The organism is Mesorhizobium sp. B2-1-8, from assembly GCF_006442545.2.
Lineage (GTDB): Bacteria > Pseudomonadota > Alphaproteobacteria > Rhizobiales > Rhizobiaceae > Mesorhizobium.
This window is the reverse complement of sequence record NZ_CP083952.1, coordinates 4,572,089-4,798,335: the sequence shown is the minus strand read 5'-3', so window position 1 is coordinate 4,798,335 and position 226,247 is coordinate 4,572,089. Positions and strand designations below refer to the sequence as shown.

219 protein-coding genes, 3 tRNA genes, 4 pseudogenes and 1 riboswitch (1 of these 227 cut by a window edge) are annotated in these 226,247 nt (G+C 62.3%); of the genes and pseudogenes, 130 read left to right on the top strand and 96 right to left on the bottom strand.

The features are described from left to right. Positions 1-417: the 5' portion of a glutathione S-transferase family protein gene (locus FJ970_RS23635; protein ID WP_140761978.1), read on the bottom strand. The gene continues 276 nt to the left of window position 1, outside the view; only the first 417 of its 693 coding nucleotides appear in the window; it begins with the start codon at positions 415-417; its stop codon lies beyond the left edge, outside the window. Between the two features lie 66 nt (positions 418-483). Here FJ970_RS23635 and FJ970_RS23630 point away from each other — a divergent pair, with 66 nt between their 5' ends. Further along, positions 484-996 (top strand): DinB family protein, encoded by a 513-nt coding sequence (locus tag FJ970_RS23630; protein ID WP_140761975.1) that lies wholly within the window; start codon positions 484-486, stop codon positions 994-996. A 46-nt stretch (positions 997-1,042) separates the two neighbouring features. Here FJ970_RS23630 and FJ970_RS23625 read toward each other — a convergent pair whose 3' ends face one another. Together FJ970_RS23625 and FJ970_RS23620 are read right to left on the bottom strand one after the other, a co-directional pair. Continuing rightward, positions 1,043-1,606 (bottom strand): GNAT family N-acetyltransferase, encoded by a 564-nt coding sequence (locus FJ970_RS23625; protein ID WP_227791884.1) that lies wholly within the window; start codon positions 1,604-1,606, stop codon positions 1,043-1,045. Positions 1,607-1,699: 93 nt separating this feature from the next. Next, entirely contained in the window at positions 1,700-2,659 is a 960-nt protein-coding gene (locus FJ970_RS23620) for a LysR substrate-binding domain-containing protein (protein ID WP_140761969.1), read from the bottom strand. A gap of 111 nt (positions 2,660-2,770) precedes the next feature. Here FJ970_RS23620 and FJ970_RS23615 point away from each other — a divergent pair, with 111 nt between their 5' ends. The 6 genes from FJ970_RS23615 (at position 2,771) to FJ970_RS23590 (ending at position 9,807) form a co-directional block, all read left to right on the top strand. Further along, a complete protein-coding gene (locus FJ970_RS23615) occupies positions 2,771-3,604 on the top strand; it encodes a hypothetical protein (RefSeq protein ID WP_181178726.1) in 834 nt (277 codons plus the stop codon). Positions 3,605-3,649: 45 nt separating this feature from the next. Beyond that, on the top strand, positions 3,650-4,576 hold the full coding sequence (locus FJ970_RS23610) for a DMT family transporter (protein WP_140761966.1): 927 nt from the start codon (positions 3,650-3,652) through the stop codon (positions 4,574-4,576). Continuing rightward, positions 4,569-4,772: a hypothetical protein gene (locus FJ970_RS23605; RefSeq protein ID WP_140761962.1), complete on the top strand. Its 204-nt coding sequence runs from the start codon at positions 4,569-4,571 to the stop codon at positions 4,770-4,772. Before FJ970_RS23610 ends, FJ970_RS23605 begins: the two co-directional genes overlap by 8 nt. A 161-nt stretch (positions 4,773-4,933) precedes the next feature. Next, positions 4,934-5,386 carry a MucR family transcriptional regulator gene (locus FJ970_RS23600; protein WP_140762076.1) on the top strand — a complete coding sequence of 151 codons (453 nt, stop codon included), beginning with the start codon at positions 4,934-4,936 and terminating at the stop codon, positions 5,384-5,386. A gap of 136 nt (positions 5,387-5,522) precedes the next feature. After that, positions 5,523-7,400 (top strand): ABC-F family ATP-binding cassette domain-containing protein, encoded by a 1,878-nt coding sequence (locus FJ970_RS23595; protein WP_140761959.1) that lies wholly within the window; start codon positions 5,523-5,525, stop codon positions 7,398-7,400. A gap of 286 nt (positions 7,401-7,686) precedes the next feature. Beyond that, positions 7,687-9,807 (top strand): molybdopterin-dependent oxidoreductase, encoded by a 2,121-nt coding sequence (locus FJ970_RS23590; RefSeq protein WP_140761956.1) that lies wholly within the window; start codon positions 7,687-7,689, stop codon positions 9,805-9,807. Positions 9,808-9,872: 65 nt separating this feature from the next. Here FJ970_RS23590 and FJ970_RS23585 read toward each other — a convergent pair whose 3' ends face one another. Beyond that, positions 9,873-11,015, bottom strand: coding sequence for a flavin-containing monooxygenase (locus tag FJ970_RS23585; RefSeq protein WP_140761953.1), 1,143 nt, complete (start codon positions 11,013-11,015; stop codon positions 9,873-9,875). Positions 11,016-11,077: 62 nt separating this feature from the next. Then, positions 11,078-11,587, bottom strand: a complete 510-nt coding sequence (locus FJ970_RS23580) for an Lrp/AsnC family transcriptional regulator (RefSeq protein WP_181178725.1) — start codon at positions 11,585-11,587, stop codon at positions 11,078-11,080. 78 nt (positions 11,588-11,665) lie between these two features. On the opposite strand from FJ970_RS23580, the gene FJ970_RS23575 reads away from it, so the two are divergent. From FJ970_RS23575 to FJ970_RS23530, 10 genes and pseudogenes are all read left to right on the top strand, one after another. Then, positions 11,666-12,874: a diaminopropionate ammonia-lyase gene (locus FJ970_RS23575; protein WP_140761947.1), complete on the top strand. Its 1,209-nt coding sequence runs from the start codon at positions 11,666-11,668 to the stop codon at positions 12,872-12,874. Further along, positions 12,871-13,029 (top strand): annotated as a pseudogene (locus tag FJ970_RS23570) (Zn-dependent hydrolase); the annotation flags it as partial. The gene FJ970_RS23575 and the pseudogene FJ970_RS23570, both read left to right, overlap by 4 nt. Positions 13,030-13,115: 86 nt before the next feature. Further along, positions 13,116-14,276, top strand: a complete 1,161-nt coding sequence (locus tag FJ970_RS23565) for a M20 aminoacylase family protein (RefSeq protein WP_140761944.1) — start codon at positions 13,116-13,118, stop codon at positions 14,274-14,276. A gap of 308 nt (positions 14,277-14,584) precedes the next feature. Next, positions 14,585-14,755 carry a hypothetical protein gene (locus FJ970_RS23560; protein WP_227791883.1) on the top strand — a complete coding sequence of 57 codons (171 nt, stop codon included), beginning with the start codon at positions 14,585-14,587 and terminating at the stop codon, positions 14,753-14,755. A 168-nt stretch (positions 14,756-14,923) separates the two neighbouring features. Then, positions 14,924-15,097, top strand: a complete 174-nt coding sequence (locus FJ970_RS23555) for a hypothetical protein (protein ID WP_181178723.1) — start codon at positions 14,924-14,926, stop codon at positions 15,095-15,097. Between the two features lie 71 nt (positions 15,098-15,168). After that, positions 15,169-17,262 carry an ATP-dependent helicase gene (locus FJ970_RS23550; protein WP_140761941.1) on the top strand — a complete coding sequence of 698 codons (2,094 nt, stop codon included), beginning with the start codon at positions 15,169-15,171 and terminating at the stop codon, positions 17,260-17,262. 9 nt (positions 17,263-17,271) lie between these two features. Then, complete coding sequence (gene dapB, locus FJ970_RS23545; protein ID WP_140761938.1) at positions 17,272-18,054, top strand: 4-hydroxy-tetrahydrodipicolinate reductase; 783 nt, start codon at positions 17,272-17,274, stop codon at positions 18,052-18,054. A 160-nt stretch (positions 18,055-18,214) separates the two neighbouring features. Beyond that, positions 18,215-19,240, top strand: coding sequence for an ABC transporter substrate-binding protein (locus FJ970_RS23540; RefSeq protein ID WP_140761935.1), 1,026 nt, complete (start codon positions 18,215-18,217; stop codon positions 19,238-19,240). Between the two features lie 109 nt (positions 19,241-19,349). Beyond that, a complete protein-coding gene (locus FJ970_RS23535) occupies positions 19,350-20,159 on the top strand; it encodes an ABC transporter ATP-binding protein (RefSeq protein WP_140761933.1) in 810 nt (269 codons plus the stop codon). Between the two features lie 11 nt (positions 20,160-20,170). Next, complete coding sequence (locus tag FJ970_RS23530; RefSeq protein WP_140761930.1) at positions 20,171-21,049, top strand: ABC transporter permease; 879 nt, start codon at positions 20,171-20,173, stop codon at positions 21,047-21,049. A gap of 23 nt (positions 21,050-21,072) precedes the next feature. On the opposite strand, the gene FJ970_RS23525 is transcribed toward FJ970_RS23530, so the two are convergent. After that, a complete protein-coding gene (locus FJ970_RS23525) occupies positions 21,073-22,431 on the bottom strand; it encodes a sensor histidine kinase (RefSeq protein ID WP_140761927.1) in 1,359 nt (452 codons plus the stop codon). Between the two features lie 12 nt (positions 22,432-22,443). Then, complete coding sequence (locus tag FJ970_RS23520; RefSeq protein WP_140761924.1) at positions 22,444-23,121, bottom strand: response regulator; 678 nt, start codon at positions 23,119-23,121, stop codon at positions 22,444-22,446. Between the two features lie 480 nt (positions 23,122-23,601). Here FJ970_RS23520 and FJ970_RS23515 point away from each other — a divergent pair, with 480 nt between their 5' ends. Continuing rightward, positions 23,602-23,829 (top strand): DUF680 domain-containing protein, encoded by a 228-nt coding sequence (locus FJ970_RS23515; protein WP_140761921.1) that lies wholly within the window; start codon positions 23,602-23,604, stop codon positions 23,827-23,829. Positions 23,830-24,040: 211 nt separating this feature from the next. Next, a complete protein-coding gene (locus FJ970_RS23510; RefSeq protein WP_140761918.1) occupies positions 24,041-24,283 on the top strand; it encodes a DUF680 domain-containing protein in 243 nt (80 codons plus the stop codon). A 45-nt stretch (positions 24,284-24,328) separates the two neighbouring features. Here FJ970_RS23510 and FJ970_RS23505 read toward each other — a convergent pair whose 3' ends face one another. Genes FJ970_RS23505 through purM form a run of 6 tightly spaced genes read right to left on the bottom strand, consistent with a single transcriptional unit; the run spans position 24,329 to position 27,636 of the window. Beyond that, positions 24,329-24,838 carry a SixA phosphatase family protein gene (locus FJ970_RS23505; protein ID WP_140761915.1) on the bottom strand — a complete coding sequence of 170 codons (510 nt, stop codon included), beginning with the start codon at positions 24,836-24,838 and terminating at the stop codon, positions 24,329-24,331. A 9-nt stretch (positions 24,839-24,847) separates the two neighbouring features. Next, the gene (locus FJ970_RS23500) at positions 24,848-25,180 is read right to left on the bottom strand and encodes a hypothetical protein (protein ID WP_140761912.1); all 333 of its coding nucleotides are present in this window, start codon (positions 25,178-25,180) and stop codon (positions 24,848-24,850) included. Between the two features lie 11 nt (positions 25,181-25,191). Beyond that, positions 25,192-25,476: a type II toxin-antitoxin system RelE/ParE family toxin gene (locus tag FJ970_RS23495; RefSeq protein ID WP_140761909.1), complete on the bottom strand. Its 285-nt coding sequence runs from the start codon at positions 25,474-25,476 to the stop codon at positions 25,192-25,194. 12 nt (positions 25,477-25,488) lie between these two features. Further along, positions 25,489-25,764, bottom strand: coding sequence for a type II toxin-antitoxin system ParD family antitoxin (locus FJ970_RS23490; protein WP_140761905.1), 276 nt, complete (start codon positions 25,762-25,764; stop codon positions 25,489-25,491). 52 nt (positions 25,765-25,816) lie between these two features. Continuing rightward, positions 25,817-26,530, bottom strand: coding sequence for a phosphoribosylglycinamide formyltransferase (purN, locus tag FJ970_RS23485; protein WP_140761902.1), 714 nt, complete (start codon positions 26,528-26,530; stop codon positions 25,817-25,819). Continuing rightward, the gene (gene purM, locus FJ970_RS23480) at positions 26,527-27,636 is read right to left on the bottom strand and encodes a phosphoribosylformylglycinamidine cyclo-ligase (RefSeq protein ID WP_140761899.1); all 1,110 of its coding nucleotides are present in this window, start codon (positions 27,634-27,636) and stop codon (positions 26,527-26,529) included. Before purM ends, purN begins: the two co-directional genes overlap by 4 nt. Before the next feature lie 209 nt (positions 27,637-27,845). Between purM and FJ970_RS23475 the strand changes: the two genes are divergently transcribed. From FJ970_RS23475 to hdaA, 3 genes are all read left to right on the top strand, one after another. After that, on the top strand, positions 27,846-28,400 hold the full coding sequence (locus FJ970_RS23475; RefSeq protein ID WP_140761896.1) for a CDP-alcohol phosphatidyltransferase family protein: 555 nt from the start codon (positions 27,846-27,848) through the stop codon (positions 28,398-28,400). A gap of 79 nt (positions 28,401-28,479) precedes the next feature. Next, on the top strand, positions 28,480-29,655 hold the full coding sequence (locus FJ970_RS23470) for an AI-2E family transporter (RefSeq protein WP_140762070.1): 1,176 nt from the start codon (positions 28,480-28,482) through the stop codon (positions 29,653-29,655). 1 nt (position 29,656) lies between these two features. Continuing rightward, positions 29,657-30,361 carry a DnaA regulatory inactivator HdaA gene (gene hdaA / locus FJ970_RS23465; RefSeq protein WP_140762067.1) on the top strand — a complete coding sequence of 235 codons (705 nt, stop codon included), beginning with the start codon at positions 29,657-29,659 and terminating at the stop codon, positions 30,359-30,361. A 233-nt stretch (positions 30,362-30,594) separates the two neighbouring features. Here the strand turns inward: hdaA and FJ970_RS23460 are convergent, their stop codons facing one another. After that, positions 30,595-30,855, bottom strand: coding sequence for a hypothetical protein (locus tag FJ970_RS23460; RefSeq protein ID WP_227791882.1), 261 nt, complete (start codon positions 30,853-30,855; stop codon positions 30,595-30,597). A gap of 143 nt (positions 30,856-30,998) precedes the next feature. After that, positions 30,999-31,075 (bottom strand) — tRNA-Pro (locus tag FJ970_RS23455). Positions 31,076-31,199: 124 nt separating this feature from the next. Here FJ970_RS23455 and FJ970_RS23450 point away from each other — a divergent pair. The 6 genes from FJ970_RS23450 to FJ970_RS23425 all read left to right on the top strand — a co-directional run bounded on the left by FJ970_RS23450 (position 31,200) and on the right by FJ970_RS23425 (position 35,650). Continuing rightward, the gene (locus tag FJ970_RS23450) at positions 31,200-31,505 is read left to right on the top strand and encodes an ETC complex I subunit (protein ID WP_015318428.1); all 306 of its coding nucleotides are present in this window, start codon (positions 31,200-31,202) and stop codon (positions 31,503-31,505) included. Positions 31,506-31,552: 47 nt separating this feature from the next. After that, positions 31,553-31,629, top strand: a tRNA-Arg gene (locus FJ970_RS23445). A gap of 272 nt (positions 31,630-31,901) precedes the next feature. After that, complete coding sequence (locus tag FJ970_RS23440; RefSeq protein ID WP_140755748.1) at positions 31,902-32,123, top strand: hypothetical protein; 222 nt, start codon at positions 31,902-31,904, stop codon at positions 32,121-32,123. A 198-nt stretch (positions 32,124-32,321) separates the two neighbouring features. Beyond that, on the top strand, positions 32,322-33,110 hold the full coding sequence (locus tag FJ970_RS23435) for a GGDEF domain-containing protein (protein WP_140755746.1): 789 nt from the start codon (positions 32,322-32,324) through the stop codon (positions 33,108-33,110). A 208-nt stretch (positions 33,111-33,318) separates the two neighbouring features. Further along, the gene (locus tag FJ970_RS23430) at positions 33,319-34,281 is read left to right on the top strand and encodes a glycosyltransferase family 4 protein (RefSeq protein ID WP_140755744.1); all 963 of its coding nucleotides are present in this window, start codon (positions 33,319-33,321) and stop codon (positions 34,279-34,281) included. 142 nt (positions 34,282-34,423) lie between these two features. After that, positions 34,424-35,650, top strand: a complete 1,227-nt coding sequence (locus FJ970_RS23425; RefSeq protein WP_140755742.1) for an anion transporter — start codon at positions 34,424-34,426, stop codon at positions 35,648-35,650. Between the two features lie 171 nt (positions 35,651-35,821). Here FJ970_RS23425 and FJ970_RS23420 read toward each other — a convergent pair whose 3' ends face one another. Next, positions 35,822-36,898: an HPP family protein gene (locus FJ970_RS23420; protein ID WP_140755740.1), complete on the bottom strand. Its 1,077-nt coding sequence runs from the start codon at positions 36,896-36,898 to the stop codon at positions 35,822-35,824. 205 nt (positions 36,899-37,103) lie between these two features. Beyond that, the gene (locus FJ970_RS23415; RefSeq protein ID WP_140755738.1) at positions 37,104-38,291 is read right to left on the bottom strand and encodes a cystathionine beta-lyase; all 1,188 of its coding nucleotides are present in this window, start codon (positions 38,289-38,291) and stop codon (positions 37,104-37,106) included. Positions 38,292-38,817: 526 nt separating this feature from the next. On the opposite strand from FJ970_RS23415, the gene FJ970_RS23410 reads away from it, so the two are divergent. The 5 genes from FJ970_RS23410 (at position 38,818) to FJ970_RS23390 (ending at position 43,869) form a co-directional block, all read left to right on the top strand. Continuing rightward, on the top strand, positions 38,818-39,846 hold the full coding sequence (locus tag FJ970_RS23410) for an amino acid ABC transporter substrate-binding protein (RefSeq protein ID WP_140755736.1): 1,029 nt from the start codon (positions 38,818-38,820) through the stop codon (positions 39,844-39,846). A gap of 62 nt (positions 39,847-39,908) precedes the next feature. Beyond that, complete coding sequence (locus tag FJ970_RS23405) at positions 39,909-41,096, top strand: amino acid ABC transporter permease (RefSeq protein WP_140755734.1); 1,188 nt, start codon at positions 39,909-39,911, stop codon at positions 41,094-41,096. Positions 41,097-41,100: 4 nt separating this feature from the next. Further along, entirely contained in the window at positions 41,101-42,258 is a 1,158-nt protein-coding gene (locus FJ970_RS23400) for an amino acid ABC transporter permease (protein ID WP_140755732.1), read from the top strand. Between the two features lie 79 nt (positions 42,259-42,337). After that, entirely contained in the window at positions 42,338-43,087 is a 750-nt protein-coding gene (locus FJ970_RS23395) for an amino acid ABC transporter ATP-binding protein (protein WP_032919731.1), read from the top strand. Positions 43,088-43,203: 116 nt separating this feature from the next. Beyond that, the gene (locus FJ970_RS23390; protein WP_140755728.1) at positions 43,204-43,869 is read left to right on the top strand and encodes a TIGR02117 family protein; all 666 of its coding nucleotides are present in this window, start codon (positions 43,204-43,206) and stop codon (positions 43,867-43,869) included. 19 nt (positions 43,870-43,888) lie between these two features. On the opposite strand, the gene FJ970_RS23385 is transcribed toward FJ970_RS23390, so the two are convergent. Continuing rightward, positions 43,889-45,115 carry an FAD-dependent monooxygenase gene (locus FJ970_RS23385; protein WP_140755726.1) on the bottom strand — a complete coding sequence of 409 codons (1,227 nt, stop codon included), beginning with the start codon at positions 45,113-45,115 and terminating at the stop codon, positions 43,889-43,891. 10 nt (positions 45,116-45,125) lie between these two features. Next, positions 45,126-45,371 carry a zinc-finger domain-containing protein gene (locus tag FJ970_RS23380; RefSeq protein WP_140755724.1) on the bottom strand — a complete coding sequence of 82 codons (246 nt, stop codon included), beginning with the start codon at positions 45,369-45,371 and terminating at the stop codon, positions 45,126-45,128. Positions 45,372-45,538: 167 nt separating this feature from the next. On the opposite strand from FJ970_RS23380, the gene FJ970_RS23375 reads away from it, so the two are divergent. The 3 genes from FJ970_RS23375 to FJ970_RS23365 are packed head-to-tail and all read left to right on the top strand — an operon-like array spanning position 45,539 to position 49,940. Continuing rightward, on the top strand, positions 45,539-47,731 hold the full coding sequence (locus FJ970_RS23375) for an RNA degradosome polyphosphate kinase (protein WP_140755721.1): 2,193 nt from the start codon (positions 45,539-45,541) through the stop codon (positions 47,729-47,731). Then, entirely contained in the window at positions 47,731-49,266 is a 1,536-nt protein-coding gene (gene ppx / locus FJ970_RS23370; RefSeq protein WP_140755719.1) for an exopolyphosphatase, read from the top strand. The genes FJ970_RS23375 and ppx overlap by 1 nt, the downstream gene beginning before the upstream one ends. 56 nt (positions 49,267-49,322) lie before the next feature. Further along, a complete protein-coding gene (locus FJ970_RS23365; protein WP_140755717.1) occupies positions 49,323-49,940 on the top strand; it encodes a hypothetical protein in 618 nt (205 codons plus the stop codon). 10 nt (positions 49,941-49,950) lie between these two features. Here the strand turns inward: FJ970_RS23365 and FJ970_RS23360 are convergent, their stop codons facing one another. The 4 genes from FJ970_RS23360 to FJ970_RS23345 form a co-directional block, all read right to left on the bottom strand. Beyond that, positions 49,951-50,358, bottom strand: a complete 408-nt coding sequence (locus tag FJ970_RS23360; RefSeq protein ID WP_140755715.1) for a DoxX family protein — start codon at positions 50,356-50,358, stop codon at positions 49,951-49,953. A 122-nt stretch (positions 50,359-50,480) separates the two neighbouring features. Next, positions 50,481-50,903, bottom strand: a complete 423-nt coding sequence (locus FJ970_RS23355) for a DoxX family protein (protein WP_127277320.1) — start codon at positions 50,901-50,903, stop codon at positions 50,481-50,483. 221 nt (positions 50,904-51,124) lie between these two features. Next, the gene (fumC, locus tag FJ970_RS23350) at positions 51,125-52,522 is read right to left on the bottom strand and encodes a class II fumarate hydratase (RefSeq protein ID WP_140755713.1); all 1,398 of its coding nucleotides are present in this window, start codon (positions 52,520-52,522) and stop codon (positions 51,125-51,127) included. Positions 52,523-52,677: 155 nt separating this feature from the next. Then, on the bottom strand, positions 52,678-53,157 hold the full coding sequence (locus tag FJ970_RS23345; RefSeq protein WP_140755711.1) for a cupin domain-containing protein: 480 nt from the start codon (positions 53,155-53,157) through the stop codon (positions 52,678-52,680). Between the two features lie 109 nt (positions 53,158-53,266). Between FJ970_RS23345 and FJ970_RS23340 the strand changes: the two genes are divergently transcribed. Further along, the gene (locus tag FJ970_RS23340; protein ID WP_227791881.1) at positions 53,267-53,860 is read left to right on the top strand and encodes a LysR family transcriptional regulator; all 594 of its coding nucleotides are present in this window, start codon (positions 53,267-53,269) and stop codon (positions 53,858-53,860) included. Here FJ970_RS23340 and FJ970_RS23335 read toward each other — a convergent pair. Next, positions 53,841-54,476 carry a hypothetical protein gene (locus FJ970_RS23335; protein WP_227791880.1) on the bottom strand — a complete coding sequence of 212 codons (636 nt, stop codon included), beginning with the start codon at positions 54,474-54,476 and terminating at the stop codon, positions 53,841-53,843. The two genes, FJ970_RS23340 and FJ970_RS23335, sit on opposite strands and share 20 nt — an antisense overlap. A 112-nt stretch (positions 54,477-54,588) precedes the next feature. On the opposite strand from FJ970_RS23335, the gene FJ970_RS23330 reads away from it, so the two are divergent. Continuing rightward, on the top strand, positions 54,589-55,722 hold the full coding sequence (locus FJ970_RS23330; RefSeq protein WP_140755709.1) for a metallophosphoesterase: 1,134 nt from the start codon (positions 54,589-54,591) through the stop codon (positions 55,720-55,722). A 34-nt stretch (positions 55,723-55,756) separates the two neighbouring features. On the opposite strand, the gene FJ970_RS23325 is transcribed toward FJ970_RS23330, so the two are convergent. Next, positions 55,757-55,945, bottom strand: a complete 189-nt coding sequence (locus FJ970_RS23325) for a CsbD family protein (protein ID WP_181178288.1) — start codon at positions 55,943-55,945, stop codon at positions 55,757-55,759. Between the two features lie 154 nt (positions 55,946-56,099). On the opposite strand from FJ970_RS23325, the gene FJ970_RS23320 reads away from it, so the two are divergent. The 7 genes from FJ970_RS23320 to FJ970_RS23290 all read left to right on the top strand — a co-directional run bounded on the left by FJ970_RS23320 (position 56,100) and on the right by FJ970_RS23290 (position 59,736). After that, positions 56,100-56,768 (top strand): glutathione S-transferase family protein, encoded by a 669-nt coding sequence (locus FJ970_RS23320; RefSeq protein ID WP_140755705.1) that lies wholly within the window; start codon positions 56,100-56,102, stop codon positions 56,766-56,768. Positions 56,769-57,201: 433 nt separating this feature from the next. Beyond that, positions 57,202-57,411, top strand: coding sequence for a cold-shock protein (locus tag FJ970_RS23315; protein WP_010915421.1), 210 nt, complete (start codon positions 57,202-57,204; stop codon positions 57,409-57,411). Positions 57,412-57,753: 342 nt separating this feature from the next. After that, the gene (locus FJ970_RS23310; RefSeq protein ID WP_140755703.1) at positions 57,754-57,981 is read left to right on the top strand and encodes a hypothetical protein; all 228 of its coding nucleotides are present in this window, start codon (positions 57,754-57,756) and stop codon (positions 57,979-57,981) included. Then, positions 57,981-58,388: a hypothetical protein gene (locus FJ970_RS23305; RefSeq protein WP_140755701.1), complete on the top strand. Its 408-nt coding sequence runs from the start codon at positions 57,981-57,983 to the stop codon at positions 58,386-58,388. Before FJ970_RS23310 ends, FJ970_RS23305 begins: the two co-directional genes overlap by 1 nt. 1 nt (position 58,389) lies before the next feature. Beyond that, a complete protein-coding gene (locus FJ970_RS23300; RefSeq protein WP_140755699.1) occupies positions 58,390-58,548 on the top strand; it encodes a hypothetical protein in 159 nt (52 codons plus the stop codon). Positions 58,549-58,600: 52 nt separating this feature from the next. Continuing rightward, positions 58,601-58,930, top strand: coding sequence for a YkgJ family cysteine cluster protein (locus FJ970_RS23295; RefSeq protein ID WP_227792191.1), 330 nt, complete (start codon positions 58,601-58,603; stop codon positions 58,928-58,930). A 194-nt stretch (positions 58,931-59,124) separates the two neighbouring features. Continuing rightward, entirely contained in the window at positions 59,125-59,736 is a 612-nt protein-coding gene (locus tag FJ970_RS23290; RefSeq protein ID WP_023766446.1) for a LysE family translocator, read from the top strand. Positions 59,737-59,848: 112 nt separating this feature from the next. Here the strand turns inward: FJ970_RS23290 and FJ970_RS23285 are convergent, their stop codons facing one another. After that, positions 59,849-60,172, bottom strand: coding sequence for a nuclear transport factor 2 family protein (locus tag FJ970_RS23285; RefSeq protein ID WP_227791879.1), 324 nt, complete (start codon positions 60,170-60,172; stop codon positions 59,849-59,851). Positions 60,173-60,339: 167 nt separating this feature from the next. Here FJ970_RS23285 and FJ970_RS23280 point away from each other — a divergent pair, with 167 nt between their 5' ends. Beyond that, complete coding sequence (locus tag FJ970_RS23280; protein ID WP_140755693.1) at positions 60,340-60,948, top strand: TetR/AcrR family transcriptional regulator; 609 nt, start codon at positions 60,340-60,342, stop codon at positions 60,946-60,948. Between the two features lie 12 nt (positions 60,949-60,960). On the opposite strand, the gene FJ970_RS23275 is transcribed toward FJ970_RS23280, so the two are convergent. From FJ970_RS23275 to FJ970_RS23250, 6 genes are all read right to left on the bottom strand, one after another. After that, on the bottom strand, positions 60,961-61,401 hold the full coding sequence (locus tag FJ970_RS23275; RefSeq protein WP_224590443.1) for a TadE/TadG family type IV pilus assembly protein: 441 nt from the start codon (positions 61,399-61,401) through the stop codon (positions 60,961-60,963). An 11-nt stretch (positions 61,402-61,412) separates the two neighbouring features. After that, positions 61,413-61,994, bottom strand: coding sequence for a TadE/TadG family type IV pilus assembly protein (locus FJ970_RS23270; protein WP_140755689.1), 582 nt, complete (start codon positions 61,992-61,994; stop codon positions 61,413-61,415). A gap of 26 nt (positions 61,995-62,020) precedes the next feature. Then, a complete protein-coding gene (locus FJ970_RS23265; protein ID WP_227791878.1) occupies positions 62,021-63,925 on the bottom strand; it encodes a pilus assembly protein TadG-related protein in 1,905 nt (634 codons plus the stop codon). Positions 63,926-64,332: 407 nt separating this feature from the next. Next, the gene (groL, locus tag FJ970_RS23260) at positions 64,333-65,988 is read right to left on the bottom strand and encodes a chaperonin GroEL (RefSeq protein ID WP_140755687.1); all 1,656 of its coding nucleotides are present in this window, start codon (positions 65,986-65,988) and stop codon (positions 64,333-64,335) included. Between the two features lie 65 nt (positions 65,989-66,053). After that, a complete protein-coding gene (groES, locus tag FJ970_RS23255) occupies positions 66,054-66,350 on the bottom strand; it encodes a co-chaperone GroES (RefSeq protein WP_006203049.1) in 297 nt (98 codons plus the stop codon). Positions 66,351-66,581: 231 nt separating this feature from the next. Beyond that, positions 66,582-67,376: a class I SAM-dependent methyltransferase gene (locus FJ970_RS23250; protein ID WP_140755685.1), complete on the bottom strand. Its 795-nt coding sequence runs from the start codon at positions 67,374-67,376 to the stop codon at positions 66,582-66,584. Between the two features lie 71 nt (positions 67,377-67,447). Between FJ970_RS23250 and FJ970_RS23245 the strand changes: the two genes are divergently transcribed. Further along, positions 67,448-68,299, top strand: coding sequence for a hypothetical protein (locus FJ970_RS23245; RefSeq protein ID WP_140755683.1), 852 nt, complete (start codon positions 67,448-67,450; stop codon positions 68,297-68,299). 17 nt (positions 68,300-68,316) lie between these two features. Here the strand turns inward: FJ970_RS23245 and FJ970_RS23240 are convergent, their stop codons facing one another. Next, the gene (locus FJ970_RS23240; protein ID WP_140755681.1) at positions 68,317-68,943 is read right to left on the bottom strand and encodes a TetR family transcriptional regulator; all 627 of its coding nucleotides are present in this window, start codon (positions 68,941-68,943) and stop codon (positions 68,317-68,319) included. 125 nt (positions 68,944-69,068) lie between these two features. Between FJ970_RS23240 and FJ970_RS23235 the strand changes: the two genes are divergently transcribed. The 4 genes from FJ970_RS23235 to FJ970_RS23220 all read left to right on the top strand — a co-directional run bounded on the left by FJ970_RS23235 (position 69,069) and on the right by FJ970_RS23220 (position 73,805). Then, positions 69,069-70,256 carry an MFS transporter gene (locus FJ970_RS23235; RefSeq protein WP_140755679.1) on the top strand — a complete coding sequence of 396 codons (1,188 nt, stop codon included), beginning with the start codon at positions 69,069-69,071 and terminating at the stop codon, positions 70,254-70,256. 5 nt (positions 70,257-70,261) lie between these two features. Next, entirely contained in the window at positions 70,262-71,542 is a 1,281-nt protein-coding gene (locus FJ970_RS23230; protein WP_140755788.1) for a D-arabinono-1,4-lactone oxidase, read from the top strand. After that, positions 71,539-72,684, top strand: a complete 1,146-nt coding sequence (locus FJ970_RS23225) for an alanine racemase (protein WP_140755677.1) — start codon at positions 71,539-71,541, stop codon at positions 72,682-72,684. The genes FJ970_RS23230 and FJ970_RS23225 overlap by 4 nt, the downstream gene beginning before the upstream one ends. Before the next feature lie 185 nt (positions 72,685-72,869). Next, complete coding sequence (locus tag FJ970_RS23220) at positions 72,870-73,805, top strand: helix-turn-helix domain-containing GNAT family N-acetyltransferase (RefSeq protein WP_140755675.1); 936 nt, start codon at positions 72,870-72,872, stop codon at positions 73,803-73,805. A 7-nt stretch (positions 73,806-73,812) separates the two neighbouring features. Here the strand turns inward: FJ970_RS23220 and FJ970_RS23215 are convergent. Continuing rightward, positions 73,813-74,645, bottom strand: a pseudogene (locus FJ970_RS23215) (AraC family transcriptional regulator). Between the two features lie 195 nt (positions 74,646-74,840). After that, a riboswitch (cobalamin riboswitch) is annotated at positions 74,841-75,047 on the top strand. 89 nt (positions 75,048-75,136) lie between these two features. Between FJ970_RS23215 and FJ970_RS23210 the strand changes: the two are divergent. The 7 genes from FJ970_RS23210 to FJ970_RS23180 all read left to right on the top strand — a co-directional run bounded on the left by FJ970_RS23210 (position 75,137) and on the right by FJ970_RS23180 (position 82,017). Beyond that, positions 75,137-75,550, top strand: a complete 414-nt coding sequence (locus tag FJ970_RS23210; protein WP_227791876.1) for a DUF1636 family protein — start codon at positions 75,137-75,139, stop codon at positions 75,548-75,550. Beyond that, positions 75,547-76,335, top strand: a complete 789-nt coding sequence (locus tag FJ970_RS23205) for an ABC transporter ATP-binding protein (protein WP_140755673.1) — start codon at positions 75,547-75,549, stop codon at positions 76,333-76,335. Before FJ970_RS23210 ends, FJ970_RS23205 begins: the two co-directional genes overlap by 4 nt. A 45-nt stretch (positions 76,336-76,380) precedes the next feature. Then, the gene (locus tag FJ970_RS23200; protein ID WP_140755671.1) at positions 76,381-77,328 is read left to right on the top strand and encodes an ABC transporter substrate-binding protein; all 948 of its coding nucleotides are present in this window, start codon (positions 76,381-76,383) and stop codon (positions 77,326-77,328) included. Further along, a complete protein-coding gene (locus tag FJ970_RS23195; RefSeq protein WP_181178286.1) occupies positions 77,328-78,377 on the top strand; it encodes a FecCD family ABC transporter permease in 1,050 nt (349 codons plus the stop codon). Before FJ970_RS23200 ends, FJ970_RS23195 begins: the two co-directional genes overlap by 1 nt. Before the next feature lie 145 nt (positions 78,378-78,522). Beyond that, complete coding sequence (locus FJ970_RS23190; protein WP_140755669.1) at positions 78,523-79,002, top strand: MarR family winged helix-turn-helix transcriptional regulator; 480 nt, start codon at positions 78,523-78,525, stop codon at positions 79,000-79,002. Then, the gene (locus FJ970_RS23185; RefSeq protein ID WP_140755667.1) at positions 78,999-80,177 is read left to right on the top strand and encodes an HlyD family secretion protein; all 1,179 of its coding nucleotides are present in this window, start codon (positions 78,999-79,001) and stop codon (positions 80,175-80,177) included. The genes FJ970_RS23190 and FJ970_RS23185 overlap by 4 nt, the downstream gene beginning before the upstream one ends. Positions 80,178-80,481: 304 nt before the next feature. Further along, a complete protein-coding gene (locus tag FJ970_RS23180) occupies positions 80,482-82,017 on the top strand; it encodes a DHA2 family efflux MFS transporter permease subunit (RefSeq protein ID WP_140755665.1) in 1,536 nt (511 codons plus the stop codon). Between the two features lie 51 nt (positions 82,018-82,068). Here FJ970_RS23180 and FJ970_RS23175 read toward each other — a convergent pair whose 3' ends face one another. Then, positions 82,069-82,584 carry a CAP domain-containing protein gene (locus FJ970_RS23175; protein ID WP_140755663.1) on the bottom strand — a complete coding sequence of 172 codons (516 nt, stop codon included), beginning with the start codon at positions 82,582-82,584 and terminating at the stop codon, positions 82,069-82,071. A gap of 79 nt (positions 82,585-82,663) precedes the next feature. After that, the gene (locus FJ970_RS23170) at positions 82,664-83,887 is read right to left on the bottom strand and encodes a TadE/TadG family type IV pilus assembly protein (RefSeq protein WP_140755661.1); all 1,224 of its coding nucleotides are present in this window, start codon (positions 83,885-83,887) and stop codon (positions 82,664-82,666) included. 249 nt (positions 83,888-84,136) lie between these two features. On the opposite strand from FJ970_RS23170, the gene FJ970_RS23165 reads away from it, so the two are divergent. Continuing rightward, positions 84,137-84,961 carry a DUF2189 domain-containing protein gene (locus tag FJ970_RS23165; RefSeq protein WP_140755659.1) on the top strand — a complete coding sequence of 275 codons (825 nt, stop codon included), beginning with the start codon at positions 84,137-84,139 and terminating at the stop codon, positions 84,959-84,961. Between the two features lie 4 nt (positions 84,962-84,965). On the opposite strand, the gene FJ970_RS23160 is transcribed toward FJ970_RS23165, so the two are convergent. Both FJ970_RS23160 and FJ970_RS23155 read right to left on the bottom strand, forming a co-directional pair. Continuing rightward, positions 84,966-85,598: a LysE family translocator gene (locus tag FJ970_RS23160; protein ID WP_140755657.1), complete on the bottom strand. Its 633-nt coding sequence runs from the start codon at positions 85,596-85,598 to the stop codon at positions 84,966-84,968. Between the two features lie 125 nt (positions 85,599-85,723). Beyond that, positions 85,724-87,709 carry a TadE/TadG family type IV pilus assembly protein gene (locus tag FJ970_RS23155; RefSeq protein WP_181178284.1) on the bottom strand — a complete coding sequence of 662 codons (1,986 nt, stop codon included), beginning with the start codon at positions 87,707-87,709 and terminating at the stop codon, positions 85,724-85,726. Between the two features lie 258 nt (positions 87,710-87,967). On the opposite strand from FJ970_RS23155, the gene FJ970_RS23150 reads away from it, so the two are divergent. Both FJ970_RS23150 and FJ970_RS23145 read left to right on the top strand, forming a co-directional pair. Next, complete coding sequence (locus tag FJ970_RS23150) at positions 87,968-88,828, top strand: TIGR01459 family HAD-type hydrolase (RefSeq protein ID WP_140755655.1); 861 nt, start codon at positions 87,968-87,970, stop codon at positions 88,826-88,828. Positions 88,829-88,834: 6 nt separating this feature from the next. Further along, positions 88,835-89,815: a bifunctional riboflavin kinase/FAD synthetase gene (locus tag FJ970_RS23145; RefSeq protein ID WP_140755782.1), complete on the top strand. Its 981-nt coding sequence runs from the start codon at positions 88,835-88,837 to the stop codon at positions 89,813-89,815. A gap of 31 nt (positions 89,816-89,846) precedes the next feature. Here FJ970_RS23145 and FJ970_RS23140 read toward each other — a convergent pair whose 3' ends face one another. Further along, entirely contained in the window at positions 89,847-90,401 is a 555-nt protein-coding gene (locus FJ970_RS23140; protein ID WP_140755653.1) for an HdeD family acid-resistance protein, read from the bottom strand. A 200-nt stretch (positions 90,402-90,601) separates the two neighbouring features. Here FJ970_RS23140 and FJ970_RS23135 point away from each other — a divergent pair, with 200 nt between their 5' ends. The 3 genes from FJ970_RS23135 (at position 90,602) to FJ970_RS23125 (ending at position 95,561) form a co-directional block, all read left to right on the top strand. After that, a complete protein-coding gene (locus FJ970_RS23135; protein ID WP_140755651.1) occupies positions 90,602-91,414 on the top strand; it encodes a MipA/OmpV family protein in 813 nt (270 codons plus the stop codon). Between the two features lie 283 nt (positions 91,415-91,697). Then, on the top strand, positions 91,698-94,679 hold the full coding sequence (gene ileS / locus FJ970_RS23130) for an isoleucine--tRNA ligase (protein ID WP_140755649.1): 2,982 nt from the start codon (positions 91,698-91,700) through the stop codon (positions 94,677-94,679). Between the two features lie 204 nt (positions 94,680-94,883). After that, a complete protein-coding gene (locus tag FJ970_RS23125; protein ID WP_140755647.1) occupies positions 94,884-95,561 on the top strand; it encodes a hypothetical protein in 678 nt (225 codons plus the stop codon). A 36-nt stretch (positions 95,562-95,597) separates the two neighbouring features. Here FJ970_RS23125 and FJ970_RS23120 read toward each other — a convergent pair whose 3' ends face one another. Next, a complete protein-coding gene (locus FJ970_RS23120) occupies positions 95,598-96,047 on the bottom strand; it encodes a nucleoside deaminase (RefSeq protein WP_140755645.1) in 450 nt (149 codons plus the stop codon). A gap of 180 nt (positions 96,048-96,227) precedes the next feature. Here FJ970_RS23120 and FJ970_RS23115 point away from each other — a divergent pair, with 180 nt between their 5' ends. The 5 genes from FJ970_RS23115 (at position 96,228) to FJ970_RS23095 (ending at position 102,648) form a co-directional block, all read left to right on the top strand. After that, positions 96,228-98,234, top strand: coding sequence for a pseudouridine synthase (locus FJ970_RS23115; protein ID WP_140755643.1), 2,007 nt, complete (start codon positions 96,228-96,230; stop codon positions 98,232-98,234). Further along, positions 98,231-98,785, top strand: a complete 555-nt coding sequence (gene rsmD, locus FJ970_RS23110) for a 16S rRNA (guanine(966)-N(2))-methyltransferase RsmD (protein ID WP_140755641.1) — start codon at positions 98,231-98,233, stop codon at positions 98,783-98,785. The genes FJ970_RS23115 and rsmD overlap by 4 nt, the downstream gene beginning before the upstream one ends. Positions 98,786-98,903: 118 nt before the next feature. Further along, a complete protein-coding gene (locus tag FJ970_RS23105) occupies positions 98,904-100,292 on the top strand; it encodes a M16 family metallopeptidase (RefSeq protein ID WP_140755639.1) in 1,389 nt (462 codons plus the stop codon). Between the two features lie 2 nt (positions 100,293-100,294). Continuing rightward, complete coding sequence (locus FJ970_RS23100; protein ID WP_227791875.1) at positions 100,295-101,791, top strand: M16 family metallopeptidase; 1,497 nt, start codon at positions 100,295-100,297, stop codon at positions 101,789-101,791. Beyond that, the gene (locus tag FJ970_RS23095; RefSeq protein WP_140755637.1) at positions 101,788-102,648 is read left to right on the top strand and encodes a patatin-like phospholipase family protein; all 861 of its coding nucleotides are present in this window, start codon (positions 101,788-101,790) and stop codon (positions 102,646-102,648) included. The genes FJ970_RS23100 and FJ970_RS23095 overlap by 4 nt, the downstream gene beginning before the upstream one ends. 160 nt (positions 102,649-102,808) lie before the next feature. Here FJ970_RS23095 and FJ970_RS23090 read toward each other — a convergent pair whose 3' ends face one another. Further along, complete coding sequence (locus FJ970_RS23090; protein WP_140755636.1) at positions 102,809-103,732, bottom strand: class I SAM-dependent methyltransferase; 924 nt, start codon at positions 103,730-103,732, stop codon at positions 102,809-102,811. A gap of 145 nt (positions 103,733-103,877) precedes the next feature. Here FJ970_RS23090 and FJ970_RS23085 point away from each other — a divergent pair, with 145 nt between their 5' ends. Next, positions 103,878-104,636 (top strand): TylF/MycF/NovP-related O-methyltransferase, encoded by a 759-nt coding sequence (locus FJ970_RS23085; protein ID WP_227791874.1) that lies wholly within the window; start codon positions 103,878-103,880, stop codon positions 104,634-104,636. A 104-nt stretch (positions 104,637-104,740) separates the two neighbouring features. Here FJ970_RS23085 and efp read toward each other — a convergent pair whose 3' ends face one another. Further along, a complete protein-coding gene (efp, locus tag FJ970_RS23080; protein WP_140755634.1) occupies positions 104,741-105,310 on the bottom strand; it encodes an elongation factor P in 570 nt (189 codons plus the stop codon). Positions 105,311-105,481: 171 nt separating this feature from the next. On the opposite strand from efp, the gene epmA reads away from it, so the two are divergent. Continuing rightward, positions 105,482-106,528 carry an EF-P lysine aminoacylase EpmA gene (epmA, locus tag FJ970_RS23075; RefSeq protein WP_140755633.1) on the top strand — a complete coding sequence of 349 codons (1,047 nt, stop codon included), beginning with the start codon at positions 105,482-105,484 and terminating at the stop codon, positions 106,526-106,528. 26 nt (positions 106,529-106,554) lie between these two features. On the opposite strand, the gene FJ970_RS23070 is transcribed toward epmA, so the two are convergent. Beyond that, the gene (locus FJ970_RS23070; protein ID WP_140755632.1) at positions 106,555-106,971 is read right to left on the bottom strand and encodes a VOC family protein; all 417 of its coding nucleotides are present in this window, start codon (positions 106,969-106,971) and stop codon (positions 106,555-106,557) included. Between the two features lie 163 nt (positions 106,972-107,134). On the opposite strand from FJ970_RS23070, the gene FJ970_RS23065 reads away from it, so the two are divergent. The 6 genes from FJ970_RS23065 (at position 107,135) to lpxK (ending at position 112,727) form a co-directional block, all read left to right on the top strand. Next, positions 107,135-108,478: a TldD/PmbA family protein gene (locus FJ970_RS23065; protein ID WP_140755631.1), complete on the top strand. Its 1,344-nt coding sequence runs from the start codon at positions 107,135-107,137 to the stop codon at positions 108,476-108,478. Further along, complete coding sequence (locus tag FJ970_RS23060) at positions 108,465-109,268, top strand: 3'(2'),5'-bisphosphate nucleotidase CysQ (protein ID WP_140755630.1); 804 nt, start codon at positions 108,465-108,467, stop codon at positions 109,266-109,268. The genes FJ970_RS23065 and FJ970_RS23060 overlap by 14 nt, the downstream gene beginning before the upstream one ends. A 76-nt stretch (positions 109,269-109,344) precedes the next feature. After that, complete coding sequence (locus FJ970_RS23055) at positions 109,345-109,590, top strand: DUF4170 domain-containing protein (RefSeq protein ID WP_140755629.1); 246 nt, start codon at positions 109,345-109,347, stop codon at positions 109,588-109,590. 5 nt (positions 109,591-109,595) lie between these two features. Beyond that, positions 109,596-110,387 carry a lysophospholipid acyltransferase family protein gene (locus FJ970_RS23050; RefSeq protein WP_140755628.1) on the top strand — a complete coding sequence of 264 codons (792 nt, stop codon included), beginning with the start codon at positions 109,596-109,598 and terminating at the stop codon, positions 110,385-110,387. Continuing rightward, entirely contained in the window at positions 110,384-111,700 is a 1,317-nt protein-coding gene (gene waaA, locus FJ970_RS23045; RefSeq protein WP_140755627.1) for a lipid IV(A) 3-deoxy-D-manno-octulosonic acid transferase, read from the top strand. Before FJ970_RS23050 ends, waaA begins: the two co-directional genes overlap by 4 nt. A 1-nt stretch (position 111,701) precedes the next feature. Then, positions 111,702-112,727 (top strand): tetraacyldisaccharide 4'-kinase, encoded by a 1,026-nt coding sequence (gene lpxK, locus FJ970_RS23040; RefSeq protein ID WP_140755626.1) that lies wholly within the window; start codon positions 111,702-111,704, stop codon positions 112,725-112,727. On the opposite strand, the gene FJ970_RS23035 is transcribed toward lpxK, so the two are convergent. Next, positions 112,724-112,957 carry a DUF2093 domain-containing protein gene (locus FJ970_RS23035; protein ID WP_140755625.1) on the bottom strand — a complete coding sequence of 78 codons (234 nt, stop codon included), beginning with the start codon at positions 112,955-112,957 and terminating at the stop codon, positions 112,724-112,726. The genes lpxK and FJ970_RS23035 overlap by 4 nt on opposite strands. Before the next feature lie 114 nt (positions 112,958-113,071). Between FJ970_RS23035 and FJ970_RS23030 the strand changes: the two genes are divergently transcribed. Beyond that, positions 113,072-113,674 (top strand): hypothetical protein, encoded by a 603-nt coding sequence (locus FJ970_RS23030; protein ID WP_140755624.1) that lies wholly within the window; start codon positions 113,072-113,074, stop codon positions 113,672-113,674. A gap of 45 nt (positions 113,675-113,719) precedes the next feature. On the opposite strand, the gene FJ970_RS23025 is transcribed toward FJ970_RS23030, so the two are convergent. Beyond that, positions 113,720-114,646 (bottom strand): LysR substrate-binding domain-containing protein, encoded by a 927-nt coding sequence (locus tag FJ970_RS23025; RefSeq protein ID WP_140755623.1) that lies wholly within the window; start codon positions 114,644-114,646, stop codon positions 113,720-113,722. A 91-nt stretch (positions 114,647-114,737) separates the two neighbouring features. Between FJ970_RS23025 and FJ970_RS23020 the strand changes: the two genes are divergently transcribed. After that, the gene (locus FJ970_RS23020) at positions 114,738-115,631 is read left to right on the top strand and encodes a DMT family transporter (RefSeq protein WP_140755622.1); all 894 of its coding nucleotides are present in this window, start codon (positions 114,738-114,740) and stop codon (positions 115,629-115,631) included. A gap of 37 nt (positions 115,632-115,668) precedes the next feature. Here FJ970_RS23020 and mutL read toward each other — a convergent pair whose 3' ends face one another. Both mutL and FJ970_RS23010 read right to left on the bottom strand, forming a co-directional pair. Continuing rightward, positions 115,669-117,558, bottom strand: a complete 1,890-nt coding sequence (gene mutL, locus FJ970_RS23015) for a DNA mismatch repair endonuclease MutL (protein WP_140755621.1) — start codon at positions 117,556-117,558, stop codon at positions 115,669-115,671. Between the two features lie 43 nt (positions 117,559-117,601). Then, positions 117,602-118,504, bottom strand: a complete 903-nt coding sequence (locus tag FJ970_RS23010) for a LysR substrate-binding domain-containing protein (protein ID WP_140755620.1) — start codon at positions 118,502-118,504, stop codon at positions 117,602-117,604. A gap of 92 nt (positions 118,505-118,596) precedes the next feature. Between FJ970_RS23010 and FJ970_RS23005 the strand changes: the two genes are divergently transcribed. The 6 genes from FJ970_RS23005 (at position 118,597) to FJ970_RS22980 (ending at position 126,279) form a co-directional block, all read left to right on the top strand. Further along, positions 118,597-120,147 carry a trimethylamine methyltransferase family protein gene (locus tag FJ970_RS23005; protein ID WP_140755619.1) on the top strand — a complete coding sequence of 517 codons (1,551 nt, stop codon included), beginning with the start codon at positions 118,597-118,599 and terminating at the stop codon, positions 120,145-120,147. A 45-nt stretch (positions 120,148-120,192) separates the two neighbouring features. Further along, positions 120,193-121,842 (top strand): ABC transporter substrate-binding protein, encoded by a 1,650-nt coding sequence (locus tag FJ970_RS23000; RefSeq protein WP_140755618.1) that lies wholly within the window; start codon positions 120,193-120,195, stop codon positions 121,840-121,842. A gap of 75 nt (positions 121,843-121,917) precedes the next feature. Then, positions 121,918-123,900, top strand: coding sequence for an FAD-dependent oxidoreductase (locus tag FJ970_RS22995; protein WP_140755617.1), 1,983 nt, complete (start codon positions 121,918-121,920; stop codon positions 123,898-123,900). A 52-nt stretch (positions 123,901-123,952) separates the two neighbouring features. After that, entirely contained in the window at positions 123,953-125,062 is a 1,110-nt protein-coding gene (locus FJ970_RS22990) for a mandelate racemase/muconate lactonizing enzyme family protein (RefSeq protein ID WP_140755616.1), read from the top strand. Between the two features lie 124 nt (positions 125,063-125,186). Continuing rightward, positions 125,187-125,666: a DUF3828 domain-containing protein gene (locus FJ970_RS22985; RefSeq protein ID WP_140755615.1), complete on the top strand. Its 480-nt coding sequence runs from the start codon at positions 125,187-125,189 to the stop codon at positions 125,664-125,666. Between the two features lie 4 nt (positions 125,667-125,670). Further along, the gene (locus FJ970_RS22980) at positions 125,671-126,279 is read left to right on the top strand and encodes a hypothetical protein (RefSeq protein ID WP_140755614.1); all 609 of its coding nucleotides are present in this window, start codon (positions 125,671-125,673) and stop codon (positions 126,277-126,279) included. Between the two features lie 8 nt (positions 126,280-126,287). On the opposite strand, the gene queF is transcribed toward FJ970_RS22980, so the two are convergent. Continuing rightward, positions 126,288-126,749: a preQ(1) synthase gene (gene queF, locus FJ970_RS22975; RefSeq protein WP_140755613.1), complete on the bottom strand. Its 462-nt coding sequence runs from the start codon at positions 126,747-126,749 to the stop codon at positions 126,288-126,290. A 57-nt stretch (positions 126,750-126,806) separates the two neighbouring features. Between queF and FJ970_RS22970 the strand changes: the two genes are divergently transcribed. After that, entirely contained in the window at positions 126,807-128,852 is a 2,046-nt protein-coding gene (locus FJ970_RS22970; RefSeq protein WP_140755612.1) for an FAD-dependent oxidoreductase, read from the top strand. Between the two features lie 100 nt (positions 128,853-128,952). Here the strand turns inward: FJ970_RS22970 and FJ970_RS22965 are convergent, their stop codons facing one another. Then, positions 128,953-129,360: a hypothetical protein gene (locus FJ970_RS22965; protein ID WP_140755611.1), complete on the bottom strand. Its 408-nt coding sequence runs from the start codon at positions 129,358-129,360 to the stop codon at positions 128,953-128,955. 145 nt (positions 129,361-129,505) lie between these two features. On the opposite strand from FJ970_RS22965, the gene FJ970_RS22960 reads away from it, so the two are divergent. Next, positions 129,506-129,934: a MarR family winged helix-turn-helix transcriptional regulator gene (locus tag FJ970_RS22960; RefSeq protein WP_140755610.1), complete on the top strand. Its 429-nt coding sequence runs from the start codon at positions 129,506-129,508 to the stop codon at positions 129,932-129,934. A gap of 18 nt (positions 129,935-129,952) precedes the next feature. On the opposite strand, the gene FJ970_RS22955 is transcribed toward FJ970_RS22960, so the two are convergent. Both FJ970_RS22955 and FJ970_RS22950 read right to left on the bottom strand, forming a co-directional pair. Further along, a complete protein-coding gene (locus tag FJ970_RS22955) occupies positions 129,953-130,693 on the bottom strand; it encodes a polysaccharide deacetylase family protein (protein ID WP_140755609.1) in 741 nt (246 codons plus the stop codon). Positions 130,694-130,767: 74 nt separating this feature from the next. Further along, positions 130,768-132,840 (bottom strand): putative bifunctional diguanylate cyclase/phosphodiesterase, encoded by a 2,073-nt coding sequence (locus tag FJ970_RS22950; RefSeq protein WP_140755608.1) that lies wholly within the window; start codon positions 132,838-132,840, stop codon positions 130,768-130,770. Between the two features lie 115 nt (positions 132,841-132,955). Between FJ970_RS22950 and FJ970_RS22945 the strand changes: the two genes are divergently transcribed. The 3 genes from FJ970_RS22945 to tdh are packed head-to-tail and all read left to right on the top strand — an operon-like array spanning position 132,956 to position 135,411. After that, positions 132,956-133,141: a hypothetical protein gene (locus FJ970_RS22945; protein ID WP_140755607.1), complete on the top strand. Its 186-nt coding sequence runs from the start codon at positions 132,956-132,958 to the stop codon at positions 133,139-133,141. Between the two features lie 2 nt (positions 133,142-133,143). Next, complete coding sequence (locus FJ970_RS22940; protein ID WP_140755606.1) at positions 133,144-134,331, top strand: glycine C-acetyltransferase; 1,188 nt, start codon at positions 133,144-133,146, stop codon at positions 134,329-134,331. Between the two features lie 45 nt (positions 134,332-134,376). Then, on the top strand, positions 134,377-135,411 hold the full coding sequence (tdh, locus tag FJ970_RS22935; RefSeq protein ID WP_140755605.1) for an L-threonine 3-dehydrogenase: 1,035 nt from the start codon (positions 134,377-134,379) through the stop codon (positions 135,409-135,411). 356 nt (positions 135,412-135,767) lie between these two features. Here the strand turns inward: tdh and FJ970_RS22930 are convergent, their stop codons facing one another. Then, positions 135,768-136,205 carry a MarR family winged helix-turn-helix transcriptional regulator gene (locus tag FJ970_RS22930; protein WP_181178282.1) on the bottom strand — a complete coding sequence of 146 codons (438 nt, stop codon included), beginning with the start codon at positions 136,203-136,205 and terminating at the stop codon, positions 135,768-135,770. Positions 136,206-136,302: 97 nt separating this feature from the next. Here FJ970_RS22930 and hmgA point away from each other — a divergent pair, with 97 nt between their 5' ends. Genes hmgA through FJ970_RS22905 form a run of 5 tightly spaced genes read left to right on the top strand, consistent with a single transcriptional unit; the run spans position 136,303 to position 140,417 of the window. Continuing rightward, complete coding sequence (gene hmgA / locus FJ970_RS22925) at positions 136,303-137,616, top strand: homogentisate 1,2-dioxygenase (RefSeq protein WP_140755603.1); 1,314 nt, start codon at positions 136,303-136,305, stop codon at positions 137,614-137,616. 11 nt (positions 137,617-137,627) lie between these two features. After that, positions 137,628-138,491, top strand: a complete 864-nt coding sequence (locus FJ970_RS22920) for an MBL fold metallo-hydrolase (protein WP_181178301.1) — start codon at positions 137,628-137,630, stop codon at positions 138,489-138,491. Beyond that, entirely contained in the window at positions 138,488-138,829 is a 342-nt protein-coding gene (locus FJ970_RS22915) for a hypothetical protein (RefSeq protein WP_140755601.1), read from the top strand. Before FJ970_RS22920 ends, FJ970_RS22915 begins: the two co-directional genes overlap by 4 nt. A 15-nt stretch (positions 138,830-138,844) precedes the next feature. Next, entirely contained in the window at positions 138,845-139,858 is a 1,014-nt protein-coding gene (locus FJ970_RS22910) for a fumarylacetoacetate hydrolase family protein (RefSeq protein ID WP_140755600.1), read from the top strand. A gap of 22 nt (positions 139,859-139,880) precedes the next feature. After that, positions 139,881-140,417: a DinB family protein gene (locus FJ970_RS22905; RefSeq protein WP_140755599.1), complete on the top strand. Its 537-nt coding sequence runs from the start codon at positions 139,881-139,883 to the stop codon at positions 140,415-140,417. 18 nt (positions 140,418-140,435) lie between these two features. Here FJ970_RS22905 and FJ970_RS22900 read toward each other — a convergent pair whose 3' ends face one another. From FJ970_RS22900 to hppD, 3 genes are read right to left on the bottom strand one after another with little or no spacing between them, the layout of a single operon-like run. Then, a complete protein-coding gene (locus tag FJ970_RS22900) occupies positions 140,436-140,813 on the bottom strand; it encodes a type II toxin-antitoxin system VapC family toxin (protein WP_140755598.1) in 378 nt (125 codons plus the stop codon). Then, complete coding sequence (locus tag FJ970_RS22895; protein ID WP_023780515.1) at positions 140,810-141,034, bottom strand: type II toxin-antitoxin system Phd/YefM family antitoxin; 225 nt, start codon at positions 141,032-141,034, stop codon at positions 140,810-140,812. The genes FJ970_RS22900 and FJ970_RS22895 overlap by 4 nt, the downstream gene beginning before the upstream one ends. Positions 141,035-141,093: 59 nt before the next feature. Then, positions 141,094-142,206: a 4-hydroxyphenylpyruvate dioxygenase gene (hppD, locus tag FJ970_RS22890; RefSeq protein WP_140755597.1), complete on the bottom strand. Its 1,113-nt coding sequence runs from the start codon at positions 142,204-142,206 to the stop codon at positions 141,094-141,096. 137 nt (positions 142,207-142,343) lie between these two features. On the opposite strand from hppD, the gene FJ970_RS22885 reads away from it, so the two are divergent. Next, a complete protein-coding gene (locus FJ970_RS22885; protein ID WP_140755596.1) occupies positions 142,344-142,811 on the top strand; it encodes an Lrp/AsnC family transcriptional regulator in 468 nt (155 codons plus the stop codon). Here the strand turns inward: FJ970_RS22885 and FJ970_RS22880 are convergent. The 4 genes from FJ970_RS22880 to aztA all read right to left on the bottom strand — a co-directional run bounded on the left by FJ970_RS22880 (position 142,808) and on the right by aztA (position 145,964). After that, on the bottom strand, positions 142,808-143,146 hold the full coding sequence (locus FJ970_RS22880; protein ID WP_140755595.1) for a TIGR01244 family sulfur transferase: 339 nt from the start codon (positions 143,144-143,146) through the stop codon (positions 142,808-142,810). The two genes, FJ970_RS22885 and FJ970_RS22880, sit on opposite strands and share 4 nt — an antisense overlap. Positions 143,147-143,297: 151 nt before the next feature. Then, entirely contained in the window at positions 143,298-144,239 is a 942-nt protein-coding gene (gene aztC / locus FJ970_RS22875; RefSeq protein ID WP_140755594.1) for a zinc ABC transporter substrate-binding protein AztC, read from the bottom strand. Between the two features lie 28 nt (positions 144,240-144,267). Beyond that, complete coding sequence (gene aztB, locus FJ970_RS22870; protein ID WP_140755593.1) at positions 144,268-145,143, bottom strand: zinc ABC transporter permease AztB; 876 nt, start codon at positions 145,141-145,143, stop codon at positions 144,268-144,270. Continuing rightward, positions 145,143-145,964, bottom strand: a complete 822-nt coding sequence (gene aztA / locus FJ970_RS22865; RefSeq protein WP_140755592.1) for a zinc ABC transporter ATP-binding protein AztA — start codon at positions 145,962-145,964, stop codon at positions 145,143-145,145. Before aztA ends, aztB begins: the two co-directional genes overlap by 1 nt. A gap of 229 nt (positions 145,965-146,193) precedes the next feature. Here aztA and FJ970_RS22860 point away from each other — a divergent pair, with 229 nt between their 5' ends. Further along, a complete protein-coding gene (locus tag FJ970_RS22860; protein WP_140755591.1) occupies positions 146,194-146,538 on the top strand; it encodes a RidA family protein in 345 nt (114 codons plus the stop codon). A gap of 48 nt (positions 146,539-146,586) precedes the next feature. On the opposite strand, the gene hutC is transcribed toward FJ970_RS22860, so the two are convergent. Further along, positions 146,587-147,333, bottom strand: a complete 747-nt coding sequence (gene hutC, locus FJ970_RS22855) for a histidine utilization repressor (protein WP_181178280.1) — start codon at positions 147,331-147,333, stop codon at positions 146,587-146,589. Between the two features lie 6 nt (positions 147,334-147,339). Next, the gene (locus tag FJ970_RS22850; protein WP_140755590.1) at positions 147,340-148,695 is read right to left on the bottom strand and encodes a formimidoylglutamate deiminase; all 1,356 of its coding nucleotides are present in this window, start codon (positions 148,693-148,695) and stop codon (positions 147,340-147,342) included. A gap of 98 nt (positions 148,696-148,793) precedes the next feature. Between FJ970_RS22850 and hutI the strand changes: the two genes are divergently transcribed. The 8 genes from hutI (at position 148,794) to FJ970_RS22810 (ending at position 166,777) form a co-directional block, all read left to right on the top strand. Next, positions 148,794-150,026 (top strand): imidazolonepropionase, encoded by a 1,233-nt coding sequence (gene hutI, locus FJ970_RS22845; protein ID WP_140755588.1) that lies wholly within the window; start codon positions 148,794-148,796, stop codon positions 150,024-150,026. Next, positions 150,023-151,558 carry a histidine ammonia-lyase gene (gene hutH / locus FJ970_RS22840; RefSeq protein WP_140755586.1) on the top strand — a complete coding sequence of 512 codons (1,536 nt, stop codon included), beginning with the start codon at positions 150,023-150,025 and terminating at the stop codon, positions 151,556-151,558. The genes hutI and hutH overlap by 4 nt, the downstream gene beginning before the upstream one ends. Positions 151,559-151,778: 220 nt before the next feature. Next, complete coding sequence (hutG, locus tag FJ970_RS22835) at positions 151,779-152,597, top strand: N-formylglutamate deformylase (RefSeq protein ID WP_140755584.1); 819 nt, start codon at positions 151,779-151,781, stop codon at positions 152,595-152,597. A 25-nt stretch (positions 152,598-152,622) separates the two neighbouring features. Beyond that, a complete protein-coding gene (gene hutU / locus FJ970_RS22830; protein WP_181178278.1) occupies positions 152,623-154,296 on the top strand; it encodes a urocanate hydratase in 1,674 nt (557 codons plus the stop codon). Positions 154,297-154,307: 11 nt separating this feature from the next. After that, positions 154,308-154,886 (top strand): HutD family protein, encoded by a 579-nt coding sequence (locus tag FJ970_RS22825; protein WP_140755582.1) that lies wholly within the window; start codon positions 154,308-154,310, stop codon positions 154,884-154,886. Between the two features lie 289 nt (positions 154,887-155,175). After that, a complete protein-coding gene (locus tag FJ970_RS22820; RefSeq protein WP_140755580.1) occupies positions 155,176-163,758 on the top strand; it encodes a GH36-type glycosyl hydrolase domain-containing protein in 8,583 nt (2,860 codons plus the stop codon). 372 nt (positions 163,759-164,130) lie between these two features. Further along, entirely contained in the window at positions 164,131-165,903 is a 1,773-nt protein-coding gene (locus FJ970_RS22815; protein ID WP_140755578.1) for a glucan ABC transporter ATP-binding protein/ permease, read from the top strand. Between the two features lie 112 nt (positions 165,904-166,015). Next, positions 166,016-166,777 carry a heme ABC transporter permease gene (locus tag FJ970_RS22810; RefSeq protein ID WP_140755576.1) on the top strand — a complete coding sequence of 254 codons (762 nt, stop codon included), beginning with the start codon at positions 166,016-166,018 and terminating at the stop codon, positions 166,775-166,777. 4 nt (positions 166,778-166,781) lie between these two features. Here FJ970_RS22810 and FJ970_RS22805 read toward each other — a convergent pair whose 3' ends face one another. Then, positions 166,782-167,840 carry a D-TA family PLP-dependent enzyme gene (locus tag FJ970_RS22805; protein WP_140755574.1) on the bottom strand — a complete coding sequence of 353 codons (1,059 nt, stop codon included), beginning with the start codon at positions 167,838-167,840 and terminating at the stop codon, positions 166,782-166,784. A 186-nt stretch (positions 167,841-168,026) separates the two neighbouring features. Here FJ970_RS22805 and FJ970_RS22800 point away from each other — a divergent pair, with 186 nt between their 5' ends. Together FJ970_RS22800 and FJ970_RS22795 are read left to right on the top strand one after the other, a co-directional pair. Next, on the top strand, positions 168,027-168,713 hold the full coding sequence (locus tag FJ970_RS22800) for a D-lyxose/D-mannose family sugar isomerase (RefSeq protein ID WP_140755572.1): 687 nt from the start codon (positions 168,027-168,029) through the stop codon (positions 168,711-168,713). 70 nt (positions 168,714-168,783) lie between these two features. Next, positions 168,784-169,176, top strand: a complete 393-nt coding sequence (locus FJ970_RS22795) for a hypothetical protein (RefSeq protein ID WP_140755570.1) — start codon at positions 168,784-168,786, stop codon at positions 169,174-169,176. Positions 169,177-169,215: 39 nt separating this feature from the next. Here FJ970_RS22795 and FJ970_RS22790 read toward each other — a convergent pair whose 3' ends face one another. Continuing rightward, a complete protein-coding gene (locus FJ970_RS22790) occupies positions 169,216-169,845 on the bottom strand; it encodes a hypothetical protein (RefSeq protein ID WP_140755568.1) in 630 nt (209 codons plus the stop codon). Positions 169,846-170,431: 586 nt separating this feature from the next. Here FJ970_RS22790 and FJ970_RS22785 point away from each other — a divergent pair. After that, positions 170,432-171,442, top strand: coding sequence for an alpha/beta fold hydrolase (locus tag FJ970_RS22785; RefSeq protein WP_140755566.1), 1,011 nt, complete (start codon positions 170,432-170,434; stop codon positions 171,440-171,442). A gap of 70 nt (positions 171,443-171,512) precedes the next feature. On the opposite strand, the pseudogene FJ970_RS22780 reads toward FJ970_RS22785, so the two are convergent. From FJ970_RS22780 to FJ970_RS22715, 14 genes and pseudogenes are all read right to left on the bottom strand, one after another. Then, positions 171,513-171,830 (bottom strand): annotated as a pseudogene (locus tag FJ970_RS22780) (IS5/IS1182 family transposase); the annotation flags it as partial. Between the two features lie 125 nt (positions 171,831-171,955). After that, the gene (locus tag FJ970_RS22775) at positions 171,956-173,149 is read right to left on the bottom strand and encodes an MFS transporter (RefSeq protein WP_140755564.1); all 1,194 of its coding nucleotides are present in this window, start codon (positions 173,147-173,149) and stop codon (positions 171,956-171,958) included. A gap of 128 nt (positions 173,150-173,277) precedes the next feature. Then, on the bottom strand, positions 173,278-173,859 hold the full coding sequence (locus tag FJ970_RS22770) for a TetR/AcrR family transcriptional regulator (RefSeq protein WP_140755562.1): 582 nt from the start codon (positions 173,857-173,859) through the stop codon (positions 173,278-173,280). Positions 173,860-174,010: 151 nt separating this feature from the next. After that, on the bottom strand, positions 174,011-174,199 hold the full coding sequence (locus tag FJ970_RS22765; protein WP_140755560.1) for a hypothetical protein: 189 nt from the start codon (positions 174,197-174,199) through the stop codon (positions 174,011-174,013). After that, entirely contained in the window at positions 174,196-174,645 is a 450-nt protein-coding gene (locus FJ970_RS22760; RefSeq protein WP_140755558.1) for a VOC family protein, read from the bottom strand. The genes FJ970_RS22765 and FJ970_RS22760 overlap by 4 nt, the downstream gene beginning before the upstream one ends. A 39-nt stretch (positions 174,646-174,684) precedes the next feature. After that, the gene (locus tag FJ970_RS22755; RefSeq protein WP_227791873.1) at positions 174,685-175,833 is read right to left on the bottom strand and encodes an alpha/beta fold hydrolase; all 1,149 of its coding nucleotides are present in this window, start codon (positions 175,831-175,833) and stop codon (positions 174,685-174,687) included. 12 nt (positions 175,834-175,845) lie between these two features. Then, positions 175,846-177,417, bottom strand: a complete 1,572-nt coding sequence (locus FJ970_RS22750; RefSeq protein WP_140755556.1) for an aldehyde dehydrogenase (NADP(+)) — start codon at positions 177,415-177,417, stop codon at positions 175,846-175,848. Between the two features lie 38 nt (positions 177,418-177,455). Beyond that, positions 177,456-177,890: a hypothetical protein gene (locus tag FJ970_RS22745; RefSeq protein WP_227791872.1), complete on the bottom strand. Its 435-nt coding sequence runs from the start codon at positions 177,888-177,890 to the stop codon at positions 177,456-177,458. Between the two features lie 19 nt (positions 177,891-177,909). Beyond that, positions 177,910-178,968: an alpha/beta fold hydrolase gene (locus FJ970_RS22740; RefSeq protein WP_181178276.1), complete on the bottom strand. Its 1,059-nt coding sequence runs from the start codon at positions 178,966-178,968 to the stop codon at positions 177,910-177,912. 209 nt (positions 178,969-179,177) lie between these two features. Then, positions 179,178-180,062, bottom strand: a complete 885-nt coding sequence (locus tag FJ970_RS22735) for an NmrA family NAD(P)-binding protein (RefSeq protein WP_140755552.1) — start codon at positions 180,060-180,062, stop codon at positions 179,178-179,180. Between the two features lie 206 nt (positions 180,063-180,268). After that, on the bottom strand, positions 180,269-181,093 hold the full coding sequence (locus tag FJ970_RS22730) for a GNAT family N-acetyltransferase (RefSeq protein ID WP_140755550.1): 825 nt from the start codon (positions 181,091-181,093) through the stop codon (positions 180,269-180,271). A gap of 45 nt (positions 181,094-181,138) precedes the next feature. Further along, complete coding sequence (locus tag FJ970_RS22725; RefSeq protein ID WP_140755548.1) at positions 181,139-181,975, bottom strand: alpha/beta fold hydrolase; 837 nt, start codon at positions 181,973-181,975, stop codon at positions 181,139-181,141. A gap of 414 nt (positions 181,976-182,389) precedes the next feature. Beyond that, positions 182,390-183,150, bottom strand: a protein-coding gene (locus tag FJ970_RS22720; protein ID WP_227791871.1) for an IS5 family transposase whose coding sequence is annotated in 2 segments (ribosomal slippage) — positions 182,390-182,811 and positions 182,811-183,150 — 762 coding nt in all. Because the reading frame shifts where the segments join, the coding sequence is not laid out codon by codon here. Positions 183,151-183,290: 140 nt separating this feature from the next. Further along, positions 183,291-184,313, bottom strand: coding sequence for a helix-turn-helix domain-containing protein (locus FJ970_RS22715; protein WP_181178274.1), 1,023 nt, complete (start codon positions 184,311-184,313; stop codon positions 183,291-183,293). A gap of 104 nt (positions 184,314-184,417) precedes the next feature. Between FJ970_RS22715 and FJ970_RS22710 the strand changes: the two genes are divergently transcribed. The 3 genes from FJ970_RS22710 to FJ970_RS22700 all read left to right on the top strand — a co-directional run bounded on the left by FJ970_RS22710 (position 184,418) and on the right by FJ970_RS22700 (position 187,561). Beyond that, positions 184,418-185,356 (top strand): AraC family transcriptional regulator, encoded by a 939-nt coding sequence (locus FJ970_RS22710; RefSeq protein ID WP_140755542.1) that lies wholly within the window; start codon positions 184,418-184,420, stop codon positions 185,354-185,356. A 225-nt stretch (positions 185,357-185,581) separates the two neighbouring features. Then, a complete protein-coding gene (locus FJ970_RS22705) occupies positions 185,582-186,463 on the top strand; it encodes an alpha/beta fold hydrolase (RefSeq protein ID WP_140755540.1) in 882 nt (293 codons plus the stop codon). Between the two features lie 177 nt (positions 186,464-186,640). Next, a complete protein-coding gene (locus FJ970_RS22700) occupies positions 186,641-187,561 on the top strand; it encodes an AraC family transcriptional regulator (RefSeq protein ID WP_140755538.1) in 921 nt (306 codons plus the stop codon). A 44-nt stretch (positions 187,562-187,605) separates the two neighbouring features. On the opposite strand, the gene FJ970_RS22695 is transcribed toward FJ970_RS22700, so the two are convergent. The 3 genes from FJ970_RS22695 to FJ970_RS22685 form a co-directional block, all read right to left on the bottom strand. Next, the gene (locus tag FJ970_RS22695; protein ID WP_181178272.1) at positions 187,606-188,340 is read right to left on the bottom strand and encodes a helix-turn-helix transcriptional regulator; all 735 of its coding nucleotides are present in this window, start codon (positions 188,338-188,340) and stop codon (positions 187,606-187,608) included. Positions 188,341-189,113: 773 nt separating this feature from the next. Further along, positions 189,114-189,362, bottom strand: coding sequence for a conjugal transfer protein TraD (locus FJ970_RS22690; protein WP_140755534.1), 249 nt, complete (start codon positions 189,360-189,362; stop codon positions 189,114-189,116). A gap of 1 nt (position 189,363) precedes the next feature. Continuing rightward, positions 189,364-189,690, bottom strand: a complete 327-nt coding sequence (locus FJ970_RS22685) for a conjugal transfer protein TraD (protein WP_140755532.1) — start codon at positions 189,688-189,690, stop codon at positions 189,364-189,366. Between the two features lie 172 nt (positions 189,691-189,862). On the opposite strand from FJ970_RS22685, the gene traA reads away from it, so the two are divergent. The 3 genes from traA to FJ970_RS22670 all read left to right on the top strand — a co-directional run bounded on the left by traA (position 189,863) and on the right by FJ970_RS22670 (position 194,671). Beyond that, positions 189,863-192,910 (top strand): Ti-type conjugative transfer relaxase TraA, encoded by a 3,048-nt coding sequence (traA, locus tag FJ970_RS22680; RefSeq protein WP_140755530.1) that lies wholly within the window; start codon positions 189,863-189,865, stop codon positions 192,908-192,910. Between the two features lie 128 nt (positions 192,911-193,038). Further along, a complete protein-coding gene (locus FJ970_RS22675; RefSeq protein ID WP_140755528.1) occupies positions 193,039-193,254 on the top strand; it encodes a helix-turn-helix transcriptional regulator in 216 nt (71 codons plus the stop codon). A gap of 379 nt (positions 193,255-193,633) precedes the next feature. Then, a complete protein-coding gene (locus tag FJ970_RS22670; protein WP_140755526.1) occupies positions 193,634-194,671 on the top strand; it encodes a hypothetical protein in 1,038 nt (345 codons plus the stop codon). Positions 194,672-194,945: 274 nt separating this feature from the next. Here FJ970_RS22670 and FJ970_RS22665 read toward each other — a convergent pair whose 3' ends face one another. The 5 genes from FJ970_RS22665 to FJ970_RS22645 form a co-directional block, all read right to left on the bottom strand. After that, positions 194,946-196,382, bottom strand: coding sequence for a Shedu immune nuclease family protein (locus FJ970_RS22665; RefSeq protein WP_140755524.1), 1,437 nt, complete (start codon positions 196,380-196,382; stop codon positions 194,946-194,948). A gap of 89 nt (positions 196,383-196,471) precedes the next feature. Further along, positions 196,472-199,588 carry an AAA family ATPase gene (locus tag FJ970_RS22660; RefSeq protein ID WP_181178271.1) on the bottom strand — a complete coding sequence of 1,039 codons (3,117 nt, stop codon included), beginning with the start codon at positions 199,586-199,588 and terminating at the stop codon, positions 196,472-196,474. After that, positions 199,585-200,232, bottom strand: a complete 648-nt coding sequence (locus FJ970_RS22655) for an ABC-three component system middle component 1 (RefSeq protein WP_140755520.1) — start codon at positions 200,230-200,232, stop codon at positions 199,585-199,587. Before FJ970_RS22655 ends, FJ970_RS22660 begins: the two co-directional genes overlap by 4 nt. Then, the gene (locus tag FJ970_RS22650) at positions 200,229-202,469 is read right to left on the bottom strand and encodes an ABC-three component system protein (protein ID WP_181178269.1); all 2,241 of its coding nucleotides are present in this window, start codon (positions 202,467-202,469) and stop codon (positions 200,229-200,231) included. The genes FJ970_RS22655 and FJ970_RS22650 overlap by 4 nt, the downstream gene beginning before the upstream one ends. A gap of 953 nt (positions 202,470-203,422) precedes the next feature. Continuing rightward, positions 203,423-203,659, bottom strand: coding sequence for a transcriptional regulator (locus FJ970_RS22645; RefSeq protein WP_210243027.1), 237 nt, complete (start codon positions 203,657-203,659; stop codon positions 203,423-203,425). Positions 203,660-203,795: 136 nt separating this feature from the next. Between FJ970_RS22645 and FJ970_RS22640 the strand changes: the two genes are divergently transcribed. The 3 genes from FJ970_RS22640 to FJ970_RS22630 all read left to right on the top strand — a co-directional run bounded on the left by FJ970_RS22640 (position 203,796) and on the right by FJ970_RS22630 (position 206,376). Beyond that, positions 203,796-204,386 carry a hypothetical protein gene (locus FJ970_RS22640; protein WP_140755516.1) on the top strand — a complete coding sequence of 197 codons (591 nt, stop codon included), beginning with the start codon at positions 203,796-203,798 and terminating at the stop codon, positions 204,384-204,386. A gap of 92 nt (positions 204,387-204,478) precedes the next feature. Then, a complete protein-coding gene (locus FJ970_RS22635; RefSeq protein ID WP_140755514.1) occupies positions 204,479-204,709 on the top strand; it encodes a hypothetical protein in 231 nt (76 codons plus the stop codon). Positions 204,710-204,786: 77 nt separating this feature from the next. Then, positions 204,787-206,376, top strand: coding sequence for a recombinase family protein (locus tag FJ970_RS22630; protein WP_140755512.1), 1,590 nt, complete (start codon positions 204,787-204,789; stop codon positions 206,374-206,376). A gap of 74 nt (positions 206,377-206,450) precedes the next feature. On the opposite strand, the gene FJ970_RS22625 is transcribed toward FJ970_RS22630, so the two are convergent. Next, on the bottom strand, positions 206,451-207,599 hold the full coding sequence (locus FJ970_RS22625) for a tyrosine-type recombinase/integrase (RefSeq protein WP_140755510.1): 1,149 nt from the start codon (positions 207,597-207,599) through the stop codon (positions 206,451-206,453). A gap of 1 nt (position 207,600) precedes the next feature. Next, positions 207,601-208,374, bottom strand: a complete 774-nt coding sequence (locus tag FJ970_RS22620) for an Arc family DNA-binding protein (protein WP_140755508.1) — start codon at positions 208,372-208,374, stop codon at positions 207,601-207,603. A gap of 50 nt (positions 208,375-208,424) precedes the next feature. Here FJ970_RS22620 and FJ970_RS22615 point away from each other — a divergent pair, with 50 nt between their 5' ends. The 9 genes and pseudogenes from FJ970_RS22615 (at position 208,425) to FJ970_RS22575 (ending at position 216,490) form a co-directional block, all read left to right on the top strand. Beyond that, positions 208,425-208,619: a helix-turn-helix domain-containing protein gene (locus FJ970_RS22615; RefSeq protein WP_140755506.1), complete on the top strand. Its 195-nt coding sequence runs from the start codon at positions 208,425-208,427 to the stop codon at positions 208,617-208,619. A gap of 15 nt (positions 208,620-208,634) precedes the next feature. Beyond that, entirely contained in the window at positions 208,635-209,030 is a 396-nt protein-coding gene (locus FJ970_RS22610; RefSeq protein ID WP_227791870.1) for a hypothetical protein, read from the top strand. Positions 209,031-209,845: 815 nt separating this feature from the next. Then, a complete protein-coding gene (locus FJ970_RS22605) occupies positions 209,846-210,559 on the top strand; it encodes an HK97 family phage prohead protease (protein ID WP_181178266.1) in 714 nt (237 codons plus the stop codon). Between the two features lie 98 nt (positions 210,560-210,657). Beyond that, positions 210,658-211,530: a hypothetical protein gene (locus FJ970_RS22600; protein WP_140755499.1), complete on the top strand. Its 873-nt coding sequence runs from the start codon at positions 210,658-210,660 to the stop codon at positions 211,528-211,530. A gap of 4 nt (positions 211,531-211,534) precedes the next feature. Then, a complete protein-coding gene (locus FJ970_RS22595; protein ID WP_140755497.1) occupies positions 211,535-212,470 on the top strand; it encodes a hypothetical protein in 936 nt (311 codons plus the stop codon). A gap of 1 nt (position 212,471) precedes the next feature. Beyond that, positions 212,472-212,567 (top strand): annotated as a pseudogene (locus FJ970_RS33940) (hypothetical protein); the annotation flags it as partial. Positions 212,568-212,630: 63 nt separating this feature from the next. Continuing rightward, on the top strand, positions 212,631-213,080 hold the full coding sequence (locus FJ970_RS22585) for a hypothetical protein (RefSeq protein WP_227792223.1): 450 nt from the start codon (positions 212,631-212,633) through the stop codon (positions 213,078-213,080). Between the two features lie 3 nt (positions 213,081-213,083). Beyond that, positions 213,084-216,158 (top strand): hypothetical protein, encoded by a 3,075-nt coding sequence (locus tag FJ970_RS22580; protein WP_140755493.1) that lies wholly within the window; start codon positions 213,084-213,086, stop codon positions 216,156-216,158. 5 nt (positions 216,159-216,163) lie between these two features. Continuing rightward, positions 216,164-216,490 (top strand): hypothetical protein, encoded by a 327-nt coding sequence (locus tag FJ970_RS22575; RefSeq protein WP_140755491.1) that lies wholly within the window; start codon positions 216,164-216,166, stop codon positions 216,488-216,490. Between the two features lie 101 nt (positions 216,491-216,591). On the opposite strand, the gene FJ970_RS22570 is transcribed toward FJ970_RS22575, so the two are convergent. From FJ970_RS22570 to FJ970_RS33935, 6 genes are all read right to left on the bottom strand, one after another. Next, positions 216,592-217,260, bottom strand: coding sequence for a hypothetical protein (locus FJ970_RS22570; RefSeq protein ID WP_140755489.1), 669 nt, complete (start codon positions 217,258-217,260; stop codon positions 216,592-216,594). Positions 217,261-217,342: 82 nt separating this feature from the next. After that, complete coding sequence (locus tag FJ970_RS22565; RefSeq protein WP_140755487.1) at positions 217,343-218,197, bottom strand: DUF2971 domain-containing protein; 855 nt, start codon at positions 218,195-218,197, stop codon at positions 217,343-217,345. Positions 218,198-218,587: 390 nt separating this feature from the next. Continuing rightward, positions 218,588-219,250, bottom strand: a complete 663-nt coding sequence (locus FJ970_RS22560; RefSeq protein ID WP_140755485.1) for a hypothetical protein — start codon at positions 219,248-219,250, stop codon at positions 218,588-218,590. Next, the gene (locus tag FJ970_RS22555) at positions 219,247-219,777 is read right to left on the bottom strand and encodes a hypothetical protein (protein ID WP_140755483.1); all 531 of its coding nucleotides are present in this window, start codon (positions 219,775-219,777) and stop codon (positions 219,247-219,249) included. Before FJ970_RS22555 ends, FJ970_RS22560 begins: the two co-directional genes overlap by 4 nt. Further along, positions 219,770-220,555 (bottom strand): hypothetical protein, encoded by a 786-nt coding sequence (locus FJ970_RS22550; RefSeq protein WP_181178264.1) that lies wholly within the window; start codon positions 220,553-220,555, stop codon positions 219,770-219,772. Before FJ970_RS22550 ends, FJ970_RS22555 begins: the two co-directional genes overlap by 8 nt. A gap of 469 nt (positions 220,556-221,024) precedes the next feature. Beyond that, positions 221,025-221,312, bottom strand: a complete 288-nt coding sequence (locus FJ970_RS33935) for a helix-turn-helix domain-containing protein (protein WP_181178262.1) — start codon at positions 221,310-221,312, stop codon at positions 221,025-221,027. A gap of 97 nt (positions 221,313-221,409) precedes the next feature. Here FJ970_RS33935 and FJ970_RS22535 point away from each other — a divergent pair, with 97 nt between their 5' ends. After that, positions 221,410-221,802: a hypothetical protein gene (locus FJ970_RS22535; RefSeq protein WP_140755479.1), complete on the top strand. Its 393-nt coding sequence runs from the start codon at positions 221,410-221,412 to the stop codon at positions 221,800-221,802. Between the two features lie 280 nt (positions 221,803-222,082). Here the strand turns inward: FJ970_RS22535 and FJ970_RS22530 are convergent, their stop codons facing one another. Further along, positions 222,083-222,292: a hypothetical protein gene (locus FJ970_RS22530; protein WP_140755477.1), complete on the bottom strand. Its 210-nt coding sequence runs from the start codon at positions 222,290-222,292 to the stop codon at positions 222,083-222,085. A gap of 85 nt (positions 222,293-222,377) precedes the next feature. On the opposite strand from FJ970_RS22530, the gene FJ970_RS22525 reads away from it, so the two are divergent. From FJ970_RS22525 to FJ970_RS22515, 3 genes are all read left to right on the top strand, one after another. Further along, the gene (locus FJ970_RS22525; protein ID WP_140755475.1) at positions 222,378-223,241 is read left to right on the top strand and encodes an RNA ligase family protein; all 864 of its coding nucleotides are present in this window, start codon (positions 222,378-222,380) and stop codon (positions 223,239-223,241) included. Between the two features lie 396 nt (positions 223,242-223,637). Continuing rightward, positions 223,638-223,931, top strand: coding sequence for a hypothetical protein (locus FJ970_RS22520; RefSeq protein WP_140755473.1), 294 nt, complete (start codon positions 223,638-223,640; stop codon positions 223,929-223,931). 352 nt (positions 223,932-224,283) lie between these two features. Further along, complete coding sequence (locus FJ970_RS22515; RefSeq protein WP_140755471.1) at positions 224,284-224,523, top strand: helix-turn-helix domain-containing protein; 240 nt, start codon at positions 224,284-224,286, stop codon at positions 224,521-224,523. Between the two features lie 281 nt (positions 224,524-224,804). On the opposite strand, the gene FJ970_RS22510 is transcribed toward FJ970_RS22515, so the two are convergent. Further along, positions 224,805-224,878, bottom strand: a tRNA-Gln gene (locus FJ970_RS22510). Positions 224,879-225,040: 162 nt separating this feature from the next. Continuing rightward, the gene (locus FJ970_RS22505; RefSeq protein WP_140755469.1) at positions 225,041-225,973 is read right to left on the bottom strand and encodes a lysylphosphatidylglycerol synthase domain-containing protein; all 933 of its coding nucleotides are present in this window, start codon (positions 225,971-225,973) and stop codon (positions 225,041-225,043) included. Positions 225,974-226,247: the final 274 nt, after the last annotated feature.

Genomic DNA, 226,247 nt, shown 5'->3' with positions numbered 1-226,247 from the left:
GAAGCGCTGCTCCCGGCTCTGGCGGAAATAGGAGGCATTCTCCTCGTCTTGCATGGCATGAAGGTCAACGAGCGCCGCGGTCGTAACATAGGGGTGGATGGTCAATTGCGACCAGCGCTCGATGAAGCGCGCCATCGCCTTGCCGCCTTCGCCGCCAAACAGCGTCGGGCGATCCGGATAGGCCTCATCGAGATAGAGCGCGATGGCGAAGGAATCGGCGACGACCTTGTCGCCATCGCGGATGACCGGAACGGTTTTTGAGACGCCGCCTTCAATGGCAGGCACTTCGAGAAAACGCGTCGGCGCGGTCGAGATGTCAAGTCCCTTATGGGCCAGCGCCATCGTTGCCTTCCAGCAATGCGGACTGAACGGACGGCCCTCGTCACGCCCGACGAGATCATAAAGCAGAATGGTCATTGGCGTTAGGTCCCTTTGCGGTCTAGGTATCGCTCCCGAACCGAAACGGGCGCGGCCGGAGAAAAGATGAAACAGCACTTCATGATGTTTGCGGCTTACAATCAATGGGCCAATGGCCGCATCTACGATGCCGCCGACGATCTCAACGATGAGGAATTCAATCGCGACGTCGGCGCCTTCTTCGGCTCGCTGATGGCCACGCTCAACCACCTGCTCGTCGCCGATCGCATCTGGATGAAGCGCTTCACCGGCGAAGGCGCCGCGCCGACGACATTGGACGCCATATTGTACCGGGCTTTGCCTGTCCTGAGGACAGCGCGCGAGGCCGAGGACCGGCGCATCATCGACTGGCTCGGCGGCTTGAACGACAAGGCGCTGTCGGGTCGTTTCACTTATATGACCGTATCGGACATGCGCACCGTCTCGCAGCGTCTGGCGCCCGCGCTGGCTCATGTCTTCAACCACCAGACCCATCACCGCGGCCAGGCGCATATGATCCTGACGGTTCTGGGCCGCCCTTCCCTGCCGCTCGATCTGGCGCATTTTCAGCGGACCGAGGAGGGCAGGGCCTTCGCCTGATCCATATGGTTTCGTTCTAAATTCGAAGGCGAACAGTTCGCGCCGACTATCGCCGCATTTTTTGCCGCAGCATCGCCTTCACGTCCGGCCACTCGGAATCGATGATGCTGAACCGGACGGAATTGCGTTTCCGGCCGTCCGGCATGATCCGTTCGTTGCGAACGATTCCTTCCTGTTTCGCCCCTATTCTTAAAATGGCCGCTCTCGACGCGTCGTTGAGTTCGTCGGTGGTGAATTGCACGCGAACACAGTCCATGACCTCAAATGCATGGAACAGGAGAAGGTATTTAGCCTCGGTGTTGACGGCCGATCGCTGGACCGAACTGCTGAGCCACGTGTGCCCAATCTCCAACTTTCTGTTAGCGCGATCGATTTTCCAGAACCGCGTACTACCGCAAATCAAGCCCGTGGCGCGCAGAACGATCGCGTATGGCATGGCGGTCCCAGCCTGTCGTCCAGCCAGGGCGTTGGCAATATAGCCATTGATCGCGCCTGGCCCAGGAACCACGGTGGCCTTCAGGTTCCATAGCTCGCCATCCGCGGCCGCGCTCAAAAGCGCTGCGGAATGCTCCGGCTGAAGGGGCCTGAGTTCAACGAGATCCCCGACCAAGGCGGGTTGCCTGGATTGGACGCCCATTAGTCGATGATTCCCGATTTCTCTCGCCTGCGGTCATCGAGCGGCAAATGAGGACCAGTCCGAATTTCAGACAGCCTCGGAAGCCAAGTCGGTGATTTCGCTGTCCAACTGGCGTTGCGTCATGGCCGCTTCCGCCATCACCCATTGCTTGAACAACAGCACCTTGCGTGCGGCAAAGCTCTTGTGGGGCGAGACAAAGTACCAACCGGCCGTGTTCGGATGATGAACGGCAAAGGGAGCGACCAGCTTTTCGGCGCGGATATCGCTGGCCATATAGGCGCGGTTGGCAACGGCAAAACCCATTCCGGAGTTGGCCGCCTCGTAGGACATCATGCACGAGTCGAAATAGATGCTTTTGGTCTCGCTGAGCACGAAGCTGGCGCCAGCGAAACCAAGCCAGGATTGCCAGTTCTGGGTGCAGGTGTCGGAATGCAGCAGCGTGAAGTGCTTGAGGTCGTCCGGTGTGACCTTTGATAGCGGCTTGTCGCCGAGAACTTCATGGAACAGCTTGCGGCTGCACACCGGCGTCAGGTCTTCCCGAAACAGCAGGTCGGATGGCAGCCCGTTGAAGTGGCCGTCGCCATAGCGGATTTCGAGATCGAATTCGGAAGTCGTGAATTCATGCGTCGCGTACGAGGTCGAAACCCGCATCACGATATCGGGATGTTGCTGCTGAAAGAGTGGCAGGCGCGGAAACAGCCAGCGCGCGGCAAATGTCGGCAGTACAGATATCTTCAGCACATGTTCCTGTGATTGCCCGGTCGCTTCCATGCTGGCGGCGACGATGCGCTCCAGTGCCTCGCGAACGCGCGAGACATAGGTCTCGCCCTCCGGTGTCAGCGACACCGCATTGCCGCCGCGCTGGAAAATCTTGAAGCGCAGCTGATCCTCCAGGCTCTTGACGCGCTGGCTGACCGCCGAAGCGGTGATGAACTGTTCTTCGCCGGCACGCGTGAAATTGCCGTGCCTCGCAGCACTCTCCACGATTTTCAGCGAATTGAGGTTGACCTGACTGAGCAGACGCACGGTTTCGACCTTAAGCTTGGCTTACGGTAGCACTAGCATTCCTAATTTTACAGGGGGTGCTAATTTAATCGACTGTTAACCAAGTGTTTGCCCCCCACTTGGAGAAGTACAATGAACGCACATACCGTACCCGAATTGCGCTATGCGATGAGCCGCGAGGCCATTATCGGCCACGAAACCGCCTGGAAAGTGTCGAGCTTCGGCGTCGCGCAGTATCTGCATGGCTACGATCCGGCACTGCTTGCCGCGATCGAGGAGGCCGCCCTGAAGCTCAAGGCCAGCCATGCCGTGCACAAGCACCTCGATCTGACCTTCATCACCGGCGCCGACCGTTTCATCCCGGAAATCAAGGAGTTGCTGAACGACAAGTTGCGCCTGGAGCGGCTGTCCGACATGATGGGCACGCAGCTGGAGCCCTATCCGCTGTCGATCGTCGGTTCGACCGTTACCTTCATGAATCCCAGGGATGGCGCCGTCGAATGGCATTGCGACGGCGTTCCGGTCACCGAACTCATTCCGCTGTCGATCAGCGATCCGCTGGTCGGCGGCCATCTCGAAATTTATTGCGACGATTCCGAGACCGGGCGCGCCATTCTCGAATCCGGCCGCGAGATTCCGCGCAACCGCATCATGCGCATCGATCACAAGATGAACTACGCGACGCTCGGGCAGTTCCTCGGCGTCCTGCATCGCACGGCGCCGATCCAATTCGGCGAGCGCGTCACGCTGGTGCTCAACCAGCGCTCCGTGGCCAAGCCCTATGTCGACGACAACAGGATGTTCTATCTTGCCGCCGACAACGACCACGACCGCGAGTGGGTCAACGAACTGGCCGAAGATGTGTGGACCAACCAGCTGCCGGCCTATCGCCGGTTCGAGGCGGAACATCCGACGCCGGCCCCCGCCGAAGCGGCGGTTCCGGGCGGAGCCAGGGAATCATGGTAGCGACCCATGATCCCGAAAAGTGGGAACCGGTTTTCGGACAGGATCATGGTCGAACGCAGACATAGAGCCCAATGCCAATTCTTTCGGCATGGATCAGGCTCGATATCCGCGCTTGTCTTCGCCACCGGCGCGGTGGCGTTGTGGTCGACAAATGCGCTGGTCGGCAAATCCCTGCTGGCCGGTCACCCGGTGTCGCAGGTGCAGTTCCTGCAATTTGTGGGAGCTGCCCTGGTTTTCGCGGTGATCCGGTTGAGCAGCGGCGAGAAAGCCGCAGCAGTCACGGCGAATACCGCGCTGGTGCCGCTCGCGGTCGGTCTTATCGGTCTGGTCGGCACCATGGTGCTGCAATATGTCGCCTTTGCCTCGATGCCGGTGATCGAAGCCAATCTCGTGGCCTACACCTGGCCTTTGATGGTTGCCGCGGCAGTGATTGCCTTCGACAATCCCCGGCGTCCGGTTTTGCTGGGCCTTGCCGCGGCCCTTGGGTTCGTCGGCGTCGCGCTAGTGATTTCGGGAGGACGTGACCGCACCTGGTTCCAGGGTGACCTCGCCGGTTATTTGGCCGCATTCGGGTCTGCGCTGTGCATGGCGTTCTATTCGGTGATGGTGGGACGGCTCACCACCTCGCCGGACCGCCTGTTGCTGCCCTCGTCGCTGGTTGGCGTCGCCTTGACGCTCATATGGTCCGCTCGCGAAGGCGTCGCATGGCCCACCGGGGTGGATCTCGCCCTCGGGCTCTATCTCGGCGCCGGCCCGATGGGGCTGGGTTACTACTTCTGGTCGCGCGCCTTGAAGCTCGGAGGCAGCGGCAAGGTCGCTGTCGTCGCCTATCTCACGCCGATTGCCTCGACGCTGCTGCTGACCTTGTCCGGTGAACGGCTGACGACGACCGCCATTGCCGGCGCCATCCTCGTGATCGGCAGTTGTGTCGCGGTCGGCCTGGAGCGTTCGGAGGCGCAAGACTATGTTTGACGACAATGAACGTCTCGCCAGGCAGGAAGCGCATTGGCTCATCAAGGAATTCGGCGCCGAGGCACCGCTTTACGCCGCGATGAAGGCCGAAAAGGCGATTGAGCAGAAGGATTTCGGGCGTTGTGCCCGCTGGAAGCGTATTCTTGAGATATTGGCGGATGGTCGGACAACCAAGTCTGCCACTTCCAAGTATTAGATTTTCTAATTTGCGCGACGTCGATTTCCCATAAAGATAGTTGACGTCAAGTCTTGATTCGTTTTGGGACTTGGCGGCCCGTTGGGGGACGCGGTTAAAAAGATACATAGACAAAAGTCTTCACTGGGGTAGATGACTTTGTCGGAAATAGGGTGAAAGAATTGTCAAATATCGAGGATAAGATCGTTATCGAGCTAACCGCCGATATTGTCTCGGCCTATGTAGGCAACAATCCGCTTCCGGCTTCCGGCCTGCCTGACCTGATTGCCAGCGTCAGCGCCTCGGTCCGAAAGCTGGCTGGCGCGGCCGTCGTAGAAAGCCCGAGCCTGGTTCCGGCTGTAAATCCGAAAAAGTCGGTATTTCCCGACTACATCATCTGCCTGGAGGACGGAAAGAAGTTCAAGTCGCTCAAGCGACACCTCAGGACAGACTACGGTTTGAGCCCGGACGACTATCGGGCCAAATGGGGCTTGCCACCGGACTATCCGATGGTCGCCCCGAATTACTCGGCGACCCGGTCGGCGTTGGCGAAATCGACTGGACTTGGCCGCAAGCCGGCCGCTGCGCCGGCAGTCGCGGCCAAGGCGACAAAGCGCGGCAAGGCCACTGCCTGAGGCCTTGCTGGCCGGTATGGCAGGCCGCTGATCGGCTGCTCTGGCGGCGCATTATGTGCGCCGTTTCCAGGCCTTGTGCGGTCAACTGGCCCGCAAGGTCTTGCGAAGCGTTGATGTCCAGTGCAAAAGCGCGGCCATGCTTATCATCAATGACCTCTCGCTCCGCATGGCGGGGCGCTTGCTCCTCGACCATGCCTCGCTCACCTTGCCGGCCGGCACCAAGGCCGGCCTCGTCGGCCGCAACGGCACCGGCAAGACGACGCTGTTCAAGGCCATAACAGGCGATTTTCCCTCCGAGACCGGCTCGATCAGCCTGCCGAAGAACACGCGCATCGGCCAGGTGGCGCAGGAAGCGCCTGGAACCGAGGACCCGCTGATCGAGATCGTGCTCAAGGCGGACCTCGAGCGCACCGCGCTGCTCGAAGAAGAAAAGACCGCCACCGATCCACACCGCATCGCCGACATCCATATGCGGCTGGCCGACATCGACGCCCATTCGGCCGAGTCCCGCGCGGCCACCATCCTAGCCGGTCTTGGGTTCGACGACGCCGCGCAGCGGCGTCCGGCCTCGTCCTTCTCCGGCGGCTGGCGCATGCGCGTGGCGTTGGCCGCCGTGCTGTTTTCCGAGCCGGATCTCCTGCTGCTGGACGAGCCGACCAACTATCTCGACCTCGAAGGCACGCTGTGGCTGGAAAACTATGTGTCGAAGTATCCGCACACGGTGCTTCTGATCTCGCACGACCGCGATCTGCTCAACCGCGCCGTCAATTCGATCGTTCACCTCGACCAGAAGAAGCTGACGTTCTGGCGCGGCGGCTACGACCAGTTCGAGCGCCAGTACACCGAGCAGAAGGAATTGCAGGAAAAGGGCCGGGTCAAGCAGGAGGCCGCCCGCAAGCACATGGAATCCTTCGTCGAGCGTTTTCGCGCAAAGGCCTCCAAGGCAAGACAGGCTCAGTCGCGCATCAAGGCGCTGGAAAAGATGAAGCCGATCTCGGCCATCGTCAACGACACCGTACGGCCGTTCTCTTTCCCCGAACCCGTGAAGACGGTGGCCTCGCCGATCGTTGCGCTGAACAGCGTCAATGTCGGCTATACCGAGGGTCAACCGATCCTGAAGAAGATGACGCTGCGCATCGACGCCGACGACCGCATCGCGCTGCTTGGCGCCAATGGCAATGGCAAGTCGACGTTCGCCAAACTCCTTTCGGGTCGTCTGAAGCAGGAGACCGGCACCATGACGGTGGCGCCCGGGTTGAAGGTGGCGATCTTCGCCCAGCACCAACTCGACGATCTGCGTCCCGAGGAAAATGCCTATGAGCATGTCCGTCGGCTGATGCCCGAGGCGCCGGAATCGAAAGTGCGTGGCCGCGTCGCCCAGTTCGGTCTCACCACCGAGAAGATGAACACGCCCGCCAAGGACCTGTCCGGTGGCGAGAAGGCGCGGCTGTTGATGGGGCTGTCCGCTTTCGAGGGGCCGAACCTGTTTATCCTCGACGAGCCGACCAACCATCTCGACATCGACAGCCGCGAATCGCTGATCCATGCGCTCAACGAATTTCCCGGCGCCGTCATCCTGATCTCGCACGACCGCCATCTGCTCGAGGCGACCGCCGACCGGCTGTGGCTGGTCAAGGACGGTGCGGTCAATCCCTATGACGGCGACCTCGAGGACTACAAGACGCTGGTGACCGGCGTCTCCGGCGACCGCCGCGGCAAGCGCGAGGCCGACAAGGCGTCAAAGGCCGACCGCCGCCGCGACGCGGCAGCGCGCCGCGCCGCCTTCGAGCCGCTGGCCAAGGAAATCCGCGCCACCGAGGCGCTGATGGACCGCATCCGCAAGCGCATCGACGGCATCGAGGACGAACTGTCCAACCCGGCGGTCTATGAGAAGGATCCGTCGACGGCGACCAGGCTCGCCAAGGAACGCTCGCAGCTTGCCCAGACGCTGGCCGGCCATGAGGAAAAATGGCTGACCATGTCGGCCGAATATGAGGAAGGGACGGCGGAGTAGCATGACGTCGACAGACGCTTGGATCGAAGCTGGGAAGGTTTTGGCGCTCGATCCGAAGGCAAATGTCGAATGTCCTGATTGTGGCGAGGCCGACCTGAGTGTGGTCGACACCGAGGCGGGCGAAGAGCATATCGAACGACACATTCGCTGCTCGAAATGCGGCGCTTACAATGCGCTTCTCAAGAGACGTGACCCGTAATCGGCGGCTGGCGGAATGCACATTGCCAGAGGGCGAGCCGCTTATCTGGCCCTACACGCCACCGTCAAAACCCGCTAGACAAATGCCATGAACCAGCACGCCAAGCTTCGTATCGGCCATTCGGCCTGTCCGCATGATTGCCCGTCGACCTGCGCGCTCGAGGTCGAATTGCTTGACGGCAACCGCATCGGCCGCGTCCATGGCGCCAAATCCAACAGTTATACCGCCGGTGTCGTCTGCGCCAAGGTCGCCCGCTATGCCGACCGCGTCCATCATCCCGACCGTTTGCTGAAGCCGCTGGTGCGCAAGGGCGCCAAGGGCGAGGGCGTCTGGCAGGAAGCAAGCTGGGAAACCGCACTCGACCTCGTCGCCGAAAAGTTCATCTCGGCCGAGGAGAAGTATGGCTCGGAGACGGTCTGGCCTTACTACTATGCCGGCACGATGGGGCTGGTGCAGCGCGACGGCATCGACCGGCTGCGCCACGCCAAGAAATATTCAGGCTTCTTCGGCTCGATCTGCACCAACCTCGCCTGGACCGGGTGGATGATGGGGGCAGGCGCGCTACGCGGACCGGACCCGCGCGAGATGGGCAAATCCGACTGCGTCGTGATCTGGGGCACCAATGCGGTGGTCACGCAAGTCAATGTCATGACCCACGCCATCAAGGCGCGGAAGGAGCGCGGCGCGAAAATCGTCGTCATCGACGTCTATGAAAACGCAACGATGAAACAGGCCGACATGGGCCTGGTGCTGAGGCCAGGCACCGACGGCGCGCTGGCCTGCGCGGTGATGCATGTGCTGTTTCGCGAGGGCATGGCCGATCGCGATTATCTCGCAAAATATACCGACGACCCGCACGGGCTGGAAATGCATTTGCTGACGCGGACTCCGGAATGGGCCTCTGCTATCACTGGCCTTGGCGTTGCCGAGATCGAAGCCTTCGCGCGATTGGTCGGCACGACCAAGAAAACCTATTTCCGCCTCGGCTATGGCTTTGCGCGGCAGCGGAACGGCGCCGTCAACATGCATGCGGCGTCCTGCATCGCCGCCGTCACCGGCGCCTGGCAGTATGAGGGCGGCGGCGCCTTCCATTCCAATTCCGGCATCTTCAAGCTCAATCAGGATGTGCTGGAGGGCACGAGGATGCGTGATCCCTCGATCCGCTATCTCGACCATTCGCGCATCGGCCCGGTGCTGACCGGCGCCAGCGACGCGCTTTATGGCGGACCGCCGGTGACGGCGATGCTGATCCAGAACACCAATCCAGTGAACGTCGCGCCCGAGCAGCGGCTGGTGAAGCAGGGTTTCCTGCGCGACGATTTGTTCACCTGCGTGCACGAGCAGTTCATGACCGACACGGCCAAGCTTGCCGATGTCGTGCTGCCGGCGACGATGTTCGTCGAGCATGACGACATCTACAAGGGCGGCGGCAACCAGCACATCACGCTTGGCCCCAAGCTGATCGAGCCGCCGCAAGGGCCGCGCACCAACCATTTCGTCATCGAGCAACTGGCCGAGCGCCTTGGCGTCGCCGACAGGCCGGGCTTCGGCCTCACCGAACGGCAGCATATCGACATCATTCTGGGCAAGCGCGGGCTGGGCAGCTTCGACTCGTTGAAGGAAGAGAAGTGGGTCGACCTGCAGCCGGATTTCGAGACGGCGCATTTCATCCGGGGCTTTGGCCATGCTGACGGCAAATTCCGCTTCCGCGCCGACTGGACTGGGCAGGCGGCTCCCAACCGGCCGCCGAAGAGCATGGGCCTGTTCGGCCCGGTGGCGCGATTGCCCGAATTTCCTGATCATGTCGACCTGATCGAGGTGGCTGACGAGGCGCATCCGTTCCGGCTGACGACCTCGCCGGCGCGCAACTTCCTCAACTCGACTTTTTCCGAGACACCGGTGTCGAAGGCCAAGGAGGGCCGTCCGGAACTCCTGCTGCATCCCGATGACGCGGCGGCTCTCGAGCTTGCCGACGGCGACCGTGTCGAGATCGGCAACATGCGCGGCGAGGTGGTGCTGCACGCCAGATTGTTCGACGGCATCAAGCGCGGCGTCGTGATCGCCGAAGGCATCTGGCCGAACAGCGCGCATGAGCGCGGCGAAGGCATCAATGTGCTCACGGGAGCCGATGCGCCCGCACCCTATGGCGGCGCTGCCTTCCACGACAACAAGGTGTGGCTGCGCAAGGCGGGTGAACTGGCGGCCTAGCGTCGTCGATCGTCGGCATGATCCTCAGGACATCGTCCACGGCTGATTGACAGCGCGGCCTGGTTTCACACCGGCAGGGTTTCGGCCGCCTTCTTCCTGTTTTGGCGCTGGCGGATATCGTCGGCGACCGCCTGGGCTTCGATGCCGATTTCGCGCAGCAGCCCGGTGACCGCGTTGTGAAAGCCGACCAGATAGAGGCCGAGATCCGAAGCGCGGGCATTGACGCCGCTGGGTCCCGGCTCGATGCCGGGTTCGAGGAACCTGGCATAGCCCGGCCGGTAACCGGTGGCGAAGAGGATGGCGTCGAATTCGCTGTCCCTGCCGTCCGTAAAACGGGCGCCGCGTTCCGAGATTTCGGCGATGTCGGGCGCCACCTTGATCGCGCCTTCGCGGATCTTGCCGATGGTGCCGACATCGATCACCGGAATGCGCGATGCAAGCGCGATCTGCTGCAGCAGTCCTTGCTTCGGCCGTCTGAGCCCAAATTTCTCCAGCCTTCCCAGCACCAGATCGAGGATGACGGGGAACAGGGCGTCATTGATGCGCTGCGGCCCGAGCCGCGTCGCCATGCCGACCACCTGGATCGGCACGCCGAACAATTCGCGCGGCACGATGTGGACGCCGCCGCGCACCGAGATCGTCGGCCGGGCGCCGCCTTCCGCAAGATCGAGTGCAATCTCCGCACCGGTGTTGCCCATGCCGACGACCAGCACCGATTGGCCGGCAAAAGGCGTGGCGTTGCGATAGTCGGCGCTGTGCAGCGTCTTGCCCTTGAAGGCGTCGATGCCTGCGAATTTGGGCTGCAAGGGCTCGGCATTGTAGCCGGACGCAATCACCACATGCGAAGCGCGTAAGGCGCCGGACGTCGATTCCACCCGCCAGCCGCGGCCCTCCCGGGCGACCGCCCGCACCGTTTCGCCGAAGCGGGGCTCGAGGTCGAAACGCTTTGCATACGCTTCGAGATACTCGACCACGAGATGGCGCGGCACATAGCGCGGATAATCCCCGGGGAAGGGAACGAAGGGCAGCGAGGAGTAACGCTTGGTCGTATGCAGATGCACGCGGTCATAGTGACGTCGCCAGGCTGGCGCGGCCTGCTGCTCCTTTTCGAGTATGGCGAAATCCAGCCCGGCTTGCCGGAGACACGCGGCAACCGCCAGGCCTGCCGGCCCGGCACCGATGATCGCGACTTTCGTGGTTTCGTCCATGCGCGCCTCCACCGCCAATTCGAGATCCAGAATGTCAGAGGCGTGCCAAGGGTGCCACCGGCTCATCCAGGCAACGGCACCGTCAACCCGACCTTGACGCGGTCCATGGCGACGAAGGTGCGGAACTTCCGTACATTGTTGCTGCCGAAGAACAGTTTTCGCGTCAGCGCCTCGTAGGCGCCCATGTCGGCCACGGTGATGACGAGGATGAAGTCGCTTTCGCCGGTGACATAATAGCATTGCTGCACCTGCGGCTCCGCCGAGAATTGCCGCTTGGCCGCATCGATCAGTTCGGTGCGTTCGCTTTCCAGCTCGACCTCGACGAAGATGGTGATGGGCTGACCGACGGCCGCCGGCTCGACAATGGCGACATTGCCGGCGATGACGCCGCTCTGCTCCATGCGCTTGATGCGGCGCTGCACGGCAGGCGCCGACAGCTTCACCGCCTCGCCGATCAGCCGCTGCGGCGTCGTGTTGTCCCGCTGCAAAATGGCAAGGATGGCGAGATCGAAGCTGTCGAGTGAGGCTGGCGGCTGAGGCACTGGCGTATCCCTGGCGAAACAAACTTGCATTCTAGGTGCCGAATTACAGCGCCTTTTGCGCATGTCCTGCAATATCTTCTCTCGGATAACGCCGAGGAGAGACCGTCAATGTTCCTGTCCAATCGCAATGCCTTGCATCGCTGGCCGCTGGACGTGGCCGACGCCGAAACCCTCGGCATTGCCGGGGCGGACACGGTCGAGCGTTTCCTTGCCCGCCGCGACAATCATCAGATGACGCCGCTGCACGCGCTGCCGGCGCTGGCGGGCGAGCTCGGTCTTGCTGCCTTGCACGTCAAGGATGAGGGCTTTCGTCTCGGCCTCGGCAGCTTCAAGGCGCTGGGCGGCGCCTATGCGGTCTTCCGCCTGGTCCTGGAGGAGGCCGGCAAGCGGCTCGGCCGCGCCGTCGATGTCGTCGATCTCGATCGGCCCGAAGTCCGGTCGGTAGCGGCGACCATGACGGTTGCTTGCGCCACCGACGGCAATCATGGCCGCTCCGTCGCACAAGGCGCCGGGCTCGTAGGCGCCAAGGCGGTGATCTTTGTCCATGCCGGCGTCAGCGACGAACGCGTCGCGGCCATCGCTCGCTATGGGGCCGAGATGATCCGCGTCGACGGCAATTACGACGATTCGGTCAGGCAGGCCGCGCAGACCGCTGCCGAGAAAGGCTGGAGCGTGGTATCCGATACCTCATGGCCGGGCTACGAACGCATTCCGGGCCTCGTCATGCAGGGCTACACGGCGATCATGCGCGAGGCGTTACGCCAGGTCCGGGAACCACCGACCCATGTCTTCGTGCAGGCCGGCGTCGGCGGCATCGCGGCCGCGATCGCCGGCCATCTCGCCATCGTTCTTGGTGAAACCAGGCCGGTTTTCACGGTGGTGGAACCCGCCCGTGCCGCCTGCGTCTTCGGCGCCGCCAAGGCCGGGCATCCGGTCAAGATCGAGCATGGCGAGGCGACGGTCATGGCGATGCTCGAATGCTACGAGGCCTCGCCGGTCGCCTGGCGGGTGCTGGCACGCGTCGCCGATGCCTTCATGACCGTCGACGAGGACGACGCCGTCGCCGTGATGCGTCGGCTGGCCCGCCCCACCGGCAACGATCCGGCCATCGTCGCCGGTGAAAGTGGCGGGGTCGGTCTTGCCGGCCTGATCCGGGCGATGGCCGGTCACAAGGCCGAGGTTGGCCTCGACGCCGCTTCGCGCGTGCTGGTCGTCAACACCGAAGGCGCGACCGATCCCCGCCGCTATGCCGAGCTCGTCGGCATGAATCCGGCGGATGTGCTTGCCGGCAAGGTGCCTTCTGGAGCAACGCCATGACCTCGATCGACCCACAAAAACTGCTTGGCCGCATCCGCGAACTCGGCGGCATCGGTCGTGATGGCGAGGGCGGGCTGGTGCGGCTGGCCGCCTCCGATGCGGACAGGCTGGGTCGCGACCGCTTCGTCGGCTGGCTGCGCGAGGCAGGTCTCGAAACATACCGCGGATGCCGAGCTTGTCGCCGGCGCCAACATCCTGCTTGATGTCGTCGCCCGCCTTGCGGATCAGGAGATATCAGGCAATGGCTGAAATCGACCGTGATGCGCTGAAGCGCGAGATGACCGGATGGCGGCGCGATCTGCACGCGCATCCCGAATTCGGCTTCGAGGAGACGCGCACCGCGGCCTTCGTCGCCGCCAAGCTGCGCGAATTCGGCCTGGACGATGTCACCGAGGGTGTCGGCGGCACCGGCGTCGTCGGCACTTTGAAGCGCGGCAGCGGCAACCGCGCCATCGCGCTGCGGGCCGACATGGACGCGCTGCGCATATCGGAGCAATCGACCGCGCTATACCGCTCCAGCAATCCCGGTCTCATGCATGCCTGCGGCCATGACGGCCATACGGCGATGCTGCTGGGTGCCGCCAGGCTTCTGGCCGGGGAGGGCGGTTTCGACGGCATCGTGCGCTTCATCTTCCAGCCGGCGGAGGAATGGGGAAAAGGCGCGTTGGCGATGCTCGACGATGGCCTGATGCAGCGCTTTCCCTTCGACGAGATCTTTGGGTTGCACAACATGCCGGGCCTGCCCGTCGGGCATTTCGAAACCCGCGCCGGCCCGGTCATGTCGGCCGAAGATATCTTCGAGATCGTGCTCAGGGGGTTGGGCGGCCACGCTGCGCGGCCGCATTCGGGTCAGGAAACGTTGGTTGCCGCCTGTGCGCTGGTCACCAGCCTGCAGACCATCGTCTCGCGACGGCTGAGCCCGGCTGACATTTCCGTGGTTTCGGTGACCGAACTGGTCACCGACGGCACCCGCAACGCACTGCCGGGCCTTGCCCGAATCCTTGGCGACGCGCGCAGTTTCCGCCCCGGGGTCAGCGCCGAAATCGAACGCCAGATGCGCATTATCGCCGAGGGCATCGCTGCCGCCTACAATGTTGCCGCCGAAGTCGACTACACCAGGGAATTCGTGCCTTTGCGCAACGATGCCGAACTGGTCGAAGCGGCCTTCGCGGCCGCCGGGACCGTGTTCGAGCCCGGCAATATCGCGGTCGCCCGCGAGCCGATGACGGCGTCGGAGGATTTCGCCCGCTTCCTCGACCACGTGCCGGGCTGCTTCGTCTTCCTCGGCAATGGCGAGGCCTCGGCACCGCTTCACAATTCCAGCTACGACTTCAACGATGATGGGCTGTTGTTCGGTGCCAATTTCCATGTCGCCATCGCCAGGCAGCGGCTTGGGACCTGAACCCTCGGGCCCTTTTCGCGGCATTTTACGGGGGGAAAACGCCCGGGAAAGGCTGAAATCCTTGATCTCGCATGACGCAGCGGCAAGACTCAGCTAGCCTCCCTGACGCGGCGGACCTGATATCCGCCTGGCCGGCGCTATCAGACTACCTCCCAAGCGGCGCCGGCCTTCTTCCTTGCGCTAAATTAGCTTTCGTTAAAGTTAGAATGCTCGCGCTTGGTGGAAGTTAGGGTTTTGCTGCCATGACTGCGGCAGGCTTTTGGTGTGCTGCGGGTTCATGGATGCGCGGGCGGAGCTGGATAAAGGCGTTGCGCCAGGATGAAGCGCAACAGGTGCGCGCGCGGATCACGGAACTCGAACAAAACTTGACCGCTGCCTCGGCCCAGACACGACAGCTGCGCCAGGACGCAGGCCACGAATTGCGCAATGCCAAGTTCCGCCTCGAGCGCCTCGAGGAATGCATCGCGGCAATGCGTTGAAGGCGCTATCGTCTTGTGCTGGACACCAGCGCGAGGATCGTTCCCAGCTTTTTTCATCGCCACCTCCTTCAACCTCGGAACGAAGCGGTGCCGGTTTGATTGCGGCGATTGCGCCGAGGGAACAAAACGACCAGCCTCAGGTTGACCCAGCGAAGGAGGACCGCCCAAATGATCCGCTTGCTTCTGGTTGGCACGCTGGCCTTTGTCGCTTACCGTCTCGCCCGCAAGATGATCGACGAGGTACCTGACAATGTCGATCCGCTCTTGCTGCCGGCGCCCGCGAACGACCGCGAGGCGCTGCGCCGGCAGTCCGCGTCGATGGGCGTTGATCCGAAACGCTGATCGTATTGCTCGCCGACCTGGCGGCGTTGCTTCTCTGTTGCGAACAAAGCGGAAACGATGCTTGATGGGCGATGAACCTCGCCGCCCATGATTCGACTTTTTTGGAACAGACCGTCCAGCCAGCCTATCTCGCCCTGCTGAACGACGCCCAGCGTCAGGCCGTCGAACATGGCGACGGCAAGATTGCGGGGCCGCTGCTGGTCATTGCCGGCGCCGGCTCGGGCAAGACCAACACGCTGGCGCACCGGGTCGCGCATCTGATCGTCAAGGGAGCCGACCCGCGCCGCATCCTGCTGATGACGTTTTCGCGGCGCGCCGCATCCGAAATGGCCAGGCGCGTCGAGCGCATCGCCGGCGAGGTGCTCGGCCGCGATGCCGCGGTGATCACGGATGCGCTGACCTGGGCCGGCACTTTTCACGGCATCGGTGCGCGGCTGTTGCGCGATTATGCGCTGGAGATTGGCCTCGATCCGGCCTTCACCATCCATGATCGCGAGGATTCCGCCGATCTGATGAATCTCGTGCGCCACGAACTCGGTTTCTCCAGGACGGAAGCGCGCTTTCCAACCAAAGGCACCTGCCTTGCCATCTATTCTCGCGCCGTCAACGCGCAGGCGCCGCTCGGTGAGGTGCTGGGGTCTGCCTTCCCCTGGTGCGCCGGCTGGGCAGAACAGCTCAAGCAGCTGTTTGCGGGCTATGTCGAGGCCAAGCAGGCGCAGAACGTGCTCGATTACGACGATCTGCTGCTCTACTGGGCGCAGATGACGGCCGAGCCTGAAATCGCCACGCATCTGGGCGGGCGTTTCGACCATGTGCTGGTCGACGAATACCAGGACACCAACCGGCTGCAGGCGTCGATCCTGCTTGCGCTGAAACCCGACGGCGCCGGGCTGACCGTGGTCGGCGACGACGCGCAGTCGATCTATTCGTTCCGCGCCGCTGAGGTGCGCAACATCCTCGATTTTCCAAAGCAGTTCGCCCGGACCGCCGATGTGGTGATGCTGGAGCGTAATTACCGCTCGACCGAGACCATTCTGGCGGCCGCCAATGCGGTCATCGGCGAAGCCTCGGAGCGCTTCACCAAGAACCTGTGGTCGGAACGCAAATCCGCCGACAAGCCAAGACTTGTGACCGTTCGTGACGAGGTCGAGCAAGCCAACTTCGTCTGCGACACCATCCTGGCGGAGCGCGAGGCCGGTACCGCGCTGAAGTCACAGGCGGTGCTGTTTCGCGCCTCGCACCACAGCGGGCCGCTGGAGATAGAGCTGACGCGGCGCAACATTCCCTTCGTCAAGTTCGGTGGCCTGAAATTCCTTGATGCGGCCCATGTCAAGGACGTGCTGGCAGTGCTGCGCTTTGCCGAAAATCCGCGCGACCGTGTCGCCGGTTTTCGCGTGCTGCAGCTTTTGCCGGGCATCGGCCCTTCGGCCGCCGCGCAGATCGTCGAAGCCATGACGTCGGCGCTGGACGAGGCGATGGGCCTGGCCGGCTGGCGTCCGCCGCAGCGCGCCGCGGACGACTGGCCGGGTTTTGTCTCGCTCTATTCCGGCTTGCGGGCCGGCGCCAAATGGCCAGCCGATCTCGAACAGGTCAGGCTGTGGTACGAACCGCATCTGGAGCGCATCCACGAGGATGCGATCACGCGCCGGGCGGATCTGCTGCAACTCGAGCAGATCGGGTCGGGCTATGCCTCGCGCGAACGCTTCCTGACCGAGCTGACGCTCGACCCGCCGGACGCAACCAGCGACCAGGCCGGGCCGCCGCATCGCGACGAGGACTATCTGATCCTGTCCACCATCCACTCGGCCAAGGGGCAAGAGTGGAAGAACGTCTTCGTGCTCAACACGGTCGACGGGTGCATCCCGGCAGATCTCGGCGTCGGCACCAAGGAGGATATCGAGGAGGAGCGCCGGCTGCTCTACGTGGCGATGACACGAGCCAAGGACAGCCTCAACCTGGTCATGCCGCAGCGCTTCTTTCCGCACGGCCAGGCGGCGCGCGGCGACCGTCATCTCTATGCCTCGCGCACCCGTTTCATCCCGCCCTCCATCCTTGCCGCGTTCCAGCAGCTTTCGTGGCCGGCCGCGCAAGCGGCGCAGGGCAGGGCACAACGGCCGGAGGTGCGCGTCGACATCGGCGCGCGCATGCGCGGCATGTGGAAATAACGGGAGCCGATGTCGCAGCCCCCGATCAGGATCGCCATCGCTGGCGCGCTCGGCCGCATGGGCCGCCAGATGGCGGACGCCGTGCGGGCCGATGCGCGTCTGGCGCTTGCCGCCCGCTTTCACCGGCCAGGCAGTGTCGGCGATGGGCTGGTGAGCCGCGACGAGGCACTTGCCGTGGCCGACGTGGTCATCGACTTCACCACGCCGGCCGCCTCCGTCGATCTGGCCGGCTTCTGTGGCGAGCGCGGCGGTCCAGCGCTGGTGATTGGCTCGACGGGTTTCGATGCCGCCGAGTTGGCCACCATCGCGGCCGCCGCTGAGACCGTCGCCATCGTGCGGTCCGGCAGCTTCTCGCTTGGGCTCAACATGCTGGTCGGATTGGTCGGGCGGGCAGCGCGGGCACTCGGCCCGCAAGACTGGGATGCCGAGATTTTCGAGGCGCATCATCGCCACAAGGTCGATGCGCCGTCGGGCACGGCGCTGATGCTGGGGCAAGCCGTTGCCGGTGGACGCGGCGTCGAACTGGACACGGTTGCCAGGCGCGTCCGTGATGGCGTCACCGGCGCGCGGCCGGCTGGCGAGATCGGCTTCGCGGTGGCGCGCGGCGGCAGCATCGTCGGCGAGCACAGCGTCAGCTTCTGCGCCGAGGGCGAGACCGTCACCGTGTCGCATGCGGCTGGCGACCGCATCATGTTCGCGCGTGGCGCCATCGCCGCAGCACTCTGGGTGGCAGGCCGTGCCCCCGGCGAATACGACATGGGCGATGTGCTGGGGCAGAGCGCTCGGTCGTGACGCTGCGAACCGATTTTTTTGCCTCGCGGCTGAAAGCCAGCTGAAAGCTTGGGCATGTCATGACAGTTTTGCGGTGTCACCGCATGTCCGGCCCACGACGGTCGGCGAGGGAGGAATGCGGCGCGGCTTCACAGCGCGTCGCCTAAATGGAGGAAGTTTTGTGACCGGTTTCATCTCGAAGCGTGCCTTGCGCACCGCCGCCTTGACGCTTGCCATCACCGCCACGGGCGCCACAGGCGCCACGGTGGCATCGGCGGCCGACGAAAAGATTTCCATCATGGTGGGTGGCTATGAAAAGCAGATCTATCTGCCCGCCAAGCTCACCGAAGCCCTGGGCTATTTCAAGGACGAGGGCCTCGACGTCGAGTTGCTGAACGAACCGGCCGGCGTCGACGCCGAAAACGAAATGCTGGCCGGCGCCGTGCAAGGCGTTGTCGGCTTCTACGATCATTGCATCGACCTGCAGGCCAAAGGCAAATTCGTCGAGTCCATTGTCCAGTTCAGCCAGGCGCCCGGCGAGGTCGAACTGGTTTCGACGAAGCATCCCGAAATCAAGTCGCCGGCCGATTTCAAGGGCATGAACCTTGGTGTCACCGGTCTCGGCTCCTCGACAAACTTCCTGACGGAATACCTTGCCGTGAAGAACGGCTTGAAGCTGGGTGAATTCACCTCGATCCCCGTCGGCGCCGGCGATACGTTCATCGCCGCGATGCAACAGGACAAGATCCAGGCGGGTATGACGACCGAACCGACCATCACCCGGCTGCTCAAGACGGGTGAAGCCAAAGTCCTTATCGACATGCGTACGATAGAAGGCACCAAAGCCGCGCTCGGCGGCACGTACCCGGCCGCCTCTCTCTACATGCAGACAGATTGGGTCGAGGCCCACAAGGATGTGGTGCAGAAGCTGGCCAATGCTTTCGTCAAGACGCAGAAATTCATCAATACCCATAGCGGCGCTGAAATCGCCGACAAGATGCCGAAGGACTACTACGTCGGCGACAAGGAAGGTTATGTGAAGGCCCTCGATGCCGGCAAGGCGATGTTCACCGCCGACGGCACAATGCCCGAGGGCGGCCCCGAGACGGTGCTGACTGTGCTGTCGGCCTTCAAGAAGGAACTGCAAGGCAAGCAGATCGATCTGTCGAAAACCTACACGACGGAATTCGTCAAGAACGCGAAGTAACCCGTCTGCCGGCGCGATGCACCGCATCGTGCCGGCAATCGTCTGGTTTTCCATGTCCAGCGGCCCTGGCCGATGGCGGTTCTTCGTTCGAACCCGGAGTTAGCCCAGCATGGCACAAGAAAAAAGCGCACCGGCAATCGAGCTGATCAATGTCAGCCGCCGCTTCCTGTCACCAACCGGCAAGTCGCTGACCGCGATCCGTGAATTCACCATGACCGTAGAGCGGGGCGAATTCGTCGCCGTCGTCGGCCCGACCGGCTGCGGAAAGTCCACCACCCTCAACCTCGTCACCGGATTGGCGAGCCCAAGCGCGGGCGAGGTCCGGGTCATGGGCGCGCCCGTCAAGGGAATCGATTCCCGCATCGGCTTCGTCTTTCAAAGCGACGCGCTGTTTCCATGGCGCACGGTGATCGAGAACGTCATGGCCGGGCCGCTCTTCCGTGGCAGGGCCAAGGCAGAAGCGATGGCGGCGGCGCGCGACTGGCTTGCGCGCGTCGGCCTGGCGCGCTTCGAACATCACTATCCGCACCAGCTCTCCGGCGGCATGCGCAAGCGCGTGGCACTGGCGCAGACCTTCATCAATGGCCCCGAGATTCTGCTGATGGACGAGCCGTTTTCCGCGCTCGACGTGCAGACGCGTGTTCTCATGCACGAGGAACTGCTGCGTCTTTGGTCCGAAGCCAAGGCCTCGGTCGTTTTCGTTACCCATGACCTTGAGGAAGCAATAGCGCTGGCCGACAAAGTCTACGTGCTGACCGCCGGGCCGGCGACGGTGAAGTCGGTCTACACCATCGACCTGCCGCGTCCGCGCGTCGTCGCCGACATACGTTACGAGCAAAGCTTCATCGACTATTCGCGCACCATCTGGGCCGATCTCAAGGAAGAGGTCGAGACCAGCTATGCCCGCGCTGCCGCGTGAGGGAGGATACAATGACCGATGCCGCCATCGACATCAGGGCAGGAGGCTTCAGGCCGGGAACCTCGGACGCCGAAATAGAAGCCGCAGCCGCCAAGGCCGCGCAGCATCGCCGCCGCACGGTGATCTTCTGGCGGTATGCCATCCTCATCGTCTTCCTCGCCGCCTGGGAAATCGCCGGACGCAAGGCCTGGATCGATCCGTTCTTCTACGCCACGCCAAGCGCGATCGCGCAAAGGCTCTATGAGTGGATGACGGAAGGCACGTCCGAAGGGCCGCTCTGGTACCATCTCTATGTCACGATGGAGGAGTCCGTCCTCGGCTTCGTCACAGGCTCGGTTGCCGGCATCCTCATCGGCGTCGCGCTTGGCCGCAACCGCATGGCCGCCGACATCTTTTCCATCTACATCAAGGTGATCAACTCCATCCCTCGCGTGGTGCTGGCGCCGATCTTCATCATGATCCTTGGCCTTGGCCTCGCTTCGAAAGTGGCGCTGGCCTTCATCATGGTGTTCTTCGTCGTCTTCCACAACGCCTTCCAGGGCGTGCGCGAGGCCGACCGGGCGATGATCGCCAATGCCCGTATCCTCGGCGCTTCCGACTGGCAGCTGACCCGCTCGGTGATCGTGCCGTCGGCGATGAGTTGGATCTTCGCCAGTCTGCACGTCAGCTTCGGCTTCGCCATCATCGGCGCCATCGTCGGCGAGTTCGTCGGCTCACGTTACGGTATCGGGCTCTTGATCAACATCGCCAAGGGTTCCTTCGATGCCGCAGGCATGTATGCCGCGATCGTCATCATCATGGTGGTGGCGCTGGGAGCGGAATATCTGATGACGATGGTCGAGAACCGTCTGGCGAAATGGCGTCCGCAGCCGCTGCACGAGACGCAGTGAGCAGATCGGACCGGGCGGGGGCCTTAACCGCCGGCCAATGGCAGACGCACCTCGACCACCAGGCCGCCGGCCGCGCTATCCGCAAGGGTGACGCGGCCGCTGGCATTTTCCACCACCTCGCGCACGATGGCGAGTCCGAGGCCGCTGCCTTCGTCGGTCGCGCCGGCCAGCCGGTAGAAGCGCTCGAAGACATGGTCGCGCTCGTCGGCGGGTATGCCTGGCCCGTCGTCGGTGACCGTCAGCACGGCCTCGCCATCGGCGGCGGCGATCTTGACGGTGACGGTGCCGCCTGCCGGTGTGTAGCGCAGCGCGTTGTCGACGAGGTTGACGATCATCTCCCGCAGCATCGTGCCGTCGCCGATGACCGGTACGGCGCCGGTCTCATCGAGACCGAGATCGATGTTGCGATCGACGGCCCTCGGCGCATGGGTTTCCAGCACTTGGCGCGCGGCTTGCGTCAGGTCGATGCGGTCGGCGCGCGGTCGCCGGCTGCCTGGTTCGGCGCGCGACAAGGTCAGGAGCTGCTCGGCCAGCCGCGCCAACCGGGCGGAGCTTGCCTGCAAGGCGACAAGCGCTTCGCGGCGTGCATCGACAGCGGTTTCGCGTAGCGCGTAGCTCGCTTGCGTCGACAACAGCGCCAGCGGCGTGCGCAGTTGATGCGCGGCATTGGCGATGAAACGGCGCTGCGCCGCCATCTGCGCCCGCACCCGTTCCATATAGGCGTTGAGTGCATCGACCAGCGGTCGGATTTCACTCTGCGCACCGGCGACTTCGATGGGATCGAGTTCGCTGCGTTTCGGGGAACGCACCGCGTCGCGCAGCCTGATGAGTGGCGCCAACCCTCGCCGAAGGCCGAGCAGCACGAAGACGCCGGCAATCGCCACCAGCGCCAGTTGCTGGGTAAAGGCGCTGAACCAGAGACGCCGCACCATCGCGTCGTGACCGAAAAGCGTGACGCCGACGGTGACCGATATCGGCGAGTCTTCGCCGGCGCCGACCACCGCGTGCGTAAAGGTCAGCAGCCGCAGCGCCTGGTCGCGATAGGTCGCTTCCATACTGGGGTGTCCGGGCGTGTTGGGCAGCCCGGGATAGCCGGTCAACAGCCGTCCCCCCGCGGCTTCGACACCGTAGTAGACCCTGTCGCGGTCGCCGGTGTCGAACATCTCGAGCGCTGCCGGCGGCACCGTGGCGTTGATCACTCCGTCGGTCATTGTGACCTGCTCGGCGATCATCCGTGCCGATCCGACCAGCATGCGGTCGGTGACCAAATCGGCGGTCGCCAGAGCGTTGCGCTGGCTGGTCCACAGATTGATGGTCGCAAGCCCGGCGAGGGGGAGCACGACCCAGGCCAGCAATTGCAGGCGCAGGCTGTTAGTCCTCATGGCGCCAAATCCTCATGACGCCAGATCATCGTGGCGCAAGAGATAGCCGAGACCACGCAAAGTTGTGATCTGGACGCGCGAGCCTTCAAGCTTCTTGCGCACACGATGCACATAGATCTCGATGGCGCTTGGATCGGCATCGGTCTCGAAATCATAGATCGCCGCGGACAAGGCTGCCTTGCTCACCGTGCGTCCCGCCTTGATCATCAATTGCTCGAGCACGGCATGTTCGCGCGGTGTCAATGCGAGTGTCTCGCCGCTCAGCGAGAACAGCCTGGTGTTGGTGTCGAAGACGAGGTCGCCGCAGGCAACGACGGGGGCCTTCCGGTCATTGGCGCGGCGCAGTTGGACGCGGATGCGTGCTTCGAGCTCTTCGATCTGGAAGGGCTTCGCCAGATAGTCGTCGGCGCCTTCGTTGAGGCCTTTGACCCGGCCATCGAGGCTGGCATTGGCGGTCAGTACGATCACCGGCACCCGGTTGCCACGCGTTCGCAGCATGCGCAGCACTTCCAGTCCGCCCATGCGAGGCAGCGCAAGATCGAGAATGACAAGCGCGTGGTCGCCGGCGGCAAGCGCATGCTCGACGTCCTCGCCGTCATGGACGATGTCGACGACGTAATTCGCCTGGCGCAAGGTCTTGCCCAGCCAGTCCGCCAGTTCGCGATTGTCCTCCACAAGCAGCAATCGCATGTCTATTGCCGTTCCAGCATCCGCCCGCTTTCGGTCTCAACGGGCCGCCTCGGGCTCGATCGTCGATCCCATTCGCCAATAGCATGATCGATAGTATCGATCATAACACAAGGCAAATGCGGATTGGCCGCGGCCGTCGATCGTTTTCGCCGGCTCAGACGCCCCGATTCAGGACATTAATCGAACCGAACGGTTCGGTTCTAGTTGACGGATTGTACCGCGAACGGTGAACAATAATCCCCGATCTACCGACGTTTGCGTCCGAGGGCTCAACGCTAATAGGCTGAAAACGTTTGATAAATAAGATTTAAAATGCTGCAACGCAATATGCATTGTCCATAATATGACGAAATACTGCAAAGCCGGTGCGACTGGTAATCCCAGAAGGCCTTCCCATCTGGGGGTGGTCCGAGCGACGCGAAATCCTCCCAAGGGCACGCCACTAGACGGACAGAACAAAGAAATTCTGGAGTAAATAAAATGACCAAGATCGCTCTTACCGCCGCCGCCATCCTCGTTGCCACGGGCACGGCTTTTGCCGGCAGCGACAACTACGGCTCCAACAACGCCAACCAGCCGGTTGCCACCCAGTCGACCTCCAACGTCGACACCCTCCGCACCGGTTCGATCCTAAAGACGGACAAGGCGCAGGCTGACGCCAATGCCAAGGTTCCGGCTCAGTCGGGCCAGGGCATCTGGGGCCGCTAATCCTTCAAGCATCGCGTGACGACAAAGAGCGGTGGGCCTGGCCCGCCGCTCTTGTTTTTTTGGATGAGCCAGGGCGTTGGTCGTATCAGCCGATCTTCGCCGCCGGCAAAAAAATCTCACGTTCAGGAATAAACCCAGGCTGATTCTGGTCCTCTCCTCAGCGGAACCGTCCTCCCAAGACGCCGCCCAACGGATGAACCAGGAGATTGAAATGAACAGGCTTGCTCTCGCTGCCGCCGCTATCCTCGTCGCAACCGGAGGTGCGTTTGCCGGCAGCGACCACTATGGCTCCGACAATGCCAACCAGCCGGTCGCCCCGGTCGCCGGCGTGGATCACACCGTCACCGGCGCCGTCGACAGCAACACGAATATGACCGCGCACAAGGCTGCCGACACCAAGATGAAGCCCGCAACCGACTGGCCGGAGCCCGGCCAGGGCATCTGGGGCAACTGATGTCAGGGAGGCGGCAGGTGTGGTCTGCCGCACCCGCCAGGATTTCTAGCTCAGCTCCTTCGGCCGCAGGCAATGTGTCAGCCGCGCGGACGTCAGGCCGGACCAGTCGTCTTCAAGGACGAAGCGCGCGAGAGCCGCTGTCGGAAACTTTTCCTCGAGCCTCTTGCGCGCCTTCGCCTCCGATCCCGGTCCGGCAAGCTGTTTTGCCAGGTCCTCAAGCCCCGGATTGTGGCCGAGAACCACCAGGCAGCCGCTCGACGGGTCTGCTTTGCGTATCTCGCTCAGAATATCCGCCGCTGAAGCATCGTAGAGCGCCTCGGCGAACGCGACCCGGGGATGCACGGGCAGTTCCGCGGCGACCAGCCGCCACGTATCGCGGGCACGCATCGCCGGCGACACCAATGCCAGGTCCGCCAGCCACCCGCGCGCGGCAAGCTCACGGCCGATCAATCGGGCTGCCTTCAAACCACGTTCATCGAGCGGCCGGTCGAAATCATCGAGGTCGGGATCGTCCCAGCTCGATTTGGCATGGCGCAAGAGGAGCAGCTGTTTCATCGGCATTGCTCAGGACCAGGAAATGTCGGCATTGAAATCCTTGCCATGTCCCCCACCATACCTCGCGCCCGTGGTAGCATCAAAGGCCGCCGCCAAGGTGCCGAAGATGAACAGGCCTACAAATTGCTCGTTCCGATCCCACCTAACGGCGACATCTGCCTCGGTGATCGCCCACGCGCCTGATTGAATATGAATGTTGGCGACGATCGGTCCAAACGCCTGGCCCTTGATCTCGCTCAGATAGAAATAGGCCGTAGCGTTTTGTGGTCCATCGGTCTCATCGTATTCGAAGACACCGGCAAGATCACCTTTTGTTCGAATTGCGCTGTCAAAGATATCCAAGGGGTTCGATCCTAAAGCAGCGTCGAGACATCGCGCGCGCCGTGCACAATGCGCACGATTTCGATCTGTCCCTCGGCCAGGCGATAGAGGATCAGATAGTTGCCAATGGTCAATGCTCTGGCGTCGACGCTGATGCCGGGTCTGCGAGGTCCAGATTCGGGAAAGGCAGCAAGCTCCAGGATGCGCTCGGCGATAGCATCCAGAAAATGGTCTGCGGCAGGCGGGCTGCCCTCGGCGATGGCAAGCCAGATATCGACAAGATCATTTTCCGCCGCCGGGCTGCGGATGATCGGCATTCTTGCCACAGGCTATTTCTTGGCGGCTTCAACGAGCCGGCCGCGGGCCTTCCGCTTGATGTCCTCGACATCAAAAGCAGAAGATGGACCGCTCTCCAGCCCCTCCGTCCAAGCCTTGCGCAATCGCTCCACTTCGGCTTCGCGAAGCGGCTCGCGCAGGCGCCACTCGCGGAGCGCCTCGCGGATCACTTCACTTGCCGATCCATAGCGACCGCTGCCGACGGCATCTTTGACCATCTCCAGCAATTCAGGAGAAAGCGCTACGCTGACTTTCTCGACTGTCGTCATTGAACTTGTCTCCTTGATTGGAAAGTAGCAATATGTGCTACCAACCTCAAGGTTAGGGCGTGATCCGCGCCAGATGCTCGAGATCGGCTTCCTCGCGCAGCGGGTCGGGCGCCATCACCACCGAGGTGCCGTTGTCGGCATCGTCGGCAAAGTGGGCAAGCACGGCGCGGCCCGCCTCCATGCGCGCCTTGCCTTCGGCCACCAGCCCCAGCGCCAGCGGATAGAGCCGATGCTCGGCCTTCAGCACCCGGGCGGCCAGCGTATCGGCATTGTCGCCGACCATCACCGGCACCGCCGCCTGGGCGATGATCGGGCCGTCATCCATCTCGGATGTCACGAAATGCACCGTGCAGCCATGGATGCGGATGCCGGCGGCCAGCGCGCGGGCATGGGTATCGAGGCCTTTGAAGGCCGGCAGCAGGGCAGGGTGGATGTTGATCATGCGGCCCTGCCATTTCTGGACAAAGCCGGGGGTCAGGATGCGCATATAGCCGGCCAGCGCCACGATCTCGGCGTTGAAGGCCGCGAGTGCCGCGTCGATCGCCGCGTCATGCGCCTGCTTGCTGCCGTGGTTGGCGCGGGAAATGACCTGTGTGGCGATGCCGCGTGCCCTGGCGATGACGAGGCCGGCGGCGTCCGCCTTGTCGGAGATGACGCCGACGATCTCGGCCGGGAAGGCCGGGTCGCTGGCCGCCGCGATCAGCGCGGTCATGTTGGAGCCGCGCCCCGAAATCAGAACGACTGTGCGTTTCCTCCGCGCGCTCATAGGCCGATCGAGCCACGATAGATGACGCCGGCGTCGCGGCGCGGCACGATGCGGCCGATCGGCGTCACCGTCTCGCCAGCCTCCTGCAGCACTGCTGCGACCTGGGCCGCCTGACCCGAAGCGACAGCCAAAATCATGCCGATACCGCAGTTGAAGGTGCGCATCATCTCTTCCGGCGCCACGCCGCCGGTCTTGGCCAGCCAGGAGAACACGGGCGGCACGTCGATGGCTTCGAGATCGAGCTCGGCCGAGAAATCCTTGGGCAGCACGCGCGGGATGTTTTCCGGGAAGCCGCCGCCGGTGATGTGCGCCAGCGCCTTGATGCCATGCGTGTTGCGGATCGCCTTGAGGAGCGATTTCACATAGATGCGGGTCGGCTCGAGCAGCGCCTCGGCCAGCGTTGCCTCGTCGTTGAACGGCGCCGGATCGCTCCACGCCAGGCCGCTGGCGGCAACGATGCGGCGCACCAGGGAAAAACCGTTGGAATGAACGCCGGAGGAGGCAAGGCCGAGCAGCACGTCGCCCTCGACGATGTCGTCGGTCGGCAAAAGCTGCCCGCGTTCGGCCGCGCCCACCGCAAAGCCGGCAAGGTCATAGTCCTTGCCGTGATACATGCCGGGCATTTCGGCGGTCTCGCCGCCGATCAGCGCGCAGCCGGCCTGCCGGCAACCCTGCGCGATGCCGCCGACGATCGCGGCGCCCTGGTCGGGATCGAGTTTGCCGGTGGCGAAATAGTCGAGGAAGAACAACGGCTCCGCGCCCTGCACGACGATGTCGTTGACGCACATGGCGACGAGGTCGATGCCGATAGTGTCGTGTTTTCCCGCTTCGATGGCGATCTTGAGTTTGGTGCCGACGCCGTCATTGGCGGCGACCAGCACCGGATCGGTGAAACCGGCCGCCTTGAGATCGAACAGGCCGCCGAAGCCGCCGATCTCGCCATCCGCGCCTGGCCGGCGCGTCGCGCGCACCAGCGGCTTGATCTTCTCCACCATGAGATTGCCGGCATCGATGTCGACGCCGGCCTCGGCATAGGTGAGCCCGTTTCTGCGCTTGGCCGTTTTGTTCTGGCCCGTTTTATGCTGGCCGGTTTCGCGCTTGCTCATCGCAATGTTCCTGCTCGTTTGCGGGCTCTTCGCATGAACGGTTTCGGTCCGCAAGGATAACGGCCGAACCGGGCGCCGTTTGGTTGACAAAAGCGTGGATAGCCGGGGCATCGCACGCTGCGTCTGCTGCTGGCCCATCCTGCTTCTCCCTTGCCTCGGCCTTCCATCTCCCTCATCTATCTCGAGGCATAATACGGCGGGACAATGCGTTGACCATCCCCAACCTGATCACCATCCTGCGCTTTGTGCTGGTGCCTGCCGTGGTATTGGCCATGTTGCAGGCGCGTTGGGAATGGGCTTTTGCCGGCTTCGTCGTTGCCGGCGTTTCCGACGGTGTCGACGGTTTCATCGCGCGCCGCTTCAACCAGCAGTCCAAGTTCGGCGCCTATCTCGATCCGATCGCCGACAAGCTGCTTTTGGTTTCAGTGTTCATCGTCATGGGCTTCATCGGGCAATTGCCGCTGTGGCTGGTCGTCACCATGGTGTCGCGCGACGCGCTGATCGTGTGCGCGGTCCTGTTGTCCACGGTGATCGGCCATCCGGTCGAGATAAAACCGTTTCTGGTGTCGAAGGCCAATACTGCCATACAGATCGTGCTGGCGGCGGTTGTGCTGGGTGAACTCGCCTTTGCCGTCCATCTCGACCCTCTGCGGCCCAACCTCATATTGCTGTCCTGGGTCTTGACCGTGGCTTCGGCCGCGGCCTATCTCGTGGCTTGGCTGAGGCATATGAGCGGCTATGGCGAAGGCGGTAAACCGGGCTGACAAGCCCAACGACAGCAAGGCTGCCCGCAAGCCGGCCGCCCGCAAAACGATGGCGCGGGACAAGACCGTCGACGACCAGATGGTAGTGGTCGTGCCGGCCGGCGAGACAGCGGCGGAGGCCGAGGCGTCGGCCACGTTCCGACGGCAGATCTTCTTCTGGCTGGCGGGTGCCGCGATCCTGGCGCTTTTTCTTTATGTCTTCAGCGCCATCCTGCTGCCCTTCGTCGCCGGCATGGTGCTTGCCTATTTTCTCGATCCGGTCGCCGACCGGCTGCAGCGGCTCGGCCTCAGCCGCTTCATGGCGACGGTGGTCATCCTCGTCGCCTTCCTGATCGTGCTGGTGCTGGCCTTCGTCATCCTCATTCCGGTGCTGGCGACGCAGATGGCCGATTTCGCCGGCAAGCTGCCGGAATACCTGACCCGGCTGCAAGGCCTGATCACCTCCTTTGATCCGAAATGGCTGGAACAGAAATTCGGCGTCAACGCCAATGGTCTGCGCGACGGGTTGAACTCGCTGCTGACCTCGGGCTTCGGCCTGCTCACCACGGTTTTCACCTCGATCTGGAGTTCGGGCGTGGCGCTGGTCTCGGTGGTCAGCCTGTTCGTGGTGACGCCCGTGGTTGCCTTCTACATGCTGCTCGACTGGGATCGCATGGTGGCGGTCATCGACAGCTGGGTGCCGCGCGACAACGTGGCGACGGTGCGCGCCATCGCGCGCGATATCAACACCGCGACCGCCGGCTTCGTGCGCGGGCAGGGCACGCTCTGCCTTGTGCTGGCCGCCATGTATGCCACTGGCCTGACGCTGACGGGGCTGAACTTCGCCATCCTCATCGGACTGTTCGCCGGGCTGATCTCCTTCATCCCCTATGTCGGCTCATTGACCGGGCTGGTGCTGGCCGTCGGCGTTGCCTTCGTCCAGTTCTGGCCGGACTGGACGATGATCATCGCCGTTGCCGTGGTCTTCTTCATCGGCCAGTTCATCGAAGGCAACATCCTGCAGCCCAGGTTGGTCGGCAAAAGCGTCGGTCTGCATCCGGTGTGGCTCATGTTCGCGCTGTTCGCCTTCGGCGCGCTGTTCGGTTTTGTCGGGCTTTTGATTGCCGTTCCGGCATCCGCGGCGGTGGCCGTCCTGGTGCGGTTTGCCATCGCCCGCTATCTGGAATCGCCGCTCTACAAGGGCCATGCAACAGAATCAGCGCCGCCATTGCCGGCCGATCGCGGTGGCGGCCATCGCACGCAACCGCGTCGCTGACGTGAGCGCCCAGCGAACAGATCCGCCGCGCCAACTGCCGCTCGATCTCGGCCACGGCACCGGTTACTCGCGCGACGAGTTGGTCGTCTCCGGCACCAACAACCAGGCGGCCGCGCTGGTCGACCGCTGGCCGGATTGGCCAGCACCAGTGGTGGTGCTGGCGGGCCCGGCTGGTTCGGGCAAAACGCATCTGGCCTCGATCTGGCGTGCCCGCGCCAATGCGCTGGCCGTCGACGCCGGGCGCATGGGTGACAGCATCGCCAATCTCGGCGCGCGGCCGGCGCTGATCGACGATATCGATAACGGCGTGGTCGATGAGCAAGGCCTGTTTCATTTGATCAATGCCGTGCGCGGCGCCGGCTCGACGCTGCTTTTGACGGCGCGGCGCTTTCCGTCGGCCTGGGGCGTCAAGCTGCCCGATCTCGCCTCGCGGCTGAAGGCGGCGGCAACCATCGAGATCCACGAGCCCGACGATCTCTTGCTCGCCGGCGTCATCACCAAGCTGTTCGCCGACCGGCAGGTCGAGGTCGAGCCGCATGTCGTGCAGTACCTGGTGCGGCGCATCGAGCGTTCGCTGGCAACCGCGATGCGTGTGGTGGAGCGCCTGGATCGCACCGCGCTGGAGCGCAAGATGCCGATCACAAGGGCGCTGGCCGCCGAGGTCGTGAGCGCCATGGACGAGGGGCAGGGCGAATTCGAGATTTGATGGCTTCAGTGTTCCAGCGCTTCTCCGTCTCGACCTGAGTCCCGTTTTGGGAAACAAGACTGGCACCGGTCTTGCAGCGTGAGCTTGCCGGCTGACCCCGGTCCTGATTGCGTTCCAAATCAGGTTGTAGGCTCGCCGGGACGAGGCGGTTGGGGTTCTCGCCCGGCGAGCTTGCCTTCCTTGAATACCGCTCGCCGGGAAATGGCACTGTCAGCCAATGAGCTTGCGGCCAATCACAGCCACATTCTGACGAAATGCCGGACCAACAGGTAGACGGCGGAATGCGCCGCGATATAACAGGCCGCGACCAGCACGAACATCCCGATGCTGGCAGGCCAGGAACGGGAAGCGGCCATGCCCGGAACCAGCTTGGCTTGCCTGCGGCTCTCTCGATTGTTCCACATCGCCAGCGCCGCACAGGCGATTGCCCACGCCGCCATGAACGGAATCGCCACGCCCGCATAGGCAAAATAGGCCGGCCCGAACAGCGACACCCATGCATCGATCCCAAACACCGCAAATCCCCCGTTTGCCGGAGTTTAAGCCGGCAATGGCGAGGGAAGCGAGCCGGAAATGGTGAAACCCCGGTGCGGGCCTAAGCCCTTCGGTGCCATCGGTATCGCACTTTGAAGAGAAATGGTCGGAGTGGAGAGATTCGAACTCCCGACCCTCTGGTCCCAAACCAGATGCGCTACCAGCCTGCGCTACACTCCGAACGGTCTGTTGCCTAGTCATTTCGGTGTTACATGGCAAGTGCAAAAACCTTGCCGCCGGTGCCAATGCGCAGTAATGACGGCCTAGAGGCGGCGATGCCGCCTTGCACAACAAAGAGGTGGCCATGTCCGCGCGCATTTTCAGCCCAGCCAAAACCGCGATGCAGTCCGGCAAGGCCAAGACCGGCCATTGGGTGCTGGAATTCGATCCTGAGATGCGCAAGAAGATCGACCCGCTGATGGGCTACACCACGTCGGGAGACATGAGAAGCCAGATCAGGCTTACCTTCGACACGCGCGAAGAGGCGGTCGCCTACGCCGAAAAGGAAGGGCTTGCCTTCCGTGTCGAAGAACCGAAAGAGACCAAGCGCCGCCAGATTTCCTATGCGGAGAATTTCCGCTATGACCGCAGGACACCCTGGACGCATTGACCGGCGGCCAGTGCCAAGTATTTCAGCCGGCCCGTCGGCCGGCCAGCGGTCCCGTAGCTCAGCTGGATAGAGCACCGGCCTTCTAAGCCGATGGTCACAGGTTCGAATCCTGTCGGGATCGCCATAATTTCAATGGCTTACGCCGCATGACCTCACGGGGTCAACCATTCCTCACCCTCGGCTGCCAGTGTCGCAACGCCGTGCGGCGAAAGCCTGGAACGGGAGTCTCAGGTCCGTTCGCGCGGCGGCCCTGGAATTATTTCGTGATCTGCCCGGTTGGAACTTCGGCCAAAACCATGCGTTCGGGGGCTTGTATTCGCGGGTCCTCATATAATGCGATGGGGACCGGCGGGGTGGGGCAACACAAGCGCGGGTTGGGGGAGGAGAAACCAGGTTATGTCGAAACGTGAGATTGGAACGTCCCCTGCCTTGGGGCGGCGTATCGCCGAACTCAGGGCGCGAATGCACGATGCCGAAATTTCTGGCCAAGAGATGAAAATTTTCCATAAGGTCGCCGCCATCATGGGAACTGGCGACGGTTCCTTGCAACTGGATGCCGACGACCTGATCGCGGCGTCCTTCGTCGCCGAACGGGTTGGGTCGGCGCCCAGCCGCTGACTTCGGAAATTCTCCCGCATCGAAATGCGGTGAGTAAATTTGCCACAACCGGGGCACGGCCGCCTATTGGGCGTTCGTGCCCCGCTCTCGGCTATGTCATCTTGTCTCCCAGTCATCCGATCTCGAATTGAAAGGAAAGTCTTATCATTTTGTTTGCGTTGGCACGTCATAGTAGGGACGGCTAACGGAGTGGAAGGGATGAAGCTGGACCTGTCGCCGACCAGCTGGGGCAGGGTGATCGCCGTCACCGCCGCCGGCACGGCATTCTGCATTGCCGTGGCGTTTTTCGTCGATTCGTTCAATTTCCCCTATCTTTCGCCCGAGGCGGTCTGGCGCGCGAAGCTGACAGACCTTCTGCTGCCGCTGGTGCTGGGTGGCTCGTTCTTGTTTTTCCTGATGTGGAAGATCCGCCAACTGGCGATAGCCCAGCGCGACCTCAGCGTCATCGCCGCGACGGACAGCCTGACGGCGGTGCTGAACCGCGGCGCCTTCTCGATGCTGGTCGAGGCCTATCTCGAGCAGACCCGCAAGCGGGAAGAGACCCGTTCCGGCGCGCTGCTGATCATCGATGCCGACCACTTCAAGTCGATCAACGACCGCCTCGGCCATGATTGCGGCGACCAGGCGCTCAAACTGATCGCGCAGGCGATCAAGGGCCAACTGCGCGGCGGCGATATCGTCGGCCGGATCGGCGGCGAGGAGTTCGGCGTGTTTCTTCCCGGTGTCGACCCCTCGCAATCCTGGCTGGTTGCCGAGGGGATCCGCCGACGGATACGCGAAATGGACTTTTCCCCTGGGGGCCGCTCTTGCCCGCTTTCCGTCAGCATCGGCGGCACCAGCTTCAGCGGGCCGACGACCTACGAGGCAATATTCGCCGCCGCCGACAGGCGGCTTTATGCCGCGAAATCGAATGGACGCGATCAGGTCAGCTTCGATCCGTCGGAAGCCTCCCTGGTGTCCCCACCCAGCATCGCCACCGTGCACTGATGGTAGCCTCGGCAGCGAGCGGACACTGACCGCTTCCTTGACGCTTGCTTGTCTGTATGCTTCCTCCGGGCAAGTATGGAATGTCGCCAAAAATAGTCCTGCCTCTTAAGCCCCTCGATCGTGCGGTTCGCGGGTACGGCACGGCCCTTGGATGCAGGCAATTGAATGGCGAAACGCCCCGGGGTAGAGCCCAGTAAGCACCGCGATCATGATCCATTTATTCAACGGCTTTCAGAACCCGTTTGGCGGCAGTGAGCGCGAAACCCTGGACTTGTACCGGCTGTTGAGCGCCGACTCGCAGGTGCACCTCTGGGCAACCTCGGCACGCGCATCCGAAGACCTGATGCGCGAATTTCCGATACGCCGCGTCTCGACGGCAACACGCAACGTGCCGGATGGCGGCATCTATGTCTTTCTTGGTGCGCATTGGCGCAACAAGATATGGCCTTATCTGATCCCGCGGCCACGCCGGCTGATCTATGTCTTCAACACCTTTCATCCCAAGATGATCGCGCTGACGACGCGCAGGCCGCGCTTGCTGGGTTGGCCCGGTGCCGAACTGGTGCTGATCTCCGACTTTCAGAGGCGCATGCTGCAGGTCAAAGGCGTCGTCCATGCATCGCCGATCGATATCGAGTGCTTCTCGCCACGGCCGGCAAGGCCAAACGGTCCGTTCACGGTGGGACGGCTGAGCCGCGACACGGCGGACAAGCATCACGCCGACGATGTGGAACTCTATCAGGCATTGCTTGCCGATGGCGTGGCGGTGCGGATTCAGGGCGGCATGCCGCTCAAGGGCAGCCTCGCACCGCATCCGCAACTCGAACTCCTGCCGCAGGGTGAATTTGCCGCCGAACAGTTTCTGCCGACGCTCGACGTCTTCTACTATCGCACCGGCTCGCATGTGGAGACGTTCGGCCGCGTGGTATTCGAGGCGATGGCCTGCGGTTTGCCCGTCGTATGCCATTCGCATGGCGGCTATGCCGACCATATCAGGCATGGTGAAAACGGCTTCCTGTTCGAAACGACGCAACAGGCGGCACGCATACTGACCGAGCTTGAAGCCGATCCGGCGCTGCGGGCGACTGTCGGCCGCAAGGCGCGACAAACCGTCGAGCAACTGTTTTCGCCGCAGGCGCTGCAACAGCGGTTGGATTTCTATCGGCGTTAGCGGCGCCATCTGCCTTCAGATACTCTCGGACAATCCACGTAGCCGTTTGGCATCAATCCCGACATCGCGCTAAAACTTACATCACGTGAATCGCGGGGCGGCCGTCATCGGTGCGCAGACAGATCGGGCAGGGCTTCTACCGATGACATTGATGGGCGCGGCGGCACTGCTGATCCTGGTCCTCACCTATGCCGGAGTAGCCATCGGGCGCATACCTGGCTTGCGTCTCGACCGGGCAGGCATTGCGCTGCTTGGCGGCGCGGCGATGATCGCCATCGGCGCACTCAGCATGGAAGACGCCTATCGCGCCATCAATCTCGACACCATCACGCTTCTGCTCGGCATGATGATCGTGGTGGCGCATTTGAAGGTGTCGGGTGCCTTTCGCGGTCTCGGCGCAATCGCCATCGAGCATGCACATGCGCCGTTCATGCTCCTGGTGATGGTGACGCTCCTGACCGGCGTGCTGTCGGCCTTCCTGGTCAACGACGCCATCTGCCTGGTCATGGCGCCGATCGTCGTCCACGTCACCCGCGTCATCAACCGCGACCCGATCCCCTATCTGATCGCCACCGCCACCGCTTCGAACTGCGGCAGCGTCGCCACCATCACCGGCAATCCCCAGAACATGGTCATCGGCGCGCTGTCGGGGATTTCCTATCCGGCCTTTTCGGCGGCGCTCGCGCCGGTCGCCCTTTTTGGCCTCGTCGCGGTCATCATCATTGTGCGCATCGTCTACCGGGCCGAATTCACCCGCACCGCCGAGTTGACGCCGTATGTCGCGCGCGGCCGCATGCATCGCGGCCAGGTGCTGAAGGCGGTGGTCGTCTGCGTCGGGCTGGCCATTGCTTTCTTCGCGGGTGTTCCCGTAGCCAAGGCGGCGCTCATCGGCGGCGCCATTCTGCTGCTCACCCGCGGCATCAAGCCATCGCGCATCTACCGCGAGATCGACGGACCGCTGCTGTTCATGTTCGCCGGTCTGTTCGTGGTTGTTGCCGGTGCCGAAAAGACGCTGCTGACATCAGATATCATCGCCTCGGCCAAGAACATCGGGCTCGACGATGTCTGGAGGCTGTCGGGTTTCACCGCCGTGTTGTCCAACATCATGAGCAATGTTCCGGCCGTGCTGGCGCTCAGGCCATTCATACCCGGCCTGGAGAACCCCGAGCGCGCCTGGCTGGTGGTGGCCATGAGTTCCACGCTCGCCGGCAACTTCACCTTGCTCGGCTCGGTCGCCAACCTGATCGTCGCCGAACAATCCAAGGCCGCGGGCACACAGTTGTCTTTCGGCGCCTTCTTCAAGGTCGGTCTGCCGCTGACGCTGATCACGCTCGTGGTCGGCACTGCCTGGCTGGCGTTGGGCCTCTAGGACGAACGCAGCGGCTTGCGCCCTGAAAGCAACCGGACCAAGCGGTTCTCCATTCCGGCATCACGCAGCCCAAGCCTCGCGCCAGCCCGCCTGGCTGCTTTGATATGGTTGGGACTACGATGGTTCAACATGCCCCGAAAGGAACCGTCTGTCACAGCACGCCACGAATAGTTAAGCCGCCAATTCCTTGCCTGCCGTCTGTATGCGTGCGACTGCCGCCAGCAGGTCGGTCTGTGTGATCAGGCCGAGAATGCGCCGCTCGCCGTCGACGATGACCACGGCATGGCTGCGGCCGTCGGTCAGCGCCGGAAGCAGGCTCATCGCCGGCGTCGCGGGCGAGGCGGTGCCGGCTTTTGCCATCACGCCCTTCACCGTATCGACGGCTTTCGTCAGTTCGCGCAAGCCGACGGCGCCAACCAGCCGGGCATCCGCGTCGACAACCGGCAAGGTGCGGATATTGTGATCGAGCAGTTGCCGGCGTGCCTCGTCGGCGGTGGCTTGCTCGGGCACCGAGACCACGTCGCGCGACATGATGTCCTCGCACAGCAGCGTCCGGTGCGACCGCGCCATGGCCTGCCATTCGACCTGTCGCAGCAGTCGTTCGAGGTCGTCGCGGTCGACATCGAAGGTCTCGTCGAGCGCCGTCAGCGCCGCATCGATGTCCTCGGGCCGGAAACCGGCGCGCTGCTGAGCCGGCGGATCAGCGGTACCGTGGCTGTTGGCGGCCGGTGCGGCGACATGCGGGTAATTGCGCCGCGCCAGCTTGTGGAAAAGCAAGCCCAGCGCCACCAGGATGGTCGAATTCAAGGCCACCGGCACGAATGGGAACAGGAAGCCCGCGCTGATGACGGCCGGCCCACCGAGTACAGCCGTCAGCGCGGCGGCGCCCCCCGGCGGATGCAGGCAGCGCGTGAACGACATCGCGGCGATGGCCAACGCCACCGCGAGGCCCGAGGCCATCACCGGATCATGGACGAAATGTGCGACGGTCACACCGACCAGCGCCGATATGGAATTGCCGCCGATGATCGACCATGGCTGCGCCAACGGGCTCGCGGGTACGGCAAACAGAAGCACCGCGGATGCGCCCATCGGCGCCACCAGCAGGGCCACATGCGGGCCGCCGCCCATCGCCAGCCCGCTGATCACGCCGGTCAGCGCGATGCCGATCGTGGCGCCGATACAGGCCAGGATGCGTTCACGCAGCGTCGCGCCGGCGAGGATGGGGACGAAAAGACGAAAGGTCATGGGGAACTTTGCGAGGAATGGGTCTGTCGAGAATGCGTGCGACACGCAATGCAGCCGAATTCGCCGATTTGAAAGTCAAACAAATCCGTAAAGTCATGACGCCGGAGAATAATATTGCGTGCCGGCTTTCGCCGGGGTGCTGGCAGCGGCTCGCGCTTTGTCATCAGCGTCAAGGGCCTGCGGCCCTTTGCTGACGCTTTCGACGTCAGCCCGTGCGTGCTGCCGCCGCAAGCCCGCGCAGGATGTCGGCCTTCAAGTCGTCGACATCCTCGAGGCCGATCTGCAAGCGGATCAACGGACCTTCATAAGGGCCTTTCGCGACAACTCGGTCGCCAAGCCAGACCGGTACCGCAAGGCTCTCATAGCCGCCCCAGGAGTAGCCGAGACCGAAGATCTGCAGTGCGTCCAGGAAAGCGTGCTGCTCCTTCTGGTCGCCGCCGGCAAGCACGATGGAAAAGATGCCGCTCGAACCGCAGAAGTCGCGTTTCCAGAGATCGTGATCCGGATGGCTGGGAAGGGCAGGGTGGAGCACGCGCGCCACGCCCTTCTGGCCTTCGAGCCACGAGGCGATGGCAAGTGCGCTGCGCTGATGATGCTCCAGCCGCACGCCCATGGTGCGCAGGCCGCGCAGCACCTGATAGACATCGTCGGGTCCCGCACAGCAGCCAAGCGTGCAAAAGCTCTCGTAGAGTTGCTTCCAGCAGGCCTCAGTGGCCGAGACCGTGCCGAGCAGCACGTCCGAATGTCCGGCCGGATATTTCGTCGCCGCGTGGATCGAGATGTCGACGCCATGGTCGAGCGGCCGGAAATAGAGCGGCGTCGCCCAGGTGTTGTCCATCATCACGATGGCGCCGGCCGCATGCGCCGCCTTGGCGATCGCCGGAATATCCTGCACCTCGAACGTGTTGGAGGCCGGCGATTCGGTGAACACCACTTTGGTGTTCGGCTTGATCAACGCCGCGATGCCGGCGCCGACATTGGGCGCATAATACTCGACCTCGACGCCCAACCGCTTCAGCATCGTGTCGGCGAAGTTTCTCGTGGGGTGATAGACGGAATCGACGATCAGCAGATGATCGCCCGCCGAAACGAAGGCGAGCAGCGGAATGGTCACCGCCGCCAGGCCCGATGGCACCACGATCGTGCCGGCGGATCCTTCCAGCGCATCGATCGCCTGTGCAAGGGCATCGGTAGTCGGTGTGCCGCGCGTGCCGTAGGTGTATTTCTGGTTGCGTGCGGCCATCGCGGCGGCATTGGGGAACAGCACGGTCGAGGCATGCACCACGGGCGGATTGATGAAGCCGAAATAGTCGTGCGGGTTGTTGCCCGAATGGGCAAGCCGCGTGTTGATGCCCATCTTTCGGGAACCCTGCTCGCTGCCGTCTTTCGCCATTCTTGGTCGCCTTGTTTGATAAGGCGCTAGCCATAGTGCGGCGTCGTGGGCCGTGCAACAGCCCGCTGTCCGCCAGGAATGGACTTCGGATATGCCAATTCCCGGGTCCGGAAGACATCGCCGGAGTTGATCCTGAATCTGGCCATGCGCATGCGGCAGTACTTGTCGGAAGCTCGCTCGCCGCCGGTCGACTACTGTAGCCAGCTATTGTAACCGGCATGGATTCGCGGCGCCGGCTCACATCTGCGTCAAATGAGCTTTGCCGAGTTAATTCGCGCTTTTGACTAAATCGCGGGCGCATCTGTCTGCAATTCAGGCATTTCAGGCAATCGATTTTCAAACCCGTTGGAATTCGGTCATTTTCCTTGACCTCACGGGAATTATCGCCTTCGATGCTGTTCGTGAATGGGAGGCGGTGCGTCGGTTTGCGATGCGGGGTTTCGGGAATGGGCCGGGCTGGGAGCTGCGTTCACAAGGGAAAAAAGATCAGGGTTTGCCTGAAAAAACAGAAAAGGGTCTGTGGGTCATGAAACATATTGCTATCGGCATTCTTGGCGCCGCCACGCTCGGATTGATGGCGTCGGCCGCGTCGGCCGGCACGCTAGACACCGTCAAGGCGAAGGGCTTCATCCAGTGCGGCGTCTCGACCGGTCTAGCCGGCTTCTCCGCGCCGGACGACAAGGGCGACTGGAAAGGCTTGGACGCGGATTTCTGCCGCGCCGTGGCGGCCGCGGTCTTCGGCGACGGCTCCAAGGTCAAGTTTACGCCGCTCAGCGCCAAGGAGCGCTTCACCGCGCTGCAGTCCGGCGAGATCGATCTCCTGTCGCGCAACACCACCTGGACCAGTAACCGCGACAGCGCGCTCGGCTTGGATTTCGTCGGCGTCACCTACTATGACGGCCAGGGCTTCATGATCAACGCCAAGAAGCTGCCGGGCGTGAACTCCGCGCTGCAGCTTTCAGGCGCCGCCGTCTGCGTGCAGAGCGGCACGACGACCGAACTCAACCTCGCCGACTACTTCAAGAAGAACAAGATGGAGTACAACCCCGTCGTCTTCGAGAAGCTCGAAGAAGTGAACGCAGCCTATGACTCCGGCCGTTGCGACGTCTACACCACCGACCAGTCCGGCCTCTACGGCATTCGCCTGACGCTGGCTTCGCCAGCAGATCATGTCGTGCTGCCCGAGATCATCTCCAAGGAGCCGCTCGGCCCGGCCGTGCGCCAGGGCGATGACCAGTGGGCCCATGTCGTACGGTGGACGTACTTCGCGCTGCTCAACGCCGAGGAGGCCGGCGTCACCCAGGCGAACGTCGACGAGATGAAGACCTCGAACGACCCGAACATCCAGCGCATGCTGGGCACCGAGCCCGACGGCAAGTACGGGTCTGATCTTGGCCTCTCCAACGACTGGGTCGTCAATATCATCAAGGCCGTCGGCAACTACGGCGAAATGTTCGAGCGCAATGTCGGCTCCGGCAGCCCGCTCAAGATCGCGCGAGGCATCAACGCGCTGTGGACCAAGGGCGGCCTGCAATATGGTCCGCCGATCCGCTGATCGAAACGTGATCCGGGAGGCAAATCGTTTGCCTCCCGGTTTCTCTTTCCAGGGGATGGTCCATGGCTTCGCAGGAAATTCTGAGCGAAGAGCCGAACCGCGGCTCCTTCATCAATGACCCGAGAATACGCAGCCTCTTGTTTCAGACGCTTGTGGTTATCCTTCTGTTCGGCTCCATCTGGTGGGTCGTAAACAACGTCATCGATAATCTGCAGCGCCTGCACATTGCGTCCGGCTTCGGCTTCCTGAAGGGTCGCGCGGGCTTTGATATCAGCCAGACGCCCATTGCCTACACGTCGGACTCGACATATGGCCGCGCGATCATCGTCGGCCTCATCAACACCATCATCGTCGCGGTCGTCGGCATCATCACCGCCACCATCATCGGCTTTGTCGTTGGGATTGGCCGGCTGTCGCATAACTGGCTGATCCAGAAGATCTGCACGGTCTATGTCGAGATCTTCCGCAACATCCCGCCGCTGCTGGTCATTTTTTTCTGGTATTCGGGCGTGCTCGCCGTGCTGCCCGCGCCGCGCGACTCCTATCATCTGCCCTTCGGCTCCTTCCTCAACCAGCGCGGCTTCTATTTTCCGAGCGCGATCTGGGGCGACGGCTCCTGGCTGATCCTGGTTGCGCTCGTCGTCGCGCTCGCCATGGCGTGGTTCGTTGCCCACAGGGCACGTCAACGGCAGTTGACGACCGGCCAGCAATTTCCGGTGTTCTGGACCTCCGTGGGATTGATCGTCGGCCTGCCACTGCTCGCTTATGCGCTCAGCGGCTTTCCGGTGACCTTCGATTTTCCGAAACAATCGACGTTCAACCTGACCGGCGGTTTTCAGGTCAAGCCGGAATTCCTTTCGCTCTATCTGGCTCTGTCCTGTTATACGGCGGCGTTTATCGCCGAGATCGTGCGTGCCGGCATCAGGGGCGTCAGCAAGGGCCAGACCGAGGCGGCCGCCGCACTTGGCCTACGGTCCGGGTCAGTCCTGCGGCTGGTCGTGGTGCCGCAGGCCATGCGCATCGTCATCCCCCCGCTGACCAGCCAATATCTCAACCTGACCAAGAACTCGTCGCTGGCGATCGCAATAGGCTATCCGGACCTGACAGCGACCGCCGGCACGGTTCTGAACCAGACCGGACAGGCGGTCGAGGGCGTGCTGATCATGATGGTCGCCTACCTCATACTCAGCCTGGTGACCTCGGCGGTCATGAACGTGGTCAACGCCAGAATGGCGCTGGTGGAAAGGTAAGGCCATGCAGGAACACGATCTGGCCTGGGTGCGCACCGAGATGGCGTTGGCCGAGCGGGCGCCGACGAGCGAACGAGGGCCGGTCGCCTGGGTGCGCAAGAATCTAATCGCGACCACCGGGGACACCATCCTGACGATCCTCGGCGTTGTCATCGTGGCAATGATTCTGCCGCAGGTCATCAACTGGGCCTTCCTCTCCGCCCAGTGGACCGGGCCGGACCGCACGGTCTGCGCGACCGTCGCGCAAGGCGGCATTCAGCCCGACGGCTGGAGCGGCGCCTGCTGGGCTTTCGTCAATGCCAAATTCGGTCAGTTCATGTTCGGCACCTATCCGATTGAGGAGCGCTGGCGGCCGATACTGGTCGCCATCCTGTTCGCGGCACTGCTGGTGCCGATGCTGATACCGCGTGTACCGCGCAAGGGGCTGAACGCGATCCTGCTCTTCCTGGTGCTGCCGATCGTTGCCTTCTTCCTTCTGGTTGGCGGCATGTTCGGCCTGCCGCATGTCGAAACCTCCCGCTGGGGCGGTCTGCTGATCACGCTGAGCCTGTCCTTCGTCGGTATCGCCGTGTCATTGCCGCTGGGCACCGTGCTGGCGCTCGGGCGGCGCTCCAAGATGCCGATCGTCAAGATGCTGTGCATCATCTTCATCGAAGCCGTACGCGGCATACCTCTGATTACCGTCCTGTTTTTCGTCAGCGTCATGCTGCCGCTGTTCCTGCCGGCCGGCGTCACCTTCGACAAGTATCTGAGGGCGCTCATCGGCGTGTCGCTTTTCGCGGCCGCCTACATGGCCGAAGTCGTGCGCGGCGGCCTTCAGGCGATCCCGAAGGGCCAGTATGAAGGCGCCGATTCGCTCGGCCTCGGCTACTGGCAGAAGATGGGGCTGATCGTGCTGCCGCAGGCGCTGAAGCTGGTCATCCCCGGCATCGTCAACACTTTCATCGGCATGTTCAAGGACACCAGCCTGGTTCTCATCATCTCGATGTTCGACCTGCTCGGCATCGTCAAGCAGAACTTCTCCGATGCCAATTGGGCGACGGCGCAGACCGCGAAATCCGGCCTGGTCTTCGCGGCCTTCATCTTCTGGCTGTTCTGCTTCGGCATGTCGCGCTATTCAATGTACACGGAACGCCGGCTCGACACCGGCTACAAACGCTAAACAAAAAAGCAAGGGGACCCCAGCCATGGCCACCGAAAACGCCGTCGGCGCGGAAGAGATCAAGGTCGACGCCGCCAAGATGCATATTTCCACCACCGATGTCGCCATCGACATCGTCGCCATGCACAAATGGTATGGCGAGTTCCATGTGCTCAAGGACATCAATCTGAAGGTGATGCGCGGCGAGCGCATCGTCATCTGCGGACCGTCCGGCTCCGGCAAGTCGACCATGATCCGCTGCATCAACCGGCTGGAAGAGCACCAGAAGGGCAAGATCATCGTCGACGGCAAGGAACTGACCAACGATCTGAAGAAGATCGACGAGGTGCGCCGCGAGGTCGGCATGGTGTTCCAGCACTTCAACCTGTTCCCGCATCTGACCATCTTGGAGAACTGCACGCTGGCGCCGATCTGGGTGCGCAAGACGCCGAAAAAACAGGCCGAGGAAATCGCCATGCATTTCCTCAAGCGCGTCAAGATCCCCGAGCAGGCCAACAAATATCCGGGCCAGCTTTCCGGCGGTCAGCAGCAGCGCGTGGCTATCGCCCGCTCGCTGTGCATGAACCCGCGCATCATGCTGTTCGACGAGCCGACCTCGGCACTCGATCCCGAAATGATCAAGGAAGTGCTGGAGACCATGGTGGGCCTCGCCGAGGAAGGCATGACCATGCTGTGCGTCACCCACGAGATGGGCTTTGCGCGGAAAGTCGCCAACCGGGTGATCTTCATGGATCAGGGCCAGATCGTCGAGCAGAACACGCCGGCTGAGTTCTTCGATCATCCGCGCCATGAGCGCACGAAACTGTTCCTGTCGCAGATCCTGCACTGAGCGGACTGGCGCCGATTCGAGAAAGCCCGGCCGTGCCACGGCCGGGTTTTTTGCGTCTGGCCGATCGGATAATGGTCGCCTTCATTGAGCCGCGACGAAACCGCGAAGCCGCACCGATGAAAAAACTCCTGCGTTTCCTGGTCATGCTGGTTGCAGCAGTGGTGCTCGCCGTGGCGCTCGGCACGCTGGTGCCGCGGCCGCTCTGGCCGGCGGCCGCCGCGGGTGAGGGCACGCGGCGCATATTGGTACTAAAGAACGCGATCCACACCGACATCGCCATTCCGGTGGACGACGAGGTGCGCCGGCGCTTCCGTTTCCTGGCCTATGCCGGCTTGCCTTCGGACGCACCCGAAGTGCACTACCTTGTCTTCGGCTGGGGTGGGCGCGCCTTCTACCTTGAAACGCCGACATGGTCGCAAGTGAAGGCGCTGCCCGTATTCAAGGCTCTGACACTCGACGCTTCGGTGATGCATGTCGACGTGGCCGGCGATATCTCCGAGCCGCATCCCGATGTCGCCGGCTTCGACGTGGACAAGGACCATTTTGCCGCATTGCTCGACTTCATCGAAGCGAGTTTTCAGCAGGGACCGAGCGGCCCGATCGTCATCGACAATGCCGCCTACTCCAATTTCGACCGCTTTTATGAGGCCAATGGCCGTTTCAACGCGCTGATGGGCTGCAACACCTGGACGGCGGCGGCACTGCGCACCGCCGGCCTGCGCACCGGCTGGTGGAACCCGCTGCCGGCGTCGCTTGGGTTGTCGATGCGGCTGTACAATTAGCTTTTGCCGCGGGCTCCTTTCAGCGACGGATGATCTGCTGCTGCCGCCACCCATAAAGCCAGTCCAAGTCCGCCGCGAGATTCTCTCCCGGCCGTGTCGCCAGAAACAGATTGCGCGCCAATGCCACCGGTCCCCGGGCGTGCCAGGCGAGGCGGTTGAGCGCGCCGCGTTTCAGCACCTTTTCGATGCGCGGTCGTCTCAGGTTCTCCCAGATGGTGAGGCTTTGCGTCAGGTCGCCGGGGAAGTCGGCGATCAAAGTGGCAAGCGTCGCGGCATCCTCTATCGCCATGGCAGCGCCTTGTGCTGCGAACGGGGTCATCGCATGTGCGGCGTCGCCGATCAGCGCGATGCCGGGTGGCACGGTCCAGGGCTGCTTCCGTTCGACTGTATGGAGCGGCCAGGTCAGCCATGGGCCAGCCAATTCCACCAGTCTTGCAAGGCCTGCGGCCGTGCCACGCATGGCGCTGGCGAGGATGCTGGGATCGGCAAGGCCTGACCAGCCTTCGGCAATGCGCTCGCCTTTGGTGAAAGCGACAAGGTTGAACGCGTCCCCCTTGCTCACGGGATAGGCGACCAAATGAAAGCCGGGGTGCAGGAAGGTGGTGACGCAGTCGCTGGCACCGATCGCGGCAAACGCATTGCCGGCAGCGCTGTCGACCGAGATCGTGGTGCGCCATGCCAATTCGCCCGAAAACCTGCTTTGGGCGGACGTTACGCCAAACCTGCGCACCGCTGACCAGACGCCATCGGCACCGACCAGCAGAGATCCTTCGGTATCGATGATCTTGCGGCCGACCCCGTCTGTCATGGTGATACCGACTGAACCGGAGGCCACGCTGCTGACCTGCGCGCCGGTGGTAAGCTGGATGTCGGGCATTTGCGCGACGCGCGCCATCAGGGCGTCTTGCAGATCCGCCCGGTGCGCCACGAGATAGGGCGCGCCCCAGCGTTCCTCACCGGCGCCGCCAAGCGGCACGCGCGCCAGTTGGCGCAGGCTCGCGGCGTCCTTCAGCACCACGGCTTCCGGCTTGACGGCATTGGCAAGAAGCGTGTCGAGAACGCCAAGCTGGCGCAGAATGCGCGTCGCGTTTGGAGAGAGCTGGATGCCGGCGCCCGCCGCTTCGAGGCGCTTGGCCTGTTCGAACACTTTTACGGGGTAGCCGCGCTCGGCGAAGGCAATCGCCGCCGTCAGCCCGGCGATTCCAGCCCCGGCAATCACGACCTGCCGGGACCGCGTCTCGCTCATGGTCGGGAGGTCAGGCGGCCTGGTCGATGTAGAGGCAGCCCGCCGGCTGCGTTTCCGTTGCCTTCAGCTTCGGCGAATAGCGGTAGAGGGTCGAGCAATAGGGGCAGACTTTCTCATTGTCGTCGCCCATGTCGAGAAACACATGCGGATGATCAAAAGGCGGGTTGGCGCCCGTGCACATGAATTCCTTGACCCCGATGTCGATTGCCGGATGGCCCGCATCGTTCTGGAAATGGGGAATGGAACCGCCTGCCATCGTCGTCTCCTTAACGCAGTCTCTCTGCATCTGGATCATATCAAGCCTGTTTGCAAGTTCGATGAAATCAAACTGTCGCAAAAGCCTGTCAGAGAACTGTCGCAAAAGCCTGCCACAGGATAAGTTAAGCCGGTTAACCGGCCGAGGCGGGCGGAAGAGCAGGAATCATGAACGAACTGAAGCCGGTACAGAGCGAATTCAACAACGTCACGGCAGCGAGCCCGGAAGGCAATCCGGACCGTTTCGTCAACCGCGAGTTCTCCTGGCTGCAGTTCAATCGCCGCGTTCTCGAAGAATCGCTGAACACCCATCACCCGCTGCTGGAGCGCGTCCGTTTCCTGTCGATCTCGGCCGCCAATCTCGACGAATTTTTCATGGTGCGCGTCGCCGGCCTTGCCGGCCAGGTGCGCGAGGGCATCGTGCTGAAAAGCCCGGACGGACGCACCCCCGAACAGCAGCTCGAACAATTGCTGCGTGAGGTCGAACGGCTGCAGGAGGACCAGCAGAAGAGCCTTTCGGCACTCACGGTGCTGCTCAACAAGGAAGGCATCGAGAGCATCACCCGTGATGCGCTGACCAAGGACGAGAAGACCTGGCTGGAAGAGCATTTCCAGGAGCAGGTGTTTCCGGTGCTCACTCCTCTGTCGATCGACCCGGCGCATCCGTTCCCGTTCATTCCCAATCTCGGCTTCTCGATGGCGCTGCAGCTTCGCCACCGCAAGAATGGCGAAGAGATGAGCGCGCTGCTGCGCCTGCCGGTGGCGCTGAAGCGCTTCATCCGCCTGCCGGACCGCAAGCGCCATGTCCGCTTCATTCCGCTGGAAGAGGCGGTCGGCCTTTACATCGGCAAGCTGTTCCCCGGCTACGAGGTCAAGGGCTCCGGCACGTTCCGCATCATCCGCGACAGCGATATCGAGGTCGAGGAAGAATCGGAAGACCTAGTGCGGCTGTTCGAAACGGCGCTGAAGCGGCGCCGCCGCGGTTCGGTCATCCGCATCGAATTCGACATGCTGATGCCTGGAGAATTGCGCGATTTCGTCGCCGGCGAGCTTGGCGTCTCGTCGAGCCGCATCAGCGTGCTCACCGGGCCGCTGGCGCTCAGCCAGATCTCCGAGATCGTCTCCGTCCCCCGCGACGACCTGAAATTCATACCCTACAACCCACGCTTTCCCGAGCGCATCCGCGAGCATGGCGGCGACTGTTTTGCCGCCATCCGCGAGAAGGACATCGTCGTCCATCACCCCTACGAGTCGTTCGACGTCGTGGTGCAGTTCCTGCGCCAGGCCATGGCCGACCCCGAAGTGGTGGCGATCAAGCAGACGCTCTATCGCACCTCCAACGACAGCCCGATCGTGCGTGCGCTTGTCGACGCGGCCGAGGCCGGCAAGTCGGTGACGGCGCTGGTCGAGCTCAAGGCGCGTTTCGACGAGGAGGCCAACATCCGCTGGGCGCGCGATCTCGAACGCGCCGGCGTGCAGGTCGTGTTCGGCTTCCTCGAACTCAAGACCCACGCCAAGATGTCGCTGGTGGTGCGGCGCGAGGACGGCAAGCTGCGCAATTACGTCCATCTCGGCACCGGCAACTACCACCCGGTCACCGCGCGCATCTACACCGACCTGTCCTTCTTCACCACCGATCCGACAATCGCCCGTGACGTCGCCCAACTGTTCAATTTCATCACCGGCTATGCCGAGCCGACCGCCGAAATGCGGCTGGCGATATCGCCGTTCACGCTGAGGAACCGCATCCTTCAGCACATTTCAGACGAGGTCACCCACACATTGGAGGGACGGCCGGCGCGCATCTGGATGAAAATGAACGCGCTCGTCGACCCCATCATCATCGATGCGCTCTACGACGCCAGCCGCGCCGGGGTGGAAATCGACCTTGTCGTGCGCGGCATATGCTGTCTGCGGCCGCAGGTGCCGGGCCTGTCGGAGAACATCAGGGTCAAGTCGATCGTCGGCCGGTTCCTCGAGCACAGCCGCATCTATTGCTTCGGCAACGGCCATGGCCTTCCCTCGGACGAGGCGATTGTCTACATCTCCTCGGCGGACCTGATGCCGCGCAATCTCGACCGCCGCGTCGAGACCATGGTGCCGATCACCAATCCAACTGTGCATGAACAGATTCTGGGCCAGATCATGCTGGGCAACATCATGGACAATCAGCAAAGTTTCGACGTATTGGCTGATGGAACCTCCCGGCGCGTGGTGCTGGAGGAGGGCGAGGAACCGTTCAACGCGCAGGAATATTTCATGACCAATCCGAGCCTGTCGGGACGGGGTGACGCGCTGAAATCGCATGCGCCCAAGCGTATCGCGCAGTTCAAGCGCCGCAAGAAGAACGCCGCCGCCTGATGCTGTCCAAATCCCAGGGCCGGCTGCAGGACCGCCGACCGCTGTCCATCATCGACATCGGCTCCAATTCGATCCGTCTTGTCGTCTATGAGGGGCTGGCGCGTTCGCCGACCACGCTGTTCAACGAAAAGATGCTGGCGGGCCTCGGCCGCGGCATCGTGTCGACGGGGAAGCTCGACCCCGAAGGGGTGGCGCGCTCGATGGAGGAGTTTCGCCGTTTCCGCGCGCTCTCCGACCAGGCCGGTGCCGAACACATGTACGTGCTGGCAACCGCCGCGGCCCGCGAGGCGATCAACGGTCCCGATTTCATCCATCGCGCCCAGGATGTGCTGAAGACCGAGATCCGCGTGCTCTCCGGCCGCCAGGAAGCGCATTATTCCGCGCTGGGCGTCATCTCCGGCTTCCATCCGGCCAACGGCATTGCCGGCGACCTTGGCGGCGGCAGCCTGGAGCTCATCGACATCGATGGCGAGGCCATCGGCGACGGCATCACGCTGCCGCTTGGCGGCCTGCGCCTGCAGGACATGGCGAAGAACTCGCTCGTCCAGGCGCAGAAGATCGCGCGCCAGGAATTGGCCCGGGCCAAGCTGTTGAAGGGCGGGCAGGGCAGGACTTTCTACGCTGTCGGCGGCACCTGGCGAAACCTCGCCAGACTGCACATGGAGATGAACAACTATCCGCTCGGCGTCATGCACAACTACGAGGTATCGGCCGAAAGTGCTCAAACGTTCCTCAAGCAGGTGGCCAGGGGGGAGGTCGAAAAGGTGAGGGGTATCGAGGGCGTCTCCAAGAACCGCCGCTCGCTGCTGCCATACGGCGCTCTCGTACTGCAGGAGATCATGACGGCGATGCAGCCGTCCAGGATCGTCGTTTCGGCGCAAGGCGTGCGCGAAGGTTTTCTCTATTCGCTGCTCGACGCGGCCGAGCAGAAGGCCGATCCGCTGATCTCGGCCGCCGAGGAGCTTGCGCTCTTGCGCTCGCGTTCGGTCCATCATGCGCATGATCTGGTCGAATGGACCGGCAAGGCCTTCAAGGCATTCGGCATCGACGAGACGGAAGACGAAGCGCGCTATCGCCACGCCGCCTGCCTGCTCGCCGATATCGGCTGGCGCGCTCATCCGGAATATCGCGGCAAGCAGTCGCTCAACATCATCGCGCATGCGTCCTTCATCGGCGTCGATCATCCCGGCCGCGCCTACCTGGCGCTGACCAACGCCTACCGTCATGACGGCGTCTTCAATGAATTGGTGGCGCCCGAAATCAAGGCGCTGGCGCCGCCCCGCCTGTTGGAGCGCGCCCGCGTGCTGGCGGCGATGATGCGCGTCGTCTACCTGCTGACGGCCGCGATGCCCGGCATCATGCCGAGGCTGAAATGGGAAAGCCGCCCCAACGGCGCGCTGGCGCTGGTGCTGCCGGCTTCGCTTTCCGACCTCTACGGCGAGCGCCCGGCCGGCCGGTTGGCGCAACTGGCGCGCATCACCAACCGCCGCCTGGAGTTGGCGGTCGAGGGCGGGCAGAGCGTTTCTGTAAAGTAGCTTGGCAGTACTTTACCTGGGGTAAGCTGGAAAAGTGCGACGATTGGGGTGGAGACATGAAGGTCGGTCGGCTGGTTGTGATATTTTCGGCCCTGTATCTCTCGCTCTTCGGGTCAACCAGTGCGCAAACGCTTTTCACGCTGTCCGTCGTGTCCAAAGGGACATTTGAATTCGATCGGTCCTATCCGGGGGGCGATATTACGAAACGCCCTTTCAATTTTCACCGAATGTTTGGCCTGCCTCCGAACGGAGAAACGATTAACTACTTCGTATTCAAGCCTAGCGATGACGTATTCATGGCCATGAACTCTATGGGTAGGGACAGCTTGTTCTCAACTATTGAGCCCTGTTCTTTTGGTGTCAATAAAGTTCTCGCCGATAGAGCACAGACGATCGGTGGTGAGATCCGGTCCGTTTTCGGCCGGACCGACCTGTTACCCTACCTGAAGAGACGAGAATTGATCCAATCAGACGGGTACATCTACGTTGCAATAGACAGCAATCTTCGGAATTACGTCCGGAACGGCAGCGAATTCGGCTCTGAATGGGTGCCGATGGCGGTGCAGAAAAAGCAGGTTTGTCTCTATATAGGGATCGGGCGGATGGGATATCGCGCCTTTGCCTCGCAGCCCATAAATCTGAGCCGCCTCGCTAACTTCGTCTTCGTCGACTGACGGCCTTTTCCTAGCCTGTGACGCCCTTTCCATCGGCCGACCATGCTCCCCCGCCGGCCATGGCGAGCGCCAGGAAACCGCCCGATATCGCGATATCCTTCATCAGCATCTGCTGGTGCAGGAAAGCGAGCGTCGCATCGCCGGCGCCTTGGCCATAATGGCCGATATAGCCGGCCGCGACGCAGAAGGCGGCCAGCAGCAGCGCCACGATCCGCGTCTGGAAGCCGACGAGGATCAGCAGCCCCGCTATCAGCTCGAAAAGGCCGGTGCACCAGGCGGCGAGCGCCGGCAGCGGCAGACCAAGGCCGGCGAAATAGCTGGTGGTGCCGCCAATGTTGGCGAGCGCCTGGAAACCGGACGGCACGAACAGCACGGCAAACAGCAGCCGCGAAACCATAAGCAATGCATTGCGAGCCATGGCACCCTCCCTTGCCGGCACAGTCGCCGGCGACCATTGCAATCTACGCCTGTGATCCCAAAACGAAAAAGCGGCGCGGAAAATTCCGCGCCGCTTCTTTAGGGTCCTTGGGAGGGGAAGCGTCAGCCGCGCTTGGCGTCGATCGAATAGGCGCCGGCACCCGAGGAGGCCAGCAGCAGGAAGCCGCCTGTGATTGCGAGGTTCTTGAGGAACTGGATCATCTGCATCTGGTCGGCCCAGCCGGTGTGGGCGACCAGCCCGGTCGCGATGGTGAAGATAGCGAGCACCCAGGCTGCGATCCTGGTCTGGAAACCGACAAGGACGGCAAGGCCGCCAAGCAGTTCGATCAGTCCGACGATGACGGCCGTCGCCGTCGGCGCCGGCAGGCCGAGGCCACCGAAGTAGGCGGCCGTGCCGGAAATGGCTGTGAGCTTGCCGAATCCGGAAAGCAGGAAAATGACTGCGAGCAGGATACGGCCGAGCAGGATGGTGACAGAACTGTTGGACGCGGTACCGGCGCCGGCGGCGGAAGTGTTGATGGACATGGTGGCTCTCCGAATGGGTTGAATGACCACTCAGATAGACGATGCCGACTGTTCACCAAAGTCAGCTATGCGGCGACACATTGTTCACAGAATATACATTTCCGTGATTGGGCAGGACGCGCGAAATTCGTATCGGACAGTGCGGCGACGGGAGCAAATTCTCCCGCCGAAAAATATCAGCCGTGGGACGGAAAACGGCTTTGCGCTGTTCCTGGAAGTGCTTACCACGGATGCGTCATGTCCTCCGGCCGCACCAGGCGGTCATAGTCGGCCTCGCTGACCAGTCCGGTTGCCAACGCTTCCTCGCGCAATGTCGTGCCCTTCTTGTGCGCGGTCTTGGCGATCTTGGCCGCGTTGTCGTAGCCGATGGTGGGCGCAAGCGCCGTCACCAGCATCAGCGAACGGTCGAGGGCCGCCTTGATGTTGTCCTCTCGCGCTTCGATGCCGACGACGCAATTGTCTGTGAAGGAGACCGAAGCGTCGGCGAGCAACTGCACCGACTGGAGGAAGTTGTAGGCCATCAGCGGATTGTAGACATTGAGCTCGAAATGGCCCTGGCTGCCGGCGAAGGTCAGCGCCGCATTGTTGCCGAAGACCTGCACGCAGACCTGCGTCATCGCCTCGCACTGCGTCGGGTTGACCTTGCCAGGCATGATCGAGGAGCCGGGTTCGTTTTCCGGCAGCGACAATTCGCCGAGGCCCGAGCGCGGACCGGAGCCAAGGAAGCGGATGTCATTGGCGATCTTGAAGAGTGCCGCGGCAGCCGCGTTGATCGCGCCATGCGAGAACACCATGGAATCATGCGCCGCCAGTGCCTCGAACTTGTTCGGCGCGGTAACGAAAGCGATGCCGGTGATGGCCGCGATGCGATCTGCCACCCGCTCGGCGAAGCCGATTGGCGCGTTGAGGCCGGTGCCGACTGCGGTACCGCCTTGCGCCAGTTCCTGCAGGCCGGGCAGCGTCATTTCGATACGCTTGATCGAGGAGGCGACCTGCGCCGCGTAGCCGGAGAATTCCTGGCCCAGCGTCAGCGGCGTGGCATCTTGCGTGTGGGTGCGGCCGATCTTGATGATGTGATTGAAGTCCCGGCTCTTGGCGGCGAGCGCCTTGTGCAGGTGGTGCAGCGCTGGGATCAGGTCATGTATGATCCGCTCGGCGCAGGCGATGTGCATGGCCGTCGGATAGGTATCGTTCGACGACTGGCTCATATTGACGTGGTCGTTGGGGTGCACCGGCTTTTTCGAACCCATGACGCCGCCCAGCATTTCGATCGCGCGGTTCGAGATCACCTCGTTGGCATTCATGTTGGACTGCGTGCCGGAGCCGGTCTGCCAGACCACCAGCGGGAAATGGTCGTTGAGCTTGCCGTCGATGACCTCCTGCGCGGCTTCGATGATCGCCTTGCCGATGGCCGGATCGAGCCGCTTGAGCTCCATATTGGCCTCCGCCGCCGCCCGCTTGACGATCCCCAGCGCGCGCACGATCGAAGCCGGCTGCTTTTCCCAACCGATCTTGAAATTGCCCAGCGACCGCTGCGCCTGCGCGCCCCAATACCGGTCGGCGGCGACCTCGATGGGGCCGAACGTATCGGTTTCGGTTCTGGTTTTTTCAGCGCTCACGGGAAATCTCCGGTCTGTCGATTTGCGCAAGGGCGTATCGCGTTGCATAACGGGCTTCAAGCGGAGAATGCGGGCGACTGAAATGCAAATCGGTTGAAGATGCTTCCGATCTCCTCACTGGAAGCCTTGGAGGGGAGATCGGCAGCTTCGCGTTCTCAACTCAAAGGCGGACCGACAATGTCGATGCCATTTTCCGCGCAGATCCGCACCAGAGCCTCGATCATCTCCGGCGTCGGCTCCGATAGCGGCGGCAGTTCCAGCTGTTCGGCGGGACGGCTGGTCTGGCGCAGCATCGTCTCGAAATCGGAGCCGCGCGTGATGGTCAGAGTGCGCGCGCCTTCTGCGGATTCGGCCCTGTATGTGTGCGGCAGACCTTTCGGCGCGATGATGGTTTCGCCAGGACCGGCGATCTGGTCGTGGCCGTCGATCCGAAAGCGCAGCTGTCCCTCCAGGACATGAAACACCTCGTCCTCGTGCCGATGCACATGCAGCGGCGGAGAATCGCCATGGGGCATGCGGTGCTCGACGACACAGATGCCGTCCTCGCCCTCCGCCGACGAAATCCCAATGGCAACCAATGTGTTGTTGAACCAGAAGAGTTCCTTGCCTGCGATGGTCCTGTTGATCATTGTCATGACAGCGCTCCCTAGTGCTGGCGGTGCCGACCGAGCGGCGTCTGCGGCTACCTGACCAAGGATTGGCGACCGATGGAAATCGAATGATCGTATGGGGCGGATTGATGCCATGAATTTAAATGCGCTCGACCTCAATCTGGTCAGGGTGCTCGATGCGCTTTTGCGCGAACGAAGCGTAACGCGCGCCGGCGAGCAGATCGGGCTGAGCCAGCCCGCAGTGAGCGCGGCGCTCAATCGCCTGCGTCATGTCCTCAACGACCAGCTGTTCGTGCGGCACGGCAACGACATGGTGCCGACCCCGCGCGCCGAAAGCCTGGCGGAGCCGGTGCGCGCGGCACTGCGCGAGATCGAACGCGTTTTCCAGACTGGGAAGGACTTCGATCCCGCCGGGTTGGAGCGAACCTTCACCTTCATGGGCGCGGATTTCTTCTCCATGCTGCTGATGCCGCCGCTGGCGGCGCGCATCGCGGCGGTGGCGCCCGGTGTGTCGTTCCGCTTTCTGGACAGCGCGCGCGGCGACGTTTCGAGGTTGCTCCAGGACGATGAAATCGACGCTGCACTCGAGCGTCCGCGATCCGGGGGTGAGACGACGTCGCAGGGTGCTGCGGCGGTTCGGCAGCACTTGAGGCAGGCTACAGCCCAGCTTTTCCGTCGACGCCCCGACGAGCGCGGAAGGTCGGTTCCTACTCGGCCAATGGCTTGATCGTCTCGTAACCGTTCACCGATTCCGCGCTGGTGCCTTCATCGTAGCGCCGGGCGAGGGCGGCCTGCAGATCGGGCGAATAGAGCGCGGTGAAGGCGTCGAGTGTCTCTCCGGCTCCGTTCTTGAAGGTTTCCTTGACGGCGAGCACATTGTATTTGCAGTCGCCCAGGCTGAAGGTCTCCTTGCCCTTGACGGCCAGCGTCAGCGTCTTGGTGGCCTTCGGCTGCTTGCTCGGCGACAGTTCGACGAACTCGATCGTGCTCTTGGCTCCCGCCTTGAGAGGAAACAGTTTTCGCAGATCGGAAAATGGGATCATTGCCAGCCGACCGGTCTCGCTATCGCGAAAAACCTCGATCAGGCCGGCATACAGGAACTGCTTCTGCGGTGATTGCTGCTCGTAAGTGTTGGTGACGGAGATCATCCCGCCTGCCGCTGGCCGAAATTCGCTTTGGATACCGGGCCTTGCCAGGACAAAGCCATTCCTCGCCGATTTCGCGTCGACGCACGGGCCACCATGCGCGGCGCCGGCGGTGAACAGGATCGCTGATATGCCAGCCGATAGGGTCTTCATGGCCTTCCCCTTGCCATAGAGCTTGATCTGGATGCCCCTAGACATGGCAGACGCCTGTCGTGCTGTCGATGACGATAGGGCGGCTCCTTCCATACGACGATCGCAATGGCGTGATCTGAACTTTACTGCCGCCCGCTCGCCATGCTGAAATTCCCCGATGATGAATCGCCCTTCGTCCCCATTGCTCTCGCGCCGCAGTTTTCTGGTGCAGGCCGCCGGTCTCGCCGCGGCCGGTGCGCTTTCACGCCCGGCGCTCGGTCAGACCGGGCAGCGCATCCAGCCTGTCGACGCCACCTTCCTGTTCGTCGCCGATGTCCATGCCTGCCGCATGGCAAGCGGCTTGAGCCCCAATTGCCAGCGGGAAGGCAAGACGGACGCGGCGCTGCTGCGCAACGTCGCGGCGTTGAATGCCATCGGTGACAAGGATTGGCCAGCCGAGATCGACGGCATCGCCACGGGCCTGCGGGCGGCCGGCAGCCGCATCGGCACGCCACTCGGCCTTGTCGTCGGCGGTGACATCACCGACGATGGCGGCGGCCAGATCACCGAGCCCAGCGAAGGCACCCAACTTCTGCAGTTCAGCCAGCGCTATCAGCAAGGCATGGGTCCCGACCGCGTGCATGTTCCGGTTTATGTCGGGCTCGGTAATCATGATCTCGATCAGAACGGTCCGCCGCATCATGTCGACTGGTATCGGCGCGAAATGCGCGATTATGTCGAGGTCAATCATCGTGCCGGGGTGTTCTTCAAGCCCCCCGTGCCGGCCACCAGCTACGACGTCGACACCGACTGCTATTCATGGGACTGGGGTGGCCTGCATCTGGTGCAGACCCATCGCTTCGCCGGCGATACCGGCCATGGCGCCGACAACAGCCTGCCCTGGCTCAAGCAGGATCTGGCGACCTATGCGGCGGACGGCCGCCCAGTCGTCCTGTTCCAGCACTATGGCTGGGACAGTTTTTCGATGGAGCGATGGGACCCCGTCAAGAGAGTATTCGACGAGGGTGGCAAGGGAGCGTCGCATTGGTGGAGCGATGCGGACCGTCAGGCATTGCTGGCGGCCCTGAAGGGCTACAACGTCGTTGCCGTCTTCCACGGTCATCAGCATGAGGTGCCGATGATCTATCAACGCGACGGCCTCGACCTCGTCAAGCCGAAAGCCGCCTATATGGGCGGCTTCGCTCTGGCACGTGTCACCGACGACAGCCTGGACGTCGTGTTGGGTGAAGCCGGCGACGACCATGGCGACGTGATTTTCACCAACGCCTTCAGCAAGTCGCTGAAGACGTGAAAAGGGCCGCTCGACGCGGCCTTTTTCACAGCGGTCAAAGCGCTTTCTTGATCTTGTCCTTCACGTCGCCATAGGCCTTCTGCACCTTTCCGGTGGCTTTGTCGGCCATGCCTTCGGCCTGCGCCTGTCTGTTGCCGGTCGCCTTGCCGGCCGCCTGCTTGATGGAGCCTTTCACCTGCTTTGCCACGCCGGCGACCTGATCCTTGTTCACCATTTTTCGCATCTCCCGGGTTTGGTCCGCCTGGCCAAACGAGCCGGCACGGCTTCGGTTCCAGCAGCCGCTGCCTGTGTCGGCAAAACAGGTGCCTTTCGGCGGCCGGCAGGCTAGGGTCCGGCAAGCGCACTCCGCAAGGAGAAAGGCCGCCAAGGAGGGACAGATGTCGGAGTTCACGCTCTATATCGGCAACAAGTGCTTTTCGTCCTGGTCGCTCAGGCCTTGGGTGGCGATGCGGCAGCTGGAGATACCGTTCGAGGAGGTCTTGGTGCGGCTGCGCACGCCCGAGACTTTTGCCAATCTGGCGAAAGTGTCGCCGACCGGTCAGGTGCCCGTCCTGGTTCACAAGCCCTTGAATCAGGATGGCAGGATCGTCTGGGAAACCCTTGCCATCCTTGAATATCTCGCCGACCTCTTTCCTGGGAAAAAGCTGTGGCCAGCCGATATCGGCGCCCGGGCGCTGGCGCGTTCGGCGGCGACCGAGATGCATTCCGGGTTTCGCGAAGTCCGCTATGGCTGGCCGATGAATTTGCGCCGGCCGAAGGGACACAAGCCGCTCGACGCCGAGGGCGAGGCCCAGCGTGCCCGCATCGAGGCGCTGTGGCGCGAGTGCCGTGACAAACACGGCAAGGGCGGTCCGTTCCTGTTCGGCCATTTCACCACGGCCGATGCCATGTATGCGCCCGTCGTCACCCGTTTCGACACCTATGGCGGGGAGCTGGCGCCCGACACCAGGGCCTATGTCGACGCGGTCCTGGCAACACCGGCAATGCGCCAATGGTATGCCGAAGCCGCAAGGGAGACATGGCCGGAACCAGGCCCCGACGAATAGGGCGGGGGCGTGATTCCGAAAAATGGGGCGCATGGTTCTCGTCAAATAGAACGCCCCTCGCGCCTGTTAGCTCGCGGGGGGCGTCTTTGCCATCAGCCTTTCTTTCGATTGCTCTCATGAACTGCTGATGACATGGAGAAAATGCGCGTCTGCAGGGATGGTTCCGGGATGCGGCGATTTTTTTCGAGTTGACGCGGCGTGGTATCCGGTGCGCCGCGATGCCAGCGGTTGGCGAATCCACGGCTTGGGTCATCCGAATTTGACAAGCCGCCAAAAGACCCCTACAAGCAATTCGTCGATATTTGTTTGATTGACTTTTGTTATCCGCGCTTTCGAGCGCGTCTTTGACGAACTTCCCACATCAAAAATCGAGACAACGACGTCGTGCATCCGCATGACGGCGAACGAATATTTGCCATGGAAAGGGTTCGTCATGAGCACCGGCACAGTTAAGTGGTTCAATGCCACCAAAGGTTTTGGTTTTATTCAGCCTGACGACGGCTCCGCGGACGTTTTTGTCCACATCTCGGCCGTGGAACGCGCCGGCATGCGCGACATCGTCGAGGGCCAGAAGCTCGGCTACGAGATGGTCCGCGACAACAAGTCGGGCAAGATGTCGGCCGACCAGTTGAAGGCGGCCTGAAGAAAGAATTCAGCCGTCCCGGTGATCACGGATGTACTGGCATCGGTGAACGGCGAATTCGGGCGCATGGCCATGGGGACCTGAGTTTCCAAGGTTTGTGCTGCCCATCAGGAGCTAGCCTTGTGCATCCAGTTGGATGCGCGGCGCTCCCAGGGAAGGTCAGGCGGTGCCTGGCCTTTTTCATTTTACGCTTGTTGCCGCCGAAAATGCGCTGCGCATTGGGCTGAACGTGCTAAGGGACGCTCCAGCATTTTGAATCCGCCGTCGCATTGCTTTGTGCATGGTCCTGACCGAAGACCCAGTCTCGCCCTATCGGCACCAGGCTCCTGACAGGAGAAAGATTTGACCGCCCATTCGAAGACAGCCGTTGATCCGGCCGTGTCGCTGTTCAGCAAGACGCAAACCCAGTCGATGTCGCTCAACCGCATAATATCCGAGCGCGATGCCGTCAGCCAGGCGCGGGAAGCCAAGACCGCGCGCTTGCGCGAGCTGCGGCTGGAGAAGGAGGCCGACGAGATGGTGGCGGCCGCAGCACTCGCGGCGCTGCCGAAACGCGCCGGAAAACGCTGATGGCCACCAAGCGCGTACCGCCAACGCCGATCGCCGCCGATGCGACCATCGCCGACATGGTCGAAACCCTGGACAAGCCGGTCGAATATGTCCGACGCGTGCTGGAAAAACTCGAACGCTGCAAACGCGCCCATGGCGATGCCCAGGTGCGCGTCGGCGTGCGCGGCCGGGCCGAGTGCCCGAACTACCTCATCGAATATGTCCGCGAAGACGCCAAGACCCATGAGCTGGTCACCTATCAGGATGCTGCCTATAGCGGCAGCACGCATCGTGAGCTGGCGCCGCATCACATCGCGGAAGCCAGGAACTGGTCGCCCGAGGAAATGAACATCACGGCGGTTTCGGCCTTGATCGGCCGCTTGCGCAATCCGCGCGCACCGTCATCGCGTTTCGCCGACGAGGACTGACATGGCCATAAAATTCTCCGCCAAGGACCAGCCGGCAGCACCGGCTTCCGCTGCAAAGCCGGCCAAGCCGGCTGCCGCGCCGAAGGCAGCCGAGACAGCGACGGATCTGTTCAAGTCGCCGGTCGACGCGCCGAAGGGCAAGACGGGCAAGAAGAAGTAGCACCTTGCCTCGGGATGCCGATCGCAACCTTGCCGCTTCGGGGCCGTTTGCCGTGGCAGCCACGACCAGCCTGCCGTCGTCGGACATCGCTGCTGTCTTCGATTGCCAGAGCTGCGGCGCCTGCTGTTCCTATTCGGCCGAGTGGCCGCGCTTCTCCACCGAGGACGACACGCAGCTCGATCGCATCCCGGCGAAATTCGTGGCGGCCGACCTGTCGGGCATGCGCTGTGACGGCGTGCGCTGTTCGGCCCTATCAGGCGAAGTCGGCAAGTCGACCGCTTGCACCATCTATGAACTGCGCCCGGATGTCTGCCGCGCCTGCATGCCTGGCGATGACGAGTGCCTGATGGCACGCCGGGCGCTCGGATTTTCTACCTCTTAACAGGCGGAGTCCTAATGCATGTCGCCCGGAAGTGTCCTCGGTTCCGGGATAACGACATGCATAAAATCAGAAGCTTACAGCAGGTCGGGCGAATCCTATTCGCCGCGACATGCTGTAGTGGCGAGTGTCTGTCGCTTGTGCGCACCCCGCTTGCTGGCTAGGCTGCGTCAGGCAGGGTGCCGGAGGAAATCATCTTGAGCATCGAATTTCTGTTGACGTCGCTGATTGTCGTGGCTTCGCCGGGCACCGGCGTCCTCTACACGCTGAGCGCCGGGCTTTCGCGCGGTGCACGTGCCTCGATCATCGCAGCCTTCGGCTGCACGCTCGGCATCATACCGCACATGGCGGCCGCCATCACCGGCCTTGCGGCGCTGCTGCACACCAGTGCGGTCGCCTTCGAGACCCTGAAATATCTCGGCGTCGCCTACCTGCTCTACATGGCCTGGAACACGCTGAAGGAGAAGGGCGGCCTGAGCGTCGAGGACAATGTCGCGCCGCGCTCGGCCGGCAAGGTGATCGCCACCGGCATCCTCGTCAACGTCCTCAATCCGAAACTGTCGATCTTCTTCTTCGCCTTCCTGCCGCAATTCGTCAGCACCACCGAACCGAATGCACTGTCGAAGATGCTGGAGCTCAGCTCGGTGTTCATGCTTTTGACCTTCGTGGTCTTCGTCGGCTACGGCATCTTCGCGGCCTCGATCCGCAGCCACGTCGTGTCGCGGCCGATGGTGCTGACCTGGATGCGTCGGACGTTTGCCGGCGCCTTCGTCATGCTCGGCGCCAAGTTGGCGCTGGCGGACAGGTGATCGCGCGGCCTACAGCATGTCGCGGCGAATAGGGTTCGCCCGACCTGCTGTAAGCTTCTCATTTCATGCATGTCGTTGTCCCGGAACCGAGGACACTTCCGGGCGACATGCATTAGCCCTTGACGTAACCCATCGCCTCGACGATCCGCCCGCCCGCGACGCGCATCAGATTGACGCCGCGCAGAGAATTGCCGTCGGCCATCCAGTAGCGCCAACGGATCGTGGCGCGGTCGCCGGCCACGAAAGTCTCCTCGATGTCGAAGTGCGTGCCGGGTGCGGTGGCGATCGCCGACCACAACTCGACACAGGCAGCCTTACCGGCTCGGCGCGCGCCCTCCGGCGCCGGTGTGGTGTTCTCGATCACGCAGTCCTGCGCCACCAATTCGTCGAGTGCCGAGGGGTCGTGATGCTGGAACACGTCGTTATAGCGCCGCATGATTTCAGCCGTTTCGCCTGGGTCACTGGATTTTCTCCTTCGTTTTAGTGGTACCGCGTCGACGCCCGGCCGACGCCTCCAAATATGTAGACCGATTTACATATTATGTAGACCGATTGTCATATTTTGGACAAGCCCTATAATGCGCACTCCTGACAGGGGTTGACATGGCGACGGACACGCGCACGCGGATGATCGAGGCGACGGCGCTGCTTTTGCGGCGGCGCGGCTATCACGGCACTTCGCTCAGCGACATTTTGAGTGCCAGCGCCGCGCCGCGCGGCTCGCTCTATTTCCATTTCCCGGGCGGCAAGGACCAACTGGTCATTGAGGTGACGCGCGCCAGCGTGGCCCACGTGACCGAGCGGCTGGGCGCGGCTTTGGCCGCCGAACGCGATCCTGCGGTCGCCGTCCATCACATCTATCAGTCGGTGGGACACATGCTGGAAGAGAATGAATTCTCGCTCGGCTGCCCGGTCGCGCCGGTCGTGCTCGATGCGCCGAACGACGTGCCAGATCTGGCGGAGATCTGCCGCTCTGCCTTCGAACAGTGGATCGGGCTGCTGCGCGAGGCTTTCATGCTGGCGGGAGTGCCCGAGCGCCGCGCGCACGCTCTGGCGCTGCTGGTCGAATCGTCACTGGAGGGGCTGATGGTGATCGCTCGCGCCACCCGGGATCGCGCGCCGCTGAAGGTGGTGGCCGACGAGGTTGCGGCACTGGTCGAACAGGCCGTGCTGGCTGGCAAGAGCGCAAAACATGCCGAAGCAGCCGTCTGAGACTGTCCGGGATTATGCGCCTTGGTTGGGGAAACACGCCGTGGCGCCGAGCACTGGGCCGTTGGCCAAAGCGGTCAGGAAGGATGGCAGCACGGTCGAGAAGGTGTAGGAGATCCGCACCGTCGTGAATCCCGTGAGACCCGAGCAGGTCGTGTTGTTGTCGATGCTGATGTCGGTTCCGGCCAGCTCGAGGCCGTCGCTGGCAGCCATGCTGCTGATGTAGCTTATGGTGTTGGCTGCGCTGTAAACGCCATTCTGCGTGCAGTGGCTCTGCAGCACGCCCACGCAACGCGCACCTGCGGTGGCCGTATCCTGCAGCACATGTTGCGTCCAGAACATGCGGCCGAACTCCACCGTGCCGAACAGCACCAGCAGCAGCGGCACCGACAGCAGCGCGAATTCGACGGCGTTGGCGCCGCTCCTGTCGCGGATGAACGCGGTCAGGCGCTTCAAGACAAGGGGTCTCATTTCGGCTGCATCATGGCCTGGACAGTGATTGTGCCGCTCTTGACGACGCCGACGCCGCCGAACAGAGGCGAGAAAGGCCGGCTGGCGCTGATCGTCACGAACTTGCCGGCAATGCCGCCGGCCGGGCAGGTCGAGCCGCAGGTCACCGATGAGCCCCAGGTGACGTTGCCGGCGGAGCCGGTTGGACAGTAGCAGAGGTCGGCGCCGGATGCCGTGCCGCTTTGGATCGCGGTTGCGGCGCTGGTGTCGTAGGCGATGGTGGCGCCATTATTGATGACGACCTGGACATGGCCGCCGGCGCTGCCGAGACCGCCCGCCACCACCGCTGTGATATTGGCGGCAAGCGTGCCGCCGCCGGTCGAATTGACCTTGTCGGCGCCGAGCAGTGCGTAGTTGGAACCTGCTGACACCGCCGAGCTCAGATCGAACTTCGCTTTCAGCGAGGCGCCGATGTCGACCATTCCAGCCAGAATCAGGATCAGCACGGGACTGATCAGGGCGAACTCGACCGCCGAGGCGCCGGCTGTCTCTCGGGTGAGGAAGCGGGTGAACGCGGACTGCCGCGACGCGTGCGCCATGACAGTTTTGAAACCTCTCAGGATCGTCACTGCACAAGACTCACTTTGCTGTTGGCGCTGGAGCTGGAAGCGGCGATGCATTCCGACGCCGCGGCCGTGCCGCCTGAGAGCGTGATCAGTGAGCCGATCATCTGCAGGCATTTGCTTGGATCGGTCAACGAGCCCAGAACACTGGACCCGCCATTCATGATGATCGGGCCGTAAGGGAAATAGAAGGCGCCGGATAGCTGCGCTTTGGAGCCGCCCTCGGCGAAGGTGGCGCCCGCGGTGACCGAGGTCGATGTCGGGCCGATGACCGCGAGCTTGGCCATGGCACCGGTCTGTGGCGCGGTTAGCACGATATTGCTGTAGCCGGCGGCCACGCAGAACACATAGCCGTTGCAGCTTCCAGAGTTCGATTTGGCCTTGCCCGACAGCACCAGCGTCACGTCGGTGCCGCTGACGCTGATCGTCGAGCCGCCGCAACTAGCGCTGCCGCCACCGCTCCCGCCAAGCGCGAAATAACCGTCGATCGTGTAGACGCCGGCGCCGAGCAGGACAGCGCCCGAGGCGATGAAATTGCCTTCGATGTCGTGCTGCGCCGTGGCCGGCACGACAAAGCAACTGCCACCGCCGCCCCCGTTCACATTGCCGATGACCTGGAACACGCCCGAGCTGGTGGCGTCTGCCATGATGGTCGTGGAGCCGCCGCCGAGCGTGATGGCGTCGCCGTTGCCGCCGGGCCCGATCTTGTAGCTGTTCGAGGTGCCGGAGCCTAAGGTGACGAAGGCGCCGCCGGTGTTGTTGAGCCCGCCTGGCAATTCGAACGTGCTTGGCCCGCCGAAGGTGAGTGTGCTGGTGTTGCAGAGGCTGACGCGCGCGATGCCGCCGCAGGCATTGTCGCTGATGCCGAACTTGAAGGTGCCGGCGCCGAAGGTCGTGGTGGCGCCGCCGCCGGTCGTCAGCCCCTTGGCGAAATTGTAGATGCCCGGCCCGAAATTGGTGGTGCCGCTGGTCGTGAGATCGCCGGCGATGTTGTAGACGGTGGTTGCCGCGCCGCTGGTGGCGAAGTTGAGGTTGATGCCGCCGCCAATGGTGATTGTGCCGATATTGACCGTGGTCTTGCTGCCGCAATTCAGCGTCCAGGTCGACGTCGGGGATGCCCAGCTTGCCGTGCAGCCGAGCGCGGTCGCCTGACCTTGGGTGGAGCCCTGGCTCCAGGCGAAGTCGATGTTGGTGCTGTTGGCCGGCGCTGCCGGCGCCGTCGGCTTCGACATCGCCGCGACCGTGCTGAAACGCGCGACAGCCGCGGCAATGGCCGTATTGCCGGCCAGCGGATCGGGCGTCGATTTCTTGGCGATCACCGCGGCCGTGCCGTTCGGGCCGGTGATGCCGTTGCAGGGCTGGCTGGGCGGCGCCGCCGAGTTGTAGTTCACCCCGATCGCCGAAATGGACGTGCCGCAGGGAACGGTCACGGTGTTGTTCGACGACACCGTGCATTTGGCCGCGGTGATGTTGGTGCCACCCGAGAGCGTGATGCCGGTCTTGGTGCCGTCCAGTGCCAGCATGCAGCCGGGGGTCTGCGCCGGGGCGCCGAGTTCGGCGACGGCATTGGCATAGATCTGCAACTGCTGGCGGTCGTTGAGCACGCGCGCCAGAAGCAGTTGTTTCTGGGTGCGGATCGACACCGAGACGGCATTCATGCCGGAAGTCTTGGGAGAGGTGACCAGCGCCGCCTGGACATCGGCGGCCGGGACGCCGTTGAGCGTGGCGACATTGACCGCGGCCGCCGTCATCTGGTCGGTCGATTTCGTCGCATTGTAGGCGAGCGCGCCGGCATAGGCTGCAAGGTCTGCCGTGCGCTGGTTGCCGGCCCGCTCGACCAGCGCGCCGCCATATTCCGTGACGAGCGCCGCCATGCCGATGAGCACCGGCAAGAGCAGCGCTGACATAATGAGGACGTTGCCATCACGGTTACGCACAAACCGGCGGAGTATTTGCATCGATGAAGACCCTGCACGCGCGAGGAGCTCAACTGTGCCGATTAGTAGGCGTGAATGTCTTAAAAATTCTTGTCCGACAAATCGCACAATGATCAGGGGCGTTTGATCAAAGTGCTGATTTAATTGAAGAATTGCACAAAGTTTAGGCAGTTGGTTGGAGCGGCACGGCAGCGTTGCCCATCAAGGGCGGATCGCTAGGCGCTCAAGCCTTCGAATCGAGACAACGAAAAAGGGCGACCTTTCGGCCGCCCTTTCGATAATATTGCGAGGATGGCTGGATTAGAAGTCCATACCGCCACTCAAGCCCGCTTGCGGGCTTGAGCAATGTGAGTTGATGGGCGTGCTTTATGGACTTCTTAGAAGTCCATGCCGCCCATGCCGCCCATGCCGCCGCCGCCCATGCCGCCAGGCATGCCGCCGCCAGCCGAGTCCTTCTTCGGAGCTTCGGCGATCATGGCTTCGGTGGTGACGAGCAGGCCGGCGACCGAGGCCGCGTCCTGGAGGGCCGTGCGCACGACCTTGACCGGATCGACGATACCCATGACGATCATGTCGCCATATTCGCCGGTCTGGGCGTTGTAGCCGAAGGTCGCGCCCTTGTTCTCGAGGATCTTGCCGGCAACGATCGATGCTTCCGCACCGGCGTTGGCCGCGATCTGGCGGGCCGGAGCCTGCAGCGCACGACGAACGATGTTGATGCCGGCAGCCTGGTCGGCATTGGCGCCGGCAGCCTTGATGTTGGCCGAAGCGCGCAGCAGGGCAACGCCACCGCCTGCAACGATGCCTTCTTCCACGGCCGCGCGGGTCGCGTTGAGGGCGTCATCGACGCGGTCCTTCTTTTCCTTGACTTCGACTTCCGTCGCACCGCCGACGCGGATCACGGCAACGCCGCCGGCGAGCTTCGCCAGACGTTCCTGCAGCTTCTCCTTGTCGTAGTCCGAGGTGGTCTCCTCGATCTGCTGCTTGATCTGGGCGACGCGGCCCTGGATCTCTGCCTTCTTGCCCGCGCCGTCGACGATGGTGGTGTTCTCCTTGGAGATCGACACCTTCTTGGCGCGGCCGAGCATGTTGAGGCCGACGTTCTCGAGCTTGATGCCGAGGTCTTCCGAGATGACCTGGCCACCGGTCAGGATGGCGATGTCTTCCAGCATGGCCTTGCGGCGATCACCGAAGCCCGGCGCCTTGACGGCGGCGATCTTCAGGCCGCCACGCAGCTTGTTGACGACCAGCGTGGCCAGGGCCTCGCCTTCGACGTCTTCCGAGATGATGAGCAGCGGCTTCGAGGTCTGCACGACGGCTTCGAGGACCGGCAGCATGGCCTGCAGGTTGGAGAGCTTCTTCTCGTGCAGGAGGATGTAGACGTCCTCCAGTTCGGCAACCATCTTGTCGGCGTTGGTGACGAAGTAGGGCGAGAGGTAGCCGCGGTCGAACTGCATGCCTTCGACGACTTCGAGTTCGGTCTCGGCAGTCTTGGCTTCCTCGACCGTGATGACGCCTTCATTGCCGACCTTCTGCATCGCTTCCGCGATCATCTTGCCGACCGACTCGTCGCCATTGGCCGAGATCGTGCCGACCTGGGCGACTTCCTCGGAGGTCTTGATCTTCTTGGCGGCCTTGCCGAGAGCGGCGACCACTTCGTTGACGGCCAGATCGATGCCGCGCTTCAGGTCCATCGGGTTCATGCCGGCGGCAACCGACTTGTGGCCTTCCTGGACGATCGACTGCGCCAGAACGGTCGCGGTCGTGGTGCCGTCGCCGGCGATGTCGTTGGTCTTCGAAGCAACTTCGCGGACCATCTGCGCGCCCATGTTCTCGAACTTGTCTTCAAGCTCGATTTCCTTGGCGACGGTGACGCCGTCCTTGGTGATGCGCGGGGCGCCGAACGACTTGTCGATGACGACGTTGCGGCCCTTGGGACCGAGCGTGACCTTCACCGCGTCGGCGAGGATGTTGACGCCGCGCAGCATGCGCTCGCGGGCGTCACGGGAGAATTTTACGTCTTTGGCAGCCATGTTTTAGCTCCTGGCAGGGGCTCGGATAGAGCCTGAAAAATTCAAGTTGAAGGTGAGGCCGATGATCAGCCGATGATGCCCATGATGTCGGATTCCTTCATGATCAGAAGGTCTTCGCCATTGAGCTTGACTTCGGTGCCCGACCACTTGCCGAACAGGATGCGGTCGCCGGCCTTGACGTCCAGCGGGACCAGCTTGCCAGCTTCGTCGCGGGCGCCGGAGCCGACGGCGATGATCTCGCCTTCCTGCGGCTTTTCCTTTGCCGTGTCCGGGATGATGATCCCGCCGGCGGTCTTGGATTCGGATTCGACCCGGCGAACGACCACGCGGTCATGAAGCGGGCGGAACTTCGACTTTGCCATTTTTTCTTCCTCGATGAGAACGGTGAGAAACAGTTCCTCCGTCCGGCGGCGCCGGACACATAGTTAGCACTCACCAATGGCGAGTGCTAACGTGGCGCTGAAATAGGCCGACGATCTGCGAGAGTCAAGGCGCGCCACAGGAGGCGGTCGTAGGAAATTTTCATGCGCTGCATCGTCGCGGAGAATGCGGCGGTTACTGGCCGCAAAAGCGAAAGAATTTCGCTAGGTCGTTCAGCGCCTCGGCGACCGCAGTACCAAAAGCGGGCATCGCTCGGCGAGCCCGTAGCTGCCGGTTGGAACAATGCGGACGTTACTGAAGAACGCTTCCGCCTCGCTGATGAGTGCCATGGGCGGCGCAAAACTGTAGATGGCCGGCGAGTTCCGATAGACATCGATAGTGGCGATGACCGGCAATTCCCAGCCCGTACGCGCCGAGAGTTCCTGGCGATCAGGGAACAGTGCATCGAACCTTTCCGCGATCGTCTTTACTGGAATTGCATGGTCGGGAGCGGGGCCCGTCGCGGCCATGGCGACGCGCCACTTGAGCTCGTGGAAAGTGGAGACACCGCCAGAAAGCGCAAGCGCTTGCACCGCTGCCGGATCGTCCGGTGTCTCGGGACGGGCAAAGAGACGCAGGCCCGCGCGCCCGTCAGAATGCAGCACGCTGGCAATCGCCGCGAACAGCGCCTCGCGCACGGCTGAAAAGCCTAGCGCCGACAGACAGCCGTCGCCGATCACCGCATCGACGCTTGCGCGCGAAACCGGTAGGTCGAGCCAGTCGCAGTTGATGGCCTTTCGCGACGCTGTATCACCTGGCCAGATTCCGGCGATCATGTCGGAGGATTCATCGACGGCCATCATGGTCGCGCCGAGCCCGGCGAGTTCCGGCGTCACGCCGAGCAGAACGACATGTGCCTCCGAAAGGTAGAGTTCGCGCTGGTAGGTTTCCACAGCTTCGGCAGGCGGCCGCAGCGGTGGCCCGAGCAACTCCCAGTGCCGTCGAATGGCATTCCAATGGTCGGTCATCCCTGGCCCCAACCAGCATTGTGTTCAGACGCATAATCGAAGACGCTAATGAAACCAAGTGCGGGGGGCACATGACACGCATCGCGGTTATTACGCATGAGTTCGACAGGTTCGAACGCCGGCGTGGCCCGCTGTTGAGCCGCGACAGTCCCTACATGCTCTTTGATCTGCTGGAAGAACTGAAGCGGCGCGGCCATTCCGTCCGCATACTCTCAGGAACGTCGGCGAAGCCCGAAGCAGACATAGCGGTGCTGCATGTCGATGCGACCGTGACGCCGCCCGAATATGTCGAATACGCGCGCGCTTTTCCGTTCTGCCTGAACATCGGGGCAGCCGACATCTCCAAGCGCCTAATCAGCGGCGCCGTCATCGGCAGGGACGACGACTGGCCAGGTCCGGTCATCGTCAAGAGCAATCTCAACAATCTGGGAATGCGGGAACAGTCGCTTAACCGGCGATCGCGACGTGCCGGAAAGCCGGAGCCATTTCCCGGTGCCGAGCTTATCGAGGGCTACCGCGTCTGTACGTCCCTTTCGGATGTTGCGCCTGCGGTGTTCGACCGCGGGGATCTCGTCGTCGAAAAATTCATTCCCGAGCCGGAACCGGACGGCTTTGGCGCCCGCTTCTGGATATTTTGCGGGGAGCGCGAGCGCTGCACCCGCCATGTTTCGTCGCAAAGCCTGGTCAAAGGCGACGACACGATCCGTCGTGAGCCGGTTCCGGTTCCCGAGGAGCTTCGTGCGCTGAGGCGCGAGCTTGGCTTTGACTATGGCAAGTTCGATTTTGTCATGCATGAGGGCAGGGCGGTGCTGCTTGACGCCAATAAGACACCAGGCGGTGCCCGCAATCTTTCCGCCTTTCTCGCCGCCGGCAACGCCAATCTGGCCGACGGTTTCGAAGGCCTCATCCGCCGGGCGAGATAGTCTCCAGCCGGCATTGGTCAGAGGAACAACCGCAACTGGGTGTGGATGATCGAGCGGTAATCCTCGATGGTCCGGCGGCTTTCCGCGTCGCTCTGCGCAAGCGCCAGGCGCACGACGCCGCCGGCGAGCTGGAAGATCAGCACAACCATGCGTTCGAACTGCTCGTGCTTGTCCGGCTCGAGCAAGGCGATGACATGGTCGCAGAACATCTTGGCTTGATGCCGGGTTTCGGCGATGTCGAGATTCTTGAGTGCCTTGTCGGCCTGGATGGCGTTCTGCAGATCCTGGATGGCCGGATCGCCGGCGACACGGCCGAAATAGTCGTCAAGCAGCCGGTCGGCCGCGGCGATGATGTCCCTGGCTTCTCTGACATCGGCGATAATCGCCGCCAATCGCGCCCGGCTGACCTCGGAAAACCGCTCATAGAGCATTGCCAGGATCGCCGATTTGTTGGGGAAGTAATGGTAGACGGTGGCGATCGGTCCGCCCGCCAGCATGCCGACCTCCTTCATGGTGACGGCGTCGATGCCCTTCTCGCCGATCAGCCGCATGGTGGTCGACAGGATAGCGTCGATGCGCTCGCGGCTGCGCTCCTGCTTGGGTCTGCGCCTCGGCTCGGTGGCCGTTCGACTTGCTTGCGTCATGCACCGATCTTTCGCACGGGTTCTCAAATTCCGGTTGACATGAAATATGATCAAGTATCAGTTTCTGAAATGCTGACAGAGTGTCAGCATTTCTGCCGCGCGGCAAGGACGTTGGGAGGGCGCCTTTGACTTCGACAAGCACCAGTCTTCAGGGCGATGGCGACTGGCTGGTTGGCAACCCGACCGGCGGACAGCTTGCATCGGCCTTGTGGATCGGGTCGGTCGGCCTGCTCATCCTCGGCCTGCAGCCGGTCCTGCTCGGCGCGCTCTACACCGAGGGCCATGTCAGTGGCGACGAACTGGCCCTGGTTGCCACCGACGAGATGATCGCCATCGCGATCGGCTCGGCGATCGTCGCGATGCTGCTCTCCGCCCAAAAGATGCGCTGGAAAAGCGCGGTCCTGCTGCTGCTGCTGGCGCTGGCCAATGTCTGGACCGCCTATGCCGCCGGCGCCAACGCGCTGATGGCGGCGCGCGCGTTGGCCGGCCTTGCCGAAGGCGGCCTTGTCGCGATCGCCACGGAACTGATCGCCCGCTCGCGGCGCGCCGAACGCATCGGCGGCTATTTCGTCTCCATGCAGACGCTGGCGCAATGCGCTCTTGCCCTGCTGCTGGCGCTCTATGTCATCCCCGCCGCCGGATCGGCGGGCGGCTTCCTCGTTCTTGCCGTCGTCTGCGTGGTGTCGCTGGTGGTCGCCTTCGCGGTCCCCGCCGACTATGCGGACCTGCCGAAGGACGAGAACCTCGCCAATGTGCTGACGGTACCTTCGGTCACCGCGCTCCTGTCGGTCTTCTGCTACTTCATGTTCTTCGGCGCGGTCTGGGCCTTTCTGGAGCCGCTCGGCGCGCAATTCGGCATCGACGGCCGCACGGTCGGGCTGATCGTCTCGGCCAGCCTCGCGGCGCAGGTTCTGGGCGCGATGACGGCGACCGTGTTCGAGGCGCGCATCGACTATCGCCTCGCCATCGCGGCGATCGGCATCGTCGCATTCGTCGCCTCGCTGGTGCTTGCCAGCGGACCTGGGCTCACGACATTCTGGGTCGCCGCCCTGGTCATGGGTTTTATCCTGCTGTTCATCGTGCCCTACCAGATCCGGCTGGCGATCACCGCCGACGAGACACGCACCGCCGTGCTGCTGGTGCCGGCCGCCCAGCTTTTCGGCCTGGCGATCGGGCCGGTCGCGGCGTCGCTGCTCATCGATGGCAAGGATTTTCGCCCGGTTCCGGAATTCGCCGCCGCAAGCGCTGTCGCCAGCGTGGCGTTGCTCGGTCTGTTTGTCCTCGTGGCGCGTCGTCGCCGGGTTGTCGCGTGAGCACCATGTCGAACAGCTGGAGTAACTGGTCGGGCTTTGTCACCGCCGAGCCGCGCCTGCTTGCCAGCCCCGCCGATGCCGGCGAACTCGGCGATCTCATTCGCTCCGCACCCGGCCCGGTCCGCGTCGTCGGCGCCGGTCACTCCTTCACGCCATTGGTGAAGTCGCAAGGCACCATCCTGTCGCTGGAGAAGCTGGAAGGGCTGGTTTCGCATGACGCGAAAAAACATCGGGCGCGCGTGCGGGCGGGGACGCGGCTTGGTTCGCTCATGCACATCCTGCAAGGCATTGGCCAGGGCCTGCCCAACATGGGCGACATCGACCGCCAGGCGATAGGCGGCGCGCTGGGCACGGCTACCCATGGCTCGGGGCCGACGCTGGGCGCCTATCACACGCAGCTGGAAACGGTGCAGATCGTCGACGGACTTGGCGAGGTCCGCGAATTCAAGCGAGAAGGGGATCAGGAGACGATCCATGCCATCGGCGTCGCGCTCGGTGCCTTCGGTGTGCTCAGCGAAGTGACGCTGAACAACATCGCAACCTACCGGCTGCGCCGCCGCAAATGGGTGCTGCCGATCGGCGATATGCTGCGCGATTTCGAAACGATGATGGCCGCGCACCGGTCGGCTGAATTCTATTACATTCCCTTCTCCGGCTACGCGCAGTTCATCGCCAGCGACTTCAGCACCGAAGCCACCACCACGCGCCCGACCGAGGATGACGAGGGCTCCTTGCGCACGTTGCGCCGCTTGCGCACCGGACTTGCATGGCTGCCGTCGCTGCGCCGCAGGCTGATCCGTGGCGCCGTCGCCAAGGTGCCGGCCGAGGATTATGTGCAGGATTGGCTCAACGTCTATGCCAGCGACCGGCAGACCAGGTTCAACGAAATGGAATTTCACCTTCCCTTCGAGGAGGGGCCGAAGGTGCTGGCCGAGATCATCGATCTGACGGAGAAGCATTTTCCCGAGGTCTATTTCCCGATCGAGGTGCGCAGCGTTGCGTCCGATCGGTTCTGGCTCTCGCCATTTTACGAAAGGCCGACCTGTTCCATCGCCATCCACCACGATGCGGCGAACGATCCGTTGCCCTTCATGCGCGCGGCCGAGCCGATTTTCCGCAGGTATGGCGGCAGGCCGCACTGGGGCAAGATGCACAGCCTGAAAGCGGCCGATCTGAAAAAGCTCTATCCGCGCTGGGACGATGCGATGGCGGTGCGCCGCGACATCGATCCGCAAAACCGCTTCGTCTCGCCCTACATGGTCGACCTGTTCGGCATTGAACGATGAGCGCTTATTTTGCCACGCTTTCGGATGCGCTGAAGCAGGCGGGCATCTTCCAACCTTGCCTGCTGCTCGACCTCGACCGGCTGGATGGCAACATCGCCCTGGTGAAGGAGAGGCTTGATGCCAGCCTTGCCGTACGGTTGGTCGACAAGTCGCTCGCTTGCCTGCCGCTGCTTTCCCACATCGGCAAGGCGCTTGGAACCCACCGCTTCATGACCTTCCATCCGCCGATCAGCGAGGCGGTGCTGAGCGCGTTTCCGGACGCGGATCTCCTCTACGGCAAACCGATGCCGGTCGGCTCGGCAAGGGCCGCGCTTTCCAGAGGCGATGCAGCCTGGTCGCGGGTATGCTGGCTGATCGACACACAGGAGAGGCTGGCTGACTATGGCGCGCTCGCTGACGCACTCGGCGTCGAGCTGCGCATCGCTTTCGAAATCGATGTCGGACTGCATCGCGGCGGCCTCGCCGAACCGGAGGCCTTGTCGCGGGTGCTGAAGGCGCTGCCTGCCCACAGCGGGCTGCGCTGCGAAGGCGTCATGGCCTATGAGGCGCATGCGCCGCACATACCCGGCCTGTTCGGCGGGCCGGCCAAGGCGTTGGCGCAAGCCTCGGAACGGGCCGCCGCTTTCGTGGCGCGCCTCGGCATGAACCAACGCCATATCTTGAATATCGGTGGCAGCAAGACCGCGCTGCTTCATCATGGCGGCACCGCTAACGAAGTGTCGATGGGCTCGGCCTTCGTGCTGCCCGGCGATTTCGACACGCCAGGACTCGGTGGCTTCCAGCCGGCGGCCTTCATCGCGACGCCGATCCTGAAAGTGGTCGAGCCGATGCTGCCCGGCCCGCCGGTGGTCTCGCGTCTGCTGCAGGCGCTCGGCAGGTTTCCGCGCAAGGGCTGCTATCTCTATGGCGGCAAATGGATGGCCGAACCGGTGTTTCCCGAAGGCATGACGACGAACGGCCTGCTTGGCCTGTCCTCGAACCAGCAATTCATGGGCCTGCCCGCCGGGGCCGCCGTCAGGCCCGGCGACCACGCGTTCCTGCGGCCGACGCAGAGCGAAGCCGTGCTGCAGCAGCTCGGACCGATAGCGGTGCTTTCCGGTGGCAGGGTCGTCGACCGCTGGCCGGTGCTGCCGATGGGATAATGGCTGTCGTCTCGGCGTTCGCCATTGGCGCCTGCACCTGCGATGTCGTCGTTCTAGGGTTTGCGCGCGTCGCTTCGCTCCCTGCTCCGCCCTAGAATGACGAAGTTATGAGGCGCCTCGTCGCAACGGATTTATTGACTAAGTCAACTAAATGATTGATCCTGTCCAGGACAGGAGGAATCCCCATGACGATCCACGACCACCCCGGCAAGGAACGCATCGACGCGGTGCGCGCCTTCAACCGCTTCTACACTCGCCAGATCGGTGTGCTCGACGAAGGCTGGCTGAAAAGCACCTTCTCGCTTACCGAGGCGCGGGTGCTCTACGAGCTTGCCCATCGCGACGGGCTCGTCGCCAGCGACCTGGTGCGCGATCTCGGCCTTGACCCCGGCTATGTCAGCCGTTTGCTCAAAAAATTCGAGGAGCGCGGTCTGGTCGAGCGCGAAGCCACCGAGGCGGACGCGCGCCGCGCCTCGATCGCGCTGACGCCGGCGGGCAGGGAAGCCTTCGCGCCGCTCAACCAGGACTCGCACGACCAGGTGCGCGCGCTGCTCGATCGCCTGGCGCCCGTCGACCAGGATCGGCTGGTCAAGGCCATGCGCATCGTTCAGGGCCTGCTCGGCGACAGACCCGAACCCAAGGTGCCTTACATCCTGCGGCCGCTGCAGGTTGGCGACATCGGCTGGGTCACGCGCCGCCAGGGCATGCTCTACGCCCAGGAATATGGTTGGGATGAAACCTACGAGGCGCTGGTCGCCGAAATCCTCGCGGCGTTCGTAAAATCGTACGATCCGAAATGGGAGCGCGGCTGGATCGCCGAACGGGAAGGCGACGTCGTCGGCTCGGTCTTCGTGGTGCGCAAGTCGGATCAGGTGGCCAAGCTGCGGCTGCTCTATGTCGAACCTTCGGCGCGCGGCCTCGGCATCGGCAAGCGCCTGGTCGAGGAATGCATCGGCTTTGCCCGCGCCAGGGGATACAAGACGCTGACCTTATGGACCAACGACATTCTGACCGCGGCCAGGCACATCTATCAGGCGGCCAGTTTCAAGCTGATCGAGGAAGAGCCTCACCATTCCTTCGGCAAGGATCTGGTCGGACAGAATTGGGATCTGGAACTGTAGCGGCGCGTCATGCCTTGACCGGTACCCAGATTTCCAGCCCGCCATTACCGGTGCGGCCATCGAATTCGGGCCCGTGGCGCTCGAATTCCGGCGCGTCGGCGATTTCATGGCCGGAGCCGGGCAGCCAGCTGTTCCAGATCGTGTTGATCGTGCGCCGGATGGTCGAGATGTGCTCACGATGCGTGAAGACGGCGTATTTCTGCGCCGGCACACGCACGCGGTAAAAATCCTTGGGCAGGTCGGAGAAATCCGTCACCTCGACGCCGACGACATAGTCGAAATTGCCGGCGTCGTCGCCGTTGAGGCAGACGCCGTAGAAGACGCCAGGCGCCTCGCCGGGAATGTTGCCGATATAGGGGGCGAAGCGCTGCCACTGCATTGGGATGCCGGCGCTGGACTCGCAACTGTAGCGTTCGCCAAGCCCGGCGATGAGCAAGGGGCGGCTGGTCTCGAAGCGCGGCGGCTCGAGCGTGTGAGAAGTGAACTGTCCATCAGGATAGGCTCCACGAGGTCGAGGTTTCGGGTCGAGCCTTGCGCGCGCACCAGTTCAGGCGTGGTGCCGAACTCATCGCGAAAAGCCCGCGTGAACGCCTCGTGCGAGCCGTAGCCGACATCGAGCGCGACTTGGAGAATGTCACGTGCGCCGCCGGCCAGCTTGCGCGCCGCTTCGCTCAAGCGGCGCGCCCGCATATAGCCCACGACCGACCGTCCCGTGGCCGCGCCGAAGGCGCGCGTCACATGAAAGCGCGAGACGCCGCTGCTTGCCGCGACATCGTCGAGCGTAATGGCCTCCGGCAGGTGGCTCTCGACAAACCATAGCGCCTTCTCGGTCGGGTTCATGTGTTCCTCGCATGTGGCGTTCTCACTCTGGCGCCTCGTTGCCCGGCCAGTTTGATCGAAATTGCGCCTGGCGCAAAATCGAAAGCGGCAACGGCTGTCGGGCGGTGGACGCAAAGTCGACGACAGGCTTGCTCTCTTGTTTGTTCTGTTATAACAAAACGAAGCAACCGCCTTGCCTCGCCTTCGCGCGCGGCCTAGGCTGCGACTCGTGATGGTCCCCGAGCCGAAAGGCGAGGGGTGAAAAGGGAACGCGGTGAGACCCCATGGGGTCGAGGCCGCGGCTGCCCCCGCAACTGTAAGCGGCGAGCAAGATCCGGAACGCCACTGGCCGGCAAGGCTGGGAAGGCAGGATTGCGCGGAGACCCGTGAGCCAGGAGACCTGCCATCGCTGAGTTGACCGGACGGGGTGTGCCGGGAGGAAACGTGGATATCGGTCTTGTCGGCCGGTCGGCCAACATCCTTCCGTCGCCAGTTTTGAAAGTGACGGGAAGTTGGACGGCGCAATCGATCGTATTCACCCCGGCTCCATGCACCAGATCATCGTGTGCACCCTTTGCCGCGACGTGCCGACCGGTGTCAGGTCGGGCGAAGGTTTGTGCGCCGAGTTGTGCTCCCGCCTCGCGGCCCAGCCTGACGTGGCGCATGGTTTCACGGTCGAGGGCGTGGCTTGCATGGCGGGTTGCGCGCGTCCCCTGGCAGTGGCTTTCCAGGCGCCAGGCAAGGCAGCCTATCTCTTCGGGTCGATCGACGCGCAGGCGGACGCTGCCGATCTCGTGCGGTTTGCCAGGCTCTACGCTTCGCTTCCCGATGGCTGGTGCAATTCCGGACAACGTCCGCCGCGCCTGGCCGGCAAGACGCTGGCCCGCATCCCGGGAGCCGGCAAGCTGACGGATGGCACTCGATGACAACGCCGCTTCTCGATGCGCGCGACCTGGGCGCGATGGCGAATGGCCGGCATCTGGTCCATGCCGTCAGCCTGTCGGTGACATCGGGCGACCGCCTCGCCATCATTGGCCCCAACGGCGCCGGCAAGACCACGCTGCTGCGCATGTTGTCCGGCATGCTCAGGCCGAGCTCCGGGGAGGTGAAGCTCGGCGGGCGGCGCCTGGACAGGATTTCCCCCTCCGAGCGAGCCCTGCATATCGCCGTCGTGGGCCAGACAGACCAGCCGGACCCACGGCTGGCGGTGATCGACTATGTCGAACTTGGCCGCGTCCCGCATGCCGGCCTGAGGCGCCGCGGCGAGGAACGCGACATTGTCGTGGACGCGCTGCGCCGGGCCGGCCTGTTGCCGCTGCTCGGCCGGACCATCGGCTCGCTGTCTGGTGGCGAACGCCAGCGCGCCCAGCTTGCGCGCGCCATCGCGCAGGAGCCCAAAATCCTGTTCCTCGACGAGCCGACCAACCACCTCGATCCGCGCGCCCGCGCGCAACTGCTCGAACTGGTGGCCGGCTTCGGCATGACCGTGATCGCGGTGCTGCACGATCTGACCCTGGTGGCACCCTTCGCCACCCGGGTCGCGGTGATGAACGAGGCCCGGCTGCAGGCGCTGGCGCCGCCGCACGAGGCGCTGACGCAGCAGCTGATCCGCGAGATTTTCGGCGTCGACGTGTTTCGCCTGCGCCATCCCACCGAGGACCGCGAACTGACGGTGTTCGACCTTCCGAACCGCGCCGCACCGCCGTCCTGATCAAATCCATCCTTATCCGACACGTTCAACCAAGGAGCAAAGTCCGTGAAACGCCTCGCCTTGTCCCTCGTCGTCTCGCTGCTGGCCTCGACGGCCTTTGCCTTCCCCGTCACCGTCGACAGCTGCGGCAAGCCGCTGACCTTCGACGCGCCGCCGAAGCGCGCCGTCATCCATGATCTCAACATGGCCGAGATGGCCTTCGCGCTGAAGCTGCAGCCATCTATCGTCGGCCTGACCGGTATCACCGGATGGTACAAGGTCGCCCCCGAATTCAAGGCTGAGCAGGGCTCCATTCCCGAACTGGCGCCGAAATATCCGACGCTGGAGAATCTCATCGCCGTCGAGCCCGACTTCTTCTTCGCCGGCTGGTACTACGGCATGAAGCCCGGCGGCGAGGTGACCCCCGACACGCTCGCACCGCACGGCATCAAGACGCTGGTGCTGACCGAAAGCTGCGTCCATCTCGACAAGAGCCGCCCGGCCGCCTCCATGGACCTGCTCTATGGCGACGTCGAAAAGCTGGGCAAGGTCTTCGGCAAGGAGGCGGAAGCGGAAAAGCTTGTCGCCGGCTGGAAGGCGCAACTCGCCGATATCATCGCCAAGGTCGGCAGCGCCAAGGGAACACGCGTGTTCCTGTACGATTCCGGCGAGGACAAGCCGTTTACCGCGGGAAAGTTCGCCATCCCCAGCGCCATGATATCGGCAGCCGGCGGCGACAACATCATGGCCGACATGGATACTAGCTGGGGCAACACGGATTGGGAAACGGTGGCGGCGCGCAATCCGCAATTCCTCATCCTGCTCGATTATCAGGACGGCGGCGGTTACAGGAAACTGCTCGATTTCCTGAAGGCGCACCCGGCGATGAAGGAGACGGACGCGGTCAGGAACGAGCGCTTCGTGGCGCTTCGCTATGCCGAACTGACGCCAGGACCGGCGAACATCGAAGCCATCGGCAAGATCGCCAGGGCGATGCATCCGGAAGCGTTCTGATGGGTCTTGCCCGAGAGCACAAATCCGGCGCGCTTTCAGGGCACAAGGCCTTCACGCTGGCCATGACGGCGGGCGCGGTGGCGCTCGTCGCTCTCGCGCTGCTGTCGATCGCTTACGGCTCGACGCTGATACCTCTAACCGATGTCGTCGCCGCACTTGGCCGTGCCATCGGGCTGGATGAGCCCGGGATATCGGGCCCGGTCGGCAAGATCGTCGTCGACTTGCGGCTGCCGCGCACGATCCTGGCGATCTGTGTCGGCGGCGGGCTGGGTATCGTCGGCGCGCTTTTGCAGACGGTGACCCGCAACGACCTTGCCGACCCTTTCCTGTTCGGCCTGTCGTCGGGGGCCGCTGCCGGCGCGGTTTCCGTCATCACCGTCTTTGGTGACAGCTTCGGCATCTGGACCTTGCCTGTGGCTGCGTTCACCGGCGGCATACTCGCCGCCTCCATCGTGCTTTTGCTGGTGGCGCGGGTGAGGGGGCAAGGTCCCGAACGGCTGATCCTCGCCGGCCTTGCCGTCTCTTTCATGTTCACGGCCTTGACCAACTATCTGGTTTTTGCCGGCGACCAGCGCGCGGCCCATTCGGTGCTGTTCTGGACCATGGGCGGGCTCGGGCTGGCGCGCTGGGACAATGTGTGGCTGGGCGCGGTGGGCGCTGGCACGATCGCGGCTTACGGACTGTGGAACCACCGCAAGCTGGACGCTTTCCTGGCCGGCGAAAGCGCCGCCGAAAGTCTCGGCGTGCCGGTGGCCCGCATGCGCAGGACGACATTTCTCGTGGCGGCTTTCTCGACGGCAATCCTCGTCTCGGTCGCCGGCGTCATCGGCTTTGTCGGATTGATGATCCCGCATCTGTCGCGGCCACTGGCCGGTCCCTTGCATCTGCGCCTGATCGCAAGTTGCGCGGTTTTCGGGGCGATGCTCCTGCTGGCAAGCGATCTTCTGGCCCGGACCTTGCTGCCGCCGCAGGAACTGCCGATCGGCATCATCACCAGCTCGCTCGGCGCGTTCTTCGTCGTCACCATGGTTGTTCGAAACCGCCTTTGAAGACGGCGTCTGCGCGTTTCGCATGAGAGGGGCGTTCACCTGTCGCTAACCAGGATCGCGTTGCAGACCTGCCATGCGCATTTTTCCGGCTTTCGTGGCGATGTGGTATCTTGAATAGTAAGCACGCTTATTATATGTATCGCTCATGGTTTCAGATGGCATCGACAGACTGGGATTTTTGATCCACGACGTGCAGCGCCTGATGCGCAAGCGCTTTGAGGCGCGCGCCAGCGGACTGGGCCTCTCTTCGGCGCAATGGCGGCTTCTGGTCCGCGTTGCCAAGGAGGCGGGCGTTGCACAGGCGCGACTCGCCGAACTGCTCGAAATCGAGCCGATCAGCGTCTCACGCCTGGTCGACCGGATGGAGGAGGGCGGCTGGATCGAACGCCGCTCCGACGCGGCCGACCGGCGCGTACGGATGATCTTCCCAACCGAGAAGGCGAATGCGGCCTATGCGGACGTCAAGAGCCTCGCTGGCGAGGTCTATGAGGAATCGCTCAGCGGCGTTTCGCCGGAAGACCGGCGCGTCCTGATCCGGGCGCTGGATGTAATGGTACAGAATCTGACGGACAGCGAAGCTTCGTCGCTTGAAAAGATCAAGAGTTCGGAAGGTGCGGCAGCATGAACGCGGTAGCCAAGGTAGAAGAAAACGCTCCCAAGGTGGAGATGGAAGCGCCGGCCCAGCCGGCTGCCGCTCCCGTCGCGGTCACTCCTCCCGTGCAGCCGGTCGCGGCGCCGAAGAAGAAGCGCCGCATCGGCCGCTTCTTCCTGATGTTTGCCTTGCCGGCGGCATTGATCATCGGCGGCGGCTATGTCTGGGTGACGGGCGGGCGCTACCAGGAAACGGAAAACGCCAATCTGCAGCAGGCCAAGGTGTCGATCGCCTCTGACACGGCCGGTCGTATCGTTCAGGTCGCCATATCGGATAATCAGACGGTGAAGCAGGGCGATCTCCTGTTCGCCATCGACCCCGAGCCCTACCGGATCGCGCTTGCACAGGCTGACGCCGCGGTGGCTGCCGCGCGCCTCAATGTCGAGCAGCTGCGCGCCGCTTACAGCCAGGCGATGGCGCAGGAGAAATCCGCCAGCAGCGAAGTTGCCTATGCGCAGTCGCAATATGACCGTGCCGCCGATCTCGCGCAGAAGGGCATCAACGCCAAGTCCTCGCTGGATCAGGCCAGGAATGATCTCGACAAGGCAAAACAGCAGCTCGCCGTTGCCGAACAGGGCATCGTCAGCGCCAAGGCGGCGCTCGGCGGCAATCCCGATATCGAGACAGACAAGCATCCGACCGTGATGTCGGCGCTCGCCGCGCGCGACAAGGCTGCCTATGACCTGGCGCAGACCACGGTGAAGGCGCCTGCCGATGGTCTTGTCTATCAAGCCGCGTCCTTCAAGGTCGGCCAGTATGTCGGCTCCGGCACACCGTTGTTTGCGCTGGTCGAAACCGGCGACACCTGGATCGACGCCAATTTCAAGGAAACCCAACTCACCAACATGAAGCCTGGTCAGAAGGCGGAGATCGTGGTCGACACCTATCCGGGCAGGACCTTCGAGGCGACTGTCAAGGCTATCGGTGCCGGCACCGGCGCGGACTTCTCGCTGCTGCCCGCCCAGAACGCCACGGGCAATTGGGTCAAGGTGACCCAGCGCATTCCGGTACGCCTGGAACTGACCGATGCCGACGCCAAGATGGCGCTGCGTACCGGCATGAGCGCTTCGGTTACTGTCGATACGGGCGTGGCGCGTGGCTGGCCGTCGATCTTCGGCCACGCCACGGCCGGCGAGCCCGCGCAGTAAGTCAGCGGAAGCCCGCCGGGACCAGGCGGGTGGAGGCGAGTTACAGGATTGGTCTGATGGGAGCGGTGGGTAGGATCAGTATTTGGGTCGGGCCGCGTGGCTGCCCAAGATCTGAAATCTTCGATACGGACCCGTCGGTCCTCTGGTTTCCGGGCGGCATGCATCCGCTCGTCAGAGACTTTCAGTCGATGTAACCCCCACATCGATAGTCGCGTCCCACCGCGACGAAGGTCTCTCGACGGAAGGCTTTGCCGCCCGGAAACCCGGTGTACACGTTTCTGTTACCTTCTGGAAGTTCTGCGCCATGAGCACGTCCGAACCGTTCAAAGAAGTGCCGCATCGTGGCCTGATCACGGTCGCGCTAATGCTGGCGACCATCATGCAGGCGCTCGACACCACGATCGCCAACGTCGCGCTGCCGACCATGACCGGCGATCTCGGCGCATCGCCCGATAACATCAACTGGGTGCTGACCTCCTACATCGTCGCCGCCGCCATCATGACGCCTGTCACCGGCTGGCTCGCCGACCGTTTCGGCCGCAAGGAACTGTTCCTGACGGCGGTGGTCGGCTTCACCATCTTCTCGATGTTGTGCGGCCTGGCGTGGAGCCTGGAAACGATCGTGCTCTTCCGGCTGATGCAAGGTGTGTTCGGCGCCGCGATCGTGCCGCTGTCGCAGACCTTCCTGCTCGACATCAACCCCAAGGAGCGCCATGGCCAGGCAATGGCCATATGGGGCGCCGGCATCATGCTGGGACCGATCCTCGGCCCCACGCTTGGCGGCTGGCTGACCGAGAATTTCAACTGGCGCTGGGTGTTCTTCATCAACCTGCCGGTCGGCATCCTCGCCTTCCTTGGCATGGCCGCCTATCTGCCGGCCGTTGCCCGGCGGGTGCGCAGCTTCGATTTCTTCGGCTTTGCCATGATATCGCTCGGCGTCGGCGCTCTCCAGCTGATGCTCGATCGCGGTGGCGAGGTCGACTGGTTTTCCTCGATCGAGATCTGGATCGAACTTGGCCTTTCGATCACCGGCTTCTGGGTGTTCATCATTCACACGGTGACATCGGAACATCCCTTCATCGATCCGAAGATTTTCCTCGATCGCAATTTCGTGACCGGGCTGGCGTTCATCTTCGTCATGGGCGTGCTGATCCTGGCCTCGATGTCGCTGCTGCCGCCGATGCTGTCGACCATCTTCGGCTATCCGACCGTCACTATCGGCATCGTGATCGGGCCGCGTGGCGTCGGCACCATGATTTCGATGCTCGTCGTCGGGCGCATCATGGGCAAGATCGATGCCAGGATCCTCGTCGTCATCGGTTTCCTTCTGACCGCGCAGTCGCTCTACACCATGGCCAGCTTCACCCCGCAGATGGACAACTGGCTGATCCTCAGCTCCGGTGTGATCCAGGGCCTGGGCATGGGAATGGTGTTCGTGCCGCTGTCTACGGTTGCCTTCGCCACGCTCGACGCCCGTTACCGCACCGATGCAACCTCGTTGTTCAGCCTGGTGCGCAATCTTGGCTCATCGATCGGCGTATCGGTCGTGACGGTGCTGCTGGTGCGTAACACGCAGGTCAATCACGCCGAGCTCTCAGCCTTCATCAATCCGTTCAATCCCAATCTCTGGGCGGTCTCGCCGGCCGCCGCCGGCGGCGATCCGACGGCGCTGTCGCAGGTCGATCGCATAGTCAATCTCCAGGCGATGATGATCTCCTACGTCGACGACTTCAAAATACTGATGGTGATGACGCTGGTCGCCATCCCGTTTGTGTTCCTGTTGCGCAAGCCGAAAGCCAGTCCGGCCGGCGGCGGCGCGCCCGCCGCCCATATGGACTGATGTAGCGGCTGCTCGTCAGGGGATGTCCGCTGCCTGCCGGCGATATCTCCGCTACCTGCCGAGAACCAGCGACCAGTAGCGCAGGTTGGGATCGCGGCCGTCACGGACATAGGCAAGCCCGAAGCGGCTGAAGTCCGGATCGAGTATGTTGCGCCGGTGTCCCTGCGAATGCATCCAGATGTCGAACAGCTTCTGTTGGTCGAAGCGGCCGGCCGCGATGTTCTCGGCCGCGGCACCGTGTACGCCATTGTCCTTCATCCGCGAGGCGAAATCCTTGCCCCAGCCGGTCGTGTGGCTCATGTTTTCACGCTGCGCCATATAGCCGGCCTGCTGGAGTGCCGCTTGCTCCAACTGTGTATCGGCGACCAATGGACCGAGCCCAGCCGAGGTGCGCAGGCCCGCCAGCGTGCCGGTTGCCGAGGAAGAAACCCCGCCGCCTTGCCCGGTCGGCACCGAGACGGTGCCGCAGGCGGCAAGCCCGAGCAAGGCCGCGAGGCCAGCCGCCTTGAGCCATGTGCGCCTGTTCAAGTTCGCGATCCGGTCGCAATCGATTCTCGAAGTGGTCATGCCGGCCTGAGATAGTCGCGATCATGGCTTTTGCCGGGCAGGGTGATGAAAATCTGAAAGTCGAATGGCGGTTTTCCGCTTATTTCACAAGCGTGACGAGGCGGCTGGCGTACATATCGCGATTTCCGAATACGGCCGTGCAGTCGGTCTTGATGGATGAGTTGCCTGTCATCTGCACGGTCAAGCCAACAAGCCTCAGGCAGTCGCCCTGACCACTCATATCCGAGTTGCCGGCGAACGAAACGGCCGCGTCAGGCGCATAGACGAATCCGCTGATCACGGAATTTGCGCCGCCATTTAGTGTCAAGGCCGATGTGTTCCCGCGGCTCTGGTAGATGGTGATGCCGGCGTAAGGCCCGCTGGTTGGGGGGGAAAGGTTCACCTTTTCATTGGCATTTATATAGATCTGTGCCCCCTCCACGAGGAATATGGTCACGCCCTGGCCGCTCAGGCTGCCGTTACCTCCCGGCTTCAAGGTGACGCCGCGCAAGATGTAGACGCCCGGGTTGAGAGTGATGTTTCCCGACAATGTCTTGTCGCAATAGGTGCCGGGCGATAGCGTGTAGGTTTTTCCGTTCGGCACCTGCATGCAGAACGTGTAAGGGGGAGGGACGATGTCCGCTAGGGGGTCGAAGGACGCATATTGATGTACGAGCGGCGCGCCGCAGGTGAGATTGGCATTGGGCGGTGAAAGCCCGGAAGTGCCGCCGACGGTCGAGACGCAGCCCGCCGAAACCAGCGCGGAACCGCCTCTGCTGACGGCATCGGACGCGTCCGAGTTTGCCGCGATCACGCAGTTGCTCATGGCGACATCGGTCGAGCCTTGCAGGCTTACCGCGGCCGACGCATGCGGATCGAGCGCCAGCACGCAGGCCTGTGAACCCGGGTGCATCTTGACCGTCGCCGACCGGCGAGCTGGCCAGGGGGCCGCGCCATTGATGAAGCTCGGACGGTTGATGCCTGACGAAAGCGAGATGTAATAGGCACTCGAGTCGCCGCTGGCGGTGGCCGAAAAAGCGGAGACGCTGTCTGAATATTCCTGTTGGTCGGCGACGCTCATATTGGCTGCAAAGAATGTCAGACCAAGTCCCTGGACATCGGTCGCGCTCATGCTGGGCAGGTACTTGGTGCCGACGGCAAGCCCAGCCGCGTCCAGCGAGTTCTGCAATTGCGCGGCGTCGTCGCTCGTGCCCGTCAGATCGAGGGTGCCGGCGACGACAGCCATTATCGGCAGCATCGCGACGGCAGTCGCCATGGCAAAATTGCCGCGCTCCGAAGACCAGAAGCCCTTCAATCCGAACATCGCCCCTCGCCAAGATTTATAAAGCTCAGGTGATAAGCCCTGGGTCTCTACGAGTAATTTAAGCAATAACTAAAATGCAGAGATTCTAAGTGAACTCGGTGGTGGACCAAACGAAGGCCGCCCAGCAAGCATAATGAGACGCGGCGACAATCCCGGGAAGATCGGCTATGATGCCAGCGTTCTTGAAGTGGCAGCTACGGGCGGCCACCCTAGGCGGTGACCGCCCCCGGAGAAAAACGGAGGTAGGTTATGGCCGGCTTTCACGTCATGGCGGACGCGCACGGAATGCATGTGCAACCCGCGGTCCGCCGCATTTCCACGCCAGACCTCTGGGACGCGCTCAGGCTTGGCGCAGAGGACTTCTGGGCCAAGCCGTCGCATTACGTGTTCCTGTGCCTGATTTATCCGATCGTCGGCCTGATCCTGACGCAATGGACGTCCGGCTCCAACGCCATCCAGCTCGTCTATCCCTTGATGTCGGGCTTTGCCCTTGTCGGCCCCTTCGCGGCGATCGGGCTCTATGAGATCAGCCGCCGGCGCGAGCTCGGCATGAACACCAACTGGCGGCACGCACTCGATGTGCGCCGCTCGTCGGCGCTGCCCTCGATAGCAGTCATCGGCATCATGCTGTTCGCGCTGTTCCTGTTGTGGCTGTTCACGGCGCAGTCAATCTACACCAGCCTTTTTGGCGGCGAGCCGCCGGCTTCGATCGGGGCCTTCCTGCGCGATGTGCTGACGACCAGCAAGGGCTGGACACTGATCCTTCTCGGCAACGCGGCAGGCTTGGTCTTCGCGGTGGTCGTGCTGGCGACCACGGTCGTTACCTTCCCGCTTTTGCTTGATCGTGATGTCGGCGCCGTTTCCGCAATAGAGACCTCGGCGCGCGCGGTCATGACAAATCCGCTGCAGATGGCGCTCTGGGGTCTGATCGTCGCGGTGCTGCTGGTGATCGGCTCTATCCCGCTGTTTGCAGGACTGGCCGTCGTCATGCCGATCCTCGGCCACGCGACCTGGCATCTCTACCGCAAGGTGGTCGAGCCGGCCCAAATCCGGCCTCCGCGCCGTCCGATGTGACGAATCAGCGCTGCGCGTCGGTCGCCATCTTCAGCGCCAGCGCCGTCAGCACGGTACCCATCATCCAGCGCTGAATCACCAGCCATAGCGGTCGCCCAGCGAGGAAGGTTGCGATCGAGCCGGCCGTCAGTGCGATGATGGCATTGACGCTGAGGCTGATCGAGATCTGCGTCGCGCCCAGCACCAGAAGCTGCGACAGGACATGGCCCTTGCCGGGGCTGATGAACTGCGGCAGCAGCGACAGATAGAGAACGGCCACCTTGGGATTGAGCAGATTGGTCATCAATCCCATGGCGAACAGCTTGCGCGGCCGGTCCTGTGGCAGGTCGCGCACCTGGAACGGCGAGCGTCCGCCGGGTTTCACCGCCTGCCAGGCTAACCACAGTAGATAGAGCACGCCGGCAAAGCGCAACACGTCGTAGGCGAATGGCACGGCGAGCAGCAGCGCGGTTATGCCGAACGCCGCCGACAGCACGTAGAACAGGAAGCCGACCGCAACGCCGCCAAGCGAGATCAGTCCGGCCTTCGGCCCTTGCGACAGCGAGCGCGAGATCAGGTAGATCATGTTGGGGCCGGGCGTCAGCACCATACCGAGGCAGACCAGCGCGAAGGCGAGATGGTTGGCGGTGTCGGGCATTGTTCGTTCCCCAGCATCTCGCGATGGATTCGCGATCTCGCGAGCGGCCGATCTGTGCCTGTCCCGACAGGTGGCTGCAAGAGCTTGGCGCCGCCTAGGCGTTACGCCAGAGGAGCGGTTCTTGATTAGCCGACCACACGCAGGTTCGACAGTTCGTTGCCGATTTCCTTGAAGTCGTTTGCCAGGCTGGCGCCGGTCGCATTCCAGAACAGCTTCGCCGGTTTGCTCGGATCCGTCGCATCCTTGCGGAAGCGCGAATCCGACGAGCAGGATTTCAGCGCATCGATCGCCAGCTTGTCGCTGGCCTTGGTCGTCGACAGGTCGAGCGCCACCGTCATCACCATGATGTTGGCTGCCTTGGCGTTGTTGCAAAGCGTGGCCATCTGCTCGTTGAGCGCGTTGGTGTAGTTGCCGTTCGAATAGTCTAACCGACCGATGGCGCTCGATGTGCCCATGAACAGGCGGCCAACCGAGGTGCCGTTGTATCCTGGGTTGAGATAGCCGTAGGACGCATAGGTCGATTTCGAGTTGGCGGGATCCGAGTAGCCCAGCGACGAAGGCGTGTAATAGGTGTTGGCGCCGTCGGTGAGCACGATCACCACCTTGTCGTTGCCTCTTTCGGTTTCCGGCCGCCCTTGCGTGAACGGTTCTCCGCTCGAGACCACCCGCCAGCCCCAGGCCATGCCCTCGGGGACGTTGGTGCCGCCATTCGGCTGCATCAGGTCGATCGCCGCTTTGATCGAGGTGAGCCCGTCGGCGACGCTGACATCGGTCAACGGCGTGATCGGGTTGGTGGTGCAGCTGTAATTCGGCCCGTTGCCGGCCGGCAGCGCCGGCGCATCGATCGGCCGCGGCTGGAAATACTTGGCCATGTTGCGCAGCCGCGATTGGCCGCTGCTGCTCGCTGGATCGTCGTTCCACCAGCTGTTGACGGCGCCATAAGTTACCGGCGGGGCTTCGTCGGGGTCCTGGGTGAGCTTCCAATGATTGCCGGGTTCGTCGGGGGCGAACATGGGCACGAACATCGTTGCCGGATCGCCGACGCCGATGCCGGTGTTGGCCGAGCCGCCGGACGGCGCGGCGTCGTTGACATTGTAGGGATAGGGCCGGGCCTCGACGCAGCCTTGCCAACTGGCGAACGGACCGTAGGAATCGATATAATCATATTCGTTGTGGCTGCTCTTGCAGGTGTTGTTCGAATTGTATTGGTCGCAGACCACGCGCTTGCTGTTGACGACACGCTCGTGATTGGTGACGACCTGCATGTCGCGGTAGAGCGAAAACCGGGTCAGCATCTGGCCTTCCCCGGTTCCCCAGCCGGTGCCGCGCTTGTACCAGATACCGTTGGTTTGCTGAGCGTATTTGTTGGCGGCATTCAGCGTCGACCAGTCGAAATTCTCGTTCGACACCGGCGACAGCCCCTCTGTGTCCATCCACGACGCATTGCCATTCCCGGGGCCGACATTGACCGAGGCGGCAAAAGGCACGAGGCCGAATTGCACCGGCTTGTCGACCTGCTTGATCATGACCGCCTGCTGGGCCAGCGTGTCGACCAACTGCTTGGAAGCGGTTTTGAGAAGATCGATGCGCTTTTGCCCCGAACCCGTGCCGAGCGTGGTCATCGATCCGGAATTGTCGAGCACCAGGGCAACTTCCAGCGTGTTCTTCAGCCGCACTTGCGAGGTGACGTCGAAGCTGAGCCTCTGGTTCGCATCGGTCGCCGATTTGCCGACGAGTTGGGCGAAGGCGGGGTAGAAATAGGGTTTGTAGTTGAGCCGGGCGGTCATCGTCAGCAGGCCGCCGCCGCTGGTGTTGCTCGGCAAGGTGACGTTGAGCGTCGCGCTCGCGGGATCGATATCGTTCAAATTGGCGTTGAAGAAATCGAGCGCATAGGCTCTCAACTGGTCGTCGGTCGCACCTTCCGTCAGCCGGCGGGCTGTGGCGAAGTTGGCGGCGTCGAGCGCATTCATCACCATCTGCTTTTCACGGTTCATTTCCGTGAAGTCGACAGCGATCGCCAGGCCGCCCATCAGCGGAACCATCGCCACAACCGTCATGAGAGCATAGTTGCCGCGCCTGTCGCGGCGGAACTGACGCCAGATTTCAAACATGCTTGCAGCGGCCCCCGCCGACGGATTCTCGGTCGGCGCCAGCTTTCCACAAAACGCTGAAGGACGGGTTTGGGAAACCGCTCTATTGCTTGGTCGGCGCTTCACCAACCGCTAACCAATCAAAGCCGCGGCATGCGCCGCAATTCGTGCCGATCAAGGCGAAAGCTGGTGACAGCTTGGACCGGTTCGGATAATTCGAACCGGCTGCGGCGAACCGTCGGCCGCCGCACCCGCAACGATCATACTGAAGGAAACGGCATGGCGGATTCGCCTGAAATCGTTGGCTCGCTCGAAGACGTCTCGAAAGCCTATTCGGCAATTCTCTGCGATGTCTGGGGCGTGGTGCACAATGGCGAATGGCATTTTCCCGCGGCCGCGGCCGCGCTGGCGGCGGCAAGGGCGGCCGGCACTCCTGTCGTTCTGATCACCAATTCGCCGCGCCGCAGCGCCGACGTCGTGGCACAGATGAGCGTGATCGGCGTCCCGCCATCAGCCTACGACCGCGTGGTGACCTCGGGCGACGTGACACGCGATCTGATCGCGGAGGGCCCACGCAAAGTCTTCCACATCGGCGCCGACCGCGATTTGACCCTTTATGATGGCCTCGACGTCGAACTCGTCGAGGAATTCGAGGCCGCCGGCGTCGTGTGCACCGGGTTGTTCGACGACGAGGTCGAAAAACCCGAGGACTATACGGAACTGCTGCGCCGGTTGCGTGCCAGGAACCTGCCGTTCATCTGCGCCAATCCCGACATCATGGTTGAACGCGGCGAACGGATCATCTGGTGCGCCGGTGCGCTCGCACGCGACTACGCGCAGCTCGGCGGTCGCACGCTGATCGCCGGAAAACCCTATGCGCCGATTTACGAGGTCGCGATGAAGGAGGTGGCCGAGATTCTCGGCCGGCCGGTCGGGCGTCCGCAAATACTGGCGATCGGCGACGGCATGTTTACCGACGTCAAGGGCGCGGCCGACAATGGTTTCGACGTTCTCTATGTCTCCGGCGGTATTCATGCCCGCGACTATGGCGATCCCTCCCGGCCGGATCCGGCAAGGCTCGGTCTCTTCCTGGAGCGGCACGGCTATCGTCCGGTGGCCGTCATCGCAAGACTGCAGTAGGTGGCAATGGTCGCGTTCCAGCATCTTACGACAACCGCGCAGTTGCCCGCCGATCTGCGAGCCGGCGTCGTGGCTATCGGCAATTTCGACGGCGTCCACCGTGGCCACCAGGCCGTGCTCGAACGGGCATTGGCGGAGGCCACGCAGCGTGGCGTGCCGGCCCTGGTGCTGACCTTCGAACCGCACCCGCGAACGGTTTTCAGGCCTGATCTGCCGCTTTTCGTGCTGACGCCACCACCGATGAAGGCGCGGCTCCTGTCGCTGCTGGGCTTTGCCGCACTCGTCGAGCAACCTTTCACGCGCGGCTTTGCCTCGCTGTCGGCGGAAGCCTTCGTCACCGACGTGCTGGAGAGGACGCTGGGCGTCACCCACGCCGTGACCGGCTTCGATTTCCATTTCGGCAAGGACCGCCAGGGCGGGCCGGCCTATCTGATGGCTGCCGGCGAGCGCCATGGCTTCGGTGTCACCCTCGTCGACGCCTTTCGCGACGAAGGCGCCGAGGTGATTTCGTCGAGCCGCATCCGTGCCTTGCTTTGCGAGGGCGAGGTGGCAGAGGCAGCCGGTCTGCTCGGCTATCGCTTCACTGTGGAAAGCGAGGTCGTCGGCGGCCAACAGCTCGGGCGAACGCTCGGCTTTCCCACAGCCAACATGAGGCTTCCGGCGGAAGCTACGCTCAAGGAAGGTATCTACGCCGTTCGCTTCCGGCGCGCCGACGGCACGCTGCACGACGGCGTCGCCAGTTTTGGCCGCCGCCCGACCGTCGACGACAACGGCGCGCCGCTCCTGGAAACCTTCATCTTCGATTTTTCCGGCGATCTCTATGGCGAGACTTGCGCGGTCTCGTTCTTCGGCTTCCTGCGCAGCGAGATCAAGTTCGACGGGCTCGATGCACTGGTGGTGCAGATGAAGCGCGATGAAGCCGAGGCACGCGCGCTGCTTGGCGGCGTCAAACCGCTGTCCAGTCTGGACGCGGCGGTGGCGTTCTGAAGCGTGACCCTAAAAAGGGGAAACGAGTTCCCTATTTCTTCAGCGCAAGACCGACGGCGATGAAGGTCCACCCTTGGAAGATCAGGTCGATCGCCAGGAACAGTCCGAGCACCCATAGGCTGTTGACCGGCCAGCCCATGGCGATGATCAGGCCCGCGAGCACGCTGATGACGCCCGCCGCGACAATCCAGCCCCAGCCGCGTTCCGGGCGGTGGCTGTAGCCGACCCAAGCCCGCAGCGCACCTGAAGCGACGAGCGCGACGGCCAGCAGGAAGGTCAGCACAGCCGAAGCCAGCAGCGGATTGTCGAAAGCGAAGAACCCTGCGACCGCATAGAGCAGTCCGCTGAGCAGCCAGTAGAAGAAGCGTCCCCAGGTCTTGACCCCGAAAGCATGCATGATCTCGATGACGCCGGCCACCAGCATCAGCCACCCCACGACATAAACGGAAGCCACCGTGGCGATGAACAGATTGCCGAAGGCGATGCCGCCGAGGACCAGCAGCACCACGCCCAGGCCGACAAACCACCCCCATTTGTCTCGCGTCTGGCCGATCGCGTTCTTCAATGTATCGCCGTGCAAGGTCATGTCGCCACCTCCATTGAAGACCGCCAGAATGCAAGGAGGTTACCCTTGGTGCCGACCCGCGTCCAGCCGACGGCGGGGCGGATGGCGCAGGCTCGTGGGGTGGCAATGCGAGCCGGACATCTCGCCCTTAAATCAAATTTTACCAAACCCTCGTCAAAGCTGTCGCCGCAGGACAGTTGTATCGTGTTAGTGGAGTGGCCATGAGTCCGGTCGGGAAGATTTCTATTGCCTTGGCTACCGTCGTGCTGGCGACGTCGAGCGCGGCCGAGGCAGGCGATGGCGCTTTCGGCTGGCTGTCCGGCGACTGGTATCTGACGGTCGGCGCGACCGGACTGGTGGCGCCGAATTTCGAGGGCGGCAAGAAATACATGCTGAGCGCCCAGCCCATCATTTCGCTGGGCAAGGCCGGCCCTGCTGCTCGCTTCACCTCGCGCAACGACAATATTTCGCTGGCGCTTGTCGACGATGGCGGCGTCCGTGCAGGCCTGACCGGCAAGTTCCTTTTCTCGCGCGACGATGGCGATGCCGACGAACTCAAGGGCTTGGATCCTGTCCGCTGGGGCGGCGAGGTCGGCGGCTTCTTCGAATTCTATCCGACGGACTGGATGCGCGCGCGTGCCGAATTGCGGCATGGCATCCGTGCCCATAACGGCTTTGTCGCCGACATCGCCGCCGATGCTTTCTACGACGTGACGCCAACCGTCCGGATTTCGGGTGGCCCGCGCGTGTCTTTTGCCTCGGCGAACTATTTCGATGCCTATTATGGCGTCAACGCGCAGGAAGCCGTGGCCTCGGGGCTGAGCCAGTACAATCCCGGCAGCGGCCTGAAATCCGTCGGCCTCGGTGGCGCCGTGACCTGGAAGGTGACCGATCCGATGACCGCCAGCCTGTTTGGCGAATATTCGCGTCTCGAGGGTCCGGCGGCCGATTCCAGCCTGGTCAAGGAGCGCGGCGACCGCAACCAGTTCATGGTCGGCGTGTCGACCACCTACCGTTTCGACTTCAAGATGTAAGCGAATCGAACGAGACGCTTTATTCCTGCGCTCATCTCCGCTAAAAGCCAGCAATGACGAGCTTTTCGCGCCTTCACGCGTCGACGATACGAATTACCAGCCCGGTGTTCCCAGCAGCCTGAAGGCTGTCGGAACTGCCGGGACTATTGCGCGCGGCCTCTCGCGCTTTTCCAGATCATCAAGGCATGTCGCCCAGAAGTAACCCGGTTTGGGAACACGGCATGCGTATAAAGTAGAATTCCACGCCGCAAGCCACGTGGCCCGGCATGCACATGGCAGACCAATGACCGACGACCAATCAACGATCGACTATTCGAAGACCCTTTACCTGCCGCAGACGGAGTTTCCGATGCGCGCCGGCTTGCCCGAGAAGGAGCCGGCGCTGGTCAAGCGGTGGCAGGACATGGACCTCTACCGCAAGCTGCGTGAGAGCGCGGCGGGCCGCACGAAATACGTGTTGCACGACGGTCCGCCCTACGCCAACGGCAACATCCACATCGGCCACGCGCTGAACAAGATCCTCAAGGATGTCATCACCCGCTCGTTCCAGATGCGCGGCTTTGACTCGAATTATGTGCCCGGCTGGGACTGTCACGGCCTGCCGATCGAATGGAAGATCGAGGAACAGTATCGCGCCAAGGGCAAGAACAAGGACGAGGTGCCGGTCAACGAATTCCGCAAGGAATGCCGTGAATTCGCCGCGCACTGGATCTCGGTGCAGGGTGGCGAGTTCCAGCGGCTTGGCGTCATCGGCGACTTCAAGAACCCTTACACGACCATGGCCTTCCACGCCGAGTCGCGCATCGCCGGCGAATTGCTGAAATTCGCCATGTCCGGCCAGCTCTACCGCGGTTCGAAGCCGGTAATGTGGAGCGTCGTCGAGCGCACGGCGCTCGCCGAGGCCGAGATCGAGTATCAGGACTACGAGTCCGACACGATCTGGGCGAAGTTTCCGGTGGCCAACCTCGTCGTCGCCAGCGTCGTGGACGGACAGCCGGCGGAGCTCGATCCGGACCTGAGCGGGCGGTCGCTCGACCTGCTGGATGCTCATGTCGTCATCTGGACGACGACGCCATGGACCATCCCTGGCAACCGCGCCGTCAGCTATTCGCCGCGCGTCGCCTATGGTCTCTACGAGGTGACGGCGGCCGAGAATGCATTTGGCCCGCAGCCAGGCGAGAAGCTGATCTTTGCCGATGCGCTGGCCGAGGAAAGCCAGGCCAAGGCCAAGGTCACCTTGAAGCGCCTTCACGGCATCAGCGCCGAACAGCTTGGAAATCTTGTGCTTTCGCATCCCTTCAAGGGCCTCGGCGGCGGCTACGAATTCCCGGTTCCGATGATTGCCGGCGACCATGTCACCGACGATGCCGGCACGGGCTTCGTGCACACGGCTCCCGGTCATGGCCGGGAGGACTTCGATGCCTGGATGGATGCCGCGCCCGCGCTGCGCCAACGCGGCATCGACACTGAAATCCCATTCACAGTTGACGATGCCGGCTTCTTCACCAAGGACGCGCCCGGCGTTGGCCCGGATCGCGAAGCCGGACCGGCGCGCGTCATCGACGACAACGGCAAGAAGGGCAACGCCAACCAGGCGGTCATCGACGAACTGATCAAGCGCAACGCACTGTTCGCGCGCGGCCGGCTGAAGCACAGCTATCCGCATTCATGGCGTTCGAAGAAGCCGGTCATCTTCCGCAACACGCCGCAATGGTTCGTCTACATGGATAAGGACCTCGGCGACGGCACCACGCTGCGCGGCCGTGCGCTGAAGGCGATCGACGAGACGCGCTTTGTCCCGGCCGCCGGCCAGAACCGCATCCGCGCCATGATCGAGGAGCGCCCCGACTGGGTGCTGTCGCGCCAGCGTGCCTGGGGCGTGCCGATCGCCGTCTTCGCCGACGAGGATGGCAACGTGTTGAAGGACGAGGCGGTCAACCAGCGCATCATGGACGCCTTCGAGGCGGAGGGCGCCGACGCCTGGTTCGCGCCCGGCGCCAAGGAGCGCTTCCTCGGCAATCACGATGCCTCCAAATGGCGGCAGGTGATGGACATTCTCGACGTCTGGTTCGATTCGGGCTCGACACATGTCTTCACCCTGGAAGACCGGCCCGACCTCAAGTGGCCGGCCGATGTCTATCTCGAAGGCTCCGACCAGCATCGCGGCTGGTTCCACTCCTCGCTGCTTGAAAGCTGCGGCACCAGGGGCAGGGCGCCATACGACACCGTCGTCACCCATGGCTTCACCATGGACGAGGATGGCCGCAAGATGTCGAAATCGCTCGGCAACACGGTCGTGCCGCAGGATGTGATCAAGCAGTCCGGCGCCGATATCCTGCGGCTCTGGGTGGTGACGACGGACTATTGGGAAGACCAGCGGCTCGGCAAGAACGTGCTGCAGACCAACATCGACGCCTATCGCAAGCTCAGGAACACCATCCGCTGGATGCTGGGTACGCTCGCCCATGACGATGGTGAGGTCATTCCCGTGGAGACGATGCCGGAGCTGGAGCGGCTGATGCTGCATCGTTTGGCAGAACTCGACGAGGTGGTGCGCCAGGGCTACGACGCCTTCGAGTTCAAGCGCATCACGCGCGCACTGCTGGATTTCATGGTGGTCGAGCTGTCGGCCTTCTATTTCGATATCCGCAAGGACGCGCTCTACTGCGAGGGCCCGTCGAGCGTGAAGCGCAAGGCTTCGGTCCAGGTGGTGCGCCATCTCTTCGACTGCCTGGTGAAATGGCTAGCGCCGATGCTGCCCTTCACCATGGAAGAGGCCTGGCTCGATCGTCATCCCGATGCGGTCTCGTTGCATCTCGACCAGTTCCCGCAAATCCCGGCGAATTGGAAGAACGACGCGCTGGCGGAGAAATGGCGCAAGGTCAGGCAGGTGCGCCGTGTCGTCACCGGTGCGCTCGAGATCGCCCGTGCCCAGAAGGTGATCGGCTCCTCGCTGGAGGCCGTACCGGTGGTCACGATCAACGACGCGGCGCTCGAGGCGGCGATATCGGACGTCGACATGGCCGAAATGGCGATCACCAGCGATCTCGTCATTGCCCATGGCGAGGCGCCGCAAACCGCCTTTGTCCTCGACGATGTAAAGGGCGTCGCCGTGGTGGTCGAGAAAGCGGAGGATCGCGGCCTGGTCAAATGTGCGCGGTCCTGGCGCTACACGGCCGATGTCGGGCAGGATCCGGAGTTCCCGGATGTTTCGGCACGTGATGCCGCGGTGCTGCACGAATTGAAGACGCTGGGAAGGCTCTAGTGCCTGTCGCCCAAAGAAGTGCACAAATGCCACGCCGGGCGGTGCAAATCCGCCCGTGCGTTGCCCTTAACGAGTGGTTGAGGTAAACACGCGAAACTCCGGAAGACAAATTGTCGCCGGATTTCCGTCGCAAGTGCTTGCATGATGGGGACCGGACACAAGGCCGGTGCGATTGAGAGGCTGTCTAGAGTGGGACTTTTTGGCATGACCGAGAGTTATAAGGCGCGCCTTGCGCTGTTGGCGCCGCTTGTCGCATCGGGCCTCGCTTTATCCGGCTGCATGGGCTCTCCGACCTATGGCACCGACAAGACCGCCGCCGAACAGCTGGCCGGCGATCTTACAGGCGCCGTTTCCTTCGCGCCGAAGCACAAGGACCCGATCGACTACAAGCCGCGTCCTACCCTGGTGAAGCCGGCCCCAGGTCAGAAGGAGGCGCTGCCTGCGCCTCAGGAAAGCATCCAGACGGCAAACGCAGGGTGGCCCGAATCGCCCGAGCAGCGCCGCGCGCGACTGCGCGCCGACGCCACCGCCCACCAGAATGATCCGGCCTACCAGTCGGAGATCGTCGACGACGTGCAGACGGATCCGGCTTCGGTGAAGAAGGCGATGGAAGACTCCGGCTCAAGCCATCCGCCGGCGTGGAAGCCCGCCGATTCCGACAAGGGCCGCGCCGCCGAGATCCAGCGCCGCCTTGCCGAAAGCAAGCAGGGCGACCCCAACACGCGCAAGTACCTCAGCGAGCCGCCATTGGCCTACCGTGTCGCCTCCGATGCCGCGCCGCAGAACGAACTCGGCGAAGACGAGTACAAGAAGGAACGCCGCCTCAAGGCAAAGGCCGAGGGCAAGAAGGGCGGCTGGTTCGACTGGTTGCCGTCGCTGTAAGAACGGTCGCGCCGCTGATCTTGCGGCGGCCTTGGCTCAGTCTCGACGTCCCCTGAAAAAATCCTTCAGCAGCAGGCCCGCTTCGGTCTCGGCCATCCCCGGATAGATGTCGGGCGTATGATGGCAGGTCGGAGAAGCGAAGAAGCGCACGCCGTTGACCACGGCGCCGCCCTTTTCGTCGGCGGCACCGAAATAGAGACGGCGCAGCCTGGCGAATGAGATTGCCCCGGCACACATGGCGCAGGGCTCCAGTGTCACATAGAGATCGTGGCCGGTGAGCCGCTCGCTGGAGATTTTGCCGCAGGCTTCACGGATCACCAGCATCTCGGCATGGGCCGTCGGGTCGGCAAGCTCGCGCGTGCGGTTGCCGGCACTGGCAATGACCGTGCCGTCCTTGGCGATCACCGCGCCGACCGGCACTTCGCCACGCAAGGCTGCCGCCTCGGCCTCCTGCAGTGCCAGGGCCATGAAATCCGGCCTCTTCAAGCGGTTTGTCTTCCCATTATATCCTCGCCACCCGGCGGTGATCCTGTTATGGAGCGCATCAACCTGAAAATCGGACTCGATTTTCGGGAATGATCATGCGCCAAATCAAAAATGCTACAGCGTTCGTTGCGCGCCGAACGGATGCGCCACGCTGTAGCAGCGCAAACGGACAAAGGCCACATGGACGACAACGACAAGAAATCTCCGCGCAAAGCCGGTCCGGGCAGGAGTGGCCCGAAACCGGCAGGCGCACGTGGCCGCGACGCCAGCAAGGGCGGGAAGCCGTCCTTTGGTGCCAAAAAGCCTTACGCCCCACGCGGCGACCGCCCGGCAGGCGCTGAAGGCGAGCGCCCGAAGCGCGACTTCAAGAGCGGCGACAAGCCGTTCCGCAAGGGACCGCGCCCCGAAGGCAAGCCCTATGAAAAGCGCGAAGGCCCGCGCAAGCCCTACGCCCCGCGCGGCGACCGACCGATGGCGGCCGAAGGTGAGCGCAAGCCGTATGAAAAGCGCGAAGGCCCGCGCAAGCCTTATGCCCCGCGTGGCGACCGTCCAATGGCGGCCGAAGGCGAACCCAAGCCTTATGAGAAGCGCGAAGGGCCGCGCAAACCCTACGCGCCGCGCGGCGACCGTCCGGTTTCTGCTTCGGCGGAGGGCGGCGAAAAGCGCTTCGACCGTCCCAAGCGTGATTTCGGAGATCGTCCGAAGCGAGACTTCGCCGACCGTCCGAAGCGCGACTTCGGAGGCGACCGGCCCAAGCGTGATTTCAGTGATCGGCCCCAAGGCGCATCGGGCGTCAGGCCACGTCCGCGACCAGCCGAAGCAGCGGAAGAAGCCGGCGAGCGCATCGCCAAGCGCCTGGCACGTGCCGGGCTCGCCTCGCGCCGCGACGCCGAGGAATTGATCGCCGCCGGCCGCGTCAAGGTCAATGGCCGGGTGCTGGCCTCTCCGGCGTTCAACGTCATGCCCAATGACATCATCCATCTCGACGGAATGGAAATCCCGCCGATCGAGCGCACGCGCCTGTTCCTGTTCCACAAGCCGGCGGGCGTCGTCACCACCAACCGCGACCCCGAAGGCCGCAAGACCGTATTCGACGTGCTGCCGGCCGAACTGCCGCGGCTGATGACCATCGGCCGGCTCGATATCAACACCGAAGGCCTGCTGCTGCTGACCAATGATGGTGGCCTGTCGCGCGTGCTCGAACTGCCGGCCACCGGCTGGCTGCGCCGGTACCGCGTGCGTGTCCACGGCAAGGTCGAGGAAAGCGCGCTCGCCGGCCTGCGCGAAGGCATTGCCGTCGACGGCGTCTTCTACGGCGCCATTGAGGCCAGCCTCGATCGCGAACAGGGCTCCAACGCCTGGCTGACGATCGGCCTGCGCGAGGGCAAGAACCGTGAGGTCAAGAACATCCTCGGTGCGCTCGGCCTCGACGTCACGCGGCTGATCCGCATCTCCTACGGCCCGTTCCAGCTCGAGGATCTCGCCGAGGGTCACGTACTGGAGATCAAGGGCCGGGTGCTGCGCGACCAGCTTGGCGAGCGCCTAGTCGAGGAATCCGGCGCCAATTTCGACGCCGAGATAACAAAACCGTTTTCCAACCAGCCGGTGCGGCGTACCGAAGTCCGTGAGGCCGAGCCCGAACGGCCGAAGTTCACGCGAGACGGCGAGCGCCGGCCGATCGGCGAGGGCGGGCTGATCAAGAACCGCAAGCGCCGGGAAGGCAGCCGTGACGAGGCGCTCGGCAAACTGTCGACAAGCCTCGACAGAGGCGAGAGACCAGACAAGGGCTTCGGCGAACGCGGCCCGCGACCGGAACGTGGCGGCTTTGGCGACAAGCCGCGTGGTAGTTTTGGCGACAAGCCGCGCGGCGCATTCGGTGACAAGCCTCGTGGCGGCGGCAAGAAATCCGAACGCGAGCAGCGGCCGATCGAGCCGCCCGGCCAGCGCAAGGCCAATGTCTGGATGGCGCCGGGAGCCCGGCCGATCGGCAAGGGCAGGGCGGAGGCTGATGCGGCCAAGGCGGCCGAGGCCAAGGCGCGCAAGGCCTCGTTCAAGCCGTCTTATGGCAAGCCCGCCGGCAAACCAGGTGGCGCAAAGCCATTCGGCAAGCCGCGTGGCGAGCGTCCAGGAGGCGCCGGTGGCGGTGAGCGGCCGCGCGGCGGCCCCAAGGGCCCCCGGACAAGATGAGAATCGTCGGCGGTGAGTTTCGCGGGCGTCCGTTGGTGACGCCCCGCAGCAGCGCCATCCGCCCGACGACCGACCGCACCCGCGAGGCCGTCTTCAACGTTCTGGCGCATCGCTTTGCCGGGCAACTGGACGGCGCGCGTGTGCTCGACCTGTTCGCCGGCACCGGCGCGCTTGGTCTGGAAGCTCTGTCGCGCGGGGCATCCTATGGCGTCTTCATCGAGGAATCGGCCGAAGGCCGGGGTCTGATCCGCGACAATGTCGAGGCCTTCGGCCTGACCGGACGCACCAAGATCTTCCGCCGCGATGCAACGGGTCTGGGCGAGGTTGGTACGCTGGCGCCGTTCGGCCTCGTCTTTGCCGATCCGCCCTACGGCAAGGGCCTTGGCGAGCGCGCGCTGCGGTCCGCCAAGGCTGGCGGCTGGCTGCGCCCCGGCGCGCTCTGCGTGGTCGAGGAGACGGCGGCGGTTCCCTTCGAGCCAGGGCCGGGCTTTTCCGTGCTTGATGAGCGCAGCTACGGCGAGACCGTCATCCGCTTCATCGAGGCTGCCTGACAGGCCTCTTTCAGCAGTGGCCTCTTTGCCGCCGCCTTTGCCGGCAACATGACCAACAATTCACTTTGCTTGTCGCCAGCGCCTTGCCTATCGTCGCTGCATGAAACCGGAGCCGTCGATGACATCCAGGACTGAGTGGCTGAGGCCAACGCTGCTGGCGACGTCGCTAGCCTTGTTCATGACCGACCCTGTCCTGGCGGACAACTCCGTATTGCCGGACACGGTGCCGGCCGAGTTCAAGGTGACGGATTTCCTGCTCGACAACGGCATGGAAGTGGTCGTCATTCCCGACCATCGCGCGCCGATCGTCACCCACATGGTCTGGTACAAGATCGGCAGCGCCGACGAACCGCCGGGCAAATCCGGCATCGCCCATTTCTTCGAGCATCTTATGTTCAAGGCCACGGCCCATCACGAAGCCGGCGAGTTCGATCGCGCCGTCTCCGACATTGGCGGCTCCAACAACGCCTTCACCTCCTACGACTACACCGCTTTCCACGAGACGGTGGCGCCGTCGGATCTCGAGCTTATGATGAGCTTCGAGGCTGACCGCATGCGCAACCTCATCCTCACCGACGACGTCATCAAGACCGAGCGCGATGTGATCCTGGAGGAGCGCCGCTCGCGCATCGACAACAACCCGCAGGCCGTGCTCGACGAAGAGGTCGATGCCACGCTGTGGCAGAACCAGCCCTATCGCATTCCGGTCATCGGCTGGATGCAGGAGATGGAGCAGCTGAACCGCACCGACGCCGTCGCCTTCTACAACAAGTACTACCGGCCCAACAACGTCGTGCTGATCGTGGCGGGCGACGTCGAACCGGAAACAGTGAAGGCGCTGGCCGAAAAGACTTATGGCAATGTGGCCCGCGGGCTGGATCTGCCACCGCGCGTCCGCCCGGTCGAACCGGAGCAGAACACCAGGCGCACCGTCACGCTCTCCGATGCCCGCGTCAGCGTGCCGAGTTTCTCGACGCAATGGGTCGTGCCCTCCTATCACACCGCCAAGCCCGGCGAAGCCGAAGCGCTCGACCTGCTCGCCGAGATCCTCGGCGGCGGCAACCGCAGCCGGCTTTACCAGGCGCTTGTCGTAAAGCAGGGCATCGCTTCCAGCGCCGGCGCGTACTTCCAGGGCACCATGCTCGACGACACCAATTTCACCGTCTACGGCGCGCCGCGCGGCGATGCCAAGCTGGCTGACGTCGAGGCCGCGGTCGACGCCGAGGTGGCGCGCATCGCGAGCGACGGCGTCACATCAGATGAGCTCGAAAAAGCCAAGGACCGCTATGTCAGGTCGATGATCTTTGCCCGCGACAAGCAGGAGTCCATGGCCAACATTTATGGCTCGACGCTCGCCACCGGCGGCAATGTGCAGGACGTGCAGCAATGGCCGGACCGCATCCGCAAGGTCACGACCAACGAGGTCAAGGCCGTCGCCGCGCGCTATCTGGTACTGGCCCGCTCGACCACCGGCTATCTCTTGCCGCAGCAACAGGCGGGGAATTGATGATGAGCGAGCACCACCATGTCTTCCCTTCTCCCCTTGTGGGAGAAGGTGGATCGGCGCGCAGCGCCGAGACGGTTGAGGGGTCTTGGACGGAGCGCGGGCAGCGTCAAGCTGGAGCACCCCTCATCCGACCGAGCTTCGCTCGGCCACCTTCTCCCACAAGGGGAGAAGGGAAGGCCCTGCACGCCATCGCAACCCTGTTCCTCTCCATCCTCTTCCTTATCCTGCCGGCGCTTGCCGCCCGCGCCATGGAGATCCAGTCCGTCACCTCGCCGAAGGGTGTCACGGCCTGGCTGGTCGAGGACTATTCCGTGCCTGTTGTCGCCATCCGTTTCGTCTTCGGTGGTGGTTCGACACAGGATCCGCCGGGCAAGGAAGGGTTGGCCAATCTGATGACCGGCCTGTTCGACGAGGGCGCTGGCCCGCTCGATTCGGAAGCCTTCCAGGTCAAGCTCGACGACGCCGGCGCCGAAATGAGCTTCGACGAGACCCGCGACGGCGTCTACGGCTCCATGCGCATGCTGGCCGAACAGCGCGACCAAGCCTTCGACCTGTTGCGGCTGGCGGTCAACGAGCCGCGCTTCGACCAGGCGCCGATCGACCGCATCCGCGCCCAGGTCCTGTCCGGCATCGTCGCCAACGAGAACGACCCGGACACGGTGGCGCAGAACCGATGGGCGCGCGCCGTCTATGGCGATCACCCCTATTCGCGCTCCGATCAGGGCACCAGACAGAGCATCGCCGCGGTCACGCAGGCCGACCTCGAGGCACTGCACAAGGCGGTGTTCGCGCGCGGCGGCCTGCATGTCGCCGTGGTCGGCGCCATCGACGCCGAGACGCTGAAGAAGAAGCTCGACATGGTGTTCGGCGACCTGCCGCCAAACCAGGCGCTCGCCCCTGTCGCCGATATCGAGCCCAGGCTGGCGCAGCATGTCGAGGTCAATTACGACCTGCCGCAGACCTCGCTGCAGCTCGCCTGGCCGGGCGTGAAGCGCAAGTCGACGGATTTCTTCCCGGCCGCGTTGATGAACGAAATCCTTGGCGGCGGCACCTTCACCTCGCGCTTGTTCCAGGAGGTGCGCGAAAAGCGCGGGCTGGCCTACAGCGTCAATTCCTCGCTGGTAAACCAGGATCACGCCGACGCGCTGATCGTCACCGCCGGAACGCGTTCCGACCGCGCCGCCGAGACGCTCGGCATCGTGCGCGACGTCGTCAAGCGGTTGGCGCAGGATGGCCCGACCGAGGCCGAACTGGCGGCGACCAAGAAATATCTGATCGGCGCCTATGCGATCAACAATCTGAATTCGTCGAGCTCCATCGCCGCGACGCTGGTCGAGCTGCAGCTCGACGATCTCGGCATCGACTACATGCAGCGCCGCACCGGTTACATCAACGCGGTGACACTCGATCAGGTCAAGGCGGTGGCGAAGAAGCTGCTGACGGCCGAGCCGACCATCATGGTGGTCGGACCGCCGCTGGCCGGGGCCGGCAAGGGATGAGCCTGACTTTCGGCATAGCTTTCGGCGGCGGCGGCGCGCGCGGCCTAGCGCATATCCATGTCATCGAGGCGCTTGACGAGCTCGGCATCAAGCCGGTGGCGATAGCCGGCTCGTCGATCGGCGCGATCATGGGCGCCGGCATGGCCTCCGGCATGACCGGCAAGGACATCCACGATTATGCCCGCTCGATCCTTGGCCGGCGCGCCGAGGTTGCGAGCCGCATGTGGCGGGCGCGGCCAGGCACGATCGCGGAAGCTATGCAAGGCGGCATCCGGGTCAGCCAGTTCAATGTCGAGCGCATCCTGAAGGCGTTTTTGCCCGATGCCATTCCCGAGACCTTCGCCGAATTGAAAATCCCGCTGAAGGTGACGGCGACGGACTATTTCGGCCACAAGCTCGCCGTGTTCGACGACGGCGACCTGCACTCCGCCCTTGCCGCCTCGGCCGCCATTCCCGCCGTGTTCCGCCCGGTGATGCGCGACGGCAGGCTGCTGATCGACGGCGGCATTTACAATCCCGTGCCGTTCGACCTGATCGAGAAGGATGCCGACATCATCATCGGCGTCGACGTGGTCGGCGCCCCGGAAGAGGCCGACCGCAAACAGCCGACCTCCGTCGACCTGATGTTCGGCGCCACGCAGCTGATGATGCAGTCGATCATCGCCAGCAAGCTGAAACAATGCCAGCCCGACATATTGGTCCGTCCGGCGGTGTCGAAATACCGGGTGCTCGATTTCCTGAGGATCGACGCCTTGATGAACGAGACCGTTGAAATCAAGGATGAGCTAAAGCGGCAGTTGGAGAAGGTCCTAGAGATGCGCTCCGACGCCAATAGGCGTAAGCGCGGTTTGAACTGAACCTTGGGGCGGACAATGCCTGTCACCTTGATCCTGATCTGATGCGCGTTCGCACGGTGCTTGTCACGGGTGCAAACCGAGGTAGGTGCTGTTGAGGTCGAGGGCCGCGGCCAGCCCAGGCCGTTGCATCACCAGGGTAATGTCGCCGTAGTTTCGATACTCATCGCGCGAAGCGACGCTTGATCCGATCCACAACGGCTCTGATTGGAGCGGAGGTGCGCCAAGTCGTACTGGAGATCATGGCCGCCAGGTGAGCCCGCGCGTGCAGATTGTCCTGCCGCAGGCTGTTAATTTCCTCGGTCAGCTTTGTATTGTCGGAATGCATGCGTGCTATTTCGGCCTCGATCGCTGGGGAATGCACCTTCGTTATTTGAGACCATAATTGCCGCTGCGATCGGTCGAGATAAGTCTGGCGGTCCAAAGCGTGAGGCTGAAGCTGATCCTGGACCGCCGATGCCAGACTGCCGAGACCCATGACGGCCACCGTATCAGGCAGGAATACCGTCATATGCGGGATGCCGAGATGATCGAGAAGACGCTCCGCATTCATTATTGCGTCCGCAATCAGGTTGGCGTCATGGAAGGCAATGACGCAGTCCGATTTCATAAGCGGCAAAGTGCCGACGAAATCTGAAAAACAAGCCTTGTTCGTGTGTTCTCCGTCAATAAGCGCATGGGTAGCACTGGCCTTGACTGTGCCGGGGATCACATTGGAAACGTCGCTATCGAGCGTGGCAAGTTTGGCCATTGCTTCAGGAGGAAGCCAATCCGACAGTGTCGCGATCATTCGGGCGGTTGAGTTTTCGGGGTAATGAAAGACCTGCGCGCGTTCATCGGGCTGCATCAGCGGCCGTGGGTCGATCGATATCACTGCCTCGCAGGCAGGATCAATCAGATGGGGAAAAAGGCTTCCACCCAGATGTGAGCCCACCTCCAGGTACACATAGCGACCGAGTACGGATCGAACGAAATTCTGGACACGCAGAAAACTCTTGCGGTCACTGAGAGTGGTCTCGGTCTTTACCTTGAAAATGGAGATATCGAGCTTCTCAATCACGCCTATCGCATGATCTGGGGTTAGCATTGGATGGCTCCTGGCGATTGGTTACGACTCCTGGCACGGCGCTTTAGACAGGCCATCGCCAGCGGACGATCGTTCAGTTGCATTTCGACCGGATATCCGCAACAGCAATATTCCGATGTGGAATGCAATGCATGAAAGGCCGATTGTGAACCGCCTCTATACAGATCTCCTGATCAAGGTTATCGCCAACACTATCTACGGCTCTGGCTCGCAAGTGATGGATCCTGCGAAAGTCGGCGAGTCTACGCCGTTCAATCGCGAGGATCGGCTCAATGGCCGTGATTGGCCCACGGTTGCCCATTCGATGGCGGGCATCAAGCGCCTAACCAACGTGCGCGATCTCGTCCAGCGTGCGCTCGATGAGAGGGTGCCTGGCGATTTCATCGAAGCCGGTGTTTGGCGAGGCGGCTGTTGCATCCTCATGCGCGGCGTGCTGGCCGCCAACGCGATCACAGACAGAAAGGTCTATGTTGCCGACTCATTCGATGGCCTGCCGCCGCCGGATCCGGAGAATTTTCCCGCCGATCGGGGCGACAGGCTGTTCGAATTCCGCCAGTTGGCGATCGACCAGGGGCAGGTTGAAGCGAATTTTACGGCCTATGACCTGTTGGATGAGCAGGTCGTCTTCGTCAAAGGACTGTTCGGCGACACCCTGCCGGGTCTGAAAGCAGGTCCTTTCGCTTTGGTCCGGTTGGACGGGGATTTGTACGAATCAACAATGGACAGTCTGGAAGCGCTCTATCCAAGGCTGTCGCCCGGCGGGTTCGTTATCATCGATGATCTGGCATTGCCTACCTGCCGCCAGGCGGTCGAAGATTACCGCGCACGCAACCACATCACCGCGCAGATGCACGAGATAGACTGGACCGGCGGTTGGTGGCGCAAGCCCATTGCCGACACCTGAGGCACGGAAACGCGATGAAGCAGAACCACGTGTCAGTCGTTGTTGTCGCGCCGCCGATGGGTGCCGGCATTGGTCTAGATGCCGGCTGAACCGACCGCTTACCCTCAGTCCTTCGCCCGCTCCACATAGGACCCATCCGTCGTCATCACCACCACGCGGGTGCCAGGCGCGATGTGCGGCGGCACGGTGGTGCGCACGCCATTGGAAAGTACGGCGGGCTTGTAGGAGGACGACGCCGTCTGGCCCTTGGTGGTCGGCTCGGTGTCGACCACTTCGAAAGTGGCGCGCTGCGGCAGCACCAGGGCGATCGCGATGCCGTTGAACTGTGACACCTGCACCGGCATGCCTTCCTTCAGATAAGGCGCCGCGTCGCCGACCACGGCTTCCGACACCGCCACCTGGTCATAGGTTTCCGGATTCATGAAGTGATAGCCTTCGCCGTCGGCGTAGAGGAAGGTGTGCTCGCGCTCCTCGACATAGGCGCGCTCCACCTGTTCGGTGGTACGGTAGCGCTCCGACACCTTCACCCCGTCGCCGATGCGCCGCATGTCGAGCTGCGTCACGGGCGTGCCCTTGCCCGGGTGGATGTTTTCGGCAAAGAGGATCACATAAAGCTTGCCGTCCTTGTCGACGACATTGCCTTTGCGGAGCGAACTGGCGATGACTTTCACCACGGTTTTAAATCCTGCGAGAGTTGACTGGCGTTTGCCGGCTTGCGCGGCGCTGGATGGGGGCCTAGCGCATCTTGGCGCGAACCGCCAGCCCCCCAATGCGAACTGGCATGGGGGCGAACTGACATCGGCGCGAACTGACATGGGGCGCTCTGGCACGCCTTCAATCCGCTCATGACCGCCGCGTCGCCCTGGTGGACGCCGCATGTCCATGCCGACCGCCGTCCCCGCCTGATGCTGCGCAACGGGCTGACGGCTGCCTTGCGCGACTGGTTCGCCCATAACGACTTCATCGAGGTGGAGACGGCCGCGCTGCAGGTCTCGCCCGGCAACGAGGCGCATCTGGCGGCTTTCGCCACGGAAGCGGTCGGGCCGGATGGCGTCCGCTCGCCGCTTTATCTCCATACCTCGCCGGAATTCGCCTGCAAGAAACTGCTTGCCGCCGGGGAACAGCGCATTTTCAGCCTGGGGGCCGTCTACCGCAACCGCGAGCGCGGCCCCTTGCATCATCCCGAATTCACCATGCTCGAATGGTATCGGGTAGGGGAAACCTATGAAAGCCTGATGCGCGACTGCGCCGATCTGCTGGCGCTGGCCGCGACACGGGCAGGGGCCACGCGCTTTTCCTTCCGGGGCCGCGACTGCGATCCGTTCGTCGAACCGGAGCGGTTGGCCGTGGCGGACGCCTTCAGCCGCCATGCCGGCATCGATCTGCTGGCCACGGTCACCGTCGATGGCGGCACGGATCGGGACGCGCTTCATGCCGCACTGGTCCAGGCCGGCCTGCGCACCGCGCCTGATGACAGCTGGGCGGATTTGTTCAGCCGCGTGATGGTGGAAAAGATCGAGCCGTTCCTCGGGCAGGGGCGGGCGACCATCCTGTGCGAATATCCGGTCGCCGAGGCGGCACTCGCCCGACCGAGCCCCCGGGATCCGCGCGTCGCCGAACGTTTCGAGCTCTATTGCTGCGGCGTCGAGCTCGCCAACGGCTTTGGCGAGTTGACGGACGCGGCCGAGCAGCGCCGGCGCTTCATCATCGAGATGGACGAGAAAGAGCGTATTTATGGCGAGCGCTACCCGCTGGACGAGGATTTTCTCGCCGCCCTTGCCATCATGCCGCAGGCCAGCGGCATCGCGCTCGGCTTCGACCGCCTGGTCATGCTGGCGACAGGAGCGCAGAAGATCGAGGACGTGATCTGGACGCCGGTCGCGGCATCTTGAACGACAGGCCGCCGCCGGCCCTCACTTCAATGCGCGAAAACCTGCTCCAGTGAGCGAAAGCCCTTGAATTCCAAGGCGTTGCCCGAGGGGTCGCGGATGAACAGCGTCGCCTGTTCGCCAGGCTCGCCCTTGAAACGCACCATTGGGCGCTCCAGCCAGTCTATGTCGTCGCGCGCTTCCAGCCGGTTCGCCAGGCGCTGCCAGTCGTCCATCAAGAGCACGGCGCCGAAATGCGGGATCGGCACCAAAATGCCGTCGACCTTGCCGTCGCTGGCGGCTTGCGCGACCTGCGGTCGCAGATGCGCCGACATCTGGTGGCCGTAAAGGTCGAAATCGACCCACGTCGCCGACGAGCGGCCGATCGCGCAGCCCAGCACCTCACCATAGAAAGTTCGGGTTTCATCGAGATCACGAACCGGAAAGGCAAGATGGAAAGGCGTCACGGCGAGGGCTCCAGATAGGCAAAAACCGCGATGTCCGCTCTTTGCGGGCGATTTGATCGCGACATCCTGATTGCCCTTCTGCCATTGCACAAGCGGCATTGGAACAATAGATGGTGCGGCAGCACCTGCCTTCCGGACAGGCTGAAGAAACAGGATCAAGTGCATGACCGACAAGCTCGACGCCGCGAAATTGACGGACCGCGTCGCGGCCCTGGTCGAGGCCGCCAAACGCGCCGGCGCCGATGCCGCGGACGCCGTCGCGGTGCGTGGCCGCTCGACCGGCGTTTCGGTGCGGCTTGGCAAGGTCGAAAACACCGAAGCGTCCGAGGGCGACGATGTTTCGCTGCGGGTCTTCGTCGGCCAGCGTGTGGCCAGCGTATCGGCCACCGCCGCCTCCGATCCGAAGGCGCTTGCCGAGCGGGCCGTCGCCATGGCCAAGGTGTCTCCCGAGGACCCCTACCAGGGTCTTGCCGACCCCGCGCTGCTCGCCGGGCAGACGCGCGATCTGGACCTGTTCGACGCGACGGAAGTGTCGGCCGATCAGTTGAAGGAAGCCGCCCTTGCGGCCGAGGCGGCGGCTCTCGCCGTCAAGGGCGTGACCAATTCGTCCGGCAGCAATGCCAGCGCCGGGCTTGGCGGGTTGGTTCTGGCCACCTCGCACGGTTTTCTCGGCCACTATGTCGCCTCGCGCTTTGCGCGCTCGGCCAGCGTGATCGCCGGCGAGGGCACCGGCATGGAGCGCGACTATGAATTCTCCTCGCGCCAGCATTTTGCCGATCTCGACGCGCCCGAGGATATCGGCCGCAAGGCCGGTGAACGGGCGGTGCGCCGCCTTGGCGCGCGCAAGGCGGCGACCGGACCGGTCGACGTGGTGTTCGACCCGCGCGTCGCGCGCGGCATTGCCGGCCATATCGCCGGCGCCATCAACGGCGCTTCCGTCGCGCGCAAGACCTCGTTCCTGCGCGACATGATGGGCAAGCAGGTGGCCGCTGCCGCCATCACCGTCACCGACGACCCGCTGCGGCGTCGTGGCCAGGCCTCGCGCCCATTCGATGGCGAAGGCGTCGAGGGCGAGAAGCTCCTGATGATTGACAAGGGTGTCCTCAACCACTGGTTCCTGTCGACATCGGCGGCCCGGGAACTCGGTCTTGTCACCAACGGTCGCGGCGCGCGCGGCGGCTCCTCCGTCTCGCCGTCGTCGACGAACCTCGCCATAGAGGCGGGCGAGCGCTCGCCGGAGGATTTGATCGGCTCGCTCAAGACCGGCTTCTACGTCACCGAAGTGTTTGGCCAGGGCGTCGACATGCTCACCGGCGAATACAGCCGCGGCGCCTCGGGCTTCTGGATCGAAAATGGCGCGCTTGCCTATCCGGTAGCCGAAGTCACCATCGCCTCGAACCTGAAGACGATGTTCCTCAACATGGTGCCGGCGAATGACCTCGACCGTAATTTCGGCACCGCCGCCCCGACCCTCCTGATCGAAGGCATGACCCTTGCCGGAGCATGACCTGACCACTGCCAGCGCCGATCTGGACCTGCCGCTACTGCGCGACGCTGCCCGCGAGGCCGGTCTTATCGCCATGCGCTACTTCGGCAACAATCCGCAGGTCTGGATGAAGGGCGGCACCTCGCCGGTCAGCGAAGCTGATCATGCCGCCGATGCGTATCTGCGCCAGACACTGCTTGCGGCGCGGCCGGACTATGGCTGGCTGTCGGAAGAGACGGCCGACGATTCGGCGCGGCTTTCGGCGCGCCGCACCTTCGTTGTCGACCCGATCGACGGCACGCGCGGCTTCCTCGAAGGCCAGCGGACCTGGTGCGTCAGCGTTGCCGTCGTCGAGAGTGGCCGCTCGCTCGCCGGCGTACTCGAATGCCCGGCGATGGAGGAGACCTACTGGGCGCTGCCCGGCCAGGGCGCCTTCCGTAACGGCAAGCGCATCGCGGTGCGCAAGCCTGGGGACAAGGCTGAAATTTCAGGATTGAAGCAGTTGATCGACATGGTGCCTGCCGACTGGCAGAAGCGGCTGCAGCGGGCACCCTACATCCCCTCGCTCGCCTACCGCCTGGCGATGATCGCCAATGGGACGCTCGACGCAACGTTCGTCAAGCCGAACGCGCATGACTGGGACATCGCCGCCGCCGATCTCATCCTGCGCGAGGCGGGCGGACATCTGCTCGACCCGAATGGCCGCGCGCCGCTCTATGCCGGCGAGGTGATCCGCCACGGCGCGCTCGCCGCCGGCAGCGGGGACCTGTTGGCGGTGCTTGTCGATGTCATCGCCGGGCTGGATGGCTGAAAGCGTTTTCGACGGTTCCAAAGTCTGCGGCTTTGGTCTAGACCTGTCACAAACTCACGATATGTGAAGGACCGACATGGCCGCGGAAGACGGAAAGAAACAGCTTTTGCATCTGGTGTTCGGCGGCGAACTCAAGAAGCTTGGCGGCACGGAGTTCCGGGATCTCGACGCGCTCGACATCGTCGGCGTCTTTCCCGATTATCAATCCGCGCACACCGCGTGGAAGGCCAAGGCGCAAGCCAGCGTGGACAATGCCCATATGCGTTATTTCGTCGTTCATCTGCACCGTCTGCTGGATCCCGATAGCAAGGCCGTCGGTTGACTTCGATGGAGCGTGATCTGGCGAAAGAGCCAGCCAGCGAGGCCGCGCCCACGGGCAGGGGCGGCAGTCGCACGACCAAGGCCTTCTGGCGCAGGATTCGCCAGCCGCTCGCGCAGTCCCGGTTCGTCAAGAACGCCATTGCCAGCCTGCTCGCGCAGTTCGTGCGGCTGGTTCGCCTGACCAGCCCCCTGGTCGCCGGATCGGCGCGTTTTTCGGGCGGCGCCTATGCCGAGTTCGAGCCGGGGATCATCGCTCTGTGGCATGGCCAGCATCTTTTGACGCCGGCCTATTACCCCAAGCGCAAGCCATTGGTCGCCATGGTGTCGCGCAGCGCCGATGCCGAACTCAACGCTCTGATGCTGGAGAAGTTCGGCATCGAGGCGGTGCGCGGTTCGGGCGGGCGCGACAATGCCAGGCATCTCGACAAGGGCGGGGCCAAGGCCCTCATCGCCCTCAAAAAGTCGCTCACCGCAGGCAAGAACGTCGCCATGATCGCAGACATACCCCACGGTACCCCGCGCGATGCAGGGCTCGGTATCGTTCTTTTGGCTCGCCTCTCCGGCCGGCCTCTGCTGCCCGTCGCCATCGCCACCAGCCGCCGCAAGGTGCTGGAAAAGAGCTGGGACAAGACCACCATCAACCTGCCCTTCGGCCGCTCCGCCGTGACCATCGGCACGCCGATCTTTGTGGCGGCGGATGCCGACGATGCCGAAATGGAGCGCAAGCGCCAGGAAGTGACGGTTGCTCTCAATGCCGCGACCGCCGAGGCCTACCGTCTCGTGGATGGTTCGCGGTGAGCGGCCGCTGGGCGCGTACCATGTTGTCGGCATATCGTTTTGCCGGCGCCGCCGCCTATCCCCTGGTCGGGCCCTACGTCGCCTGGCGCACCTCGCGCGGCAAGGAAGACCGCAACCGCCGCCGCGAGCGCTATGGCGTCGCCGGCCGGCCGCGCCCAGAGGGACCGGTGATCTGGATCCATGCGGCGAGCGTCGGCGAGACCTTGGCCGTCGTGCCGTTGGTCGAAAGCATCCTCGACTACGGCGTCAACATCGTTCTGACAACCGGCACGGTGACCTCCGCCCAGGTCGTCGGCGAGCGGCTCGGCGACCGCATCATCCACCAATATGTGCCGCTCGATCTGAAGCCGGCGGTCAGCCGCTTCCTCGATCACTGGAAACCCGATCTGGCGATCATCGCCGAATCCGAGATCTGGCCGATGACCATCCTCGAACTCGGTGCCCGCCACGTGCCGCAGGTGCTGGTCAATGGCAGGCTCTCCGATCGCTCCTACACATCGTGGAAGAAGCGGGCCAACCTCGCCGAGGCGCTGTTCGAGAATCTGGCCCATGTCGTTGCCCAGTCCGACGTCGACGGCGAGCGTTTTCGCGCGCTCGGCGCCCGGCCGGTCACGGTGTCGGGCAATCTCAAGGTCGACACGAACCCGCCGCCGGTCGACGACCGTGCGCTTGGCACTTTGCAGCGACAGATCGGCGATCGCCCGACCTGGGCGGCGATCTCGACCCATGATGGTGAGGAAGTGGTCGCGGCGGAAGTCCACGCGATGTTGCACAAGCGTCACCACGGCCTTTTGACCATCGTCGTTCCGCGCCATCCCGATCGGGCCGAAGCCCTTGCCGCGGAGATTTCCGGCATGGGCCTGAAGGTTGCGCGGCGCAGCAAGGGCGACCGTATCGGGCCCGACACCGATGTCCTGCTTGGCGATACGATCGGCGAAATGGGCTTGTACCTCCGCTTGACCGAAATCGCTTTCGTAGGCCGCTCGCTGACCTCCGAAGGCGGCCAGAACCCGCTCGAGCCGGCCATGCTCGACACCGCCGTTCTCGCCGGGCGCAACGTGCAGAATTTTCGCGAGGCCTATCAGCGCCTGCTCGACAGCGGCGGCGCCAAGCTGGTGCGCGACCGCGACATGCTGGCTGGCGCCGTCAATTTCCTCCTGACCAACGAAGTAGCGCGCCACGAGATGATGGCGGCGGGGATCGCGACTGTCGATGAGATGCGCGGCGCGTTGGCACGCACGCTCAAATCGCTCGAACCCTATATCCAGCCGCTGGTGGTCAAGGCGCGCCTGAAGGGCGCGAACGGGCGTTAACGTGGCCACCGAAGCACCACCATTCTGGTGGGAAGAGCCGGACTGGAAAGTCCTGGCGCTGTCGCCGCTGTCGGCCGTCTACGCGCTGGTCGCCGGTCGCGGCATGCGCAGGGCCCGGCGCGAGAAGATCCAGGCGCCGGTTCTGTGCGTCGGCAATTTCACCGTAGGCGGCACCGGCAAGACACCGGTGGCGATCGCGCTCGCCCTACAGGCCAAGCGCATGCATCTGAAGCCTGGGTTTCTGTCGCGCGGCCATGGCGGTTCCTTCGCCGAGCCGCACGTCGTCGATATCAGTCATGACAGCGCCAAGCACGTCGGCGACGAACCGCTGCTGCTGGCCGAACATGCTCCGGTCGCGGTGACGCCCAATCGTGCCGCCGGCGCCCGGCTGCTGCTGGAAAAACACGGTTGCGATTTCCTGATCATGGACGACGGCTTCCAGAGCGCGCGCATCCACATCGATTATGCGCTGGTGGTCGTCGACGCCCGCTACGGGATCGGCAATGGCCGCGTCATCCCGGGCGGTCCGCTCAGGGCCAAAATCGTCGACCAACTGGTCTTCACCAGCGGATTGCTGAAGATGGGCGAGGGCAACGCTGCCGATGCCGTGGTCCGTCTGGCGGCGCGTGCCGGCCGGCCGATCTTCGAGGCGCACACGGAGCCGAGCAGCAAGGCAGGGCTTGCCGGAAAGCGGTTTCTGGCCTTTGCCGGCATCGGTCATCCCGAAAAGTTCTTCGACACGGTGCGCGACGCCGGCGGCGAAGTGGTCCTGTCCAGGCCCTTTCCGGACCATCACTTCTACGCCGAGGACGAGCTGGCCGAACTGGCCGCGACGGCGCATGCCGAAAGCCTTGGCCTGATCACCACCGCCAAGGACGCCGCCCGGTTGCGCCACGGCGCCCCGCAGGATTTTCTCGATTGTCTCGACGTGCTGAAAATCGATACGGCGTTCGAGCTCGACCATGTTCCCGAACGCATCATCGAGGAGACGCTCGATGCCTGGCGGCAGCGCAAGCTGAGAGGCTAACCCCGTTTGCGCAGTTCCGGATGCACCTCGATTTCGCGGCGCAGCGAAGCGGTGGCGTTCACATAAGGCTCCTGCCTGCCGACGCTCCAGTATTTCAGCTCGTCCAACGGGATGTTTTCGCCCGTCACCGCGCAGCGCACGAACGAGCCGGGGCTGGTGACCTGGAAATCGCCATCGAGATAGCGGATGCGGGCTTCCTTGCCGCCGGGGCCTTCGAAACGGTTCATCATGCAATGGCACTTGAGTTCATCGGGATTCAATCGCCATAAATCGTGGGCAAGGTCAAGCTTGGCGCAATGCTCATCTAATATTGCTCCATGGCACAATGGTTGTCAGGAAGCGCCATGGACATCGCCAATGCAAGCATGCCGTCTTTGCTGAAAGAAGCACTCACGCCCCAGCCGCTGCCTTCGCCCACGGCCGACCCGGCGACCGCGGCGCTGGTCAAGGCGCTCGTCCAGCCGCCGGCGCCCGTGATGGTGCAATCGGCGCAGTTCGCCACCCAGGCGTTGCAAAGCTCGCTGCCGCGACCGGCCGCTCAAACCTCGCAACGCCTGTCGTCCACCGAGATCGAGGATGCCTACCGGGCCGTCATGGAGCCCGACGCCCCCAGCCACCATGAACCGCCACGAGCCTCGACGGGCGGGGCAGGGGCGGACACCGATCAGGCTTCGCGCGGCTTCGCCCCGAAGCAGATGACGGCCACTGACAGCACCCCCAAACTGGCGCCGGCCTCGGCCCAGTCCACATTCTCGCCGTCCGTCGCTTCCGCCGTGGTGCTGGTCGCGGCCAACGCCAACGCGCCGCAACCGCGCGGCGCCTCCCGCCGTCCGGCGGGCCATGCTCCACGATCCGAGCCAGTTCCGCCGTCGCTGTCGACGATATCGATCGTGACGGCCATCGTCTCGGCAGCGACCACCATGATCGTGCTTTTTCTGTTTCGTTGAGCAGGTATCACGCGATTTCCGACCGCGACCGTCACGCCTTCGAGCCTAATCGCCATCCTGCAGGAAAGCTTCCAGCCTTGCCGAAGCAAGCCCGGCCTGTTCGGCGATGCGCCTGGCGAGATCGGCTGCGGCCGCGCGCGGCCGCCCGACCGGACGATCCAGCCAGTAGGAAACCGGATTGAGCGCGGTGCGATCGTCGACGGCGACGAGGCGCCCCGATTCTATCTGGTGTTCGGTGAGCGGCGGCCGTGCCAGCGCGATGCCGAGCCCATGGGCTGCGGCATCGAGCACCACATTATAGTCCTCGAAGCGGCGGTCTTGCGGGCGCGGCCGGTAGTCCATGTCCTGCGCGGCGAACCAGGCGCGCCAGCCCGAAGCGTCGGAATCGTTGATCAGCGGGAATTTGAGCAATCGGGCCGGGTCGCCACCGCCGATCTCTCGTGCGAGGCCCGGCGAGGCGATCGGGAAGAGATGTTCCTCGAACAGTTGCACCGAGACTCGGCCCGGGATGCGGCCGCGACCGCAGCGGACCGACAGATCGATGCCTTCATCGGCGAGATCGGCCTGACGGTTGTCAACGTCGAGCACGATGCGCAGGCGGGTAGGCTCGTTCTCCAGCGCCGCCATGCGCGGCATAAGCCACAGGCCGCTCACCGAGGGGATCGAGGCCAGCCGAACCACCGCGGTGCCGCGCGGCTCCACCCACCGGTCCGAATTGACCGAGATCAGCGCGAAGGCTTCGGTGGTCCTGAGATGCAGGCGGTTGCCTTCGTTGGTCAGCGACACGCCGCGCGCGCCGCGTTCGAAAACCTTCAGGCCAAGCCAGTCCTCGAGCTTGGCGATCTGCCGGCTGACCGCGCCATGGGTAAGATTGAGCTTTTCAGCGGCGGCCGAAAAGCTCCCCGTGCGCGCCGCCGCGTCGAAGGCGCGCAATGTCTCCAGCGGCAGCATACTGTTCGAGCTGTGATCCATGCTCACAGGTGACTCTCGATTTGGTCGTTTGTCAATTGACCTGGAAAGGCGTTTTCTGCTTCCGAGACCTGAAGAATCCGAGGGCAATGAGATGAGCGCAACGACAGGCGCGTTGAATTCGACACAGCGGATGGACACCACGGCCGCCATCGCCGTGGCGCTGACGGTGATCGGCTGGGCCTCCGCCTTCCCGGCGATCCGGGCCGGGCTCGCCGCCTTCCAGCCGCTGGAGCTTGGCGCCCTGCGCTTTGCCATCGCCGCCGTGCCGGCTGCCATCTACCTTGCCGTCAAGCGCCCGGCGCTGCCCAGGATCGGCGACTTGTGGCGCCTCGCCTTCGGCGGCGCCATCTTCGTCGCGCTCTACACGGCGATGCTCAATTTCGGCGAGCAGACCGTCTCGGCCGGAGCAGCCGGCTTCATCATCAATGTCAGTCCCATCTTCACCGCCATCATGGCGATGGCGCTGCTTGGCGAGCGCTTCTCAGGCCTGGCCTGGATCGGCACCGTCATTTCCTTCGCCGGCATCGGCATCATAGCCGTCGCCGACGGGCATGGCCTGCATTTCAATGCCGGCGCGCTGCTGGTGCTTGGCTCGGCACTCTGCTCGGCCGTCAACACCATCGTCCAGAAGCCGCTGTTTGCCCGCCACCATCCGCTGACCATCGCGGCGTCCAACATGGTGCTCGGCGCGCTCTGCCTTGCGCCCTTCCTGCCCGCCGCTCTGCAGCAGGCCGCCGTCGCCAACACCGCCGGCCTTGGCGCCGTGATCTATCTCGGCATCGTGCCGAGCCTGATCGCCTATGCGGCCTGGGCGACCGCGCTGTCGCGTCTGCCGGCGGCGCGTGCCTCGAACTTCTTGTACCTGGTCTCGCCTATGTCGGCCCTTATCGGCTTCTTCTGGCTGGGCGAGATGCCGACGCTGCTCGGCATTCTCGGCGGTGCATTGGCGATGGGTGGCGTCATCGTGGTGAATTTGAAGAGGTAAATCAAAGCGCCTTGTGCCGGCCTGTTTAGCAGTCGGTTCACCGCCGCCCGAACAACCGCTCGATGTCGGCCAACTTGAGTTCGATATAGGTCGGGCGTCCGTGGTTGCAGGTGCCCGAGCCCGGCGTCGCCTCCATCTGGCGCAGCAGCGCGTTCATCTCCTCGGCCTTGAGCAGCCGGCCGGAGCGCACCGAGCCGTGGCAGGCCATGGTCGCCGCGATCTTGTCCAACCGTTCTTTCAGCGTTTCGACCGTGTCGTTGTCGGCGATCTCGTCGGCGAGGTCGCGCACCAATTGCCCGACATTGGTCTCGCCCAGCATCGACGGTGTCTCGCGCACGGCGACCGCGCCCGGGCCGAAACGCTCGATGCCGAGGCCGAAGCGGGCGAGCGTTTCGGAATGCATGGCGAGCCGCTCGGCGTCCTCTTCCGGCAGGTCGATGATCTCTGGCAGGAGCAGCATCTGCGAGGGCACCGGCTGCGAGTGCAGGGCGTTCTTCAGCGCCTCGTAGACAAGCCGCTCATGCGCCGCGTGCTGGTCGACGATGACGAGCGAATCCCTGGTCTGGGCGACGATGTAGTTCTCGTGCACCTGGGCGCGCGCAGCCCCCAGCACCGCGCCAAGCAGCGTCTCGGTTGCCTCATTCTGCCCGGCGCGCGCATCGGCGCTGGCGAGCGGGCCGGCATCGAACGCCGCCTGGTCGCCCTCGCCGAAGCCGGCGGTTCTTGCATTGCCGCGTTCAAAGCCGGCACCTGCGAATTGCATGTCGAGCGGCCGCTGCGGCGAGCGCGAAGGGTCGAAACCCGTGGGGCCGGAGGCACGGAAAGCTGCTTCGTAGCTGCGATGGCCGTTTGTCGGACCGCCGTGATCATAGGGTGTGGCGCCCGGCCGGAACGCAGCCATCATGCCTGCGGCACCCGTGGTGGCGGAGCGGATGCCGGCATCGGCCAGCGCTTGCCGGATGGCGCCGACGATCAGACCGCGCACGAGGCCCGGATCGCGGAAGCGGACATCTGCCTTGGCCGGATGGACGTTGACGTCGACGATCGCTGGATCGAGCGTCAGGAACAGCACCGTCACGGCGTGGCGGTCGCGCGGCAGGACATCGGCGAAGGCGCCGCGGATGGCGCCGGCGATCAGCTTGTCGCGCACCGGCCTGCCATTGACATAGGCGTATTGCTGCAGCGCGTTGGCGCGGGTGAAGGACGGGATCGACACATGGCCGGTCAGATGCACGCCTTCGCGCATCGCGTCGATGGCAATGGAATTGTCGGGAAAGTCGGCGCCCATTACCTGCGCGACGCGGCGCAGGCTGCCGTTCGCGCTGTCCTCGGTCGCCGGCAGTTCCAGCGTCGTGCGGTCGGAACCGGCCAGCGTGAAACGCACCGTGGGGAAGGCGATGGCGATGCGCTTGACGATGTCGCTGATGGCCGAGCTTTCGGCGCGTTCGCCTTTCATGAACTTCAACCGTGCCGGCGTGGCGAAGAACAGGTCGCGCACCTCGACCGTGGTGCCGCGATTGGCGGCTGCCGGCTTGACGGGCTGGACGCGGCCGCCCTCGATGCCGATCTCCGCGGCGCTGTCGCCCGAAGCCGTGCGCGAGCGGATCGACAGCCGCGACACCGAGCCGATCGACGGCAACGCCTCGCCGCGAAAGCCAAGCGAGCGGATGTCGTGGATGTCCTCGGCGAGCTTGGACGTGCAGTGACGCGCGATCGCCAGCGCCAGCTCCTGCTCCGGGATGCCGGAGCCGTCATCGGTGACGCGGATCAGGCTCAGCCCGCCGCCCGACGTGACTACCTCTACCTTGCTCGCACCGGCATCGAGCGCGTTCTCGACCAGTTCCTTGACCACGCTCGCCGGACGTTCGATGACTTCGCCGGCGGCGATCTGGTTGATCATCGTTTCGGAAAGCTGTCGAATGGGCATGATCTGATCTTACACGGATTCGGTCGGTGCGTTCGAGGCCACTTTACGCCTGCGCGACCAGCCAGTCTCTTACCTTGCGGGCATTGTCCGAGAGCTCACGGTTCTTCGGCCAGATGACGTAGAACGCGGTGCCCGTCTTCATGACGTGGTCCGTTACCGGTACCAGCAGCCCGGTCGACAGCAGCCGCTCGACAAGGTGGCGCCAGCCGAGCGCGATTCCTTGCCCTTCCATGACCGCCTGGATCACGATCGCATAGTCATTGATGCGCAAGCCACGCTCCGCATTGCGGAGGCTGGCGCCGGCCGACTGGAACCATTCGTCCCAGTTCGGGGCCTCGCGATAGGGCTCCTCCAGATGAATGAGGCGGTGTGTCGCCAGTTGCTCCACGGTCTCAGGCCGGCCGAATTTCGTCAGATAGCTGGGACCCGCGACCGGAAAAATCTCTTCGTCGGAGAGTGATAACGAATGGTAGTCCGGCCAGTCGCGTGGCACGCCTCCGCGCACGGCGAGCGGAATGCCTTCGGCGATAATGTCGAGATCGCGGTCGCCGGTCTGGATGCGCAGGTCAATGCCCGGCAGCTCGTCGCGGAACCGCTGCAGGCGCGGCATCATCCAGAACGAACCGAAGGCCGTCGAGGCGGCGAGCGTCACATGGCCGCCGGTCGCCTGCAGGCGCAGATCCTCCGCCGACTTGCGGATGTGGGAAAGGCCGAGCGAGACGTCGGCATGGAAGCGCTCGCCGGCCTCGGTCAGGCTGACCTGGCGATGGCGGCGCTGGAACAGCTGGGCGCCGAGCTGCTCCTCCAGGCCGCGCACCGCATAGGAAACGGCAGCCTGGGTCATGCCGAGCTCGCGCCCGGCGGCGGTGAAGCTCGACAGCCGGCCCGCCGCCTCGAAGACGATCAGGCTGCCGGCGGAGGGCAGGAGATGGCGCAGGTTTCGCATAAGCACAGCTTATACAAGAGATCAGGATTTTCCAGCGTCACAGCTGTATTTCACCTCGCTAAGTTGACCTGGATCGAAGGGATGGAGGCTCCATGAACGCACCGGCCGCTGAATTGACCGAGCAAACCCATCGCCGTGGCGGTGGCCGTCTCGGGCGCAAGGCGCTTCGTGGGGCACCGATCGCGTCGTTCCCAACCCTGGTCCGTCAGATTCCGGTGTACCAGATGGTTCCGGACGAGGCGGTGGAACTGATCCACGAGGAATCGCTGTCGATCCTGGAAGAGGTCGGCTGCGAGTTCCGCGACGACGAGGCCATTGCCTTGTGGAAGGCCGCCGGTGCCGACGTCAGGGAAACGCGGGTCCGCATCGATCGCGCGCTCCTGATGGAACTGGTCTCGAAGGTTCCGCCGGAATTCACGCTCAATGCGCGCAATCCCGAGCGCACGGTTCGCGTCGGCGGCAAGAACTCGATCTTCGTGCCGATGTATGGCGCGCCCTATGTCCGCGACCTCGACAACAACAGGCGCTACGGCACGCTCGCCGACCTCAACAATTTCCACAAGCTCGCCTATATGGCGCCCGCGCTGCACTCGTCGAGCTCGATCATCTGCGAGCCGATGGAGATACCGGTGCCGAAGCGGCATCTGCACATCATCCACTCGGCGCTGAAACATTCCGACAAGCCGTTCATGGGCATCGTGACGTCGAAGGAGCGCGCCGAGGACACGATGGCGATGGCTGGCATCGTCTTCGGCGAGGAATTCGTGCGCGACAACCCTGTGCTGGTGGCGATCACCAACTGCAATTCGCCGCTGGTGTGGGACGCCACCATGATCGACGCCATGCGGGTCTATGCGAGCCACAATCAGCCACTGATCCTGGCGCCTTTCGCGCTGTGCGGCGCCTCCACCTCGGCTTCCGCCGTCGGCGCGGTGGCGCAGGTCAACGCCGAGGCGCTTGCGGGCGTGGCGCTGACCCAGCTCATTCGCCCCGGCTCGCCGCAAATCTACGGTCAGTTCATGGTGACGGTCGACATGAAGACCGGCGCGCCGATGGGCGGCACGCCGGAGGCCGCGCAGATGATGTATCTGATGGGCGCATTGGCGCGGAAATACAAACTGCCGTGGCGCACCTCGGGCTTCCATGTCGGCTCGAAACTCAACGATGCCCAGGCCGGCTATGAGGCGAACATGCTGATGCATGCAGCCATTCTTGCCGGCGCCAACTACATCTGGCATTCGGCCGGCTGGCTGGAAGCGGGTCTCACTTGCGGTTACTCGAAATTCGCCACCGACTGCGAACAGCTCGTCGGCTGGTACAAATACGCGGGCGGCCTGCCTTTCGACGATTTCAAGGACGCGATGGCGGCGATCCGCGAAGTCGGGCCGCAGGGCCATTTCCTCGGCACCCAGCACACGCTCGAGCATTTCGAGAAGGCTTTCTTCATGCCGAGCATCATGGACTTCAACTCCTACGAACAATGGAAGGCGGAGGGGGCGAAGGACCACGACACGCGCGGCCGCGAGAAGGCGCGCAACATGCTCGCCGATTATGAAGAGCCGAAACTCGACGAGGGTATCGCCGACGGTCTCAAGGATTTGATCGCGCGGCGCGAGGAAAAATTGCCCGACAGCGTTAGTTGAAAGAAAACGGGCGAAGACCCGACGGAACCAATGGGAGAAAGAAAAATGACGATTTTTAGAAGCAACGGCGATCGCGTCCCGGCCGCCATCGAGGCGATGGCCGAAGAGGCCCGCGCTGGCCGCATGGACCGGCGCGAGTTCCTGGCGCTGGCGAGCGCCTTCGGCGCTTCAACGGCTGTTGCCTATGGCATGATCGGGCTCGCGGTTCCGACAAAGGCTCTTGCCGATGAGCCGAAGAAGGGCGGAACGCTGCATGTCGCGATGTCGGTCAAGGCGCAGAAGGATCCGCGCACCTATGACTGGACAGAGATGGCAAACGTCACCCGCGCTTGGCTGGAGCCGCTCGTTCGCTATACCCGCCAGTTCACTTTCGAGCCGGTGCTGCTGGAAAGCTGGGACATCAACGACGACGCCACCGAATATACACTGCACCTGCGCAAGGGCGTCACCTGGAACAATGGCGATGCTTTCAACGCCGACGACGTGATCGTCAATCTGAACCGCTGGTGCGAGAAGGGTGCCTCCGGTAATTCCATGGCCGCGCGTGTCGGCGCGCTGATCGACGCCAAGACCGGCAAGGCGAAGGACGGCGCCATCACCAAGGTCGACGACCACACAGTGAAGCTGAAGCTTTCCGAACCCGACATCTCGATCATCCCGAATTTCACCGACTATCCGGCGCTCGTCGTGCATCGCGACTTCGACAAGGACGGCGCCGACCCGATCAAGAAGCCGGTCGGTACCGGAGCTTTCGAACTGGTGTCCTACGCTGTCGGGACAAAGGCGGTCGTCAAGCGCCGCGAGAACGGCAAGTGGTGGGGTGGCGAGGCGCCGCTCGACGGTGCCGAATTCATCGACTACGGCACCGATTTCAACGCCACGGTGAGCGCTTTCGACTCAGGCGAGATCGACGTCGATTTCGAAACGCCGGCCGATTTCATCGACATCCTCGACAAGATGAACCTCGTGAAATCGGAAGTCGCGACGGCGACCACGCTGGTTGCCCGCACCAACATCACGCACAAGCCCTACGACGATCAGCGGGTCCGTAACGCCCTGCAGATGGCTGTCGACAACAACGCCGTCCTGCAACTCGGCTATAATGGCCGCGGTACGGTGGGCGAAAACCACCATGTCAGCCCGATCCATCCGGAATACTATCCGTTGCCCAAGAAGACGCGGGACGTGGCGGGCGCCAAGAAGCTGATGGCCGACGCTGGACAGGCCAACTTCGAGCATGAACTGATCACCGTCGAGGACGAATGGCAGAAGAACACCGGCGACGCGATCGCCGGCCAGTTGCGTGAAGCCGGTATAAAGGTGAAGCGTACCGTTCTGCCTGGCTCGACCTTCTGGAACGACTGGACGAAATATCCCTATTCCATGACGATCTGGTACATGCGCCCGCTCGGCGTGCAGGTGCTGGCGCTCGGCTATCGTACGGGCGAGGCCTGGAATGAGACGGCCTATTCCAATCCGGAATTCGATGCCAAGCTCAAGCAGGCGCTGGCCCTGAGTGATGTCGCCAAGCGCAAGGAGGTCATGAAGGATGTCGAGCAGATCCTGCAGGACTCCGGCGTCATCATCCAGCCGTTCTGGCAGAAGCTCTACTGCCACATGAACAAGAAGGTGAAGAACTACGGCATGCACCAGACCTATGAAATAGATCTCCAGAACGTCTGGCTGGATGCCTAACTCCCCAAGACCGCCAAAAAGCTGCGACCGGCACCTCTCTGAGGTGCCGGTCGCACGTTAAAGGAGAGAGGGTGCATGTCTGAACGGGTCTTCAAGCGTCTGTTCGAGCCGGCAATGTTGCGCGGCAAGACGTTACGCAACAGGATCGTGTTCGGAGCCCATACCGCCAATATGGCGGTAGAGGGGCTGCCGACCGCGCGGCATGTCGGCTACTACGCGGAACGCGCCATCGGCGGCGCCGGCATGATCGTGGTCGAGCCGATGCCCGTGCACCAGGCCGCCGTGCTTACCCGCGGCAATTTCAGCCCTTCCGATGACCGCGTGGTTCCACATTTTCGCAAAGTAACTGACGCAATCCGCGGCAACGGCGCCATCGCCATCCAGCAGCTCTACCATGTCGGTCAGCACGCTGACGCGGACAACTCGTTTCATGCCGGTTGGTCGCCTTCGGGCCTGCCGAGCTACCACGATTCTGACGGTTCGCATCGGATGTTCGAAGCCGAGATTGAAGAGACGATCGACGGCTTTGTCCAGGCGGCGCGCCGTTGCCGCGAGGCCGGTTTCGACGGCGTCGAGGTCTGGGCGGCGTACCATTCGATGCTGGACCAGTTCTGGACACCCTGGTCGAACCGCCGGGACGACCGATGGGGCGGCAGCCTTGAAAACCGCACTCGGATGAGCCGTGAGGTGATGACCAGGATTCGCCGGGAATGCGGCGATGATTTCATCATCGGTCTTGCGATCAACGATGAGCCCGAAGTCGAAGTGGCGCTGAAGCGCGAAGCGCTGGCCGAGATAATCGACCTCCACGACCGCGACGCCTTGATGGACTATGTGACTTGCGGAACGGGCTCCTACTTCGACTTCTACAAGATCATGCCGACCTTTGTTTATCCGGAGAAGCTTGGTGCCGACCTGGCGTCCGTGCTCAAATCCACCGTGCGTCATGCGTTGATCACCGCCGAGAGCCATATCCGCACGCCCGAAAACGCCGAGAGCGTGTTGAGCGAAGGTCGCGCCGACCTCGTTTCCATCGTGCGCGGGCAGATCGCCGATCCGCATCTGGCCGCAAAGGCTGCCGCCGGCCGGCCGCAAGACATTCGCGGCTGCCTGTCCTGCAACCAGATGTGCTGGGGCCGGCGCAGCCGCGACTATTGGATCAGCTGCGTCATCAATCCTTCCGCGGGGCGGGAATGGGAGTGGGGCGGTGATCGCTTCGCTCTGGCCGCACAGCCGAAGCGCGTGCTGGTCGTCGGCGGCGGGCCGGCCGGTCTCGAAGCGGCGCGCGCCGCGGCCGAGCGCGGTCATCGCGTGACACTGGCCGAAGCATCCGACCGCCTCGGCGGGCAGTTCCGTCTTGCCGGACTGCAGCCGCGCCGTGCCCAGATTCTGGACCTGATCGACTGGTACGAGCGCCAGCTCGGCCAGCTTCAGGTCGACATCCGCTACGGGCAGTATGTCGAAGCCGACGATGTCGAGCGCGAAGGCGCGGATCATGTCATCGTCGCGACCGGCTCGATGCCGCCGGACGGCGCTTTCCAGCGGGCCTTGCCGCACTGGGGCAGCATTCCGGGCGGCGGGCCGGTGCTGTCGGCCGAGGCGGTGATGGCCCGTGAGGCGAGGCCGGGAAAAAATGTTCTGTTGCTGGACGATGGCGGGAATTGGAAAGGGTGCGGCACCGCCTGGAAACTCGCCGAGGACGGTCACAATGTGACGCTCGTGACACCGGACGCCCTGGTTGGCAAAGAGCTTCAGCGAATGGCCGTCGACGCGCCGCTGCGCCGGGCGCTCGCCAAACTGCGCGTGCGGTTTGTGACCGAGAGCGCCGTCGTTCATTGGGATGGCAAGGCGGCCAGGATCGCTTCGCTGCTCGACGGAACCGAGCAGGAGATCGAAGCCGATGCGCTGGTCTTCGCCGCCACCAGCATGGCCCAGGACAGCCTGTCCATCGAGCTCGAAAGGCGCGGAATTATGCATACCTCCATCGGCGACTGTACCGCCTCCAGACAGGCGGCATTTGCCATCCATGACGGGCGCAAGGTGGCGCTTGATCTTTGACGATTGCGAAAGGCGCCAGACCGGGCAAGGCATGAACGGGGCTAATGTCTGAATGCGTATCAAGTCAATCAAAGTCTATAAGGTGCTTCTGCCTGTCAAAGGCGGTGCCTACCGGATGGCCAGCGATACCGTGCAGAACTTGGACAGCACGCTGGTTGAAGTGACCACCGAGGATGGACTATCAGGCTGGGGCGAGACTTGCCCGATCGGCCCTGTTTACCAGCCCCAGCATGCTCTTGGCGCAAGAGCGGCAATTGCTGAAATAGCGCCTGGACTCGTCGGCGAGGACACGGCGTCCATGCGCCGCCTCGCCAAAAAAATGGACGAACGGCTGAACGGTCACAACTATGCCAAGGCAGCCTTGGATATAGCCCTCCTAGACCTCGCCGGCCAGCGGCTGGGCGTCCCTGTTTCAACACTTCTCGGCGGTGCGCTCACCGATCGCGTGCCGTCCTACTACTCGACCATCGTCGGTGCTCCGGACGAGACCGCGCGTATTGCCGCCGACAAGGTCAATGCCGGATATCCACGGCTTCAGATCAAGATCGGCGGGCGGGATCTCGAACAAGACGTCGCCACTGTGCACAAAGTATGGGAGGCGGTTGGCTTCAAGGCCCGGATAGCCGTCGACGCCAATCGCGGCCTGACCGCTGCCGCGGCACTGCACATCGATCGGCTTTGCCAGGCAATCCCGTTCGTGTTCGAACAGCCTTGCAACACCATGGAGGAAGTCGCTGGTCTCAAGGGACGCGTTACCCATCCGATCTATCTCGATGAGAATACCGAGGATTTGAATGCGGTGCTGCGGGCGGTTTCGTCAGGTATCGCGGACGGATTTGGATTGAAGGTCACCCGCCTTGGCGGCCTTACCAAGATGGCCACGGTCCGCGACCTGTGTGCGATACGATCTCTCCCGCACAGCTGCGACGACGCCTGGGGCGGAGACGTCATCGCCGCGGCATGCGTCCACCTCGCCGCCACAGTCGAGCCGAGACGTTTTGAGGGAGCCTGGATCGCGCAGGAGTACATCGAAGGGCATACGGATCCCGTAAACCCGATCGTGATCGAGAACGGGCATATACGCATCCCGCAGATCCCAGGGCTCGGTGTCAAGCCTGAACGCTCCCAACTCAACGCGCCGATTGCCATTTTCGGAGACTAAGGATCGTTGGATGTGATCTATGCAAGTAGACGAGCCACTCGAAGGCTTCATGAGCCGCAAAAAAGCCGATATGCACGATGCGTGGTATTGATTGCTTTCCGCAGCCAAACATTCGGGGAAATCCATGAAACTGCTGCTCGCTGCCATCCTGTCGATTGCCGCACCAGCCGCCGCCCTGGCCGGTCCGGCGTCCGATGCCGTGAAGTTCTTCTATGTTCCGCAGGTCAAGTTCGAGGCGGATGCGCATTATCGCGATCGCTTCACCGCGCCGGTGACGAAACTGTTCGACCTCAACGACCAGGCGACCAAGAAGAATCCGGACCAGGTCGCCTGTATCGACTTCGACCCCGGTCTCGACGCGCAGGATTTCGACCAGAAGACCCTTTCCAAGACTCTGAAGCTGTCCGAGACGGTGGATGGCGACACGGCGCAAGTGGTGGCGAACTTCAGCCTTTTTCCGGAAGGAGGAGACGATTCGCAGCGCGAAATGCACTGGTCGCTGAAGAAGGTCGACGGCAAGTGGAAGATATCGGACATTGCATCGAAGACCAGCGACTGGACGCTGAGCCAACTCGAATGCATGGCGGGCCAAGATCCGGAGTGAAGCAATGGCCGGCCGCGCGTTCCTGCTATTGTCGGCCATGTGCCTGCTGGCGGCTGGCTTGAACGGCTCAGCCGCTCAGGGCCTGTTGGGCGCCCCGCCGGCAAATGCTCCGGCCGGGACCGCGCCCGATGACAGCGGGACGCCGCCGGCGACCGCGCCTGGCGGAGCCGCGGAGCCGGCGACGCCACCCGTCGCATCGCCGCCCAGCGGGCCTGCCGCCCCCATCCAGCCGGGATCGCCGACAGCGGTCGTGCGGCCGTTTTACGATCAGGTCGGCCTGGAGGTCGATCCGGCCCAGCGCGGCCATTTCATCGACCCGGCCAAAACCGTGCTCGACAAGAGCGACGCCTTGCGCAAATCCGGGCAGGGCGAATGCCTGGACCCCAACATGGCGCTCGACAATGCCGACTACGACAAGGCCGAGATCGACAAGAGCCTGAAGACGCTCGAGGCGATCAACGGCGATCAGGCCAAGGTCATCGTCGCCTTCGTCGTCGCCGGCAACCCGCACCGCCTCGAATGGAAGTTCAAGAAGGTCGGCGGCGAATGGAAGATATCGGACCTTTTGTCGGTGACCGGCGAATGGGCGCTCAGCCAGTATCAGTGCGAATGACGACCGAACTAGCCGCGCCCGCGATAGGGCGCAACGCCGGTGTCCGGCAGCCAGGCGCCTTCGGGCGGAGCGCCGGTCTGCCAGAACACGTCGATCGGAATGCCGCCGCGCGGATACCAATAGCCGCCTATGCGCAACCAAAGCGGCTTGGTCGCGGCCACGATGCGCCGTCCGATCATCACCGTGCAGTCTTCATGGAAAGCGCCATGGTTGCGAAACGAGGTCATGAACAACTTGAGCGACTTCGATTCCACGAGGGCAGCATCGGGGGCGTAGTCGATGACGATATGGGCGAAATCCGGCTGTCCGGTCACCGGACAGAGCGAGGTGAATTCCGGGACGGTGAAACGCACGATCGCCGGCGGTCCGTCGCCGCGCGAAAACGGCACGGTTTCCAGGACCGCAGCTTCGGGGCTCTGTGGCGTCTCGACGTGGGTGCCGAGCTGGGTGAGGGCTTTGGTATCGATCATAAGCGGTTTTCCTTGGATTTGCCGCTCATTAACACAAATTAAAACGGCAGGAAGACGATGATCAGCAACGACCCGCTTCTCCAACCCTACCAGCTCAAGCATTTGACGCTGAAGAACCGGGTGATGTCGACCAGCCACGAGCCTGCCTACTCGGAGGACGGCATGCCGAAGCAGCGCTATCGGCTCTACCATGCCGAAAAGGCCAAGGGCGGCATGGCGCTGACCATGACCGCGGGCTCGGCCATCGTTTCGCGCGACAGCCCGGCCGCCTTCGGCAATCTGCATGTCTATGACGACCGCATCGTTCCATGGCTGGCCGAACTCACTGACGCCTGCCACGAGCATGACTGCAAGGTGATGATCCAGATCACCCATCTTGGCCGCCGCACCGGCTGGAACAAGGCCGACTGGCTGCCGGTGCTGTCAGCCTCGCCGGTGCGCGAGCCGGCGCATCGTGCTTTCCCCAAGACCATAGAGGAGTGGGATATCGAGCGCATCGTCGCCGACTATGCATCGGCCGCGCAGCGCTGCCAGGCAGCTGGCCTAGATGGCATCGAGTTCGAATCCTACGGTCATCTGATGGATGGCTTCTGGTCGCCTGCCACCAATTATCGCGACGACGAGTATGGCGGTTCGCTCGACAATCGGTTGCGCTTCACCAATATGGTGCTCGATGCGGTGAGGGCGGCGGTCGGTGAGAAATTCGTCGTCGGCATCCGCATGGTCGCCGACGAGGATTTCGAAAAAGGCCTGTCGAAGGAGGAGGGCATTGAGATCGCCAGGCGGCTCGCAAACTCCGGCAAGGTCGACTTCCTCAACATCATCCGTGGCTCGATCGAGACCGACGCGGCACTGACCAAGGTCATCCCGGTGACCGGCATGCGGTCCTCGCCGCATCTCGATTTCGTGGGCGAGGTGAGGGCGGCGACGAAATTCCCGACCTTCCACGCGGCGCGCATTTCCGACGTCGCCACCGCACGCCATGCGATCGCCACCGGCAAGCTCGACATGGTCGGCATGACGCGCGCCCACATCGCCGATCCGCACATCATCAAGAAAGTGATGGAGGGCCGCGAGCACGAAATCCGCCCCTGCGTCGGCGCAACCTATTGTCTCGACCGCATCTACGAGGGCGGCGAGGCACTGTGCGTCCACAATGCGGCGACCGGCCGCGAGGCCGATATTCCGCATATCATCGTCAAGACGGAAGGGCCTAGACGGAAAGTCGTCGTCGTCGGCGCCGGCGCCGGCGGACTGGAGGCGGCGCGCGTCGCGGCCGAGCGCGGCCATCAGGTGACGATCCTGGAAGCCTCATCACAAGCCGGCGGCCAGGTCCGTCTGGCGACCCAGAACCCACGCCGCAAGGAGTTGATCGGCATCATCGACTGGCGTCTGGCCGAACTCGACCGGCTCGGCGTCGAGATCCGCTACGATACCTGGGCCGAGCAGGACGACGTCCTGGCGCTGGCGCCCGATGTCGTGGTGATCGCCACCGGCGGCCTGCCGCAGAACCCGCCGCTGGCCTCCGGCGACAATCTCGTCACCTCGAGCTGGGACATCATGGCCGGCAGCGTCAAGCCGGCCGAAAACGTGCTGCTCTATGACGACAATGGCGGCCATCAAGGCATGGGCGCGGCCGAACTGATCGCCAACAGCGGCTCGAAGCTGGAACTGGTGTCGCCGGAGCGGTTCTTCGCCCCCGAAATGGGCGGCATGAACCACGTACCCTATGTCAGGGCTTTCCACGAAAAAGGCGTCACCGTCACCATCAACACGCGCCTGCGCTCGGTGCGGCGCGAGGGCAATCAACTGATCGCGGAACTCGCTTCGGACTTCGCCGATGGCTGGCGCGGGGAGCGGCGCGTCGACCAGGTGGTGGTCGAGCACGGCACCGCGCCGCTCGACGACCTCTATCTGACGCTGAAGCCGCTGTCGAAGAACGGTGGCGCGGTCGACTACGAACGTCTGGTCAATGGAGGCGACATTTTTCCACCACGCAACCCCGAAGGCGGCTTCGTGTTGTTCCGCATCGGCGATGCGGTCGCCTCCCGCAACATCCACGCCGCCATCTATGATGGGATCAGGTTCGGGATCAGGATTTGATCACGATCAGGTGGCGCGCAACGGCCTTTGCAAGGAGAGCCACCTGCCGCTCCGGCCCGTTGCGCGCCGCGCATGATCGGCTTTCACCGGCCGTGCGATTCTAAAACATCTTGGCGGTCGCCATGCAAAGCACGGTGATGACCAGCAGCCCGCCGGCGATGCGTTCGCCCCGGGTCATTTTCGCGCGCAGCTCCGTTTGGGTCGCGGCATCGGCGTCGGCAAGCTGCCTGCTGGCGGAGCCCACAAGCGCGCCTTGCACGCCGGCGGCGATCAGCGCCGTCAAAATGCCGAGCGCCAGTACCTTCTCCATCGGGCCGAAAGCGCCTTCATGGAAAAAATACCAGAGCAGCAAACCGGTCAGGAAAGCCAAAACGGCCGCGCCCATTTGTGGCCGGAAGAACCGCTCCGCCCGGATGTCCGGATCGCGGGCAACCGCGATGGTCGTGCCAGCCCAGAAGACGCCGGCCATGACGTGCAGGCCGATGACGACGATATAGACATATTGCATGATCGCATTCCTCTCATTCGCCCGCCGCCTGCGCGCCGCAACCATGTCGCGATGCCATCAATAAGACAAAGTTAGATATCTAACGGTTAGATGTCAATCATGAAGCCGAGTTTCACGTTGCCACTGCTTGCTCTACTGTCAGATCATGACACCGTTTGAACGCCCGCCGGTCGGCATGAATCTCGGCCGCACCGCCAAGCTTGTTGCCCAGGCCTTCGACGCTGCTTTGGTTGAAGCAGGCGGCACCTTGCCGGTCTGGCTCACGCTGCTGTCGGTCAAGTCGAGCGAGCTTGCCAATCAACGCGCACTCGCCGGCATGATCGGCATCCAGGGCGCGACGCTGACCCATCATCTCAATGCGATGGAGGCGCAGGGCCTGCTGACGCGGCGGCGCGACCCCGTCAACCGACGGGTTCACATGGTCGAATTGACGGAGGCGGGAGAAGCGCTGTTCGAGACGTTGCGGCAAGCAGCACTTGTCTTCGACAAGCGGCTTCGCACCGGATTGTCCGACGAGCGTCTGGCGGAGTTTGCCCAGGTGCTTGCGGCGTTGCGGAACAATGTGGGGAGCTAGGAGAATCGCAGGATTGGCTCAGTTGTCATAGCTCGGGATGGTTCCAAACGCATAGCGGCGCAGCTTCAGCGCGGTGATCAGGCTGGTCAGTTTCGTCTTGCCGTCAAAGCCGTCCTGGAACATCTGGTCATGCATCAGAAGGATCAGCTTGCCGGGCTTGGCAAAGTGACCGTAGCCGAACAAATGATCGATCTCGCTGACCAGATGGTCGACGCTCTGCACCGGCTCGCCGCTGTCTTTGTGCACCCACTCATGGTCCCAGCCATAGAGATAAAAGCCGGACGCCGCGACGAACTCATAGTCGGGATCCTCACGACCGGCCTGCGCTTGCCCAAGCGAATTGTGGTTCTTCGACATCGAAGGCAGCCGGAACACGTCGCGCCCTGGCAGGCGGGCGTGCACCGCTGGCTTCAGGCCGAGCACCGTATTGGCCATCAGCATGTCGGCAACCACGCCGTCCGTATCGCCATAGAAATGCCGGTAGTGATTGTAAGCGTGGCTGTAGCTATGGTTGCCGATCGTCACGAGCGGCATCGCCTCGGCGCGCCGTACCAACGCCTTGTTGGACGCACTGGCCTCGGCGTGCATGCCGACCATGAACAGCGTTGCCGGAACCTGCGCTGCCTCCAGCACGTCGAGGATGTTGCTTGTACCGTTCAGCGGGCCATCGTCGAAGGTGAGGTAGATGGTGCGATCCGGGCCATGGGCTGGCAACGCCGACATCAACATGGCCGCCAGGGCAAACCGAAGGAATGTCATGGGGCCGCTATCCCCTTGCGATCAAGGCGGGCCGCCATTTCCGCGGCTGCTTGTCAAGCCAGGCCGGGCTCTACCTACGCCAGACTTCCCTGCAATACTGTCAGCCTGGCTTTCCTCGGCATGCGGGCGGTCAGCCATTCCAACGCCTTGTCATGCGGCATCGGGAAGGCGATGGAATAGCCTTGCACCTGATCGCAGCCGATCGCCATGAGCGAGTCGAGTTCCGCCTCGGTTTCGGCGCCCTCGGCGACGATGGAGATGCCCAGCCCCCGGGCAAGTTCGGTGATGGCGCGCACGATCTTGGAATTGTCGCCATTCTCGTGGATGTTCTGGACGAAGCGACGGTCGATCTTGAGTCGGTCGATCTCGTTGGGATTGACGTGGCTGAGCGAAGCATAGCCGGTGCCGAAATCATCGAGTTCCAGATGGACGCCGGACGCCCTTATGTGCCGCAGCTTGGCTGCGATGCCTGTCTTCTCGTCGTCGAGAATGACGGATTCGACGATTTCCAATGACAGCTTCTGCGGCGGCAGTCCGGCCTTCTCCAGCGTCTCGAACAGAAACGCATCGAAATCATGCTCGCGCAGCTCCGTGCCCGAGACATTGACGGCAAGCCGTCCGAAGGCAATCCCGGCACGGTTCCATTCCGCAGCCTCGTTGATCGCCTTGCTGATCACGATGCGGCCGATCTCAGGCATGAAGCCGCAGTTCTCGGCGACCGGAATGAACTCGCCCGGAGAGATCATGCCGCGCTCGGGGTGGTTCCATCGCACCAGCGCTTCGATGCCGCTGATGGTGCCATGGGTCAGGGAGACCTGCGGCTGGAAATAGGCCTGGAACGCCTTTTCGGAAATGGCGACCTTAATGTCATGTTCGAGCTGCTTGCGGTAGTCGAGTTCGCGGCGCAGTTCCTCCGAGAAGAACGAGAAGTTGCCGCCCCCCATTTTCTTGGCGGAGTAAAGCGCCAGATCGGCATGGACCAGCAGGTCTTGCGCATTGTCGGCATCGATCGGATAGACCGCGATGCCGCCGCTGGCGCCCGGAAGAATGGTGGTGCCCTGGAACACGATGGGCTCGTTGATGTGCACCAGGATGCGCCGCGCCAGCATGTTGATGTCCTCGGTGCTGCCGGCGCCGTTGAGGATCATCACGAATTCGTCGCCACCGAGCCGCGCGCATAGATCCGACGCCCGACAGGAATCGCGCATGCGCTGTGCGGTCACGACCAGGACATAGTCGCCGGCGGCGTGGCCCAGCGTATCGTTGATCTGCTTGAAGCGGTCGAGGTCGAGCTGGACAACGGCCAGGCGCTCGCGCCGGCGGTGCGCGCCCTTGATCAGCGTCTCGAAATGGTCGGTCAGGAAGGTGCGGTTGTGCAGGCCGGTCAGACCGTCATGCACTGCGATGAACGCCATCGAATTGCGAGCGTCGACCAGTTCACGGGTCTTGCGCAGGATCGCGTTGGACATCGGCCTGAAAATGAACAGCGCCACCAGCAGGATGACGCCGAGGGTGGCGTAGAACAGCGTGCGGTGGAGGGTGAGAAGCTTTTCGGAGCGCTCGTCGGCATCGGCGCTGATCCGCTGGCCGAGCGCTGCATAGCCCGACAGCGCGGCATTGGCCACCGAGGCATCGAGGTTGACTCGTTCCGCGCCGCCCTTGTAGCCGCCATTGTCGAGCTGGTTGAGTTGCGATTCAAAGGCCGAGACCAGCCGGTCACCATTGGCGATCAGGCCAACCGAGAAATAGTCGAGATGGAAGGGCTTGGCGAAAAGCACGCTCTCGATCGACTTCGGATCGAGCTTGGCAGGCGATTGCGGATCCGCGCCTGTCTGCTTGAGCAGCTGATCATAACTTGTCTCGAACTCAGCCGTGGCCTGCTTCAGCGCGCTGACCAGCGCCGGCTGCTTGTCGCGCGAGGCGGCGCCCGTTGCGCTGGCAAGGAAAACGATGCGCTGCGACAAGGTCTTCTGCGTACCGACGATGTCGAGCAGCTTGTTGTTGTGCTGCTGGGTGGCCATCGTCTGCTGCAGCAGCACGAAGGAGGCCGCCACCATGGCGGCAATGATCAGCAGCGCCAGCCAGTAGCCAGCCTTGATCAGCAGTATAAGTTTGCCTGAAACGGTTTGCACCGGCTGCTGAGACATGTTCGGGGGCGGTCCTCTCGCCAACGGATTTCTGTAGCACCATTGAACTGCAAACGTTAACGGGACCGGAAGTCGACGGCCGGCCGGCAAGGGGGAGGCGCGGAAAGGTCGCGAAATGGTTATCGGGTTCTTTCGCGGCAAGCCCGCATTTGAGCATTCGTCAGTCCATGCGTTCCCGGGTGACCTGGGCAATGTCCATGGCGTCTCGGTTGATGCTGCCCGGCCACCCGATCCGGTCGCTTTTGCGATGGATTTTTTGCGCGGGCCGGACGACAGTCTGCACACGTCAAACGAGGCCTGACCATGACCGCAGCATTTCTCTCCCATATCGACAGCGAGCTTGCAGGGCTGAAATCCGCCGGCCTCTACAAGTCCGAGCGGGTAATTTCCTCAATGCAGTCGGCCGAAATCGAGGTCGGCGGCGAGAAGGTATTGAATTTCTGCGCCAACAACTATCTCGGCCTCGCCGATAGCGCGGACTTGCGCACCGCGGCCACGCAGGCGCTCGACCGCTACGGCTACGGCATGGCCTCGGTGCGCTTCATCTGCGGCACACAGGAAGAGCACAAGCAGCTCGAGGCGACGATTTCATCTTTCCTCGGCCTCGAGGACACTATCCTCTACGGCTCCTGCTTCGACGCCAATGGCGGCCTGTTCGAGACGCTGCTTGGTGAGGAAGACGCTGTTATCTCGGATGCGCTGAACCACGCCTCGATCATCGATGGTGTCAGGCTGTCGAAGGCCAAACGCTTCCGCTACGCCAACAACGACATGGCCGATCTCGAGGCGCGATTGAAGGAAGCGAAGGATTGCCGCTTCCGGCTGATCGCCACCGATGGCGTGTTTTCGATGGACGGCATCATCGCCAATCTCCGAGGTGTCTGTGATCTGGCCGAGAAATACGATGCCATGGTCATGGTCGACGACAGCCATGCGGTCGGGTTCGTCGGCGCAAACGGCCGCGGTTCGGCCGAGCATTGCGGCGTCGAGGGCAGGGTGGACATCATCACCGGCACGCTCGGCAAGGCGCTCGGCGGCGCTTCCGGCGGTTACACCTCTGGCAAAAGTCAGGTCGTCGACTGGCTGCGCCAGCGCTCGCGGCCCTATCTCTTTTCCAACACGCTGATGCCGGCGATCGCCGGCGCCTCGATCAAGGTGTTCGAGCTGATCCGCAATGGCGATGCCTTGCGCGAGCGCCTATATGCCAATGCGGCGCGGTTCAGGTCCCAGATGGGCAAGCTTGGCTTCACCCTGGCAGGTGCGGATCATCCGATCATACCGGTGATGCTCGGTGATGCGACGCTGGCGCAGGAGATGGCCGCGCGCATGCTGAAGCGCGGCATCTATGTCATCGGCTTTTCATTCCCGGTCGTGCCGAAAGGCCAGGCGCGCATCCGCACCCAGATGTCGGCGGCGCATTCCAGCGCCGATATCGACCGCGCGGTGGAGGCATTCGGTGCGGTCGGCAGGGAATTGGGCGTGATCTCCTGAACGTCGAAAAGCGATTCCGGATCAAGAGATTCAAGGGACAAAAGAATGTCGAACATGATGAAGGCGTTGGTGAAGGCCAAGGCCGAGCCGGGCATCTGGATGGAAGAGGTGCCGGTGCCGGAGATCGGCCCCAACGACGTGCTGATCAAGGTCAAGAAGACGGCGATCTGCGGCACCGACGTCCATATCTACAATTGGGACCAGTGGGCGCAGAAGACGGTGCCGGTGCCGATGGTCACCGGCCATGAATTCGTCGGCACGGTCGCCGACTTTGGTGCCGCGGTCACCGAATACAAGGTCGGCCAGCGCGTGTCGGGCGAGGGTCACATCGTCTGCGGTCACTGCCGCAACTGCCGCGCTGGGCGAGGGCATCTGTGCCGCAACACGCTCGGCGTCGGCGTCAACCGTCCCGGCGCCTTCGGCGAATATCTGGCGATCCCGCAGCACAATGTCGTGCCGATCCCCGACGACGTGCCGGACGAGATCGCGGCGATCTTCGATCCCCTTGGCAATGCCGTCCACACAGCGTTGTCCTTCGATCTGGTTGGCGAGGATGTGCTGGTCACCGGCGCCGGACCGATCGGCATCATGGGTGCGCTGGTGGCGCAGTGCGTCGGCGCGCGAAAAGTGGTCATCACCGACATCAACCCGGTGCGGCTGGCGCTGGCGAAAAAGCTCGGCGTCCAGCATGTCGTCGATGCCTCGAAGGAAAAGCTGCGCGACGTCATGCCGGCGCTCGGCATGACCGAGGGGTTTGACGTCGGGCTGGAAATGTCGGGCGCCGCCCCCGCCTTCCGCGACATGATCGACACCATGAACAATGGCGGCAAGATCGCCATCCTCGGCATCGCGCCGACCGGTTTCGAGATCGACTGGAACAAGGTCATCTTCAAGATGCTGCATCTGAAGGGCATCTATGGCCGCGAAATGTTCGAGACTTGGTACAAGATGATCGCCTTGGTGCAGGGCCCGCTCGATGTGACCGGCCTGATCACGCATCGTATCGGCATCGACGATTTCCAGGCGGGCTTCGATGCGATGAGGAGCGGCAGTTCGGGCAAGGTGGTGATGGACTGGTGAGGCCTTGCCAGCGTGGACAATCGACATCGCCTGCTTGAGTCGCTCGTAATAGCCTTGGAGAGGTTGGATGGGCGGCCGCATGGCGAGTTGAGGCAGATATTTGCCGAGGTAGCTAGGCGCAGACCTGATCTGCTGCAGCGGTCGCTGTTTTCGGAGCGAAGCCGCCGAACGTCCGAAGTTGAGAAGATACTTCACAAGACCATCGTGGAAATAGACATGATGGTGAGGACTGCAGCACTGCCAAGCGGGCTGCACGCGCCGTTCTTAAGCCACCTGAGATTTAATCATTCGAGCGGTCGGCTGCACATCGGCCACGGCAACACATCTATAGTTCTGTTCCCAGACGGTTCGGAACTTTAGCCTTGGCTTAGAGCCATCTCCAGCGCCGCCACCCCACTCACAATCGCTGCACGTTCCTCCACACTCAATCTCGCCAGCAATTCCCGCTCAAACGCCTTCGCCAGCGGCACCATCTCGCGATAGGCCGCAAGCCCTGCCTTGGTCAGGGCCAGGTGCTCGACGCGACGGTCGTTCTCGTCGGCCGTTCGCACCAGCCAGCGCCGCCGTTCCAACTCGGCCACCGCCCGCGAAACTTTGGTCTTGTGCATGGCCGACTGTTCGCCGAGTTCCGTGGCGGTCATCGTGCCGCGCTGTCCCAATCCCGATAACGTGCGCCATTCGGGCCGGGTCAGGCCATGGCGGTCCTTATAGACCTTCGAGAATTCGCGGCTGACGGCATCGGCGAGACGGTAGAGCCGGTAGGGCAGGAAGCTTTCGAGTTCGAGAATGTCCATTGTCCGCATCCGGCAAAAACGGAAGATTGATAGTTACATTTTCGATGGTTACAAATGAAACCAGTTTGGTCAATTGGCTCTATTCCGGGAGGAAGCGATGACCTTTTCCTACATGCCGGGCTTCGGCAACGATTTTGAGACCGAGACATTGCCTGGCTCGCTGCCGCAGGGGCGCAACTCGCCACAGCGGCCGGCCTACGGCCTCTATGCCGAACAGCTTTCCGGTTCGCCTTTCACCGCGCCGCGCGGCACCAATGAGCGCTCTTGGCTCTATCGCATCCGGCCAAGCGTCAAGCACACGGGCCGGTTCAAGGCCGCGAGCTACCCCCTGTGGAAGTCCGCGCCCAATGTCGGCGATCACGAGCTGGCGCTTGGCCAGTACCGCTGGAATCCGGTGCCGATGCCGAAGGAGCCGACCGATTTCATCCAGGGTATGCGCACCATCACCACAGCCGGCGACGTGCTTGGGCAGACCGGCATGGCAGCCCATGTCTATATCGCCAACACATCGATGGTCGACGATCATTTCTTCAACGCCGACGGTGAATTGCTTGTTGTACCGCAGGTCGGCGCTTTGCGCTTGGTCACCGAGATGGGCGTCATCGAGCTTCGGCCCGGTGAAATCGCCGTTCTACCGCGCGGCCTCGTCTTCAAGGTCGAACTGGTCGACAAGGAAGTGCGCGGCTATGTCTGCGAGAATTATGGCGCCAAGCTGACGCTACCTGACCGCGGCCCGATAGGCGCCAATTGCCTGGCCAATCCGCGCGACTTCAAGACGCCCTGCGCCTGGTTCGAGGAGAAGGAAACGCCCTGCCGGCTGATCGTGAAATGGTGCGGCAATTTCCATGTCACCGAGATCGAGCATTCGCCGCTCGACGTGGTGGCGTGGCACGGCAACTACGCGCCTTACAAATATGATCTGGCGACCTTTTCGCCGGTCGGCGCGCTGCTGTTCGACCATCCGGATCCGTCGATCTTCACCGTGCTGACAGCGCCGAGCGGCGAGGAGGGCACGGCCAATATCGACTTCGTCATCTTCCCGCCGCGCTGGCTGGTGGCCCAAGATACGTTTCGGCCGCCTTGGTACCACCGCAACATCATGAGCGAGTTCATGGGGCTGATCCATGGCCAGTACGACGCCAAGGAAGAAGGCTTCGTGCCCGGCGGCATCAGCCTGCACAATTTGATGCTGGCCCATGGGCCGGATGCGCCTGGCTTCGAAAAGGCCTCGCGCGCGGACCTGAAACCGGTCAAGCTCGACAACACCATGGCCTTCATGTTCGAGACCCGCTTTCCGCAGATGCTGACCCGTTACGGCGCCGAACTCGAGACCCGGCAGGACAATTACATCGATTGCTGGGCCGGCCTGAAGAAACGCTTCAATGGCACGCCCGAGGGCGACTGGTCTTGAGCGGCAAGCCAATGCCGGATCGGCTGGTGCTGCTGGGCTCGAAAGGCGGTCCGGCGCTGCGGCCGGGCGGACCGTGGCCGAGTTCGTCGCTGCTCGAGATCGGCGGGCGAGCGATAGTCGTCGACTGCGGGCTTGGCGTGACGCGCGGTCTGGTCGATGCCGGCGTCAGGCTGAAGGCGCTCGATCTGATCTTCATCACGCACCTCCATTCCGACCATGTGCTGGAGCTTGGACCGTTGATCCACACCGCCTGGACAGCTGGCCTGGCGACGCCGGTCACCGTGTTCGGCCCGCCTGGGGTCGGCCACTACTGGCGGCGCTTTTGTCAGGCGATGGAATTCGACATCGAGATCCGCATCGTCGATGAGGGCCGGCCCGATATTCGCGAGTTGATTTCGATCGACGAATTCGGCGAAGGCCATGTGGTCAAGCAGCGCGGCCTGAAGGTGACGGCGCTCCGCGTCGACCACCCCCCGGTGACCGATTGCTTTGCCCTGCGCTTCGAGCATGGCGCAAAAAGCCTGGTGTTCTCGGCCGACACTGCCTTTTTCCCACCGCTCGCCGATTTCGCCGAAGATGCCGATATCCTCGTCCATGAAGCCATGCTGGAGGAAGGCATCGAGCGGCTGGTTGCCAGGACCGGCAATGGCGCGCGGCTCAGGGAACATCTGCTCGCCAGCCACAGCTTTGCCGAGGACGCCGGGCGCATCGCCAGCGAAGCCGGGGTCAAAAGACTGGTGCTCAACCACCTCATTCCAGCCGACGATGCCGAGATCGGCGAGGCGGACTGGATCGCCGCCGTCAGGAAAACATGGGCCGGCGACTTGACGATCGCCCGTGACGGCCTTGTTGTAACGTTTGGGAGTGAGACGTGACCGACGACGAGCTTTGGGAAGAGGTACGGCAGTCTGGGGAGGATTCCGCAGCGCGACTCCAATTGCTCCTCAATACGGTGGAGGACCTGCCGTCTTTCATTCGGTTCGTCGACGCACTGTCGAATGATCGTGAGGATACCGATCGCAAACAGTCAATGAGACCTGCAGGGACTGATCTCGGCTGGAACGGATGGGAAAACGGCTCGATTGGCACTTTTCTCGAATCGGCTGTTGCTTGGGTCAAAGACAATAGGCGGGCCGATCCGGCTTTTTTGACCGATGAGAATCCTTGGAAAGCCACAGCAAGAATTCTCTATGCCGGCAAATATTATGAATAATGAATGGGAGGATGTATGAAGCTTGCCACGCTGAAGGACGGAACGCGCGACGGAAAACTCGTCGTCGTTTCGCGCGACCTGACGCAGTACACCGACGCATCGTTCCTGGCGCGCACGCTGCAGGCGGCACTCGACGACTGGCGCAGGATCTCGCCGCATCTCGCGACGATCGCGGAATCGCTGGAGAACAAAGCGATGCCGGCGGCTCGCTTCCACGAGCACGACGCGCATTCGCCGCTGCCGCGCGCCTATCAATGGGCCGACGGATCGGCCTATGTGAACCATGTCGAACTGGTGCGAAAAGCGCGCGGCGTCGAGATGCCGGCGAGCTTCTGGACCGACCCGCTGATCTACCAGGGCGGCTCGGACTCCTTCGTTGCGCCGCGCGATCCGATCCGGATGGCGGATGAAGCCTTCGGCATCGACATGGAGGCCGAAATCGCCGTCATCGTCGACGATGTGCCGATGGGGTCCAGCCTCGATGAAGCGCGCGCCGCGATCCGGCTGGTCATGCTGGTCAACGATGTCACGCTACGCGCGCTCACGGGGTCGGAGTTGGCCAAGGGGTTCGGCTTCTTCCAGTCGAAACCGTCCTCGGCCTTCTCTCCGGTCGCGGTAACGCCGGATGAACTGGGCGACGCCTGGGATGGCGGCAAGGTCAGCCTGCCGCTGCTCGCCGACATCAACGGCAAGCCGTTCGGCCGCGCCAATGCCGGTATCGACATGACCTTCGATTTCCCGGCCCTGATCGCTCACGCCGCCCGCACAAGGCCGCTGGTATCGGGCACCATCATCGGCTCGGGTACGGTGTCCAACAAGCTCGACGGCGGCCCGGGCAAGCCGGTCTCAGCGGGGGGCGCCGGCTATTCCTGCATCGCCGAGCTGCGCATGATCGAGACGATTGTGTCAGGCGAAACAAAGACGCCGTTCCTGCGCTTCGGCGACACGGTACGCATCGAGATGAAAGACAAGGCCGGCCATTCGATCTTCGGCGCCATCGAGCAGAAGGTCGAGAAATACGAGAGATAGAGGCTAAGACAGATTTTCGGCGATGAATCTTCTGGATCATCTGCGCCGCATGGCCGGCAATAATCTCTGGTCGAACGACCGGCTCTATCGTGCCGTGCTTGCGCTCAAGCCTGGTGAGTTCGAGGCTGAGCGCACCAGCTTTTTCCCGTCGATCAAGGCAACGCTCAATCATGTCCTCGCGGTCGATCATCTCTATCTCGATTTTCTCGAAGAGGGCGGCGTCGGTGCCGCTTCCCATGATGATTTCGTGCCTTTCGATGCCGCGCCGAAGCTTTACATCGCCCAGCTTGCGGCGGACCGGCGGCTGATCGCCTTCTGCGATGGCCTGTCGGAGACCGATCTCGATCGCCGCGTCATCACGGACCGGCGCGAGGACGGCATGATCCCGGAAAAGATCGGCGATATCCTGGCGCACGTCTTCCTGCACGACATCCATCATCGCGGCCAGGTGCATGCGATGCTGTCCGGCACTTCGGTCGCGCCGCCGCAGTTGGACGAGTTCCTGCTCGATTATGACGTCAAGGTTAGGCAGGAGGAGGTTGAGAGGCTTCGGCTATGAGACAAACCGCCTAGCTAATCACGCTACAGCGACATCATAACGGGCGAAATGCGGGTCGGAAGTAAGGATGGTCAGGTTTTCCACTTGCGCCTGCGCGATCAGCAATCTGTCGAACGGATCGCCATGGTGGTGGGGTAGACCGCTGATGGCATTCGCATGCTGTAGCGTCACAACGAGCGGCTGAAATCGCATCTTTGGAAGCAGCGTCGGCAGATCGTCCGGCGCATTGAGTTTTCCGATCGATCGTTTGATGGCAATTTCCCAAACGCTTGCCGCGCTCGCAAACACCACCGCTTCCGAAGCCAAGATGGCGCGGTGGTGCTCGCTGAGACGTCGATCGTCCGAAATCGACCAGAAGATGATATGTGTGTCGGCGAGAAAGGGGCCGACCGTCATTTCACGTACTCGTCCCATTCGGGGCCGAGTTCGTCAAAATCGTCCGCAATCCAGATTTTCCCCTTCAATGCGCCGATACGCGGCAGAGGTTCGGCCACCGCCGGAGGCACAATGCGCGCCGCCACCTTGCCGTGGCGCGTAAGAACGATCTCCTCGCCTGCTTCCGCGCGGCTGACGAGTTCGGACAATTTGGCTTTGGCTTCGGCGATAGAAACGTTCATGTGCTCGACCCTTTGACCAGAATTTAGGTCATAATTGATCGAGCCGCAAGAACTCCGGTCTATTCCGCAGCCTGAACCTTGATCACGCCGCGCTTGATCTGGTCTTGCTCGATCGATTCGAACAGCGCGCGGAAATTGCCTTCGCCAAAGCCTTCATCGCCCTTGCGCTGGATGAACTCGAAGAAGATCGGCCCGATAACGGTCTTCGAAAAGATCTGCAGCAGGATCTTGGTCATGCCGCCGTCGACCACGCCTTCGCCGTCGATCAGGATGCCGTGCTTCTTCATGCGCTCGACAGGTTCGTCATGGCCGTTCACGCGGTCATAAGACATGTCGTAATAGGTATCGGGCGGGCCGGGCATGAATTTCAGCCCGTTCTCGGCGAGCTTGTCGGTGGCGGCGTAGATCTCGTCGGTGCCCACCGCGATGTGCTGGATGCCTTCGCCATTGTAGTTCTTCAGGTATTCGGCGATCTGGCTGGTCTCGTCCTTGGATTCGTTGAGCGGAATGCGGATCTTGCCGCAGGGCGAGGTGATGGCGCGGCTGACCAGGCCAGTGATCTTGCCGTCGATGTCGAAGAAATGGATCTGCTTGAAGCCGAACAGATTGCGATAAAAGTCCCACCACTTGTCCATCTGGCCGCGATAGACATTGTGGGTCAGGTGGTCGAGGTAATAGAAGCCGACGCCTTGCGGCCGCGGGTCGCGTTCGCCCAGCCACTCGAACTCGGCGTCATAGGCCGAGCCCTTCTTGCCGTAGGCATCGATGAAATAGAGCAGCGAGCCGCCGATGCCCACAATGGCCGGCACGTCGAGTGCCTTGTCGTTGCCTGCATAAGGCGTGGAACCCTTCGAGACGGCATGCTCGAAGGCATGTTTGGCATCGACCACCCGCCAGGCCATCGAGGCGGCGCAAGGGCCGTGTTTGTCGGCGAACTTCATCGCGTGCGAGCCGGGCTCGGCATTGACGACATAATTGATGTCGCCCTGGCGCCAGACGGTGATGTCCTTGGTGCGATGCCTGGCCACCGCCACATAACCCATGCGGGTGAACAGCTCGGCCAGCTTCTTGGGCTCTGGATGCGCGAACTCGACGAACTCGAAACCGTCAGTGCCGGCAGGATTGTCCTTGCTGATCGTGGCGGGCGGGGCATCGTGCGGGAAGGGACCCATGGTATTCCTCCGGAAGCTGCTTGGCCTGAAAAGGCCATCCGACGCCATCATAGCGCGAAGCCCGTGCATGGTGCTTGCATTCAAACGCTTGAAATGATGATGTCATGCGTGAAGCATGCATGAAATGAGAAAAAACCATGGATGATGCGCGCATCGACCAGTTTGACCGCAAGATAATGGCGCTCTTGCAGGGCGATGCGCGGCTCACCAACAACGATCTTTCCGAACGGGTGAACCTCTCGGCATCGCAATGCTCGCGCCGCCGCCAGCGGCTGGAGGAGGACGGCTACATCAAGGGCTATCGCGCCGTGCTCGACCGCGACAGGCTCGGCTTTTCGCTGGTCAACGTCATCTCGGTGACGCTGGCCACCCACAACCGAGACAATGCGCGGCGCTTCGGCGAGCTGGTGGCGCGGCTGCCGGAAGTGCAGGAGGCGCACGCGCTGACCGGCGAGATGGACTATATCCTGAAGGTGGTGACGCCCGATCTCAAATCGTTGTCCGAGTTCGTCAACGGCGTGCTCCTGCCGCACGAATCGGTACAGCATGTGAAGACCGCGATCGTGCTCGAAACGCTGAAGGAAACCGGGGCGCTACCGATCTAGCCTTTCGACTGCTGGATTAGCCCATACAGGTTTGTGCAGCGCGCACCGGAGCGGCAATAGGCGAAGACTGGACCCTCGAGCTCATCCAACGCCTCGGCTTGGTCGTCGACATTCTCTCGCGTGATCTGGCCACTGATCACCGGGATGTAGCGGAAGCCGAGACCGGCGGCTTCGATCGTTGCCTTGAGCGTGTCCGCCGAAGGCTGGCCGGGCTGTTCATCGTCCGGCCGGTTGCAGATCACGCTCTTGAAGCCGGCTTCCTTGATGGCGGCGACATCTTCGGGCTGGATTTGGCCCGAGACCGAATAGTCTTCGCTGATCTGGCGATATTCCATGGCTCGCATCCTCGCAATCTGGTTTGGTGGAAAGTCTTGCCACTCCGGGAGAGGGGCGGCAATCCGCTTCGACGGAATTCTCTGCCAAATAGACATCGCGCGCCGGAAAATCCAACCGGGCCATATGGCCCGGCTGGACGGCAGATCAGATTCAGCTGCCGAGAATGGCGCCTTTGATCTGACGGATGTTGTTGTGCATCAGGTTGATATAGGTCGATCCCGGGCCGTCCGGCTGCGACAGCGCGTCCGAATAGAGCGTGCCGCCGATCTTGATGCCGGTCTCGCTGGCGATCTGCTCGATCAGGCGCGGGTTGGTGATGTTCTCGACGAAGATGGCCGCGGCCTTGTCCTGCTTCACCTGCTCGACCAGCTTGGCGACGTCGGCGGCCGACGGTTCGGAATCGGTCGAGATGCCTTGCGGAGCGAGGAAGGTCAGGCCGTATTCGTGTTCGAAATAGCCGAAGGCATCATGCGAGGTGATGACGACGCGCTTCGCCTCGGGGATCGACTGGATCGCCGCCTTCACTTCGCCTTCCAGCGCGTCGAGCTTCTTGGTGTAGGCGGCGGCATTGGTCTGATAGGAGACGCAGCCGTCGCTGTCGGCCGCGCAGAAGGCCTCGGCGATGTTCTTCACATAGATCCTGGCGTTGGCGATCGACTGGAAGGCGTGCGGGTCGGTGACCGTCTTGCCGCCGCCGGTGCCGGCACCCTCGGCCGCGTCGGCGTCGGCGAATTCAGGCTTGAAATCGATCGGCGTCACGCCCTTGGTCAAGGTGATGATCGAGGCCTTGGTGGCGCTGGCATCGACCAGCCGCTGCAGGAAACCTTCGAAGTGCAGGCCGTTGACCAGAACGATGTCGGCCTTGGCCATGGCGACCGCGTCGGCAGGGCTCGGCTCGTAGACATGGGCGTCGCCATCGGGGCCAACGATGGTGGTGATGTCGACACGGTCGCCGCCGACGTTTTTGGCGAAATCCGCGATGACGGTGAAGCTGGCGACCACTTTCAGCGGCGCCGCGAAGGCCGATGACGCCCCAAAGGCGGTTAATGTTATAACGCTCATCGCCAGGGCGGCACGGATCGATTTCAGCATAAGCGGGTCTCCTTTTAGGGGCGGGGGATCAGGCCGTTCTGTGACGGTGATGGATGATGCGGGCGCGCAGAATGCCGCGCGTGCCGAACAGGATCGAGGCGAAATAGACGACGCCGGCCGACAGGATGATGGCTGGACCGGACGGCAGCGAGGCGTGGTAGGACAGGAGCAGTCCGGCGATGCAGGAGGCAAAACCGATCAGCACGGCCAGCACGCACATCGGCTCGACGCGCGCCGTCCAGAAGCGCGCGGCTGCCGCCGGCAGCATCATCAGTCCGACGGAAAGCAAAGTTCCGAGCGCCTGGAAGCCACCAACCAGATTGAGAACGACGAGGCCGAGGAAGATGAAATGCACCGGGCTGCCCATGCGGCTGACCGAACGCAGGAACAGCGGGTCGAGGCATTCCGCCACCAGCGCCCGCCAGAAGATGGCAAGGCTGACCAGCGTCACCGCGACGATGCCGCCGATCAGCGTCAAAGCCTCGTTGTTGAGCGCCAGCACCGTGCCGAACAGCACATGCATGAGATCGACGCTGGAGCCGCGGATCGACACCATCAGCACGCCGATGGCGAGCGAAATCAGGTAGAAGGCCGCCATCGACGCGTCCTCGCGCTGGATGGTGAAACGCGAGACGGCACCGGCGCCGAGCGCCACGATGATGCCGGCGATCAGCCCGCCTACGGTCATCGGCAGGATCTCCAGCCCGTAGAACAGGAAACCGGCGGCCGCACCCGGCAAGATGGCGTGCGCCATGGCGTCGCCCGACAGGCTCATGCGCCGCAGCATCAGGAAGACGCCGATAGGGCAGGCGCCGAGCGACAGCATCAGCGAGCCGAACAGCGCCCGCTGCATGAAACCGAAATCGGCGAAGGGGGCGATGAAGAGTCCGTAGAGCGCGTCCATCAGGCGGCCCTCGGTCCGGCGCCGTGGTGATGATCGTGGCCATGATGGTCGTGGCCATGATGATCATGGTCTTGGCCATGAGCGTGCTCGTCAGGCTCGCACCAGGGCGCGTTCTCTTCCCAGGCTTCGTGGAAGCGGCGCGCGCGCAGCAGGTTCTCCGGCTTCAGTGTCTCCCGGGTCTCGCCCCAGGCAACCGGCTGGCGGGCAAGCAACAGTGTTTCGGGAAAATTCTGGCGCACCAGATCGAGATCATGGACGACCACCATGATGGTGCGTTCCTCGCCGTGCCAGCGTTTGATCAGGGCAATGAGGTCGCCGACCGTCTTGGCGTCGACCGCGTTGAACGGCTCGTCGAGCAGGATCAGTTCGGCATCCTGCAGCAGCACGCGGGCAAACAGAGTGCGCTGCAACTGGCCACCGGAGAGGGTGTCGATAGGCCGCTTCTCGAAGCCGCCGAGGCCGACGGCCATCAAAGCCTGGCTGACGGCGTCGCGATCTTCCCTGGTGTAGCGGCCAAGCATGCCGCGCTTCGGCCACAGGCCGAGCGATACCAGATCGACGACGCGGGCGGGAAAGGAGCGATCGAGTTCCGATTGCTGCGGCAGGTAAGCCGCCCGCACGCCCGGCGCGCGAATGACCTCGCCGGCCATCGGCTTCAGCACCCCGACAATACCCTTCATCAGCGTCGACTTGCCGGACCCGTTGGCCCCAACCACGGCCGTGAGCGAGCCCTTGCGGATCGCGCCATCGAGGTGATGGATCGCTGGATGGCTGTTGTAGCCGAGCGTCAGGTCACGGAATGTCAGGCAGGTCTGGGTCATATCGTTCCGTGGGAAGCCAAATGCGGCTAGGTGCGGCCGCTTGGATATGTGATGTTATTACATTAGTCAACAAGTCAATCCGGCGGAATTGCGACACGGTGGTCAACTCGCCCTGTACGTGCCTGGCCCTGGATGGAGCGATTGGCTCAAGCGGTTTCGGTTCAGGCAGCCTTGCCCGAAGCGGATGGCGACTCTAAAGAGGCGCGACCACAACGGAAGGAACCTCGCAATGAGCATTCGTCGCATCGATGTTGGCCCGCGCATGAGCCAGATCGTCATCCACGGCAACACCCTCTATCTGGCCGGCCAGGTCGGCGAACCCGGCGGCAACGTCGCCTCGCAGACCCGTGATATTCTGGCCACCATCGACGAATTGCTGGCCAAGGCCGGCACCGACAAGACCAAGATCGTCCAGGCGATCATCTGGCTGGCCGACATGGGCACCTTCGCCGAGATGAATTCCGAATGGGACAAGTGGGTGCCGCAGGGCCACACGCCCGCCCGCGCCACCGGCGAAGCAAAGCTCGCCGGCCCTGAATATCTGGTCGAGATTATTATTACGGCTGCGATTTGAGGCGTTTCTACCTTCCCCTTGTGGGACCCACGAGGGGGAGGGTGAAAATCACCCCTGCGACGGCGTAAACCTTGCCACCAGCGTGTGGCTTTCCGCCGGATAGATGAAGCGCACATGGGTGACCGGGTGCTCGGCGCTCCAGGTGCGGCGTTCGACCACCAGGCAAGGCGCGCCGGGATCGATGTCGAGCGCGTCGGCAATGGTATCATCAGCGCTCATGGCGCGTATCCGATGCTCGGCCTCGCTCCACGGCACGCGGCCGATCAGCCAGGGCCCGGCGGCGATTTCCAGAAACTCTTCGTCCCCGGCTTCCGAAACCGCCGAAAGATTGATCAGGCGTTGTTCGAGCGCGAATGGCCGTTCGCCGGCAAAATGAAGGCCCTCGATCCATAACACCGAACCTGCGGAAGACAGTCCGAGCAACGCCCTGTCTTCCACATTGCTGCGCCGCTTCAGGCGTTCCAGCCGCTCGTAGCGGTAAGTCAGGCCGAGCGCCTCGACTTCGATCCTGATGTCGTGAAGTTCCAGCACGGCTGCCTGCGATTGCGGCTGGCGGACAAAACTGCCCGACCGGCGGCGGCGCTCGATCAAACCTGCCTTGGCCAACTGAGACAGGGCCTTGTTCACCGTCATGCGTGAGCATTTGTATTCGGCGGTCAGTTCATGTTCGAACGGGATACGGTGCCCGGGCGCCCAGGTGCCGGACAGGATTTTTTCGCGGATGTCGGAAAGGATGCGCTGATGCAGCGAGACTGTCTCGCTGTCGTCTGTCTCCGCCGGTTCGGCCATGCTCATCTAGAGTCAACCCTGCGAAAGCGCGGTCATCACGCTGCGAAACCGTTCGGCGATAGGCTCGCGCCTGGCGTGCCTGCCGCCGCTGACCTGTTTCCTGCCATGGACCCAGACACAATCGACCTTGCTGCCATTGGCGAAGATCCAGGCGTCGAGGATCGCATCGCCGGTCTTGCCCGCCAGCGAGGGATTGCCGGCGTCGAGCGAGACGAAATCGGCCGGTGCACCAAGCGCGATTTGCGATGCGCCTGCGCCAAGCGCGACGCTACCGCCATCGAGCGCCGCGTCGAACAGGGCGCGGCCGGTCGAGCCGCCGGCTACCGCAAGCACATTGCGGGCGCGGTGCGCGATGCGCTGCGAATATTCGAGCTGGCGCAATTCGTCGGGCAGGCCGATCAGCACGTTGGAATCGGAGCCGACGCCGAAGCGCCCGCCATGCTCCCTGAACAGTGGCGCGGCAAAGGTGCCGTCGCCGAGATTGGCTTCCGTGATCGGGCAAAGGCCGGCGATGGCGCCGCTCCTGGCCATGCCAACCGTTTCGGCGTCGGTCATATGGGTGGCGTGGATCAGGCACCAGCGCTGGTCGACATCGGCAGCCCCAAGCAGAAATTCGACCGGGCGCCCGCCGGACCAGGCAAGGCAGTCTTCGACTTCTTTCACCTGCTCGGCGACATGGATGTGGATCGGCGCGCTTGGCGCCATGGCCGCAACTGCCGTGAGTTCCTCCGGCGTCGCGGCCCGTAAACTGTGCGGCGCGACGCCGACGACAGCTCGATTCAAAGAGCGAACAGTTTCCCGGCTTTGCTCAACAAGCCGGGCGAACCGATTCACATCGTTGATGAATCGCCTTTGGCTTTCGTTAGGAGGCGCGCCGCCGAAAGAGGAGTGCGCGTAAAACACCGGCAGCAGTGTCAGGCCGATCCCCGTTTCACCGGCGGCGGCAGCGATGCGCTCGGCCATTTCGGCTAAGTTGGCATAGGGTTTTCCGTCGCGGTCATGGTGCAGATAATGAAATTCGCCGACGCGGGAAAAACCGGCCTCCAGCATTTCGACATAGAGGTGCGCCGCCACTGCCTCGACCTGGTCGGGAGTCATCGACAGCGCGAAACGGTACATCACCTCGCGCCAGCTCCAGAAACTGTCGGCGGAAGGGCCGCGCAACTCGGCGAGCCCGGCCATGCCGCGCTGGAAGGCGTGGCTGTGCAGATTGGGCATGCCTGGCAGGAGAATGGCATGGCGTTCATCACCGGGCGATGCGGCTGATTCAGGCTCTACCGCTGCAATGCGCCCACTGGCGAAAGTGATCCGCACATTGTCGTGCCAGCCATTGGGAAGAAGCGCCTGTTCCGCAAAGATTTCGGTCACTTTTCTCTCCGCTTCCCGGTCTCGTATGCGATGATGGCACTTGCAGTGCGTTTCAATATGTATATACATAATCGACGCCGATTGAAACGGAAAAGATGATGGCCGTAGAGAGCAAAAACCGGGCAGGGGGGCTTCGCCTGTGGCGCAATGCGCGTCTGGCGACCATGGCTGAAAATTCTGCCGATCTGGGTATCGTCGAGCATGGTGCGCTCGCCGCGCGTGATGGCCGCATTGTCTATGCCGGTCCGGAATCCGGGATGCCCTCGGCGTTTGCCCAAGGCGAGATAATCGATTGCGAGGGCCGCTGGATCACGCCCGGCCTGATCGACTGCCACACCCACCTCGTCCATGCCGGCAACCGCGCCAACGAGTTCGAGATGCGGCTGGCCGGCGCCACCTATGAAGAGGTCGCCAGGGCAGGCGGCGGTATCGTCTCGTCGGTCAAATCCTTGCGTGCCGCCAGCGAGGACGATCTGGTCGCCCAGACGCTGCCGCGCCTCGATGCGCTGATGGCGGAAGGCGTCACCACCGTTGAAGTAAAGTCGGGCTATGGGCTCGATCTCGAAAACGAGAAGAAATCGCTGCGCGCCGCGCGACAGCTGGGCAATGAACGCCCGGTGACGATCCGCACCACATGCCTCGCAGCCCACGCGCTGCCGCCCGAAGCCAAGGGCGACAAGGATGCTTTCATCGATCTCGTCGCCAAAACGATCCTTCCCGGCGTCGCCGCCGAAGGCTTGGCCGATGCCGTCGACGGGTTCTGTGAAGGCATCGCCTTTTCGACCGGGCATATGTCTCGCGTCTTCGACAAGGCCAGGGCGCTCGGCTTGCCCGTAAAACTCCACGCCGACCAGCTGTCCAACCTGCACGGCGCTGAACTTGCCGCCCACTATGGCGCATTGTCGGCTGATCATCTCGAATACACCGACGAGGCGGGCGCCATGGCGATGGCCGAGGCGGGAACCGTGGCGACGATCCTGCCCGGCGCCTACTACTTCATACGCGAGACCAAGAAGCCGCCGATCGGCCTGTTCCGCCAGCATGGCGTCAGGATGGCTGTGGCCACCGACAACAATCCCGGCACTTCGCCGCTGACCTCGCTGCTTCTGACCATGAACATGGCGGCGACCCTGTTCGGTATGACGGTCGATGAATGTCTTGCCGGCGTTACCCGCGAAGCTGCGCGTGCGCTGGGCTTGCTCGACGAGACCGGCACGCTGGTGCCGGGCAAATTCGCCGACCTGGCGATCTGGGACATCGAGCGCCCCGCCGAACTCGTCTACCGCATGGGCTTCAACCCGCTGCATGCCCGTATCTGGAGAGGACAATGACTGAACTGACCCTGAAGCCCGGCAATGCTACGCTGTCCGACTGGCGTGCCATCTATCGTGGCGCCGTGCCGAAACTGGACGATGCCTGCCGCTCAAAAATCAAGGCGAGCGCCGAAGCTGTCGCGCGCATCGTTGCCAAGGGTGAGCCGGTCTATGGCATCAACACCGGTTTCGGCAAGCTGGCCAGCGTGCGCATCCCCGCCGAGGATCTCGAGACCCTGCAGCGCAACATCGTGCTTTCGCATGCCGCAGGCGTCGGCGAGCCGATGCCTGTCGCCGTTGCCCGGCTGATGATGGCGCTGAAACTTGCGAGCCTTGCGCAGGGCGCCTCCGGCGTGCGCCCGCAAACCATCGAGTTGCTCGAAGCGATGCTGGCCAATGACGTCATCCCTGTGGTGCCGGCGCAAGGCTCGGTCGGCGCCTCCGGCGACCTTGCCCCGCTGTCGCACATGACGGCGGTGATGATCGGCGTCGGCGAATGCTTTACCCCGCATGGCCGCTTCCCGGCCAAGGTCGCGTTCGTCTCGCATGGGCTGGAGCCCGTGACATTGGGCGCCAAGGAAGGCCTGGCACTGCTCAATGGCACGCAGTTTTCCACCGCCTATGCGCTGGCCGCACTGTTCGATGCCGAGGTGCTCTACCAGTCGGCGCTTGTCGCCGGCGCGCTGTCGACCGATGCGGCAAAGGGTTCCGACGCCCCCTTCGATCCGCGCATCCATCTGTTGAGAAAACACCGTGGCCAGATCGAGACCGCGGATGCATTGCGCAATTTGATGGCCGGCAGCGCCATCCGCGAGTCGCACCGGGTCGGCGACGAGCGGGTGCAGGATCCCTATTGCCTGCGTTGCCAGCCGCAAGTCATGGGCGCCGCGCTCGATGTCCTGCGCAAGGCCGCCGACACGCTCGAGACCGAAGCCAATGGCGTCACCGACAATCCGCTGATCTTCGCCGAGGACGATACGGCACTTTCGGGCGGCAATTTCCACGCCGAGCCGGTGGCCTTCGCCGCCGACATGATCGCGCTTGCCGTCTGTGAGATCGGCTCGCTGTCGGAACGCCGCATCGCCATGCTGGTCGATCCTGCATTGTCGGGCATGCCCGCCTTCCTGACGCCCAAGCCCGGTCTGAATTCCGGCTTCATGATCCCGCAGGTAACGGCGGCGGCACTCGTTTCGGAAAACAAGCAGAAAGCCTATCCGGCCAGCGTCGATTCCATCCCGACATCGGCCAACCAGGAAGACCATGTCTCGATGGCCGCGCATGGCGCGCGTCGCCTGATCGGCATGGTCGAGAATGCGACGGCCGTGATCGGCATCGAATTGCTGGCGGCCGCGCAAGGCTGCGATTTCCATCAGCCGCTGGCCTCGAGTGCGGCGCTGGAAGCCGTGCGCAAGCTGGTTCGCGCCGAGGTGCCGCATCTCGACAATGACCGGCATTTTCACCCCGACATGGAAAAGGCGATTGCCATGGTGCGCAGCGGTGCGACCGTGAAGGCCGCGAGCGCGGTGGCGCTGCCGGGGATTGCATCGTGAGAACGCCAATCGCCACAGGTCGCGTTCTGTCGCGCCCCCCTCTGTCCTGCCGGACATCTCCCTCTCAAGGGGGGAGATTAGCAGATTCTTTGGCGCCGCTCTTCCTCCAACGCCGGCGATTGGCGAAAGCCCGCGTGACAGCCAATCTCCCCCCAAGAGGGGGAGATGCCCGGCAGGGCAGAGGGGGGCGCCGTAGAGCTCCAACTTACGGAGGTCTCTCATGACCTCGCCTTCCTGGCTCACCATCACCCAAGGCACCGCGCCTCTCCTGGTCTCCATCCCGCACACCGGCATCGACCTCGCTGGCCTCGAAAACCGGCTTATCTCGCCCTGGCTCGGTCGCCGCGATTGCGACTGGTGGATCGACAATCTCTATGATTTCGCCGCTGGTCTCGGCGCCACGGTCGTGCACACCGCGATCTCGCGCACCGTTATCGATGTCAACCGCGATCCATCCGGCGCCTCGCTCTATCCCGGCCAGGCAACCACCAGCCTATGCCCGACCGAAACCTTCGACGGCGATCCGCTCTATCGCATGGGGGACGAGCCGACGCCGGCCGAAATCGATAAGCGCCGCGAAACCTACTTCAAGCCTTACCACGCTGCCCTGCAGGCCGAGATCGACCGACTGCGCGGCATGCACGAGAACATCGTTCTCTACGACTGCCATTCGATCCGCTCGGTGCTGCCGCGTCTCTTCGAAGGCACGCTGCCGGTCTTCAACCTCGGCACCAATGACGGCAAGAGCACCGATCCGTCGCTGCAGGAGAAAGTGGCTGCGGTCCTCGCCGCGACCGGCGAGACCTGGGTGGTCAACGGCCGCTTCAAGGGCGGCTGGATCACCCGCAGCTTCGGACAGCCCCAGAACGGCGTCCACGCGCTGCAGATGGAGCTTTCCAATCGCGGCTATATGCGCGAGCCGGCCGAGAAGGGCACGCCGGAGAACTGGCCGGTGCCTTATGACGCGAGCTATGCCGCGCCGATCCGCGCCACGCTGACGCAGATTCTCCAAACCGCCATTGACTGGGCCGGGCGCTGACGCGCCGCCTCATCCGAAAGGGACAATGATGACCGACCCTCGCCACAACATCCGCGAAGTGCGCAGCCCTCGCGGCGACAAGCTCAACGCCCGGTATTGGACGACCGAAGCGCCGCTGCGCATGCTGATGAACAACCTCGACCCTGATGTCGCCGAGAATCCCAATGAGCTGGTCGTCTATGGCGGCATCGGCCGGGCGGCGCGCACCTGGAACGATTTCGACCAGATCGTTGCTTCGCTGAAGACGCTTGGCGAGGACGAGACGCTGCTGGTGCAGTCCGGCAAGCCGGTCGGCGTGTTCCGCACCCACCCGGATGCACCGCGCGTGCTGATCGCCAACTCCAACCTGGTGCCGCACTGGGCGACCTGGGAGAAATTCAACGAGCTCGATAAGAAGGGCCTCATGATGTACGGCCAGATGACGGCCGGCTCCTGGATCTACATCGGAACGCAAGGCATTGTGCAGGGCACCTACGAGACCTTCGTCGAGGCCGGTCGCCAGCACTATGGCGGCAATCTCAGGGATAAGTGGATCCTGACCGGCGGCCTCGGCGGCATGGGCGGCGCCCAGCCATTGGCCGCCGTCATGGCCGGCGCCTGCTGCCTCGCGATCGAATGCAATCCGGATTCGATCGATTTTCGCCTGCGCACCCGCTATGTCGACGAGAAGGCCGAGACGCTGGACGAGGCCATGGAAATGATCGAGCGCTGGACCAAGGCCGGCGAGGCGAAGTCCGTCGGCCTGCTCGGCAATGCGGCTGAGATCGTGCCCGAGATGTTTCGGCGCGGCATCCGCCCCGATATGGTCACCGACCAGACCTCGGCGCACGACCCCATCAATGGCTATCTCCCGAAGGGCTGGACTATGGCCGAGTGGCGCGAGAAGCGTGTCAGCGACCCCAGGGCGGTCGAGAAGGCGGCCCGCGCCTCCATGCGCGAGCATGTCGAGGCGATGGTGGCGTTCTGGAACGCCGGGGTGCCGACGCTCGACTATGGCAACAACATCCGTCAGGTCGCCAAGGACGAAGGTTTCGAGAACGCCTTCGCCTTCCCTGGCTTCGTGCCGGCCTATATCCGCCCGCTCTTCTGCCGCGGCATTGGCCCGTTCCGCTGGGCAGCCCTATCCGGCGATCCGGAGGATATCTACAAGACCGACGCCAAGGTGCGCGAACTCACCCCCGGCAACACCCATCTGCACAATTGGCTGGACATGGCGCGCGAGCGGATTTCCTTCCAAGGGTTGCCGGCGCGCATCTGCTGGGTCGGTCTTGGCGATCGCCACCGGCTGGGCCTCGCTTTCAACGAAATGGTGGCCAAGGGCGAGCTGAACGCGCCGGTCGTCATCGGCCGCGATCACCTCGATTCGGGTTCGGTCGCTTCGCCGAACCGCGAGACGGAAGCGATGAAGGACGGCTCGGATGCGGTCTCCGACTGGCCGCTGCTCAATGCGCTGCTCAACACCGCGTCGGGCGCCACTTGGGTGTCGCTGCACCATGGCGGCGGCGTCGGCATGGGCTTCTCCCAGCATGCCGGCATGGTCATCGTTGCCGACGGCACGGCGGATGCTGCAAGGCGGCTGGAGCGCGTTCTGTGGAACGACCCGGCGACCGGCGTCATGCGCCATGCCGACGCCGGCTATGGCATCGCGATCGAATGCGCCAAGGAGCACCAGCTCAACCTGCCGGGCATTCTCGGGTAACGGCCGACGTCGTGCGCCTCCTTCATGCCACCGATTACCGCGTCATGCCGTGGAAGAACGGTGGCGGGGCGACGACCGAGATCGCCGTCTCGCCCGATGGTGCCGGGCTCGACGATTTCGACTGGCGTGTCTCGATGGCCCGGGTCGAAGGCAGCGGGTCGTTCTCTAGCTTTGCCGGCATCGACCGCACCCTGTGGGTGCTGGAAGGCGAGGGGATCGTGCTTGATGTCGCGGGCCGTCCGCCGGAGCGGATTACAGTGGCTTCCCAGCCATTTTCCTTTCCAGCCGACCAGCCGACCAGTGCCGCGCTGATCGCCGGCCCGATCACCGATCTCAACGTCATGACCCGGCGCGGCCGGATGCTGCATTCGGTCGAGCGTTTGGCGATTTCGACGCCTGTGGAAATCCCGACCGAGGCCGGTTCCACCGTCATCCTTTGCCACAGAGGCCATGCCATATTCCCCGGCGCCGCGCCCATTCGTCTCGGGCCGCTCGACACCCTGCTGCTCGGGCCGGATGCCTCTGTCTTGCGGGTTCAGCCCGCCCCGGATGCGACCCTTTTCGTAATCCGGATAGTCGGGGCGGCCTGACGCGTTTCGGGCCAACGGTTACCGCCTGTTTCCAAACATGATCGCGACGCCGGCGAAATATAGCGTAAGCTGGCACCGGCATCACGAAAAAGCCCGAATCCTCCCCGTCGATCGGTCCTGACGGGAGCGAGGGGCGCTCGTCTTTGAGTTTGCTCGAAAGATGGCGCCCTGTCGTGGTGCGGAAACAAACTTTCGGCATAGGGGTTGATGCAACCAATTGCATTTGAACCGGTTTTAGGGCCATTGCCGTGGCGGTGACGCCGCTGAGTGCCCGCTTACGGAATTTTCAATGAATATTCAGACGAATCCAGCCCAGATCGAGAAGACAAGCGCGAGCTTCCCAGCCATTACGGAAGAGCCGATAAGATCGACATACCTGCCGGAGGAACGGCTCCGGCTGCTCGGCGAAAGCCTGGCCAAGGGCGATCTGACGGATCTGTTCGGTCTGATCCCGTTCGACTTCCAGGCCCGTATCCGTGACAGCGCCAAGAAGATCCTCGAAGTCTACCGGTCAACCAATGCCGCGCAGGCGAGGGGCGAAACCATCACGCCGGCCGCGCAATGGCTGCTCGACAATAACTATCTGATCGAGGAAACGATTTTCCAGGTCAAACGCGACCTGCCGCGCCGCTTCTATCGGCAATTGCCGACGTTGAAACTGCCCGATGGCGGCACCGTGCCGCGCGCATTGGCGCTGGCTTGGACCTATGTCGCGCATTCCGACAGTTCCGTCTCGGCGACCATGTTCAAGTCCATCGTCCAGGGTTTTCAGTCGGTCGAACCGTTGAAGATCGGCGAACTCTGGGCACTGCCGTCCCTTCTGCGCTTCGTGCTGATCGAGAACCTCCGCCGCCTGGCCGTCAGGGTCAACCGCACCCGCCAGATGCGCCAGATCGCCAACGACGTGGCCGACAAGGTGCTGGCGACCGACGACAATCCGGACCGGCAGGCAATCCTCGCCAAGTTCAGCGTCCATGCGCACGACACCACCTTCGCCACTCAGCTTCTCTATCGCCTGCGTGACGGATCGCAGAACGCCGGCAGGGCGCTGGAATGGCTGGAAGGCGAACTCGAGAAGACCGGCTCGGATGCCGAGGAAATCATCATTTCCGAGCACCAGACGCTGTCCAGCGGCAATGTGACCACCGGAAACATCGTCCGCGGCCTGCGCCTCATCAACGATGTCGACTGGACAGTCTGGTTCGAAGGCGTCAGCCGCATCGATACCGTGCTGCGCGATCGTACCGATTTCGCCGCGCTCGACTTCTTCTCGCGCGATCAATACCGCACCGCGATCGAGGAACTGGCGCGCCGCTCGAACCTGTCGGAGTACCGTGTTGCCGAAAAAGCCATTGAGCTGGCCGGCCATGCCGTCGGTGAAACCATCCCGGAGAGCGGTGAAGGCGTGGACGCCCAGGCCGCATCCGCTCATACCGATGTCGGTTTCTATGTCGTTGGCCCGCGTCGGCTCGAGCTGGAAAAGGCGATCGGTTATCGGCCCACGATCAGCCAGACGGTCAAGCGGACCTTCGCCAAGACAGGCTGGCTGGGCATCGTCCTGCCCGTCTTCGCGCTGACCGTGCTGCTGCTCGTCCTGTCCGGCAACGCCCTTTCCAATCTCGGCCTGTCGGTGCCGTCGATCGTGCTGATGCTGGCTCTGTTTGCCGTGCCGGCCAGCGAAGGCGCGCTCGCTTTCTTCAACACCGTGGTCTCGCTGTTCCTCAAGCCGACACGTCTGATCGGTTACGACTACAGGCACGGCGTGCCGCCCGAGGCGCGCACCCTGGTGGTCGTGCCGTCGCTGATCGGCTCGCGTGACGATGTCGAGGAGAACATTCGCAACATCGAAGTGCACTACCTTGCCAATCTGGCGGACGAGATTCATTTCGCGCTGTTGTCGGATTGGCCCGACAGCAAGATCGAGATCGATGCGGCGGACACCGAGATCCTCGACTTCGCCCGCGCCGAAATCGCTCGCCTCAACGCGCGCTATCCCTCCGAAGGCGCGCCGCGCTTCTACATCCTGCACCGCCGCCGGCTCTACAATGCGGCGCAGGGCGCCTGGATGGGCTGGGAGCGCAAGCGCGGCAAGCTGCACGAGCTCGACCTGTTGCTGCGCGGCGACAGCGATACCACCTTCCTGCCCCTCGACGTCCCGCTGCCGGAAAAAGTCGTCCATGTGATGACGCTCGACGCAGATACCCGCACCACCCGCGATGCGGTATCGAGCCTTGTCGGCAAGCTTTGCCATCCGCTCAACCGTCCGCATTTCGACGCCACTAGGCGCGTCGTCACCGCCGGTTACACCATCCTGCAGCCGCGCATCACAGCTTCGCTCACCAGCGGCGACGAAGCCTCGTTCTTCCAGCGCGTGTTCTCGGCCAATCGCGGCCTTGATCCCTATGTCTTCGCTGTTTCGGACCTCTATCAGGACGTCTTCAGCGACGGGTCCTTCACCGGCAAGGGCCTCTATCATGTCGATGCCTTCGAGGCCGCCTTGCAGGGCCGCATCGAGGAAAACACCATCCTCAGCCACGATCTGCTCGAAGGCGCCCTGGCGCGCGCCGCACTGGTCACCGACGTCGAGTTGGTCGAGGATTACCCGACCCGCTACTCGGTCGACGCCTCGCGCCACCATCGCTGGGCGCGCGGCGACTGGCAGCTTTTGGGCTACATCTTCAATCCCCGCTCAGGCGTTCCGGCCTTGTCGCGCTGGAAGATGGTCGACAATCTGCGCCGCTCGCTGACGCCGATCTTCTGGGTGATGGCGGCGATCGCCGGCTGGACCTTGCTGCCCTTCACGCAGGCCGCGCAGTGGCAGGCACTGCTGATCCTCAGCCTGTTCATGGCGCCGACCTTCGACGTGGTCAACGCCATCCTGCCCAAGAGCGGCGACCAGACGCCGCGTGGCCATTTCTTGGCGCTGGCGCGCGACGTCGCCTTCGGCACCGCCATGGTGGCGCTGAAGATCCTGCTGATGGCGCACAATGCCTGGATGATGGGCGATGCCATTGTGCGCACTCTGTACCGGCTGTTCGTCAGCCGGCAGAATCTCCTGGAATGGCGCACCGCCTCGCAGGCGCACAAGGCCGGCGACAACGATGTCGGCTCCTATTACGGCATGATGTATGGCGCCGTGATCATCGGCTTTGTCGGCCTCGCCATTCCGGTGCTGGCCGATTCCACCGGTGCCTTCGTCGCCTTCTTCTTTGCCTTGTTCTGGATCGGCTCGCCGGCGATCGCCAGCTGGATCAGCCGTTCCGCCGAAACCGAGGACCGGTTGCGCATATCGCCGGCCGATATCCACACGCTGCGCACCGTGGCGCGGCGCACCTGGCATTATTTCGAAACCTTCGTGACGGCAGAACATCACAATCTGCCGCCGGACAATTTCCAGGAGAGCCCCGCGCCCGTCGTGGCGCCGCGCACCTCGCCGACCAATATCGGCGTCTACCTGCTCTCGGTCGTTTCGGCGCGCGATTTCGGCTGGATCAGCCTGTCCGATGCCATCACCCGCATCGATGCCACCATGACGACCATCGAGAGCATGCCGCGCAGCCGCGGCCATCTCTTCAACTGGTACGACACCACGACGCTCAAGCCGCTCTATCCACTCTATATCTCGGCTGTCGACAGCGGCAATCTCGCCGGTCACCTTGTGGCGGTGGCGGCGGCCTGCGCCGAATGGGCGGAAGCGCCTTCCGTTCACCTCCAGGGCGATTTCGAGGGCATTCTCGACACCGTGACCATCCTGAGCGAAAGCCTCGACGAATTGCCCGACGACCGCCGTCAGTTGCGCCCGTTGCGCCAACGCCTTGTCGATCGCCTCGACGGCATGCGGCGTGCCGTCGACACGATCAAGGCGCAGCCGGAAATGGCCTCGATCCGCACCATCAACCTGGCGGTGCTGGCCGGCGAGATCCGCAAGCTCGCCACCGCCATTCACACCGAGGCGGCATCGCCGCAGAGTGACGTCATCGTCGACTGGGCGGCAAGGCTCGAAGCCACCTGCGAGGCGCACGTCCACGACGCCCACAGCGACGAAAACGCCGTCGAGGCTCTGCGTGCCAAGCTGCTCACCTTGCGCGAGCGCACCCGTCGTTTCGCCTTCGAGATGGAATTCGCCTTCCTGATGAGGCCGGAGCGCAAGCTTTTGTCGATCGGCTACCGGGTCGAGGAACATCAACTCGACGAAAGCTGCTACGACCTTCTGGCCTCCGAGGCGCGGCTGACCAGCCTGTTCGCCATCGCCAAGGGCGATCTGCCGACCGAACACTGGTTCAGGCTCGGCCGCCCGATCGTCGAGATCGGATTCCAGGGCGCGCTGATGTCGTGGTCCGGCTCGATGTTCGAGTATCTGATGCCGCCACTGGTGATGAAGGAACCGCAAGGCTCGATTCTCAACCAGACCAGCAAACTGATCATCAAGCGCCAGATGCAGTACGGCCGCCAGAAGAACGTGCCGTGGGGCATCTCGGAAGCCGCCTACAATGCCCGCGACCGGGAACTGACCTACCAGTACACCAATTTCGGCGTGCCGGGGCTGGGGCTCAAGCGTGGCCTTGGCCAGAACACGGTAATTGCGCCCTATGCGACCATCATGGCGGCGCAGTTCAACCCGCGCGAAGCAGTGCACAATCTGGCCCGGCTGCGCGAGATCGGCGCGCTTGGCCGTCATGGCTATTATGATGCGGTCGACTTCACGCCGCAGCGGGTGCCGGAAGGCACCAACCATGCGGTCGTGCTGAACTACTATGCCCACCATTCGGGCATGTCGATCGCCGCCGTTGCCGACGCCATCTTCGAAGGTCGCCTGCGCGATCGCTTCCACAGCGATCCGGTCATTGAATCGGCCGAACTGCTGCTGCAGGAGAGGGCGCCGCGCGATATTCCGACCGCGACCGTCCGCACCGAGGCCGACGAGCGCTCCAAGGACGAGACCGAAATCGAGAGCCCCGACACCCGCATCGTGCTCGATCCCGTGCGGGCGCTGCGTTCGACCAATGTGATGTCGAACGGCCGCTATTCGGTGATGGTGACGGCGACCGGCTCCGGCTACAGCCGCTGGGGCGATCTTTCCGTCACCCGCTGGCAGCCCGATCCGGTCGAGGATCGGCTTGGCTCCTACATCTTCCTGCGTGATGTCAGCACCGGCGACTGGTGGTCGGCGACATCGGAGCCCAGGCGCGCGACCGAGGAAACGGCGCAGACCCTGTTTTCCGATGACAAGGCGAGCTTTGTCAAAACCGCCGGCACGCTGCGCTCCGAGGTGGAATGCATCGTCATTTCCGAGGGCAATGGCGAGGGCCGCCGGATCACGCTCTACAATGAGAGCACATCCGATCGTCACATCGAAGTGACGTCCTTTGCCGAACTGGTGCTGGGTTCGGAGGCTTCCGACAATGCGCATCCGGCCTTCTCGAAGATGTTCGTGGAAACGGAAATCGCTCCCAACAATGGCGCGATCTTCGCCACGCGCCGCAAGCGCGAAACCAACGAGCCCGATGTCACCCTGGTGCATTTCGTCACCGATCCGTCGGGACCGGCGCGTGATGCCGAGGCCGAGACCGACAGGCGCGCCTTCATCGGCCGTGGCCGCACCATCGTCGATGCCGCCGCCTTCGATCCAGGCGCCCGGCTGGGCGGCCATTCCGGCTTCACGCTCGATCCCATCGCCTCGCTGCGCCGTCAGGTGCGCGTGCCGGCCAACAAGAAGATATCACTGACCTTCTGGACCGTTGTCGGGGCCGACCGTGCCGAGCTGGAGGAGGCGATAAACCGGCTCGACCATCAGGAGAGCTTTGCCCGCCAGGCCATGCTTGCCTGGACGCGCAGCCAGGTGCAGACCCGTCATATGGGCCTCAGCCTGACCGATGCCGCCAATGTGCAGAAGCTGGCGCGCTATCTGATCTATCCCGATCCGTTCCTGCGGCTGCCGGCCGAGTCCATCGCTTCCGGGCTGGGCAAGCAGTCGAGCCTGTGGCCGACCAGCATTTCGGGCGATTACCCGATCTTCCTGGTCAGGATCGGCGACGTTGCCGATCTGGAGATCGTTGCCCAGGCGTTGCGCTTCCAGGAATATATGCGCACCCGCGGCATGATGATCGACTTCGTCGTCGTCAACGAGCAGGCTTCCTCCTATGTCCAGGATCTGCAGCGCGCGGTCGAGACGCTTTGCGAAAACAGCCGCTTGCGCGGCAAGGAACTCGGACCCCGCCAGCACATTTTCGCGGTACGCCGCGACCTGATGGAGGAAACCACCTACAAGACGCTGCTCGCGGTCGCCCGGGTTGTGCTGCATACGCGCAACGGCACCATCTTCGATCAGATAGAACGGGCCGAGGCGGCCGCACTGCAGGCACGCGACGGCGTGCAGCCGGCAGGATTTCTGGGCCCGCGCGAAATTCCGGCGCCCGCACCGCAAATGCATGCATTTGCCTCGCAGGCCGACGTCAGCGCCGATGGCTCCGGCCTCAACCAGTGGAACGGTTTCGGCGGCTTCGACGGCGACGGGCGGCACTATGTGGTGCGTCTGGCTGGCTGGCGCACCACGCCGCAACCCTGGATCAACGTCGTCTCCAACGCCTCGTTCGGCTTCCACACCTCGGCCGAGGGTGCTGCCTTCACCTGGAGCCGCAACAGCCGCGACTACCAGTTGACGCCATGGTCGAACGACCCGGTGTCCAATCGGCCGGGCGAGGGCGTCTATATTTACGACCAGGCCAGCGGCAAGGCATTCTCGCCGATCGCCGCGGTGGTGCGCGATCCCTCGATGACCTACGAGGCCTGGCATGGCCAGGGCTTCTCGACCTTCCGCTCGAAGCGCGGACCGTTGTCGATGGACCTGACCCATGTCGTCGATCCCATCGATCCGGTGAAGATCACGCGGCTGCGCATCCAGAATTCCGGCCCGGTACCGGCCCGGCTGCGCGTCTATGCCTATGCCGAATGGGTGCTTGGCGGGCATCGGTCGCGCACCGCGGCAACCATAGTGCCGTCCCGCGACGGTGCCACCGGCGCGCTGCTGGCGCAGAATCCCTACGGGCTTGATTTCAGCGAGCGGGTGGCCTTCCTCGCCGCCGACACCGGCGTCCACTCGGTGACGACTGACCGGGCCGAGTTCCTCGGCCGGCACGGGTCCAGCGAGCTGCCGCAGGCGGTGCTGAGTGGCGCGGCCCTGTCAGGCCGCGTCGAGGCCGGAGACGATCCTTGCGCGGCGATCGCCCGCGACATCGAGATTCCGGCCGGCGGCGACGTCACGCTCATCTGGCTGCTCGGCGATGCCGAGTCCTCGGAGCAGGCGAGCGCGCTGGTGCAGCAGCACCGGGGCAAGGATTTCGACCAGCGCCTGGCCGACAATGAGCGCGAATGGCGCGCCTTCCTCGACACCATCCAGGTCGAGACGCCCGACAAGGCGCTCGATGCCATGGTCAATCACTGGCTGCCTTATCAGAGCCTTGCCTGTCGCATCCGCGCCCGCTCGGCCTTCTATCAGGCAAGCGGCGCCTTCGGCTTCCGCGACCAGTTGCAGGACACGCTCGCCTTGCTGGCGCATGATCCGTCGCTGGCGCGCGACCAGATCCTCAACGCCGCACGGCGGCAGTTCCCGGAAGGCGACGTGCAGCATTGGTGGTTGCCGCGCACCGGCGCCGGCGTGCGCACCCTGATCTCCGACGACGTGGTATGGCTCGCCCACGCCACGGCCCGCTATCTCATGGTGACTGGCGACGCCACCATCCTGAAGGAGCAACTGCCGTTCCTCGACGGACAGGCGCTGGGCGAAGGCGAGCACGACGCCTTCTTCACCCCGGAAATCTCGAAGAAGACGGTTTCGCTCTACGACCACTGCGCGCGTGCGCTCGACCTTGCCATCAAGCGCAGCAGTCCGGCCGGCCTGCCGTTGATTCTTGGCGGCGACTGGAACGACGGCATGAACCGTGTCGGCGAGCACGGCAAGGGCGAGAGCGTGTGGCTGGGCTGGTTCCTGCTGAAGACGCTGGGCGACTTCGCCGCGGTCGCCAGGACCGAGGGCGACACCAAGCGCGCCCAGGCCTGGGCAAAGCATGCCGACGCGCTGAAGCGGGCGCTTGAAAGCACGGCATGGGACGGCGAATGGTACCGGCGCGGCAGTTTCGATGACGGCACGCCTTTGGGGTCGCGTACATCGCAAGAGTGCAAGATCGACTCCATCGCCCAGTCCTGGAGCGTGCTATCTGGCGAGGGCGACCCGGCGCGTTCGACCACGGCGATGCAGCAGGCGACGAAGCTGCTCGTCGACGATCATCTCAAGATCGTCAAACTGTTCACGCCACCCTTCTCGAAGACGCAGAAGGATCCCGGCTACATCAAGAGCTATCCGCCTGGCGTTCGCGAGAATGGCGGCCAGTACACCCACGCAGCCACCTGGTTCGTCATTGCGCTCGCCGAGATGGGGCAGACCGATGAAGCCTATCGCTGCTTCTCCATGCTGAACCCGGTCAACCATGCGTTCGACGAGGCCTCGACCGAGCACTACCGCGTTGAACCCTATGTGGTGGCCGCCGATATCTATGCCGGGGACGACAAGGCCGGGCGCGGCGGTTGGACCTGGTACACCGGCTCGGCGGGCTGGCTTTACCGGGCAGCGGTCGAAGGCATCCTGGGCATCGAACGGCGCGGCAAGCAGATCACGTTCCGGCCGAAGCTGCCCAGCCACTGGGATGGCTATCAGGCTTCGCTCAAGATGCTGGGCGCCGACATCAAGGTCCAGGTCGTTCGCGACAAAAAGACCAAGACGATCTCGCTCGAAGTCGATGGTTCGAAGACAAAATCGGCGTCCTTTGAACCCAAATCCGGCGGCCAGACCGAGGTCCTGGTCAAGATACCAGCGTAAAATCAGCAGTTTAGGTCAGAAGCGCGCGCGTCCTCCGGGACGCGCGCCGCCGCGCCCTGTTTACTTGCGCGCGATCTGTGGGCCCCCCGCCAAACATGCCCGAAACCAACTGTGCAAGCTCGCGGTGATTAAAAATGTGGCACTGCTCGACGGCTGCCATGATTTTGCCGCAAGGCTGACATTTCACCTTTTATCTCAAACCGTTAGGTGATCACGTCAGATTTCGTATCGTCGTTATCTTTTGTTCGCTAAATGGGAACGGAAGCGATAGACGGGCATTGTTTTGCGACGCATCAACCGTTACGTGTCAGGAAATGGTGCAGTGCACAATATTGGTATTGGGCACAATAGAAAGTTGGCGGAGTAGCTGAAGTGTCACTTCTGCAGATCTATTGGAGAGCGCTGGGGTATCTGGCTGCCGACAAGAAGCGCGTCGCGCTGATCTGTGCGGCCAACGTCGCGCTTGCAGCCATAGCCATCCTCGAGCCGATCCTTTTAGGCCGGGTGATCGGCGCTATTTCTGAAAAAGGTCCGGTGTTTTCGACGCTCGCGGTCTGGGCAGCTCTCGGTCTCTTCAATGTCATAGCCTTCGTGCTGGTGGCGCGTGGCGCCGACCGCTTCGCCCATGCCCGTCGTTCGGAGGTATTGTGCCAGTCCTTCGAGCGCGTAATCACCATGCCGCTCGCCTGGCATCACCAACGCGGCACGTCCAATTCGCTGCACACGCTGCTGCGCGCCGTCGAAACCCTTTTCAGCTTGTGGCTCGAATTCATGCGCGTGCATCTTTCGACGGCCATTGCGCTGGTGCTGCTGGTGCCGACCGCGCTTGCGATGGATGTCCGCATGTCCATTGTGTTGCTTGGCCTCGGCGTGCTTTACGTTGGTATCGGCCGTATCGTCATGCGCCGCACCAAGTCGGGGCAGACCGCCGTCGAGCGTCACTATCATACCGTGTTTGCCCATGTGACCGATAGCGTCAGCAATGTCGCCGTGCTGCAGAGCTACAACCGCATCGGCCATGAAACCGCGGCGTTGAAGCGCTACGTCAAGGGGCTGCTCGACGCGCAGAATCCTGTGCTCGACTGGTGGGCGATCGCCAATGCGCTGAACCGCCTGTCCTCGACCATCTCGATGATGATCGTGCTGTCGATCGGCGCTTATCTCGTGACCCGTGGCCAGCTCCGCGTCGGCGACGTCGTCGCCTTCACCGGCTTTGCCGGAATGCTGATCGCCCGTCTCGACCAGATGTCGGCCTTCACCACTCAGATTTCCGAGGCGCGCGCCAAGCTCGAGGACTTCTACCGCCTCGAGGACTCGGCCGCCGACACCGCCGAGCCGGACGGCCTGCGCGACCTTGCCAACGTCACCGGTCATGTCCGTTTCGAGGATGTCAGCTTCGAGTTCCCCAATTCGGGGCAGGGCGTCAGCGATGTATCCTTTGAGGTCCAGGCTGGCCAGACCGTCGCCATTGTCGGGCCGACGGGTGCGGGCAAGACCACGCTCATCAATTTGCTGCAGCGCGTCTTCTCGCCGTCCAGCGGCCGTATCCTGATCGACGGCATCGACACCCGCACCGTGACCCGCAAGTCGCTGCGCCATTCGATCGCCACCGTGTTCCAGGATGCCGGGCTTCTCAACCGCTCGATCGAGGACAACATCCGGGTCGGCCGTGCCGACGCGACCAACGACGAGATCCATGCCGCCGCCGCCGCGGCCGCGGCGCAGGATTTCATCCTGGCCAAGAGCAATGGCTACGACACGGTGGTCGGCGAACGTGGCGGCCAGCTGTCGGGCGGCGAGCGCCAGCGCATCGCCATTGCCCGTGCCGTGCTGAAGGATGCTCCGATCCTGGTGCTCGACGAGGCGACCAGCGCGCTCGACGTCGAGACCGAGGATCGCGTCAAGGAAGCGATCGATGAATTGCGCCGCGACCGCACCACCTTCATCATCGCCCACCGCCTGACCACCGTTCGCGACGCCGATCTGGTCGTGTTCATGGACAAGGGCAAGGTGGTCGAGATGGGTGGCTTCGCCGAGCTGTCGCTGCGCAACGGCCGTTTCGCCAGCCTGCTGCGCGCCGGCGGCCTGCTCAACGACGAGGAAGTCCGCCGCCTCAGCCGCTCGGTGCAGGGCGAGGCAGCCTGAGCAGTTTTTTCCTTCTCCCACAGGGGACCCACAGGGGGAAGGAAGACGCCTCTACGCCTGCGACACCGCCGCTCGATTGCCCCAAACGCGTCGGCGGTCTATGTAAAGTCGCATGAGTGACACCACCTCACGCCTGAGCGGCTGGACCGATCTCGCCAATCCGACGCGGTTCGTCGGGCTGGCCGACAGGCTTGTGCCGTGGCTGGCGGCGCTCGCCGCGCTCATCCTCGCGGTCGGCCTCTATATGAGCTTCACCGCGCCCGAGGATTTCCAGCAAGGCATCACGGTGCGCATCATGTACATCCATGTGCCTTTCGCCTGGCTCGCCATGATGTGCTACACGCTGATGGCGCTCTCTGCGCTCGGCACGCTGGTCTGGCGCCATCCGCTAGCCGATGTCGCGCTCAAATCAGCCGCCCCCATCGGTGCCGTCTTCACCGCTCTGGCGCTGATCACCGGTTCGATCTGGGGCAAGCCGATGTGGGGCACCTGGTGGGTCTGGGATGCAAGGCTGACCTCGGTCTTCGTGCTGTTCCTGATGTATCTCGGCATCATCGCGCTGACCCGTGCGCTGGACGATGCCAGCCGCGCCGCCTGGGCCGCCGCCATCATCACGCTGGTCGGCTTCATCAACATTCCGATCATCAAATTCTCGGTCGACTGGTGGAACACGCTGCACCAGCCGGCTTCAGTGTTCAGGCTCGATGGTCCGACCATCGATCCCAGCCTACTCTGGCCGCTGCTGGTGATGGCCGTCGGCTTTACCGTGCTGTTCTTTACGCTGCATCTGATGGCGATGCGCACCGAAATCCGGCGCCGGCGAGTTATTGCCATGCGCAGGGTAGCGGCACGGCAGGCCGAGAGGCCGGCCTAAAAATTCACCCCATCCGTCCGCGCGCTGCCACCGGCAGCGTTTCCAGCACCGTCTCACCATCGATCAGATTGATCTCGTTGAACAGGTTGGTGACGACGCAGCAATGGTCCGGCACGACACGCACGCGCTCGCCGATGCTTACCTTGCCATCGCCGGCAAGCGTGACCGTGCCGTGCTCCTCGCTCAGGCCCGTCACCAGCGCTCCCGGGACGCCCATCAACTCGCCAAAATCCTTTAGCCCCAGCGTATCGCTGGACAGCGCCTTGCTGCCGGCATCGAGAATGGCGCGCGTCGCTGTCGGATGGCTGACCACGGTTGCCAGCACCGTCAGCGCGCAATCGTCGAGGCCGCCGACGCCTTTGGCGACCTGGTAGCGGTCGAGATAGATATAGGTGCCGGGCCGATATTCGGTGACGACGGAGGCATCGGGGGAACGCCACATGTCAGGCGTGCCGCCGCTGGAGATGCGCTCACAGGCGAGCCCTGAAGCGGCCAGCGCCTGTTTGGCGTCGGCAAGCCAGGCTTCGGCCTCCACTGCCCGGCCGGCGGCCGGATAGGTCATCAGCCCGCCAAACGTAAGCCCGCCTGCCTTGTCGATCACTCTCGCCAGCGCAACCGCTTCATCGGCCGTCTGCACGCCGCAGCGTCCCATGCCGGTGTCGCATTCGACCAATACCGATAGCGGGTGCCCGGCATCGGTGAAGGTGGCGGCGAGCCCTTCCAGCGTCTGCGCGCTGTCGGCTGTCACCGACAGCGTCACCCGGCCATGCAGGGCCTTCAGCCGTTCGAGCTTGGCGCGGCCAAGAATGTTGTAGGGGAGAAAGATATCCGTCAGCCCGGCGTCGGCCATCACCTCGGCCTCGCCGATCTTCTGACAAGTGATGCCCACCGCACCCGCCGCCATCTGCTTCTTCGCCCAGTAAGGCAGCTTGTGCGTCTTGATGTGCGGCCTGAGCTTCAGCCCGTTCTTGTCGGCATGGGCCTGTGCGCGGGCGATGTTGGCCTCGGCGCGTGCGGCATCGATGAGGATCGACGGCGTATCGAGATCATGGATGGTCGGCATTGGCTATATCCCGTGCAGTTCGCGCGGGTTATGAGCCCGAAAGCGCGTGATGTCACGCGGCCAGCGGGCCGGATCGGTGGGCCATGCGCGAGAGCGTGCAAGGCTCGAACAGGCAAGATGGATCGACACCGCCCCGGCGTTCGGCTATGCGATTTGTCGGAAAAATCGACACGAAGGGTCCCGATCATGAAACGCTCCGCCATCAACGACATCATCCGCGAAGCCGACGCTTTCATCCGCTCGTTCGGCTACATCATGCCGCCCTTCGCCTACTGGTCGCCGGAAGAGATGAAGGCGCGCCAGGTCGATTCCTCGGCCATCTTCACCTCACGGCTCGGCTGGGACATCACCGACTACGGCCAGGGCAAGTTCGACGATCTCGGCCTGTTCCTGTTCACCGTTCGCAACGGCCGCTACGAGGACATGAAGAAGGGCATGGGCATGCTCTATGCCGAAAAGATCATGATCTCGCGCAAGGACCAGATGTCGCCGATGCACCGTCACAACATCAAGGCCGAGGACATCATCAACCGCGGCGGCGGCAAGCTGGTGCTTGAACTGTTCATGCATGATCGCGACGGCGGTATCGATCCCAGGGCCGAAGTGTCGGTGCCCGTCGACGGAACTATCCATCGGCTGCCGGCTGGCGGGCTACTGAAGCTAGATCCCGGCCAGAGCGTCACGCTTTTGCCCGGCGTCTGGCACGCCTTCTGGGCCGAGGGCAAGGATGTCCTGATCGGCGAGGTGTCGACCGTCAATGACGATCGCACCGACAATGTCTTCCGCGAGCCGATCGGCCGTTTCGCGGATATCGAGGAAGATACGCCGCCATTGCACCTGCTGGTGGCTGACTACGACAAATGGCTGGGCTGAGGACATCCGCCCAAAGCGCCGCTTCGCCCCCTGATTTGCGGGGCCACTAACCAAGTCCGAGGAGTAGGTCTTGAAATCAGTTCTAGTTGCCATTGCCGCCTTGGCGGCCCTCAGCTTGCCGGCCCAGGCGGCCGGCTTCGATAACATTGTCCTTTCCGCGACGAAGGACGGGGAAACGTCTCAGAGCAATTTCCCTGCCGACACACCGGTGATTTATGTGTCGGCCGATTTGGTGGATATCGCGCCCACATCGAAAATCACATTCTCCTGGGTCTCGGTCGATTCCCACGGTGCGGCACCGGAAAACTATACTATCGACAAGGTCGACCTCGACGTCGGAGCGAACAACGAGGCTGATTCACAACTCACCAAACCCACGGCGGGATGGCCGGCGGGCACCTATCGTGTTGATTTGGCCATCGACGGAACGGTTGCGGACTCGGTGCCCTTCAGCATTCCATGAATGGTAATTGGCTGCCCGGGGAGGGTGGCCGACGCCCTGTTAGTCGCTTTCGGACGGCGCTTCTTTTTGCCAGCCGGCTAGCTCCGGCAGGTCGTCAAGCCAACTTTTCTCGGTCATCAAGGCTTCGCTGGCCTGCGGCGCGGCCTCCGTGGCGTTTTGAATCAGCCAGTCCACCCACTTCCGAAAGGCAACCGGGTCCAGTTGGGGCGGCAGCACCTTAGCCTTGAGCAGCATCCTCTTGCGGAAACTGGTTTGCCTGCGCAGTTTGGTCGTCGTGAATTTGATTGCCTTGCCTTGGTATTCAACCATCCACCGGTCGCCCCCATGGCTGACAAGCCTATCGACGGCGAAACCGGCATCGACCGGTCTATCCCGCCAAGGAAGCTCGATGGCGTTCTTCCTCAGATCGATGGCCCATCGCCTGTAACCGGCCCCGGTACGCTGCGGCGGCAGCACGCCGGCCTGTTCGAGCATCTTCCTTCGGAACGTAGGCTGCTTCTTGAGCTGGCCGGTCGTCAGGTCGATTCGATGTCCACGAAATTCGACGTGCCATCGGACCCTCCCGTTGCCGATATACTTCACCAACCTGTCGATGAAGAACTCGCCATCGGCAAGAATCACGCAGCCTTGGCTGATGCTTTCGCGGATGAACTCGGTGTCAGTGACCATCAGGCGACCTTATGCAGGAAATTCTCACAGAGCTTAGCCAGTGGAACGCGCCCGCGGCCATCAAATAATACCGAGGGTCGGAGTGACTGGTGCTATGGAATCTGGCTGGGGAACCTGGAAGCTTTTCGAACTTTCTGGGTCGCGCCTCACCCCGAATTGCGTGGCCTTATGGGACAAATTGGGACATTAGATTCGGTTTAGAAAAAATTTGAGTAGGCATCGACCTCTTGGCGCGTGTGCCTCCCTGGTTGTGAATGTATGCATGAACCTCCCTATAGTTCTACAGTTCTACGTGCTGAACGGCGGCAATGCGGCAAAGTGAGCCGTCCCGAAAGCGGCCATTCGTTCCGATCGCCCGTTTGCTGCTTAGGGGGGAAGATTCATTCAAAGACCATTCGCGTGCTTCCCTTCGTATGGAGGCTTCGGCCGACTGTGCTTCGATCCGTTGAATTTGCCCTTGGAATATCCCAATTATGGCCGCTTTGTCCGAGAAATCGGAGTTTTAGGTATTTAACGTAGGGCCGGAAACGGCCGGGACGTTCTTTGCCGCTCCTTGCCTCGTCTTACCGTAGCGGAGATTGTGACCATGGAAATCCAAGTCGAACGATTCGTGAGTTCAAGGCGTGCTTTTCTAATCGGTGCGTTGGGCGGGACGGCATTCGCGGCTGTCCCCGGGCTCGGTTGGGCCGCTAGCGGGCGTCACTCAGTCGCTGAGCCCGCTGCGGCACCGCAGTTCCTGGAGCATCGGGTTCCACGGGGCGCCAACACGATCTATGCGCGCCAGTATGTCGGCAAAGGCCCCACACTGGTGATGTTGCACGGCTTTCCAGACAACCTGCATATATACGACGGCATCGCACCGATCATGGCCGCCTCGGGCAAGAACATCGTCGCGTTCGACTACATGGGTTTTGGCGCGTCGGACAAGCCGGCCGGCTACGCCTACAGTTTCGACCAGCAAAAGGCGGATATCGAAGCGGTAGTCGACTATTTCAAACTGGACAACGTGGTCCCAGTGGCACACGACGCTGGCGGGGTTTCCGCGTTGAACTACGCGCTCGATCACCCGGACAAGATATCCTCAATCGTGCTGCTCAACACTTTCTACGCAGATGCCCCGAACTTAAAATTCCCCGAGTTGATCGAGCTTTGCGCCGATCCCGGCCTTAAGAAGTTGGCCGTCGCGATCATGAGCGATAAGAAAAAGCGGGAATGGCTCCTCACCTTCCAGAACCACAATTTCAATGCCAAATCGACGCCCGCCATCCAGGCGCGATTCGACACTGTGTTGCAGCCCATAGTAAACGCGAACTTCGCCCAAAAGGAAAGCGCAGGCCCAGCGTTCATGGCGATGACCGGCGGCCTGCACCCGGCGGTCGCGGCCAATGACAAGCGCGTGGCCGACCTGGTCAAACTCAAGGTCCCCGTCAGCATCATTTGGGGCGCGAACGATCCGTATCTGAACACGGACGTGGCCGCTGATTTCGGCAAGCAATTCCCGGGCTCCAAAACGAGTTTGTTGCCTCTCGGGCATTGGCCCCAGGTCGATGATCCCCAGGCTGTCGCCGACATCATGAATCGCGAGCTAAAGGCCTAAGACCGCGCCGTTCGTGGTGTTTCCAACCCTCGGCGCTACGATGCCAGTCTAGCTTAGTTAGACCGTAGATTCATACGCGGGGCCACAGCCGCACTGAGGCGAGTTAAACATCGCGACGAATTTGGCGGCGGGCCTTTCGTCTCGGTTGGCAACCCGGAAGTGCTTTAGCTTGGAGAAGTTGATCAGGTTGCGCTCGCGGTCGAATCGTTTGCTGAAGCAGTGCTTCCAGCGGCGATTGTCCTTCGGAGGTATGTTGGGCGTGGCGCCTTGGTCATGGGTCAACTCTCGGATGCGGTCGGCGTCGTAGCCTTGTTGGCCAGCGCAATCATGCGCGGACCGAGACGGTCATGCAATGCGTGGGCGGTCTGTCGTCGTGTGCTTGTCCTGCTATTGCCTCATCGGCAAGAAATCCGATCGAAACTTGGCCGATTGGTCGCTCGGCGGCAAGCTGTGGTACCTCAGGCGGTGACTTTTAGGGTTCGCAGCCTCGCTCCACGGGCCGGCACATCCGGCTCAGGCGGGAGCCCGTGGACTGGAAGTGATAAGCATGATCACGCAGCCGATGACCGCTGCGGCCGCGCCGTAAGCCAGGGTCGCTGGAATGCCAGCGCGGTCGACGATCAGACCGCCACTGAACGCGCCCGCTGCCAACGCGAATTGAAAGACAGTGACGTAGAAGGCCGACACCAACTCGGCCTGCCTTGGTGCCACTCTGTACAGCCAAATCCGCGAGCAAACCGGCAAGGCTCCGTACGCCGCCCCCCAGAACATCACCGGCGCCAGGATGGCAAGCCAGGAATGCGGCATGCTCAGACACCAGAGTAGTGCCCCCGCAAGCAAGGCGGCGACGATCGGCAAGGCGAACCTTGGCGTTTGCCGGGTCAATCGCTCGCCGGCAAGGGTTCCGAAAAGACCCGCCGCACCATAGGCGGCGAGGATCCAGCTCAACTGTGCGGCCGTCGGCTTCGCGGCCCCTTGAACAAAATCCTCCAGATAGGTGTAGCCAGCAAAATGGCCTAGTACGACCAGCGTAATCGCCAGGAACCCGATCTTCAAGCCGGGAACTCTCCACAGCCCCGCGAAATCGAGTTTCCCGTCGCCCTGATTGTTGGGCAAGGGCGGCAGAACAAAGAGCTGGAGGACAGCTACGACGGCGCCGATGGCCACTACCGACGCAAAGGCGAACCGCCACCCGGCAAGGTCGCCGAGGAGGGCGCCGAGCGGAACCCCAACAACTGTGCCAATCGAAATGCCGCCCAGAATGATCGCGACCGCGAGGTTGCCATCCTGTGGAGCGACCAGACGCCTGCCAACGTCGGCCGAATAGGACCAGAACGCGCCAACGGCGGCGCCCAGCATGATGCGCCCCAGGAGGATCATGGAGAAGTCACTTACCGAGGCCACCAGGAGGTCGGCCAGCGCTATAAGGAGTGTTAAGCCGACCAGAATTAATCGGCGGTCGAATTTGTGGAGCAAAACCGCGGACAGGGGGGCCACGAAGGCCGCCGTCAGGCCAGGCGTAGTCACCATCAGACCGAGTTCGCCAGGCGTTCGATGCACGTCCGTGGCGATGCGGGTGAGGAGACCGACGGGCAGGAATTCGCTGGTCACCATTGTGAAGGTGCCGGCGGTCACGATGACAACCCGCAGCCAATCCGCAAGGGTCGACGTGGCTGGCAGAACTTGAGCTTTGATGGCCAGTTCCATTATCACGCCCAGCTCTGCTGTAGGGGCATTGCGCCGGCGGCTCGACCCTTTATCGGGCAGGCTCTGGCGGGCGTCGTTTTTTTGACTGTGGCGTGCATACTCATTTCCATCCCGCGAAGGACCTCTGGCTATTTGCGTTTGTGTTGAAGGCCCTGGCTGTCGGCCGTACGCCTGACAGCCTGGACAATCTTGTATTTCATCTCTTCGTCTTTCGACGCGCGCGCCAGTTGCGCCGCGCCCACTAGCACGCACAGCAGGCAAATGGCCTCATTATTGGGGTGCGGCGCGTCACCTCGAACGAAACGTCGCCGGATTTCCTCAATCATCAAGTTCAGATGCTGGGCGAAAATTGCATGCAGTACGGGATCGCGCGCGATGTCGGTCGCCAAGGTCGATTCGATCGTACCCTCGGCCGCGCCGGCCACCCGCTCCTTCGACAGGTAGTTCATTACGAACTCGGCCCTGCCGTCGCCGCCCGCAACAAATGATTTGGCAAGCGCCAATGATTGCTCGGCGCCAATAGTGACAACAGTTTCGATCAATTCGCTCTTCGACTTGAAGTGGCTGGAGAAACCGCGCCGAGTCAGTCCTGCTGCCTCCATTATTATGTCCACGCTGACACTGTTGAATCCCCGCTCCTTGAACAGGCGCGTCGCACTTTCCAGGATTTTCCGGTGTTTGGCCGCTTTTTCGGCTGCAGGATGCCGCATCAGTCCCTCCTCAGCTTTCGTTCGTTGTCTGCGCTGTCTCCAGCATTGTTCTACCCGTCGATGGCAACGATAGGAGGATCATCGCCGCGCCAGTTCGTCATGCCATTATCGGATTCGTGCTGGCTCCTGATCGAGGGCCACCATCAACTGCTCACTGGCCGCGCGCCGTGGCTGAAGCCCTGTCATGGTTTGACGAGGCCTTGGAAAACGTACCGTCGGCCTTGCAAGCCCAACCGCGTTCATGCTGGAGGAAGTGATAGACAATCTTGGTCATCGTTCTTGCCGTGCTTTCACTGAAAAGGCGGGCGCGATTCACGCCGTGGTTGGGCAGATCGATCACACGGTAATCTTTTCGGTCACTTCGAACAGATTGCCCCAGGGATCCGTGAAGAAGGCGACCCGGTTGGCCGCCCCCACGACGTCCCGAGGCTCCGCTACGACCGAGACGCTGCGTTGCGCGAGTTCTTTGACGCTCGCATCGACGCTTGCCACGTGAAAGCCCAAGTGGTGGCGAAAGGTAAACGACGGATCGCCTCCCTCGTGTGCCGCCGAGTGGTCCTGTCCGGGGCCGCACAACAATTCAATGATAAAGCCAGGGGCAGCGGCTGCCTCCAGCCAAGCGAACTGCTTCTCCCCGATTGCCCATCGGCGCTCGAACCGCAGATCGAGCTTTTCGCTGTACCACGCGATGGCGTCATCCAGATTGCCGACGATGATGCCGGCATGATTGGCCTGCCATGACACGAAGGACGTTGAGGCTTTCGGTGCGGGGGAATTCGTTGACATCTGACACTCCTTCGAAGCTCAAGGAAAGCAGGCTTGGTTTCAGGCCTTGAGCCCTTTGGCGGACAGCCAATTCTCCAAGGCCTGGTTCGTCTCAGCCGCGCGCTCGAGGGGTAGCCAGTGGGCGCCCTCCAGGGTTGTTATGGACAGATCAGCGCATTTCTCGCGCATCGGATCGCCAAGGTGGGATCGCGTGATGTCACAGATGCCATCCCAGTCGCCGTTGATGAACAGGACCGGTTGCGCTATGCGGCCACGGTCAGGCGCTGCGCGTGCGTACGCTATATTGGCGTCGTCGTTGAGGTACCAGGAATTACCTGGACGGAAACCGGTTACCCGGAAAGCCTTCACCAGGGCGTCGAAATCGCCGGCCGACCAGATCGCGGGATCGGGTTGAATGTCTGGAGCGCGGTGGGCGGTGCCGAACCATCCTCCGTTCTTCGTGATCATCGCGGATCTGTACGCCCTGCCGACCGAATCCGGCGAGCCGCTGCGGTAGATGATCGACAGCGAGCGCGCTACATCGGCGTCGAAATCTGCGACTGCCTGATCAAAGTTGGTCAGGTAGAACCGGTAATAATCCCACTGTCCGTCTGGGTACTGGTCAGCCGGGTAGAGCGTCCGGTCCACGAGAGGGAGAACACTGGAAAGAGCGAAAGCGTCTGGTGAATAGGGCACCGAAATAAGCCCGAGGCCACGGCAGCGCTTGGAGTGGTGGGCGGCCAGTGCTCCGATCACAGGGCTCCCCAAATCGTGGCCGACCCACACTGCAGGTTTGCCGCCGAAATGGTCATGAAGTTCGACCATGTCCTGAACGATTTCGCTGAGCGCATAGTCCTCGGCTTTGCCGGGCACCGAGGATGCACCGTAGCCCCGCATGTCCGGGGCGACACAGTGCCAGCCACGGGCCGCAAAGAACTCGACCTGCGCGCGCCACATGAGACCGAGTTCAGGCCAGCCGTGAACGAAGATCATCAATGGGCCCCGGGCGGGTCCGGCTTCCCAGTAGAAAGTGGTGTGACGCGGCGTGCTGAACTTCCGTCCGACGAGGCCAGAACCTCCCTTGTGCCGAGCCAGCGCGGCACCCGCCTGGCCGGCCACAACGACGCCGGCCATGCCGGCGAGCACCAGGCGTCGAGACATGATCAACGCACCTTTTTTTGATTCAGGGTTGGAGGTTTTGGAGTTCATCACATATGTCTTTCAATAGGGAAGCCGTGGCGCTGCTTGCGCTGTCGCAGTAGTCTCTCGCAGGTCGACGGGAAGGAGATCGAGTGGAAAATCTTGGTAGCAAACCGGTCTCAGGAAGCGGCGGATCGCCGTTGTCCCGACCGACGTGCCGCGGCTGTCCGAGGTTGACGGAAATGGCCCGCCATGCACCATGGCCGGGCTGACTTCGACACTTGTCGGCCAGCCATTCGCAATCAGTCTCCCGACCTTGCGTTCGAGCACCGGTATGAGATGGCGCGCGATGGTATAGTCGGAACGCTCGAGATGAAGGGTGGCGGTCAATTGACCTTCCAGTTGTTCGGCGACCTCGGCGAGTTGGGCTTCGTCGGCGCAGCGGATTATTAGCGATGACGCGCCAAAAACTTCATGCGCTAGGGTTTGATCACTCAGGAAGATACTGGCATCGGTCGAAAGAATCGCAGCACGCGTCCGGTTGGCGCCTTGACCGCTTGCTCCGCGGGCTTCGAGTTTCACGCCGGCATGAGCCAGGAAGACCGACAGCCCCTTCTCGAATGCAGCATGAATGCCGGCCGTCAACATCGGCGCCGGCGCCACGTTTTCGACAGCCGCTTTGGCGAAACCGATGAACTGATTGAGGCTTGGACCGTCGATGGCGAGAACGACGCCGGGATTGGTGCAGAACTGACCTGAGCCGAGCGTGAGGGAGGCAACATATCCGGCCGCGATATCGGGCGCGCGCGCTGCCAGGGCATCAGGCAGCAAGAACACCGGATTGATGCTGCTCATCTCGGCATAGACCGGGATCGGTTCTGGACGTGCTGCCGCCAGCGCCATGAGCGCCAAGCCACCGCTCCTCGATCCGGTGAAGCCGACCGCCTTGATGCGAGGGTGCATCACCAGCGCGGTACCGGGCTCGATCGCGCCAGTTAAGAGGGAAAACACGCCTTCAGGGAGGCCAAGCTCGCGCACGGCGGCTTGGATCTCTCGGCCGACCAGTTCGCTGGTGCCGGGATGCGCGGGATGGCCTTTCACTATGACGGGGCAGCCGGCGGCGAGTGCGGAGGCGGTGTCCCCCCCCGCGACCGAAAAGGCGAACGGAAAGTTGCTCGCGCCGAAGATGGCCACGGGGCCGATCGGTATCTGGCGCATTCGCAACTCAGGCTTCGGCGCCGGAAGCCGGTGTGGTTGTGCGGGGTCGAGCACGAGGTCCAGATATTGCCGATCGCGGACCACCTTCGCAAAGAGGCGAAGCTGATAGACCGTTCGGGCGCGCTCACTTTCCAGCCGGCCTCGGGACAGACCGGTCTCTCGCATACCACGTTCAAGCAAGATGTCGCCCAGGCCCTCGAACTTCGCGGCTATGAAGTCGAGCAGTTGAGCCCTCATTTCAACGTCAGTGAGGCGAAAGGAATCGAACGCTGACCAAGCAAGTTCCGCCGCGCGATCCACGTCGGGTGCCGCCGCTGGGACAAATTCAGGCCCCAGTGCCTCACCCGTTTCGGGATCGACGGCATACGATACGCGCTCCGATTTGCTTACGGCCTGTCCACCAATGAGCAGGTCTCCGGTGATATTCGAACCCATCGTCGTTCCTTAGTAGCCGATTTGCCTCCACCGTCGGGCTATTGAGCTTCCCCAGTGTCGGTGCCTGCATCAAGCACCGCCAAGCTTGGCGGTGCTTGGAGAAGCACGTGCAAGGGATAGAGCGGACCAAGTGGCATGAGCTCAAAGGTCATGCGTTTGGCAACGCCAAGCGGAAGGGCTTCGAGCAGCGCGTGTGCGTCGGAGACGGAAATGACGTTCATCAAGAACACCACGCCGCTACCGTCCTGGCGGAACCACCACTGATCGATCTTGCCATCCAGATAGAAGGCCACCGTCTGCCTGACCTCGGCCGGCATGATGGCTTTCCGCTCGTCTGGCGACAACGCAGCATTGAGGGTGCCAATGGCAAGGATTTTTGTGGTCGGTACAGTCATGGCAGTGGGGAACCTTGTGCCGTAAAGGCCGAGGCGAGAAGCGAGACCGCCAGGGCTATGGGCGAGGATGTGTTTCATGCCGGGGCAACGAGGCAGCTTACGCCGCCTTGACCGTGTGGAGAAACTTCAGAAGCTGTTCGTTCACCGCCTGGGGCGCTTCGTGCTGCACCCAGTGGCCGACGCCATCAGTCTCATAGGTGCCGACGAGACCAGGGAGGCCGACACGGAGCTGAGCTTCGGTCAAAGGATAGAGGATCTTCAGGCCGTCGGCCTTGCCGGTCATGAAGAAGGACGGCTGAGATATCTTCGCGCCCTTGAAGGGCGCCGACAGCGCAAACCATGGTTCCGCTCCTCGATAGTAGTTCAGGCCGCCATGAAAGCCGGTGCGCTGAAACTCGGCGATGTTGTGGTCCACGTAGTCCTTTTCAGCCCAGGCAGGCAGGGGAACTGGCGCCGCGCGATGCAAGCTGCGTGCGGGGTCGAAGGGATTCCATGCCGTGGCGGATGGGGCGGCGCCCGACGCCCAGTAGAGGATGCCGGGGATCGTCACCGCGGCGTTTTTCCAGAGCCGATCCGCCTCCGGCTTCATTTGCTCGAACATGTAGAAGTCGGCGCCATGTCCAATCTGGCGCATCTTCTCGAACACGCTGACATCGCCTCGTGGCGTGTAGGGAACGGAAAGGCAGAAGATGGCGGTAAAGCGATCTGGGCGCATCATTGCCGCGTTCCAGGCGTGGGTTGCGCCCCAATCGTGCCCAACGATGACAGCGGTTGGGATCTTCAGCTCGTCGAGCAGGCCGACAAGGTCGCCTGCCGTTTGCAGCGGGGTGTACAAATTCAGATCAGCCGGCGCGGAGCTCTTGCCGTAGCCGCGCATATCGGGCGCTATGCAACGGTAGCCGGTCGCCGACAGGGCCTTCATTTGCCCGCGCCAGGTATAGGACGTGTCGGGGAAGCCATGGCAGAACAGGACTACCGGCCCATCACCCTGTTCGGTTACATGCAGCGTGATGCCGTTGGTTGTTACGTCATACTCTTTGAAAGCAGAGCCTTCAGCGGCGCCCTGGATTGCAGCATCAGCCATTTTACCCACCATTAAAGTTGCACCTGCGGCGACACTACCTACGAGAAAATCGCGGCGCGAAACATCAGGCATGGGTAGCTCGTCTCCCATAGTGGTACCTTTCGAATGAACCGAGGCTGCGTACGCGAGAGGCGTTGAGCTGAGACCACGACCCTACAGAGATCGAACGCTAGTTTTCCAGCCACGGTTGTATCTATCACGACGGGCCATTTCTTGGACAAAGCTATGATCGTTGGGACAAGGCCGTGGTGAGCGCCCGGATCGGGCGATTGCCCCGACTTTTAGCTGGCAAGTTCGAATTCAACCCGGTTGGCCTGGACGAAGTCTTCGACCGACATGGCTTCGCTGCCGGTAATCGACCGGACAATGTCATTGGTGCCCGCGAAAACGCCGTTCCCGTGATCCCGCGCGACCTCATAGAGGTGCTGGGCTAGGAAGGGGCGCTTCAGCTGCTGTTCGACGTCCAAACGGAACTGTTCGAGCGAGACCGGCTCGAATTCAATCGTACGGCCGAGGACCTTGGACAATACTCCAGCAACCTCGCTCTGTGTCAGCTCGACAGGGCCGTAAAGCGGATAGGTTTGACCGGCGTGTCCCTCCGGGTCGAGGAGAATGGCGGCGATCACCCGACCCTGATCTTCTGCCGCGATCGGCGCGTGCTTGTCGATACCAAACGGCGTCCGCAGCTTGCCTTGCCTGATCGACGCCATTTGGTAGGGGTAAAGTAGCCAGTCGGTGAAGAAGGTCGGACGCAAGTGCGTCGTCGGAATGCCAGACCAGTCAAACACCCGCTCACCGATCCAGTGATCCTGTGCGGCGTGGCTGGTCGCATCAGAACGAGCCGACTTCTGCGACATGTTCACGATTGCCTTGACGCTCGCCTCCTTCGCGGCTTGCGCGAAGTACGCCGTCGCTTGGATCAGGCCCGGCTCGATCGGATACACGAAATAGGCCGCGTCGACATCCTTCAGCGCGGCACGCACCGCATCGAGGTCGAGGAGATTGCCCACGACAATTTCAACGCCGCGTTCGCGAAGAGCTTTCGCCCGGTCATCGTCCAAACGCACCAGGGCTCGTATGTCATTGTGCCTCTTGGCGAGGAGCGCTTCGATGGTATAGCCGCCGGTATGGCCGGCTGCACCGGTCACCAGAATCTTGTTGGTCATTGTCCGACCCCTTTCACATGGGAGCATATGCTTTACGACGGCGTGGAAATGCCGGCACTCTATAGAAAATCGCCGCAATGCCAGCGTCTGTCACAAAACGCAGGCAATTGGCATAAACACTTGGCATTTCGGCTGCTTCAAACCGATGACAGGGGGCGAGTACAAATATCCGCGTCCCATCCGTCATCGAGTTGGCAGCCTACGCCTCATGGCCTGGTCATCACCGTCAAATTGATGATGCGGCGGGTGCGGAAACCCAGGGCTTCATATAGGCCCTTCGCGCCTTGGTCGGTTTTGACGTGCAGGAAAGGCGTACAACCGACGGCGAATATTCCTTTAATCAAAGCCGAGAGAATGTCCTTGGCGTATCCTCTCCCCCGAAACGCAGGATCGGTGCAAACGGCAGAGATTTCGACGTAATCCGGAAGCTGCAGACGTTCGCCGGCCATGGCGACCAAAGAGCCGCTGGGCGTACGGATCCCGAGATACCTACCCATGATGATTGTTGCGGGCAGAAATGGTCCTGGACGCGTCGCCTCGACCAGGGCCAGCATCTCGGCCACATCTTGGAATCCGAGCTCGACAGGCACTTGCCTCTCCTCGGGCTGACACTGCATGCAAAGCATTTGCTCAAGTTCGCGGGTGCGTACGACGGTCCATTCAGGCGGCACATCCAAAGGCTCCGCCGTGAACATCGATACCGTTGCGCCAGGGTTCAAGCTCGCGGCAAGGTCTGCGAAGGCTTCGGGCGTGGGCGCGCCCAATCCCGCGAACCGCGAAATTTCGTTCGGATAACGAACCGCCAGCCCAAGGCCGCAATCCAGATACTGATGCTTTGTCTTCAGCGCGTACCAGATCGGATTGTCCAAATGTAACGGGTCTGCCATGCGAGCTTTCGGAGGCTTGAGGCAACATCGGTTATCTGACGCGCCGCTTTCAATGGAAAGTCGACCAGCGGTGTCTATCAGCGGCAGCAACGGCCGGGGTGATCCCGATGATGTCGCTGCGGAATTTTCGACCCCGCTGGTCAAGTTTCCTCCCTCCGATGGACGGAAGGAGGGCAGGCGGGAAGGATGCTATGCCTGGATAAACGCCAGCAGGTCGGGGTTGATGACTTCCGGATTGGTCGACATCATGCCGTGGGGATACCCAGGGTATGTCTTCAGTGTGCCGTGCTTCAACATCTTGATGCCCAGAAGGGCGCTGTCGGCGATCGGCACGACTTGGTCGTCTTCGCCATGCATCAGGAGCACCGGCACATTGATCGACTTGAGATCGTCGGTGAAATCCGTCTCCGAGAAAGCCTTCACGCAATCCCAATGAGCCTTTGCGGAGCCCATCATGCCCTGGCGCCACCAGTTCATGATCAACCCTTGGGAAACCTTCGCCCCGGGACGATTGAAGCCGTAGAAGGGACCAGCAGCGGTATCGATGAAAAACTGCGACCGCTGCACTGCGGTGCCATCTCGGAATTGATCAAAGAACTGGACGGTCAGGCCGCCGGGATTGTTCGGAGTCTTGACCATTACCGGCGGAACCGCACCGACAAGCACGGCCTTCGCGACTCGGCCGGCCTTCGCACGGTTGACATATCGGGCAACTTCGCCGCCGCCCGTGGAGTGGCCGACGTGGATAGCGTTCTTCAGGTTGAGGTGATCCGTCAACGCGACCACGTCGTCCGAATAATGGTCCATGTCGTTTCCTTCCCAGGTTTGGGTGGAACGACCGTGGCCGCGACGGTCGTGTGCGATGACACGATAGCCGTGGTCAAGGAAGTAGATCATCTGGGCATCCCAGTCGTCAGACGAGAGGGGCCAGCCGTGATGGAACACAATCGGCTGGGCCGATGCCGGACCCCAATCTTTGTAATAGATGGATACGCCGTCGCTCGTTTTGATAAATGCGTCACCCATGATGTTTCTCCATGCGGCTTAGATGAACCATTGCTGTTTGTGTGGTGCTCAAGGGCTTGGGGCCGACGCATGCGGGACAGTTGGAAACGCCTTGTTCGCAGGACAGGCCGTCGATGGTCGGTTAGTGCCGCGGATGGTATGACGACATGTTGGACTTATCTGGCATGATCGGCCGGACATTTGTACAAACCAAGCGGAGCGGTCACTGCACGGTCAGCGTGGTGGCCGGATGTATCGAATTTTCCGCTACTGGTTCAAAAAATGGAGACGCACGAACACCGTCTAGACGGCGGTTGCTTGTTTTTTTGTACTCAATAAGCGGCGGGATTGATGACGCTTCAGAATGCCCAGCCCCTGCGCGGCCAGCGGGGCCAACACTCGGCGCGCTTTGCCTAGGGCGTAGTGACGATTTAACTACCTGAGCCAGATGGCGATAGCTGCAAGTTTGACAAAGCCCATGAAGTTGGCGAGCAGCTTGTCATATCGAGTTGCGACGAGGCGGAACTGTTTGAGTTTGTTGAAGAAGCGCTCGATGATGTTGCGCTCCTTGTAGAGATCAGCGTCGTAGGGACGCTGATGCTTTCGATTGCGCTTGGGCGGGATGACGACGTCGGCGCCTATTTCTGCGATCTTTTCAAGCAAATGGTCGGCGTCATAGCCCTTGTCGGCGATCGCTACGCCGGTCTCGAAGCCGTCGACGAGATCATGCGCGAAGGCGATGTCATTACGCTGTCCTGGGCTTGCGATCAGGCGAACCGGCAACCCAAGAGCATCGCCTGCCGCATGGATTTTGGTGCTCAGGCCGCCGCGAGACCGGCCCAGACCTTGGGCATCCGGCCCCCTTTTGACCGGCGCGCACCGGCGGCGTGCTGATGAGCGCGCACAATGGTCGAGTCGATCATCAGCCATTCCAGATCGGCTTCGCGCGCAAGAACCATAAGCATCTCGTCGAGAACGCCCATTTCGATCCAGCGATAGTAGCGCCGCTTCACGGATCGATAGTCGCCGAGCCGCTCGGGTAGATCACGCCAGCGCCCACCCGAGCGGGCCATCCACAGCAGGGCATCGAGGAACTTCCGGTTGTCGGTGCGCGGGCCGCGCTTGCCCTTCGTACCGCCAGGCACAAAGCCCCTGATCCGTTCCCACTGATCGTCTCGAAGCGCATCGCAGTCCATCGCTGACCTCCAAAAATCAGCGTTGAATCTGATTTGCGCTTCCTTGGGAATCCCAACCCGTTAAATCGTCACTACGTCCTAGGACAGGACGGGCACGATAGACAGTTACCAAGCGGAGCGCGTGGCCCCTGCGGAGCGCGCTATTCTTTGTTCAGGCGGCGCCATTCGCGCGGAGAATATCCCTCGAAACGGCTGAACACCCGCGAAAAATGGCTTTGATCAAAGAAGCCGCAGGAAGTCGACACGATCGCAAGGCCGGCGTTCGTGGTTTTTAACATCGCCTTTGCCCGTTCAACCCGGCGGCGCATGAGCCACTGGTGCGGCGCCATGCCCATCATCTGCCGAAAGGCCAAGGCAAAATAGCTGGGAGACAGTTCGCACATGTTAGCCAAATCCGAAATTGACGGATTGCTTTCAAGATTCGTTTCGACATAGTCGGTCACCCGACGGATCTGCCAAGGGGCCAAGCGGGCGTCGCTGGGCCGAGTCGATACGGACGATCCGCCATATTGGTGGATTATATGCTCGTGAAATGCGAGTGCCATATACTCAACGAACGAGTCGCTGACTGAATTCGGCGACTCAAGTGCGATGGCCAGAATCTGGGCCATTCGGAAGACAATTGGATCCTTTTCACCGAAGGACGGTTGAGCAAGACCACCAACCCGTTTCAGTCCCTTCTCATACGCGAGCTCGTCGATCGTCGCCTGCGAGATGTAAAACCGAAGCAAGTCGAAGCTGGAGTCGATGCCGATAGACGGCCGCGAGCTAAGATCGAAGAGAAAGGGCTGGCCCGCTTCCTGCCGGCGCGGGAGAACGACCGACTTGCTGCCCAGCCTGAGATCGGTAAAACCGACGTCAATAAGGGGAACCATAAAGGAAAACGCGTTCTCAGGCGGCGGTTGCGTTGAGCGACCCTTTTCGAAATCCCAGGTGGTCAATCGGGTGAATCTAATTGGAGCTGTGCCCGAAAGCCGCGCCTCGAAACCGGGCGCAACCTCAAGTTTGAATCTTTTGCTCAAAACGGGGTCTAGTACTTGGACAGCCATGAATTGCCTCGCCAGAATACCCCACCCAAAGATTGCGATGGCTTGACCTTGAATAGGCTTGACCTTGCAGGCAACCCTTGAGGACCGCTGGATCAACCAATTGCGCCACATCATGGCGTTCCCGTTCCAATCTGGCCGAAACATACATGTGACGCTGAGTTGATTGGCGGCTTGAAACGCGTGCGGTATTGTACTCGGCGGTCCTCCGGAAAATCATCGTGCTGAGAAACAGTGGCCAGGGAGAATGGTTAAGGCAGAGGTTTCCGTCCGCTGTAACGGGCGTGATATCGGCAACGCCTGTAGAAGGTGCCCCTCCGGTTGCAATTTCGTTCCTTAAAACCGACCGTCCACTGACGCTTGGCGACGCCGACCCTGAAGCCGCCTATTCGCTGCACATCAACCGCGCCATGATAGCAGGACTAAATATTCGCCGAACCCGTGCCGTCGAGAGTCACTGGCTGCCCCTCCACAGCTGTTCGATCAATGACCTTTCGAACCTGACCATGATGACCATGTCGCCGCGGTTCGACATGATACGCGTTTACATGCCCGTTGCGGCACTGGAACAGGCGGCGCGAGATACGACACGCGAGAAACAGATCCGGCTTGTTCCGCCAGGCTATGGTTTCCATGATCAGATCCTTGCGAACCTCGGGGCAACTATCGACACTCTATTCAGGATGCCGGAAGCCCCGCCTCAGTTGCTGATTGATCATCTGGCTCTGTGCATACAGGTACACCTTCTAAGTCGCTACTCCGAAGATCCTCCCGCCTTTTCAGCCGCCAGCGGCGGCCTTGCCGGCTGGCAGCTAAGACGGGTGCAGGACATCCTGATGTCACGGCTCGACGAGGATATTACCCTCGCTGAACTCGCAAGCGCCTGCGGGCTCTCTAATCGCCATTTTTCCCGGGCATTTCGGGAATCAAAGGGCTTGGCGCCGTTTCAATGGCTCGCGGCCAAGCGCCTTGAGATAGCGCGCGAGATGATTATACACACATCCTTGCCATTCAACGAAATCGCGCGCGCGTGCGGCTACGCAGACCAGAGCCACTTGGCCCGGACATTCAAGCGCAGGTTCGGCACGACGCCAAGCGACGAGCGGAGGAGAAGTGGGGGAACCTTTGCGGGATTTGTTCCACGGTCGATCAAAGATTGAGGTGGCCGAATGCCTCCGTCAGCACTCGATAGTTTATCCAAATGGCTAGAGTTTCGTCCAAGAAACGCGCGCCATGTCCCCGCTACGTTCAAAGCGCTAGCCTACCGACTTGACCTCCCATTCACGTACGCACAAGCTGCGTTACGCGCAATTCAGCTGAACCATTTCGGACGGCCCGTAAGCGGCGCGCCCTAGGGTGCGTTCCATCGATAGCTGGATTTGGCCATGAGCGATGAACAGTACACTTTAGCTACGACCGCGCCTACGCAGTTCGTAGAGATCGGCACTCAGCGCTACGCGTTCCGTCGGTTTGGATCAGGCGATGCAGTCCCCTTATTGTGCCTGCAGCACTTTACGGGCACTCTCGACAATTGGGACCCGATCGTGACATCTGCGCTGGCTCGTCACCGTGAAGTCATCCTTTTTGACAATGCAGGAATTGGCCGCTCCTCGGGAGAGGTTCCGAAAACAGTGAGCGCCATGGGCGACCATGTCCTGGTGTTCCTGGATTCCCTTGAACTGAAGGCGGTGGACATTCTCGGCTATTCCCTGGGCGGCATGGTCGCGATGGACATGGTCAAAAAGCGCCCCAGTCTTGCCCGCAAACTTGTCCTGGTCGGGACCGCGCCGCGCGGCGGCGAGGATATCATGCACCTGGACAAGCCCAGTCTCGCCGTTCATTTCGCCGACCCGACTCTCAAGGGCTATGATATTCTGAAGAAGATCTTCTTCACGAGCAGCGAAAAAAGTCAGGGTGCCGCCACGGCATTTGTCCAGCGCTTGCTCCTTCGGCAATTCGATCGGGAGCCAATCTCTGGCCCGCATGTCGCGACCGCGCAGGTTGCAGCGTTCCGAGAGTGGGAAACCTTCACCGGCGAGCGCTTTGCCGACCTGCGTTCGATCAAGCAGCCGACCTTGGTTGTCAACGGCGTGAAGGACGATATGATTTCGGTGAAAAATTCCTATTACTTGGTCGAAAACCTGCCCAACGCCATGCTTTTGGTTTTTCCCGATGCCGGCCACGGTTCACTGTTCCAATACCCGTCCTACTTCTCAAAGCACGTCCAAGAGTTTTTACGGAATGGCGATACGACCGGAATTTTCTGATACCGCGCAGAACGAGAATCGGGCTGTTATCGAGCTCATTCCAACTGAAGATCTTTGGCGAAGCGCCGGTTTCCGTGTAGAACGGCGGATCATCGATCGCCGCGACGGTGTCGCGCGAACTGAAATCGATGAGTGTTTCGGCATTTGGTGAGACGTATCAGATTTTGAGATACACCAGTGGCACATGATGGCAGCGCCGGCGGGTACTATGGTCCTGATGTTGTCGGCGCCACACAGGCCATCACTGTTCCGTTTGTAAGATCCGGTGCGCCAGGCGGAGGTACAGCGGCGGTCAGCCTGCTGCGCACGACCAAGCCTTTGGCGGGTGATCCTAAATGCCTTCCGCAAGAGGCTGCGCTTGTGCTGACCTTGGCGCTGACACCGTTCAAGCGAGACATGACCGTGTTCGATCGGGATAGGCTTCGCAGCCACACGGTCCAGGCGGGACATTTCTCTTTCTGCGATCTTGAGGACAACCTTGCCCTGCATCTTCGTTCAAGCTGCGAGGCCGTGCTGTTTTATATATCAAAAGCGAGCTTGGAAGCGACTGCCGCCGAGCTTTCGCATCGCTCGATTGATATTCAACTTCGCAGCGGCGACATCGTACACGATCCGATCCTCGCTAAAATGCTCAGTACCTTCTGTCCTGCGTTTCAAGCGCAAGACCAGGTCAGCCCGCTATTCATCGACCATCTGACCCACGCGGTCGCCGCCCATTTCACCCACTATTATGGCGGTTCAGCGCTGCCGCCGTGCCACACGGGCGGCGGCCTGACCGCTTGGCAGGAAAAGCGAGTCATCGAGCTTCTCGAAGAAAGCCTCGACGGCGCGATATCCCTTCAGATGTTGGCAAACGAATGCACGATGTCCGTTCGGCACTTCACTCGTGCCTTTGGCAACTCATTTAGCATGCCCCCGCATCGCTATATTTTGGTCAAGCGTGTCGAACGCGCGAAGGCCCTGTTGGCAGGTTCCGACATTCATTTGGATGATATCGCTGCGAGAAGCGGCTTTTCCAACCCTAGCCACCTCAATCGGGTTTTCCGTCAATTCGTCGGCACAACTCCCGGGAATTGGCGCCGAGGCAACACTGGGTGATTGTTCTCGCAGACGTCTAACCTGGGACGTGGCGAGCGCGCTGGCTAATTCAATCGGTTGCGGTGCGCCGCGGCAGCTTTCGCTTGCTGTGGCGCAGCGTCATCAGCTCTATGACGACTGAACGCCGACGGGCGAAACCAACCTGGCTGCTGCCCAAGATGCTTCGCGAAGACCCGCTTCATTTCCGGACAGCTCCGGAATCCGGCCATCATTGCAATAGCCCGGCTGTCCAATGCGTCGTCCTGCAGCAGCTTCATCGCTCGGTCTATCCGCCTGCGCTCCAGCCAAGCACTCGGCAAGGCGCCAAAGCTTTCCTTAAAAGCCTTTCGAAAGGACGCTGGCGGCAAATTGCACTCTGAAGCGACTTTCGACAACGGGATTGTCCCTGGCAGATTTTCGTCCAGGATTTCCGAGGCCCGACGCATCTGTACCGCTGACAAGCACTCCGATTTGCGACGGTGGCGCCGTCCGGTGGAACAGTAGCGGTCCACCACATGACAGACAGCCGCGATCGACACATCATCGATTAGAAAGGAGGTCGCCCGCTCTGTGTGCAAAAAAACAGTTTCCATCAGATCGCCCAACGCGGCGAAAATCGGATCTTCGATACGAAGTGCATCGCCCAAATCGATGTGGTCCAAGGCGTCACGACCTTCCTGTTCGGCGATTGAATTCAGGAAGGGCCGTGGAAATTTGAAGTGGACGAAACGGAACGGACTGATCTCGGTCGTATAGCGACACCGTCTAAGATCGAATATCGAGGTCGTGCCTTTGTTCATCTTGCCAGGCTCGATGCTCCGTCCGTCGATAATGAGGGTCCTGACCTCAGAGGCTCGTTGCCTGATCATAACGCCAAAAGCGTCATCATACGGCGCAGGCTGGGAGCTGATCTGAACTCCACGAGGACAGTCGACCCAGGTGATTACGGGCCCTGGCAGGCCGTGGGACCCAACAGAGAACGCGGGCGCGGCCTGGAGATCGTAGCAATCCCGCATGACCTTATCATCCAACATGTCGGGAATATTTCTAATCGTCGCCTCTCTGCACAATACCAGAACGGACATTGTAGACCGTCGGTACGAATTTGCCAGAACCCACTCTGCCGAACTTATATAATAGCATATCACAGCGGTCGATTCTGTGCGCGAGCAGACCCGTAGCGCAAGGAGGGGAAGATTGACCAGACAGCCCCGTTTTGGAGTGTCCCAGAGCGTAGCGTCGTCCGGTGAGCCCGTCGATTGGTCCACCGATCCTTGATCTTGAACGATCCTCGCCAACGGACTCAACCTGATCCACTAGGCTAAAGGCGACCGCCTTCGTCACTGCCCTGGATTCCGTCCGTCAATCCTCACTTGGCGCGCTGGGCGACCGTCGTATCATCACCCCTGCCGTCCGTCGTCAATCCGTACTCGACTACCAGAAGCTGCATGTCCGCTTCTGGCCCCAATCGCGACCTCCGAGGTTCTGGAGCTTAGAATCGACTGCTGACGCGAAGCGGGCGGCGCTGCGATATTTGAGGTCTCCGCACCGCCCGCCGCCGCGCCAATCACAGCTACGTTCGCCGACCCTTTTGCTCTTCTTGCCGTTCCGTATCGAACGCCAGCTTTCCCTTCGCGATCCATAGGTCCCGCGCGTGGCTGCCTTCATTGCCCTGCAGCTTGGCGGCGATCCAGAGCATCGCTCCGTAGGTGACGGCGCGATCGTCATTGGTAAGTTCGACGATGCCTGCCTTGACGACGAGACCGCCGAGTTCGATCAGATGCCGGGTTCGCTTGCGTCGCTCGACCTGCCATGTGCGCATGTCATGCCGAGCCTGTGCTGCTTGCTGGCCATTGTGTGCCGTCCGGTTGCGCTGGAGCGCTACGAGGGTTACGCGGAGATCCCGAAGCAGTTCGCCGAGACCCGCTCTCGAAAAACATCGCCCCACGCTTGGCCCATGCCTCACGCTTTGCGGGGTCTTTGGTTTCGGCGATAGCGACCAGCGCGCCAGCCAGTTCGTCGGTGCCGAGTTGATCGGCGCCGGTGGCGATCAACAGTTCACCAAGCTGCTGTACCTTTCGCGTCTTGAGTTCTCGCGCCTTGTCTTCCAGTGCCTTCAGTTCGGCGTCGAAGTCCCGTGGTTTGCGCATGGCTGTCTCCGTCGGTTTTCGATCGGATGATGATAGGCGAGCGTCTGCCGGAAGGCTTCAGGGTTGCCGAGACAGCCCGGGACGGGCTGGTCCATCCCGAGATTTTTTCGAGGGAGGGCGCGCTTATACGTCGTGCCGACGTGCGCTTTGACGTGCAAATGATCTGGTCGCGATGGCGATCTATCATCTTCACGTCAAGGTCATTGGCCGCAAGACCGGCTCGAGTGCTGTGGCCTCTGCTGCGTACCGCTCGGCCTCGCGGCTGCGCGACGAGCGGATCGATCGCAGCCATGACTTCTCCGCCAAGCGCGGCGTCGTTCATTCCGCGGTGATGCTGCCGGAGGGTGCGCCGGATGTGTGGAACGACCGCGAGCGGCTGTGGAACGATGTCGAAGCCTTCGAAGTGCGCAAGGATGCGCAGTTGGCCCGCGAGGTGGAATTCGCCCTGCCGCGCGAACTGAGCCAGGCGCAAGGCATCGAACTGGCGCGGGACTTTGTGCAGGCCGAGTTTGTCAGCCGAGGCATGGTCGCCGATCTTAATATGCATTGGGACAGCGCCGAGGATGGCAGTCCAAAACCGCATGCCCATGTCATGCTTACCATGCGGTCGCTCGATGAGAACGGTTTTGGTCCGAAGGTGCGCGACTGGAACCAGACTGAACTGGTCGAGCGTTGGCGCGAGCGATGGGCGGAGCTTGCCAACGAGCGCCTGGCCGAACTCGACATCGACGCCCGCATCGATCATCGCAGTCTGGAGGCGCAGGGCATTGCCTTGGAGCCGCAAACCCAGATCGGTGCTCCAGCCCAGCGCATCGAGGGCAGTGGCCTTGCTGCTGGAGACACTGAAGCAGATCGTACCGAACTGCATCGCGAGATCGCGCGCAACAATGGTGCGCGCATCATTGCCGATTCATCCGTGGCGCTCGATGCCATCACCCATCAGCAATCGACCTTCACCCGAAAAGACATTGCGACGTTTGCGCATCGACACAGCGAGGGAGTGGAGCAATTCACCACGGTCCTGGCAGCCATCAGCAACGCACCCGATCTGGTCGAACTCGGCAAGGACAGGCGCGGCGAAGACCGTTTTACCACCCGGCAGATGATCGAGACCGAACAGCGCCTTCACCGCGCGGCAGAGCGTATCGATTTGGACGAGCGACACGCGGTGAGTGACGCACATCGTGAGGCAGCGCTGGCGCGCGCAGCGCAAGGCGGTCTTGTCCTCTCAGGCGAGCAGACCGATGCGCTTGCGCATATCACCGACGGCCGAAGTCTTGGTGTCGTCATCGGCTTTGCCGGTACGGGCAAAAGCGCCATGCTGGGCGTTGCGCGCCAGGCCTGGGCAGCGGCGGGCTACGAGGTTCGAGGCGCGGCACTCTCGGGCATTGCCGCCGAGAACCTTGAAGGCGGTTCAGGCATCTCGTCGCGCACCATCGCCAGTATGGAGCATAGCTGGGGACAGGGCAGGGATCTGCTCGCTACGCGCGATGTCCTTGTGATCGATGAGGCCGGCATGGTCGGCACGCGCCAGTTGGAGCGCGTGCTTTCTCATGCCGCGGACGCTGGCGCAAAAGTCGTCCTCGTCGGCGATCCGCAGCAGTTGCAGGCAATCGAAGCCGGCGCTGCGTTCCGCTCGATCCATGGGCGTCATGGCGGCGTGGAAATCGGCCAGGTGCGCCGGCAGCGCGAGGACTGGCAGCGCGATGCCACGCGCGATCTGGCAACCGGCAGGATCGGCACCGCAATCGACGTCTATGACGCACACGGCATGGTGCATCAAGCTGCAACGCGCGACGAAGCGCGAGGTGAACTCGTCGAGCGCTGGGATCGAGACAGGCAGGCGCATCCAACGGCAAGCCGGATCATCCTTACCCACACAAACGACGGGGTGCGCGCCCTGAACCAGGCAGCGCGCGAGCGTATGCGCGCTGCCGGCGATCTCGGCGATGATGTCCACGTGAATGTCGAACGCGGTGCAAGGACCTTCGCCAGTGGCGACCGGGTCATGTTCCTGCACAACGAGCGCGGGCTTGGCGTCAAGAACGGCACGCTCGGCATTGTGGAGAAACTCAGCACACAAAGCATGACCGTGCGCACAGATGAGGACAGATCGGTTCGCTTCGACCTGAAAGACTATGCGCACATCGACCACGGCTATGCCGCGACCATTCACAAGGCGCAGGGCATGACGGTTGACCGGACCCATGTGCTCGCAACGCCTGGCATGGATGCACATGGCAGCTACGTCGCACTTTCGCGGCATCGAGACAGCATGGACCTGCATTACGGCGGCGATGACTTTGCGAACCGCGAACGCCTCGTCCGGACGCTGTCACGGGACCGGGCCAAGGACATGGCGTCGGATTACGAGCAGATCGACCCGGCGCAGAGCTATGCCGAGCGGCGCGGTATCAGCTTCCGACAGCGCGTGGTCGAGATCGTGCGCCGCATAATTCCGGAGAACCTTCGCGACAGGATCGGCGGGCTGCTGGACGGGTTGCGCTCGTCCGCAGACGCCGAGCCCGGGCAGGAACGGGGATCTGGGCCGGCAAGGGAAGACCGTGGAGCGCGAGGCGAAGATGCCGTCGCCGCGCCTGGCAGTGAAGCTTTTGCCGGAGGAGCGCAGCGCGAGGCAGATGGACCGGTGGACGCGGAAGTGGCGTTGCGCAGCGCTCGCACGAAGGCGCTTGTGCGACACGCGCGCGCACTCGACGCGATCTTCAGCACTGGAAACTCGGATGGCCAGGGCAGTCCCGAGCAGATGCGCGAATTGAGAGATGCGCGCGTCGCTTTCGAGAAGGTTCGGCCCCATGGCTGGCGTGATGCCGAAGCGGCATACGTCAAGAATCCTGAGTTGGTTCGTGAAGCGGGGGCCGGCCGCGTCAGCCGCGTCGTGCTTGCTCTCCAGCTTGAGACGGAAATCCGTACCGGGATGGACATCGATCCCGGCCGCCGGGCGGAACGTTTCGTGGAACGTTGGCAGAAGTTCCACCGTACCGGACAGGAGCAATATCAGGCCGGCGACATGTCTGGCTACAAGTTAACGCGTTCGGCCATGTCCGATATGGCCAAGAGCCTTGAACGCGATCCGCAGCTTGAATCCCTACTGACAAACCGCAAACACGAGCTTGGCATCAACGTGGATTCGGGTCGTCGCTTGGGGGCCGAACTCGCCTTCAGCCATGGCATCGCTAAGGGGCGGGGCATTGGGATCTAAGGCATGCCGATTTGCCGCCGTTTCCACTCCGCAGGCGGCTGAGGCGACAAACCTGATTGCCTCCGGCAGGGGTTCGTCCTGTCTGTCGCAGCAGAAATCAGCAACAACCAGTGAGGTGCAGGTAAGCTATGCCCGTGCTGGATCGTATCATACGCCTCAAAACCGTCCTTGCCCGGACCGGCCTGTCCCGTTCAACCATCTATCGCAAGATCGCCGAAGGCACGTTCCCGGCTCAGATCAAGATAAGCATCAACGGGGCGGGCTGGCGGGAATCCGATGTCAATCGATGGATTGCGGATCCCGTTGCATGGCACACCGGCGCATCACGAAAAAACAGCGAGTAGCGGAGTGGTACGTTGCTGTCGACGTTGAACACTCCTCTCTGAGTCAAGGTCAATGACTGGGAAGGGGCCGCTTGCGGTCGGTCCGCTATAGCTGCGGATTGTAAGAAGGCTGCCATTCGACATACCCCATAACAGACATGAGCGTGGCCAACCGGGCGAGATATCGCCGGCACATTTTCAGTCGCCAGATAGTCGGTCGTGTTGAGCACCCTGACAATACAACAGTTGATGCCCTTCTAATGGAAGCCGGGTTCGACGTCGCCACACACCGGGTTCACGGGGCGGTGGAGCGCAAGCGGGCATACACGACCGGCTGTGCGGATTTGCGCGCCGGCGTAGCGCACTGGAAAACAATAAGTATTGGTGTCAGGCTGTTTCCATGAGTGTCGATTCAACCTTGCACCCCAAACAGGCGTCTAAGAAGCAACTAACGGATTTTCTGCGAGCACTAGGCTATACGCCTACAAAGCACCTTTGGAACTGGCCAAAGGGCAGCGTCCATTTTCACTGGTTTAACGCAACAGACTATCTGTCTTTTGATGGTGTGGAAGCGACCGTGTACCCATGCACCGACGATCCCCACAACCTTGGGCCTTGCGAGTGGGCGCTGTACACGCGCACCCGTTCATCAGGCAGCCGTGCCGACAAGGTTTTTCAGAATGAAACCATCAGAAGGGCGCGAGCGCTTTTCGGCGGCAATTTCTACAATGATTGGGGAGGACGAAACCGGTATTCCGCTGAACGTGCCGAGCTCCGGGACGCAGCGTCACGCGGTCTGTATCAAGCCTATGAAGTCGTGAGTCAGCATCTGTCCGCCACCATTTTCGCACTGCCACCAGAACTTGAGACCATGGCTAGGATTAGTGAAGATGCATCGTTGGCAACGCTCGCGCGCGCCGACCCAACCAGGATACTCTATAACGCACTCGTGCCTTTTGCCGTCGCCTCACTAGAAGGCTTTTTCAGCAAGGCGTTCTATATTCTTATTCGATATTCAGATCGTGCTCAGGCGCACCTACGTACGCAGGAAAGGAAAATTGAGTTTCAGGACGCAGTCGCGCTCGCCAAGGGAACAAAGACTGTGGAGGAGATTGTTACCAGCTGGTACAGTTTTCAGAATGTTTCCAGCATTCAAAAAGCATACTCTGAATGGCTCGGCATCGATTTGCGGAAAATTCTGCGATCGGGTAAAAATCGGAAAGGAAAGGCCAAAGATCTAGACGCGACTCTAGCTAACATGATTGCGTTTCGGCACCGTGTCATACACGAGTTGGAGCTAGATTTTGATTTTAGGCATGCCGATATTTCAGATACGATGAGGGACGCGCAACGGATAATAGAAGCATTTGTAGTTCACCTTGAGGAACACCACGGGAAGATTATCCGCGACGAAACAGCGATGGCGTTGGAGGGGTGAAAGATCGGCAATGTCCGAGGACACTCACATCAGCAGGGGCAAGTGGTCTCAACCGAATTTCCAACAACGCGGATGGAGCTGTGTAGACATCGATGATTTGGGCGATCCCGTCGCAGCTCTGCGAGACGTGCGAGAGTTCACGCGGCCCCACATAGTCCTGTTCCATATGCTCTGCGCAGATACACCCCACTGCAAGAGCCTCCTTGAGGTCCGAATGCTCCATGTAGTGAACAAAGGATAATGATGCTCCGGCGTCGACGCGCATGTGCCCTGCCTAACGCATCACGGTGCCCGTTGGGGCGGCAACCGTGTTTGGCGGCTTGCTCAGGAACTCGTGTAGCGCTTTCAACTTAGCCAGCAACTCGTCGAAAGTGATGACGACGACGTCACGCAGGTTGTTCCGATAAAGCTCGAAGCTTTTCTTCTCGTCGTCTGTAGCGGGCTCGCAGCCCGCGATAACGATGCAAGGCACGGCGTAGGCAAAGACATCGTATGCCTTCGACGCGACTTTCTTATTATTGATCTCGTTCTGCAACTGATGGCGCTGGTCGAGCACCTGGGTGACGGCACCTACTAATTCCTGCGACGGCGCGTGCACGCCGCCCCGATAGGTTTTCTTCTCAAGCAGCGCCGTCCTCGGCGTTTTAATCTCGATCAGCGCCAAGTTGCCGAACAAGCCGAGCTTGATTGCGTAATCGGCTAGCTTCCCCCCGGACCCGTCGAACCTGGTGCCTCCGACTGCGACTTGGTCGCCGAAGGCCAAGGCTGGTAGGTTAAAGGCCAACTGCAGGACGAAGGCGTTGCCGTCAAAGAATTCCTGCCAGTGACGCTCTGGTAGTTTCGCCTGGCCGAGTTTTTTCTGGAATAGCTCGATCAATTCCTCAAGCGACACGAGTTCGATCTCGCGACGCAGATCCAGGAGTTCAGTCGGCTCTTTCTCTGCGAGCGTCCTGATCGATTTCTTCACCGTGCGCGCCGCAGCTTTTGCCTCTGCTTCCGGTGATCGCGACTTGCCGATCAGCGTCTCGGCAAGGATGTCAGCCACGGGTTTTCGAGTGCCGTCGCCGATCGGCAGCTCGAACTCTGGATCAAGCATAAGGTTGAAGTTGGCGTCTAGGTACTCATGCTTGGCCTTGTTCGCTAGGTCGAGAGACCGCTTGTGAGTGCGGTTAATGTCGCGGCGGAATTTCTTGAAGAGTGAGTACGACATCGACAGCACGTCGCCCTTGCGAAATACCCCTTTGTCTTCGGAGATCCGCAATTTTGTTACGCCGGGCTGTCGCTCGGCTGCCTGTGCTATAAAACGCATATCAAAGGCCAGCCCCAAGCCGGCGAGTGGCTCCCGGATGATGCCAGTGGGCAGCTCCTCATAGTAAACGTAGTCGCCCTCCTCCATTGCAATCGGTGAGTCCACTCCCTCCAGAATGATAGTCTCGAGGTGCAGATATTTGGGCTCCAAGAAGTAGGCGCCGAACGTGGTGCTGACCGGATATGTCGTCAGGGTCCTCGTCGAGGCCTTATATCGCGCGAGGATGATTGGCTCAGCCGGCGCCTCGAAGTCCCCGTTTGCCTTTGTCGCCGTCTCCAACGCATGGGCCGTCAGTTGCAGCTCAAGTTCGTAGTCACCAAACTTGAGCTGATGGTACGCGATACGAAGGCCTTCGTCCGGGCGATCAGTCGGCAGCTTCGCGATGATGGGGCCGCTACTCATGACGCTTCCTTCGGCATGCTATCTAGTCGTAGGCCTGCGCTCGTCAGCATTTTCGAACGTGTTGCGGCGGTTCGTACCTGTGATGAACTTCATGCTGAAGCTACGGCAGCCTCCGTACCGATGCCGCGTGACGACAAGAACTCCCATTCGACCCCGGCCTTGCCAAGTCCCAGGAGATTGAGCGAGGCGCACGGAAGTCCGCGAGCATCGAACTTCCGGCGTAAGAATTCGGCTTGGCCGAGGTCGTGCGTCGACAGGAGTACTTGGTAATCCTTGGCTTCAACCAGATTGGCGATCAGGTCGGCAAAGGCCGAGGCGTGAATGGCATCATTGTGCTGAAGGGGATCGTCGAATACGAGGGCGCGCCAACGCGACCACGGGTAGGTCAGGCTCGCGCCGCATAGCATGCTGACAGCGAGCGCCGCCATCTGGCCTTCCGAATGAATGAGGCCCGGATCGACATTGAGGCTGTTCGGCAGCTGTCCTTCAAGAGCCGCGCTTTGCTTTATCTGCCGCTTACCGACACGCAGGTTGATGGCGATGCGATCGTCACAGAGAATGGCTCGATTGATCCGCTTGGTGAGCTCATCGAGAGGTTTGATATAGTCTGCATTGAACTGGTCCACCGCCTCAGCGATCTCGACGCTCGCACTCGAGGCGATCTCCTTCGAAGTGATAGTCGCGCCCAATTCGGCTTCGATCGCCTCGAGTTTCTGCGACACCGCTGTGCGAATTTGCTCGCGAGTGCTGTTGGGCGCGAGGTCGACTTGCGCGAAAAGCCGCTCGAATGCGCCGCGGTGGGCAGACTGCCGGGCCCATGCTTCGCGCCCGAGGCGTAAACGCTCTAGCGAGGCTTTGGCCGAAGCCAAGAACTGGGTCGCGCGATTGAGGCCCGCTGCCGCGGCTTCGATGTTGACCGGGACTATGTCCTCGTCAGCCCATCCCAGCGCCCGCCATTGCGCCGGCAATTCGGCGAGTGCGGTTTCTGCGGCGCTTCGCGCCGCCGTCGCTCGGGCTATGGCAAAGCGCAAACCGGCTTCTGCCTGCTGCAGCGATCCGATTCGCAGTTCCTGCTCGGTCAGCGCGCGCGATGCAGCTTCAAAAACGGCTTGAGCTTGATCATGCTTCGCCGAAGCGTCGTCGATCGCCGCATCGACCTGCTGGTGGCTTATATCAGGCTCATCCGGGAACAGCTGCGTTGCGCGCGCGCGGAAGCCTGCTGCTGCCAGCAGCTCGTCATTGGTAGCGTCCTCAAGTTGCCGCGCCGCTACCGCCCGCGCGCGTCCTGCGTCGTCTCGAAGACGCGTCGCCTCGGAAAAGGGGGAGGTCTGTCGACCGGCAAATCGGCCGAGCCAACGCGCGCGTCTCCCTCGCTGCGTCTCTGTGCGTTGTAGCTCGCTGTCCAGGTCTGCGAGGCGGGCATCGATCATTTGGCGTGTCGATGCCGGATCCCAGCCCAACCGCTCAAGCAACCTTGAATTTGCACCGCGTTCGCTCGCGAGCTGCCCGTTCAACGACACCAAGCGGCTTCGGGTGGCAACGAGCAGGGTGTGGCTGGAAAGGGCCGTGGCGAGTGCGGCCTGCGCCCGCACATGGACGGATTGCTGAACAGCGACTACCGGGGCAAGCCGCTCGGCCGCGGCGTTGGCACGAGCGTGAAGCTCGGCTGCGTCGCCGAAGCCTGTCGCGCAGACCGGGCATTGGTTCATGTCGTCTGGCAGATGCGCTGCAACAGAAGACACCGCGACAGACAATGCCTCGACCGAAGACTGAACGAGTTCGAGCAATCGCTTGCTGTCGGCTTCGGATGCTTGGGCTTCTTTAAGTAGCCGCTCTGCCGTCGCAAGGTCGTCACCGAGCGTCGGATTGTCCGTTTCGACGATCGTAAGTTCCTCCATCAGAGCACCGATCACATCCGCGCGCGTCAGCCACTGCCGGCCTCCGTCGCGAGCTTCTGTGATCGAAGTTAGCGTCTTGTCTAAGCTTTCGATCTCGCCGCGAATGCGATTCTCGATCTGGACCAGTCGCTGTCTGCGTGCGAGCTCAGTGTCAGCCTTGGCAAGAGCGCTCCCGGCGTCATCGAGGGTCCTCGCTGTCGCCTCTCGAGTTTCTTGCGCGCTTTCCATCGCTTGCAGGGTTTGTCGTAGGTTCATGTACTGACCATGCGACTCGCGGGCCGCCGTCAGAGATGCGAGGGCTTCATCCAAATCGCTCTGCTTCTGGGCAAGCTCCGCGCGGGCATCGCTGACCGCTAACGTGGCAGCAGAAAGCTCGCGATCTGCCGCGTCGGCTGCCCCACCCACCCCAGCGAGCGTCGTTTGGTGCTGTTGGACCTGGGCCAAAAGCCGCCGCGCCTCGTTGATTGCGAAATCGCGAGCGCGCGCCTGCTCCTCGCATTGGTCGATCGCGATCTGCAAGGCACCGGCATCCGACATGGTCGCCCAATCTGCTGGCAAGGGCTCCCGGGCGACGAACGGCCAAGCGCTCTTCGTAGTAGCGGCGATATCGCCCACGAGGATCGCCGCCGCCGTATCATCCATGGCGCCCGAGACTTCCGCGCCGACCCAGGTTTCGGCTTCCTGGTCGATAAGGCTTCGGAGCTCGTCCGCATCTTCTTTCAGTTCGGCGGCGCGATTGACGAAAGCTCTGGCGGGAAGAGTCGTCCCCGGGCCATGGAGCGCGTTTCCAAACTTCTGCAGATCCGCACTTTGCGAGGCTTCTTTCAGGATGTCGAAGCGGTCAACGCCTTTGCGGTGCGTTAGTCGCGATAGTGTCGATTGGCCGAGAAAATGGGTTAGGAGAAGATAGCGATTGAGCGCCGAGATAGGCTGATCCCAATCGGGCTTGCGCAAGAATTCGGTTATGTTCTCGACTGTGCTTTTCAGCGTTGAAACCGTCGATTTGACCGACGCAAGCTGGCGTTCGACTCGGTTCCCATCGGAAAAAGTTAGCGCCGACGAGGTAGGACCGAGTCGCTTTCCGTATCGGCAAAGGTAGCTGCCGAACTTCTTATAGCCTTCGGTCGCCCGAAAATGATCGATGTCGCCGGTCAGGGACCATTCGAGCGCATCGAACAAGGACGACTTGCCGAGGCCATTACTACCATGCACGATTAGGATGCCGGGCTCCGCCGCGAGCCCGATATCCAGCTTGGCGAAGGTGCGGAACTCCACAAGCTCGATGCGGGTCAAGTATAGCGGCGTCATTGTAGATCTCCGCGCGCCCGAACGAGGCGTTCGACCATCGTATCTTCGTCTTGGTCGGGCTGGTTGACGATATCTATCCATTTGCTGGCCGTCTCTTCGTCGAGCCCAGCTTCGACCAGCAGCTTCGCCGCCAAGCCTTGTACTCGATCAAGGGCGGCGTCGCGGCGCTCGACCGCTAGTTCCCATGGAGCCGCCAAGAACGTCCTGTCGCGAAAGGCTTCATAGGAAGTGTGCAATTTCTTGGCGTCAGGAAGCCAGACAAGTTTGCGGCACACGGCTTCGTCGCGCTCGGCTATGTCGATGACACTGCGCCAATCCGCCTTGGGTGAGGGATTGACCGCGCAGATGAAGATATGCGCGTTAATAAGCTCAGTGCGCGTCATGTAGGATCGCGCGATTACCATTTGGCTGTGAAGGAGCTTGAGCGCTTCCTGCATTTCCGCCGAGGTGCCAAGCGTCACGGGCGCTACGATCGCTGGGTAGGCGCCTAGCCGGATGCCGAAGGCCTCCTGCGGCAGCGGCGCCGTGCTGGCGTCGGGCCGCCCACGAAATTGCGGCGATACGAACGAGGGAACCTCTTCGTGGGGCCAGCCCATCCGTTCAGCGGAGGCGAACAGACGATCGCGTAATTCCTCTGCCGTCATACCAGTATCCTCGCCACTTCTGCATCCTGGCGTTCTCGCCATTCCGCGAATTCCTTTGTGACCGCAGCCTGCCAATCGGCTAGCGGGCCACCCAAGCGGCTGCGCCACCTCGCGTCGTTCTGGATGATGGCGGGTGGCACTTTTCTAGGAGTCTTCAGCGTGAACCCAATATCTCCGGCGTCCAAGACGGTACCGGCAGTTGCGGATACTATCACGTCGGTGGCGGCAGACAGGATCAATGCATCGACGCCCCAGTCCTCGGGTGCGGTGCGGGACGATAGAGGTTTGCGACCGATGGCCCGAGATCCGGTGCCGATGGCGAGAGCGGTGGCAGAAAATCCCAAATTGCCGAAGTCGTTCGAGCAGGGAACGAGGGGCTCGCCGGCATGGGCGGCGGCGATGAGGATCAAAGCGTTTGTCATGTCGGAGATTGCATCGCCAGTTTCGCCGTTCCAAGGCTGGGCGGTTTGTTGATCCACATTGGCGAGCCAACGCAGGAAATCGTATTGTAATTCTGGGCTGGTCGCCAGAGCCCCTCGCCAAGCTGCCCAAGTGCTCGCGACGTGATTAAGAATTTCTGGGGAGATGTCGCCGAGCGGTGCCGCGCCACCATTGGTGATCGCTTCTTGCAACTTCAGATCGAGACGTCGCACGAGGCAAGCATCGATGTGGCCCGTGAGCTGTGCCGGAACATATTCACGGACGGCGCGTGCCGAAACCGGTTCCGGCGCGCTTGCGATGCCAGGGAGACGCGCGTCCCAGAGAGCCAATACGCTATCTCCGGCCCTGAGTTCAATCTTGCCGCCGCTGCAACGCGCGAGGCGAACGAGATCGTCCGCATCGGGGATTTGGTTAGGCGCGACATGAACATCGATCGTGCAACGCTCGGGCAACCGCTCACACTGCTCGGCGATGTCGATGATGCAAATGCAGCCACGCTCGACAAGAACGTGAGCCGCGGGATCGGTCGCAATTTCGATGACTCGCCGTTCTTGCGAAGCCGCTGCCTTCTGCTGCGCCTTCGCGCCTCCGGCGGCGAGCCGTTCAATCCTCTTGTCTAGGAACAGGTCGTAGGTGGCATCGTGGAGCAGCGGCGGCGTCGCCCGCTCGGGATGCGCGGCCAGTAGGCCCAGGACGTAATCGCGATAGTCCGCGATCAATGGCCCGGTGGCTTCGTACCGCTTCACTTGATCGGGGCCATGACGTAAGATCGCGTGCTTGTAGGCCTTATTATCGGCATGTCCCGCGATGGTGGTGCCGAACAGCACAATGCCCTCAGCCGTCGGCGTGCACCCGGAGACGAAGCCGGTCGACCGCACGATCTTTACCGACTCGGCTGCGGCGGCCTCGAGCAGCGCGAGCAGCATGCACTGATTCAGCTGCGAGGCTTTTCCGGCGGCGAACTGGGGGCCGTTGGTATTGAGCGTGAGTGAGCGGTCAGTGCGTAGCTTTTGACGAAGCTTGTCGATCGCCCCGTATTGAATCAGCGTCGGCAGAACGTGTTTGCGCAAGTCTTGCTCGGCGTCCTCCTCAAATGTCTTGCCTGCGAACGCCGCGTCAGCTGCTTGGCGCAGTTGGTCGCGCGAGAAATAGTCGAGAAAAGTGTGGGTAAAGCTAGCGTGCTCGAAATCTTGGATCAGCAGGCCCAGGGCGACGGTAAGCGCCCCATCGCCGTTGCCACTTACCACGTACGACACCGCCGTCACTGCCGATGCTTCGGTCGCAGGCGTGCCGACCGCGCTGGGAGCCCAATAGTCGTCGGGCGCGATTGTACCGCACGGTCTCTCGTCGCCGAAGCCCATAGTGAGCATGACATGATCGACAACACGAGATTCATCACCGCCTGCGGTCTTGAAAGTGAGCTTCCATTCACCGGACGCCTGAGCGGTGCTCTTCAGATCATGGCCAGTTTTGAGGATTAGGTTGGGCAATGGTGCCCTGAGAACCGCGAATTGAGTCCGCAAATCAAGCACGACGTCTTTGCCGTTGCCGGCAGGCCAATCCAGGAAAGGGAGCCCGGCACGCTCGTCGAGCGAGCCGAGGCGCGGCCACTCGTAGATATGAGGGTGGAGCAGCCGCGTCGAAGCGCTCTGCAATCGGAGGATATCACCCGCGCGATCATAAAGCGTAACGTGGTAGTTCAGTAGCGCGAGCGCAACCGCCAGCGTGATCCCAGCAGCGCCGGCACCGACAACCGCCACGGTTTGATTAGGTTGAATCACGCCTTCCGCGTGCAAAGCGTGGGCCAGATGCAGCGCGCGAACTTGCTGCGAGTAGAATGTAATGCGCGGGCAGAAGGGCCGACGAAGTATAGGCCGTCTGTCCCCGGCATCCGGGCGGTCTCGATGTGTACCGCGTGGTCCAAAGTGGTGGTTGGCATCACAGGTTTGGACGCGTAGATCAGCGCGTGTCGCGTCGTGACGAGCAGTAATCTAAGTCTCTCAATTGCGCTCCGCCCCTAGCCCCGCTCGACCGGCACCGCTGACGGTCCTCAGCGATCGAACCGTTATCGCATTCTAAATCCCCGCGTCTTAATAGGAGATAACACCGCCGAGAGCAATTTGCTTTACTGCCGAATATACGGGACGAGCACTTGGTTACACGTCAAACTACTGGAGTGGCCTCGGTTATGCGCAAGATGACTTAAATGGCGGGCATTGAGGCGCACTATCTTCCTGTAGCATGTGGCAGCGGCGACTGGCCTCAGGTCGGCGGATCGGCAGCGCCGGTTCCATTTTTTGCCAGACCGCAAAGCAGAGGGAGGTTGACGAAGGACGGAGAGCGCACGCTATGGCTGATGCACAAAACTCTGTCCAGACCTCAATCCCCGTTCGATGCCCGCTCGCAAACGCGACTTCGCGGATGGGGAATGGTCTCGATGTTTGTCGATCTAGAAAAGTCGGGGAAGCAGACAATAGAGGGGGCCTCGATAAAACTCACGGATGTAGGGCGAAGGGCGAGTGGATTGTCATCAAAGGGGTGATGGACCCCGCCGATCCCAACAAGGCGGATCGTTTCAAGCTCTTTGCATCGCGTGCGTCTGCCGAAGCCCTTCGATCCTTCCATCTTGCGGAAGATGCCGGTCTGCTTACGGGAAGCAATCCGCCATGTCCGACGGCCGATTTGAGGCGCATTGCTCATTGTTCGGGAACAGATAATCCGCAATGCCGCCCGCAGGTGCCGCCTTCGGCTAGGTGTTTGCAATACCGCGTGACAAGCGCACACCAGGGCCACCGCCATTCTCTGCAATGAACTCTATTCCGGCTGCCTCGAACGTTGCTTTAAGCTGAACTATTGTTGACTGTTTCAACGTCTCGCCTCCTTCGAATCGCACAACCGTTTGAGTTGAGACTCCGGCCTCCTTAGCAAGTTCTAAAACGCCCCAGCCCAATGCAGCTCGTGCCATACGACACTGCACCGGGTTCATAAAATCACCATAATATGGTGATTTCGATTGATCATATGCTGCACTTTGTGTAGTCTCGATTTCAATTGGGCGGCCGGATAGGTGATGCAACACCGATCCGGCCTGGCCACGTGCAAGCTGTTGTGGAGCTCGGATCATGGCTGATTCCGACAATAGCATGACTTTGTCTTCCGTCACGCTCGGAGGAGGTGGCGAGCAGGCTACAAAAAGATCTGCTCGTTCCGACGAAGCAGATCCGGCGCTTGCGCTGCTAGGAGACTGGTTGCGGGCGCAGCATGTCTCGCAGGTTCTCTGCCGACTTCAGCAACGCCTGGAAACGCGCGTTCTCAGCGCAGCCTGTCGGGCGCCGACGGATGCGAAGGTGGGTTACTCGATCGCCTGCCAAGCGGAAGTCGAGGCTGCGACAGTGGCTTTGAAGATTCAGGATAGACTTCCGCATACGCCCGCACACTCACTTCTCGGCGTTGTCGCCAAGCTGGAGATAATCATGGGCGCAGATCGCGACATCGACGACCCAACAGATTTTCCCTGGCCACATATCGAGTCGATCCTGCATGACTTGAAGGAAATCACCGGGAGTGTGCCGCTTGAGCGACCTGATCGATCGATCGTTCAGGCGGACTGTCGGCGATATCAAGCAATCGCGGCCGATTTGATCGGTCTCGAAAAGCGCATGGCGGACCTTCATTTTGGTCAGCAACCGGCCGCTGGGATTGATACAAAGTAGAAAAGGATACGCAAGCGCACATAACGGCCATTCGCCGCTGAGGCAATTTCAGCGAATCTTGTCCCGATGCAGATGTGGTCGGGACGGAACTGGTGAAAGCGAAGCGACGCGTTACAAAACGCAGCGTTGAACGCAACGCCCAGACCAATCTGTTTTCGCGCCAACGCGCCATTGACGAAGCATTTCTGGATCGAACGGCCCGCTTGTTCGAGGCCCGCATGGAGCGGCCCCTCTCAACGGAAGATGCGCGGCAAATCGTCGATAATCTCGGTGGCTTCTTTCGTATCCTCGCCGAATGGGACCGGATTGACCGGGGCGAATAGCCGGCGCTTCATGGCTCCCTCCGCCGGCTCAGTCCGTCGGCAGATGCGATGACCATGGAGGGAAGGAGGCGTCTACGATGAACCAGCGACTTATAAAGGTCGCAAGGCCCGCAGGTCTTACAAAGGCGCTGCTTTACGCTCGCGTATCCTCCAAGGAGCAGGACAAGGAAGGTTTCTCCATCCCGGCTCAATGCAAGCTGTTGCGCGATTATGCCGAACAACAGCGGTTCGATATTGCGCAGGAATTTGTGGACGTTGAGACGGCCAAGACCACCGGCCGGACCAACTTCACCGAAATGGTCAAATATCTGCGCAAGCATCCCGGCATCCGGATTGTCTTGGTGGAGAAGACAGACCGGCTTTATCGAAATCTGAAAGACTGGGTCACGCTCGACGAGTTGGATGTCGAAATCCACCTTGCGAAGGAGGGCGTGATACTTTCGCGCGACTCACGCTCGTCGGAAAAGTTTATGCACGGCATCAAGGTCTTGATGGCCAAGAACTATATCGACAACCTGTCAGAAGAAGCCCGCAAGGGGCAGATGGAGAAGGCGGAGCAGGGTATATGGCCGACAAAGGCTCCGCTGGGCTATATCAACACCACTGGGAAGGATGGCAGAAAGGTTATTGAGCCGCATCCTGACCTGGCTCCAGTCGTCACACAACTGTTCGAGCGTTACGCAACCGGCCGGTATTCGCTCAAGGCCTTGGCTAAGGCAGCCCATGGCGAGGGGCTGATTTATCCCAAGAGCGGCAACCCGGTTCCGGTCAGCACCGTGCATATGATCCTGCGCAACCGCCTCTACACCGGACTGTTCCAGTGGAACGGCAAATTGCACCACGGCAAGCACGAACCTCTCGTATCGATCGAACTATGGGAGCGCGTACAGGGCGTTCTGACAGGCCGCAATGCGGTACCGACCCACCCGATAGGAAAAGAGTTCGCCTTCACCGGCCTGATGACCTGCACCGAATGCGCCTGCGCCATCGTGGCCGAGATTAAGAAGAGCAAATACGTCTATTATCACTGCACGGGGCATACCAACAAAGGTCGGGGCGGATACGGTGATTGCCGCCGCAAATATGTCCGCGAGGAGGTGCTCGACCAGACATTCGCCAACCTGCTTGACCGTTTGCATTTCGACGAAGAGATACTGGAATGGGTAAAGGCAGGCCTCTTGGCCAGCCATGCCGACGAGCGCCGCGAGCACGAACAAGCGATCCATCGATGTCAGGTCGAGTACAAGCGGCTCGAGGATCGGCTGCATGCCATGTATCTCGACAAGCTCGATGGCCGCATCGACAACGCCTTCTACGATCGAATGTCAGCACAGTGGCGGACCGAACAGATGCGGCTGCTTCGCGAGATAGAGCGTCATGGTAGCGCCGAGGAATCGTACATGGAGGACGGCATCCGGCTGTTGGAACTGGCACACAACGCCAGCCGACTATTTGCGAAACAGCCTGCGCACGAGAAAAATCGACTCCTGAATCTGGTGCTGTCGAACTGCAAATGGGACAAAGGCGAAGTTCACGCCGTCTTTAGGCAACCGTTTGATCTACTTGCGGAAACGGTCGTGGCCGGTGCAGCTATGGGTGCACAGCAGGCACCTTTATCGACAGAGAGTCCAGTTTGGCTGGGGAACCTGGATTCGAACCAGGACTAACGGAGTCAGAGACAGATTGATGCTCTGATTTTGTGTCGTTTTTCGTCGCGGTGTCGCAATCGTGTTGCAGGTTATCACTCGCGCAGCAGCCGGGCTTCAATCTCCGCAACGGCTGTCTGATCTGCTTCGGCGTCTTCGAAAAGATGGCCGTAGGTGTCGAATGTCACGGTGATCGAGCTGTGACCCATCAGCGTCTGGACGCGCTTGGGCGACAGCTTCTGCTCAATGAACAAGCTGGCGGCCGCGTGGCGCAGGGCATGGAAATTGTATCGCGTGACCTTGGCAGGCTCGCCGTCCTCGTCGCGCTTGGTCTCGTGAAGCGTGTAGAGGCCGGCGCCGATCTGCAGAGGATCCCATATCCGATTGATAATGTTCTGGTGGTTGAGCGGCGTCCCTTCATCCGACGGGAAGACTAAGCCTGCCGGTCCGTTTGCGCCGATCGCCAGGCGCTGCTGCTTGAGCGTAGTCACCGCAATCGGTGCCAGTGGCACGTCGCGCTCGCCGGCCGATGTTTTGGGCGGGCCGAACTCGCCCCATGCGTCGACGCGCGTTTTGACAGTGAGAACGCCAGCCTTGAGGTCTACGGCGTCCCATCGCAGGCCGCGCAGCTCGGAAGCGCGCAGGCCTGAAAAGAGGGCGGTAACGATCAGCGCGCGATGCTTGCCTTGCGCCGCATTCAGGATGGCTCTCAGGTCAGCCTTGGAGGGGATATCTGGGCGCTTGTTCTTGCGCCGGTCGCCGACCTTGATTTGCGCGTCGCTGACGGGATTCGTGGCCGCGTAGCCGCGGCGGCGCGCTTCGCCGAAGATCGCGCCGAGGGATCTGACGACGCGTTTCACCATGTCAGGGGAACAGCCGCCTGACCGGAGGTCGTCGGCAAATGTGTGTACGGACGGCGTTGTGATTTGCGTCAGCTTTTTTGCGCCGATGAGAGGGAGGATGTGAAGCCGGACGTGTTGATCATACGCGTCCCTGGTGGAGCGCTCGAGCCCGTCATCCGCGCAACGGTCGAGCCAAAGCCGAGACGCTTCACGCACTGTCAGAGAGGCGCTGTCGGCGACGTGAACGCCAAGTTGCAGATCGCGGCGGACTTTGACCAGGTACGCGTCGGCGTCCTTTCGCTTATCGAATTGCTTCGATCGACGTTTCCCGCTGCCATCAAAATAGTCAGCCAAAAAACGAACTTCGCCGGAAGGGAGAACGCGCTTCCTGACCTTGGCCATTTTAGAAGGTATCCTCTTCGTCGATGCGCGGATTTTTTCCTTCTGCAATCATTTCAGCCCCCACTTCTTTCGCTGCCCGGCGCATGGCTAGGGCTCTCCCTTCTCCCCACTGCTTCCACGTAGCTTCGTCTGCGTCGTCGCTTGGCCATGTAAGTAAGTTCGATTCTGAGCAGAGCTTCTCCTCGCGGGCGCTTCGCCGCCGTTCGAATTCGGCCCGGTACACGTTCGGGCGCGACGCCAACGGACCTAGATCCGCATTGATGCGTCGGTAGCGATCCAGCGGCCTAGTCTCGCCGGCCTCATAGATCGATTGCCAGATCCCTCTGGCCAGATTTGTCGCCTCAGAATGATGAGAGGAGCCGCTGTAGGACTTTGGTTCTCCCGGGCGCATAGCGTTCAGGGTTCTGACGAACGTGTCGAGCACAAAGTCGAAAACCTCTTCGTCCTCCAGCCAGGTCTCCCGATCGGGGAACTTGGCAGCCGCTCTCTCGATAGCCAGCACCAGAATCTGAGTGATGCGATAGTTCTGTCTATTACCAAATCGTTTTTCGATTTCGCGTTCTTCGGTAACGCTGGCGCTGAGCCTTGCGATGATTTCTTTGGAGAGTGGGCGGCCCGGCGTCGCGTGTTCCTCAAGCTGAGCTCTGAGATCCTGGGGTAGGCGCAAATTGAAGATCGGAGTTTGACCGGTTGTCGGTTGCGGTCCTCGGTTGCCCATCACCATTCCCAGAAACTGTGTGGTGACGTTTGTATATGGACGCGTCTTTTCGGTCAAGGATCATGGTGTATGTTTCTGCACCATTCACGACCAACCGGAGATCGCAGATGAAGAAAGACAGTGATGAAGTGCTGGTGATGACTGTGCCCGAGGCCGGCGCAAAGCTCGGCCTGAGCCGCACGGCATCGTATATCGCGGCCGAGCGCGGCGACATACCGACCATACGTATCGGGCATTTGCTGAAAGTGCCCAAGGCTGCCTTCGAGCGTGTCCTGACACCTACAAACACTGCCGGTCAGTGAGGGGAAGGGAAGATGTTGAGCGAGCCGCTCTCGCCTGCCTTTCGGGGGATGGGGGAACTCACCTTCGAAACTAAACTCTCGCTCATCAGCGAGACGCGCCAGCTCTTCGGAATACGGGCTGCGCGCCGATTGTGGTCGGAACTCGGCCTGCCGCAACCTCCGGATCGCGAGCATCCGCGGGCTTGTGCGGTGGTCTCCTTTCTGAAGGCGACCACCGAGCCCGACCCGCTCTCCGAGCTTCCGTTCTCGGAGATTTATCAACGATATCTGATATGGGCCGGCGATACGGGCTCGGCTGCCATCATTGGCCAGCACGCATTCGGCAAATACTTGACCCGCAGCGGCCTAGTTACCGCTCGAAAGAGCGGTTCGACAATTTATGCCGGGATCAAGTGGAAGGGGCGCCCTTGAGCATGGCTGACCCTTCTCCCCTTGATTGGCGCCCGAATACATCCGTCGGATCGCCCCAACAGCTCGCTACAACCGATCGGCTTATAGCCTTTCTTCAGCAGCAACTAGCTGATGTTCAGCTGCAGCGAGAGGCGATCCTTCGAGAGTCCGGTGAGCCGCTCGGCGCATCGTCGAGCGCAGACCCACCTTGCGAGTACAACGACTTCGTCGATGTCGGCTACGCCGCCGTCTATTACAAGCGAAGCAAGATAACCATCAAGCGGTGGATCCGAGACAACCCAGGGATTGGTCGATGGATTGGCGGCCGGCGGCAGGTCTCAATGAGCGCAATTCTCGAAATATCTAATCGTCGCGGGACCTTGGCGGGGCGATAGGGACGGTTCATGGTCCCGAGGTCGAATGGCGGCTTGCAAAAGGGCTAGCAAATTCAGGTAGATAGCGCGGTAGGGTCGGTAGGGACGCATTCCGGCCTATTCCTCACGCGATGCGCAATTAAAGGCCGGCGAAGGCGTGCGCCAACTCTCATATATACACGCGGTGATGCCTCCCTATCGGCCCTACTTCCCCAAGTCGCCTTTATTTTCCAGGAAAAACAGTGGCTTAGCTAAAGTCCGCGTTGGGGCGGTAAATGAAAAACAGGGGCGGAAAGTCTAAAACAGGGACGATACCGGAGGAATCTTAACGGGACGGGCCGACGCGGCATGTTTTGCCAAGCTTTGTCATGTTTTGCCAAGCTTTGTCATGTTTTGCCCAGTGGCGGCCCATCTCTTCCTGCTGCACCATTACGAGCTAATAGAAACGAGGGGCACTCGCCCATGTCGAACGTTATCCAGCTTCCTAAGTTTGAGCGCGATGCGGAAGTGCGCAGTTTGTCGTTCAACGAGCGCACGAACACAATCGACGTGGTCTGGACGACCGGTGCCATTGTGCGCCGGCGAAACTGGACGGATGGCGAGTTCGACGAAGAACTGGTGGTCAGCGCAAACGCCGTTCGGCTCGCTCGGCTGAACAGTGGTGCGCCGTTCCTAGACACGCACGATGCCTCCAGCTTGCAGTCGGTGATTGGGTCGGTGGTTCCCGGCAGTGCGAGGATCGACAGCGGACGGGGAGTGGCCACCGTCCAGCTTACCCGTCGGGATGACGCTCAAGGCCGCATCCAGGATTTCCGCGACGGCGTCATCCGCAACATCTCCGTCGGCTACAAAACCTATGTGGTCGAGAAGCAAGAGCGTAAGAGCAATATCCCCTTGATGCGCGTCGTCGACTGGGAGCCTTGCGAGATCTCGGCCGTGCCGATCCCTGCAGATCCTGGCGCACAGGTGCGATCCGACACGACGAAGAGGGAAACTTTCGCCTGCCAAGTGCGCGAATGGCGGGAAAGCACCCACGACGTCCGCGTCCGAATGCTTTTGCGACACATTGAACTTGGGCTTCCAGTGTCGCCGCAAACCTACGGCTACGCAGACGCTCTGCGATCGCACAATCAAGCAATCCGCAACCGCATTCTTCGCCTCAACCTTGGGCGCTAGCTTCGGGTTTCTGAATAAGGATTTCGCCAATGTCTCTGAAAGAAAACCTGAAAGCGCTTATGAGCGCTGCGCGCAAGCCCAAAACCGACGCCACGGAAGTGCGTTCGATCCTGTCACAACTCGCGACTGATGTTCCTGCGGCTGAAGCCCTGGTCGATGAACTCGAAAACAGGCGACGCTCGCTCTTGGTCACTGGCGACGATGGCGAACTCGACGCAATCGACGCCAAAATCGTCGAGGCAAACCGGAACGTCGAGCGCCTCTGCGCTGGGCGCGATAAGATGACCGGACGCCTTGCCGAGATCGAGGCGGCGGCCGATCAGGCTCAGAAGATCAAGGCCTATCGCGATGCCGCGGCGATGGTGGCGAACATGGGTCCCGAAGTCGAAAAGCTGATCCGGGATGGCTGCGACATGGTGATCGATGGGCTTCGCAAAGTCCACCTCGTTGAGCAGGCGATCAACCAGGCCAACGCAAACCTCCCGGACAATGAGGCGCATCTCCCATCGTTCGAACTGACGATGCGTGGGATCCCTGGCGAGCCACAGCAACGAGGCAAGTCCAAGATCCGTGATCATGAATGGCACTACACCGGCAATGCCGAAGGATGGGGTGCAGTTGAGGCGCAATTCGTCGGTAACGTCACTCCGATTGGCGATGGAAAAACCGGCAAGCTGAACCGCTCGGGAAGTACATTCGACGTCGAGCTTCGGCGGTATCGAGAGGTGGAAGTGCTGATCGAACGTGGTTGGGCCAGGCCGGTCCCACTTGCACTCTCGCTCAGGCTGCCTGCCTTCCGTGTAGGTGAGGCGGATATCTGGGCTCCGTTCAATCCCGGGTTCGGCGATCTCGGTTCGAACCCCGCAGCAATCCTCGACCACATCGATCGTCTGAAGCAAGAACGGTTGCGGCCGGCAATGGATCCGCGTCCCGACCGCAGCACCAAGACAGTCCTTGAGCTTGTCAGCTGAACCAATGGCGGCGATCTCCTTTCCATTCAAGTCTCTCGACCTGGCACCGGGGCGCCTCCGAGTAGTCGCGTACCACGAGGCGGGTCATGCGGTGGCCGGATACAAGAAAGGATGGACCATCGAAAGCGTCACAACCATTCCCGGCGAGGACGATCGCGGCACGTATGATGGACTGGCGACGACCACCAAGGAGTTCGCAACCGCGGACATCGTCACCCACCAATCTGCCGCATGGTCCAGAGTAGCTGAAGGCATGATCATCAGCATGGCTGGCCCGGCCGCCCAGAGGAAATTTGCGCCCACGTCGAAAGTACCCTCGGGCGCCAGGGGTGACGAGGAAGACATCGACAAGGCTCTGGCTCTGATGGCCACGAGCTATTCGAGCGAGATGGCGCTGCGCCGCTTCTGCGTGATCGAGGCGCGCGAACTTATAAACCGGGATTGGCGGTCTGTCGAAGTGCTTGCCGCTGCCCTTATCCGTGAACGCAGACTTGAAGGATCGCGGGTTCGCGAACTGCTCGACGAGGTGGCCGCGGCTGAAGCTGCTGCATCAAGGGAGTACTTGGATGCGCACGGCCTGCCTGATGTCGACCAAGTCATGGCAGCGTTCGCCGAAGAGAGGCGCCGCGCCAAGGGCGTCTCTCGCCGGCAAATAGCCAACTCGGTTTTGAGGACGGTGGTCAGCCACATGGCTCAGGGAGTTGCACTTGAGCCTGACGCTGTCATCTCTCTGCTTGAGATTGATGCCTCCATCGCGGACCTCGATCGCAACTCAGCGACCGAGAAGCTGCGCCGGATGGTGGATGGGCAACGTGCCGCGACGGAATGGCGCGCTGCAATACCCCCCCACCCCCTCGCGGGTCCTTCCCCAGCCCAAAGCCCTATGCGGGACCGCGTAGCCCGAGGTCGCGCTAGTCAGAGGGTTCGGAAACGTGGTTGACATGTTGACCGACGTTGACAGCGGGGAAAGCGGCCTTTGGTTGACGCTGGCTGATGTTGCCAGACGACGGAAGGTGAGCCGGGAGGCAATATCCAAACGTGTCAAACGCCTGGTCGCCCAAGGCTCCATCCAAACACGGCCAGGTCCCGGTGCAACGATCTTGGTCGAGCTCGCCGCCTTCGACCTGGCAACCAACGAAACCACGCCGATCGACGAGGGCCAACCCGCTCGGCCGACTGCGACCCGCCCGCCGCGATCACCGGCACCGCAAGGCCCTGCCGCCGAGAAGATCCGATACGAAGCGCAGCTGCGCCGGCTCGACTACGAGGAGAGAGTCAAAGCCCTGCTGCCGATCAAGGACGTGGAGAACGCGATGGTACGCGCAAGCGAAGGCATCGTGCGGGCGATCGAGCAGTTGCCAAACTTCGCGACGGAATTGATGACGGCGACACGCGAAGGCGAACCTGCCGTTCGTCGCAAGCTGCGCGAGATCAAGGACCGCATTCGGCGCCAGGCGGCCGACGCGCTGGTCCTGCTGCATGCCGAAGGATCGGCCGAAGAAAGGGCCGGCATCGAATTGGACCTTGGCGAGATCGAAAAGGAGATCTGACAAATGGCTAGCGCCCGCAACGCAATCAACGTCCTGATCAAGCTGCTCGGCGGCGCCGAGATGACGGCCGAGCTGGAAAAGCTCGGCACCACCGGCGAGAAGGCGATGACCGAGATCGAGACCTCGGCCAAGAACGTCAACCTGGCCAATCTCGGCGGTGCCATCAGCGCGTTCGGCGGCGACCTCGCGACCTTTGGCAAGCGCACGGCGGAAGCCTTCGCCGGCGTCGCCGCCGCCGTGACGGCTGCCGCTCCGTTTGTGTTAGCGCTGGCCAAGTCGGGTGCTGATGCCGCCGACGAGGCTGGCAAGGCCGCGCAGGCCGCCGGCCTCCAGGCCAAGTCCTACCAGGAGCTTGCGTTCGCCGCCGATAGTGTCGGGGTGAGCCAGCAGCAGCTCGGCACTGCCATGGACAGTTTCAACAAGCAGGTGGTCAAGACCGCCGACGAGACCGTGAAGGGTGCCGGCAAGATTGGATCATCGCTGCGCAAGGCCGGCAAAGACGCCGGAGCCGCCGCGGCCGACATCACACAGGGCGCCGGCTACACCGTGCAGGCCTTCAAGGATATCGGCGTCGAGGTCACCCGGTTCGGTGCCAACGCATCGAAGCTCAAGACCACGACGACCGCCGCCAAGACCGGCTTCGACGAGCTCGGCATCAAGGTCAAAGACGCAAGCGGCAAGCTGAAGGACAACGAAAAGCTGCTGCTGGAAGTCGCCAACGCCTTCCAGAAGATGCCGGATGGAGCCCGCAAGTCGCAGATTGCGCTGAAACTGTTCGGCGAGGAGGGCGCCAAGCTCATCCCGCTGCTCGATCTCGGCGCCGCCGGCATCGACCAGCTGAAACAGAAGGCGGCAGATCTCGGCATCATCTTCAGCGACGAACAGATCAAGGCGGCGACCGAGTTCAACGACGCGCTTTCCGAGCTGAAGAAATCCGTCGCCTCCACGGCGCGCCAGGTCGGCCTGATCTTTGCCCCGTCCTTCACCGCTGGCGCCAATGCGTTCCGCGACATCGTCGACCGCAACCGGACGGCGATTCTGGATTTCGTCCGCAACGGGCTGCAGGTCGCGACGGTGTTCGTGAAGGACTTCTTTGCGACGCTGTCGGGGCGCGATGCCGATGTGACCTCGAACAGATGGCTTATCGCCTGGCGCGACGCCATCAAGGGGTTTGGCGAGGACTTCGTCCATGTCTCGACCGGCGTCGTCATCCCGGCGATGGCGAAGCTGCGCGAGGCCGCCGACCTCACCATCAAGGCTGTGAACGGCATCTTCGGGTCCAACATCACGACTGGCGAAGTGCTGATCGGTGCCGCGATCGTCCGGATGGTCGGTGGTTTCGCCCTGCTGCGCAGTGCGATCGGGCTTACTGTCGAAGCTCTCGCGTTTCTAAGCCGCGGCCTACTCCTGACGCCTGCGGGTCGCCTGCTGATCATCGCGGCTGGCGTCGCGGAGGTGATCGGCGTGCTCGCCACCAAACAGACGAATGCCGCCGGTTCGGCCGAGGCCCATAAGAATGCGCTGGACCAGCTCAAGACCGCGATGGACGCTGTGAAAAACGGGGTTCCTGGCGCCAAGGAACAACTCAAGCAATTGGCCGAGACACAGCTGGCGGCCGCGAAGGCGGCGCTGGTGAACGCCGAGGAACAGGTCAAGCACCAGAAAGAGATCCTCGACGGCTTCAAGGCTAACCCTTTCAGCGTGCCGCTCGGCACGGACATCGGGGCGCTGACGGACGCCTATGTCCAGTCGGAGATCAACCTCGCGCGTCGGGTCCGCGAGGTCAAAGAAGTTCAGGCCACGCTCGACGGCAAGGTCGTCGGTAACATCGAGGATATGCGTGATACCGCGACAAAGGGCGCCGCCGGCGTCAACCAACTTGGCGCGGCAGTCGATCAGACATCCGGCAAGGTCGAGAATCTCGACCATCAGATCACGGTGTTTCGCGGTGGCAGCGGCGGCATCACCAAGGAAGTCTTCGACGTCGTCGACGGCGTCGCACGGCGCGCCGATCAGTCGAAACAGGCGCTCGACGGCGTGGCGACAAGTGCCCAGACGGCGGGAGACCACGTCAAGACCGTCGCCAACGACGTCAAGGAAGCGCTGACCGTGGACAATGGCGTCGGCGCGGGATTGTCCAGCGCTGTCGGCGGAGCAGTCGACAGCGTCGTCTCCGACGTCAAGAAGATCGCCCCGGCGGCTGATGCAGCCGCGACGGGACTGAAGGATGCTTTGGACGGCGCCGATGCCGGCGGTCTGGGCTCGGCGATCTCCGACAGCGTCGACGGCGTCGTCACCAATCTGAGCACCCTGGCGCCGGCGGCCGACGATGCGGTCGGTGGCCTCAACAGTGTGCTTGCCAACATCGACACGGGCGCTGCGCAGCAGTCGGCCACCGCCATCGCGCAACCCTTCCAGGAACTGCCGTCGCTGTTTTCGCAGATCTTCTCCGGCATCGGCTCGCTGATCCAGGGCGGCTTCGCCAATCTTGCCGCGACGGTGTCGAGCCTCGCCGGCCAGATCCGCTCCGAGATCGCCTCCATTATCGCGGCGCTGCAGGCCGCGGTGGCCACCGCGCAGAGCCTGCGGGCGCAGGCGTCGTCCGCCGGTAGCGGCGGCGGCGGGGGCCACGGCGGCTTTGCTGGCGGCGGCCGCGTGGTGGGCGCCGGCGGGCCGAGGGATGACAGCATCCTGGCCTGGCTCTCCAATGGGGAATTCGTCATTCAGGCCAGCGCGGCGAAGAAGCTGGGCCTCGAGGCGCTCAACGCCTTGAACAACGGCTTCATCCCGTCGCTCAAGGGTCTGCGCGGTTTCAACCTGGGCGGTGTGGTCGACAACTTCAGCCGCTCAATGGCGATCCCGCGCTTTGCCGCTGGCGGCCTGGCGGTGGCGTTGCCTTCTGGAACATCTTCGCCGGAAAATGCACCCGGCAAAACCGTGCATGTGAAGCTGGATTTCGGCCTCGGACCTGAGGATGTGATCAGCTTGGTGACACCCGATTATGTAGCCTACCAGCTAACGAAGGTGGCCATCAAGGCCTCGCGCCTTACCAATGGCCGAGCGCCGAGAAGGTACTAAGGGCGATGAAAAACCTTCCTCGCTTCGACCTCGACCCACGGACAATTCCGCAGCGCGGCGACGCGCAAAGCCCCAAGGTGCGCGCCAACCAGAAGGCATTTCAGGAGCGCTTCGGCGACTTCAAGAGCTGCCACATAACCGGATTCCAGCTTGGTCCGGCACCAAAGGGCGAATGGGTCGGCCTTATGTTCAACCTTGAGGATGGCTCAACCGTCAAGGTCTCGGTGCCGTACACGCTATGGCAGGCGTTCGGCAACGAATACGTCCTGGCGATGATGACGGCCGGCGAGCTGGTACAGATGGCGTACGGCAAACCGGGCGGCAAAGCGTGATCGCGAAGCTCGCCTTTGCGCTCGCTTGCGCCGTGGTGCTGGTGATGAGCTGGTGGCCGTTCTAGCTGGCGCGTGTACACGGGGCACCCCAGTGGGTGCGTCTAGTCGGCAGCGGTGCTCTCCCGTCCACTAAAGTAGGCTAGAAGGATCTCGTCCAGTCTTCGGGATGAGATCTTGGTGATCAGCTTTTCCTCGATGTGCTCACTCCATCGATGGAGCTCGCTATGATCGCGGACAATTCTGGCCTGGATGTCGCCCAGGCATTTCGCGGTGTAGGCCACCATCATCGGCCGCATCTTGTCATCCGGAACTGCGACAACAGGGCCGCCATCGGCGTCGCTGGCGCGATTCTCGATGAACTGCGCCTCTCGCTCCATGACGTCTTGCTCGTCGATCAAAAGTAGCGCATCGGGAAAGTCTGCGCTCGTCGCCCAACGACCATGAACAACGAGATTGCGCTCTTTCTTGCGTGCCGAAATAGCCGTCAGGAGCTTGTCCAACTGCGCTACGTCGTCCGGCTCCAGCACTTCCTTGGCGACGCGCTTGACGATCTGCAGCCTGGCGGGATCGCTCGGCACCGCGTTGTAAATGATCCGTGCTGCCTTGGCGTTGCGACCGAGCATGCGCAAATAGATCAGCTGCAATTCGTGCTCGATCATCGACCACATGTTGGTGATGACACCGATTTGGGTGCACAGTTCTCGGCGATCGAGGACCACGCGGTAGCCGGTACTATAGCCTTTGAGTTTTTGCCTCACTGGTTGCGGCATCAGGAATGACCTATTGTGCTGGCGCCACCTAGGACGCGCAAGATTGCCTAACCTGGACCCAACACGTCAGCTTGCGGCACATCTAGTTTTTCACTTTTAGGGTATTTTGGCGGGCTCTGATCCGAGTCGCCGCAAGCTTCCTATTGGCGTTTTGCGGAGCTTTGCGAGCAACTTCCTCGTCAAGCTCCTCGTCGATAGTGCTCTCAACCGGCACAATGGAAAAGCTCTTCCAGGCCAACCTCGCTCTGAAGGTGGCGACGCCAGGATGAAGTGATGACACAAGACGCCTGATGCCGCTGAGCGGCAATTCGCAAAGGGGTCCGAGGATCACTTCAGCTAATTCCAGATCCGGCCCAAACAGTTTGAAATAGAGGCCGCCTTCCTTGGTCGACGAGTTCAGAGGGAACACAAGCCTGGCCTCGCTTTCGTACTTCCAATGATCGGATTTGGTGCGGGATAGCTTCCTTTGAAGATTGTCGGAGACCGTATCCCGACCGCCGAGATGGACGATCCGGTCTGATACCCTCTCGTTCTCGTAGCTGACATCGAGAACCGCGTTGCGCTTCAGATTGAAACCAAGACAAATTCCGCGATGTATCGACGCGTAGTGGCTCCACATGGGCGGCGAAATCCAGTCCTTGCTGAAGCAGATGAGGCCGTAGGTTTCATCATACTCATCTCGCAATTTCTTGCTGATGTCGCGAATGCTAGAGCGATTGGATTTTAGAGCGAGAAGTTCGAAGGGACCGTTAAGCTGAGAAAAACGCGAAACCTTTACTCGCCCGAGGGCTATGTTGCTGATCCCGTACTCAGCCGAGGTAAAGTAATAAGCTCGCAGTTTCTCCAAGCCGGGCGGTCTTATGACGCCGGCGCTGCCCATATGTTTATCATAGCCCTCAGTTTCCCAATGTCGTCGATATTCCTTGTGCAGCGGCATTAAGCCTCCCCCTCATCTATCGTCCCCTGGTTTGTCGACCGGAGTGATCCGTATCGCCGAATTTCCGGCGCCCTACAAGCCGGCCTCCCAGCCGAGATCCTGTCACGCCTATCCATCGGGCGCCGAGGGGAGTGCGCGAATAGGCTTCGGTCCACCGCCCATCGCGGGGGATCGTCATCCGGTGCCAGCCGGCATGGCGATCGAAGAAGACCTCGATCGCGGGCGATCGACCTTGCCGACAAGACTATCCTTTTGGGGAGAGGAAGTTTCTGGATGAACAGAGGGCGCTTTCGGACATGCTTGCCCCGCTCGATGTCGGCTTGGCGGCGATCATCACTTTGGGTGGCGGAAAGCAGTAAATTTAGTTTTGGAGAGGGCTAAGGGAGCCGCTTAGTGTTCCGGCAGAACAAAGTCGCCTGCCAGCGAGCGCTCATTGAGTTTCGCGAATAGTCCGTCGCGGAAATCTTCGACATTCAATAGGTCGGCCTCCGCAAGATTGTAAAGTTTTAGCGTTCCGTCTTTCATCAGCTTTGTACGCCCGTCCACTTTCGCCGGCGGTAGCCGTTGCAGAACTGTCACGTGTGTTGGTACGCGCGGTTGGGTCGGGTCGCGCCGAGGAACGGTTTCGTCGTAGACACAGAATAGACGCCCCTCCACACCTTCCGCCCCGAGACTGCGCACATGCTCAACTTTAAATCTGATAAGCGCCTGCACGGTCTTTGGCTTTGCTGTTGTTTTTCGAGAGAGGCGATCAATTGCGAGCGCGTTGATGTCGGCGTCGGTGGCCATGTCCCGGAAAACGCTGAATCCGTTGAGTGTGGCTGCCTTGAATGAATCTGCGATAAGCTTTTTTGCGTTCCAATCGATCGAAGCCGGGCTCACCACCATCCGGTAGATGATCTCTTCCGGACCCACTGGTCCTGGGGATTCCTTCCCCACAGAGTGTTTTTCGCACTCGCAATGCGGAAACGCCTCTTCGACACGGACCGCCTGCTTGTCATCAGAGGTTCCGTCGAGGATTCTTGCGCACTCAGTGCAACAATCGAGCGTCACGCCTCGAGCCGGAAGCCAAATGAACGGTGGAAATCCTCAGACGTCTTCTGATCACCGATGTCGCCTTCGATCAGGACCGACTTTCCCTTCTTATTGTGGTAGGCCTCAATTGACCCGTCCGGCTGAAAAATGACTTGCCCAAATTCGTCGCCGTCGTGAAACTCAGCGACTGCAAAGCCGTCGTGAGATAGACCTACGGCCACAGTCGGCGCATAGAACGGGAGAGCTCGCACAAAGCCGACTGCAATATCCAGCGTCTCTTGAACGGGAGCGTGGGCGCCCTCGCCATCATGATCTTCATCGAGCTCGCGCAGCTCTTCGAGCCTAGCAACCACGGCCGGGAGCATTTCAAGTTGAACGATTCCAAGATGCGGAGCCGGAACCGGCACATTCTGCCGACAAGAGCTTATGATAGCCGTCGGCATCGCCGGAATCGGGCAAGCCACTTCGCCCATCAGGAGGGCAGAAGATTTCGCGAAATTGGCAAGACCTAGATACGTCTTGGCGAAGGAGGTGCGATCAGTCATTCTCTAATCCTACCGCCGCAAGCATGCCGTCATCAACAACGCTTTTGAACAGCTCTTTCACCTGTTTATGTAGGTCATCAAATGTCGCACGCAAACTGCTCACCGTTCCCCCCTCCAAGCCACCGCCAGCGAATCGATCTTCAACGGCACTCACAAGGGCAATTGAGCGCTTTGGGATTGAGTCGGGCCCGACCATATCTATCATATCGATGTTAACTTGAAATAGCCGGCGATTTTCCCCGTCCGTCTTTTCAAGCTTTCCTGTATGAGAATGCCAAAGGTCATTTAAGTGGAAGATGTGAGGGGTGACGACTTCCGATCCCTGTTTGATCACGCCTTTAGCGGATGCTTGATCTGGGTCGCCATCGAACAAAAATCGATCAAGATATTCCAGCCGAATAGCGCGTATCGGGACGTTGTCCAGTACAGAGGTGATGGCCTCTGCATTCATATCCCAATATAGCCCGGAAATGTTATCCCATCGGCTATAATTCATGTTTCTATAAACGATTTGGTTTGGGTCTACTATCAGTTCCTCTACTGCCTTGTTGGCAACAGCATCTTCGTTAACGCGGACGACCGACAACTTCTGAAACTGCATACCATTGGCAACAGTCTGCTGAACTTGCGGCGCTGTCGGATTTAGATTGACCGACAACATTTGCATCGGTTGGCGATTAGTGAGGCCCTTCGCAAAAGTCGTAGGCTCGAGTTCCCGAATGATCCGGCGGAACACCAAGCTGGTGAGCGGCTCCGCAAAGGTGATCACCATGGCCATGGTGTCGATTGCGTGTCTGGGCGTTAGAGGCTTCCACATTCAACAAAATCACCGACTTTCGAGGCGCTGGCCATCTCGATATAGTGCATGGCGGTTCTTGCCAAGCGGTTTACGACCATCGGACCAGCGACGCACCCCGTGTAACCACAGCTCTTCTATGGCGGGCATTTTTTCGGTCAAACGCGATGGTTTGGTTGGCAATGAGGCGTGGGCGTCGCATGCGATTCAATCGCGTTTGATACCGACCCTTGGTGGAGAAACCTCCAGAGGGTGATGGCTGGAGCCACAAGGTCAAGTTTGACGGCTACCGCTCGCAGATCATCAGGGATGATGGCGGCGTGCGGATCTTCACACGTCGGGTCTCGACTGGACGGCAGGAGCGCTTGCGAAGCTCGCCAGCACCGTCACGCACGCCTTGACGCTACGTCGCGTCTGGCGACTGTTCCAGATGAACGCGCCCTGGACGCGATCAGTTAGAGCCAGGGAAATTGACGACATCCTGATGATCTGCCGACGCCACTACGCTCGGCTCGCGCAGTCGTACGCCGGCGCCGCCGCCATTGTCTGGAATGAACTCGACGCCGGCGGCCTCCAGCGTCACCCGCAGCTTCTCGACGGTCTCCAATCGCACGCGCATTGGTTCGTCGCCGGGCTCCAACCTCTTGATTGTCGGCAGCGATACGCCAGAGGCCTGGGCCAACCTTTCCTGGGACCACCCCAACACTGCTCGTGCCGCCCTGAGCTGTAACCGTTTCATGATGCAAATAGTCTCTCTTTTGATGCTATGCGCATTGACAACCCGAAATTGTGCCGTCAATACTGATACCATTAGCATCAAACAGGGGGGTCCCGCAATGTTCGGAAACTACCAATCCAAGTTCGATCGGCGTCTTTTTCTCACTGGCGCTGCCATATCCCTCGCCAGCGTTGGCGCCGCCTCCGGCGCTGCCGCCGCTGCGCCGGAGCTATCGTCCGAAGATAGGGTGAAGGCTGCCGCGGAGGAGCTTTCAGCGGCCATGACGGCGCTGCATGGCGGCACATGGCGCACGCTGATCGATCACGGCGCCCAGCTCGCCGCAGTGTCTCGCGATTTCAGCGACGACAGGACGAAGGTTGCTCTCTTCAAAAACTACAGTGATGGGAGAGAGGCGAAAGTGGATCTATGCGTCGTTAGGCACCAAAAGGGCGATCGTGACAATTATCCCGCGGGTAAGCCCGCAGGTAAGGGTGTCGGCGCGTCCTCTTAGCCGGAAGCGGCTGAAAGTCTCGTCGGCAGGAGCCTCCGGGACCTCTGTGGAACATTGTGGCCTCGAAAAACTTCGGCCGTTGCGCTGTTCTCCCACAGTGCGTGTTCCCACGAATGTGAACTGGCCCGCTGCCATCATCTCTCCGGCGGCGGGCATTTTTGTCGTATGGCGGGACCTTGTTGACCGCCGCAGATATAAACCACTCGGCGGCAGGGTGCGCAGGTACCCGTCGGCATGTTTGAAAGGCGGCAACTCCCGAACTGCTGGTCAGGACGGGCTTCTATTTCCGTCGAGGAAACACGAGGACTTTCGCTGCGGTTTCCAACTCCAGCGGTTCGTGGCCAGGCTGCTCGTGCCACATCACCTGGCGCAGGTCGCGCTTGTCCACCGCTTGGCCGCAGACCTCGCACAAATAGAAACGGTCGCCGTCGGCCTCGCCCTCGTGCGGCTTGCCTTCGATTGGTGGTCCAAGGTCAGATAGCTTCGTCATGCCGCTGGCAACATCCGGCTACCTAAAATGTTCCGGAACTATTTTAGCTAAAGCTGATTGAATTGCGTGCCTTGCGAGTCGGTGCATGCGTCTGAAATTCATCAAGCCCATGGAGCCGGAACTGGTCGACACGCCACCGCAGGGCGATGACTGGCTCCATGAGATCAAGTTCGACGGGTACCGCACCCAGCTCATCAAGGACGAAGACGGGATTCGGCTGATCACCAAGAACGGTTACGACTGGACGGGTCGCTATATCCAACTCGCCGGCGAAGCCGCGGCGATCGAGGCGGAAAGCTTCATCATCGATGGCGAGGCGATTACGATTAACGAGGCGGGCCTGTCCGACTTCCACGTGCTGCAATCCGCCGTCACCAGTCGCAAGCCATCGCGCGACCTGTATCTGGTCGCGTTCGACCTGCTCCACCTCAATGGCCACGATCTGCGGAACCTGCCGGTGGACGACCGTCGCGAGATCCTGCAGGAGCTGCTTCCGGCCGCTGGCCGAATACAGTTCAGCGAACCGATGCCGGGCACGGGCGCGGCCGTCTATCACCTGGTGGACCAGGCCGGCCTTGAAGGCATGGTGTCGAAGCGCAAGGACAGCGTTTATCGCAGCGGCCCGACGATGAACTGGCGCAAGATCAAGTGCTATGCCGAAAAGGAGATGGACATCATTGGCGTGCAGCGAGAGGCCGGCAAGCCGGCCATGGTGCTCATGGCTGACAAGGGCCGTTACGCCGGCGGTGCCTTCGTCACTTTCAAGGCCGACAAGCGCCAGCGCCTATGGGACCGGGTGCAGGGGAAGGTGGGCGGGCCGGTCCCGAAAGGGCTCAAGAGCGACAAGGCGGAGTGGCTGAAACCCGGTCTCGTCGGCCGCGTGCGGTTCCTGAAGGGCGAGGAGAAGCTCCGCCACGCCAAGCTGCTCGATTTCCGGGATGAGCAATAGCGAGCGCTTGCCTGCGTATAGATCAGGAATATAATCCTTCCCGTTGCCGGTCGGTGATCGCCACCATGCCGCAAAAAAACCCTCGCCGACACCCTGGCCGCCGGCGAAGCAATGCATGTGCATTGCTCGCACCCGGCGTGCGGCAGGTCGATCCAACTTGACCTCGAAGGCGCTGATCGAGCGACTTGGGGCGATGTTCTCGTCGGTCTGTTCATCTGCTCGGCATGCGTTGCCGCTGGGCCGCAATCGCCGGCCGGTGTTCTTCACATGCATTCCGGATTATGAGCGCTATCAGCAATGCTGCTCCGCGTCGGCGAATCCTAGGCGGTTCGCTCAGACGAAAAGATTCCACAGCAAAGTCTTGACGATCAAGGAAAATGTTCCTTTTCTGTTCTCATGGCGCACGATCCGATCGACACGCTGGGCAAGGCGACTCGGCACAACATGCTCGTCAAAGCGGAATGCAGCTGCGGCAACGTCCGCTACCACCGTTCGGCCGACCTGATGATGGTATTCGGCGGCGGCCGTGATCCGCAAACCCTGAATTTCACCTGCGATCGCTGCAAGCCGTCGATCAAAGTCACGCTGGTTGAGGTGCACCCCGAGCACCTGCCTAAGAAGCTGATGATCCACAAGCCGATGAACGTAGACGGCAAGATCACATGGTACACCGAACGCTTCCGGGGATGAAAAGCTAGCCGGCCGGCTTGCCCCTCAGTTGCGCCAGCCTGGCGCGAAGGGCCGCTTGCGCCCGGTTCCCGTCGACGTTTCCTGGTACCTCGCGAACGGCTTTAGATCGCGCAGCTCGCGTCGTTCTAGCTGCCGCCACAACTTGGCACCTCGCGCGCATGTCGCGGACGGCGGCAGGGGTGACGAAATCTTTGTTCGCGATACGCTCGATGGTGAGATTGCCTTTTCGGGCCTCTGCCCGTAGCGCTGCCGGGGTTAGCCGCCCGCCAAAGAACCGGTCGCAGGCCTCCTGGAGGCGGATGGGAGCGTCGTCGTCAATGCTACGATCACTCATGTCTCCGGTGCTTGGCGAATGACCCACCGCAATACCTCTCATCTTCCGCTTCCCTGTAGACGAATGCTCTCGCCGGCCGAGGCTGCCGATTATTGTGGCGGTAAAACGGTCGACTGGCTGAAGGCACACGTTCGGGTCGCACCGGTAAAGATGGGCCGATTGGTTCGCTATGACGTGCGCGCACTAGATCGCTGGCTTGACGGCCTAGACAACTACGGTCCGACAACGGGCGACGACTGGTTGAAACTGCTCGACTAGTCGCCGCTAGGGCATGAAACATGCCATTCGCCGGCGACCGATGCGACGGGGATGGGGTTGGGCGGGGTTTGCCAAGCAAATGCGGGCAAATACGCGCGCGGAACGTTCGAAGTACATACTGGCCGTTTCGTGTTGCATTTCATGTTGCAAGAACGGGATTGTACGCGACGGGACGCTTAAGGATTACAATGACTTACAAAGAACGGGCCAGCACGGGGCTTGCAACACGAAGCAAAGAACCAGTTGCGACTTAACGTACTGGAATCCCTTGGTAAAATGGATGGCTGGGGAACCTGGATTCGAACCAGGACTAACGGAGTCAGAGTCCGTGGGTCTACCGTTAACCTATTCCCCAGCAGGCGCGGTCATGGACCGCGCGGGCCGAACGGCTGAGCCGCTTGAGCGCTGCCTTGTAGCCGCCAGCGGAAAATAGTCAAGCCTGCTCTGCGGCTCAATTGACAGCTTTTATCCCCGGTTCCGAACGCCACCTTTTTCAGTGGCATGCGAGCTCCGGGCCTCAGCTCTCCCTGCGGCTGAACTGCGAGCGTTCGAAGAACAGCACGATGCCCAGGCCCAGAAACAGCGGGATGATGAGATAAAACAGCCGGAACACCAGCAGCGCGGCCAGCACGCCGACCGGGTCCATGTCGGAAAGCCCGGCCAGGAACACCACTTCGAATACGCCCAGGCCACCCGGCGCGTGCGAGATCTGGGCGACCGAGAAGGAGACGAGGAAGACGCCGAGCACGACGAAATAGCCGGGATTGTGCAACTCGGGCAGGGCGAAGAAGATGATCGCCGCGGCGGCGAGCAGTTCGATCGGGCCGATCAGCAATTGCCGGGCGACGATCGGCAGCGCCGGATAGTGCAATTGGAAGCTGGCGATCTTCAGCGGGCGCAGATGCAGCCAACTGCCGAATATGTAGGCAGCGATGAGGACCAGCATTGCGATGCCTGCCGCCTCCGACCAGCCGTGATGGGCGATGCCGGAGAAGCGGTCGATAATCTGCGGCTCGAACACCAGCACGAGACCGGAGGCGAGTATCGTCGACAGCACGAAGGTTATCCAGCAGACCGCCACCAGCACGCCGACTTCCTGGCCGGTCAGTCCTCTCGTGCCGTAAGCGCGGTAGCGGATGACGGCGCCGGAGAACACCGAGCCGCCGATATTGTGCGACAGCGCGTAGGTGGTGAAGGAGCAGAGCGTCACGAACAGCCACGACACTCGTCTGCCGATATGCAGCAACGCGATGTGGTCGTAGCCGGCAAGCGCGGCATAGGCGACGACCGAACTCAAGCCCGCCAGCATCCAGCCGCGAGCCGGAATGGCCGCCAGCCCGTCCCAGACGTCGTCGAGCGAGATGCCGCGCAATTCATGCCAGAGCAGCAGCAGCGAGAAGATCACCGCGCCGATGCCGACGACCGGCCAGAAATAGCGTCTCCAGTTCATTGCCCAACTGCCATGCGTTGCGTATCCGCTTCCTTTTCTGCCGAGAGCCGACCGCCCCGAATTCCCCGTTCAATTCAGAAATGCCTCATTGAAGCCGGCTATTCAACCGCGAACACTTGTCGCGCCTGATGTCGTCCGGATTTGCTGCGCGCCATGACGGCAAGTGCTCCGGCAAACGCGGCCGCCACGGCTGCGCCGGGCGATCATGTCCGACGGCGTTGCGCTACCAATCCAGCCTTGCGGGTGCATTACGCCAGTGCAAAGTAGGCGGCGC

What these genes read in the sequence shown, in the direction of transcription:
- FJ970_RS23190 (WP_140755669.1), top strand. Translation starts at nt 78,523, where the DNA reads ATGGTTTCAGATGGCATCGACAGACTGGGATTTTTGATCCACGACGTG.
- FJ970_RS22885 (WP_140755596.1), top strand. Translation starts at nt 142,344, where the DNA reads ATGGATGATGCGCGCATCGACCAGTTTGACCGCAAGATAATGGCGCTC.
- FJ970_RS22505 (WP_140755469.1), bottom strand. Translation starts at nt 225,973, where the DNA reads ATGAACTGGAGACGCTATTTCTGGCCGGTCGTCGGCATCGGCGCGGTG.
- FJ970_RS23590 (WP_140761956.1), top strand. Translation starts at nt 7,687, where the DNA reads ATGAACCAGCACGCCAAGCTTCGTATCGGCCATTCGGCCTGTCCGCAT.
- FJ970_RS23025 (WP_140755623.1), bottom strand. Translation starts at nt 114,646, where the DNA reads ATGGATCACAGCTCGAACAGTATGCTGCCGCTGGAGACATTGCGCGCC.
- FJ970_RS23595 (WP_140761959.1), top strand. Translation starts at nt 5,523, where the DNA reads ATGCTTATCATCAATGACCTCTCGCTCCGCATGGCGGGGCGCTTGCTC.
- FJ970_RS23450 (WP_015318428.1), top strand. Translation starts at nt 31,200, where the DNA reads ATGTCCGCGCGCATTTTCAGCCCAGCCAAAACCGCGATGCAGTCCGGC.
- FJ970_RS22670 (WP_140755526.1), top strand. Translation starts at nt 193,634, where the DNA reads ATGAGTGTCGATTCAACCTTGCACCCCAAACAGGCGTCTAAGAAGCAA.
- FJ970_RS23095 (WP_140755637.1), top strand. Translation starts at nt 101,788, where the DNA reads ATGAGCCTGACTTTCGGCATAGCTTTCGGCGGCGGCGGCGCGCGCGGC.
- FJ970_RS22665 (WP_140755524.1), bottom strand. Translation starts at nt 196,382, where the DNA reads ATGAGTAGCGGCCCCATCATCGCGAAGCTGCCGACTGATCGCCCGGAC.
- FJ970_RS22905 (WP_140755599.1), top strand. Translation starts at nt 139,881, where the DNA reads ATGAATCTTCTGGATCATCTGCGCCGCATGGCCGGCAATAATCTCTGG.
- FJ970_RS22520 (WP_140755473.1), top strand. Translation starts at nt 223,638, where the DNA reads ATGGCGCACGATCCGATCGACACGCTGGGCAAGGCGACTCGGCACAAC.
- groES (WP_006203049.1), bottom strand. Translation starts at nt 66,350, where the DNA reads ATGGCAAAGTCGAAGTTCCGCCCGCTTCATGACCGCGTGGTCGTTCGC.
- FJ970_RS23340 (WP_227791881.1), top strand. Translation starts at nt 53,267, where the DNA reads ATGAATTTAAATGCGCTCGACCTCAATCTGGTCAGGGTGCTCGATGCG.
- hmgA (WP_140755603.1), top strand. Translation starts at nt 136,303, where the DNA reads ATGACCTTTTCCTACATGCCGGGCTTCGGCAACGATTTTGAGACCGAG.
- FJ970_RS23170 (WP_140755661.1), bottom strand. Translation starts at nt 83,887, where the DNA reads ATGTTCGGATTGAAGGGCTTCTGGTCTTCGGAGCGCGGCAATTTTGCC.
- FJ970_RS22980 (WP_140755614.1), top strand. Translation starts at nt 125,671, where the DNA reads ATGGCCGGCCGCGCGTTCCTGCTATTGTCGGCCATGTGCCTGCTGGCG.
- FJ970_RS23245 (WP_140755683.1), top strand. Translation starts at nt 67,448, where the DNA reads ATGACACGCATCGCGGTTATTACGCATGAGTTCGACAGGTTCGAACGC.
- FJ970_RS23280 (WP_140755693.1), top strand. Translation starts at nt 60,340, where the DNA reads ATGGCGACGGACACGCGCACGCGGATGATCGAGGCGACGGCGCTGCTT.
- FJ970_RS23505 (WP_140761915.1), bottom strand. Translation starts at nt 24,838, where the DNA reads ATGAAACAGCTGCTCCTCTTGCGCCATGCCAAATCGAGCTGGGACGAT.
- FJ970_RS23630 (WP_140761975.1), top strand. Translation starts at nt 484, where the DNA reads ATGAAACAGCACTTCATGATGTTTGCGGCTTACAATCAATGGGCCAAT.
- FJ970_RS22715 (WP_181178274.1), bottom strand. Translation starts at nt 184,313, where the DNA reads ATGATGTGGCGCAATTGGTTGATCCAGCGGTCCTCAAGGGTTGCCTGC.
- FJ970_RS22605 (WP_181178266.1), top strand. Translation starts at nt 209,846, where the DNA reads ATGTCGAACGTTATCCAGCTTCCTAAGTTTGAGCGCGATGCGGAAGTG.
- FJ970_RS22820 (WP_140755580.1), top strand. Translation starts at nt 155,176, where the DNA reads ATGAATATTCAGACGAATCCAGCCCAGATCGAGAAGACAAGCGCGAGC.
- FJ970_RS23150 (WP_140755655.1), top strand. Translation starts at nt 87,968, where the DNA reads ATGGCGGATTCGCCTGAAATCGTTGGCTCGCTCGAAGACGTCTCGAAA.
- FJ970_RS23415 (WP_140755738.1), bottom strand. Translation starts at nt 38,291, where the DNA reads ATGGCGAAAGACGGCAGCGAGCAGGGTTCCCGAAAGATGGGCATCAAC.
- FJ970_RS22640 (WP_140755516.1), top strand. Translation starts at nt 203,796, where the DNA reads ATGGCTGATTCCGACAATAGCATGACTTTGTCTTCCGTCACGCTCGGA.
- hutH (WP_140755586.1), top strand. Translation starts at nt 150,023, where the DNA reads ATGACTGAACTGACCCTGAAGCCCGGCAATGCTACGCTGTCCGACTGG.
- FJ970_RS22785 (WP_140755566.1), top strand. Translation starts at nt 170,432, where the DNA reads ATGGAAATCCAAGTCGAACGATTCGTGAGTTCAAGGCGTGCTTTTCTA.
- FJ970_RS22645 (WP_210243027.1), bottom strand. Translation starts at nt 203,659, where the DNA reads ATGAACCCGGTGCAGTGTCGTATGGCACGAGCTGCATTGGGCTGGGGC.
- FJ970_RS23565 (WP_140761944.1), top strand. Translation starts at nt 13,116, where the DNA reads ATGGCTGAAATCGACCGTGATGCGCTGAAGCGCGAGATGACCGGATGG.
- hutG (WP_140755584.1), top strand. Translation starts at nt 151,779, where the DNA reads ATGACCTCGCCTTCCTGGCTCACCATCACCCAAGGCACCGCGCCTCTC.
- FJ970_RS22555 (WP_140755483.1), bottom strand. Translation starts at nt 219,777, where the DNA reads ATGACTGATCGCACCTCCTTCGCCAAGACGTATCTAGGTCTTGCCAAT.
- FJ970_RS23335 (WP_227791880.1), bottom strand. Translation starts at nt 54,476, where the DNA reads ATGTCTAGGGGCATCCAGATCAAGCTCTATGGCAAGGGGAAGGCCATG.
- FJ970_RS22895 (WP_023780515.1), bottom strand. Translation starts at nt 141,034, where the DNA reads ATGAACGTTTCTATCGCCGAAGCCAAAGCCAAATTGTCCGAACTCGTC.
- FJ970_RS23390 (WP_140755728.1), top strand. Translation starts at nt 43,204, where the DNA reads ATGAAAAAACTCCTGCGTTTCCTGGTCATGCTGGTTGCAGCAGTGGTG.
- FJ970_RS22690 (WP_140755534.1), bottom strand. Translation starts at nt 189,362, where the DNA reads ATGCGCACATGGCAGGTCGAGCGACGCAAGCGAACCCGGCATCTGATC.
- FJ970_RS23435 (WP_140755746.1), top strand. Translation starts at nt 32,322, where the DNA reads ATGAAGCTGGACCTGTCGCCGACCAGCTGGGGCAGGGTGATCGCCGTC.
- FJ970_RS23515 (WP_140761921.1), top strand. Translation starts at nt 23,602, where the DNA reads ATGACCAAGATCGCTCTTACCGCCGCCGCCATCCTCGTTGCCACGGGC.
- FJ970_RS23055 (WP_140755629.1), top strand. Translation starts at nt 109,345, where the DNA reads ATGGCCGCGGAAGACGGAAAGAAACAGCTTTTGCATCTGGTGTTCGGC.
- FJ970_RS23145 (WP_140755782.1), top strand. Translation starts at nt 88,835, where the DNA reads ATGGTCGCGTTCCAGCATCTTACGACAACCGCGCAGTTGCCCGCCGAT.
- FJ970_RS22615 (WP_140755506.1), top strand. Translation starts at nt 208,425, where the DNA reads ATGAAGAAAGACAGTGATGAAGTGCTGGTGATGACTGTGCCCGAGGCC.
- FJ970_RS22535 (WP_140755479.1), top strand. Translation starts at nt 221,410, where the DNA reads ATGTTCGGAAACTACCAATCCAAGTTCGATCGGCGTCTTTTTCTCACT.
- hutU (WP_181178278.1), top strand. Translation starts at nt 152,623, where the DNA reads ATGATGACCGACCCTCGCCACAACATCCGCGAAGTGCGCAGCCCTCGC.
- dapB (WP_140761938.1), top strand. Translation starts at nt 17,272, where the DNA reads ATGTCGCAGCCCCCGATCAGGATCGCCATCGCTGGCGCGCTCGGCCGC.
- FJ970_RS22860 (WP_140755591.1), top strand. Translation starts at nt 146,194, where the DNA reads ATGAGCATTCGTCGCATCGATGTTGGCCCGCGCATGAGCCAGATCGTC.
- FJ970_RS23525 (WP_140761927.1), bottom strand. Translation starts at nt 22,431, where the DNA reads ATGAGGACTAACAGCCTGCGCCTGCAATTGCTGGCCTGGGTCGTGCTC.
- epmA (WP_140755633.1), top strand. Translation starts at nt 105,482, where the DNA reads ATGACCGCCGCGTCGCCCTGGTGGACGCCGCATGTCCATGCCGACCGC.
- FJ970_RS23010 (WP_140755620.1), bottom strand. Translation starts at nt 118,504, where the DNA reads ATGCGAAACCTGCGCCATCTCCTGCCCTCCGCCGGCAGCCTGATCGTC.
- FJ970_RS23285 (WP_227791879.1), bottom strand. Translation starts at nt 60,172, where the DNA reads ATGCGGCGCTATAACGACGTGTTCCAGCATCACGACCCCTCGGCACTC.
- FJ970_RS23100 (WP_227791875.1), top strand. Translation starts at nt 100,295, where the DNA reads ATGAGCGAGCACCACCATGTCTTCCCTTCTCCCCTTGTGGGAGAAGGT.
- FJ970_RS23165 (WP_140755659.1), top strand. Translation starts at nt 84,137, where the DNA reads ATGGCCGGCTTTCACGTCATGGCGGACGCGCACGGAATGCATGTGCAA.
- FJ970_RS22920 (WP_181178301.1), top strand. Translation starts at nt 137,628, where the DNA reads ATGCCGGATCGGCTGGTGCTGCTGGGCTCGAAAGGCGGTCCGGCGCTG.
- FJ970_RS23380 (WP_140755724.1), bottom strand. Translation starts at nt 45,371, where the DNA reads ATGGCAGGCGGTTCCATTCCCCATTTCCAGAACGATGCGGGCCATCCG.
- FJ970_RS23230 (WP_140755788.1), top strand. Translation starts at nt 70,262, where the DNA reads ATGTCGAACAGCTGGAGTAACTGGTCGGGCTTTGTCACCGCCGAGCCG.
- aztC (WP_140755594.1), bottom strand. Translation starts at nt 144,239, where the DNA reads ATGCTGAAATCGATCCGTGCCGCCCTGGCGATGAGCGTTATAACATTA.
- FJ970_RS22940 (WP_140755606.1), top strand. Translation starts at nt 133,144, where the DNA reads ATGACCGCAGCATTTCTCTCCCATATCGACAGCGAGCTTGCAGGGCTG.
- FJ970_RS23000 (WP_140755618.1), top strand. Translation starts at nt 120,193, where the DNA reads ATGACGATTTTTAGAAGCAACGGCGATCGCGTCCCGGCCGCCATCGAG.
- FJ970_RS23125 (WP_140755647.1), top strand. Translation starts at nt 94,884, where the DNA reads ATGACCGAGAGTTATAAGGCGCGCCTTGCGCTGTTGGCGCCGCTTGTC.
- purN (WP_140761902.1), bottom strand. Translation starts at nt 26,530, where the DNA reads ATGAGCGCGCGGAGGAAACGCACAGTCGTTCTGATTTCGGGGCGCGGC.
- traA (WP_140755530.1), top strand. Translation starts at nt 189,863, where the DNA reads ATGGCGATCTATCATCTTCACGTCAAGGTCATTGGCCGCAAGACCGGC.
- FJ970_RS23615 (WP_181178726.1), top strand. Translation starts at nt 2,771, where the DNA reads ATGAACGCACATACCGTACCCGAATTGCGCTATGCGATGAGCCGCGAG.
- FJ970_RS23250 (WP_140755685.1), bottom strand. Translation starts at nt 67,376, where the DNA reads ATGACCGACCATTGGAATGCCATTCGACGGCACTGGGAGTTGCTCGGG.
- FJ970_RS23325 (WP_181178288.1), bottom strand. Translation starts at nt 55,945, where the DNA reads ATGCGAAAAATGGTGAACAAGGATCAGGTCGCCGGCGTGGCAAAGCAG.
- FJ970_RS22960 (WP_140755610.1), top strand. Translation starts at nt 129,506, where the DNA reads ATGACACCGTTTGAACGCCCGCCGGTCGGCATGAATCTCGGCCGCACC.
- FJ970_RS23550 (WP_140761941.1), top strand. Translation starts at nt 15,169, where the DNA reads ATGAACCTCGCCGCCCATGATTCGACTTTTTTGGAACAGACCGTCCAG.
- FJ970_RS22775 (WP_140755564.1), bottom strand. Translation starts at nt 173,149, where the DNA reads ATGGAACTGGCCATCAAAGCTCAAGTTCTGCCAGCCACGTCGACCCTT.
- FJ970_RS23365 (WP_140755717.1), top strand. Translation starts at nt 49,323, where the DNA reads ATGAAGGTCGGTCGGCTGGTTGTGATATTTTCGGCCCTGTATCTCTCG.
- FJ970_RS23520 (WP_140761924.1), bottom strand. Translation starts at nt 23,121, where the DNA reads ATGCGATTGCTGCTTGTGGAGGACAATCGCGAACTGGCGGACTGGCTG.
- FJ970_RS23535 (WP_140761933.1), top strand. Translation starts at nt 19,350, where the DNA reads ATGGCACAAGAAAAAAGCGCACCGGCAATCGAGCTGATCAATGTCAGC.
- FJ970_RS23020 (WP_140755622.1), top strand. Translation starts at nt 114,738, where the DNA reads ATGAGCGCAACGACAGGCGCGTTGAATTCGACACAGCGGATGGACACC.
- FJ970_RS23185 (WP_140755667.1), top strand. Translation starts at nt 78,999, where the DNA reads ATGAACGCGGTAGCCAAGGTAGAAGAAAACGCTCCCAAGGTGGAGATG.
- FJ970_RS23220 (WP_140755675.1), top strand. Translation starts at nt 72,870, where the DNA reads ATGACGATCCACGACCACCCCGGCAAGGAACGCATCGACGCGGTGCGC.
- FJ970_RS23420 (WP_140755740.1), bottom strand. Translation starts at nt 36,898, where the DNA reads ATGACCTTTCGTCTTTTCGTCCCCATCCTCGCCGGCGCGACGCTGCGT.
- FJ970_RS22950 (WP_140755608.1), bottom strand. Translation starts at nt 132,840, where the DNA reads ATGTCTCAGCAGCCGGTGCAAACCGTTTCAGGCAAACTTATACTGCTG.
- FJ970_RS23585 (WP_140761953.1), bottom strand. Translation starts at nt 11,015, where the DNA reads ATGGACGAAACCACGAAAGTCGCGATCATCGGTGCCGGGCCGGCAGGC.
- FJ970_RS23610 (WP_140761966.1), top strand. Translation starts at nt 3,650, where the DNA reads ATGGTCGAACGCAGACATAGAGCCCAATGCCAATTCTTTCGGCATGGA.
- FJ970_RS23265 (WP_227791878.1), bottom strand. Translation starts at nt 63,925, where the DNA reads ATGTCAGCGCTGCTCTTGCCGGTGCTCATCGGCATGGCGGCGCTCGTC.
- FJ970_RS22525 (WP_140755475.1), top strand. Translation starts at nt 222,378, where the DNA reads ATGCGTCTGAAATTCATCAAGCCCATGGAGCCGGAACTGGTCGACACG.
- FJ970_RS22900 (WP_140755598.1), bottom strand. Translation starts at nt 140,813, where the DNA reads ATGACGGTCGGCCCCTTTCTCGCCGACACACATATCATCTTCTGGTCG.
- FJ970_RS22880 (WP_140755595.1), bottom strand. Translation starts at nt 143,146, where the DNA reads ATGGAATATCGCCAGATCAGCGAAGACTATTCGGTCTCGGGCCAAATC.
- FJ970_RS23115 (WP_140755643.1), top strand. Translation starts at nt 96,228, where the DNA reads ATGGACGACAACGACAAGAAATCTCCGCGCAAAGCCGGTCCGGGCAGG.
- aztA (WP_140755592.1), bottom strand. Translation starts at nt 145,964, where the DNA reads ATGACCCAGACCTGCCTGACATTCCGTGACCTGACGCTCGGCTACAAC.
- FJ970_RS33935 (WP_181178262.1), bottom strand. Translation starts at nt 221,312, where the DNA reads ATGAAACGGTTACAGCTCAGGGCGGCACGAGCAGTGTTGGGGTGGTCC.
- FJ970_RS23490 (WP_140761905.1), bottom strand. Translation starts at nt 25,764, where the DNA reads ATGACGACAGTCGAGAAAGTCAGCGTAGCGCTTTCTCCTGAATTGCTG.
- FJ970_RS23345 (WP_140755711.1), bottom strand. Translation starts at nt 53,157, where the DNA reads ATGACAATGATCAACAGGACCATCGCAGGCAAGGAACTCTTCTGGTTC.
- FJ970_RS22755 (WP_227791873.1), bottom strand. Translation starts at nt 175,833, where the DNA reads ATGAACTCCAAAACCTCCAACCCTGAATCAAAAAAAGGTGCGTTGATC.
- FJ970_RS22625 (WP_140755510.1), bottom strand. Translation starts at nt 207,599, where the DNA reads ATGGCCAAGGTCAGGAAGCGCGTTCTCCCTTCCGGCGAAGTTCGTTTT.
- hppD (WP_140755597.1), bottom strand. Translation starts at nt 142,206, where the DNA reads ATGGGTCCCTTCCCGCACGATGCCCCGCCCGCCACGATCAGCAAGGAC.
- FJ970_RS23400 (WP_140755732.1), top strand. Translation starts at nt 41,101, where the DNA reads ATGCAGGAACACGATCTGGCCTGGGTGCGCACCGAGATGGCGTTGGCC.
- FJ970_RS23530 (WP_140761930.1), top strand. Translation starts at nt 20,171, where the DNA reads ATGACCGATGCCGCCATCGACATCAGGGCAGGAGGCTTCAGGCCGGGA.
- FJ970_RS23580 (WP_181178725.1), bottom strand. Translation starts at nt 11,587, where the DNA reads ATGCAAGTTTGTTTCGCCAGGGATACGCCAGTGCCTCAGCCGCCAGCC.
- FJ970_RS23375 (WP_140755721.1), top strand. Translation starts at nt 45,539, where the DNA reads ATGAACGAACTGAAGCCGGTACAGAGCGAATTCAACAACGTCACGGCA.
- FJ970_RS22790 (WP_140755568.1), bottom strand. Translation starts at nt 169,845, where the DNA reads ATGGTCACTGACACCGAGTTCATCCGCGAAAGCATCAGCCAAGGCTGC.
- FJ970_RS22735 (WP_140755552.1), bottom strand. Translation starts at nt 180,062, where the DNA reads ATGACCAACAAGATTCTGGTGACCGGTGCAGCCGGCCATACCGGCGGC.
- FJ970_RS23405 (WP_140755734.1), top strand. Translation starts at nt 39,909, where the DNA reads ATGGCTTCGCAGGAAATTCTGAGCGAAGAGCCGAACCGCGGCTCCTTC.
- FJ970_RS23195 (WP_181178286.1), top strand. Translation starts at nt 77,328, where the DNA reads ATGGGTCTTGCCCGAGAGCACAAATCCGGCGCGCTTTCAGGGCACAAG.
- FJ970_RS23410 (WP_140755736.1), top strand. Translation starts at nt 38,818, where the DNA reads ATGAAACATATTGCTATCGGCATTCTTGGCGCCGCCACGCTCGGATTG.
- FJ970_RS23175 (WP_140755663.1), bottom strand. Translation starts at nt 82,584, where the DNA reads ATGACCACTTCGAGAATCGATTGCGACCGGATCGCGAACTTGAACAGG.
- FJ970_RS23495 (WP_140761909.1), bottom strand. Translation starts at nt 25,476, where the DNA reads ATGCCGATCATCCGCAGCCCGGCGGCGGAAAATGATCTTGTCGATATC.
- FJ970_RS22760 (WP_140755558.1), bottom strand. Translation starts at nt 174,645, where the DNA reads ATGTCAACGAATTCCCCCGCACCGAAAGCCTCAACGTCCTTCGTGTCA.
- FJ970_RS22675 (WP_140755528.1), top strand. Translation starts at nt 193,039, where the DNA reads ATGCCCGTGCTGGATCGTATCATACGCCTCAAAACCGTCCTTGCCCGG.
- FJ970_RS22705 (WP_140755540.1), top strand. Translation starts at nt 185,582, where the DNA reads ATGAGCGATGAACAGTACACTTTAGCTACGACCGCGCCTACGCAGTTC.
- FJ970_RS22930 (WP_181178282.1), bottom strand. Translation starts at nt 136,205, where the DNA reads ATGGACATTCTCGAACTCGAAAGCTTCCTGCCCTACCGGCTCTACCGT.
- FJ970_RS22955 (WP_140755609.1), bottom strand. Translation starts at nt 130,693, where the DNA reads ATGACATTCCTTCGGTTTGCCCTGGCGGCCATGTTGATGTCGGCGTTG.
- mutL (WP_140755621.1), bottom strand. Translation starts at nt 117,558, where the DNA reads ATGCCCATTCGACAGCTTTCCGAAACGATGATCAACCAGATCGCCGCC.
- FJ970_RS23430 (WP_140755744.1), top strand. Translation starts at nt 33,319, where the DNA reads ATGATCCATTTATTCAACGGCTTTCAGAACCCGTTTGGCGGCAGTGAG.
- FJ970_RS23205 (WP_140755673.1), top strand. Translation starts at nt 75,547, where the DNA reads ATGACAACGCCGCTTCTCGATGCGCGCGACCTGGGCGCGATGGCGAAT.
- FJ970_RS23270 (WP_140755689.1), bottom strand. Translation starts at nt 61,994, where the DNA reads ATGGCGCACGCGTCGCGGCAGTCCGCGTTCACCCGCTTCCTCACCCGA.
- FJ970_RS22800 (WP_140755572.1), top strand. Translation starts at nt 168,027, where the DNA reads ATGAAACGCTCCGCCATCAACGACATCATCCGCGAAGCCGACGCTTTC.
- FJ970_RS22750 (WP_140755556.1), bottom strand. Translation starts at nt 177,417, where the DNA reads ATGGGTTCGAATATCACCGGAGACCTGCTCATTGGTGGACAGGCCGTA.
- FJ970_RS22810 (WP_140755576.1), top strand. Translation starts at nt 166,016, where the DNA reads ATGAGTGACACCACCTCACGCCTGAGCGGCTGGACCGATCTCGCCAAT.
- ileS (WP_140755649.1), top strand. Translation starts at nt 91,698, where the DNA reads ATGACCGACGACCAATCAACGATCGACTATTCGAAGACCCTTTACCTG.
- FJ970_RS23395 (WP_032919731.1), top strand. Translation starts at nt 42,338, where the DNA reads ATGCATATTTCCACCACCGATGTCGCCATCGACATCGTCGCCATGCAC.
- FJ970_RS22970 (WP_140755612.1), top strand. Translation starts at nt 126,807, where the DNA reads ATGATCAGCAACGACCCGCTTCTCCAACCCTACCAGCTCAAGCATTTG.
- FJ970_RS22945 (WP_140755607.1), top strand. Translation starts at nt 132,956, where the DNA reads ATGGTTATCGGGTTCTTTCGCGGCAAGCCCGCATTTGAGCATTCGTCA.
- FJ970_RS23105 (WP_140755639.1), top strand. Translation starts at nt 98,904, where the DNA reads ATGACATCCAGGACTGAGTGGCTGAGGCCAACGCTGCTGGCGACGTCG.
- groL (WP_140755687.1), bottom strand. Translation starts at nt 65,988, where the DNA reads ATGGCTGCCAAAGACGTAAAATTCTCCCGTGACGCCCGCGAGCGCATG.
- FJ970_RS23030 (WP_140755624.1), top strand. Translation starts at nt 113,072, where the DNA reads ATGGACATCGCCAATGCAAGCATGCCGTCTTTGCTGAAAGAAGCACTC.
- aztB (WP_140755593.1), bottom strand. Translation starts at nt 145,143, where the DNA reads ATGGACGCGCTCTACGGACTCTTCATCGCCCCCTTCGCCGATTTCGGT.
- FJ970_RS23360 (WP_140755715.1), bottom strand. Translation starts at nt 50,358, where the DNA reads ATGGCTCGCAATGCATTGCTTATGGTTTCGCGGCTGCTGTTTGCCGTG.
- FJ970_RS23555 (WP_181178723.1), top strand. Translation starts at nt 14,924, where the DNA reads ATGATCCGCTTGCTTCTGGTTGGCACGCTGGCCTTTGTCGCTTACCGT.
- FJ970_RS22565 (WP_140755487.1), bottom strand. Translation starts at nt 218,197, where the DNA reads ATGCCGCTGCACAAGGAATATCGACGACATTGGGAAACTGAGGGCTAT.
- FJ970_RS22660 (WP_181178271.1), bottom strand. Translation starts at nt 199,588, where the DNA reads ATGACGCCGCTATACTTGACCCGCATCGAGCTTGTGGAGTTCCGCACC.
- FJ970_RS22770 (WP_140755562.1), bottom strand. Translation starts at nt 173,859, where the DNA reads ATGCGGCATCCTGCAGCCGAAAAAGCGGCCAAACACCGGAAAATCCTG.
- FJ970_RS23155 (WP_181178284.1), bottom strand. Translation starts at nt 87,709, where the DNA reads ATGTTTGAAATCTGGCGTCAGTTCCGCCGCGACAGGCGCGGCAACTAT.
- FJ970_RS23050 (WP_140755628.1), top strand. Translation starts at nt 109,596, where the DNA reads ATGGAGCGTGATCTGGCGAAAGAGCCAGCCAGCGAGGCCGCGCCCACG.
- FJ970_RS22995 (WP_140755617.1), top strand. Translation starts at nt 121,918, where the DNA reads ATGTCTGAACGGGTCTTCAAGCGTCTGTTCGAGCCGGCAATGTTGCGC.
- FJ970_RS22965 (WP_140755611.1), bottom strand. Translation starts at nt 129,360, where the DNA reads ATGCAATATGTCTATATCGTCGTCATCGGCCTGCACGTCATGGCCGGC.
- FJ970_RS22990 (WP_140755616.1), top strand. Translation starts at nt 123,953, where the DNA reads ATGCGTATCAAGTCAATCAAAGTCTATAAGGTGCTTCTGCCTGTCAAA.
- FJ970_RS23315 (WP_010915421.1), top strand. Translation starts at nt 57,202, where the DNA reads ATGAGCACCGGCACAGTTAAGTGGTTCAATGCCACCAAAGGTTTTGGT.
- FJ970_RS23160 (WP_140755657.1), bottom strand. Translation starts at nt 85,598, where the DNA reads ATGCCCGACACCGCCAACCATCTCGCCTTCGCGCTGGTCTGCCTCGGT.
- FJ970_RS23470 (WP_140762070.1), top strand. Translation starts at nt 28,480, where the DNA reads ATGGTAGTGGTCGTGCCGGCCGGCGAGACAGCGGCGGAGGCCGAGGCG.
- FJ970_RS22685 (WP_140755532.1), bottom strand. Translation starts at nt 189,690, where the DNA reads ATGCGCAAACCACGGGACTTCGACGCCGAACTGAAGGCACTGGAAGAC.
- FJ970_RS23320 (WP_140755705.1), top strand. Translation starts at nt 56,100, where the DNA reads ATGTCGGAGTTCACGCTCTATATCGGCAACAAGTGCTTTTCGTCCTGG.
- FJ970_RS23180 (WP_140755665.1), top strand. Translation starts at nt 80,482, where the DNA reads ATGAGCACGTCCGAACCGTTCAAAGAAGTGCCGCATCGTGGCCTGATC.
- FJ970_RS23035 (WP_140755625.1), bottom strand. Translation starts at nt 112,957, where the DNA reads ATGATGAACCGTTTCGAAGGCCCCGGCGGCAAGGAAGCCCGCATCCGC.
- FJ970_RS22745 (WP_227791872.1), bottom strand. Translation starts at nt 177,890, where the DNA reads ATGAAACACATCCTCGCCCATAGCCCTGGCGGTCTCGCTTCTCGCCTC.
- FJ970_RS22580 (WP_140755493.1), top strand. Translation starts at nt 213,084, where the DNA reads ATGGCTAGCGCCCGCAACGCAATCAACGTCCTGATCAAGCTGCTCGGC.
- FJ970_RS22695 (WP_181178272.1), bottom strand. Translation starts at nt 188,340, where the DNA reads ATGAACAAAGGCACGACCTCGATATTCGATCTTAGACGGTGTCGCTAT.
- FJ970_RS23005 (WP_140755619.1), top strand. Translation starts at nt 118,597, where the DNA reads ATGAACGCACCGGCCGCTGAATTGACCGAGCAAACCCATCGCCGTGGC.
- FJ970_RS23300 (WP_140755699.1), top strand. Translation starts at nt 58,390, where the DNA reads ATGGCCATAAAATTCTCCGCCAAGGACCAGCCGGCAGCACCGGCTTCC.
- FJ970_RS23240 (WP_140755681.1), bottom strand. Translation starts at nt 68,943, where the DNA reads ATGACGCAAGCAAGTCGAACGGCCACCGAGCCGAGGCGCAGACCCAAG.
- FJ970_RS23135 (WP_140755651.1), top strand. Translation starts at nt 90,602, where the DNA reads ATGAGTCCGGTCGGGAAGATTTCTATTGCCTTGGCTACCGTCGTGCTG.
- FJ970_RS23510 (WP_140761918.1), top strand. Translation starts at nt 24,041, where the DNA reads ATGAACAGGCTTGCTCTCGCTGCCGCCGCTATCCTCGTCGCAACCGGA.
- ppx (WP_140755719.1), top strand. Translation starts at nt 47,731, where the DNA reads ATGCTGTCCAAATCCCAGGGCCGGCTGCAGGACCGCCGACCGCTGTCC.
- hutC (WP_181178280.1), bottom strand. Translation starts at nt 147,333, where the DNA reads ATGAGCATGGCCGAACCGGCGGAGACAGACGACAGCGAGACAGTCTCG.
- FJ970_RS23330 (WP_140755709.1), top strand. Translation starts at nt 54,589, where the DNA reads ATGATGAATCGCCCTTCGTCCCCATTGCTCTCGCGCCGCAGTTTTCTG.
- FJ970_RS23605 (WP_140761962.1), top strand. Translation starts at nt 4,569, where the DNA reads ATGTTTGACGACAATGAACGTCTCGCCAGGCAGGAAGCGCATTGGCTC.
- FJ970_RS22985 (WP_140755615.1), top strand. Translation starts at nt 125,187, where the DNA reads ATGAAACTGCTGCTCGCTGCCATCCTGTCGATTGCCGCACCAGCCGCC.
- FJ970_RS23355 (WP_127277320.1), bottom strand. Translation starts at nt 50,903, where the DNA reads ATGTCCATCAACACTTCCGCCGCCGGCGCCGGTACCGCGTCCAACAGT.
- FJ970_RS23385 (WP_140755726.1), bottom strand. Translation starts at nt 45,115, where the DNA reads ATGAGCGAGACGCGGTCCCGGCAGGTCGTGATTGCCGGGGCTGGAATC.
- tdh (WP_140755605.1), top strand. Translation starts at nt 134,377, where the DNA reads ATGTCGAACATGATGAAGGCGTTGGTGAAGGCCAAGGCCGAGCCGGGC.
- FJ970_RS22910 (WP_140755600.1), top strand. Translation starts at nt 138,845, where the DNA reads ATGAAGCTTGCCACGCTGAAGGACGGAACGCGCGACGGAAAACTCGTC.
- FJ970_RS23440 (WP_140755748.1), top strand. Translation starts at nt 31,902, where the DNA reads ATGTCGAAACGTGAGATTGGAACGTCCCCTGCCTTGGGGCGGCGTATC.
- FJ970_RS22570 (WP_140755489.1), bottom strand. Translation starts at nt 217,260, where the DNA reads ATGCCGCAACCAGTGAGGCAAAAACTCAAAGGCTATAGTACCGGCTAC.
- FJ970_RS23140 (WP_140755653.1), bottom strand. Translation starts at nt 90,401, where the DNA reads ATGACCTTGCACGGCGATACATTGAAGAACGCGATCGGCCAGACGCGA.
- rsmD (WP_140755641.1), top strand. Translation starts at nt 98,231, where the DNA reads ATGAGAATCGTCGGCGGTGAGTTTCGCGGGCGTCCGTTGGTGACGCCC.
- FJ970_RS22740 (WP_181178276.1), bottom strand. Translation starts at nt 178,968, where the DNA reads ATGCCTGATGTTTCGCGCCGCGATTTTCTCGTAGGTAGTGTCGCCGCA.
- FJ970_RS22530 (WP_140755477.1), bottom strand. Translation starts at nt 222,292, where the DNA reads ATGACGAAGCTATCTGACCTTGGACCACCAATCGAAGGCAAGCCGCAC.
- FJ970_RS23065 (WP_140755631.1), top strand. Translation starts at nt 107,135, where the DNA reads ATGACCGACAAGCTCGACGCCGCGAAATTGACGGACCGCGTCGCGGCC.
- FJ970_RS22630 (WP_140755512.1), top strand. Translation starts at nt 204,787, where the DNA reads ATGAACCAGCGACTTATAAAGGTCGCAAGGCCCGCAGGTCTTACAAAG.
- FJ970_RS23575 (WP_140761947.1), top strand. Translation starts at nt 11,666, where the DNA reads ATGTTCCTGTCCAATCGCAATGCCTTGCATCGCTGGCCGCTGGACGTG.
- FJ970_RS22595 (WP_140755497.1), top strand. Translation starts at nt 211,535, where the DNA reads ATGGCGGCGATCTCCTTTCCATTCAAGTCTCTCGACCTGGCACCGGGG.
- FJ970_RS23305 (WP_140755701.1), top strand. Translation starts at nt 57,981, where the DNA reads ATGGCCACCAAGCGCGTACCGCCAACGCCGATCGCCGCCGATGCGACC.
- queF (WP_140755613.1), bottom strand. Translation starts at nt 126,749, where the DNA reads ATGATCGATACCAAAGCCCTCACCCAGCTCGGCACCCACGTCGAGACG.
- FJ970_RS23425 (WP_140755742.1), top strand. Translation starts at nt 34,424, where the DNA reads ATGACATTGATGGGCGCGGCGGCACTGCTGATCCTGGTCCTCACCTAT.
- purM (WP_140761899.1), bottom strand. Translation starts at nt 27,636, where the DNA reads ATGAGCAAGCGCGAAACCGGCCAGCATAAAACGGGCCAGAACAAAACG.
- FJ970_RS22515 (WP_140755471.1), top strand. Translation starts at nt 224,284, where the DNA reads ATGACCCACCGCAATACCTCTCATCTTCCGCTTCCCTGTAGACGAATG.
- FJ970_RS22655 (WP_140755520.1), bottom strand. Translation starts at nt 200,232, where the DNA reads ATGACGGCAGAGGAATTACGCGATCGTCTGTTCGCCTCCGCTGAACGG.
- FJ970_RS22550 (WP_181178264.1), bottom strand. Translation starts at nt 220,555, where the DNA reads ATGGCCATGGTGATCACCTTTGCGGAGCCGCTCACCAGCTTGGTGTTC.
- FJ970_RS22805 (WP_140755574.1), bottom strand. Translation starts at nt 167,840, where the DNA reads ATGCCGACCATCCATGATCTCGATACGCCGTCGATCCTCATCGATGCC.
- FJ970_RS23225 (WP_140755677.1), top strand. Translation starts at nt 71,539, where the DNA reads ATGAGCGCTTATTTTGCCACGCTTTCGGATGCGCTGAAGCAGGCGGGC.
- hutI (WP_140755588.1), top strand. Translation starts at nt 148,794, where the DNA reads ATGGCCGTAGAGAGCAAAAACCGGGCAGGGGGGCTTCGCCTGTGGCGC.
- FJ970_RS23090 (WP_140755636.1), bottom strand. Translation starts at nt 103,732, where the DNA reads ATGCTAACCCCAGATCATGCGATAGGCGTGATTGAGAAGCTCGATATC.
- FJ970_RS22725 (WP_140755548.1), bottom strand. Translation starts at nt 181,975, where the DNA reads ATGGGTGACGCATTTATCAAAACGAGCGACGGCGTATCCATCTATTAC.
- FJ970_RS22575 (WP_140755491.1), top strand. Translation starts at nt 216,164, where the DNA reads ATGAAAAACCTTCCTCGCTTCGACCTCGACCCACGGACAATTCCGCAG.